The 227,703-nt window shown below is 56.4% G+C and carries 220 protein-coding genes, 2 tRNA genes, 2 other RNA genes, 8 pseudogenes and 1 other annotated feature (2 of these 233 only partly in view); of the genes and pseudogenes, 93 read left to right on the top strand and 139 right to left on the bottom strand.

The genetic code is table 11. From position 1 onward, the window contains the following. Positions 1-854 (bottom strand): IS3-like element ISSen4 family transposase gene (locus tag DVA43_RS04840; protein ID WP_087451024.1). Its coding sequence is split into 2 segments (ribosomal slippage): positions 1-596 and positions 596-854, totalling 1,122 coding nucleotides (it extends 267 nt beyond the left edge of the window); the frame shifts between segments, so codons are not numbered across the junction. A 287-nt stretch (positions 855-1,141) separates the two neighbouring features. Here DVA43_RS04840 and osmB point away from each other — a divergent pair. Continuing rightward, positions 1,142-1,357: an osmotically-inducible lipoprotein OsmB gene (gene osmB, locus DVA43_RS04835; RefSeq protein WP_103179879.1), complete on the top strand. Its 216-nt coding sequence runs from the start codon at positions 1,142-1,144 to the stop codon at positions 1,355-1,357. Between the two features lie 112 nt (positions 1,358-1,469). On the opposite strand, the gene yciH is transcribed toward osmB, so the two are convergent. From yciH to pgpB, 5 genes are all read right to left on the bottom strand, one after another. After that, positions 1,470-1,796 carry a stress response translation initiation inhibitor YciH gene (gene yciH / locus DVA43_RS04830; RefSeq protein ID WP_114314739.1) on the bottom strand — a complete coding sequence of 109 codons (327 nt, stop codon included), beginning with the start codon at positions 1,794-1,796 and terminating at the stop codon, positions 1,470-1,472. After that, complete coding sequence (pyrF, locus tag DVA43_RS04825) at positions 1,796-2,533, bottom strand: orotidine-5'-phosphate decarboxylase (RefSeq protein ID WP_114314738.1); 738 nt, start codon at positions 2,531-2,533, stop codon at positions 1,796-1,798. Before pyrF ends, yciH begins: the two co-directional genes overlap by 1 nt. A 182-nt stretch (positions 2,534-2,715) precedes the next feature. Continuing rightward, a complete protein-coding gene (lapB, locus tag DVA43_RS04820) occupies positions 2,716-3,885 on the bottom strand; it encodes a lipopolysaccharide assembly protein LapB (RefSeq protein WP_114314737.1) in 1,170 nt (389 codons plus the stop codon). A gap of 6 nt (positions 3,886-3,891) precedes the next feature. After that, complete coding sequence (locus tag DVA43_RS04815; RefSeq protein WP_103822242.1) at positions 3,892-4,200, bottom strand: LapA family protein; 309 nt, start codon at positions 4,198-4,200, stop codon at positions 3,892-3,894. Between the two features lie 151 nt (positions 4,201-4,351). Continuing rightward, complete coding sequence (pgpB, locus tag DVA43_RS04810) at positions 4,352-5,116, bottom strand: phosphatidylglycerophosphatase B (protein ID WP_114314736.1); 765 nt, start codon at positions 5,114-5,116, stop codon at positions 4,352-4,354. A gap of 197 nt (positions 5,117-5,313) precedes the next feature. Here pgpB and ribA point away from each other — a divergent pair, with 197 nt between their 5' ends. After that, entirely contained in the window at positions 5,314-5,904 is a 591-nt protein-coding gene (gene ribA, locus DVA43_RS04805; protein ID WP_168192025.1) for a GTP cyclohydrolase II, read from the top strand. A 40-nt stretch (positions 5,905-5,944) separates the two neighbouring features. Here the strand turns inward: ribA and acnA are convergent, their stop codons facing one another. The 5 genes from acnA to topA form a co-directional block, all read right to left on the bottom strand. After that, entirely contained in the window at positions 5,945-8,620 is a 2,676-nt protein-coding gene (gene acnA, locus DVA43_RS04800; protein WP_114314735.1) for an aconitate hydratase AcnA, read from the bottom strand. A gap of 163 nt (positions 8,621-8,783) precedes the next feature. Continuing rightward, positions 8,784-8,885, bottom strand: coding sequence for a small membrane protein YmiC (ymiC, locus tag DVA43_RS25035; protein WP_231604113.1), 102 nt, complete (start codon positions 8,883-8,885; stop codon positions 8,784-8,786). A gap of 298 nt (positions 8,886-9,183) precedes the next feature. Next, entirely contained in the window at positions 9,184-9,324 is a 141-nt protein-coding gene (locus tag DVA43_RS04795) for a YmiA family putative membrane protein (RefSeq protein WP_246842266.1), read from the bottom strand. A 335-nt stretch (positions 9,325-9,659) separates the two neighbouring features. Further along, positions 9,660-10,634 (bottom strand): HTH-type transcriptional regulator CysB, encoded by a 975-nt coding sequence (cysB, locus tag DVA43_RS04790; protein WP_032611190.1) that lies wholly within the window; start codon positions 10,632-10,634, stop codon positions 9,660-9,662. Positions 10,635-10,820: 186 nt separating this feature from the next. Beyond that, complete coding sequence (gene topA, locus DVA43_RS04780; protein ID WP_114314733.1) at positions 10,821-13,415, bottom strand: type I DNA topoisomerase; 2,595 nt, start codon at positions 13,413-13,415, stop codon at positions 10,821-10,823. 396 nt (positions 13,416-13,811) lie between these two features. On the opposite strand from topA, the gene DVA43_RS04775 reads away from it, so the two are divergent. Next, on the top strand, positions 13,812-14,063 hold the full coding sequence (locus DVA43_RS04775; RefSeq protein WP_103822247.1) for a YciN family protein: 252 nt from the start codon (positions 13,812-13,814) through the stop codon (positions 14,061-14,063). A 35-nt stretch (positions 14,064-14,098) separates the two neighbouring features. Here DVA43_RS04775 and sohB read toward each other — a convergent pair whose 3' ends face one another. Then, positions 14,099-15,145 (bottom strand): protease SohB, encoded by a 1,047-nt coding sequence (sohB, locus tag DVA43_RS04770; protein ID WP_114314732.1) that lies wholly within the window; start codon positions 15,143-15,145, stop codon positions 14,099-14,101. Positions 15,146-15,394: 249 nt separating this feature from the next. On the opposite strand from sohB, the gene DVA43_RS04765 reads away from it, so the two are divergent. Both DVA43_RS04765 and cobO read left to right on the top strand, forming a co-directional pair. Beyond that, on the top strand, positions 15,395-16,156 hold the full coding sequence (locus DVA43_RS04765) for a YciK family oxidoreductase (protein WP_114314731.1): 762 nt from the start codon (positions 15,395-15,397) through the stop codon (positions 16,154-16,156). Further along, positions 16,153-16,743, top strand: a complete 591-nt coding sequence (gene cobO, locus DVA43_RS04760) for a cob(I)yrinic acid a,c-diamide adenosyltransferase (protein ID WP_103179892.1) — start codon at positions 16,153-16,155, stop codon at positions 16,741-16,743. The genes DVA43_RS04765 and cobO overlap by 4 nt, the downstream gene beginning before the upstream one ends. Positions 16,744-16,775: 32 nt before the next feature. Here the strand turns inward: cobO and rluB are convergent, their stop codons facing one another. The 5 genes from rluB to rnm form a co-directional block, all read right to left on the bottom strand. Then, the gene (gene rluB, locus DVA43_RS04755; protein ID WP_103822250.1) at positions 16,776-17,654 is read right to left on the bottom strand and encodes a 23S rRNA pseudouridine(2605) synthase RluB; all 879 of its coding nucleotides are present in this window, start codon (positions 17,652-17,654) and stop codon (positions 16,776-16,778) included. Between the two features lie 258 nt (positions 17,655-17,912). Then, complete coding sequence (locus DVA43_RS04750; protein ID WP_114314730.1) at positions 17,913-18,404, bottom strand: type VI secretion system tube protein TssD; 492 nt, start codon at positions 18,402-18,404, stop codon at positions 17,913-17,915. Positions 18,405-18,652: 248 nt separating this feature from the next. After that, a complete protein-coding gene (locus DVA43_RS04740; protein ID WP_114314729.1) occupies positions 18,653-19,174 on the bottom strand; it encodes a DUF2778 domain-containing protein in 522 nt (173 codons plus the stop codon). 202 nt (positions 19,175-19,376) lie between these two features. Beyond that, positions 19,377-19,997, bottom strand: a complete 621-nt coding sequence (locus DVA43_RS04735; RefSeq protein ID WP_103179897.1) for an L-threonylcarbamoyladenylate synthase — start codon at positions 19,995-19,997, stop codon at positions 19,377-19,379. Next, entirely contained in the window at positions 19,994-20,875 is an 882-nt protein-coding gene (rnm, locus tag DVA43_RS04730; protein ID WP_114314728.1) for an RNase AM, read from the bottom strand. Before rnm ends, DVA43_RS04735 begins: the two co-directional genes overlap by 4 nt. A 137-nt stretch (positions 20,876-21,012) precedes the next feature. Between rnm and trpL the strand changes: the two genes are divergently transcribed. The 9 genes from trpL to DVA43_RS04685 all read left to right on the top strand — a co-directional run bounded on the left by trpL (position 21,013) and on the right by DVA43_RS04685 (position 29,662). After that, positions 21,013-21,057: a trp operon leader peptide gene (gene trpL, locus DVA43_RS25310; RefSeq protein ID WP_106993556.1), complete on the top strand. Its 45-nt coding sequence runs from the start codon at positions 21,013-21,015 to the stop codon at positions 21,055-21,057. After that, positions 21,034-21,128: a sequence feature (Trp leader region), on the top strand. It overlaps the preceding gene by 24 nt. A 24-nt stretch (positions 21,129-21,152) precedes the next feature. Further along, the gene (locus tag DVA43_RS04720) at positions 21,153-22,715 is read left to right on the top strand and encodes an anthranilate synthase component 1 (RefSeq protein WP_114314727.1); all 1,563 of its coding nucleotides are present in this window, start codon (positions 21,153-21,155) and stop codon (positions 22,713-22,715) included. After that, entirely contained in the window at positions 22,715-24,310 is a 1,596-nt protein-coding gene (gene trpD, locus DVA43_RS04715; RefSeq protein ID WP_103179900.1) for a bifunctional anthranilate synthase glutamate amidotransferase component TrpG/anthranilate phosphoribosyltransferase TrpD, read from the top strand. Before DVA43_RS04720 ends, trpD begins: the two co-directional genes overlap by 1 nt. A 3-nt stretch (positions 24,311-24,313) precedes the next feature. Beyond that, a complete protein-coding gene (gene trpCF / locus DVA43_RS04710; RefSeq protein ID WP_114314726.1) occupies positions 24,314-25,672 on the top strand; it encodes a bifunctional indole-3-glycerol-phosphate synthase TrpC/phosphoribosylanthranilate isomerase TrpF in 1,359 nt (452 codons plus the stop codon). Positions 25,673-25,682: 10 nt separating this feature from the next. After that, entirely contained in the window at positions 25,683-26,876 is a 1,194-nt protein-coding gene (gene trpB, locus DVA43_RS04705) for a tryptophan synthase subunit beta (RefSeq protein WP_103822257.1), read from the top strand. Further along, positions 26,876-27,685, top strand: coding sequence for a tryptophan synthase subunit alpha (trpA, locus tag DVA43_RS04700; RefSeq protein WP_114314725.1), 810 nt, complete (start codon positions 26,876-26,878; stop codon positions 27,683-27,685). Before trpB ends, trpA begins: the two co-directional genes overlap by 1 nt. Positions 27,686-27,843: 158 nt before the next feature. Continuing rightward, positions 27,844-29,055 (top strand): selenium metabolism membrane protein YedE/FdhT, encoded by a 1,212-nt coding sequence (yedE, locus tag DVA43_RS04695; RefSeq protein ID WP_114314724.1) that lies wholly within the window; start codon positions 27,844-27,846, stop codon positions 29,053-29,055. Further along, positions 29,052-29,285 carry a sulfurtransferase-like selenium metabolism protein YedF gene (yedF, locus tag DVA43_RS04690; RefSeq protein WP_103179905.1) on the top strand — a complete coding sequence of 78 codons (234 nt, stop codon included), beginning with the start codon at positions 29,052-29,054 and terminating at the stop codon, positions 29,283-29,285. The genes yedE and yedF overlap by 4 nt, the downstream gene beginning before the upstream one ends. A gap of 104 nt (positions 29,286-29,389) precedes the next feature. After that, positions 29,390-29,662 (top strand): YqjD family protein, encoded by a 273-nt coding sequence (locus DVA43_RS04685; protein WP_103179906.1) that lies wholly within the window; start codon positions 29,390-29,392, stop codon positions 29,660-29,662. A 31-nt stretch (positions 29,663-29,693) separates the two neighbouring features. On the opposite strand, the gene ompW is transcribed toward DVA43_RS04685, so the two are convergent. Then, positions 29,694-30,326 (bottom strand): outer membrane protein OmpW, encoded by a 633-nt coding sequence (gene ompW / locus DVA43_RS04680; RefSeq protein ID WP_103179907.1) that lies wholly within the window; start codon positions 30,324-30,326, stop codon positions 29,694-29,696. A 225-nt stretch (positions 30,327-30,551) separates the two neighbouring features. Here ompW and DVA43_RS04675 point away from each other — a divergent pair. The 4 genes and pseudogenes from DVA43_RS04675 to yciA form a co-directional block, all read left to right on the top strand. Next, positions 30,552-30,641, top strand: a pseudogene (locus tag DVA43_RS04675) (YkgJ family cysteine cluster protein); the annotation flags it as partial. A gap of 25 nt (positions 30,642-30,666) precedes the next feature. Beyond that, positions 30,667-31,410 (top strand): YciC family protein, encoded by a 744-nt coding sequence (locus DVA43_RS04670; RefSeq protein WP_114314723.1) that lies wholly within the window; start codon positions 30,667-30,669, stop codon positions 31,408-31,410. A 57-nt stretch (positions 31,411-31,467) separates the two neighbouring features. Next, positions 31,468-32,007 carry a septation protein A gene (locus DVA43_RS04665; RefSeq protein WP_103179909.1) on the top strand — a complete coding sequence of 180 codons (540 nt, stop codon included), beginning with the start codon at positions 31,468-31,470 and terminating at the stop codon, positions 32,005-32,007. A 105-nt stretch (positions 32,008-32,112) separates the two neighbouring features. Continuing rightward, positions 32,113-32,508: an acyl-CoA thioester hydrolase YciA gene (gene yciA, locus DVA43_RS04660; RefSeq protein WP_103179910.1), complete on the top strand. Its 396-nt coding sequence runs from the start codon at positions 32,113-32,115 to the stop codon at positions 32,506-32,508. 31 nt (positions 32,509-32,539) lie between these two features. On the opposite strand, the gene tonB is transcribed toward yciA, so the two are convergent. Beyond that, on the bottom strand, positions 32,540-33,271 hold the full coding sequence (gene tonB / locus DVA43_RS04655; RefSeq protein WP_114314722.1) for a TonB system transport protein TonB: 732 nt from the start codon (positions 33,269-33,271) through the stop codon (positions 32,540-32,542). 221 nt (positions 33,272-33,492) lie between these two features. Between tonB and DVA43_RS04650 the strand changes: the two genes are divergently transcribed. After that, positions 33,493-33,789, top strand: a complete 297-nt coding sequence (locus tag DVA43_RS04650) for a YciI family protein (RefSeq protein WP_032611245.1) — start codon at positions 33,493-33,495, stop codon at positions 33,787-33,789. Between the two features lie 35 nt (positions 33,790-33,824). Here DVA43_RS04650 and leuE read toward each other — a convergent pair whose 3' ends face one another. Together leuE and DVA43_RS24455 are read right to left on the bottom strand one after the other, a co-directional pair. Continuing rightward, positions 33,825-34,460 (bottom strand): leucine efflux protein LeuE, encoded by a 636-nt coding sequence (gene leuE / locus DVA43_RS04645; protein ID WP_103822506.1) that lies wholly within the window; start codon positions 34,458-34,460, stop codon positions 33,825-33,827. Positions 34,461-34,526: 66 nt separating this feature from the next. Next, positions 34,527-34,700, bottom strand: coding sequence for a YciY family protein (locus tag DVA43_RS24455; RefSeq protein WP_139157093.1), 174 nt, complete (start codon positions 34,698-34,700; stop codon positions 34,527-34,529). 142 nt (positions 34,701-34,842) lie between these two features. On the opposite strand from DVA43_RS24455, the gene cls reads away from it, so the two are divergent. Together cls and DVA43_RS04635 are read left to right on the top strand one after the other, a co-directional pair. Next, a complete protein-coding gene (cls, locus tag DVA43_RS04640; protein ID WP_103179911.1) occupies positions 34,843-36,303 on the top strand; it encodes a cardiolipin synthase in 1,461 nt (486 codons plus the stop codon). 33 nt (positions 36,304-36,336) lie between these two features. Further along, complete coding sequence (locus tag DVA43_RS04635; protein ID WP_103179912.1) at positions 36,337-36,666, top strand: HI1450 family dsDNA-mimic protein; 330 nt, start codon at positions 36,337-36,339, stop codon at positions 36,664-36,666. A 43-nt stretch (positions 36,667-36,709) separates the two neighbouring features. On the opposite strand, the gene oppF is transcribed toward DVA43_RS04635, so the two are convergent. The 6 genes from oppF to DVA43_RS04605 all read right to left on the bottom strand — a co-directional run bounded on the left by oppF (position 36,710) and on the right by DVA43_RS04605 (position 43,716). Further along, positions 36,710-37,714: a murein tripeptide/oligopeptide ABC transporter ATP-binding protein OppF gene (oppF, locus tag DVA43_RS04630; protein WP_103179913.1), complete on the bottom strand. Its 1,005-nt coding sequence runs from the start codon at positions 37,712-37,714 to the stop codon at positions 36,710-36,712. Then, complete coding sequence (locus DVA43_RS04625) at positions 37,711-38,724, bottom strand: ABC transporter ATP-binding protein (protein ID WP_114314721.1); 1,014 nt, start codon at positions 38,722-38,724, stop codon at positions 37,711-37,713. Before DVA43_RS04625 ends, oppF begins: the two co-directional genes overlap by 4 nt. Before the next feature lie 11 nt (positions 38,725-38,735). Continuing rightward, entirely contained in the window at positions 38,736-39,644 is a 909-nt protein-coding gene (gene oppC, locus DVA43_RS04620) for an oligopeptide ABC transporter permease OppC (RefSeq protein WP_103179915.1), read from the bottom strand. A 14-nt stretch (positions 39,645-39,658) separates the two neighbouring features. Continuing rightward, positions 39,659-40,579, bottom strand: a complete 921-nt coding sequence (oppB, locus tag DVA43_RS04615; RefSeq protein WP_103179916.1) for an oligopeptide ABC transporter permease OppB — start codon at positions 40,577-40,579, stop codon at positions 39,659-39,661. A gap of 85 nt (positions 40,580-40,664) precedes the next feature. After that, complete coding sequence (gene oppA / locus DVA43_RS04610; RefSeq protein WP_114314720.1) at positions 40,665-42,296, bottom strand: oligopeptide ABC transporter substrate-binding protein OppA; 1,632 nt, start codon at positions 42,294-42,296, stop codon at positions 40,665-40,667. Between the two features lie 772 nt (positions 42,297-43,068). Beyond that, on the bottom strand, positions 43,069-43,716 hold the full coding sequence (locus tag DVA43_RS04605) for a YchE family NAAT transporter (RefSeq protein WP_103179918.1): 648 nt from the start codon (positions 43,714-43,716) through the stop codon (positions 43,069-43,071). Between the two features lie 476 nt (positions 43,717-44,192). On the opposite strand from DVA43_RS04605, the gene adhE reads away from it, so the two are divergent. Continuing rightward, positions 44,193-46,871, top strand: a complete 2,679-nt coding sequence (gene adhE / locus DVA43_RS04600) for a bifunctional acetaldehyde-CoA/alcohol dehydrogenase (RefSeq protein WP_103822264.1) — start codon at positions 44,193-44,195, stop codon at positions 46,869-46,871. 84 nt (positions 46,872-46,955) lie between these two features. On the opposite strand, the gene tdk is transcribed toward adhE, so the two are convergent. Next, positions 46,956-47,570 carry a thymidine kinase gene (gene tdk, locus DVA43_RS04595; protein ID WP_103822265.1) on the bottom strand — a complete coding sequence of 205 codons (615 nt, stop codon included), beginning with the start codon at positions 47,568-47,570 and terminating at the stop codon, positions 46,956-46,958. A gap of 548 nt (positions 47,571-48,118) precedes the next feature. Between tdk and hns the strand changes: the two genes are divergently transcribed. After that, positions 48,119-48,532 carry a histone-like nucleoid-structuring protein H-NS gene (gene hns / locus DVA43_RS04590; protein ID WP_039030686.1) on the top strand — a complete coding sequence of 138 codons (414 nt, stop codon included), beginning with the start codon at positions 48,119-48,121 and terminating at the stop codon, positions 48,530-48,532. Between the two features lie 203 nt (positions 48,533-48,735). Here the strand turns inward: hns and galU are convergent, their stop codons facing one another. From galU to rssA, 3 genes are all read right to left on the bottom strand, one after another. Next, positions 48,736-49,644, bottom strand: a complete 909-nt coding sequence (galU, locus tag DVA43_RS04585; protein ID WP_114314719.1) for a UTP--glucose-1-phosphate uridylyltransferase GalU — start codon at positions 49,642-49,644, stop codon at positions 48,736-48,738. A gap of 201 nt (positions 49,645-49,845) precedes the next feature. Then, the gene (gene rssB, locus DVA43_RS04580) at positions 49,846-50,859 is read right to left on the bottom strand and encodes a two-component system response regulator RssB (protein ID WP_114314718.1); all 1,014 of its coding nucleotides are present in this window, start codon (positions 50,857-50,859) and stop codon (positions 49,846-49,848) included. A 91-nt stretch (positions 50,860-50,950) separates the two neighbouring features. After that, a complete protein-coding gene (gene rssA / locus DVA43_RS04575; protein WP_114314717.1) occupies positions 50,951-51,850 on the bottom strand; it encodes a patatin-like phospholipase RssA in 900 nt (299 codons plus the stop codon). Positions 51,851-51,964: 114 nt separating this feature from the next. On the opposite strand from rssA, the gene DVA43_RS04570 reads away from it, so the two are divergent. From DVA43_RS04570 to DVA43_RS04545, 6 genes are all read left to right on the top strand, one after another. Continuing rightward, the gene (locus DVA43_RS04570; protein WP_114314716.1) at positions 51,965-52,423 is read left to right on the top strand and encodes a YchJ family protein; all 459 of its coding nucleotides are present in this window, start codon (positions 51,965-51,967) and stop codon (positions 52,421-52,423) included. A gap of 45 nt (positions 52,424-52,468) precedes the next feature. Then, complete coding sequence (purU, locus tag DVA43_RS04565; protein WP_103179925.1) at positions 52,469-53,311, top strand: formyltetrahydrofolate deformylase; 843 nt, start codon at positions 52,469-52,471, stop codon at positions 53,309-53,311. A gap of 156 nt (positions 53,312-53,467) precedes the next feature. Next, positions 53,468-53,552 (top strand) — tRNA-Tyr (locus DVA43_RS04560). A gap of 43 nt (positions 53,553-53,595) precedes the next feature. After that, positions 53,596-53,727: non-coding RNA, RtT sRNA (locus tag DVA43_RS04555), on the top strand. A 35-nt stretch (positions 53,728-53,762) separates the two neighbouring features. Continuing rightward, positions 53,763-53,847 (top strand) — tRNA-Tyr (locus DVA43_RS04550). Between the two features lie 46 nt (positions 53,848-53,893). Beyond that, a non-coding RNA gene (locus DVA43_RS04545) (RtT sRNA) lies at positions 53,894-54,020 on the top strand. Between the two features lie 253 nt (positions 54,021-54,273). Here the strand turns inward: DVA43_RS04545 and DVA43_RS04540 are convergent. Continuing rightward, positions 54,274-54,716, bottom strand: a pseudogene (locus DVA43_RS04540) (Lrp/AsnC family transcriptional regulator). A 107-nt stretch (positions 54,717-54,823) separates the two neighbouring features. Here DVA43_RS04540 and DVA43_RS04535 point away from each other — a divergent pair. Further along, positions 54,824-55,720, top strand: coding sequence for a DMT family transporter (locus tag DVA43_RS04535; protein ID WP_114314715.1), 897 nt, complete (start codon positions 54,824-54,826; stop codon positions 55,718-55,720). Here DVA43_RS04535 and narI read toward each other — a convergent pair. The 5 genes from narI to DVA43_RS04510 form a co-directional block, all read right to left on the bottom strand. Beyond that, positions 55,717-56,394: a respiratory nitrate reductase subunit gamma gene (gene narI / locus DVA43_RS04530; RefSeq protein ID WP_103179928.1), complete on the bottom strand. Its 678-nt coding sequence runs from the start codon at positions 56,392-56,394 to the stop codon at positions 55,717-55,719. The two genes, DVA43_RS04535 and narI, sit on opposite strands and share 4 nt — an antisense overlap. After that, a complete protein-coding gene (narJ, locus tag DVA43_RS04525; RefSeq protein WP_103179929.1) occupies positions 56,394-57,104 on the bottom strand; it encodes a nitrate reductase molybdenum cofactor assembly chaperone in 711 nt (236 codons plus the stop codon). Before narJ ends, narI begins: the two co-directional genes overlap by 1 nt. Further along, positions 57,101-58,636 (bottom strand): nitrate reductase subunit beta, encoded by a 1,536-nt coding sequence (narH, locus tag DVA43_RS04520; RefSeq protein ID WP_114314714.1) that lies wholly within the window; start codon positions 58,634-58,636, stop codon positions 57,101-57,103. Before narH ends, narJ begins: the two co-directional genes overlap by 4 nt. Then, complete coding sequence (locus DVA43_RS04515) at positions 58,633-62,376, bottom strand: nitrate reductase subunit alpha (protein ID WP_114314713.1); 3,744 nt, start codon at positions 62,374-62,376, stop codon at positions 58,633-58,635. The genes narH and DVA43_RS04515 overlap by 4 nt, the downstream gene beginning before the upstream one ends. Before the next feature lie 378 nt (positions 62,377-62,754). After that, positions 62,755-64,149 carry a NarK family nitrate/nitrite MFS transporter gene (locus tag DVA43_RS04510; RefSeq protein ID WP_114314712.1) on the bottom strand — a complete coding sequence of 465 codons (1,395 nt, stop codon included), beginning with the start codon at positions 64,147-64,149 and terminating at the stop codon, positions 62,755-62,757. Between the two features lie 309 nt (positions 64,150-64,458). Here DVA43_RS04510 and narX point away from each other — a divergent pair, with 309 nt between their 5' ends. After that, positions 64,459-66,255, top strand: coding sequence for a nitrate/nitrite two-component system sensor histidine kinase NarX (gene narX / locus DVA43_RS04505; RefSeq protein WP_114314711.1), 1,797 nt, complete (start codon positions 64,459-64,461; stop codon positions 66,253-66,255). Beyond that, entirely contained in the window at positions 66,248-66,898 is a 651-nt protein-coding gene (narL, locus tag DVA43_RS04500) for a two-component system response regulator NarL (RefSeq protein WP_103822275.1), read from the top strand. Before narX ends, narL begins: the two co-directional genes overlap by 8 nt. Positions 66,899-66,900: 2 nt before the next feature. Here narL and DVA43_RS04495 read toward each other — a convergent pair whose 3' ends face one another. From DVA43_RS04495 to nasR, 7 genes are all read right to left on the bottom strand, one after another. After that, positions 66,901-68,304, bottom strand: coding sequence for a YchO/YchP family invasin (locus tag DVA43_RS04495; protein ID WP_114314710.1), 1,404 nt, complete (start codon positions 68,302-68,304; stop codon positions 66,901-66,903). A gap of 215 nt (positions 68,305-68,519) precedes the next feature. Continuing rightward, entirely contained in the window at positions 68,520-71,030 is a 2,511-nt protein-coding gene (locus tag DVA43_RS04490; protein WP_114314709.1) for a nitrate reductase, read from the bottom strand. Next, a complete protein-coding gene (gene nirB / locus DVA43_RS04485) occupies positions 71,027-75,007 on the bottom strand; it encodes a nitrite reductase large subunit NirB (RefSeq protein WP_114314708.1) in 3,981 nt (1,326 codons plus the stop codon). The genes DVA43_RS04490 and nirB overlap by 4 nt, the downstream gene beginning before the upstream one ends. A gap of 11 nt (positions 75,008-75,018) precedes the next feature. Further along, a complete protein-coding gene (locus DVA43_RS04480; RefSeq protein WP_103179937.1) occupies positions 75,019-75,807 on the bottom strand; it encodes an ABC transporter ATP-binding protein in 789 nt (262 codons plus the stop codon). A gap of 9 nt (positions 75,808-75,816) precedes the next feature. Further along, complete coding sequence (gene ntrB, locus DVA43_RS04475) at positions 75,817-76,704, bottom strand: nitrate ABC transporter permease (protein WP_103822279.1); 888 nt, start codon at positions 76,702-76,704, stop codon at positions 75,817-75,819. Between the two features lies 1 nt (position 76,705). Beyond that, complete coding sequence (locus DVA43_RS04470) at positions 76,706-77,953, bottom strand: CmpA/NrtA family ABC transporter substrate-binding protein (protein ID WP_114314707.1); 1,248 nt, start codon at positions 77,951-77,953, stop codon at positions 76,706-76,708. 229 nt (positions 77,954-78,182) lie between these two features. Next, positions 78,183-79,349, bottom strand: a complete 1,167-nt coding sequence (gene nasR, locus DVA43_RS04460) for a nitrate regulatory protein NasR (protein WP_114314706.1) — start codon at positions 79,347-79,349, stop codon at positions 78,183-78,185. A 73-nt stretch (positions 79,350-79,422) separates the two neighbouring features. Here nasR and ychN point away from each other — a divergent pair, with 73 nt between their 5' ends. From ychN to DVA43_RS04445, 3 genes are all read left to right on the top strand, one after another. Then, entirely contained in the window at positions 79,423-79,776 is a 354-nt protein-coding gene (ychN, locus tag DVA43_RS04455; RefSeq protein WP_114314705.1) for a DsrE/F sulfur relay family protein YchN, read from the top strand. 106 nt (positions 79,777-79,882) lie between these two features. Then, positions 79,883-81,667, top strand: a complete 1,785-nt coding sequence (locus DVA43_RS04450) for a methyl-accepting chemotaxis protein (protein ID WP_114314704.1) — start codon at positions 79,883-79,885, stop codon at positions 81,665-81,667. A gap of 212 nt (positions 81,668-81,879) precedes the next feature. Then, on the top strand, positions 81,880-82,122 hold the full coding sequence (locus tag DVA43_RS04445) for a DUF1883 domain-containing protein (RefSeq protein ID WP_103822284.1): 243 nt from the start codon (positions 81,880-81,882) through the stop codon (positions 82,120-82,122). Between the two features lie 40 nt (positions 82,123-82,162). Here the strand turns inward: DVA43_RS04445 and DVA43_RS04440 are convergent, their stop codons facing one another. After that, a complete protein-coding gene (locus DVA43_RS04440) occupies positions 82,163-82,858 on the bottom strand; it encodes a gamma-glutamylcyclotransferase (RefSeq protein WP_103179944.1) in 696 nt (231 codons plus the stop codon). Positions 82,859-83,050: 192 nt separating this feature from the next. Continuing rightward, positions 83,051-83,281: a putative cation transport regulator ChaB gene (gene chaB / locus DVA43_RS04435; RefSeq protein ID WP_103179945.1), complete on the bottom strand. Its 231-nt coding sequence runs from the start codon at positions 83,279-83,281 to the stop codon at positions 83,051-83,053. A 268-nt stretch (positions 83,282-83,549) separates the two neighbouring features. Here chaB and chaA point away from each other — a divergent pair, with 268 nt between their 5' ends. Further along, the gene (gene chaA, locus DVA43_RS04430; RefSeq protein WP_114314703.1) at positions 83,550-84,650 is read left to right on the top strand and encodes a sodium-potassium/proton antiporter ChaA; all 1,101 of its coding nucleotides are present in this window, start codon (positions 83,550-83,552) and stop codon (positions 84,648-84,650) included. Between the two features lie 90 nt (positions 84,651-84,740). Here the strand turns inward: chaA and kdsA are convergent, their stop codons facing one another. The 6 genes and pseudogenes from kdsA to hemA all read right to left on the bottom strand — a co-directional run bounded on the left by kdsA (position 84,741) and on the right by hemA (position 90,044). Next, positions 84,741-85,595: a 3-deoxy-8-phosphooctulonate synthase gene (gene kdsA / locus DVA43_RS04425; protein ID WP_114314702.1), complete on the bottom strand. Its 855-nt coding sequence runs from the start codon at positions 85,593-85,595 to the stop codon at positions 84,741-84,743. Positions 85,596-85,631: 36 nt separating this feature from the next. Continuing rightward, positions 85,632-86,441, bottom strand: coding sequence for an invasion regulator SirB1 (sirB1, locus tag DVA43_RS04420; RefSeq protein ID WP_103179948.1), 810 nt, complete (start codon positions 86,439-86,441; stop codon positions 85,632-85,634). 3 nt (positions 86,442-86,444) lie between these two features. Next, a complete protein-coding gene (gene sirB2, locus DVA43_RS04415; protein WP_103822288.1) occupies positions 86,445-86,837 on the bottom strand; it encodes an invasion regulator SirB2 in 393 nt (130 codons plus the stop codon). Further along, entirely contained in the window at positions 86,830-87,663 is an 834-nt protein-coding gene (gene prmC, locus DVA43_RS04410; protein ID WP_114314701.1) for a peptide chain release factor N(5)-glutamine methyltransferase, read from the bottom strand. Before prmC ends, sirB2 begins: the two co-directional genes overlap by 8 nt. Continuing rightward, complete coding sequence (gene prfA, locus DVA43_RS04405; protein ID WP_103822290.1) at positions 87,663-88,745, bottom strand: peptide chain release factor 1; 1,083 nt, start codon at positions 88,743-88,745, stop codon at positions 87,663-87,665. The genes prmC and prfA overlap by 1 nt, the downstream gene beginning before the upstream one ends. Positions 88,746-88,787: 42 nt before the next feature. Next, positions 88,788-90,044 (bottom strand): annotated as a pseudogene (hemA, locus tag DVA43_RS04400) (glutamyl-tRNA reductase). Between the two features lie 268 nt (positions 90,045-90,312). On the opposite strand from hemA, the gene lolB reads away from it, so the two are divergent. The 4 genes from lolB (at position 90,313) to dauA (ending at position 94,658) form a co-directional block, all read left to right on the top strand. Next, entirely contained in the window at positions 90,313-90,924 is a 612-nt protein-coding gene (gene lolB, locus DVA43_RS04395; RefSeq protein ID WP_103179953.1) for a lipoprotein insertase outer membrane protein LolB, read from the top strand. Next, positions 90,921-91,790, top strand: a complete 870-nt coding sequence (gene ispE / locus DVA43_RS04390; RefSeq protein WP_114314700.1) for a 4-(cytidine 5'-diphospho)-2-C-methyl-D-erythritol kinase — start codon at positions 90,921-90,923, stop codon at positions 91,788-91,790. The genes lolB and ispE overlap by 4 nt, the downstream gene beginning before the upstream one ends. A gap of 123 nt (positions 91,791-91,913) precedes the next feature. After that, positions 91,914-92,861, top strand: a complete 948-nt coding sequence (gene prs, locus DVA43_RS04385) for a ribose-phosphate diphosphokinase (RefSeq protein ID WP_003856663.1) — start codon at positions 91,914-91,916, stop codon at positions 92,859-92,861. 120 nt (positions 92,862-92,981) lie between these two features. Further along, on the top strand, positions 92,982-94,658 hold the full coding sequence (gene dauA / locus DVA43_RS04380; protein WP_168194514.1) for a C4-dicarboxylic acid transporter DauA: 1,677 nt from the start codon (positions 92,982-92,984) through the stop codon (positions 94,656-94,658). Here the strand turns inward: dauA and DVA43_RS04375 are convergent. Both DVA43_RS04375 and ychH read right to left on the bottom strand, forming a co-directional pair. Continuing rightward, complete coding sequence (locus tag DVA43_RS04375; RefSeq protein ID WP_114314699.1) at positions 94,644-95,687, bottom strand: MerR family transcriptional regulator; 1,044 nt, start codon at positions 95,685-95,687, stop codon at positions 94,644-94,646. The two genes, dauA and DVA43_RS04375, sit on opposite strands and share 15 nt — an antisense overlap. Positions 95,688-95,803: 116 nt before the next feature. Further along, the gene (ychH, locus tag DVA43_RS04370) at positions 95,804-96,079 is read right to left on the bottom strand and encodes a stress-induced protein YchH (protein ID WP_103179956.1); all 276 of its coding nucleotides are present in this window, start codon (positions 96,077-96,079) and stop codon (positions 95,804-95,806) included. Between the two features lie 274 nt (positions 96,080-96,353). On the opposite strand from ychH, the gene pth reads away from it, so the two are divergent. Further along, the gene (pth, locus tag DVA43_RS04365) at positions 96,354-96,938 is read left to right on the top strand and encodes an aminoacyl-tRNA hydrolase (RefSeq protein WP_114314698.1); all 585 of its coding nucleotides are present in this window, start codon (positions 96,354-96,356) and stop codon (positions 96,936-96,938) included. Positions 96,939-97,064: 126 nt separating this feature from the next. Next, complete coding sequence (gene ychF / locus DVA43_RS04360; RefSeq protein WP_103822293.1) at positions 97,065-98,159, top strand: redox-regulated ATPase YchF; 1,095 nt, start codon at positions 97,065-97,067, stop codon at positions 98,157-98,159. 22 nt (positions 98,160-98,181) lie between these two features. Here the strand turns inward: ychF and ftrA are convergent, their stop codons facing one another. After that, positions 98,182-99,240: a transcriptional regulator FtrA gene (ftrA, locus tag DVA43_RS04355; protein ID WP_114314697.1), complete on the bottom strand. Its 1,059-nt coding sequence runs from the start codon at positions 99,238-99,240 to the stop codon at positions 98,182-98,184. Between the two features lie 108 nt (positions 99,241-99,348). On the opposite strand from ftrA, the gene DVA43_RS04350 reads away from it, so the two are divergent. After that, positions 99,349-99,744, top strand: a complete 396-nt coding sequence (locus DVA43_RS04350; protein ID WP_114314696.1) for a rhodanese-like domain-containing protein — start codon at positions 99,349-99,351, stop codon at positions 99,742-99,744. A gap of 45 nt (positions 99,745-99,789) precedes the next feature. On the opposite strand, the gene DVA43_RS04345 is transcribed toward DVA43_RS04350, so the two are convergent. Then, positions 99,790-101,175 (bottom strand): cytosine permease, encoded by a 1,386-nt coding sequence (locus DVA43_RS04345; RefSeq protein ID WP_168194684.1) that lies wholly within the window; start codon positions 101,173-101,175, stop codon positions 99,790-99,792. 296 nt (positions 101,176-101,471) lie between these two features. On the opposite strand from DVA43_RS04345, the gene DVA43_RS04340 reads away from it, so the two are divergent. Further along, on the top strand, positions 101,472-103,745 hold the full coding sequence (locus DVA43_RS04340; protein WP_114314694.1) for an FdhF/YdeP family oxidoreductase: 2,274 nt from the start codon (positions 101,472-101,474) through the stop codon (positions 103,743-103,745). Between the two features lie 90 nt (positions 103,746-103,835). Here the strand turns inward: DVA43_RS04340 and DVA43_RS04335 are convergent, their stop codons facing one another. Next, entirely contained in the window at positions 103,836-104,237 is a 402-nt protein-coding gene (locus tag DVA43_RS04335) for an SgcJ/EcaC family oxidoreductase (RefSeq protein WP_114314693.1), read from the bottom strand. Between the two features lie 245 nt (positions 104,238-104,482). On the opposite strand from DVA43_RS04335, the gene DVA43_RS04330 reads away from it, so the two are divergent. Further along, complete coding sequence (locus tag DVA43_RS04330) at positions 104,483-105,052, top strand: hypothetical protein (protein ID WP_114314692.1); 570 nt, start codon at positions 104,483-104,485, stop codon at positions 105,050-105,052. Further along, entirely contained in the window at positions 105,036-105,254 is a 219-nt protein-coding gene (locus DVA43_RS24450; RefSeq protein WP_147271009.1) for a hypothetical protein, read from the top strand. The genes DVA43_RS04330 and DVA43_RS24450 overlap by 17 nt, the downstream gene beginning before the upstream one ends. A gap of 60 nt (positions 105,255-105,314) precedes the next feature. Here DVA43_RS24450 and DVA43_RS04325 read toward each other — a convergent pair whose 3' ends face one another. The 4 genes from DVA43_RS04325 to DVA43_RS04305 all read right to left on the bottom strand — a co-directional run bounded on the left by DVA43_RS04325 (position 105,315) and on the right by DVA43_RS04305 (position 109,021). Further along, entirely contained in the window at positions 105,315-105,638 is a 324-nt protein-coding gene (locus tag DVA43_RS04325) for an AzlD domain-containing protein (protein ID WP_114314691.1), read from the bottom strand. Between the two features lies 1 nt (position 105,639). Continuing rightward, positions 105,640-106,374 carry an AzlC family ABC transporter permease gene (locus DVA43_RS04320; protein ID WP_114314690.1) on the bottom strand — a complete coding sequence of 245 codons (735 nt, stop codon included), beginning with the start codon at positions 106,372-106,374 and terminating at the stop codon, positions 105,640-105,642. Positions 106,375-106,776: 402 nt separating this feature from the next. Then, positions 106,777-107,976: an MFS transporter gene (locus DVA43_RS04310; protein WP_114314688.1), complete on the bottom strand. Its 1,200-nt coding sequence runs from the start codon at positions 107,974-107,976 to the stop codon at positions 106,777-106,779. A gap of 61 nt (positions 107,977-108,037) precedes the next feature. Then, a complete protein-coding gene (locus DVA43_RS04305) occupies positions 108,038-109,021 on the bottom strand; it encodes an aldo/keto reductase (protein ID WP_114314687.1) in 984 nt (327 codons plus the stop codon). 91 nt (positions 109,022-109,112) lie between these two features. Between DVA43_RS04305 and DVA43_RS04300 the strand changes: the two genes are divergently transcribed. After that, a complete protein-coding gene (locus tag DVA43_RS04300; protein ID WP_114314686.1) occupies positions 109,113-110,006 on the top strand; it encodes a LysR family transcriptional regulator in 894 nt (297 codons plus the stop codon). A gap of 104 nt (positions 110,007-110,110) precedes the next feature. On the opposite strand, the gene catA is transcribed toward DVA43_RS04300, so the two are convergent. The 17 genes and pseudogenes from catA to DVA43_RS04215 all read right to left on the bottom strand — a co-directional run bounded on the left by catA (position 110,111) and on the right by DVA43_RS04215 (position 124,028). Then, complete coding sequence (gene catA, locus DVA43_RS04295) at positions 110,111-111,037, bottom strand: catechol 1,2-dioxygenase (protein ID WP_114314685.1); 927 nt, start codon at positions 111,035-111,037, stop codon at positions 110,111-110,113. Positions 111,038-111,069: 32 nt separating this feature from the next. Continuing rightward, a complete protein-coding gene (gene catC, locus DVA43_RS04290; RefSeq protein ID WP_103179973.1) occupies positions 111,070-111,357 on the bottom strand; it encodes a muconolactone Delta-isomerase in 288 nt (95 codons plus the stop codon). 12 nt (positions 111,358-111,369) lie between these two features. Next, positions 111,370-112,485 (bottom strand): muconate/chloromuconate family cycloisomerase, encoded by a 1,116-nt coding sequence (locus DVA43_RS04285; protein ID WP_114314684.1) that lies wholly within the window; start codon positions 112,483-112,485, stop codon positions 111,370-111,372. Next, complete coding sequence (pcaD, locus tag DVA43_RS04280) at positions 112,482-113,249, bottom strand: 3-oxoadipate enol-lactonase (protein ID WP_114314683.1); 768 nt, start codon at positions 113,247-113,249, stop codon at positions 112,482-112,484. Before pcaD ends, DVA43_RS04285 begins: the two co-directional genes overlap by 4 nt. Next, positions 113,250-113,912: a 3-oxoacid CoA-transferase subunit B gene (locus DVA43_RS04275; RefSeq protein ID WP_114314682.1), complete on the bottom strand. Its 663-nt coding sequence runs from the start codon at positions 113,910-113,912 to the stop codon at positions 113,250-113,252. Positions 113,913-113,921: 9 nt separating this feature from the next. Beyond that, the gene (locus tag DVA43_RS04270) at positions 113,922-114,608 is read right to left on the bottom strand and encodes a 3-oxoacid CoA-transferase subunit A (RefSeq protein ID WP_114314681.1); all 687 of its coding nucleotides are present in this window, start codon (positions 114,606-114,608) and stop codon (positions 113,922-113,924) included. Beyond that, positions 114,605-115,867, bottom strand: coding sequence for an MFS transporter (locus DVA43_RS04265; protein WP_168194683.1), 1,263 nt, complete (start codon positions 115,865-115,867; stop codon positions 114,605-114,607). The genes DVA43_RS04270 and DVA43_RS04265 overlap by 4 nt, the downstream gene beginning before the upstream one ends. Before the next feature lie 86 nt (positions 115,868-115,953). Then, a pseudogene (locus DVA43_RS04260) lies at positions 115,954-116,448 on the bottom strand (flavin reductase). Between the two features lie 10 nt (positions 116,449-116,458). After that, positions 116,459-117,391 carry a PDR/VanB family oxidoreductase gene (locus DVA43_RS04255; RefSeq protein ID WP_114314679.1) on the bottom strand — a complete coding sequence of 311 codons (933 nt, stop codon included), beginning with the start codon at positions 117,389-117,391 and terminating at the stop codon, positions 116,459-116,461. A gap of 9 nt (positions 117,392-117,400) precedes the next feature. Then, complete coding sequence (locus tag DVA43_RS04250) at positions 117,401-118,141, bottom strand: SDR family NAD(P)-dependent oxidoreductase (RefSeq protein WP_114314678.1); 741 nt, start codon at positions 118,139-118,141, stop codon at positions 117,401-117,403. 10 nt (positions 118,142-118,151) lie between these two features. Beyond that, positions 118,152-118,631 carry an aromatic-ring-hydroxylating dioxygenase subunit beta gene (locus DVA43_RS04245; protein ID WP_103822509.1) on the bottom strand — a complete coding sequence of 160 codons (480 nt, stop codon included), beginning with the start codon at positions 118,629-118,631 and terminating at the stop codon, positions 118,152-118,154. Next, on the bottom strand, positions 118,631-119,944 hold the full coding sequence (locus DVA43_RS04240; RefSeq protein ID WP_114314677.1) for a Rieske 2Fe-2S domain-containing protein: 1,314 nt from the start codon (positions 119,942-119,944) through the stop codon (positions 118,631-118,633). The genes DVA43_RS04245 and DVA43_RS04240 overlap by 1 nt, the downstream gene beginning before the upstream one ends. A gap of 28 nt (positions 119,945-119,972) precedes the next feature. Further along, complete coding sequence (locus DVA43_RS04235; protein ID WP_114314676.1) at positions 119,973-120,485, bottom strand: nuclear transport factor 2 family protein; 513 nt, start codon at positions 120,483-120,485, stop codon at positions 119,973-119,975. Between the two features lie 11 nt (positions 120,486-120,496). Further along, a complete protein-coding gene (locus DVA43_RS04230) occupies positions 120,497-120,853 on the bottom strand; it encodes an IacB protein (protein WP_103822320.1) in 357 nt (118 codons plus the stop codon). Positions 120,854-120,874: 21 nt separating this feature from the next. Then, positions 120,875-122,002, bottom strand: coding sequence for an acyl-CoA dehydrogenase family protein (locus DVA43_RS04225; protein WP_114314675.1), 1,128 nt, complete (start codon positions 122,000-122,002; stop codon positions 120,875-120,877). A gap of 102 nt (positions 122,003-122,104) precedes the next feature. Then, on the bottom strand, positions 122,105-123,229 hold the full coding sequence (locus DVA43_RS04220) for an amidase (RefSeq protein ID WP_114314674.1): 1,125 nt from the start codon (positions 123,227-123,229) through the stop codon (positions 122,105-122,107). Positions 123,230-123,563: 334 nt separating this feature from the next. Further along, positions 123,564-124,028, bottom strand: a complete 465-nt coding sequence (locus tag DVA43_RS04215) for a MarR family winged helix-turn-helix transcriptional regulator (protein WP_103822323.1) — start codon at positions 124,026-124,028, stop codon at positions 123,564-123,566. A 371-nt stretch (positions 124,029-124,399) separates the two neighbouring features. Here DVA43_RS04215 and hpaX point away from each other — a divergent pair, with 371 nt between their 5' ends. The 3 genes and pseudogenes from hpaX to DVA43_RS04200 form a co-directional block, all read left to right on the top strand. Further along, positions 124,400-125,785 (top strand): 4-hydroxyphenylacetate permease, encoded by a 1,386-nt coding sequence (gene hpaX, locus DVA43_RS04210; protein WP_114314673.1) that lies wholly within the window; start codon positions 124,400-124,402, stop codon positions 125,783-125,785. 327 nt (positions 125,786-126,112) lie between these two features. Next, complete coding sequence (locus DVA43_RS04205) at positions 126,113-126,919, top strand: Zygote formation protein zyg1 (RefSeq protein ID WP_114314672.1); 807 nt, start codon at positions 126,113-126,115, stop codon at positions 126,917-126,919. 204 nt (positions 126,920-127,123) lie between these two features. Next, a pseudogene (locus DVA43_RS04200) lies at positions 127,124-127,335 on the top strand (helix-turn-helix domain-containing protein); the annotation flags it as partial. Between the two features lie 22 nt (positions 127,336-127,357). Here DVA43_RS04200 and DVA43_RS04195 read toward each other — a convergent pair. The 5 genes from DVA43_RS04195 to DVA43_RS04175 all read right to left on the bottom strand — a co-directional run bounded on the left by DVA43_RS04195 (position 127,358) and on the right by DVA43_RS04175 (position 132,715). Beyond that, the gene (locus DVA43_RS04195; RefSeq protein ID WP_103822326.1) at positions 127,358-128,107 is read right to left on the bottom strand and encodes a phage antirepressor KilAC domain-containing protein; all 750 of its coding nucleotides are present in this window, start codon (positions 128,105-128,107) and stop codon (positions 127,358-127,360) included. Between the two features lie 128 nt (positions 128,108-128,235). Continuing rightward, entirely contained in the window at positions 128,236-129,072 is an 837-nt protein-coding gene (locus DVA43_RS04190; RefSeq protein WP_114314671.1) for an MBL fold metallo-hydrolase, read from the bottom strand. 12 nt (positions 129,073-129,084) lie between these two features. Continuing rightward, positions 129,085-129,882 carry an OBAP family protein gene (locus DVA43_RS04185; RefSeq protein WP_114314670.1) on the bottom strand — a complete coding sequence of 266 codons (798 nt, stop codon included), beginning with the start codon at positions 129,880-129,882 and terminating at the stop codon, positions 129,085-129,087. Between the two features lie 89 nt (positions 129,883-129,971). Beyond that, positions 129,972-131,315, bottom strand: a complete 1,344-nt coding sequence (locus tag DVA43_RS04180; protein ID WP_114314669.1) for a carbohydrate porin — start codon at positions 131,313-131,315, stop codon at positions 129,972-129,974. Positions 131,316-131,356: 41 nt separating this feature from the next. After that, entirely contained in the window at positions 131,357-132,715 is a 1,359-nt protein-coding gene (locus tag DVA43_RS04175) for a glycoside-pentoside-hexuronide (GPH):cation symporter (RefSeq protein WP_114314668.1), read from the bottom strand. 332 nt (positions 132,716-133,047) lie between these two features. On the opposite strand from DVA43_RS04175, the pseudogene DVA43_RS04170 reads away from it, so the two are divergent. After that, positions 133,048-134,691: pseudogene (locus DVA43_RS04170) on the top strand (alpha,alpha-trehalase); the annotation flags it as partial. A 476-nt stretch (positions 134,692-135,167) separates the two neighbouring features. Here DVA43_RS04170 and DVA43_RS04165 read toward each other — a convergent pair. Then, positions 135,168-135,422, bottom strand: coding sequence for a GlsB/YeaQ/YmgE family stress response membrane protein (locus tag DVA43_RS04165; protein ID WP_103179996.1), 255 nt, complete (start codon positions 135,420-135,422; stop codon positions 135,168-135,170). Between the two features lie 205 nt (positions 135,423-135,627). On the opposite strand from DVA43_RS04165, the gene DVA43_RS04160 reads away from it, so the two are divergent. After that, entirely contained in the window at positions 135,628-136,359 is a 732-nt protein-coding gene (locus DVA43_RS04160) for a flagellar brake protein (RefSeq protein ID WP_103822332.1), read from the top strand. A gap of 36 nt (positions 136,360-136,395) precedes the next feature. Here DVA43_RS04160 and emtA read toward each other — a convergent pair whose 3' ends face one another. Then, positions 136,396-137,007, bottom strand: a complete 612-nt coding sequence (gene emtA, locus DVA43_RS04155) for a membrane-bound lytic murein transglycosylase EmtA (RefSeq protein ID WP_103179998.1) — start codon at positions 137,005-137,007, stop codon at positions 136,396-136,398. 113 nt (positions 137,008-137,120) lie between these two features. On the opposite strand from emtA, the gene ldcA reads away from it, so the two are divergent. Next, complete coding sequence (gene ldcA, locus DVA43_RS04150) at positions 137,121-138,035, top strand: muramoyltetrapeptide carboxypeptidase (RefSeq protein WP_114314667.1); 915 nt, start codon at positions 137,121-137,123, stop codon at positions 138,033-138,035. A gap of 98 nt (positions 138,036-138,133) precedes the next feature. Then, positions 138,134-139,867 carry a potassium/proton antiporter gene (locus tag DVA43_RS04145; protein WP_114314666.1) on the top strand — a complete coding sequence of 578 codons (1,734 nt, stop codon included), beginning with the start codon at positions 138,134-138,136 and terminating at the stop codon, positions 139,865-139,867. A gap of 81 nt (positions 139,868-139,948) precedes the next feature. Here DVA43_RS04145 and dadX read toward each other — a convergent pair whose 3' ends face one another. After that, positions 139,949-141,019, bottom strand: a complete 1,071-nt coding sequence (dadX, locus tag DVA43_RS04140) for a catabolic alanine racemase DadX (RefSeq protein WP_103180001.1) — start codon at positions 141,017-141,019, stop codon at positions 139,949-139,951. Positions 141,020-141,031: 12 nt separating this feature from the next. Beyond that, complete coding sequence (locus DVA43_RS04135) at positions 141,032-142,330, bottom strand: D-amino acid dehydrogenase (protein ID WP_114314665.1); 1,299 nt, start codon at positions 142,328-142,330, stop codon at positions 141,032-141,034. Between the two features lie 323 nt (positions 142,331-142,653). On the opposite strand from DVA43_RS04135, the gene DVA43_RS04130 reads away from it, so the two are divergent. Next, positions 142,654-144,186, top strand: a complete 1,533-nt coding sequence (locus tag DVA43_RS04130) for a SpoVR family protein (protein WP_103180003.1) — start codon at positions 142,654-142,656, stop codon at positions 144,184-144,186. A gap of 83 nt (positions 144,187-144,269) precedes the next feature. Here DVA43_RS04130 and fadR read toward each other — a convergent pair whose 3' ends face one another. Continuing rightward, complete coding sequence (gene fadR / locus DVA43_RS04125; protein ID WP_103822336.1) at positions 144,270-144,989, bottom strand: fatty acid metabolism transcriptional regulator FadR; 720 nt, start codon at positions 144,987-144,989, stop codon at positions 144,270-144,272. Positions 144,990-145,188: 199 nt separating this feature from the next. On the opposite strand from fadR, the gene nhaB reads away from it, so the two are divergent. Continuing rightward, the gene (nhaB, locus tag DVA43_RS04120; protein ID WP_114314664.1) at positions 145,189-146,727 is read left to right on the top strand and encodes a sodium/proton antiporter NhaB; all 1,539 of its coding nucleotides are present in this window, start codon (positions 145,189-145,191) and stop codon (positions 146,725-146,727) included. Positions 146,728-146,868: 141 nt separating this feature from the next. Next, entirely contained in the window at positions 146,869-147,399 is a 531-nt protein-coding gene (gene dsbB / locus DVA43_RS04115; RefSeq protein WP_114314663.1) for a disulfide bond formation protein DsbB, read from the top strand. Positions 147,400-147,501: 102 nt separating this feature from the next. On the opposite strand, the gene DVA43_RS04110 is transcribed toward dsbB, so the two are convergent. The 3 genes from DVA43_RS04110 to DVA43_RS04100 all read right to left on the bottom strand — a co-directional run bounded on the left by DVA43_RS04110 (position 147,502) and on the right by DVA43_RS04100 (position 149,017). Beyond that, positions 147,502-147,942, bottom strand: a complete 441-nt coding sequence (locus DVA43_RS04110) for a YcgN family cysteine cluster protein (protein WP_114314662.1) — start codon at positions 147,940-147,942, stop codon at positions 147,502-147,504. A 93-nt stretch (positions 147,943-148,035) separates the two neighbouring features. After that, positions 148,036-148,695 carry a fumarylacetoacetate hydrolase family protein gene (locus DVA43_RS04105; protein ID WP_114314661.1) on the bottom strand — a complete coding sequence of 220 codons (660 nt, stop codon included), beginning with the start codon at positions 148,693-148,695 and terminating at the stop codon, positions 148,036-148,038. Positions 148,696-148,741: 46 nt separating this feature from the next. After that, positions 148,742-149,017 carry a YcgL domain-containing protein gene (locus tag DVA43_RS04100; protein ID WP_114314660.1) on the bottom strand — a complete coding sequence of 92 codons (276 nt, stop codon included), beginning with the start codon at positions 149,015-149,017 and terminating at the stop codon, positions 148,742-148,744. Between the two features lie 126 nt (positions 149,018-149,143). On the opposite strand from DVA43_RS04100, the gene minC reads away from it, so the two are divergent. The 3 genes from minC to minE are packed head-to-tail and all read left to right on the top strand — an operon-like array spanning position 149,144 to position 150,945. Further along, the gene (minC, locus tag DVA43_RS04095) at positions 149,144-149,836 is read left to right on the top strand and encodes a septum site-determining protein MinC (RefSeq protein WP_114314659.1); all 693 of its coding nucleotides are present in this window, start codon (positions 149,144-149,146) and stop codon (positions 149,834-149,836) included. 23 nt (positions 149,837-149,859) lie between these two features. After that, entirely contained in the window at positions 149,860-150,672 is an 813-nt protein-coding gene (gene minD / locus DVA43_RS04090) for a septum site-determining protein MinD (RefSeq protein WP_114314658.1), read from the top strand. Positions 150,673-150,675: 3 nt separating this feature from the next. Continuing rightward, the gene (gene minE, locus DVA43_RS04085) at positions 150,676-150,945 is read left to right on the top strand and encodes a cell division topological specificity factor MinE (protein ID WP_103180012.1); all 270 of its coding nucleotides are present in this window, start codon (positions 150,676-150,678) and stop codon (positions 150,943-150,945) included. A 98-nt stretch (positions 150,946-151,043) separates the two neighbouring features. Here the strand turns inward: minE and rnd are convergent, their stop codons facing one another. The 5 genes from rnd to DVA43_RS04060 all read right to left on the bottom strand — a co-directional run bounded on the left by rnd (position 151,044) and on the right by DVA43_RS04060 (position 157,433). Further along, the gene (gene rnd / locus DVA43_RS04080; protein ID WP_114317073.1) at positions 151,044-152,171 is read right to left on the bottom strand and encodes a ribonuclease D; all 1,128 of its coding nucleotides are present in this window, start codon (positions 152,169-152,171) and stop codon (positions 151,044-151,046) included. A gap of 74 nt (positions 152,172-152,245) precedes the next feature. After that, complete coding sequence (gene fadD, locus DVA43_RS04075) at positions 152,246-153,931, bottom strand: long-chain-fatty-acid--CoA ligase FadD (RefSeq protein ID WP_139157091.1); 1,686 nt, start codon at positions 153,929-153,931, stop codon at positions 152,246-152,248. A gap of 204 nt (positions 153,932-154,135) precedes the next feature. After that, entirely contained in the window at positions 154,136-154,723 is a 588-nt protein-coding gene (locus DVA43_RS04070; RefSeq protein WP_114314656.1) for a Slp family lipoprotein, read from the bottom strand. 37 nt (positions 154,724-154,760) lie between these two features. Continuing rightward, complete coding sequence (gene tsaB / locus DVA43_RS04065; protein ID WP_114314655.1) at positions 154,761-155,456, bottom strand: tRNA (adenosine(37)-N6)-threonylcarbamoyltransferase complex dimerization subunit type 1 TsaB; 696 nt, start codon at positions 155,454-155,456, stop codon at positions 154,761-154,763. 66 nt (positions 155,457-155,522) lie between these two features. Beyond that, the gene (locus DVA43_RS04060) at positions 155,523-157,433 is read right to left on the bottom strand and encodes an ATP-dependent DNA helicase (RefSeq protein WP_114314654.1); all 1,911 of its coding nucleotides are present in this window, start codon (positions 157,431-157,433) and stop codon (positions 155,523-155,525) included. A 126-nt stretch (positions 157,434-157,559) separates the two neighbouring features. On the opposite strand from DVA43_RS04060, the gene DVA43_RS04055 reads away from it, so the two are divergent. Further along, positions 157,560-157,904, top strand: a complete 345-nt coding sequence (locus DVA43_RS04055; protein ID WP_103180017.1) for a RidA family protein — start codon at positions 157,560-157,562, stop codon at positions 157,902-157,904. A gap of 6 nt (positions 157,905-157,910) precedes the next feature. Here the strand turns inward: DVA43_RS04055 and DVA43_RS04050 are convergent, their stop codons facing one another. Continuing rightward, the gene (locus tag DVA43_RS04050; protein ID WP_039030781.1) at positions 157,911-158,093 is read right to left on the bottom strand and encodes a YoaH family protein; all 183 of its coding nucleotides are present in this window, start codon (positions 158,091-158,093) and stop codon (positions 157,911-157,913) included. Between the two features lie 61 nt (positions 158,094-158,154). Between DVA43_RS04050 and pabB the strand changes: the two genes are divergently transcribed. The 4 genes from pabB to DVA43_RS04030 all read left to right on the top strand — a co-directional run bounded on the left by pabB (position 158,155) and on the right by DVA43_RS04030 (position 163,394). Beyond that, positions 158,155-159,507, top strand: a complete 1,353-nt coding sequence (pabB, locus tag DVA43_RS04045) for an aminodeoxychorismate synthase component 1 (protein ID WP_114314653.1) — start codon at positions 158,155-158,157, stop codon at positions 159,505-159,507. A gap of 3 nt (positions 159,508-159,510) precedes the next feature. Then, on the top strand, positions 159,511-160,089 hold the full coding sequence (locus DVA43_RS04040) for a CoA pyrophosphatase (RefSeq protein ID WP_103822349.1): 579 nt from the start codon (positions 159,511-159,513) through the stop codon (positions 160,087-160,089). 183 nt (positions 160,090-160,272) lie between these two features. Next, on the top strand, positions 160,273-161,637 hold the full coding sequence (gene sdaA, locus DVA43_RS04035) for an L-serine ammonia-lyase (protein ID WP_114314652.1): 1,365 nt from the start codon (positions 160,273-160,275) through the stop codon (positions 161,635-161,637). Between the two features lie 164 nt (positions 161,638-161,801). Then, a complete protein-coding gene (locus tag DVA43_RS04030; RefSeq protein ID WP_114317072.1) occupies positions 161,802-163,394 on the top strand; it encodes an EAL domain-containing protein in 1,593 nt (530 codons plus the stop codon). Here the strand turns inward: DVA43_RS04030 and yoaE are convergent, their stop codons facing one another. Both yoaE and DVA43_RS25305 read right to left on the bottom strand, forming a co-directional pair. Further along, the gene (gene yoaE, locus DVA43_RS04025) at positions 163,395-164,954 is read right to left on the bottom strand and encodes a CNNM family cation transport protein YoaE (protein WP_114314651.1); all 1,560 of its coding nucleotides are present in this window, start codon (positions 164,952-164,954) and stop codon (positions 163,395-163,397) included. After that, complete coding sequence (locus DVA43_RS25305; RefSeq protein ID WP_371414022.1) at positions 164,942-165,100, bottom strand: hypothetical protein; 159 nt, start codon at positions 165,098-165,100, stop codon at positions 164,942-164,944. Before DVA43_RS25305 ends, yoaE begins: the two co-directional genes overlap by 13 nt. A gap of 317 nt (positions 165,101-165,417) precedes the next feature. On the opposite strand from DVA43_RS25305, the gene manX reads away from it, so the two are divergent. The 5 genes from manX (at position 165,418) to mntP (ending at position 169,582) form a co-directional block, all read left to right on the top strand. Continuing rightward, complete coding sequence (gene manX / locus DVA43_RS04015; protein WP_114314650.1) at positions 165,418-166,395, top strand: PTS mannose transporter subunit IIAB; 978 nt, start codon at positions 165,418-165,420, stop codon at positions 166,393-166,395. 58 nt (positions 166,396-166,453) lie between these two features. After that, the gene (locus DVA43_RS04010; protein ID WP_103180025.1) at positions 166,454-167,251 is read left to right on the top strand and encodes a PTS mannose/fructose/sorbose transporter subunit IIC; all 798 of its coding nucleotides are present in this window, start codon (positions 166,454-166,456) and stop codon (positions 167,249-167,251) included. A gap of 12 nt (positions 167,252-167,263) precedes the next feature. Further along, entirely contained in the window at positions 167,264-168,115 is an 852-nt protein-coding gene (locus DVA43_RS04005; protein WP_168192027.1) for a PTS mannose transporter subunit IID, read from the top strand. 57 nt (positions 168,116-168,172) lie between these two features. Beyond that, positions 168,173-168,631, top strand: a complete 459-nt coding sequence (locus tag DVA43_RS04000) for a DUF986 family protein (protein WP_114314649.1) — start codon at positions 168,173-168,175, stop codon at positions 168,629-168,631. A gap of 387 nt (positions 168,632-169,018) precedes the next feature. Beyond that, complete coding sequence (gene mntP, locus DVA43_RS03995; RefSeq protein WP_139156373.1) at positions 169,019-169,582, top strand: manganese efflux pump MntP; 564 nt, start codon at positions 169,019-169,021, stop codon at positions 169,580-169,582. Here the strand turns inward: mntP and rlmA are convergent. From rlmA to mgrB, 7 genes and pseudogenes are all read right to left on the bottom strand, one after another. Continuing rightward, positions 169,579-170,394, bottom strand: coding sequence for a 23S rRNA (guanine(745)-N(1))-methyltransferase (gene rlmA, locus DVA43_RS03990; protein WP_114314648.1), 816 nt, complete (start codon positions 170,392-170,394; stop codon positions 169,579-169,581). The genes mntP and rlmA overlap by 4 nt on opposite strands. A 66-nt stretch (positions 170,395-170,460) precedes the next feature. Further along, positions 170,461-172,179: a peptidoglycan glycosyltransferase FtsI gene (gene ftsI, locus DVA43_RS03985; RefSeq protein WP_114314647.1), complete on the bottom strand. Its 1,719-nt coding sequence runs from the start codon at positions 172,177-172,179 to the stop codon at positions 170,461-170,463. Positions 172,180-172,398: 219 nt separating this feature from the next. Further along, a complete protein-coding gene (gene cspE / locus DVA43_RS03980; RefSeq protein ID WP_001062678.1) occupies positions 172,399-172,608 on the bottom strand; it encodes a transcription antiterminator/RNA stability regulator CspE in 210 nt (69 codons plus the stop codon). Positions 172,609-172,620: 12 nt separating this feature from the next. After that, positions 172,621-172,765, bottom strand: a pseudogene (locus tag DVA43_RS03975) (DUF2627 domain-containing protein). Positions 172,766-173,290: 525 nt separating this feature from the next. Beyond that, positions 173,291-174,280 (bottom strand): MBL fold metallo-hydrolase, encoded by a 990-nt coding sequence (locus tag DVA43_RS03970; protein ID WP_103822357.1) that lies wholly within the window; start codon positions 174,278-174,280, stop codon positions 173,291-173,293. A 19-nt stretch (positions 174,281-174,299) separates the two neighbouring features. Then, positions 174,300-174,590, bottom strand: a complete 291-nt coding sequence (locus DVA43_RS03965) for a YebO family protein (RefSeq protein WP_114314646.1) — start codon at positions 174,588-174,590, stop codon at positions 174,300-174,302. A 73-nt stretch (positions 174,591-174,663) separates the two neighbouring features. After that, positions 174,664-174,807, bottom strand: coding sequence for a PhoP/PhoQ regulator MgrB (gene mgrB, locus DVA43_RS03960; RefSeq protein ID WP_103180034.1), 144 nt, complete (start codon positions 174,805-174,807; stop codon positions 174,664-174,666). 158 nt (positions 174,808-174,965) lie between these two features. Between mgrB and DVA43_RS03955 the strand changes: the two genes are divergently transcribed. Further along, a complete protein-coding gene (locus DVA43_RS03955) occupies positions 174,966-175,205 on the top strand; it encodes a YobH family protein (protein ID WP_114314645.1) in 240 nt (79 codons plus the stop codon). Between the two features lie 55 nt (positions 175,206-175,260). On the opposite strand, the gene kdgR is transcribed toward DVA43_RS03955, so the two are convergent. After that, positions 175,261-176,052, bottom strand: a complete 792-nt coding sequence (gene kdgR, locus DVA43_RS03950; protein ID WP_039030796.1) for a DNA-binding transcriptional regulator KdgR — start codon at positions 176,050-176,052, stop codon at positions 175,261-175,263. A 178-nt stretch (positions 176,053-176,230) separates the two neighbouring features. Here kdgR and DVA43_RS03945 point away from each other — a divergent pair, with 178 nt between their 5' ends. After that, positions 176,231-177,604, top strand: a complete 1,374-nt coding sequence (locus tag DVA43_RS03945) for an MFS transporter (protein ID WP_114314644.1) — start codon at positions 176,231-176,233, stop codon at positions 177,602-177,604. A gap of 46 nt (positions 177,605-177,650) precedes the next feature. Here DVA43_RS03945 and htpX read toward each other — a convergent pair whose 3' ends face one another. The 4 genes from htpX to DVA43_RS03925 form a co-directional block, all read right to left on the bottom strand. Continuing rightward, positions 177,651-178,532, bottom strand: coding sequence for a protease HtpX (gene htpX / locus DVA43_RS03940; RefSeq protein ID WP_103180037.1), 882 nt, complete (start codon positions 178,530-178,532; stop codon positions 177,651-177,653). 195 nt (positions 178,533-178,727) lie between these two features. Further along, positions 178,728-180,776, bottom strand: a complete 2,049-nt coding sequence (prc, locus tag DVA43_RS03935; RefSeq protein ID WP_114314643.1) for a carboxy terminal-processing peptidase — start codon at positions 180,774-180,776, stop codon at positions 178,728-178,730. Between the two features lie 19 nt (positions 180,777-180,795). Then, positions 180,796-181,482 (bottom strand): RNA chaperone ProQ, encoded by a 687-nt coding sequence (gene proQ / locus DVA43_RS03930; RefSeq protein ID WP_103822362.1) that lies wholly within the window; start codon positions 181,480-181,482, stop codon positions 180,796-180,798. Positions 181,483-181,579: 97 nt separating this feature from the next. Beyond that, entirely contained in the window at positions 181,580-182,077 is a 498-nt protein-coding gene (locus tag DVA43_RS03925; RefSeq protein ID WP_114314642.1) for a GAF domain-containing protein, read from the bottom strand. A gap of 131 nt (positions 182,078-182,208) precedes the next feature. On the opposite strand from DVA43_RS03925, the gene yebS reads away from it, so the two are divergent. From yebS to DVA43_RS03900, 5 genes are all read left to right on the top strand, one after another. After that, entirely contained in the window at positions 182,209-183,492 is a 1,284-nt protein-coding gene (gene yebS, locus DVA43_RS03920; protein WP_114314641.1) for a membrane integrity lipid transport subunit YebS, read from the top strand. Continuing rightward, complete coding sequence (locus DVA43_RS03915; protein WP_168194640.1) at positions 183,461-186,094, top strand: PqiB family protein; 2,634 nt, start codon at positions 183,461-183,463, stop codon at positions 186,092-186,094. The genes yebS and DVA43_RS03915 overlap by 32 nt, the downstream gene beginning before the upstream one ends. A 76-nt stretch (positions 186,095-186,170) precedes the next feature. Then, on the top strand, positions 186,171-187,613 hold the full coding sequence (gene rsmF / locus DVA43_RS03910; RefSeq protein ID WP_114314639.1) for a 16S rRNA (cytosine(1407)-C(5))-methyltransferase RsmF: 1,443 nt from the start codon (positions 186,171-186,173) through the stop codon (positions 187,611-187,613). A 103-nt stretch (positions 187,614-187,716) separates the two neighbouring features. Continuing rightward, positions 187,717-187,956, top strand: coding sequence for a YebV family protein (locus DVA43_RS03905; protein ID WP_103181101.1), 240 nt, complete (start codon positions 187,717-187,719; stop codon positions 187,954-187,956). 104 nt (positions 187,957-188,060) lie between these two features. Next, positions 188,061-188,252 carry a YebW family protein gene (locus DVA43_RS03900; protein WP_039030805.1) on the top strand — a complete coding sequence of 64 codons (192 nt, stop codon included), beginning with the start codon at positions 188,061-188,063 and terminating at the stop codon, positions 188,250-188,252. Here DVA43_RS03900 and pphA read toward each other — a convergent pair whose 3' ends face one another. Beyond that, positions 188,253-188,897, bottom strand: a complete 645-nt coding sequence (gene pphA / locus DVA43_RS03895; protein ID WP_114314638.1) for a protein-serine/threonine phosphatase — start codon at positions 188,895-188,897, stop codon at positions 188,253-188,255. It abuts the gene before it with no gap. Between the two features lie 177 nt (positions 188,898-189,074). On the opposite strand from pphA, the gene DVA43_RS03890 reads away from it, so the two are divergent. Continuing rightward, a complete protein-coding gene (locus DVA43_RS03890; protein WP_246842264.1) occupies positions 189,075-190,022 on the top strand; it encodes a VirK/YbjX family protein in 948 nt (315 codons plus the stop codon). A 498-nt stretch (positions 190,023-190,520) separates the two neighbouring features. Here the strand turns inward: DVA43_RS03890 and DVA43_RS03885 are convergent, their stop codons facing one another. Both DVA43_RS03885 and DVA43_RS03880 read right to left on the bottom strand, forming a co-directional pair. Beyond that, complete coding sequence (locus tag DVA43_RS03885) at positions 190,521-190,838, bottom strand: hypothetical protein (RefSeq protein ID WP_114314637.1); 318 nt, start codon at positions 190,836-190,838, stop codon at positions 190,521-190,523. A 1-nt stretch (position 190,839) separates the two neighbouring features. After that, the gene (locus tag DVA43_RS03880; protein ID WP_114314636.1) at positions 190,840-191,079 is read right to left on the bottom strand and encodes a DNA polymerase V; all 240 of its coding nucleotides are present in this window, start codon (positions 191,077-191,079) and stop codon (positions 190,840-190,842) included. Between the two features lie 402 nt (positions 191,080-191,481). Here DVA43_RS03880 and DVA43_RS03875 point away from each other — a divergent pair. Next, positions 191,482-192,602 (top strand): IS3-like element ISSen4 family transposase gene (locus DVA43_RS03875; RefSeq protein WP_087451024.1). Its coding sequence is split into 2 segments (ribosomal slippage): positions 191,482-191,740 and positions 191,740-192,602, totalling 1,122 coding nucleotides; the frame shifts between segments, so codons are not numbered across the junction. 312 nt (positions 192,603-192,914) lie between these two features. On the opposite strand, the gene DVA43_RS03870 is transcribed toward DVA43_RS03875, so the two are convergent. From DVA43_RS03870 to DVA43_RS03810, 14 genes and pseudogenes are all read right to left on the bottom strand, one after another. Next, on the bottom strand, positions 192,915-193,604 hold the full coding sequence (locus tag DVA43_RS03870) for a bacteriophage antitermination protein Q (protein ID WP_114314635.1): 690 nt from the start codon (positions 193,602-193,604) through the stop codon (positions 192,915-192,917). Next, positions 193,601-193,723, bottom strand: coding sequence for a hypothetical protein (locus tag DVA43_RS24665; RefSeq protein ID WP_165718042.1), 123 nt, complete (start codon positions 193,721-193,723; stop codon positions 193,601-193,603). Before DVA43_RS24665 ends, DVA43_RS03870 begins: the two co-directional genes overlap by 4 nt. Continuing rightward, positions 193,720-193,908, bottom strand: coding sequence for a hypothetical protein (locus tag DVA43_RS03865; RefSeq protein ID WP_114314634.1), 189 nt, complete (start codon positions 193,906-193,908; stop codon positions 193,720-193,722). Before DVA43_RS03865 ends, DVA43_RS24665 begins: the two co-directional genes overlap by 4 nt. Further along, on the bottom strand, positions 193,905-194,537 hold the full coding sequence (locus DVA43_RS03860) for a recombination protein NinG (RefSeq protein ID WP_114314633.1): 633 nt from the start codon (positions 194,535-194,537) through the stop codon (positions 193,905-193,907). The genes DVA43_RS03865 and DVA43_RS03860 overlap by 4 nt, the downstream gene beginning before the upstream one ends. Positions 194,538-194,539: 2 nt before the next feature. Next, positions 194,540-194,746: a hypothetical protein gene (locus DVA43_RS03855; RefSeq protein WP_114317070.1), complete on the bottom strand. Its 207-nt coding sequence runs from the start codon at positions 194,744-194,746 to the stop codon at positions 194,540-194,542. Continuing rightward, positions 194,746-195,345 (bottom strand): DUF1367 family protein, encoded by a 600-nt coding sequence (locus DVA43_RS03850; RefSeq protein ID WP_114314632.1) that lies wholly within the window; start codon positions 195,343-195,345, stop codon positions 194,746-194,748. The genes DVA43_RS03855 and DVA43_RS03850 overlap by 1 nt, the downstream gene beginning before the upstream one ends. An 834-nt stretch (positions 195,346-196,179) precedes the next feature. Next, a complete protein-coding gene (locus tag DVA43_RS03845; protein WP_114314631.1) occupies positions 196,180-198,057 on the bottom strand; it encodes a DNA cytosine methyltransferase in 1,878 nt (625 codons plus the stop codon). After that, a complete protein-coding gene (locus DVA43_RS03840) occupies positions 198,054-198,311 on the bottom strand; it encodes a hypothetical protein (protein ID WP_114314630.1) in 258 nt (85 codons plus the stop codon). The genes DVA43_RS03845 and DVA43_RS03840 overlap by 4 nt, the downstream gene beginning before the upstream one ends. After that, complete coding sequence (locus DVA43_RS03835; RefSeq protein ID WP_114314629.1) at positions 198,311-198,937, bottom strand: hypothetical protein; 627 nt, start codon at positions 198,935-198,937, stop codon at positions 198,311-198,313. The genes DVA43_RS03840 and DVA43_RS03835 overlap by 1 nt, the downstream gene beginning before the upstream one ends. A gap of 16 nt (positions 198,938-198,953) precedes the next feature. Further along, positions 198,954-199,193: pseudogene (locus DVA43_RS03830) on the bottom strand (DUF977 family protein); the annotation flags it as partial. Positions 199,194-199,205: 12 nt separating this feature from the next. Beyond that, positions 199,206-199,895 (bottom strand): replication protein P, encoded by a 690-nt coding sequence (locus DVA43_RS03825; protein ID WP_114314627.1) that lies wholly within the window; start codon positions 199,893-199,895, stop codon positions 199,206-199,208. After that, positions 199,879-200,802: a replication protein gene (locus DVA43_RS03820; RefSeq protein ID WP_114314626.1), complete on the bottom strand. Its 924-nt coding sequence runs from the start codon at positions 200,800-200,802 to the stop codon at positions 199,879-199,881. The genes DVA43_RS03825 and DVA43_RS03820 overlap by 17 nt, the downstream gene beginning before the upstream one ends. A gap of 84 nt (positions 200,803-200,886) precedes the next feature. Next, positions 200,887-201,444, bottom strand: a complete 558-nt coding sequence (locus DVA43_RS03815) for a toxin YdaT family protein (RefSeq protein ID WP_114314625.1) — start codon at positions 201,442-201,444, stop codon at positions 200,887-200,889. Positions 201,445-201,446: 2 nt separating this feature from the next. After that, entirely contained in the window at positions 201,447-201,677 is a 231-nt protein-coding gene (locus DVA43_RS03810) for a YdaS family helix-turn-helix protein (protein ID WP_032611877.1), read from the bottom strand. 114 nt (positions 201,678-201,791) lie between these two features. Between DVA43_RS03810 and DVA43_RS03805 the strand changes: the two genes are divergently transcribed. The 8 genes from DVA43_RS03805 to DVA43_RS03775 all read left to right on the top strand — a co-directional run bounded on the left by DVA43_RS03805 (position 201,792) and on the right by DVA43_RS03775 (position 210,014). Continuing rightward, entirely contained in the window at positions 201,792-202,205 is a 414-nt protein-coding gene (locus DVA43_RS03805; protein ID WP_114314624.1) for a helix-turn-helix domain-containing protein, read from the top strand. 303 nt (positions 202,206-202,508) lie between these two features. Beyond that, a complete protein-coding gene (locus DVA43_RS24660) occupies positions 202,509-202,673 on the top strand; it encodes a YdaE family protein (RefSeq protein ID WP_168194639.1) in 165 nt (54 codons plus the stop codon). A gap of 138 nt (positions 202,674-202,811) precedes the next feature. Continuing rightward, positions 202,812-206,528 carry a RecE family exodeoxyribonuclease gene (locus DVA43_RS03800; protein WP_114314623.1) on the top strand — a complete coding sequence of 1,239 codons (3,717 nt, stop codon included), beginning with the start codon at positions 202,812-202,814 and terminating at the stop codon, positions 206,526-206,528. An 11-nt stretch (positions 206,529-206,539) separates the two neighbouring features. Continuing rightward, entirely contained in the window at positions 206,540-207,655 is a 1,116-nt protein-coding gene (locus tag DVA43_RS03795; protein WP_114314622.1) for a RecT family recombinase, read from the top strand. Between the two features lie 34 nt (positions 207,656-207,689). After that, entirely contained in the window at positions 207,690-208,397 is a 708-nt protein-coding gene (locus DVA43_RS03790) for a hypothetical protein (protein WP_114314621.1), read from the top strand. After that, entirely contained in the window at positions 208,384-208,623 is a 240-nt protein-coding gene (locus tag DVA43_RS03785; protein WP_114314620.1) for a DUF4060 family protein, read from the top strand. Before DVA43_RS03790 ends, DVA43_RS03785 begins: the two co-directional genes overlap by 14 nt. A gap of 64 nt (positions 208,624-208,687) precedes the next feature. Beyond that, positions 208,688-208,960 carry an excisionase gene (locus DVA43_RS03780; protein WP_114314619.1) on the top strand — a complete coding sequence of 91 codons (273 nt, stop codon included), beginning with the start codon at positions 208,688-208,690 and terminating at the stop codon, positions 208,958-208,960. Next, positions 208,929-210,014, top strand: coding sequence for a tyrosine-type recombinase/integrase (locus DVA43_RS03775; RefSeq protein ID WP_114314618.1), 1,086 nt, complete (start codon positions 208,929-208,931; stop codon positions 210,012-210,014). Before DVA43_RS03780 ends, DVA43_RS03775 begins: the two co-directional genes overlap by 32 nt. Positions 210,015-210,334: 320 nt before the next feature. Here DVA43_RS03775 and DVA43_RS03770 read toward each other — a convergent pair whose 3' ends face one another. The 3 genes from DVA43_RS03770 to yobA are packed head-to-tail and all read right to left on the bottom strand — an operon-like array spanning position 210,335 to position 211,927. Beyond that, positions 210,335-210,673 carry a YebY family protein gene (locus tag DVA43_RS03770; protein WP_103180045.1) on the bottom strand — a complete coding sequence of 113 codons (339 nt, stop codon included), beginning with the start codon at positions 210,671-210,673 and terminating at the stop codon, positions 210,335-210,337. Between the two features lie 14 nt (positions 210,674-210,687). Next, the gene (gene copD / locus DVA43_RS03765; RefSeq protein WP_114314617.1) at positions 210,688-211,560 is read right to left on the bottom strand and encodes a copper homeostasis membrane protein CopD; all 873 of its coding nucleotides are present in this window, start codon (positions 211,558-211,560) and stop codon (positions 210,688-210,690) included. A 1-nt stretch (position 211,561) separates the two neighbouring features. Continuing rightward, entirely contained in the window at positions 211,562-211,927 is a 366-nt protein-coding gene (gene yobA, locus DVA43_RS03760; protein ID WP_114314616.1) for a CopC domain-containing protein YobA, read from the bottom strand. A gap of 136 nt (positions 211,928-212,063) precedes the next feature. Here yobA and DVA43_RS03755 point away from each other — a divergent pair, with 136 nt between their 5' ends. From DVA43_RS03755 to exoX, 3 genes are all read left to right on the top strand, one after another. Next, positions 212,064-212,294, top strand: a complete 231-nt coding sequence (locus DVA43_RS03755) for a DNA polymerase III subunit theta (RefSeq protein WP_103180048.1) — start codon at positions 212,064-212,066, stop codon at positions 212,292-212,294. A 107-nt stretch (positions 212,295-212,401) separates the two neighbouring features. Beyond that, the gene (locus DVA43_RS03750; protein WP_114317069.1) at positions 212,402-213,058 is read left to right on the top strand and encodes a nitrilase-related carbon-nitrogen hydrolase; all 657 of its coding nucleotides are present in this window, start codon (positions 212,402-212,404) and stop codon (positions 213,056-213,058) included. A gap of 24 nt (positions 213,059-213,082) precedes the next feature. Further along, the gene (gene exoX / locus DVA43_RS03745) at positions 213,083-213,745 is read left to right on the top strand and encodes an exodeoxyribonuclease X (protein ID WP_103822371.1); all 663 of its coding nucleotides are present in this window, start codon (positions 213,083-213,085) and stop codon (positions 213,743-213,745) included. On the opposite strand, the gene ptrB is transcribed toward exoX, so the two are convergent. From ptrB to yebF, 3 genes are all read right to left on the bottom strand, one after another. Continuing rightward, positions 213,727-215,808: an oligopeptidase B gene (ptrB, locus tag DVA43_RS03740; RefSeq protein ID WP_103822372.1), complete on the bottom strand. Its 2,082-nt coding sequence runs from the start codon at positions 215,806-215,808 to the stop codon at positions 213,727-213,729. The two genes, exoX and ptrB, sit on opposite strands and share 19 nt — an antisense overlap. A gap of 90 nt (positions 215,809-215,898) precedes the next feature. Further along, positions 215,899-216,549: a tellurite resistance TerB family protein gene (locus DVA43_RS03735; RefSeq protein WP_114314615.1), complete on the bottom strand. Its 651-nt coding sequence runs from the start codon at positions 216,547-216,549 to the stop codon at positions 215,899-215,901. An 87-nt stretch (positions 216,550-216,636) separates the two neighbouring features. Beyond that, a complete protein-coding gene (gene yebF / locus DVA43_RS03730; protein WP_103822374.1) occupies positions 216,637-216,984 on the bottom strand; it encodes a protein YebF in 348 nt (115 codons plus the stop codon). Between the two features lie 148 nt (positions 216,985-217,132). Here yebF and purT point away from each other — a divergent pair, with 148 nt between their 5' ends. Then, entirely contained in the window at positions 217,133-218,311 is a 1,179-nt protein-coding gene (purT, locus tag DVA43_RS03725; RefSeq protein WP_114314614.1) for a formate-dependent phosphoribosylglycinamide formyltransferase, read from the top strand. Between the two features lie 104 nt (positions 218,312-218,415). Here the strand turns inward: purT and DVA43_RS03720 are convergent, their stop codons facing one another. The 3 genes from DVA43_RS03720 to zwf all read right to left on the bottom strand — a co-directional run bounded on the left by DVA43_RS03720 (position 218,416) and on the right by zwf (position 222,617). Beyond that, positions 218,416-219,057 carry a bifunctional 4-hydroxy-2-oxoglutarate aldolase/2-dehydro-3-deoxy-phosphogluconate aldolase gene (locus tag DVA43_RS03720; RefSeq protein WP_103822376.1) on the bottom strand — a complete coding sequence of 214 codons (642 nt, stop codon included), beginning with the start codon at positions 219,055-219,057 and terminating at the stop codon, positions 218,416-218,418. A 38-nt stretch (positions 219,058-219,095) separates the two neighbouring features. Beyond that, a complete protein-coding gene (gene edd / locus DVA43_RS03715) occupies positions 219,096-220,907 on the bottom strand; it encodes a phosphogluconate dehydratase (protein ID WP_114314613.1) in 1,812 nt (603 codons plus the stop codon). 234 nt (positions 220,908-221,141) lie between these two features. Beyond that, complete coding sequence (gene zwf, locus DVA43_RS03710) at positions 221,142-222,617, bottom strand: glucose-6-phosphate dehydrogenase (protein WP_103180055.1); 1,476 nt, start codon at positions 222,615-222,617, stop codon at positions 221,142-221,144. 323 nt (positions 222,618-222,940) lie between these two features. Here zwf and DVA43_RS03705 point away from each other — a divergent pair, with 323 nt between their 5' ends. After that, positions 222,941-223,846 carry a MurR/RpiR family transcriptional regulator gene (locus DVA43_RS03705; protein ID WP_103822378.1) on the top strand — a complete coding sequence of 302 codons (906 nt, stop codon included), beginning with the start codon at positions 222,941-222,943 and terminating at the stop codon, positions 223,844-223,846. Between the two features lie 123 nt (positions 223,847-223,969). Further along, the gene (gene pyk / locus DVA43_RS03700) at positions 223,970-225,412 is read left to right on the top strand and encodes a pyruvate kinase (protein ID WP_114314612.1); all 1,443 of its coding nucleotides are present in this window, start codon (positions 223,970-223,972) and stop codon (positions 225,410-225,412) included. Between the two features lie 110 nt (positions 225,413-225,522). On the opposite strand, the gene lpxM is transcribed toward pyk, so the two are convergent. Together lpxM and mepM are read right to left on the bottom strand one after the other, a co-directional pair. Further along, positions 225,523-226,494, bottom strand: coding sequence for a lauroyl-Kdo(2)-lipid IV(A) myristoyltransferase (gene lpxM / locus DVA43_RS03695; protein ID WP_114314611.1), 972 nt, complete (start codon positions 226,492-226,494; stop codon positions 225,523-225,525). 116 nt (positions 226,495-226,610) lie between these two features. Next, a protein-coding gene (mepM, locus tag DVA43_RS03690; RefSeq protein WP_114314610.1) for a murein DD-endopeptidase MepM crosses the window boundary here: on the bottom strand, positions 226,611-227,703 show its 3' portion. 230 nt of this gene lie beyond the right edge of the window; 1,093 of the gene's 1,323 nt are visible here — the last part of the coding sequence; its start codon lies beyond the right edge, outside the window; the stop codon is at positions 226,611-226,613.

Genomic DNA, 227,703 nt, shown 5'->3' with positions numbered 1-227,703 from the left:
CTCAAAGGCCCATTGATCCAGTGCACGGCAAGTGAACTCCGGCCCCTGGTCAGTTCTTATCGTCGCCGGATAGCCTCGAAACAGTGCAATGCTGTCCAGAATACGCGTGACCTGAACGCCTGAAATCCCAAAGGCAACAGTGACCGTCAGGCATTCCTTTGTGAAATCATCGACGCAGGTAAGACACTTGATCCTGCGACCGGTGGAAAGTGCGTCCATGACGAAATCCATCGACCAGGTCAGATTGGGCGCCGCCGGACGGAGCAGCGGCAGACGTTCTGTTGCCAGCCCTTTACGACGTCTTCTGCGTTTTACGCCCAGGCCACTGAGGTGATAAAGCCGGTACACGCGCTTATGATTAACATGAAGCCCTTCACGGCGCAGCAACTGCCAAATACGACGGTAGCCAAAACGCCTGCGCTCCAGTGCCAGCTCAGTGATGCGCCCTGATAAATGCGCATCAGCAGCCGGACGGTGAGCCTCATAGCGGCAGGTCGACAGGGATAAACCTGTAAGCCTGCAGGCACGACGTTGCGACAGACCGGTCGCATCACACATCAACATCACGGCTTCCCGCTTCTGGTCTGTCGTCAGTACTTTCGCCCAAGAGCCACCTGAAGCGCCTCTTTATCCAGCATGGCTTCGGCAAGCAGCTTCTTGAGTCTGGCGTTCTCTTCCTCAAGCGACTTCAGGCGCTTAACTTCAGGCACCTCCATACCGCCATACTTCTTACGCCAGGTGTAAAACGTGGCATCGGAAATGGCATGCTTGCGGCAGAGTTCACGGGCGGGTACCCCAGCTTCGGCTTCGCGGAGAATACTGATGATCTGTTCGTCGGAAAAACGCTTCTTCATGGGGATGTCCTCATGTGGCTTATGAAGACATTACTAACATCGGGGTGTACTAATCAACGGGGAGCAGGTCACTGAGACTTTTCTGACTCCCCGTTTAAGACTATTTACCTGTCGGATCAGTAATAAAGACGTAAAATTATTGTTAGCGATATAACAGGAAGTAACTATCACCTGCGTGATCTTGTAACGCCTGCGCAATCAAGTTTCATGGAATAACGCGCTTGAGGGGATTCATAGCCATTTAAGCGAAATGATTTCCGTGGATCAATACTTCAGGAGAATGAATTATGACCTTTAACAGCAAAAAATTATCCGCTGCTATGCTGGCCGTTACGCTGGCATTATCCCTGAGCGCGTGCTCCGGCATGAGCAGACAAGACCGTAATACCGCGATTGGTGCGGGTGCTGGCGCAATCGGTGGTTCCGTCTTAACTGACGGTAGCACACTGGGTACCCTGGGTGGTGCTGCAGTGGGTGGGATCATCGGTCACCAGGTTAAATAACCTACCGATTGCCACCGCAGTTATTTGATAACGTCCTGTTGTTTCTGGCGCTATCTCAAAATAAAAACAGTAAGCCACGGTTTCGACCGTGGCTTACTGTTTTAGCGGTGCGTTAACCGCCCGCTAATTTCACTTTCATCCCTTTGGCCTCCAGCAGGGATTTAATAAGATCTCGCTTATCGCCCTGGATCTCAATAACGCCATCTTTAACTGACCCGCCGCATCCGCATTTTTTCTTCAATTCTGCGGCAATCTGCGCCAGAGTGGCATCGTCGGCGTCAATTCCGGTGATCAGCGATACGCCCTTCCCTTTACGTCCGCTGGTCTGGCGTTGAATCCGTACAATGCCATCACCTTTTGGTCGCTCAGCGATCTCTTTTGGCTCATCAATGCGCCCGGTTTCTGTCGAATAGACCAGGCGGCTGTTAGTGTCGCGCATTACGCCCCCTTGTGAAGTGATGCGTTAATAGCTTTCAGGGTTTGTGCCGGATCGGCTGACTGGGTGACCGGCCGACCAATAACCATATAGTCCACGCCCGCCGCCAGCGCCTCTTCCGGGGTCATAATGCGGCGCTGATCGCCTGCATCGCTCCCCTGGGGACGGATGCCCGGCGTGACCAGCTTGAAATCCTGTCCGATGGCACTTTTGAAGCGAACGGCTTCCTGAGCAGAGCAGACGACGCCATCAAGGCCGCAGGAGTGCGTCAGGCGAGCCAGACGTTCGGCATGCTCTGCCGGTGACAACGTCACGCCAAGGTCCAGCAGATCGCTGGCTTCCATGCTGGTCAGCACGGTAACGGCAATCAGCAATGGGGCATCTTTACCAAAGGGTAACAGCGCTTCGCGAGCGGCGGTCATCATACGCGCCCCGCCGGAGGCGTGAACGTTCACCATCCAGACCCCCAGCTCAGCCGCTGCGGCTACCGCATGGGCCGTGGTGTTAGGAATATCGTGGAATTTCAGATCCAGAAAAACATCAAATCCGCGCTGCTGCATATCCCGAACAATTTGTGGTCCAAAGAGCGTGAACATCTCTTTACCGATTTTCAGGCGGCAGTCTTGCGGATCAATACGATCAACGAACGCCAGGGCATTGTCGCGATTGTTGTAATCCAGAGCGACAACAACAGGAGATGCAGTAACTACGCGGGAGGAAGATGAAGCTACAGACGTCATGACCGGACCTTCTCGTCGATGGGCGCCGCATCGGCGCGGGAATGTTAAACGGCGAGCATTCTACCTGCGCACCACAAAAATTAACAGGTTACATTTTTATTCCTGCCGGACTACAGCGCGCACGGACCCATTGTGTCAAACCTTACTTAGTATGTTGTAACTAAATTAAGGCTTTTTAAAAATTACTGCCCATCGAGGCCGCGAATTGGCTTAATGGTGGACCAGGCGCGGCATGACGGACAGTGCCAGTACAGGGTATAGGCCGTAAAACCGCACTTCTGGCAGCGGTAGCGCGGCTTGCTGCGTACCTGTTCGCCTACCATGTCGCGCAGCACCATCAGGCTCTCTTTGGCGCGCCCCTCTTCTGCCTCGTTCAGGTGATAATCCATCAGCTTATGGAAGACACGCATGGTGGGATGGCGCTGCAGCTGACGGGTAATGTAGACCTGCGCCGTATCACTGCCTTCGTGTTCCTGAACCACATCCGCCAGCATCAGCTCCGCTGTCGCCCCGGTGTTCTCTTCCACGCAACGGCGCAGGAAAGCCACCCACTCTGAGGTCATGTCCAGCTGCTGATAGCAGGTTTGCAACATCTCCAGGGTTTCGCTGACCAGCTCTTTATCCTGATCGATAACCCGGAGCAGACTCTCCACCGCCTTGTGGTAATCCCCTTTCGCCATATAGACGCGCCCCATCATGATGGAGACGCGCGCGCTGCTGCGATCCGCGGCGGCACCCTTGCGAAGAAGCGCCATGGCTTTGTCCATATCTTCGCTGCCCATCTGCTGCAGGGCGAGTTCGCAGTAGAAGTGGCCAATTTCAACGCGCTGTTTATCTTTACCCAGCTTCACCAGACGTTCAGCAACGTCGATCGCTTTCTGCCATTCACTGGTGGCCTGATAAATCTGCAGCAACTGCTGCAGGGCGCTAATGCGAAAATCGGTTTCATCCACCAGCTGTTTGAACATCTCTTCGGCGCGATCGTAGAGGCCGGCCGCCATGTAGTCACGGCCCAGCTGTTGTACCGCCAGCAAACGCTGCTCATAGGTTAACGAGGCGCTCTCCATTAAGGTCTGGTGGATGCGGATAGCGCGGTCGACTTCACCGCGGGAGCGGAACAGATTACCGAGCGTAAGGTGGGCTTCAACGGTCCCGGTATCCTCTTTCAACATCTCAAGGAACAGATCGACCGCTTTATCCTGTTGGTTGCTCAGAAGGAAGTTAACCCCGGCGACGTAGTCGCGTGAAAGACGGTTCGCCTCATCCTGCTTTGTTTGTTGCGCACTTCTGCGGCCCATATACCAGCCATAGGCTGCGGCTACAGGCAAAAGCAGAAACAACAACTCCAGCATCTTAGATTATTCCTTCGCTACCGGCACACCTGAACTTACCGGAACGTCGGCCGGAGGCGCAATTTGGTTTTCAAGACGTTTAATTTTTCGTTCCGCCCGGGCGAGTGATACCCGAACTTTAAGCCAGAACAGACCGCAAATCAGCCAGCCGATAACAAACCCTGCAGCAAACAGAACCGCCAGGAGGCTGGATATCCGATATTCGCCTTGCGCCAGCAGGTAATTAAACGTTACCTGTTGATCGTTTTGCGCACCCAATGTGACGGAAATGACAAAAATCGCCAACACCAGTAAGAAAATGAGTAAATATTTCACATTACTTCCCGTTATGTGGTTGAAGCGAATAAAGAGCGTTCACCATAGCGTAACCAGCCTTATAAACTACCATTTTCAGGACGGGCGCGAAACGGAAAAAGCGTCGCGCCACGTTCTGATCTGCGGCTTAATATAATAATTTCAACCTCAGTCAGCTTTCTTGCTCTCTGTCGGCAATTTCCCGCTTCTCTTCTACCGGCGGCGTGAGCGGACCGCAGACGCGCTGGGCAAGCCAGGTGGCACAGGTAATCAGCAGCCACGACATCAGGGTGGCTACCACCAGGTCCCGCGGCCAGTGCATACCGAGCAGCAGGCGGCTTCCCATCACGCCCGTCGCCCAGACCAGCAGAACGGCGATGGTCAACGTGCGTCGACGCGGCCACAGCAGCCCTACCCCCAGCAACGCCCAACTTGCGGCGAACATTGTGTGTCCGGACGGAAAGGCAAATCCGGTCTCTTTTTGCCAGTGCTTGCGTAAGAATGTCGGGACAGCCTGTTGTTCACTAAGCTGTTCTTTCACCAGCTCACCGCGTTCCTTACGCTTTAAATTGTAGAAGTCGTCGACCGGAACATGGTGAGTTTTTTCCAGCCAGACGACAAATGGACGCGGCTCCTGAACCCGATCTTTCACCCAGGATTTGAGCCCCTGGCCGATCAGGATCACGCCGGCGAGAATGGCAAACAGCATAATGGCGGCCCGCAAACGAAAACGCAGGCACCACAAAAACCAGCCGCACAATAGCGTATGCGTAATAATGCCCCAGGGTTGAGTAACCGTCTCGGTTACCCAGAACAGCGCCTTCAACCATGTGCTGTTCGTACCAGGCTGCCACTCCCAGCCTGATATCCACACCGCCACAGGCATTACAAGCAATATCCCTGCACCAACCGCCGTACGGCGGGCTATTGAAAGCATGTCGTCTCCTTTTTTCGATAAGCCTCACAATCATAACCGAAAAATCAGAGCTGCGTAAAAATGTCGGATTGTGCGTTTAACGTTCGTTAAGCCGGCAGTGATTAGGTGAACCCGTGCAGCTTGTGGCAAAATAAGAACATACCGACAGCCAAACAGGCAACAGACACAAGGCGTGTCAGCATTTTCTGGAGAATCACATGCAGCTTAAACGTGTGGCAGAAGCCAATCTGCCAACCCCATGGGGCGATTTCCTGATGGTGGGCTTTGAAGAACTGGCAACCGGGCAGGATCATGTCGCGTTAGTCTTCGGCGATACGTCCGGGCAGACGCCGGTTCTGGCTCGCGTTCATTCCGAGTGTCTCACGGGTGATGCCCTGTTTAGCCTGCGCTGCGATTGTGGTTTTCAACTTGAAGCTGCCCTGTCGCGCATCGCCGAAGAGGGCCGGGGCATTCTGCTGTATCACCGTCAGGAGGGCCGCAACATCGGTCTGCTGAATAAGATCCGCGCCTATGCGTTGCAGGATCAAGGCTACGATACCGTTGAAGCTAACCACCAACTGGGCTTTGCTGCCGATGAACGTGATTTCACCCTGTGCGCGGATATGTTCAAGCTGCTGGGCGTCGATGAAGTACGTCTGCTAACCAATAACCCGCGTAAGGTGGAGATCTTGACCGAAGCCGGGATCAATATCGTTGAACGTGTGCCGCTGATTGTGGGGCGTAACCCGAAAAACGAACACTATCTGGATACCAAAGCGGCCAAGCTAGGCCATCTGCTTAACAAGTAAAAAACAACAGCCCGGCAATTTATGCCGGGCTGATTTTCTTTTAGTTCAGCATATTACGAATGACATAGTGCAAAATGCCGTCGTTCTGGTAGTAGGTGAGCTCCGTCGCAGTATCGATACGACAGCGGCAGTTCACCACCTCGGTTTGCCCATCGGCTCGCGTCAGTTTGACCGGCACGGTGGCGCCAGGCGTCAGGTTCTGCAGATCCGCAATATCAATGCGCTCCTCACCCGTCAGCCCCAGCGTTTTACGCGATACCCCCTCCGGGAACTCCAGGGGTAAAATCCCCATCCCGATCAGGTTTGAACGGTGGATACGCTCAAATGATTCGGCGATAACGACGCGTACACCAAGCAATCTGGGTCCTTTTGCTGCCCAATCGCGGCTTGATCCGGAGCCGTACTCTTTCCCGGCTATCACCGCCAGAGGCGTGCCCTCCTGCTGATATTTCATCGCCGCATCATAGATTGAGATCACTTCGGTTCCGGGCAGATGGCGCGTCATTCCGCCTTCCACGCCAGGCACCATCTCGTTGCGGATACGAATATTGGCGAAGGTGCCACGCATCATCACTTCATGGTTGCCGCGACGCGAACCGTAGGAGTTAAAATCACGCCGCTCTACGCCACGACTCTGGAGATAACGCCCTGCCGGGCTATCCGCCTTGATACTGCCTGCCGGGGAGATATGGTCCGTGGTCACCGAGTCACCGAGGATGGCCAGTACGCGCGCACCGTGGATATCTTCCAGCGGTTTGGGTTCCGCCAGCATCTCGTCAAAGAAAGGCGACAGACGGATGTAGGTGGAGTCATCCTGCCAGCTGTAGGTATCTGAGCGCGCCACCTCAATGGTTTTCCACTCAGGTGTGCCTTCAAACACTTCGGCGTACTCTTTGCGGAACATGTCGGTGGACACTTTTTCAACCGCAAGAGCAATTTCCTGTGCCGACGGCCAGATATCTTTCAGATAAACCGGATCCCCTTTGCGATCGTATCCCAGCGGATCGGTTGCCAGATTGATATTCATATTGCCCGCCAGGGCATAAGCCACCACCAGCGGCGGAGAGGCCAGCCAGTTGGTTTTAATCAGCGGATGGATACGACCTTCAAAGTTACGGTTGCCCGAGAGCACCGCCCCTACCGTCAAATCGCCCTGCTTGATTGCTGTCTCGATAGGTTCCGGCAGCGGCCCGGAGTTACCGATACAGGTGGTACACCCGTACCCTACCAGGTTAAAGCCCAGCTCATCGAGATATGGCGTCAGGCGGGCCTGCGCCAGGTAATCGGAGACCACTTTCGAGCCAGGTGCCAGCGAGGCTTTGACCCACGGCTGGCGTTTCAGGCCGAGGGTAACGGCTTTTTTCGCCAGCAGTCCCGCCGCCATCAGGATGCTGGGGTTCGAGGTGTTGGTGCAGGAGGTGATGGCCGCGATCGCAACCGCGCCGTCCGGAAGCTGGTACTGCTGGCCGTTCATGACGTAATCAATAGGACGGCGATCCTTCTGTGCGGTGTTGACCTCCAGTTCAGTGCTGGCGGCAAACGCCTTAGGCACATCCGGCAAAGCCACACGGTCCTGGGGACGTTTCGGCCCGGCGACGCTGGCTTCAACCTCGCCCATATCCAGCGCCAGGGTACTGGTGAACACCGGTTCATCGCCCGGATTACGCCACATCCCCTGTGCTTTAGCGTAGGCTTCCACCAGCGCGACCTGCTCGCTGCTGCGCCCGCTGAGGCGCATATACTCCAGCGTCACGCCATCAATGGGGAAGAAACCGCAGGTCGCGCCATATTCAGGCGCCATATTGGCGATAGTGGCCCGGTCTGCCAGCGGCAGAGAGTCGAGGCCGTCACCATAGAATTCTACAAATTTACCCACCACGCCGTGCTTACGCAGCATCTGGGTGACGGTGAGCACCAGGTCGGTGGCGGTGATGCCCTCGCGCAGTTTGCCGGTCAGCTTAAAACCGACCACATCCGGGATCAGCATCGAGACCGGCTGGCCGAGCATGGCGGCCTCAGCTTCGATCCCCCCTACCCCCCAGCCCAGCACGCCGAGGCCGTTGATCATGGTGGTGTGGGAGTCCGTGCCGACCAGCGTATCCGGGTAGGCCACCCACTCCTTATCCTGCAGTTCACTCCACACCGCTTTGCCGAGATACTCCAGATTGACCTGGTGGCAGATACCGGTGCCAGGTGGGACGACGCTGAAGCGACTGAACGCCTGCTGGCCCCACTTGAGAAACACATAACGTTCGTGGTTACGCTCCATCTCCAGACGCACGTTCTCTTCAAACGCATCATCATCGCCAAAATGGTCCACGGTCACCGAGTGGTCAATAACCAGGTCAACCGGGGAGAGCGGGTTCACTTTTGCGGTATCGCCCCCCAGGCGTTTTACCGCTTCACGCATTGCCGCCAGATCAACCACCGCCGGGACGCCGGTGAAATCCTGCATCAGCACCCTGGCCGGACGATAGGCGATCTCCCGGTCGGCGTGGGCGTTCTGCAACCATCCGGCCAGGGCGTGAATATCCTCAGCCGTAACGGAGAGGTCATCCTGCCAGCGCAGGAGGTTTTCCAGTAACACTTTAAGTGACTTGGGTAAGCGCGCAATATCCCCAAGTTCCTTTGCGGCCAGTGGCAGGCTGTAGTAGTGATAGGTTTTGTTCTCAGCCTGCAATGTGTCCTTACTGGCTTCGCGTAGGGTTAACGACATAAGCTCCTCCTTAATTACCGGGATTGCGATGCCCTGACTTTTATCAGGGCCGTAATTAAAGATAACACATCATCATCGTAACGATTTGATAACAACTCAAATGGACAAATTCAGTGTGTAAAGAAGGCATAAAAAAGCCCCGCGGGCGCGAGGCTTTCATCGTTCAGTGTAGGGTGAGCCAGATTAGCTGGCACCAGAAGAGGATCGAGAGGGAAAAGGCGGCCATCCACGACCAGTATTTAGCTCCGGATATATTATTCATCATTGCGGCACCACGCTTTATTAATTTATTGCTCGCTGAGTTTGTCTCAGTTCGGTATTGCTGATGTGTATTTATTAAAGAGTACAAAAGCGCATCGGATTATTATCGCTCAACGCTGATAATAAGAATTATTGTTTTTTTTCTTCGTCTTCTGCGAAGAGATCAATGAAGGCTTGTTGCACAGGCGATAGCTTCCAGGATGCAGGGACGTTATCTGCAGATCCATTACGGACTTTGCGACGCGTGTCACGCTGCTGACATACAGGCTTCACTACTTCACTACGCCCCTGAACCGCCATGCTTAACCCCAGAATTTCCAGATAAGTAAAGCCACCACTACCCAAAACAGGGTGGAACCGAGAAACACCGCCAGCCAGGCTTTGCGCTTAAGTCTTGGGTCCCTTTGCGGCTCGTGACGTCCTGACGGCATTGCTAACCCCATACAATCGATTTCGCTTATCATTTGAATACCAAACAATTGGTATAAGTAATCGTAGTTGAGATAAATCCTAAAGAAACTTTAGTCGAAGATCCAGCGAATTTACGAATCGTCTGGTGTGAAATAGTTAATCTTTTGAGCGGAAATATATAAATGAAACGTGGAATTTGCATAGCGGCAAAATATTTTCTATTTTTGTCACGTTTTTACAACTGACTCATGAAAAAAACGCCGTAACGTTATGGTTATTGTGAGAAATGAAAGCAGATCGGAGGGATTTAATTCAGGTCTTAAGAGAAATAACGGTATCTCTCCCGAAGGAAAGATACCGGAGGTTATTATTTTTCTGGCAGCTTGATATCTTTGAACATCGCTTCGATATCTTCGTTAGAGCGCAGCGCCACCGCCGTATCCACCACGTCACGGGTCAGATGCGGTGCAAATCGTTGAATAAAATCATACATATAACTACGCAGGAAGGTGCTACGGCGGAAACCAATTTTGGTCGTGCTGTGGCCGAATACGCCCTGGGTATCCAGACGCACTAAATCCGGATCGGCAACAGGATCCACCGCCATGCTGGCAATCACCCCGACGCCAAGACCCAGCCGCACGTAGGTTTTGATCACATCGGCATCGGTGGCGGTAAAGACGATCCGCGGCGTAAGCCCCGCGCGATTAAAGGCGGTATCGAGTTCCGAGCGGCCCGTAAAGCCAAAGGTGTACGTCACCAGTGGGTACTGCGCCAGTTCTTCAATGGACACCGACGTTTTTGCTGCCAGCGGATGTTCCGGCGTCACCACAATCGAACGGTTCCAGTGATAGCAAGGCAGCATCACCAGATCGTCATACAGGTGCAGCGCTTCGGTGGCGATGGCAAAGTCCGCATTGCCCTTGGAGACCGCTTCGGCAATTTGCGTCGGCGAGCCCTGATGCATATGCAACGAGACGCGAGGATAGCGCTCGATAAAGCCTTTGATCACCCCTGGCAACGCGTAGCGCGCCTGTGTGTGGGTGGTGGCGATATATAACGAGCCTTTATCCGGCCAGGTGTGCTCTCCGGCAACGGATTTAATGGCATCGACCTTCGACAGCACTTCGCGGGCGATGCGGATAATCTCCTGTCCTGCTGGCGTCACTTGGGTAAGGTGCTTACCACTGCGGGCGAAAATCTGGATCCCCAGCTCATCTTCAAGCATGCGTACCTGCTTACTGATGCCGGGTTGCGAAGTGTAAAGACCTTCTGCGGTGGAGGAGACGTTAAGGTTGTGGTTGACCACCTCAACGATATAGCGGAGCTGCTGTAGTTTCATGCCAGACCATCCGATTTAGCGCACACGGGCAATCGCTTAAGACGATTTGATAATAAAGAAAGGGTTAACTATAACCACTATATCACTTATATCTTTGCTGTATAGCCCGGAACAAAAAATAATAACCCGGCAATAAAAAAAGGCCGGAATACCGGCCCTTTTGAGGTAACTTAGCGTAAATTAAGGCTATTTCTTGCCTTCAACCCATTTGCCGTCAACATAAAATGCTGACCAGCCGGTGGCTTTACCCTCTTTCTCAGCAGCGACATATTGCTGCTTGGTTTTACGGCTAAAACGCACAACGGTCTTATTACCTTCTGCATCCTGCTGCGGTGCATCGGCCAGATAACGCAGTTTTTCTGGCAGGCGATCGCGGAAGCGGTAAAGCTCCTCAACCAGCGGCGCACGTGTTTCACGCGATTTCGGGAAGGTGTTCGCCGCCAGGAAGACGCCCGCAGCACCGTCACGCAGTACAAAGTACGCATCGGATTTTTCACACGGCAGCTCCGGCAACGGAACTGGATCTTCCTTCGGCGGTGCCACTTCACCGTTACGCAGGATCTTACGCGTATTTTTGCAGTCGTCATTGGTGCAGGCCATGTACTTACCAAAACGCCCCATTTTCAGGTGCATTTCAGAACCACACTTCTCGCATTCCACAATCGGACCGTCATAACCCTTGATGCGGAACTCACCCTCTTCAATCTCGTAACCGTCGCAGGTCGGGTTGTTACCACAGACATGCAGCTTACGTTTCGGATCGATGAGGTAGCTGTCCATCGCTGTGCCGCACTTATTGCAGCGGCGTTTGGCGCGTAATGCGTTGGTTTCCGCATCGTCGCCTTCCAGCACGTTCAGCACTTCGTTTTCCGGCACCAGGTTGATGGTGGTTTTGCAGCGCTCCTTCGGGGACAACGCATAGCCTGAGCACCCGAGGAAGACACCGGTCGTGGCGGTACGAATCCCCATCTTACGGCCGCAGGTCGGACAGTCGATGCTGGTCAGCACCATCTGGTTCGGCTGCATACCGCCTTCTTCCGGGTCTTTTTCCGCTTTATCCAGCTGCTTGGTGAAGTCGCTGAAGAAGCTGTCCAGCACCTTCTTCCACTCGGCTTCATGGTTAGCCACCTGGTCCAGGCTATTTTCCATCTGCGCGGTAAAATCGTAGTTCATCAGCTCGCGGAAGTTATCTTCCAGGCGATCGGTGACGATTTCACCCATTTTCTCCGCATAGAAACGGCGGTTTTCCGCGCGCACATAGCCGCGATCCTGAATGGTCGAGATGATCGACGCATAGGTCGACGGACGACCGATACCACGTTTTTCCAGCTCTTTCACCAGCGAGGCTTCGCTGAAACGTGCCGGCGGCTTGGTGAAGTGCTGGGCCGGGGTCAGTTCAACCAGGGTAAGTTCATCCCCGGCGTTGACCGCTGGCAGGGTTTTATCTTCATCACCCTTACGCAGCGCAGGCATCACTTTGGTCCAGCCATCGAAACGCAGGATACGGCCACGCGCCTTGAGGCGGAAATCGCCCGCGCCGACGGTCAGCGTGGTGGAGTCATACTGCGCAGGGGTCATCTGACAGGCAACAAACTGGCGCCAGATCAGCTGATACAGTTTTTGCGCATCGGCTTCCATATCCTTGAGGGATTCCGCCAGCACAGAGACGTCAGAAGGACGAATCGCTTCGTGCGCTTCCTGGGAGTTCTCTTTGCTGTTGTACTGATTGGCGCTTTCCGGCAGGTATTTCTTACCGAAATTGTCGCCAATGTAATCACGCACCATGTTGACGGCGTCCTGGCTCAGGTTGGTAGAGTCAGTACGCATATAGGTGATGTGACCCGCTTCATACAGACGCTGCGCCATCATCATGGTTTTTTTCACGCCATAGCCCAGACGGGTGCTGGCCGCCTGCTGCAATGTGGAGGTGATAAACGGTGCGCCAGGCTTGCTGCTGGTCGGTTTGTCTTCACGATCCAGCACCTGATAACGCGCTTTTTCCAGCAGCGCTACTGCGGCCATGGTCTGTTCGCGATTTTCAGGACGGAACGGCTTATCGTTCTGGTGCGACACTTCCAGCGGCAGGGTGTCGCCGCCCGGCGTGGTCACGCTGGCGTCAACTTCCCAGAACTCTTCTGGCACGAACGCTTTGATTTCGCGTTCCCGTTCAACCACCAGACGCACGGCAACGGATTGTACGCGGCCTGCGGAGAGCCCACGCGCAATCTTTTTCCACAGCAGTGGAGAAACCATGTAACCCACGACGCGGTCCATAAAGCGGCGCGCCTGCTGAGCGTTGACGCGGTCGATATTCAGCTCACCCGGCTTTTCAAACGCCTGGCGGATCGCGTTTTTAGTAATTTCGTTAAACACTACGCGGCTATAGCGTGTGTCATCGCCCCCGATCACCTCCCGCAGGTGCCATGCAATGGCCTCCCCTTCGCGGTCAAGGTCGGTTGCGAGATAGATGTGGTCGGCTTTTTCCGCCAGCTGTTTCAGCTCGGAGACGACTTTCTCTTTACCCGGCAGTACTTCGTACTGTGCCTGCCAGTTATCCCATGGGTTAACTCCCATGCGATTTACGAGCGCGCTACGTTCATCCTTTTTAGGCTTTTTGGCCCCTTTGGTGGAGGTAGAGTCGGCGCTCTTCTTGGCTGAGCCACTGGTCGGCAGATCGCGGATATGACCGACGCTGGACTTAACCACGTAGTCACTACCCAAATACTTATTGATCGTTTTGGCTTTTGCCGGGGACTCAACGATAACGAGAGCTTTACCCATATTCACCTTTACCTAATTTGTTTCTTCCAGGAATACGTCGCGTGAGTTCACCTTCCACTGGCGACGAGACATTTATATAACGACGCCACGAGTGGATATCAACCCCGTTTGCCGTTCAGTCATAAAATCGACATCACATAAGCAGTTGAGTTGACGCGATTTTTCTCGCTCCAGTATAACCACACGACGAGATTTAGGACGAATGTCAAGCAAATCTGTTGCCAGAATGACGAAAGCGCACACTCTACCTGATAAAATCCGTTACGCAACTTTATTAGCATGCAAAAGCAAATCACGCCAGCGCTGTGCCTCTTGCCCTGGAGGGGGCAAAACGGGGAAAATTTGCTCCCGGGACCGCGGCGGCGTAGACTAATATCACTGTTTAAGGAGTGGATAATGCAGCAAAATACCCAACCCATTGACCGTGAAACGTTGCTTGCTGAAGCAAATAAACTCATTCGTGAACATGACGACACCATGGCAGGGATCGAAGCCACTGGCGTTGAACAGCGCAATGGTGTGCTGGTGTTCAGCGGAGAGTACTTTCTCGATGAGCAGGGGTTACCGACCCCGCGCAGCACGGCGGTATTTAATATGTTTAAATACCTCGCCCATGTCTTATCTGAGAAGTATCATCTGGTCGATTGATGCAAAAACGCGAGGCCTGTGCCTCGCGTTTTTATTCACAGCAGCGGTTTCTGCCCTCGCTGTAGCCAGCGCAGCAGCAGACGATCCGCGCTCTCTGCGGCGCTGTTAGTAAAGCGGTCCATCAGCTTTTTACGGCGCGTATAGCGCACGCCCACCAGCTCGCGGCCCTCCATCAGCGACAGCAGCAGATCGTCGCTGGTTCCCACCTCATCGACCAGCCCCTTTTCCAGCGCCTGAGTACCGTACCAGTGCTCGCCGGTGGCAACCTCGTCGATATTCAGCGTGGGTCGCATCTGCTTCACAAACCCTTTAAACAGCTGATGGGTGTCATTGAGATCTTCACGGAATTTCTGTCGCCCCTCTTCAGTGTTTTCACCCAGCAGGGTCAGCGTGCGCTTGTACTGGCCCGCCGTGTGAAGCTCGACATCGATGTCTTTATTTTTCAGGAAACGATTGAAGTTAGGGATCTGCGCCACCACGCCAATCGAACCAATAATAGAGAAAGGCGCCGCGACAATTTTGTCGGCCACGCAAGCCATCATATAACCGCCGCTGGCAGCGACTTTATCCACCGCCACCGTCAGCGGGATATGTTTGTCACGCAGACGTTGCAGCTGTGAGGAGGCCAGCCCGTAACCATGTACCACCCCACCCGGGCTTTCGAGACGCAGCACCACCTGATCTTCAGCTCTTGCCACCGCCAGCACCGCAGTGATCTCCTCGCGCAGGGAGGAGACTTCATGGGCGTCCATGCTGCCTTTGAAGTCCAGCACATAGACCCGCGGCTTTGCCACCTCTGGATGTTGTTCCTGCTTTGCTTTCTGCTTTGCCGCTTTCGCGTCAAGTTTGTGCTTTTTCTTCTGCGCTTTGTGCCACTGCTTTTGCTGATGCGCATCAAGCAGCGCCACTGACATCTCTTCCTTCATCTCAGTGTACTGCTCGCTTAAGCGGGTAATGCGCAACTCACCGCGCTGACGTTTGCGCTGCGTCAGGTTAACAATCAGAACGGCGATCACCGCAATGGCAATCACCACCGTCGCAATTTTGGCCAGAAATAAACCGTACTCAGAAAGTAATTCCACGCGTCCACCTTGGTTTAACCACTTGTTTTCACACCCAGTGTACAACAGCCTTCACCAGGCGTCTCTTACCTGACGATACCCTTGCGAGCCCTCTTCAGAAATGTTTATTTATGGATGAAATATTTGCAAATTGTTAATTTTACAGCGAACTCTCCGGTAGACTGATTGTAATCAGCCGCGCTTTCGGGCATAAAGCCGAAAAGAGACCGCACAGCATGGGCCGCGCCAACGCGCGCCAGAGGAGTGACCTTGCACTATCAACCGAAAAAAGATCTACTGCAAAACCGTATTATTCTGGTCACGGGAGCCAGCGACGGCATTGGCCGCGAAGCGGCGCTGACCTACGCCCGCCACGGTGCGCGCCTGATTCTGCTGGGACGTAATGAAGATAAATTGCGCGACGTCGCGCAGGCGATCGCCCGTGAAGGCGGCGCGCCGACCCGCGAATATGTTCTCGACCTGTTAACCTGTACCCCACAGAGCTGCCGGGAACTTGCCGAACGCATTGCCGCTGAGTATCCCCGTCTGGACGGGGTACTGCATAATGCGGGCTTCCTCGGCGAAGTGCGGCCCATGGAAGAGCAAACCCCAGAGATCTGGCAGCAGGTGATGCAGGTAAATGTTAACGGCACCTTCTTCCTTACCCAGACACTGCTTCCTTTATTACTGAAGTCCGATTCCGGCTCGCTGGTGTTTACCTCATCCAGCGTCGGGCGTCAGGGTCGGGCTAACTGGGGCGCCTATGCCGCCTCGAAATTTGCCACCGAAGGGATGATGCAGGTCCTGGCCGAGGAATATCAGAGCCGCCATCTGCGCGTCAACTGCATCAACCCCGGCGGGACACGCACCAGCATGCGCGCCAGCGCGTTCCCGACAGAAGATCCGCTGAAACTGAAAACCCCTGCCGATATCATGCCGCTCTATCTGTGGCTGATGGGCGACGACAGCCGCCGGAAAACCGGCATGACCTTTGATGCCCAACCCGGCCGTAAACCAGGAATATCGCAATGAGTGATGAACGTCATCAGCAGCGCCAGCAGCGCCTGAAAGAGCAGGTCGATGCCCGCGTTGCCGCAGCTCAGGATGAGCGCGGGATTATCATTGTCTTTACCGGTAACGGCAAAGGTAAAACCACCGCGGCCTTTGGTACGGCGACCCGCGCCGTGGGTCACGGGCAAAAGGTGGGTGTGATCCAGTTCATCAAAGGCGAGTGGCCTAACGGCGAGCGTAATCTGCTGGAGCCGCAGGGTGTGGAGTTTCAGGTTATGGCGACCGGCTTTACCTGGGACACGCAAAACCGCGACACTGACACCGCGGCCTGCCTGGCGGTCTGGGAGCATGCAAAGCGCATGCTGGCGGATACCACGTTGAATATGGTTCTGCTCGATGAGATCACCTATATGGTGGCCTACGACTATTTACCGTTACAGGAAGTGGTTGATGCGCTGAACAACCGACCGGCGCACCAGACGGTGATTATTACCGGGCGCGGCTGTCATCGGGATCTTATGGAGATGGCAGATACGGTCAGCGAGTTACGCCCGGTGAAACACGCCTTTGATGCAGGCGTTAAAGCGCAAATCGGCATCGACTATTAACAAAAAACCCGGCCAGGCCGGGTTTTGTTTTTTTAGCCGTTATTATTACGGCTGCCAGAGCGACGATTATTGCCGCTGACCTGGCTGTGACGTTTGACCGCCCGGCGGATCTGGTTCGCCTTCATACGGCGACGATCTTTTTCTACCGCCACTTTCGAGGAGGTTTCCGGCGCCAGCTGCACCAGCTCACGCAGATAGTTGGTCTGGGTTAAATCCAGTTCGGTATAGCCGCCACGTGGCAGGCCCTTCGGCAGAAGAATGTCACCGTAGCGAACGCGGATCAGGCGGCTAACCTGCACGCCAACGGCTTCCCACAGGCGACGTACCTCGCGGTTACGGCCTTCGGTCAGGGTGACGTTGTACCACTGGTTAATACCTTCACCACCGGTAAACTTGATGGTTTTGAACGCAGCCGGGCCATCTTCGAGCTGCACGCCCCGGGAGAGTTCACGGATCTTATTGTCGTCAACTTCACCAAACACGCGAACCGCGTACTCACGCTCTACTTCACGGCTTGGGTGCATCAGACGGTTTGCCAGTTCACCGTCGGTAGTGAAGAGCAGCAGGCCACAGGTGTTAACATCCAGACGACCTACAGCGATCCAGCGCGCACCGCGCAGCTTTGGCAGGCGGTCGAATACGGTTGGGCGACCTTCTGGATCGTTGCGGGTGCAGAGCTCGCCTTCCGGCTTGTAGTAAGCCAGTACGCGGCAGATTTGCTCGGCAGACTCTTTCACCGAGATCAGGTGGCCATCGATACGGATTTTCAGGCCTGGTACGATTTCCACACGGTCGCCCAGCGTGGCGATTTTACCGTCCACACTGACACGACCTGCTTCGATAATGGTTTCGATTTCACGGCGTGAACCGTGGCCGGCGCGGGCCAGCACTTTCTGTAATTTCTCGCTCATTGAGCTTCCTTCAGGTGTCGCCTTCACAGGCGTCTGGTATACATTCGAAAACAAGGAGTTAAGCGCGATTCAACCTTAACTCAATGATCTGTAAATCTTTCACAGCACACATAATGGCAGACAATACGTCTCGCCCAGTGATTCATGGCCGCACATACTACATGAATTTTAGACTAAATGATTCAACAAGTTTTGCGCAGCAGCGTTCTGGTGCTGGTAACCTGAAGCAAACCCAACGATTTGGGCAGGCAGATCTTCTCAGGCTGTAGGACGCTCGTTCCAGGCATCAGTGAACTGAATGTTGCCATCCACGATACGCCAGGTAATTTTTTCATACTGAATGCTGACGCTTTCTACATGATTCATTTTATCGTTGCCCGATAATTTTACGTTAGGTACAGCGCAGTTAACGCCAGTGATCTTCACGTTTTCCATCAACACCGTGTAATAGCAGACTTCCTGTCCTGCGTCGTTAATGTGATAAAACCTGATCTCGGCACTTTTCAACGTCTGCCCTGTAGCAGCCGCTTTATAAAGGTAGGGGGTGGAACTATCTACCTCCTTTTCGATCATCATAGATGAATGCTGACGTGTGCCGGTAATTTTACCGTTGGCACTGTCGACAGGCAGGTGGATGCCATGACTCAGACCGATAATTTCGACGCTGCCTTCACGGTCCTGAATATCTACAGACCCTTTAATATCTGCGCCACCATCGTCTTTAAGCCACATATACGGAGGGATTGGCATTTTATTTGCTCCTTAATTTTTTGATTAACTTCATTGTCATAACATAGATAAATATAGCCACAGGTAAGATAGAAATTATATGAATGTATAAATACAGATCATAAAAATTATCCGCACCGATTTCGTCAGGCCCATAAATAAGATGACCAATGCGTGTGGCTAAATCATCGTTAAACCAGAGTTCAGGATCGCCTATCAAACGGCCTACAACTATAAATAATGTAATAAAATAAATAACTTTACTTAACCTACAAACGAATGTTGTTATAACCACCAGCAACTACCTCCACCCATCCTCTCGCCATCAACGCCCGCATACAGGGGACCTGAATAAGTGATGTATTCATAAGCGCATTATAAATCATCGCAAAATCAGGATTATGGGCGATTGTTATACAGCCTTTTGACGAAGCACCGGGGTGCAACCGGAAGCTACCACGCTTAACACCCTCTATCCAGGTATTATCGTCTATTCCCCAATCATCTCGCCACAAGGCAAACCAATCCGATTTACCAAAAGGGCTGATATTCAGTATTCGCTTTGTAAAATCTTTAATTTCAAGTTGCTTTTGCGAGAACCAGTTCCCCTCATGCCGATCCACAATCCAATACTTACCGGGCGGAATTGGGCCATTGTCAGGAATATTTCGGCATCCGCCATTGTTACGGCAAACGCCTTTACCTGAATGTGCCATAAACACCCCCACGCCGTATAGATTAAAAGGCGAGTAGTCTGCTCCGTTCAGAATTAATGTCCCTCGTAATGCCATAGACAACCCCTATATCTAGAAATATGTGTTCACTTATCGTATATCTACATATTCATGCGGGAATAGGGTTATTCCGGACACGGGCTAATTTTCAGATAATAACAAGATATTAAATGTGCGTGGGAAATAAGCTAAGCATTAATAGCAGGGCCATTATAGCAGGAGAATTCATGCTATATAGATGGCCCTAAAAGAATGGAGATTACAAGAAAGGCTTCACATCCCCCACCCCTTCACGCAGCACAACCGGGGCATCTTCCGTTAAATCGATCACCGTGGTCGGCTGTTGGCCGAGATAGCCGCCGTGAATCACCAGCTCAACCTGTTTCTCCAGGCGGTCTTTGATCTCATCGGGATCGGATTCCGTAAAGTCGCTGCCCGGTAACATCAGCGAGGTGGAGAGCATCGGCTCGCCGAGCGTCTCCAGCAGTGCCTGAGCAATCGGGTTTGACGGCACGCGCATCCCGATGGTTTTGCGTTTTTCCTGCAGCAGGCGGCGCGGCACCTCTTTCGTCCCCTTGAGGATAAAGGTGTAATTACCCGGCGTGTTATTTTTGATCAACCGAAACGCCACGTTATCAACGTAGGAGTAGGTCGATAACTCAGAGAGATCGCGACACATCAGGGTGAAGTTATGCCCGTTAGGCAGATTGCGGATCCGGCAGATACGCTCCATCGCGTTTTTGTCTTCGATCTTACAGCCCAGCGCATAGCCTGAGTCAGTTGGATAGACAATAACGCCACCCTTACGCACGATCTCCACGGCCTGATTAATCAAACGCGGCTGCGGATTGTCAGGATGGATATAAAAAAATTGGCTCATACTACCCTCTCTTCAATTGGCGTTGGCTGCTCCCAGAGGTGCCACACCGGCTCGACGCCAGCGGGTAACCAGAGCTTGCGTCCCAGTTCTATCCAGGGACAAGGCTGATGAAAATCAGAGCCCTGGGAGGCAAAGAGTCCATACTGGCGGGCATATTCAGCCAGCTGACTGCGCTCGTTGGGTGCCTGCTGACACTGAGCGACTTCCATCGCCTCTCCGCCGTGTTCGGCAAAGTAAGCCAGCAGACGTTTCAGCCATTTGGCGGAAAGGTTATACCGCCCCGGATGGGCCAGTACCGCCTTACCACCAGAATGATGAATGACATCAATAGCTTGTTCTATTGTACACCACTGGGGAGGAACGTATCCGGTTTTCCCGCGGGCGAGATATTTTTTAAATACATCTGCAATGTTATTTGCTTTCCCGGCTTCAATCAGAAAACGGGCAAAGTGGGCGCGGGTCACCGCCCCGCCATTCGCCAGACGCAGGGCCCCTTCCCACGCGCCGGGAACATGCGCTTTCTCCAGACGTTCGGCGATCATCTCTGCCCGCTGTACGCGCCGCGTTTTTTGTTCATCCAGGAACGCACAGAGGGTCGGGTTCTCAATATCGATGTTTAACCCGACGATATGGATCTCGTGATTTTCCCAGACGGTGGAAATCTCCACGCCGGTGATTAAGGTCAGAGGCAATCCGCTGCGGGCAATTTCCGCCCGCGCGGCCGCAATGGCCTCGGTGGTGTCGTGATCGGTAATGGCCAGCGTGCCCACGCGCATCTCATGGGCACGATGGACAAGCTCTTCAGGCGTAAGCAGGCCATCAGAGGCCTGGGTATGGCTGTGTAAATCATAAATCACTGCGTAATTCGTGTCGCTCAAAGCGGCTCCCGTCACTGCTCGTCAATATCTGCGCCGCCATCATAACGGCATGTGGTGAAATTCTGAAATCGGGGGTTGACAATAAGCCATCGAACTAGTTAACTAGTACGCAAGTTCACTCAACGAGGTATCTGAAAATGACCGCACATTTCACTCTGCATGGCTGGTGGCGCACTTCCTGATAATCGGGCAGTGTCGTACGTCTGCGTCATGCATACAGATACCTGGCCCGCCACTGAGCGGGCTTTTTTATGAACAGAATAAAGAGAACAACATAATGCAAACAGCCAAACCGAACCTCGAACTGCTGACCCATGAGGCGGCGTATCGCCATAATCCCACAGCCCTGTTCCATCAGGTGTGCGGCGCGCGTCCTGCCACGCTACTGCTGGAGTCGGCGGATATCGACAGTAAAGACGATCTGAAAAGCCTGCTGCTGGTCGACAGCGCCCTGCGCATCACCGCCCTGGGCAACACCGTCACCCTGAAGGCGCTTTCTGAAAACGGTGCGGCCCTGCTCTCGCTGCTGGACGATGTCTTGCCCGCGGGCATTGAGAACGAACATCGCCCGGACCAGCGGATCCTGCACTTCCCGCCGGTGAGCCAGCTGCTGGATGAAGATGCCCGCCTCTGTTCTCTGTCGATGTTTGATGCCTTCCGCCTGCTGCAAAACCTGGTGAACGTACCTGAAAGCGAGCGCGAAGCGATGTTCTTTGGCGGGCTGTTTGCCTACGATCTGGTGGCCGGTTTCGAAGAGCTGCCCGAGCTGGAGCAGGGCAACCGCTGTCCGGACTACTGCTTCTATCTGGCAGAAACCTTAATGGTGATCGACCACCAGAAAAAATACACCCGCATTCAGGCCAGCCTGTTTACCCCGTTACTGGCGGAAAAACAGCGCCTGGAGCAGCGCATCGCCCAGCTGCAGGAGCAGATGAATGAAGCCCCGCCGGAACTGCCGGTGCAGCGCGTGGAGCAGATGCGTTGTGACGTCAGCCAGACGGACGACGAGTACGGCGCGGTGGTGCGCCAGATGCAGAAAGCCATTCGCGCAGGCGAGATCTTCCAGGTGGTGCCATCCCGCCGCTTCTCCCTGCCCTGCCCGTCGCCGCTAGCAGCCTACGACGTGCTGAAAAAGAGCAACCCCAGCCCCTACATGTTCTTTATGCAGGACAATGATTTCACCCTGTTCGGCGCCTCGCCGGAGAGCTCCCTGAAGTACGACGCCACCAACCGTCAGATTGAAATCTATCCGATTGCCGGTACCCGTCCGCGCGGTCGTCGTGCCGACGGTTCACTGGATCGCGACCTCGACAGCCGCATTGAGCTGGAGATGCGCACCGACCAGAAAGAGATGTCCGAACACCTGATGCTGGTGGACCTGGCCCGTAACGACCTGGCGCGTATCTGCACCCCGGGCAGCCGTTACGTCGCCGACTTAACCAAAGTGGACCGTTACTCTTTCGTGATGCATCTGGTCTCCCGCGTGGTGGGCGAGCTGCGTCAGGATCTGGACGTGCTGCACGCCTACCGCGCCTGCATGAATATGGGCACTCTGAGCGGCGCACCGAAAGTCCGCGCCATGCAGCTGATTGCCGAGGCCGAAGGCCGTCGTCGCGGCAGCTACGGCGGCGCGGTGGGCTACTTCACCGCCCACGGCGACCTGGATACCTGTATCGTGATCCGCTCCGCCTACGTTGAAGAAGGCATTGCCACCGTCCAGGCGGGCGCGGGCATCGTTCTCGACTCGGTTCCGCAGTCTGAAGCTGACGAAACCCGCAATAAAGCCCGCGCGGTACTGCGCGCCATTGCGACTGCCCATCACGCACAGGAGATTTTCTGATGGCTGACATTCTGCTGCTCGATAATATCGACTCCTTTACCTATAACCTGGCGGATCAGCTGCGTGCTAACGGTCACAACGTGGTGATTTACCGTAACCATGTCCCGGCCCAGACCTTAATCGACCGTCTGGCCACCATGCAAAACCCGGTGCTGATGCTCTCCCCGGGGCCTGGCGCGCCGAGCGAAGCAGGCTGTATGCCGGAGCTGCTGACCCGCCTGCGCGGCAAGCTGCCGATCATCGGTATCTGCCTGGGCCATCAGGCGATTGTAGAGGCTTATGGCGGCTACGTCGGCCAGGCCGGTGAGATCCTGCACGGGAAAGCCTCCAGCATTGAACACGACGGCCAGGCGATGTTTGCCGGGCTGATGAACCCGCTGCCAGTGGCGCGTTATCACTCGCTGGTGGGCAGCAATATCCCGGCGGGCCTGACCATTAACGCCCATTACAACGGGATGGTGATGGCGGTGCGTCACGACGCGGACCGGGTTTGCGGGATGCAGTTCCACCCGGAATCCATTCTGACCTCCCAGGGCGCGCGCCTGCTGGAGCAGACCCTGAACTGGGCGCTGCAGAAACTGGAGCAGACCAACACCCTGCAGCCGATTCTGGAAAAACTCTACCAGGCGCAGACCCTGAGCCAGCAGGAGAGCCACCAGCTCTTCTCCGCCGTGGTGCGCGGTGAGCTGAAGCCTGAGCAGCTGGCCGCCGCGCTGGTGAGCATGAAAGTGCGCGGTGAGCAGCCGCAGGAGATTGCCGGTGCCGCTACCGCCCTGCTGGAAAACGCCGCCCCTTTCCCGCGCCCGGACTACCTCTTCGCGGATATCGTCGGTACCGGCGGTGACGGCAGCAACAGCATCAACATCTCCACCGCCAGCGCCTTTGTCGCTGCCGCCTGTGGGCTGAAGGTGGCGAAGCATGGTAACCGCAGCGTCTCCAGCCGTTCCGGCTCGTCGGATCTGCTGGCCGCCTTCGGCATCAACTTGGACATGAACGCGGAGAAATCCCGCGATGCGCTGGATGAGCTGGGCGTCTGCTTCCTGTTCGCGCCGAAGTATCACACCGGCTTCCGCCATGCCATGCCGGTGCGCCAGCAGCTGAAGACCCGCACCCTGTTTAATGTGCTCGGGCCGCTGATCAACCCGGCGCATCCGCCGCTGGCGCTGATTGGTGTCTACAGCCCGGAACTGGTGCTGCCGATCGCCGAAACCCTGCGGGTGCTCGGTTATCAGCGTGCAGCGGTGGTTCACAGCGGCGGGATGGACGAAGTCTCGCTCCATGCGCCAACGCTGGTGGCCGAACTGCACAACGGTGAAATCAAAAACTATCAGCTTGACGCAGCAGACTTTGGTTTAACCCCGTATCACCAGGAACAACTTGCGGGCGGCACCCCGGAAGAAAACCGTGACATTCTGACCCGCCTGTTACAAGGTAAAGGTGAGCCAGCGCATGAGGCCGCTGTCGCCGCTAACGTCGCCATGCTGATGCGTCTGCACGGCGAAGAGGATTTACAGGTCAACGCGCAAAAAGTGATTGATGTGTTGCGCTCCGGCGCAGCCTACGACCGAGTGACCGCACTTGCGGCAAGAGGGTAAACAATGCAGACCGTATTAGCGAAAATCGTTGCCGATAAGGCCATCTGGGTTGAAGCGCGGAAACAGCAGCAGCCGCTCGCCAGTTTCCAGAATGACGTGGTACCGAGCAGCCGTCGTTTTTATGAGGCCCTGCAGGGCGCGCGCACCGCATTTATCCTGGAGTGCAAAAAGGCCTCCCCGTCGAAAGGGGTGATCCGCGACGATTTCGACCCGGCGAAGATCGCCGCCATCTATAAGCACCACGCTTCGGCTATTTCGGTGCTGACCGATGAGAAATATTTTCAGGGAAGTTTTGATTTTCTGCCCATCGTCAGCGGCATCGTGCCGCAGCCGATTTTGTGCAAAGACTTTATCATCGACCCGTATCAAATCTGGCTGGCGCGTTTTTATCAGGCCGACGCCTGCCTGTTGATGCTCTCGGTCCTGGACGATGAACAGTACCGCCAGCTTGCCGCGGTCGCGCACAGCCTGAACATGGGTGTGCTGACCGAAGTGAGCAACGAAGAGGAGCTGGAGCGCGCTATCGCCCTCGAGGCAAAAGTGGTCGGGATCAATAACCGCGACCTGCGCGATCTCTCCATCGACCTGAACCGCACCCGCCAACTGGCGCCGCGTCTGGGCGCAGGCGTAACGGTGATTAGCGAGTCCGGCATCAACAGTTATGCCCAGGTTCGCGAGCTGAGCCACTTCGCCAACGGCTTCCTGATTGGGTCGGCGATGATGGAGCAGGACGATCTCAGCGCCGCGGTACGTCGCGTGCTGCTGGGGGAGAACAAGGTCTGCGGCCTGACGCGTCCACAGGATGCCGCCGCCGCTTATGAAGCGGGCGCCATTTACGGCGGGCTGATCTTTGTTGACGCCTCTCCGCGCAACGTGACCGAGGCGCAGGCGCGCGAAGTGATCGCCGCCGCCCCGTTACAGTATGTGGGCGTCTTCCGCAATGGTGCCATCGAACAGGTGGCGGCCACGGCAGAGTCGCTTTCCCTGGCCGCCGTTCAACTGCACGGCAGCGAAGACCAGGCGTATATCGATGCCCTGCGTGAAAGGCTAAAACCGCAGGTGCAAATCTGGAAAGCGCTGAGCGTGGCCGATAACCTGCCGCCTCGCACGCTGCAACATGTTGATAAGTATGTGCTGGATAACGGCCAGGGCGGAACCGGGCAGCGTTTTGACTGGTCGCTGCTCCAGGGCGAGAAGCTGGATAACGTCCTGCTCGCCGGGGGCTTAAGCCCCGATAACTGCGTTGAAGCCGCCAAAGCGGGCTGCGCAGGTCTCGATTTTAATTCAGGCGTTGAGTCGCAGCCGGGCATAAAAGATGCCAGCAAACTGGCTTCGGTGTTCAAAACGCTGCGTGCATATTAAGGAAGAGAAGATGACCACATTATTAAATCCCTATTTTGGTGAGTTTGGCGGCATGTATGTGCCGCAAATCCTGATGCCCGCCCTGCGCCAGCTTGAAGAGGCGTTCGTGAGTGCGCAAAAAGATCCGCTCTTCCAGGCTGAGTTCACCGACCTGCTGAAAAACTACGCCGGACGTCCGACGGCCCTGACCAAATGCCGTAACCTGACCGAGGGAACGAAAACCACGCTGTACCTCAAGCGTGAAGATCTGCTCCACGGCGGCGCGCATAAAACCAACCAGGTGCTGGGCCAGGCGCTGCTGGCAAAACGGATGGGTAAAACCGAAATCATTGCCGAAACCGGGGCCGGTCAGCACGGTGTGGCATCGGCGCTGGCCAGCGCCCTGCTCGGCCTGAAATGCCGTATCTACATGGGGGCAAAAGACGTTGAGCGCCAGTCTCCGAACGTCTTCCGTATGCGTCTGATGGGTGCGGAAGTGATCCCGGTGCACAGTGGCTCGGCCACCCTGAAAGATGCCTGTAACGAGGCGCTGCGCGACTGGTCCGGTAACTATGAAAACGCTCACTATATGCTGGGTACCGCCGCGGGTCCGCACCCGTTCCCGACCATCGTGCGTGAATTCCAGCGCATGATCGGTGAAGAGACCAAAGCGCAGATCCTCGAAAAAGAGGGTCGCCTGCCGGATGCGGTGATCGCCTGCGTGGGCGGCGGCTCAAACGCCATCGGCATGTTTGCTGACTTCATCGACGATACCCGTGTGGGGCTGATCGGCGTTGAACCTGCTGGTCACGGGATTGAAACCGGTGAACACGGCGCGCCACTGAAGCATGGCCGCGTAGGCATCTACTTCGGCATGAAAGCGCCGATGATGCAGACCGACGAAGGCCAGATTGAAGAGTCGTACTCTATCTCTGCCGGGCTGGACTTCCCGTCTGTGGGGCCGCAGCACGCGCACCTGAACAGCATCGGTCGCGCCGAGTATGTCTCGATTACCGATGACGAAGCGCTGGAGGCGTTCAAGACCCTGTGCCGTAAGGAGGGGATTATCCCGGCCCTGGAGTCTTCCCACGCCCTGGCCCATGCCCTGAAAATGATCAAAGAGAACCCGGAAAAAGAGCAGCTGCTGGTGGTGAACCTTTCCGGTCGCGGTGATAAAGACATCTTCACCGTTCACGATATTCTGAAAGCACGAGGGGAAATCTGATGGAACGTTACGATAACGTGTTTGCTGAACTTAAGGCCCGCAAGGAAGGCGCGTTTGTTCCCTTCGTCACGCTGGGCGACCCCTCTCCGGAGCAGTCGCTGAAAATCATCGACGCCCTGGTTGAAGCGGGCGCCGACGCGCTGGAGCTGGGTATTCCCTTCTCCGATCCGCTGGCCGACGGCCCGACCATTCAGAGTGCCACCCTGCGCGCCTTTGCCGCAGGCGTGACCCCGACCCAGTGCTTCGAGATGCTGGCAACCATCCGTCAGAAATACCCGGCGATACCCATCGGCCTGCTGATGTATGCCAACCTGGTCTTTAACCGCGGTATCGATGAGTTCTACGCCGAGTGCGCGCGCGTGGGCGTGGATTCCGTGCTGGTCGCCGATGTCCCGGTCGAGGAGTCGGCCCCGTTCCGCCAGGCGGCGATGCGGCACAACGTTGCGCCGATCTTTATCTGCCCACCAAATGCCGATGATAACCTGCTGCGCCAGATCGCCTCCCACGGTCGCGGCTATACCTACCTGCTGTCCCGCGCCGGGGTGACCGGTGCGGAGAACAAAGCCGCCCTGCCGCTGCACCATCTGGTGGAAAAACTGACGGAGTACAATGCCGCACCGCCGCTGCAGGGCTTTGGTATTTCAGCGCCTGAGCAGGTGACCGCGGCGCTGGGTGCCGGGGCGGCCGGGGCGATTTCCGGCTCGGCAATCGTCAAAATTATCGAGAACAATGTCGATAAGCCTGAACAGATGTTGAGCGAGCTGAAGGCCTTTGTCAGCGCCATGAAAGCCGCAACCCGTCCGCAGTAAAAGAGTCGCCGTCTGGTTTTTTACCAGGCGGCTTCATGCATAAATTGATCCCTTCGATCTTTAACGCAGTTAATCCTTTTCAAACGCAATTCCCGGCGTATCATCCTCACGTTTTATAACACTTCCTCCTTAAACCTTCTGAGTTCAGAGGCTTAACTATGTCATGGCAATATTTTAAGCAGACTTATTTAATTAAGTTCTGGTCACCTGTTCCTGCGGTTATCGCTGCCGGGATCCTCTCCACCTACTATTTCGGCATCACCGGCACCTTCTGGGCGGTTACGGGTGAATTTACCCGCTGGGGCGGACAGCTGCTGCAACTGGCGGGCGTTCACACCGAAGCGTGGGGGTACTTCAAACTCATTCACCTTGATGGCTCCCCAGTCACACGCATTGACGGCATGATGATCATCGGGATGTTCGGCGGCTGTTTTGCTGCCGCACTCTGGGCAAACAACGTCAAGCTGCGCATGCCGCACAGCCGGATCCGCATCGCCCAGGCGGTGGTGGGCGGTATCATCGCCGGGTTTGGTGCGCGCCTGGCGATGGGCTGTAACCTCGCGGCTTTCTTTACCGGGATCCCGCAGTTCTCCCTCCACGCCTGGTTTTTTGCGCTCGCCACCGCCGTCGGCTCGTACTTTGGCGCGCGCTTTACCCTGCTGCCCCTGTTCCGTATTCCGGTCAAAATGCAGAAAGTGAGCGCCGCCTCGCCGTTAACGCAGAAGCCGGATCAGGCCCGACGTCGCTTTCGCCTCGGCATGCTGGTCTTCTTCGGCATGCTGGCCTGGGGGCTCTGTACCGCGCTGAACCAGCCGAAGCTCGGGCTGGCGATGCTGTTTGGTGTCGGATTTGGTCTGCTGATCGAGCGGGCGCAGATCTGCTTTACCTCCGCGTTTCGCGATATGTGGATCACTGGCCGTACCATGATGGCGAAGGCGATTATCGCCGGGATGGCGGTGAGCGCTATCGGGATCTTCAGCTACGTCCAGCTGGGTGTCGCGCCTAAAATCATGTGGGCCGGGCCGAACGCCGTGATCGGCGGGCTACTGTTTGGCTTTGGGATTGTGCTGGCGGGCGGCTGCGAGACCGGGTGGATGTACCGCGCGGTAGAAGGCCAGGTGCACTACTGGTGGGTTGGTCTGGGTAATGTGATTGGCTCGACCCTACTGGCTTACTGGTGGGATGATTTATCCCCCGCGCTGGCAACGAACTGGGACAAGGTTAATCTTCTCAACACCTTTGGCCCGCTGGGTGGATTGCTGGTGACCTACATTTTGCTGCTGGTCGCCTTTTTGCTGGTGCTGGCGCAGGAGAAACGCTTCTTCCGCCGCGCTGCCATGAAAACTGACATTCGTGAGGAAGCCGCATGAAAGCGATCGTTCCCGACTACCGCCTCGATATGCTGGGCGAACCTTGTCCGTACCCGGCGGTTGCCACGCTTGAGGCGATGCCGCAACTGAAAAAGGGCGAGATCCTGGAGGTGGTAAGCGACTGCCCTCAATCCATCAACAATATTCCCCTGGACGCCAGAAACCACGGCTATACGGTACTGGATATTCAACAGGATGGGCCGACCATCCGCTATCTCATCCAAAAATAATAAGCGGGTGGCGCCAGGCCACCCTTTCTTAAGTATTAATCCCATTTTCTCCAGGATATCCCTGTTGAGTCTATGCTTTACATTGACTACAAAAGGAGAACGTTATGTCAGACCAAAATCTTGATAATGATGCACAATATGCAGGTGAAAAAGCGAAGAACAAACTGGATGAATTCGCCGGTGCTGCACAGCAGCAGTTTGGCGAGGCCGTTGATTCGCCAAAACATCAGCTGAAGGGTGCCGGGCGCAAATATGCTGCACAGGCAAGCGACGTTGTTACTGATGTGACCGACGCAGTGAAAAATAACCCCCTTACCGGCCTGATTGCCGCGGGTGCGGTGGGTATTGTTCTTGGCCTGCTGTTAGGGCGTAAGTAAATAAAAAAGGCCCCTCGGGGCCTTCTTATTTTCAGAAGCGGTATCCCGCCGAGAACATAAACACCCATGGATCCAGACGGGTATTGATATTTTGCTGCTGATCCCCCGCCTTAAAGCGCACTTCGGTGTCGATATCCATGTACCAGACCGACATGTTAATCAGCCAGTCACGGTTGATGAGGTAATCCAGCCCTACCTGCCCCGCCATACCCCATGAATCTTTCAGGCTTAGATCGGAAAGGCCAGCCGCTTTACCGGTGTCGTTAAACTTCTCATCAAAAAACGTGGTGTAGTTGACCCCGGCGCCAACGTAGGGGCGAACCTTGCTGCCAGCATCGCCGAAATACCACTGGGCCATCAGCGTCGGCGGCAGATGGTGAACCGTGGCGATATCCCCGGTTGGGCCCGTACCGACTTTATGGCGAAACGGCGTGGCCGCCAGCAGTTCAACGCCGACGTTGTCGGTCGCCATCCAGGTAAAGGTCATCCCCGCCTGGGTATTGTTACTGACGTTAAAACCGCCCAAACCGAGCACATTGTCCGAGCCTTCCGTAGGACGTACCGTTGCCGTCCCGAGACGGAAAAAGAACTCACCTGCTTCGTGGGCCATTGCGCCGCCGGAAAGCGTACTCAGAATCAGTGCTGCCACCGCTGCTTTTTTCATATCCATTCCCTCGTTATGGTTTTATTGAGGAACGGAATATACCTACAAATGATTAATAAGTGATCTTGCATTGATCACACTAAATTCAGTGATTTAACATTCATTGATCTAAATTAATTTTATTCACAACTGGCAAAAATTGGTAGGCAGGGTCTGGATCAATTTTGCCGTTTCGGACACAAAACGCCCCGCTTGCCCACAACCGCGCAAAATGGCAGCGACGCATTACGGGCGCTTTACAAAGATATGCTTTTCCATACAAGGCTTGATACTGCCACCGTACACTTATCCAGGGTACAATTGCCCGCTAATTAACACCTGCAATACTCAAGGAGAGTGCATGTCTATCACGGCGAAGTCTGTCTACCGTGACACGGGGAATTTTTTCCGCAATCAGTTCGTTACCTTTTTACTGATCGCCTTGTTGTGCGCATTTATCACGGTGGTACTTGGTCATGCTTTTTCGCCGAGTGAGGAGCAAATTGCCAGCCTGAGCGAAGGCGATCAAATCGCCAGCAGCGTTGGTCTGTTTGAGATGGTGCAGAACATGACCCCGGAACAGCAGCAGATCCTGTTGCGGGCTTCTGCGGCCTCGACCTTTTCCGGTCTTATCGGCAATGCCATTCTGGCTGGCGGCGTGCTGCTGATGATCCAGCTGGTCTCTGCCGGGCAGCGCGTCAGCGCGCTGCGGGCGATAGGTGCCAGCGCCCCGCTGCTGCCAAAGCTGTTTATTCTGATCTTTTTAACCACCATGCTGGTGCAATTAGGGATTATGCTGGTTGTGGTGCCGGGCGTGCTGTTGGCGATTGTGCTCGCCTTCGCCCCCGTAATGGTGGTGCAGGACCGCATGGGCATTTTTGTCGCCATGCGTAGCAGTATCCGGCTGGCATGGTCTAATATGCGTCTGGTCGCGCCAGCGGTAATGAGCTGGCTGCTGGCGAAAACTCTGCTGCTACTGTTTGCACCCAATCTTGCCGTTCTGACGCCTAACGTCGGTGCTGTTGTGGCAAATACCCTGAGCAACCTCATCTCCGCTGTCTTGCTCGTTTATTTGTTCCGCCTGTACACGTTAATTCGCCAGTAATTTTTCTGACGGCCTGTTCAGAACGTACAGGCCATCGCTGATAGATGGAATCGAAGAATGAAGCAGTTTCTTGATTTTTTACCCCTGGTTGTCTTTTTTGCTTTCTATAAGCTGTATGACATTTACGCCGCGACCACTGCCCTGATCGTCGCCACCGCAGTCGTGCTGATTTACAGCTGGGTGCGCTACCGCAAGGTTGAAAAAATGGCCCTGATCACCTTTGTGCTGGTGGCCGTCTTTGGCGGGCTGACTGTCTTTTTCCACAACGATGAGTTCATCAAGTGGAAAGTGACCGTCATCTATGTGTTGTTTGCTGGCGCCCTGCTGTTCAGCCAGTGGGTGATGAAAAAGCCGCTTATCCAGCGCATGCTGGGTAAAGAGCTGGCGCTGCCGCAGGCGGTCTGGTCGCGCCTGAATATCGCCTGGGCGGTGTTCTTTATTCTCTGCGGTCTGGCGAATATCTATATCGCTTTCTGGCTGCCGCAGAATATCTGGGTCAACTTTAAAGTCTTTGGTCTGACCGCCTTAACGCTGATTTTCACCCTCCTGAGCGGCATCTACATCTATCGCCACATGCCGCAGGACGACAAGCAGTAATCCTTCCGCCAGGCTTAATAAGCCTGGCGTTTTTCTTCTGTTCTCTCCGGCAGTAAATCATAGTAGCATCCCGCCTGAAGTCCTCCGTAATAAGTAGAGTTCATAATGACAACAACGAACGCCCCGCAGGGCGAACTGGTTTTACGCACACTTGCAATGCCCGCCGACACCAATGCGAACGGCGATATTTTTGGCGGCTGGTTAATGTCGCAGATGGATATGGGCGGGGCGATCCTCGCTAAAGAGATTGCCCATGGCCGCGTGGTGACGGTCCGGGTTGATGGTATGACCTTTCTGCGGCCTGTCGCGGTGGGTGATGTGGTCTGCTGTTACGCGCGTTGCGTGAAACGGGGAAATACCTCGGTGTCGATCAATATCGAAGTGTGGGTGAAGAAGGTCTCTTCGGAACCGATCGGCCAGCGCTATAAGGCCACCGAAGCGCTCTTTATTTACGTGGCGGTGGATAGCGAAGGCAAACCGCGGGCATTACCGCAGGCATAAAAAAAGCCTCCCAGTTGGGAGGCTTTTTTCATTATTCCATCTGTGCTCCGCCGTTGAGGCGGAAAACGATATTAACGATGAGCCCACTGCCTGGCTTACCGGCTTCGTAGCGCCACTTACGCATCGCGTTTTTCACCTCACGCTCGAACATGTTTGACGGCTGCGCGGAGAGGATCTGGATATTATCCACACGTCCGTCGGCGGTGACGTCAAATTTCACCCGTACACGCCCTTCAATACGCAGAGCCTGCGCGCGCGACGGATATTGCGGCTGGTTACGGCTCAACGCACGTGGACCCGCCGGCGCCGCCGGAACCGGCTTAGCGGTAACTGGCGCGGAGTTCATGACCGGGCGAGCCGGGGCTGCGCGCTCAACGGGCTGGGTGGTACGAGGCTCAACCGGGCGCTCTTGACGCTTCGGACGCTCTTCCACCTTTTTCACCGGCTTCGGTTTCGGCTTCGGTTTTGGCTTGGGCTCCGGTTTGTGGATCACCACAGGCGCTTCTTTTGGCGGCTCAGGAACAACTTCGGGTTCGGGTTCCGGCTCGGGTTCGGGCTCTGCAACAGGCTCCGGTGGAGGCGCGACCTGCACGGGCTCCAGCTCCGCAGGCGTTACCATGGTCACCGAAATCGGCTGCGCGGGCGCTGGCATTTCAATAACCTGATGTACCGATGTGTAAAGCAGACCCGCCACCACGGCTCCGTGAATTCCGACGGACAACAGCGTCGGCCAGGGAAAGCGGCGAGGTAAATCGAGGGTCATTGAAGTCATAATCGTTTCAGTTAAAAAGCCAGGCCCTGATTTTAAATGCAAATAGCAATCATATTCAATAAGCCAGTTAAACTTCGCCCGATTTTACCGTCCAGCTGGCGAAAAAAGGCACATCAGGCGCAAGGTTTTAACAATGTTGCCATCTTTACATTGCAGTCACCTGCACTTTCACATAACGTAATTCCCACTTTTATCGGTTAAGGAGCTCCGCTGTGCTTTACGTGATTTTTGCTGCAGATGTCGCTGATTCTCTGGAAAAACGTCTCTCCGTACGCCCTGCCCACCTTGCGCGCTTACAGCTGCTGCATGACGAAGGCAGATTACTGACCGCAGGGCCAATGCCTGCCGTCGACAGCAACGATCCGGGTGCGGCGGGATTTACCGGCTCAACGGTGATTGCCGAATTTGAATCGCTCGAAGCGGCACAGGCCTGGGCGCAGGACGACCCGTATGTGGCGGCAGGCGTGTATGATAACGTCGTGGTGAAGCCGTTTAAAAAAGTTTTCTAAGATAAAAAAAGGCTCCGTACCAGGAGCCTTTTTTATTAGTTCAGGGATGCCAGCCGCGCCGCAAAGCCAACAAACAGTAATCCTATTAAACCATTTCCCAGCTTCGCCAGTTTCTTTTTGGTTTTCAGATAGCGCGTAACAAACGCGCCGGAGAAGATCAGGAAGCTCATATAGATAAAACTGATGATTTCCAGCGTGACCGCGAGGATCATAAAAGCGACGCCGGTATGCTTCGCGTGAACGTCAATAAACTGCACAAAGAATGAGACATAAAACAAAATCGCCTTCGGGTTGGTCATACTCAGCACCAGCGAGCGTTTCATTATGGTTTTAGCCGGTTCGAGACCGCCAGCATCGCCCTGCTGTGTATGCCTTATTACCGACCAGAGCATTTTGCCGCCCAGCCATAACAGATAGAACGCCCCGAGATAGCGCACAATATTAAACAGCATTGGCGTGGTCTGGATCAGCGCCGCAACCCCTGCCCATGCCAGAAACATCAGTACCGCATCGCCAATAAATACGCCACTGGCGGCAAGATAGCCCTTTTTCACACCGTGACCAATACCGGTTTTTAAAACGAATAAGGTATTAGGTCCAGGAACCAGAACAATAAAAATAGCCCCGACAACATAGGTCCAGAAATTCAGTACACCCAAATCCGCAAACACCTCATCCTCCTTTTTGACGTAGCGAATAAAAAACATCGGGCACCTCTGTGGGTGCCCTTGTGTCATTCAGTAATCCTGAATGGCGAACAGCAACGCATTGCGATGACGGTTCATACTGCATTTTCTGATGGCGTGGATACGCATATTACGGCGGGATTGAGCTTCCAGCCAACGCGCTTTGCGACGACTTGTCTGTCGCAACATGCGCCAGCGCCCTACTTCTGTTCTACTGCGCTTCATGTTACCAACTCTTCACAAAACAGAGCGTTCATTATAGTCCCTTGCCTGCGGCAGACCAGCGCTTTTATCTGGCGTTTTTATTTGCCAGAAAAATCCTGACGCGTAAACTCTTAACAATACGCTTTCAAAAGGATTTTTTATTATGACAACCTTCTACACCGTGGTGAGTTGGCTGCTCATTCTGGGATACTGGCTGTTGATCGCAGGGGTGACGTTACGCATCCTGATGAAGCGCAGAGCTGTTCCCTCTGCCATGGCATGGCTGTTGATTATTTATATCCTGCCGCTGGTCGGCATCATTGCGTATTTATCCTTTGGTGAGCTTCACCTCGGTAAACGTCGGGCCGAACGTGCCCGGGCGATGTGGCCCTCCACGGCGAAATGGCTGAACGATCTGAAATCCTGCAAACATATTTTTGCCGAAGAGAACAGTGACGTCGCCGCGTCGTTATTTAAGCTCTGTGAACGCCGCCAGGGGATTGCCGGGGTGAAAGGCAATCAGCTGCAATTGATGACCACCTCCGATGACGTTATGAATGCGCTGATCCGCGATATTCAGCTGGCGCGGCATAATATCGAGATGGTGTTCTATATCTGGCAGCCCGGTGGCATGGCCGATCAGGTAGCTGAATCCCTGATGGCCGCGGCACGCCGGGGGATCCACTGCCGTCTGATGCTCGACTCCGCCGGTAGCGTGAACTTTTTCCGCAGCAACTGGGCATCCATGATGCGCAATGCCGGTGTGGAAGTGGTCGAAGCGTTAAAGGTTAACCTGATGCGTGTGTTTCTGCGCAGGATGGATCTGCGCCAGCACCGCAAAATGGTGCTCATCGACAACTATATCGCCTATACCGGCAGCATGAACATGGTCGACCCGCGCTTCTTTAAACAGGATGCCGGTGTGGGCCAATGGATCGATCTGATGGCGCGTATGGAGGGTCCGGTCGCCACCGCGATGGGGATCGTCTACTCCTGTGACTGGGAGATTGAAACCGGCAAACGCATTCTGCCCCCGCCGCCGGATGCCAATATCATGCCGTTTGAACAGGCCAGCGGGCACACTATTCATACTATCGCCTCCGGACCGGGCTTCCCGGAAGATCTGATCCATCAGGCGTTATTGACCGCCGCCTATTCCGCCCGCGAATACCTGATCATGACCACCCCCTATTTCGTGCCGAGTGACGATCTGCTCCACGCTATCTGCACCGCCGCCCAGCGCGGGGTCGATGTCAGTATTATCCTGCCGCGCAAGAACGATTCGGTGCTGGTGGGCTGGGCCAGCCGGGCCTTTTTCAGCGAACTGCTGGCGGCCGGGGTGAAGATTTACCAGTTTGAAGGTGGGCTGCTGCACACCAAGAGCGTGCTGGTGGATGGTGAGCTTAGCCTGGTGGGAACAGTGAACCTGGATATGCGCAGCCTGTGGCTCAATTTTGAGATCACGCTGGTGATCGACGATACCGGTTTTGGGGGCGATCTGGCGGCCGTGCAGGATGATTATATCTCGCGCTCCCGCCTGCTGGATGCCCGTCTGTGGATGAAAAGGCCGCTATGGCAGCGAATTGCCGAACGACTGTTTTACTTCTTTAGTCCGTTGCTGTAAAACGTGCCCAACGATGTTAAACAGGTAGTCATCATGGAAATGGATCTGAACAATCGCCTGACCGAAGACGAAACGCTCGAGCAGGCCTACGATATCTTTCTGGAACTGGCCGTCGATAATCTCGACCCGGCGGATGTGATTCTCTTTAATTTGCAGTTTGAAGAGCGTGGCGGCGCCGAGCTGTTCGATCCGTCTGAAGACTGGGCTGAACATGTCGATTACGACCTGAACCCGGACTTTTTCGCCGAGGTGGTGATTGGCCTGGCGGAGACCGACGGCGGAGAGATCAATGATATCTTTGCCCGCGTTCTACTGTGTCGTGAGAAAGACCACAAGCTGTGCCATATACTCTGGCGCGAATAAAAAAAGGCTGCGATTGCAGCCTTTTTTATTGCCAGTTACCCGGTCAGAGCGGGTCAACCTTCAGGCAGGAGACCGCATGGCGGAAGCTGCCCTCCAGTACCGGACGCGTTTTCGCGCACTCCGGCCCGGCAATCGGGCAGCGGGTACGGAACACGCAGCCAGATGGCGGGTTGATGGGCGACGGCAGCTCCCCTTCCAGCAGCTGAATGGTCTTATTCTGCTCCAGGTCAGGATCCGGCACCGGCACGGCAGACATCAGCGCTCTGGTGTAAGGGTGTAACGGATTATGATACACCTCGTCATAGGTGCCCAGCTCCACCGCATGGCCGAGATACATCACCAGTACGCGATCGGAGATGTGCTTCACCACCGCCAGGTCGTGGGCGATAAAGATCAGCGACAGCCCCATCTCACGCTGCAGTTTCTGCAGCAGGTTAACCACCTGCGCCTGAATCGACACGTCCAGCGCCGAGACCGGTTCGTCACAGATAATCAGCTTCGGCTCCAGGATCAGCGCGCGGGCAATGCCGATACGCTGGCACTGGCCACCCGAGAACTCGTGCGGATAGCGGTTGATAAGGTTCGGCAGCAAACCAACCTTCATCATCATCGCCTTGACGCGGTCGCGCACTTCGGTACGCGGCATCTTCGGATGATAGGTACGCAGCGGCTCAGCGATGATCTCGCCAATGGTCATACGCGGATTCAGTGACGCCAGCGGATCCTGGAAAATCATCTGAATGTCGCTTCGGACCTCGCGCCACTCTTCCGGCTTCATCCCCAGCAGATCTTTACCCAGCCAGGCGACCTTGCCGCCAGTGGCTTTCACCAGGCCGATGATCGCGCGGGCAAAGGTGGATTTGCCGCAGCCCGACTCCCCCACCACGCCAAGAGTTTCCCCCTCGTAGAGACGCAGGGTGACGCCGTCAACCGCTTTCAGGGTTTTCGCCGGCTGCCAGAACCACTGCTTGCCGTCTTTGATGTCGAAGTGCACTTTCAGATCGGCGATTTCAAGCAGAACATTTCTTTTTTCGTCAATGGCTGTCATACCAGCTCCTCGTACGGCTTAAAGCAGGCACGCAGACGGCCTGGTGCAAACTCTTCCAGCGGTGGCGCGCTGTTGCAGATTTCCATCGCGTGCGGACAACGCGGCTGGAACGGGCAGCCTTTCGGCAGACGCAGCAGGTTAGGCGGGTTGCCAGGAATGGTCAGCAGCGACTCCCCTTCCGCATCAAGACGCGGTACCGCATTCAGCAGGCCAATCGAGTACGGGTGCGCCGGATGGTAGAAGACATCACGCGCTTTACCGTACTCCATGGTACGCCCGGCATACATCACCAGCACTTTGTCGCAGATCCCGGCCACGACGCCGAGATCGTGGGTAATCATGATGATCGCGGTATTAAACTCGCGCTTCAGCTCGTTTAGCAGGGTCATGATCTGCGCCTGAACGGTCACGTCCAGCGCAGTAGTCGGTTCATCGGCAATGAGCAGTTTTGGCCGGCACAGCAGCGCCATCGCGATCATCACGCGCTGGCGCATCCCGCCAGAAAACTCGTGCGGGAACATGCGCATACGCTTACGCGCTTCCGGCATTTTTACCGCATCCAGCATCTTAACCGACTCTTCAAACGCTTCGGCTTTGCCCATCCCTTTGTGCAGCATCAGCACTTCCATCAGCTGCTCGCCCACACGCATGTACGGGTTCAGGGAGGTCATCGGATCCTGGAAAATCATGGATATCTGCTCGGCACGCAGCTTGTTAAGCTCGTTCTCCGGCAGGTTAAGGATCTGCTTACCGTTAAAGGTGGCAGAGCCGCCGATAACGCCGTTTTGTGCCAGCAGCCCCATCAGGGCGAACGCCGTCTGGGATTTACCGGAACCGGATTCACCCACGATACCCAGCGTTTCGCCAGCACGCAGGCTGAAGTTAAGATCGTTTACCGCGGTCACATCGCCATCAGGCGTTTTAAAGGTGACTCGCAGATCTTTCACATCCAGCAGGAGATTACTCTGCTGATGCGCTTGTGGGGCCGATGCCGTTTCAATAATAGTCATGGCGGCACTCCTTAACGGTCTTTCGGATCGAGGGCATCACGCAGGCCATCGCCGATAAAGTTGAAACAAAACAGTGTCACCACCAGGAAACCCGCCGGGAACAGCAGCAGCCACGGTGAAACTTCCATAGAGTTGGCGCCATCGCTCAGCAGCGCACCCCAGCTGCTCAGCGGCTCCTGGGTACCCAGGCCGAGGAAGCTCAGGAAAGATTCAAAGAGGATCATGCTCGGAACCAACAGGGAGGCATACACTACCACCACACCCAGCACGTTTGGCACGATATGACGGACCACAATATTACCGGTTGAAACCCCGCCCACCTGCGCCGCTTCGATAAACTCTTTGCGCTTCAGGCTCAGGGTCTGGCCGCGCACGATACGCGCCATATCGAGCCAGGAGACCATGCCGATAGCCACGAAGATCAGCAAAATGTTCTGGCCAAAGAAGGTCACCAACAGGATGACGAAGAACATAAACGGGAAGGAGTTGAGGATCTCCAGAATACGCATCATCACCGAATCGACCTTGCCGCCGAGATAGCCGGAGAGCGATCCGTATAACGTCCCCAGAATCACCGCAACAAAGGCTGCTGCGATCCCTACCATCAACGAAATGCGTCCACCGATGGCCACACGGACCAGCAGGTCACGCCCGGAAGAGTCGGTACCAAAGTAGTGGCCCGATTCGGTATCCGGCGCGCTGGACATCATGCCCCAGTCGGTGTCGAAGTAGGTGAACTGCGACAGCATCGGCGCCAGCGTCACAAACAGGGCGATAAGGACCAGGACAATCAGGCTGGCAACCGCAGCACGGTTATGCATGAAGCGACGGCGTGCATCCTGCCAGAGGCTGCGCCCCTCCACTTCCAGTTTTTCACTGAAGTTTTCCAGCGCCTCGCTGTTTTTCTTACTTAACATCATGGCGAGCTCCAGTGTCAGTAGCGGATTTTCGGATCGATAACGGCATAGAGCACGTCGACGATCGCGTTAAAGAAGATGGTGAGCGCGCCAACGAGAATGGTCAGACTCAGTACCAGTGAATAGTCGCGGTTAAGGGCGCCGTTAACGAACAGCTGGCCGATACCCGGCAAACCATAGATGGTTTCGATAACCATTGACCCGGTGATAATCCCGACGAACGCAGGGCCCAGATAAGAGAGCACCGGCAGCAGCGCAGGTTTTAACGCATGACGGAAGATGATGCGGCGCATCGGCAGCCCTTTGGCCCGGGCGGTACGAATGAAGTTCGAGTGCAACACTTCAATCATTGAACCACGGGTGATACGCGAAATACTGGCGATATAAGCGAGAGACAACGCGACCATCGGCAGGATCATAAATTTCAGCGCCCCGCCATTCCAGCCGCCGCCGGGCAGCCATTTCAGGGTGATGGCAAATATCATGACCAGCAAGGGGGCCACGACAAAACTCGGTATGACGACACCGGTCATTGCCACCCCCATAACGGTGTAATCCCATTTCGTGTTCTGATTAAGCGCAGCAATAACGCCCGCCGTGACGCCAAGAATAACGGCCAGTAAAAACGCCGCGGCGCCTAATTTCGCCGAAACGGGGAAGCTGGATGCCACCAGATCGTTTACGGAATAATCTTTATATTTAAACGACGGACCAAAATCACCGTGGGCCAGCTGTTTCAGATAGTTGAAATACTGGGTGGAGATAGGATCGTTTAAATGATATTTCGCTTCGATATTCGCCATAACTTCTGGCGGCAGCGTACGTTCACCGGTAAATGGACTTCCCGGCGCGAGACGCATCATAAAGAAGGAGATCGTGATAAGAATAAATAGCGTTGGGATCGCTTCAAGACAGCGACGTAGGATAAATTTCAACATTGCCCGTACCTTCTGGCGTGTGCCTATATAATATTACGATGAGTAGACACCGTGGGGCAGACAGCGCCCGCCCCACTCATTGCCATTAATGCTTGATAATATACAAGTTTTTAACGTAGATATTATCCATCGGGTCTTTCCCGGTATATCCACCTACCCACGGTTTCACCAGACGGGCGTTCACGTAGTAGTAAACCGGTACGATCGCAGAATCTTTGTCGAGCTGCTGTTCCGCTTTCGCGTACAGATCGGCGCGCTGCGCTTCGTCAGTCACTTTCAGGGTATCGCCGATCAGCTTATCGAACTCTGCGCTCTTATAGTGCGCGGTGTTGTTCGAGCTGTCGCTCAGCATGGTGTTCAGGAAAGAGGTCGGCTCGTTGTAGTCCGCACACCAGCCGGCACGGGCCACATCAAAGGTGCCCTGATGGCGGCTATCCAGGAAGGTTTTCCACTCCTGGTTTTCCAGCTTCACGTTCACACCCAGGTTTTTCTTCCAGATGGAAGAGACTGCGATAGCCAGTTTCTTATGCAGATCGGAGGTGTTATACAGCAGGCTGAAGGTCAGCGGCTTGTCTGCGGTATAACCCGCTTCGGCCAGCAGTTTCTTCGCTTCTGCATTACGCTGTTCCTGGGTCATTTTGAACCATTCTGGCTCGGTCAGCTTCGCACCATCGGTATACGGTGGCGTGTAGCTGTACGCTGGCAGGTCGCCCTGGTTTTTCACCTTGTTGACGATGATATCGCGATCCAGCGCCAGCTTCAGGGCGGTACGAACGCGAACGTCAGTGAATGGCGCTTTCTGGTTGTTGATTTCGTAATAATAGGTGCAGAGGTACGGGTCAACGTGTACTTCAGCAGGGATCTCTTTCTTCAGCTTCTGGAAGAGTTCAATCGGCATGTTGTTATAGGTCATGTCGATTTCGCCGCTGCGGTAGCGGTTAACATCAGTCACTTCAGAAGAGATTGGCAGGTAGGTAACCTGATTAATGACGGTTTTCGCGTTATCCCAGTAGTTGGTATTACGCTCCAGGTCGATACGTTCGTTAACGACCCAGGCTTTCAGCTTGTAGGCGCCGTTGGTCACGATATTGGCAGGCTGAGTCCACTTATCGCCAAATTTTTCAACCGCGGCTTTTGGAACCGGGGAGACGGACGGGTGAACCAGCAGCTTATAGAAATAAGGAACCGGCTCGCTCAGGGTAACTTCGAACGTATTGTCATCGATCGCTTTTACGCCGAGATCGGTAATCGGTTTTTTGCCGGTGATGATGTCATCGATATTGGCGATGTGGCCATACTGCAGATAACTCGCATACGGAGAGGCAGTATTAGGATCTGCCAGACGCTGCCAGCTATAAACGAAATCGTGGGCGGTAACCGGGGAACCATCGGACCATTTTGCGTCTTTACGCAGGTGGAAGGTCCAGACTTTAAAGTCTTTGTTTTCCCATTTTTCAGCTACACCCGCAACCGGGTGGCCGTTTACGTCAGTGACCAGCAGACCTTCGAACAGATCGCGGTTAACGTTAGACTCCGGTACACCTTCAATCTTGTGCGGATCCAGAGACTGAACCTCAGCACCGTTGTTACGCACCAGCGTTTGCTTCTCCGCCAGTTGAACTCCAGCAGGGACGTCAGCAGCCATTGCAACGTTGCCTGCGATTAGCGCAGTTAAAATCCCCGCAGCTACCAGACTTTTTTTTGTGATGATGGACATTGTGTTGATACTCCACTCTTTATAATTACTGGTTTTTACCAGCCTGTTTAATTCCCCTTTTTAGGGGTTCCCTGACAACGTAGGAGTTTATGCTGCCGTCAGGCGTTTTTTACTTCTCGCTATCATCGACTTTACTATTACTGGCGGCTCGTCTGGCCACCTTGCGTCGATTTGTGACATGCCTCCCCTGCCGAGGCATGTATTAATTCTTATAGGTCAGAATCGTTAATGAAAAAGATTCTCATCTATAAGAAGTACGCTCAAATGGAATGGCCGGAAAGTACCAAATGAGTTACTTAGGCGCCAATACATTTTGCAAATTTGTTAACCAATTCTCTTTTACGGAAGAGACCGTTACACCGTGGGCTGCCATGCCGCGCATCGAATGCGAAAAAAATGCCTGTCATTCAATGAGATGAAAAAAGTGTTGTCGATGAGCGTACCGCGATGCCAGAAGCGATCTGTTTTTTGTACAAAAAATTAACAACTGTCTATTATTTAGCACATTCATCTAAATCATTCAGCAAATTACTAATATCATCTCAGTAATCTTGCAGCAAGCCCCAGAGTATTGTGTGAGTAAAATAACAGACGCTTTGCGCGGTTTATGACCAGATGAACGGTATGTGGAAAGACAAGTTATTGAAAGTTAACCAAACAAAATTATTAATAAAATTTATTATAGTTAAAGCGATTTTCAACTTTCATTATATGATTTGCTGATAATGACAAAAAAAGCGGAGCCCTGGGCTCCGCTTTTTCATTTGAAGGATTAACCTAATAACCCCGGAAAAATTGATTTCAGACCGGTAACAATAAATTCAATCCCCAGTGCCATCAGCAGCAGACCCATAATACGGGTGATAACGTTAATGCCCGTCTGGCCCAGCAGGCGTACCAGCCACGGCGCAATACGGAACACCCCCCAGCAACAGAAGGCAAACAGGGCAATAGCTATCGAGAAGCCAATCAGATGCATCAGGTTATGGTAACGCGTTCCCCATACGATGGTAGAACTGATCGCCCCTGGCCCTGCCATCAAGGGCAATGCCAGCGGCACCACGCCGATGCTCTCTCGGATGGCGGTTTCTGATTTCTCCTGCTTGTTCTGTTTGTCCTCACCCAGCTTGCCGCTGATCATTGACATGGCAATGGTGACCACAAGGATCCCGCCGGCTATTCTGAACGAATCGATTGAGATGCCAAAAATCTGCAATATTGAATCGCCAAGATAGAGCGACGTCAGCAGGATGATCGCCACGGACAAATTTGCCGTCAGGTTGGTTTTATTCCTGGCAAGGGCGGTTTGATAGCTGGTCATACTGATGAAGACGGGAATAATGCCCACCGGGTTCACCAGCGCGAACAGACCAATAAAGAACTTAAAATACGTTGGGAAATCAAAGAGCGATAGGCTCACTGTTAGCTCCGCTGATTAGCAAGTCTTAATATAAAATGTGGCATCCACAATAACCCGGCAGACGATACGCCTTTTATGCCTCTACTTCATCACAATAATGCTAAATATGGTGATGTTACGCTGTAAAATATTTGTGTACTTTATGCGTTGTTATGGTTCAATTAGTTTTGCAATTATTTAACAATCGATGAAATGCCCTAAAACACCCCTGCTGAAAGGTATCAGCTTATGGATAAATTGATACAGATCATGTTTTCGGTACTCAGAAGTGAGTAATCTTGATTACGCCACCAAGGAGACTCAGAGTCTGAACGTAGGCTACTGATGGAAGGCTCTTTTAGTAAATCAGGGGAACGATAAAGACGTTAACATCTTGTTTTTACGTAAGTTAAGCAAGTGGCAATGACGCTGACTATACTGTTTTCGTGTCGAGCAGCTGATTTACTAAAAGAGTTTAACATTATCAGGAGAGCATTATGGCTGTTACTAATGTCGCTGAACTTAACGCACTTGTAGAGCGCGTAAAAAAAGCCCAGCGTGAATATGCCAATTTCACCCAAGAACAGGTTGATAAAATCTTCCGCGCCGCCGCTCTGGCTGCTGCAGATGCTCGAATCCCTCTCGCTAAAATGGCCGTTGCCGAATCCGGTATGGGTATCGTTGAAGATAAAGTGATTAAAAACCACTTTGCTTCTGAGTATATCTACAACGCCTATAAAGATGAGAAGACTTGTGGCGTTCTGTCTGAAGATGACACGTTCGGTACCATCACCATTGCTGAGCCAATCGGCATCATCTGCGGTATCGTTCCAACCACCAACCCAACTTCTACTGCTATCTTCAAATCGCTGATCAGCCTGAAGACGCGTAACGCAATCATTTTCTCTCCACACCCACGTGCTAAAGATGCAACCAACAAAGCTGCAGATATCGTTCTGCAAGCGGCGATCGCTGCGGGTGCACCGAAAGATCTGATCGGCTGGATCGATCAGCCTTCCGTGGAACTGTCTAACGCTCTGATGCACCACCCAGACATTAACCTGATTTTGGCAACTGGTGGCCCAGGCATGGTTAAAGCGGCCTATAGCTCCGGTAAACCGGCTATCGGCGTAGGTGCGGGTAACACCCCAGTTGTTATCGACGAAACCGCCGATATTAAACGTGCTGTTGCCTCTGTACTGATGTCTAAAACCTTCGATAACGGCGTAATCTGTGCTTCCGAGCAGTCCGTTGTTGTTGTTGATTCCGTATACGATGCCGTTCGCGAACGTTTCGCCAGCCACGGCGGCTATCTGCTGCAGGGCAAAGAGCTGAAAGCGGTTCAGGACATCATCCTGAAAAACGGCGCTCTGAACGCCGCCATCGTAGGTCAGCCAGCGTATAAAATTGCTGAACTGGCAGGTTTCACCGTTCCAGCCAGCACCAAGATCCTGATTGGCGAAGTGAATATCGTTGACGAAAGCGAGCCGTTTGCACACGAAAAACTCTCTCCGACGCTGGCAATGTACCGCGCGAAAGATTTCGAAGATGCGGTTGATAAAGCAGAGAAACTGGTAGCGATGGGCGGTATCGGCCATACCTCCTGTCTCTACACTGACCAGGATAACCAGCCTGAACGTGTGGCCTACTTCGGTCAGATGATGAAAACTGCACGTATCCTGATCAACACCCCTGCTTCTCAGGGTGGTATCGGTGACCTGTATAACTTCAAACTCGCGCCTTCCCTGACTCTGGGTTGTGGTTCATGGGGTGGTAACTCCATCTCTGAGAACGTTGGTCCTAAGCACCTGATCAACAAGAAAACCGTTGCTAAGCGAGCTGAAAACATGTTGTGGCATAAACTTCCGAAATCTATCTACTTCCGCCGTGGCTCCCTGCCAATCGCGCTGGATGAAGTGATTACTGATGGCCACAAACGTGCGCTCATCGTGACTGACCGTTTCCTGTTCAACAATGGCTACGCAGACCAGATCACCTCTGTTCTGAAAGCGGCTGGCGTGGAAACTGAAGTGTTCTTCGAAGTTGAAGCTGACCCAACCCTGTCTGTTGTTCGCAAAGGCGCAGAGCTGGCAAACTCCTTCAAACCAGACGTGATCATCGCGCTGGGCGGCGGCTCCCCAATGGACGCAGCCAAAATTATGTGGGTAATGTACGAGCACCCAGAAACGCACTTCGAAGAGCTGGCGCTGCGCTTTATGGATATCCGTAAACGTATCTACAAGTTCCCGAAAATGGGCGTGAAAGCGAAAATGATCGCCGTCACCACCACTTCCGGTACCGGTTCTGAAGTGACGCCGTTTGCTGTTGTTACCGACGATGCAACAGGTCAGAAATACCCACTGGCAGACTACGCTCTGACCCCGGACATGGCGATTGTTGACGCCAACCTGGTCATGGACATGCCGAAATCACTCTGTGCATTCGGTGGTCTGGATGCGGTAACTCACGCCCTGGAAGCTTATGTTTCTGTACTGGCGTCTGAGTTCTCTGACGGTCAGGCTCTGCAGGCACTGAAACTGCTGAAAGAGAACCTGCCAGCCTCTTATAACGAAGGCTCTAAAAACCCGGTTGCCCGTGAGCGTGTGCACAGTGCTGCCACCATCGCCGGTATCGCGTTTGCTAACGCCTTCCTGGGTGTGTGTCACTCCATGGCGCACAAGCTGGGCTCTCAGTTCCACATTCCTCACGGTCTGGCGAACGCCCTGCTGATCTCTAACGTTATCCGTTACAACGCTAACGACAACCCGACCAAGCAGACTGCATTCAGCCAGTACGACCGTCCGCAGGCTCGTCGTCGCTACGCAGAAATCGCTGACCACCTGGGCCTGAGCGCTCCTGGTGACCGCACTGCTGCGAAGATCGAGAAACTGCTGGCATGGCTGGAAAGCCTGAAAGCTGAGCTGGGTATTCCTAAGTCTATCCGTGAAGCTGGCGTTCAGGAAGCTGACTTCCTGGCACACGTAGACAAGCTGTCTGAAGATGCCTTTGATGACCAGTGTACTGGTGCGAACCCGCGCTACCCACTGATCGCAGAGCTGAAACAGATCCTGCTGGATACCTACTATGGCCGCGAATACACTGAAGGTGTGGTTGCTGCACCTGCAGCTGTAGAAACCCTGGTAAAAGCGGATAAGAAAGCGAAGAAAAGCGCTTAATTAATCGCTCAATAAAAAACCCGCTTCGGCGGGTTTTTTTATGTCTCTTTTCCAGCGTAAATAGCAACAGACCCTACTGGACCGTTAACGACGACTGGCTTCCTGAATCGCTGTCAGAGAGCCTACCACCAGCGCCTCTTTATAATGCTTACGACATACGGATACATAGCGCTCATTGCCGCCAATCACCACCTGTTCGCCTTCCGCATAGGGTTTTCCTGCCTGATCAAGACGCAGCACCATACTCGCTTTACGCCCGCAGAAGCAGATGGTTTTTAATTCCACCAGTTTGTCTGACCATGCCAGCAAATACTGGCTGCCGACAAACAGCTCGCCGCGAAAATCCGTTCGCAGCCCATAGCAAAGTACCGGAATATCCAGCTCATCAACCACTTCAGAAAGCTCATGAACCTGCTGACGCGTTAAAAACTGGCTCTCATCCACCAGTACGCAATGGACTGCCTGGTCAGCGGCCTCTGCACGAATTTCATCCAGCAGATTGGTTTGTGGGTTAAATAACCTGGCTGGAGAAGAGAGGCCAATTCGGGAGCTCACTTTTCCGGCACCAAAACGGTCATCGATTTCAGCGGTATAAACCACCGTACGCATCCCACGCTCCTGGTAATTGTAGGAGGATTGCAGTAACGCGGTCGACTTACCTGCGTTCATTGCTGAATAGTAGAAATACAGTTGTGCCATTGGCCGTTAAACCCTAATCAATGTGTATTATTACCGATAAGCGATTGTACCATATTTTGTCGGGTCTTCCGTGCTGCAGCGCGGAAGACCCGCGTTACGAGAGATTTCATCCTTCGCCAGGATATAGGACAACTTACGAAGGAGCAAACGAAAAGGACGTAAAAACTCATGGTTTTATAAACGCTAAGTTCTGGAAAAATCTGTTATTTTAATGTCGATACGGGGCTTGAAATGATTCAGGTGTAATTAAAAATTCCCTTGGGCAACCGTGTTTTGAGTACTAATACGAAAGGTTGATATTTATCCGGAGAAACAAAAACCCCCATGAAAATTGTCTGCAAAAAAAGAGTTCACCGTCAGGTTTACAACGCATCTTTTGATAACGCCGCCCCCCTTTCACCTCACCAAATTTAAGTTCTGATAATTAATAATAGTCCCGAATATTAGGTATTTTTGAATTCCTTACATTCTGGCCTATTGCACATATCAATTTATGCCTCTATTATTACCTCAACAAACCCCCACATTATAAGTTTGAGATTACTACAATGAGCGAAGCACTTAAAATTCTGAACAACATCCGCACTCTCCGTGCCCAGGCGAGAGAATGTACTCTGGAAACGCTTGAAGAAATGCTGGAGAAATTAGAAGTCGTTGTTAATGAGCGTCGTGAAGAAGAAAACGCCGCTGCTGCTGAAATCGAAGAACGTACACGTAAACTGCAGCAATATCGTGAAATGCTGATCGCTGATGGTATTGATCCTAACGAATTGCTGAACAGCATGGCTGCCGCTAAAACCGGTACTAAAGCTAAACGTGCTGCGCGTCCGGCTAAATATAGCTACATCGATGAGAACGGCGAATCTAAAACCTGGACCGGCCAGGGTCGTACTCCAGCTGTTATCAAAAAAGCAATGGATGAGCAAGGTAAACAACTGGACGACTTCCTGATTCAGGAATAAGTCAGTAAATATCCGAAAAATCCCGCTTAATGCGGGATTTTTTATGCCTTTATTTTATCTCGTGTGACATTCTGTTACACGTGCTCATATAACGATTACATCACACTATTACCCTACCTTACGTGAGTGACACCCTAAAAAGGTTATAAAAAAACCGGTGTAGCATGGCTATCACCGGTTTTGCTTAGGGCGTTAACGCCGTATTAGTTTTTAATGCCCAGCGTCTCTTTCAGCCAGCCCTTAAATTCTTCGCCCAGGGACTGGTGACGGACACCATATTCAACGAAGGCCTGCATGTAACCGAGTTTATTACCGCAGTCGTGGCTCTTCCCTTTCATGTGGTAAGCCTCCACGGTCTCTTTTTCGATCAGCATGTCGATGGCGTCGGTCAGCTGGATTTCATCTCCGGCACCTGGAGGCGTTTTCGCCAGCAGCGGCCAAATCTCTGCGCTCAGAACATAACGCCCTACTACAGCGAGGTTAGACGGCGCTACGTCAGCTTTTGGCTTCTCAACCACGCCAACCATTGGCACGCTGTCGCCCGGGTTCATCGCCACGCCTTTGCAGTCGACAACGCCGTATGCGGTCACGTCTTCAACCGGCTCAACCATGATCTGGCTGCTGCCCGTTTCATCGAAACGTTTAATCATTTCGGCCAGGTTATCCTGGGAAAGATCGGATTCAAACTCGTCCAGAATAACGTCTGGTAAAATAACCGCTACCGGCTCGTTACCGACTACCGGATGGGCACATAACACAGCGTGTCCCAGACCTTTTGCCAGCCCCTGACGGACCTGCATAATAGTTACGTGCGGCGGGCAAATAGACTGCACTTCCTGAAGAAGCTGACGCTTCACGCGTTTTTCCAGCATGGCTTCAAGTTCAAAACTGGTATCGAAATGGTTTTCGATAGAGTTTTTGGATGAATGTGTTACCAGCACAATTTCAGTAATGCCTGCAGCAATACATTCGTTGACCACATACTGGATTAATGGCTTATCAACGAGTGGCAGCATCTCTTTTGGAATTGCCTTCGTTGCTGGCAGCATCCTGGTTCCCAACCCGGCAACCGGGATAACGGCCTTTCTCACTTTCGAATTTACGGCAGCCATTGAAACTCTCCTGAACTGTTCATGTTTTGAACTTTAGTCTGCATTAATAACGCGTTTAGTATATCAGCCTGTGGAGGATGTCCGGGTCTGAAAAGGACGCGCTACCGCTTAATTAGGATAAATACGAATAAAAACAGGCACCGATAGTAGCATTGCCCGAAAAACAACGGTAAAGCTATCTACCGTTTAAATTCCAACTGACTATTCTGTGGACAACATTAAGCGCAACCGCCCCCCTGTACCCCAAATTTGGCATTGCCATGAGGTGCAGCGATGGCTTATTTGATTCAGATAAGTATTTCCTAAGGTTCCTAACGGAACGCCGTTGCTGACCTGAATATGATGCTCACCCGTATTAAGCGTGGCATTAAGTCCGGCGGAGACTAAAATCAAATTTTTCAGGCCGCTATGGTAATAACCGACCAGTAATGGGAATTGTCCTGGCAAACTGGCCTGGCGCAGCAGCTGGTTAACCTGTTTCAGCAGGCTGCCTAACTCAGGCAGGCGCTGACCCTGATGAGAAAGTTGTTCCTGAAGCAAGCCATTAAATAATGCCCGCAATAATAATGCCGCCAGCACACCATTATCGCCCGCCCGGGTAACATCCAGACAATAAAACGCCAGATCGTTATCGGATAATGGTGCGATATCCAGCACCAGACCCGGTTGATCGGCAGCCATCAGCTGGCGGTAATTAACTTTGCACCCGGAAAATGTCTGCTGAACCGGCGGCTGAAGCTCCTGTAACAGTTTTGCCGCCGCAGAGGGGTTATTCACCAGCGCATCCCAGTCCTGAAAAAGCCGCTCCTCCTCTTCAACACGCGAATTAAACATATTGGGATAGAGGCAGGCGAGAACGGTTTCACGCAAGCGATTCAGATCTTTAACTGGCTTAAGCAATACGTCCTGGACACCCAGGCGTAACGCTTTTGCGATATCGGCCATATTTTCGGTCGCAGAAATGACCAGAATGGGGATCTGGTCACCGGCATTACGTAAATGCTCCACCAGCTTCAGGCCATTCATCCGCGGCATGGCGATGTCGCAAATCATCAAATCGGGCTTAATGCCCACCATTTTTTCCAGGGCGTCGATCCCATCACCTGCAAGTGCAGTCGTCGCCCCCAGCGATGATAGCCATGAATCCAGTAAGGAGCGGAAAACAGGCTCGTCTTCAACTATCAGAATTTGTTTCCCGGCTAATGGCTGTGTCATGGTCTCTCCCGGCGCTGACAATAGATAAATAGTGGCATGCTATCGGCACTATCGCCTGTCAGATTTTGCTGAAGTAATCAAAAAAGGGTGCTCAGGCTGTTGCCCGCACTAAAGGTAATAATTCGTCCATTTTCTTTTCGACTGCCTGCGCGCCTGCGGTAATGGCCGCTTCAGCACGATGGAAATCGAGCGTTGAAATTTGTGGACAAAAAGGTTGAATCAATATATCCGGCGGGTCACCCGCCATTCGATTACGCTTCAGGCGATTTTCCAACACCTGAATCGACGTCGTCATGATTTCCATGGCGGTTGGCGCAGCCACCAGCTTGCGGGTGGTTCGCGTGAAACGTCCTCGCAGGCGTTTATGCCACGCGAGATCCTCCAGAGCGGACTCATCCGGCTGGGTGTTGACCGGCATCAGATCCTGCTGCATCAGGTGGGCATCATGTTGAAGATCGACGGCAATCACGATATCGGCCCCCATCGCACGGGTCAGTGAAATGGGGACAGGATTCACAACGCCGCCGTCAACCAGCCAGTAACCGTTGTGCGGAACCGGCGCCATCAGACCCGGCATACTGCAGGAGGCACGGACGGCAAGATGAATATCGCCTTCGGTAAACCAGATCTCCCTGCCGGTGCTGAGGTTGGTTGCAACCGCACCGAAAGGCATCTGACAGCTGGAGAATTCGGTCAGGGGCATCACCTGGCGAAAACGGTTAAAGACGCGCTCTCCGCGTAATAACCCGCCACGTTGCCAGGAGAGATCCATCAGGCGCAGGACGTCCCAGTAGCTAAACGATCGTACCCAGGTTTCCAGCTCGGGAAGCTTGCCACACGAGTAGGCGGCTCCCACCAGTGAACCTATTGAACAGCCTGCAACAATATCAATTTCGATACCCAAACGTTGTAAGGCGTTGATCACACCAATATGCGACCAGCCCCGGGCTGCACCTGAGCCCAATGCCAGTCCAATTTTTACTTTTCTCATTAGCCCTGTTTAGCGTCCCCTGGATTCCTGCATAGCGTCATTGCGACCGCTCAGTTAACATAGTGCCACCCTGGCGTTATATGCCATTCATTTTTTAATTTCAGGAAGAGAATCGTGTCTCAACTCTGTCCCTGCGGTAGCGCCCTCGAGTATAGCCTATGTTGCCAACGATATCTTAACGGTGAGCAGGTTGCACCGGACCCGGCATCACTTATGCGCTCCCGATATGCCGCTTTTGTGACGCGGGACGCAGACTACCTGATCAAGACCTGGCATCCATCCTGCCATGCTACTGATTTTCGTCAGGAGATCGAGGCCGGATTTGCAAATACGCAGTGGATCGGCCTCACTCAGTACGAAACGGCAGCAGGCCGGGATGAAAACGAGGGGTTCGTCAGTTTTGTTGCGCGCTTTACCGAGCAAGGAAGAGCGGGCGCGATCATCGAACGCTCGCGTTTCTTAAAGGAGGGCGGAGAGTGGTACTATATTGACGGCACGCGTCCACAGTTTGGTCGTAATGACCCCTGCCCTTGTGGTTCAGGCAAAAAATTTAAAAAGTGTTGCGGGCAATAAGGCCTGACAACACGGTTCAAGCAAACACGTAAGGATTTTCCGGCAATGCAATCAACACAACGTAAAGTGCTGCGCACCATTTGTCCCGACCAGAAAGGGCTGATCGCCCGTATCACCAATATTTGCTACAAACATGAACTGAATATCGTGCAGAACAACGAGTTTGTTGATCACCGTACCGGCCGCTTCTTTATGCGTACCGAGCTGGAAGGGATCTTCAATGACGCGACGTTGCTTGCCGATCTGGACGGCGCGCTCCCGGAAGGTTCCGTGCGTGAACTGAACCCTGCCGGTCGACGCCGGGTGGTGATCCTGGTTACCAAAGAGGCCCACTGTTTGGGCGACCTGCTGATGAAAGCCAACTATGGCGGGCTGGATGTTGAGATCGCCGCGGTCATTGGTAACCATGAGACGCTGCGTACGCTGGTTGAGCGTTTTGATATTCCGTTTGAGCTGGTCAGCCATGAAGGTCATACCCGCGAAGAGCATGACAATTTAATGGCGCAGGCCATCGAAGCGCATAACCCGGATTACGTGGTGCTGGCGAAATACATGCGTGTCCTGACGCCGTCATTTGTTGCCCGCTTCCCGAATAAGATTATCAACATTCACCACTCGTTCCTGCCGGCCTTTATCGGCGCGCGTCCTTATCACCAGGCGTACGAACGTGGCGTGAAAATCATCGGCGCAACGGCACACTACGTGAATGACAATCTGGATGAAGGTCCAATCATCATGCAGGACGTGATTCATGTCGATCACACCTACACGGCGGAAGATATGATGCGTGCCGGCCGCGACGTTGAAAAAAATGTCTTAAGCCGTGCGCTGTATCAGGTGCTGGCGCAGCGCGTCTTTGTCTACGGTAACAGAACGATTATTCTTTAATCCTTTATAAAATGAATTGATTAGCTTTGCGTCTTTATGCGTAAAAATCAGGCAAACGATTCATTTATGCAAAGGAAGTCTTTACAGGGGCGCGTCATTTGATATGATGCGCCCCGCTTCCCACAAGGAAGCAGGCCAGTAAAAGCATTACCCCGTGGTGGGGTTCCCGAGCGGCCAAAGGGAGCAGACTGTAAATCTGCCGTCATCGACTTCGAAGGTTCGAATCCTTCCCCCACCACCATTATTCACCACAGCGATGTGGTAATACCGATGAGATGTAGCGATGTTTGCACTTATCGGGAAGGGTGAGAACCTTCGATGAAGGTTCGAGTCGAGCGAAAGCGAGACAACGTTGCCAAAGGCAACGGCCCGAAGGGTGAGGAGCGAAGCGACGAATAATACTTCCCCCACCACCATCTTCAAGTTTCACCTCAAAATCTGAATTACCCCTGGTGGGGTTCCCGAGCGGCCAAAGGGAGCAGACTGTAAATCTGCCGTCATCGACTTCGAAGGTTCGAATCCTTCCCCCACCACCATCACTTCCAGATAGTTTCAAACCTCTTACTCCGCACTATGTTCCATATTCTTCCAATGCAGGGAAGGATGAGAAGCTTCGACCAAGGTTCGATTCGAGCGTAGCGAGAAAGCGTTGCCGCAGGCAACGACCCGAAGGGCGAGGCGTAGCCGAGTTATCCTTCCCCCACCACCATCCCTTCTCCGAAAAAATCGATTCAAAATAAAAACACATTCTTCGGATTCCGTGCACCTTTTCCCCGGTGGCGCTGTGCTTACCGGGGCTACAAAACCGCACCATACCCGTAGGCTGGGTAAGGCGCAGCCGCCACCCGGCAAGATATCCGCACCATACCCGTAGGCCGGGTAAGGCGCAGCCGCCACCCGGCAAGATAACCGCACTACACCCGTAGGCCGGGTAAGGCGCAGCCGCCACCCGGCGAAATCCCTTACAACGGGGGCAACCGACGGGTCACCGGTGAACTCTTCACAATCGACGTATTGCACTGCGCATGTTCTGCCAGTCCATCCAGCAACGTATCCAGTTGCTCGATGGAGCGCACCACCAGTCGGATAACGAAACAGTCCTCGCCGGTCACTTTGTCACTTTCAATACACTCCGGCATCTGCTGGATGTATTTATCCACTTTATGCAATAACCCCGGTAACGGCCGCACGCGCACCAGCGCCTGCAGCGTGTAACCCAGCGCGGCCAGGTTTACCCGCGCGCCATACCCCTGAATGATGCCCCGCTCCTCCAGCCGTTTTAAACGCTCTGCCGTACTGGGTGACGTGAGCCCAACCCGGGCGCTTAACACCTTCAGCGACATACCGCATCCTCTACCAGACAGCGCACAATATGGCGGTCGATCTCATCGATAAGGTACTCCATAACATTCACCTAATTTATAAAACCAAACCTCTCCTTTTACCTTAATTCAGCGCTGTTAAACCGGACACAGTTTTTTAACAATAGAGGCAATAATCAGGAGGTGTACGATGCGCGACATTCAAAAAGGCGTCTGGCAAATGAGCCTGGCGATGCTGATATCCGGCTCTATTGGTGCTTTTGTTTTGCTTTCCGGCTTGCCGGTCACTGACGTGGTGTTCTGGCGCTGTCTGATCGGCGCTATTGCGCTGTTTCTTTTTATTCGTTTGAGTAAACGCCCTTTTAGCCCGTTAACCAAAGTGACCCTGGGTCTGGCCATTCTTGGCGGCATTGCGCTGGTCGTTAACTGGCTGCTGCTCTTTGCCGCGTTCGAACGTATCTCCATCGGACTTTCGACGGTGGTTTATAACACCCAGCCCTTTATGCTGGTGTTGATGGGCATGCTGATGGGCGAACGGGTGAGTCTGGTGAAATGGGGCTGGCTGTTCCTCGCCTTTGGCGGGGTGGTGAATTTGCTCTCCAGCGAGCTGACCGGCGGACACAGTGCACAATGGCTTTCGGGGATCGGACTCGCGCTGGGTGCTGCCTTCTTTTACGCCCTCACTGCCATTATCACGCGCAGATTACAGACCATTGCACCGCAGCACATCGCCTTTATCCAGGTGTTAACCGGCGTGGTGATGCTGCTGCCGCTGGCGCATATGCCGACCTTCTCCAGCGATTTCCCGTGGGCGATTCTGCTGACGCTGGGCGTCGTGCACACGGGGGTGATGTATCAACTGCTGTACAGCGCCATTCAGAAGCTCCCTACCCCCATCATCGGCTCGCTGTCGTTTATCTATCCGGTCGTCGCGCTGATTGTCGATAACCTGGTATTTGGTCACGCGCTCAGTCTTACGCAACTGGCCGGTGGAGCCTTGATCCTGCTGGCAGCGGCGGGTAACAACCTCGGCTGGGGCGAAAAAAAACCCCGCCAGAGCGGGGTTGAGATGAAAACGGCGGATTAGCGACGGGCGCGCACAATCTGGTATTTGCGCGTCATGTACTCCACCGGCGCGCTCCAGATATGCACCAGACGGGAGAACGGGAACAGCAGGAACAGCGTCATGCCCAGCACCAGGTGCACGCGGAAGATAAACGCCACGCCGTCCAGATGCTCAGACGCACCGCCATGGAAGGTCACTACCGACTGTGCCCAACCCACCAGCTTCAGCATTTCGCTGCCGTCCATATGCTGAGCCGAGAACGGAATGGTCAGCAGACCCAGCGCGCACTGCACCATCAGCAGGGTGAGGATCAGGATATCCGCCCCGGTGGTGGTAGCACGTACGCGCGGGCTGAACAGACGACGCTTCAGCAGCATCAGGCCGCCTACCAGGGTCATCAGGCCGCAGGCACCGCCGGCAATCATCGCCATCTTCTGCTTCACGTCCATCGGCAGGAAGGATTCATACATCCAGTGCGGGGTCAGCATTCCGAGGAAGTGACCGGCAAAAATCCCCAGGATCCCGAAGTGGAACAGGTTGGATGCCATGTTCATCCCTTTGCGATCCAGCATCTGGCTGGAGGCGGCGCGCCAGGTGTACTGGCCGTAGTCGTAACGCAGCCAGCTACCAATCAGAAATACCGAACCCGCAATGTACGGATAGATATCGAAGAAGAACATATTCAGGAAGTGCATTATTGCTGTCCTCCGTTAGAGATATTCAAATATTGCGGGGCAACGGCACCGGCAAAACGACGCTGGTGAGCAGAGATTTCCGACTCGCCGCAGCTCTGGTCAGCAAAGAACTTCACCTGCTCCTCTTCCCAGACCGCATCCAGCGCCTGTGGGGTGTCGTCGCGCGCTTCATCGGCGATTTTCTCCGCCACTTTTTCACTGTCGACCGAGGCGTTAGCCAGCTTCACCAGCAGTTCGAACAGCACCGCATAGCGGCTTTCACGCTGTTGCAGACGCGCGCTCAGTAACGCCAGGATCGGGGCGATATCCTGCAGGCCGCCCAGCGCCTCTTCTTTTGGCAGCTGTGCCAGATACTCCAGGTAGAGCGGCAGATGATCCGGCAGCTCGCGGCTGTCGAGATGCAGGCCGTGCTGTTCATACTGGGCCATTAAATCCACCATTGCCTGACCACGGTCGCGGGACTCGCCGTGAACGTGTTCAAACAGCAGCAGCGAGGTGGCGCGGCCCCGGTCGAACAGCTGGCTGTAGTCAGACTGCGCATCCAGCAGATCGCGTGCTAACAGATCGCGGAGGAAAACGCCCAGTTTCTGGGCATCCTCTTTATCCAGGTTTTCCGATGACGCAAGTGCATCGAAGAGTTCCTGTTGATGCTGCGCCAGCGCAGCATCCGGGTACTCGAGCAGACGCGAAACAATGACGAGTTCAATCATTGGTGCGGCTCCGTTTTGCTGGTCACATCCATCGCGTCGATGCGGCGGCTGTTGAACAGGTTGAATTTGTTGTCTGAACCGTGGCAACCGTCGCCGAAGGTAAAGCCACACCCGCTTTTCTCCGGGAAGGCTTCACGCGCCAGTTCACGGTGGCTGCTCGGTACCACGAAACGGTCTTCGTAGTTGGCAATCGCCAGATAACGGTACATCTCCTGGGCCTGGGCTTCACTTAAGCCCACCTCTTCCAGCGCGCGGGTATCGATGACGCCGTCAACGGTTTCCGCGCGTTTGAAGTGGCGCATCGCCAGCATACGTTTCAGGGCCAGCAGCACCGGCTGGGTATCCCCTGCGGTGAGCAGGTTCGCCAGGTACTGAACCGGGATACGCAGGCTTTCGACGTCCGGCAGGATACCGTTGCTGCCCAGCTCGCCGGCATCCGCTGCGGACTGAATTGGCGACAGAGGCGGCACGTACCAGACCATCGGCAATGTACGGTATTCCGGATGCAGCGGCAGAGCCAGCTTCCAGTCCATCGCCATTTTGTAGACCGGCGACTGCTGCGCGGCGTCGATCACGCTCTGCGGAATGCCGTCTTTCAGCGCCTGAGCGATCACCTTCGGATCGTTCGGATCGAGGAACACATCCAGCTGACGCTGATAGAGATCTTTCTCGTTTTCGGTGCTGGCCGCGTTCTCAATCGCGTCCGCGTCATAGAGCAGTACGCCGAGGTAGCGAATACGGCCTACGCAGCTTTCGGAGCAGACGGTTGGCATCCCGGCTTCGATGCGCGGGTAGCAGAAGATGCACTTCTCGGACTTACCGCTCTTCCAGTTGAAGTAGATCTTTTTGTACGGGCAGCCGGTGATGCACATACGCCAGCCGCGGCACTTGTCCTGGTCGATCAGCACGATGCCATCTTCTTCACGCTTGTAGATGGCACCGCTCGGGCAGGTGGCGACACACGCCGGGTTGAGGCAGTGTTCGCACAGGCGCGGCAGGTACATCATGAAGGTGTTTTCGAACTGGCCGTACATCCCCTTCTGCATGTTCTCGAAGTTCTGGTCTTTGGCGCGTTTTTCGAACTCGCCGCCCAGAATCTCTTCCCAGTTTGGCCCGCTGGTGATCTTGTCCATGCGCTGACCGGTGATCAGCGAGCGTGGACGGGCGATCGGCTGATGTTTGCTCTCCGGCGCGTTGTGCAGGTTCTGGTAGTCAAAATCAAACGGCTCGTAGTAATCATCGATGCCCGGCAGATGCGGGTTAGCAAAGATTTTACCCAGCAGCAGCGCGCGGTTACCCATGCGCGGCTGCAGCTTGCCGTTGATTTTACGGATCCAGCCTCCCTTCCATTTTTCCTGGTTTTCCCAGTCGGTCGGGAAGCCGGTGCCCGGCTTGCTTTCCACGTTGTTAAACCACGCGTACTCCATCCCTTCCCGGCTGGTCCAGACGTTTTTACAGGTGACCGAGCAGGTGTGACAGCCGATGCATTTATCCAGATTCAGCACCATGCCGACTTGTGAACGAATTTTCATTTTACGCTCTCCTGTACCTGGTCATTACCTTCGCCGTCTAACCAGTTAATGTTCTTCATCTTACGTACCACCACGAACTCATCGCGGTTCGATCCTACGGTGCCGTAGTAGTTAAAGCCGTAGGCCAGCTGGGCATAACCGCCGATCATATGGGTTGGTTTCGGCGTAATACGGGTCACAGAGTTGTGGATCCCGCCGCGCTGCTCGGTGATCTCAGACCCCGGCAGGTTCACGATGCGTTCCTGCGCGTGGTACATCATGGTCATCCCGGCCGGTACACGCTGGCTTACAACCGCACGCGCCGTCAGGGCACCGTTGCTGTTGAAGACTTCGATCCAGTCGTTATCTTCGATCCCCAGATCTTTGGCGTCCGCTTCACTCATCCAGACAATCGGGCCGCCGCGGGACAGGGTCAGCATCAGCAGGTTGTCGCTGTAGGTGGAGTGGATACCCCACTTCTGGTGCGGCGTCAGGAAGTTCAGCGCCTTCTCCGGGTTGCCGTTCGATTTCGCGCCCATCACCGCTTTCACCGAGCGGGTGTCGATTGGCGGACGGTACACCAGCAGGCTTTCACCAAAGTCACGCATCCACTGGTGATCCTGATACAGGGACTGACGCCCGGAGAGGGTACGCCATGGGATCAGCTCGTGAACGTTGGTGTAACCCGCGTTGTAAGAGACATGTTCATCTTCGAGGCCAGACCAGGTCGGGCTGGAGATAATTTTGCGCGGCTGGGCCTGAATATCACGGAAGCGGATCTTCTCGTCTTCTTTGTTCAGCGCCAGATGGGTATGGTCGCGGCCAGTAAACTCGCTCAGCGCCGCCCAGGCTTTCACCGACACCTGACCGTTGGTTTCCGGTGCCAGGGTGAGGATCATCTCTGCCGCATCAATCGCCGTGTTCAGCATTGGCTGGCCTTTCGCCGGGCCGTCCGCTTTGGTGTAATTGAGCTTACGCAGCAGATCCATCTCGCTCTGGGTATTCCAGGCGATCCCTTTCCCGCCGTTACCGATTTTCTCCATCAGCGGGCCGATAGAGGTAAAGCGCTCATAGGTCGCCGGATAGTCACGTTCAACCGGAATAATGTGCGGTGCGGTCACGCCCGGGATCAGGTCGCATTCGCCTTTTTTCCAGTCCTTCACGTCCAGCGGCTGCGCCAGTTCGGCGGCGGAGTCGTGCTGGATGGGCAGCGTCACCACGTCGGTCTCTTTGCCGAGGTGCCCTACGCAAACTTCAGAGAATTTCTTCGCGATGTCTTTGTAGATATCCCAGTCGCTTTTCGATTCCCACGCCGGGTCAACGGCCGCAGAGAGCGGATGAATAAACGGATGCATATCCGAGGTATTCATGTCGTCTTTTTCGTACCAGGTGGCGGTTGGCAGCACGATATCGGAGTAGAGACAGGTGCTGGAGAGACGGAAGTCGAGGGTCACCACCAGATCCAGCTTGCCGTCGAGACCGTTATCTTTCCACTCTACTTCTTCCGGCTTCACGCCGCCCTGCTTGCCGAGATCTTTACCCTGGATACCGTTTTCGGTACCGAGCAGGTATTTCAGCATGTACTCGTGCCCTTTACCGGACGAGCCCAGCAGGTTGGAGCGCCAGATGAACAGGTTACGCGGATGGTTTTTACCGTTTTCCGGCTGTTCTGCCGCGAAACGGATGGAACCCTCTTCCAGGGATTTGACGGTGTAATCCACCGGGGTCATGCCCGCTTTCTTCGCCGCTTCTGCAATGCGCAGCGGGTTGGTTCCCAGCTGTGGCGCAGAGGGCAGCCAGCCCATGCGTTCAGCGCGGACGTTGAAGTCGATCAGATGACCGCTGTAGCGGGATTTATCCGCCATCGGCGACAGCAGCTCCTGCGCGGTAACCGTTTCATAGCGCCACTGGCTGGAGTGGTTATAGAAGTAGGAGGTGCTGTTCATGTGACGCGCCGGACGCTGCCAGTCAAGGGCAAACGCCAGCGGCTGCCAGCCGGTCTGCGGACGCAGTTTTTCCTGGCCCACGTAGTGTGCCCAGCCGCCGCCGCTCTGACCCACGCAGCCGCAGAAGATCAGCATGTTGATCAAACCGCGATAGTTCATATCGAGGTGATACCAGTGGTTCAGACCGGCACCGACGATGATCATTGAACGACCGTGGGTCTTATCGGCGTTATCGGCAAACTCACGTGCGGTACGGATAATCTGCGCCCGTGGAACGCCGGTGATCTGCTCCGCCCAGGCTGGGGTGTAGGCTTTTACGTCGTCATAGCTGGTGGCGCAGTTTTCATCACCGAGACCGCGCTCCAGACCGTAGTTGGCCAGGGTCAGGTCATACACGGTGGTCACCAGGGCGCTAGAGCCGTCGGCAAGCTGCAGGCGTTTCACCGGCAGTTTGTGCATCAGGACGTTCTGCAGCTCCACCTTGTTGAAGTGCTCGGAGCCTTCGCCGCCGAAATACGGGAAGCCAACATCAGCGATCTCGTCCTGGCTGCCCAGCATGCTGAGGCGCAGTTCGGTCTCTTCGCCCGTCGTGCCGTTACGCTGCTCGAGGTTCCATTTACCTTTCTCGCCCCAGCGGAAGCCGATAGAGCCGTTCGGTGCAACCAGCTCGCCATTGCTATTACAGGCAACGGTTTTCCACTCCGGATTGTTTTCCTGGCCCAGCGCATCCACCAGATCGGCGGCACGCAGCATGCGGCCTGCGGCATAGTAGCCGTCACGCTCTTCGAGCATGACCAGCATCGGCATGTCGGTGTAACGACGCACGTAGTCGGTGAAGTACTGGCTTGGCTTGTCGACATGGAACTCACGCAGCATGACGTGGCCCATTGCCAGCGCCATGGCCGCATCGGTACCCTGCTTCGGCGCGAGCCACAGATCGCAGAGCTTGGCGATTTCGGCGTAGTCCGGGGTCACGGCTACGGTTTTGGTGCCTTTGTAACGCACTTCGGTAAAGAAGTGGGCGTCCGGGGTACGGGTCTGCGGCACGTTAGAGCCCCAGGCGATGATGTAGCTGGAGTTGTACCAGTCGGCGGATTCCGGAACGTCGGTCTGCTCACCCCAGGTCTGCGGAGAGGCAGGCGGCAGGTCGCAGTACCAGTCGTAGAAGCTCAGGCAGGTGCCGCCGATCAGCGACAGATAACGCGCGCCAGAGGCGTAGGAGACCATCGACATCGCCGGGATTGGCGAGAAGCCTGCCACGCGGTCCGGGCCGTAGGTTTTCACGGTATAGACGTTGGAAGCGGCAATCAGCTCATTCACTTCCTGCCAGGAGGAGCGTACAAAGCCGCCGCGGCCGCGAGCCTGTTTGAAGCTCTTCGCTTTGTCGGCATCTTCGATAATAGAGGCCCAGGCCAGAACCGGATCGCTGTGCTGCGCTTTCGCTTCACGCCACATCTTCATCAGGCGTTTACGCATCAGCGGGTATTTCAGGCGGTTAGCGCTGTAGAGATACCAGGAGTAGCTGGCGCCACGCGGGCAGCCGCGCGGTTCGTGGTTTGGCATATCCGGGCGGGTGCGCGGGTAGTCGGTCTGCTGCATTTCCCAGGTCACCAGACCATTTTTGACGAAAATCTTCCAGCTACAGGAGCCGGTGCAGTTTACGCCGTGGGTCGAACGTACGACTTTGTCATGTTGCCAGCGCTGACGGTAACCGTCTTCCCAGTCCCGGTTAGTCTCCAGAACCTGGCCGTGCCCATCGGCAAATGTTTCGCCCTTCTGTTTGAAGTAGCGAAACCGGTCCAAAAATTTGCTCATCGGGTATCTCCTGTATGGAGCCTGTGGCTCTCTAAATCGACATTGCTGATTTGCAGCGAAGGTAACGCTCTGAAAGAGGAGGAGAATTGATAACGATCAAGGGGAGTTGGGGATGTTCAGAAGGGGAAATTTTCGACTACCACCAAAGCGGTACAGAATATAATAATGTAACTTACTGTTTTATATGGTCATTATTTATTTATCCTACATAAGCGCGCGTAACATTTAACCCCAGCGGTATTAAGGGGTAGGTAAGCCTGATTAGCGATGGCGATCACAGTGGCCGCATGCTAACAGCGGCTTACGCTTTAAGTATGTTGTAACTAATTGCAGCGCAAAAAAAGCGCGGCACCAAGCCGCGCAAACGGATAATCAAACTTACTTTTTATTAGAATTCCGTCCGTATACCAGCCAGGTGACAAACACGCAGACGATATAGAAAATCAGGAACACCTTCATCGCACCCGCCGGCGAGCCGGTCAGATCCAGCGAGATACCAAAGGCTTTAGGAATAAAGAACCCGCCAATCGCGCCGATCGCTGAGATAAAGCCCAGCGCGGCTGCGGTGTCGGTAGCCGCCTCACGCATCGCCTGCTGCTCAGTGCCGCCCTGCGCTTTAACGCGATCCATTGTCAGTTTACGGAAGATCACCGAAATCATCTGGAAGGTTGAAGCACTCCCCAGCCCGGCGGTCAGGAACAGCACCATAAAGACCGCGAAGAAGGCGCCGAAGTTGCCGCCCACACCGTTCACCGGCAGGGTCATAAACAGCAGGGCACAGAAGAGAGCCATCACCACAAAGTTCACCAGCGTCACGCGGGTACCGCCCAGACGGTCAGAGATCATCCCGCCGGTAGAGCGTGCCAGGGCGCCAATAAACGGCCCGAAGAAGGCGTAGTGCAGGATCTGCACATCCGGGAACTGGGTTTTGGACAGCATCGCAAACCCGGCAGAGAAGCCGATAAACGAGCCGAACGTTGCCAGATAGAGCAGCGCCATGATCCACAGGTGAGCGCGCTTCAGCACCGGCAGCTGTTCGCTGAGCGACGCTTTCGATGCCGCCAGGTCGTTCATGCCAAACCATGCCGCCAGGGTAAAGACCACCAGGAACGGCACCCAGATCCACGCGGCGTTCTGCAGGAACAGCAGCGAGCCGTCGGCCTGTTCAACGCCAGCGCCACCAAAGGCCGCAAAGATAGAGACCGAGATCGCCAGCGGCGCAATCAGCTGCATTACGCTGACGCCCATGTTGCCCAGGCCGCCGTTGATCCCCAGCGCCCCGCCCTGCTTCTGTTTCGGGAAGAAGAAGCTGATGTTCGCCATGCTGGAAGCGAAGTTTGCCCCTGCAAAGCCGCACAGCAGAGAGATGATTACGAAGGTGCTAAACGGTGTAGAGGTATCCTGTACCGCAAAGCCCAGCCAGACGCACGGGATGATCATGATGCCGGTACTGAACGCGGTCCAGCGGCGTCCGCCGAACACCGGTACCATAAAGGCATAAGGGACACGCAGCAGTGCGCCGGAGAGCGCAGGTAGCGCGGTTAACATAAACAGCTGGTCGGTGGTAAACTTGAAGCCCACTTTCGGCAGGTTAACGGCGACGGCGCTGAACAACATCCAGACGCAGAACGCCAGCAGCAGACAGGGAACGGAAATCCACAGATTACGACTTGCTACACGTTGGCCGCGCTGTTGCCAGAACGCCGGATCTTCCGGACGCCACTCGGTAATGACTGCGCCAGAATCCCTTTCGGGGGTAGTAGAGTGACTCATAGACACCTCTGATTCTTAAAAGTTGCCACAAAGATCAGGGTTTTAAGCCGACAGGAAGTTGATATAAATCAATGGGAAGGTGGGCAATTTTATGGCCCGAAAATCGCTATCCTCCAAAGTGAGTAGCGCTTTTCAGTGAAAAAGGTGTGGTTTTTCACGGTACTGCTTCCCCCGCTTACCCCTCTCCTCCCATTCACCTCTCCAATGGCAATTAGTAGGTAATCCTTTTGAGGTATGGGTATACTCCAGGGGTTGCCTGAGAATAGAGCCCTTGCCGAGTCCAGGCATTGTCAGGAGCCAGACTGCCCTATGTTTAAACGCTGTTTTTCACCACTCACGCTGGTTAACCAACTGGTACTGATTGTCATGCTGTCTACCGGGATCGGGGTGACAGGGATGGCGATCTCCGGCTGGCTGGTTCAGGGCGTTCAAGGCAGCGCACACGCCATTAATAAGGCCGGTTCACTGCGTATGCAGAGCTACCGCCTGCTGGCGGCCATCCCCCTGGAAGCCAAAGACCAGGCGTTACTCGATGAAATGGAAGCGACGGCGTTCAGCCCCGAACTGGAAATCGCTGCCCGCCGCGATCGTCAGCAGGCGCAGCTGAAGGCCCTGCAGACTTACTGGCATACCCAGTTAATGCCCGGGCTGCGACAGGCGCGTAATCCGGATGCGGTAGCCCAGGATGTCTCCGGCTTTGTCAGCCGTCTGGATACTCTGGTTTCGGCGTTCGATCACAGCACCGAGCTGCGTATCGGCCGGGTGGTACTGCTGCAGCAGGTGATGGCGGTCTTTATGGGGCTGCTGCTGGTCTTCACCATCCTCTGGCTGCGCGCCCGGCTGCTGCACCCCTGGCGCCAGCTGCTGGCGATGGCCCGCGCCGTGACCCAGCGTGATTTTACCCAGCGCGCCCACATCAACGGACGCAATGAGATGGCGATGCTCGGCGAGGCGCTGAACACCATGTCCGGCGAGCTGGCTGAGAGTTATGCGGTGCTGGAACAGCGCGTGCGCGAAAAAACTGCCGGGCTGGAGCAGAAAAACGAGATCCTCTCCTTCCTCTGGCAGGCCAACCGCCGCCTGCACTCCCAGGTGCCGCTGTGCGAGCGCCTCTCGCCGGTGCTTAACGGCCTGCAGAATCTGACCCAGTTGCACGACATTGAATTGCGCGTATACGACCTGGAAGATGAAGAGAATCATCAGGAATTTACCTGTCAGTCGGATGCCAGCTGCGATGAAATTGGCTGTCGCCTCTGCCCGCGCGGCCTGCCGCCGCTGACCACCAGCGGGACCACCCTGAAGTGGCGCCTGGCGGATAACCTGACGCAGTACGGCATTTTACTGGCGACGCTGCCCGCCGGACGTCATCTCAGCCACGATCAGCAGCAGCTGGTCGATACGCTGGTGGAGCAGCTGACCGCGACCCTGGCCCTCGACCGCCATCAGGAAAAACAGCAACAGCTGATTGTGATGGAAGAGCGCGCCACCATTGCCCGCGAATTGCATGACTCCATCGCCCAGTCGCTCTCCTGCATGAAGATGCAGGTCAGCTGTCTGCAGATGCAGGACACGGATCTGCCGGAGAGCAGCAAGCAGCTGCTGAGCCAGATCCGCAACGAGCTGAACACCTCCTGGATACAATTGCGTGAACTGCTGACCACCTTCCGCCTGCAATTGACGGAGCCTGGCCTGCGTCCGGCGCTGGAGGCCAGCTGTCAGGAGTTTAGCGCCCGGCTCGGCTTTACCGTCTCACTGGACTATCAGCTGCCGCCCCGTTTCGTACCCTCTCACCAGGCTATTCATCTGCTGCAGATCGCCCGGGAGGCCTTAAGCAATGCGCTGAAACACGCCGGGGCGACGGCGGTGTCGCTCACCGTGAGCCAACATGAAAACCAGGTCAGACTGGTGGTGCGTGACAACGGCTGCGGGATCCCGGAAAACGCCGAACGCAGCAACCACTATGGTCTGATTATTATGCGAGACCGCGCACAAAGCCTGCGTGGAGATTGTCAGGTCCGCCGAAGTGAATCGGGCGGAACTGACGTTATCGTCACCTTTATTCCCGAAAAGCCTCTTTTCACTGCTCAAGGAGAACACCATGTCTAATCAGGAGCCCGCTACAATCCTGTTGATCGACGACCATCCGATGCTGCGCACCGGTGTTAAACAACTTATCAGCATGGCGTCGGATATCACCGTCGTGGGCGAAGCCAGCAACGGGGAACAGGGTATTGAACTGGCCGAAGCGCTCGATCCTGATTTGATCCTGCTCGACCTGAATATGCCCGGCATGAACGGCCTCGAAACCCTCGATAAGCTGCGCGAGAAAACGCTCTCCGGGCGCGTGGTGGTCTTCAGCGTCTCCAACCATGAAGAGGATGTGGTCACCGCCCTGAAACGCGGCGCCGATGGCTACCTGTTAAAAGACATGGAGCCGGAAGATCTGCTGAAATCGCTGCAACAGGCGGCGGCTGGCGACATGGTGTTGAGCGAAGCGTTAACCCCGGTGCTGGCGGCCAGCCTGCGCGCCAACCGTGCCACCTCCGATCGCGACGTGAGCCAGTTGACCCCGCGCGAGCGCGATATCCTCAAGCTGATTGCACAGGGGTTGCCAAACAAGATGATCGCCCGCCGTCTGGACATCACCGAAAGTACGGTCAAAGTCCATGTGAAGCATATGCTGAAGAAGATGAAGCTGAAGTCACGGGTGGAAGCGGCGGTCTGGGTACACCAGGAGCGCATTTTCTGAGTTTACTCCTCCGGCAGCAGCGTCCAGCGCGGATCTTCCTCTGGCAGCGCCAGTAGCGGCTCCGTCAGGGCAAGCGTGATCTCATTGGAAGAGACACGCTGCCCCGCTTCATCTTCCACCACCACCGACAACCGCCAGCGGTTGCTTGCCCCCTCACTGCTATCCCACGCCGGCAGGATAATGCTCCAGCCTTCGCTGTCACTGGCCTTCGCCGGTGAGGTCAGGCTCAGCGCCTGCGTATCGCCCTGCCAGTGCAGGGAACGCACCCCGTTACGGCTGCGAATATCCAGCTTCAGCATGACCGTTTCGCCCGGCTTGAGATCCCACGGCGGCGTCGCCAGCCATACCGAGAGCGTTTTACGCTGACGGAACTCCAGCACCGGCAGGTTCTGACGCTCAGGCGGATCGTAGCGGCTTCCCCGCAGGGAGCGGCTTTCGGCCACTTCGCTGGCGGAGAGCTGTTTTTTTAGCGGCACCCCGAAGCGGTAGTTGAGTTTCAGGCCGAGGTTGTTCTGGCTCACCCCGCTCTCCCCCTGCTTATGCCCGGCGGAAAGGGTCACCAGCGGCACCGGGGTGTAGTTCAGCCCGAGGTTGACCGCCAGCGGATTGTGGTACCCGGTGCCGGTGTGGAACAGATCCACGCTGTCGCCAAAATATTGTTCAAAGCTGATGCTGGTGTTGAGGTGATGATAAAAGGGCAGCCTGGCGTTGGCGCTGATATCGTACCCGCGCGCCATGCGCTGCTCCTGCACCTCCGAGCTGTCACGCCAGCTGGCAAACGGCTGATAGTAGTTGGCCGACAGGCGCAGGTATTCGCCCCAGGCTTCCGCTCCCAGCCCGGCGCGCTGGAGGTTTTCATCGAGCAGATTGTCATAAAAGGTGTTATAACCGAGCAGCCACTTGCCCGCCACCCAGCGCTGGCCGATGCCTGCATTGCTCACCAGACCGTCCTCCTGCTGGGTCAGGCCGAGCTGACTCCAGGTGAGGTAGTGGTTGTTATCCTGCCAGGGTATAAACCAGCTCCCCTTGCTGCCGGTGAAGCGCCCCTCGTCATTGACCAGCAGATCGACGCTGGCATTACCCCACGGCGAAAGCCAGGACTCAATATGCTGGTTCACCTCCTGGCTAACGGCGTCCCGCACCTTGCCCAGGGCAAACTGCCGGGCCTGCTCCTCGGTGGTCAGGCCGTTGTCGGTCATGCTGGCTTCGCCGAACGCTTTCGCCATCTCCGCCAGATGCTTCTCACCTTCCCCCGTCGGGGTCGCCATGCCTAAGTCCGGCAGGCTGTCGCCATTATTATCGAACGGATTTTGCGCCTGATGGATAAACGAATTCGGGGCAGCGTGAACAGCTCCGGCATAACAGAGGAGAAGAAACAGCGAACGAATATGGGGGGAAACAACCATCACCGTCGTGTAAGGGTGCCTGTGTTGAAAGAAAACGGAGTTAACACCTTAGCGTGCCTGAGAAAAAATTTCAGCCCTAAGGTAAATTTCAGGAATATCCTGAAGATTGCCGGGTGGCGCTAACGCTTACCCGACCTACGTTTTCTGTAGGCCTGATAAGCCGTTTACCCCCGCACAGAAGCCGTAGGCCTGATAAGCGAAGCGCCATCAGGCGTTTACACCCTCACAGAAAGCAGTGCCTTCAGCTCCGGCACACAGGAGCCGCAGTTGGTGCCGCAGCGAAGTTTTACCCCCAGCGCTGCCGCCGATTCGCAACCTCCCGCGATGGCCTCGCGGATCGCGTTTTCTCCAATGCTGAAACAGCTACAGATGATGCGCCCGGGCTCAACACGCTCGCCGGGGTGCTGCCCGTTCAGCAGGGCGTGACGTTCGGCCAGCACTACCGGCGCGGTGCAAAACGCCGCCTCGATAACGCTGTGCGCCAACGCCGGTACGCCGGTGCCTTGCCAGAATCCCAGCATCAATGCCCCGTCATGCCAGGCCAGGAGGCTGCTGCGCTCGCCCGTCTGCGCGATTTGCAGCTGCCAGCCCTGCCCGGTGCAGTGTGCCATCACCCACTCCAGCAGCGGCTTGTCCCCCGCCAGGGTCAGGCGCGACACCCCCTTTGCCGCCTTGCGCCACCAGTGGACGTACGTCGGCAGGGTCAGTTCCTCCCGGCTGTAAAGCTCCCCCTGCCAGGCGGGCTGCCACGGCATCAGCCGCACCGCGGTTTGCTTGCTCTCCGGCTGACCGGAGTGGGGATCGCAGCGCCCCTCCACCAGCGCATTGACTTTGCCCTGGCGCGAAAAACAGCTGTTCCAGTGCATCGGGACAAACAGCTCCCCGGGGCGCTGCCCGTCATTGATCCGCGCCCGGGCCACCATCAACCCGCGCGGGGCGCTGATGCGCGCCAGTTGTCCGTCGCGCAATCCCAGCCGGGCGGCATCCTGCGGCGAGATCTCTACCGTCGGTTCATCGCGGTGCTGCATCAGGCGAGGCACGTAGCCGGTGCGGGTCATGGTGTGCCACTGATCGCGCACGCGTCCGCTGTTGAGGGTAAAGGGATAGAGCAGATTCGGCGTAGCGCCGTGCGGCTGCGGGTTGACCGGCACCTGCTGCGCACGAGTGAGTGCTTCCCGGTTGATCGGCCACTGCCAGGGCGTCAGCCCATCCCACTCTTCGCGGGTCAGCGGTGCCAGCGCCGCGAGATTGAGCATCCGTTCGCCGTCGTTTTCAAAGGCCGTCAGCGCGGCGTGTTCGGCAAAGATGGCGTGAGGATGATCCCAGGCGAAGGCCGCGCCATGGCCCAGTTTCTCAGCAATACGGGCGATGATCCACCAGTCGGGCTTCGCCTCGCCGGGCGCGGGCAGAAAGGCGCGCTGGCGAGAGATGCGCCGTTCGGAGTTGGTCACCGTCCCCTCTTTCTCTCCCCAGCCGAGCGCCGGAAAACGAATGTGGGCGAAGCGGCTGGTGTCGGTGTCGCGCATCACCTCGGAGACCATCACCAGCGGGCAGGCCGCCAGCGCCTGGCAGACCGCATGGCTGTCCGGAAGCGACACCGCCGGGTTAGTACCCATGATCCACACCGCCTTCACCTCGCCGCGGGCAATGGCCTCAAACAGCTCCACCGCCATCAGCCCCGGCGTCTGCGCCAGCCGCTCCGTACCCCAGAAGCGCGCCACGCGGCTCAAATCGTCCGGCGTGAAATTCATGTGCGCCGCCAGCTGATTCGCCAGCCCGCCCACCTCGCGCCCGCCCATCGCATTGGGCTGACCGGTCAGCGAAAAGGGTCCGCAGCCTTCACGCCCAATTTTTCCGCTCGCCAGATGGACGTTGATAATGGCATTGCACTTGTCGCTGCCGCTGGTGGACTGGTTGATCCCCATGGTATAGAGCGTCACTGCGCGCGGAGCCGCATTAAACCAGGTGTAAAAGGTGGCGACCTCGTCGGGCGGCAGGCCGCAAAATTCGGCCACCCGCTCAGGTGGCCAGTCGCTGGCCTGGCCGGGGTCGACCGCGTTGAGCAGCCCCACGAACAGCCCGGCGTCGCTGCCCGGCGTCAGGGCCAGATGCAGATCGGCAATGTCGCAGGTCGCGGTACGTCGCGGGTCGATCACCACCACCTTCAGCGCCGGATTATCAATCTTCGCCTGCGCCAGGCGTTGATAGAGCACTGGGTGCGTCCAGGCGGCGTTCGAGCCCACCAGCACCACCAGATCGGTCTGCTCGATGTCTTCGTAGCTGCACGGGACAATGTCTTCGCCAAAGGCGCGCTTGTAGCCCACCACCGCCGAGGACATGCAGAGCCGGGAGTTGGTATCGATATTGGCCGCGCCGATAAAGCCCTTCATCAGCTTGTTGGCAGCGTAGTAATCCTCGGTCAGCAGCTGACCGGAGGCATAAAAGGCTACCGCCTGCGGCCCATGTTTTTCAATAATCTCCCCCAGCCGCGCACCCGCGATATCCAGCGCCTGCTCCCAGCTCACCGGCTGGTTGTCCACCTCCGGGTGCAGCAGGCGGCCCACTAAACCGGTGGTCTCCCCCAACGCCGAGCCTTTGACGCACAGCCTACCGAAGTTGGCCGGATGGCTGTCGTCACCGCGCACGCTCACCTCGCCGTTTTCGACGCGGGCGATCACGCCGCAGCCTACGCCGCAGTATGGACAGGTCGTTTGGGTTTCCGTCATGAGGCCTCCGCGCGCATCACCAGCTCTTCACTGCCCACCTGCACCCGGTCGCCATCGACTCTGACTGGCCAGGCGCGCACCGCCACTTCCCCGGTTTCAACATGGCGCCCGTCGCGCAGGCGGATCCGCGTTTTATACAGCGGGGAAATCACCACCGGCTCGCCTCCGGCATCCCCGAGAATGCCGCGCGACAGTACGCTGGCGCTGCCGCCCGGCTCGCGATCCTCAAGGGCATAAATCGCCTTGCCAAAGCGGAACAGCGCAATGGGCTGCGTACCCAGACGGGCGCCAATGCCCGCCTGTTCTGGGATCTCGTCCAGGGTACAGATATCCTGCCAGCGTTTTGTGGATACTGGCGCGGCGTCGAGGGTACGGAACTGCGCCAGACGGCCCGGGTCCTGCAAAGTGGTCTGCCATTCGCACTGATAGGTATCCACCACCCGCTGCATCTCCTGCTCCAGCTCGGCGGCAATGCCGAGGCTGTCGTCGATGATCACCTCGCGCAGGTATTCCAGCCCGCCCTCGAGGTTATCCCGCCAGGTGCTGGTGCGCTGCAGGCGATCGGCGGTGCGGATATAGAACATCAGGAAGCGGTCGACGTAGCGCAGGAGCGTGGCGTCGTCGAGATCGCTGGCGAACAGATCCGCGTGGCGCGGCTTCATGCCGCCGTTGCCGCACAGATAGAGGTTCCACCCCTTGTCGGTGGCGATCACCCCCACATCCTTGCTCTGGGCTTCGGCACACTCACGGGTGCAGCCGGAAACGGCCATCTTGATCTTGTGCGGGGCGCGCAGCCCCTTGTAACGGTTCTCCAGCGTCACCGCCAGCCCGGTCGAGTCCTGCACCCCGTAGCGGCACCAGGTAGATCCGACGCAGGATTTCACCGTGCGCAGGGATTTGCCGTAGGCGTGCCCGGTTTCAAACCCGGCGTCGATCAGCTGCTGCCAGATCTCCGGGAGCTGTTCCAGCCGGGCACCAAACAGGTCGATACGCTGTCCGCCGGTGATTTTGCTGTAGAGCTGGTAGCGTTTGGCGATCTGCCCGATGGCGATCAGCCCGTCGGCGGTCACTTCGCCAGCGGCCATGCGCGGCACAATGGAGTAGGTGCCATCTTTCTGGATATTGGCAAAGTAGCGGTCGTTGGTGTCCTGCAGCGGCAGGTGGGCCGGTTTCAGCAGGTATTCGTTCCAGCATGAGGCCAGCACCGATCCCACCAGCGGCTTACAGATCTCACACCCATGCCCCTGGCCGTAGCGGCTGATGAGCTGTTCAAAGGTGTGGATGCGGTTGACGCGTACCAGGTGGTAGATCTCCTGCCGCGAGTACGCGAAATGCTCGCAGATGTCCTTTTTCACCTCCACGCCCTGGGCCGCCAGCTGGAACTCCATCACCTGTTTCACCAGGGCGCTGCATCCACCGCAGCCGGTGGCCGCTTTGGTGCACTGTTTTACCGCCCCAATGTCGGTGGCGCCGTTGCTGACCGCCTGGCAGATATCGCCTTTGCTGACGTTGTGGCAGGAGCAGATCTGCGCGCTTTCCGGCAGAGCCGCCACGCCCAGCGCTTTCGGGGCGCTGCCCGCCACCGCAGGCAGGATCAGGGTTTCAGGATCCTTAGGCAGGCGAATGTCGTTGAGCATCATCTGCACCAGGGTCGCGTATTCGCTGGCATCCCCCACCAGCACCCCGCCGAGCAGGGTTTTATTGTCGGCACTGACCACGATCTTCTTGTAGATCTGCTGCGGGCCGTGGGTCCACTGGTAGCTCTGCGCCCCCGGCGTGCGCGCGTGAGCATCGCCAAACGAGGCCACGTCCACGCCCAGCAGCTTGAGTTTGGTACTCATGTCGGCGCCAGTGAAGGCGTTCGCCTCCCCGGCCAGCGCGGCGCTCGCCACCCGCGCCATCTGATAGCCCGGGGCCACCAGACCGTAGATTTTGCCTTCCCAGAGGGCGCACTCTCCGATAGCGAAGATGTCCTTGTCGGAGGTGCGGCACTGGTTGTCGATGGCAATCCCCCCGCGCTCGCCCAGCACCAGGCCGCAGCTCCGGGCCAGCGCATCCTGCGGGCGGATCCCGGCGGAGAAGACCACCATGTCGGTCGCCAGCTCGCTGCCGTCGGCGAAGCGCAGCACCATCCCGCTGTCGGTTTCTGCAATCTCGGTGGTGGCCTTACTGGTATGCACCCCCACACCGAGGGCTTCAATTTTACGGCGCAGCATCGCGGCGCCGTCGTTATCGAGCTGCACCGCCATCAGGTTCGGGGCAAACTCCACCACGTGCGTATCCAGCCCAAGCTGTTTCAGGGCGTTGGCCGCCTCCAGCCCCAGCAGGCCGCCGCCAATCACCACCCCGGTGCGCGAATTTTTTGCATGGGCGGCGATGTTATCCAGGTCGTCGAGAGTACGGTAGACAAAACAGCCCGGCAGATCCCGGCCCGGTACCGGCGGCACAAACGGATACGAACCGGTCGCCAGCACCAGCTTGTCCCAGTGGGTTTCGTGCCCTGCTCCCGTGCGAATCACCCGGGCGTCGCGATCGATGGCGACCACCGGCTGGGAGAGTCGCAGCTCAATGCCGTGATCGGCAAAGAAATCTCCGGCCACCATCGACAGCGAGTCGGCGCTGCGTCCGGCAAAATATTCCGACAGATGGACGCGATCGTAGGCGGCATAGCGCTCTTCGCCGAAGACCACAATCTGATACTGCTGATGCAAACCGCGATTGACGCAGTCTTCAAGAAAATGGTGGCCGACCATACCGTGCCCAACCACAACCAGAGTAGGTTTTGTCATAGCGTTCTGTCCTGCAACCTGCGGCTGCGTAGTGAATCGATCGAACAGCCAGTCCGCCTGAGCGGTTTCTGACGTTGCCAGTAAATCGGTGAGGGTGGCCGCGCTGCGACACTCCCCCATCAGCAGCACGCCTGCCAGCGTACCGTTGCGAACCAGTAGACGGCGATAGTGGCGGGTCAGCGGGTCCCAGCTGGTCCACACCGCATCTTTTTCCTGCGCGATAACCTCACCAGCGCTGAACAGCTCAATACCGGTCACCTTCAGGCGCATGCCGTTTTGCGTGGGGATAAAGGGGGCGACGCACTCCCCGGCGAGACGGGCGGCGAGGATCTCCGCCTGGGCGAGGCACGGCGCCACCAGCCCCCAGGTCTCGCCGTTTAATTCACAGCACTCGCCGATGGCGCTGATGCCCGTAATGTCAGTGCGCATCTGGTTATCCACCAGGATCCCCCGGCCGCAGGGCACACCACTGGCCTGCGCCAGGGCGATATTGGGCAACACGCCCGTCGCCAGTACCACCCGGGTGGCGGCCAGGGTGCGCCCGTCGCTGAGGGTGACGCTGTCCGGGGCGATCTGCGACAACCCGGCGTTCAGTTCACAGCCGATACCCCGCTCGCAAAGCGCCTGCTCCAGCAGCAGACCCGCCTGCTGATCGAGCTGCTGCTCCATCAGCCACGGACCGCGGTGGACTAACGTGACGTTGTCACCACGCTGTCTTAACGCTGCGGCGGCTTCCACGCCGAGTACGCCACCCCCCAGCACCACCGCCGGGCCGGGCGTCGCCAGAATGGCGGCCACATCCTCCAGAGTGCGAAAGGTAAAGACGTGGGGCAGATGGCTGCCAGGGATGGGCGGCACGAACGGCTGGGAACCGGTGGCAAAGACCAGTTCATCCCATACGAACTGTCGGCTGTCGGTACGCAGCGTTCGGGCGCTAAAATCCACTGCCCGCACCCGCTCGCCGCACACCACGGTGATGCCGCGCGTCCGATACCAGCTCTCATCATGAAGCTGTGTCGCCGCCGCCTCTTTCTCGCCCCCCAGCACCGGCGAAAGCTGTATGCGGTTGTAGGCGTGTACGCGCTCCTCGCCGATGAGGGTGATCTCAAAGCGGCCTGGCGCGCGCTCGGTCAAAGACTCAACCAGCCGTGTTGCCGCCAGTCCGTTTCCAATAATGACCAGGCGCATGGTTATGCTCCTCAGGCCGCTTTCGGCTGTTTTTCATAGAGGAAGTGCAGGATCTGCTGGCGCATATGGTGATAGCGGCTCTCCTCCGCCAGCTGCACCCGGTTGCGCGGGCGCGGCAGGTCGACACGCAAAATCTCGCCTACCGTTGCCGCCGGGCCGTTGGTCATCATCAGCACCCGATCCGAGAGCAGCACCGCTTCGTCCACGTCGTGGGTGATCAGCACGATGGTGGTGTTCAGCTCCTGCTGAATGTGCATCACCGAATCTTGCAGATGGGCGCGGGTCAGGGCATCCAGCGCGCCAAACGGCTCATCCATCAGCAGCACTTTTGGCTTCATCGCCAGGGCGCGGGCAATCCCCACCCGCTGCTTCATGCCGCCGGAGATCTCTCCCGGCCGCTTGTGAATGGCGTGCCCCATCTGCACCCGCTCGAGGTTGTGTTCGATCCACTCCCGCCGCTCGGCTTTGCTCATGCTACGGCGGAACACCTGATCCACCGCCAGCGCTACGTTGTCGAAGCAGGTGAGCCACGGCAGCAGGGAGTGGTTCTGGAACACCACCGCCCGCTCCGGCCCTGGCCCGGCGATCTCGCGGTTATCGCAGAGAAGCCCGCCTTCTGTCGGCAACGTGATGCCGGCGATCAGGTTCAGCAGCGTCGATTTACCGCAGCCGGAGTGACCGATCAGGCTGATGGTCTCCCCTTCGTGAATATCAAAAGAGACGTTCTGCAACGCCAGAAACTCGCCGCTGGCGGTGGAAAAACGCTGGCTGACGGCCTGGACCTGAATTAAGGGTTTCATGTGCGCTCCTTATTTTTCCTGCCAGCTGAAACGGCGGGCAATGAGCATCAGCCCCTGCTCCAGCAGCAAACCCACCACGCCGATAATGACGATGGCGATGAGAATGTTTTCAACGTTGAGGTTGTTCCACTCGTTCCAGATCCAGAAGCCGATCCCCAAGCCCCCGGTGAGCATCTCGGCGGCGACGATCACCAGCCAGGCGATACCGATGGAGAGCCGCACCCCGGTGAGTACCGCAGGCAGCACGGCCGGGAAGAGAATGCGGCGCATCACCGTCCACTCAGAGAGCTGCAGCACTCGCGCCACGTTGAGGTAATCTTCCGGAATACGGCGCACCCCTTCGGCGGTGTTGATGACCATCGGCCAGATCGAGCAGATAAAAATGGTCCAGCTGGAGGCAGGTTCCGCCTTCTGGAACAGCAGCAGGCCGATGGGCAGCCAGGCCAGCGGGCTGACCGGACGCAGCAGCGCAATCAGCGGGGTGAACATGCGGGACATAAAGGTAAACCGGCCAATCATAAAGCCCAGCGGAATGCCGACGATCGCTGCCAGGCCAAAGCCGATAGCGACACGCTGCAACGAGGCCAGCACGTTCCAGCCCACCCCCATGTCATTGGGACCATCGCGGTAGAACGGATCGGCAAACAGCGTGATGGCCGAGTCCAGGGTGCTGAGCGGCGTCGGGAACCCTTTGCTGTTGATTGCCGCCAGCTGCCAGGCGATCACCAGTAACCCCAGGCCAAGCAGCGCCGGAATGATGCGCTGGAGCAGATCGTTGGTCCGGCGGGCAAACCCCGGAGTGCGGCGGCGGACCTGCACCGGCGGCAGGGTGATCACTTCCCCGCTGACCGGCTCGGCGGGTACGGCGGGTGCGGCTTTAATGTTGACGTTTTTCATATCAGGCCCCTGTACGGTGAATGGCGAAACGGTTGGCGTAACCCTTCGGATCGGTGCCGTCCCAGACGGTGCCGTCCATTAAGGTGCTGGTGCGCAGCGGCGATGAAGGTGCGCGAATCCCGCCCACGGCAGTGGCGGCCTCCTGCCAGATGTCGGTGCGGTTGATGCGCTGGGCGATAGCGGCGTAATCCGGGTCGGTTTTCAGTAGTCCCCAGCGGCGGAACTGGGTCAGGAACCACATTCCGTCGGAGTGCCACGGGTAGCTCACCGCCCCCTCCTCAAAGAAGCGGATCGGGTTGGCATCCTGCCAGCGGTTGCCGGTTCCGCTGTCGTATTCGCCCAGCATCCGGCCCGTGAGGTACTGCTCTTTGGTGTTGAGCCAGGCGCGCCGGGCCAGCAGCTGCGCGGTCTCCTCTTTGTTCTGCGGTGAGGCGTCGATCCAGCGCTGGGCCTCCAGCAGGGCGCTGACCAGCGCCCGGGCAGTGTTCGGGTATTGCTCTACCCACTCGTGGCGGGTGCCGAGCACTTTTTCCGGGTGTTCCGGCCAGATGGACTGGGAGGTGGCGGCGGTAAAGCCGATGCGATCGTTAATGGCGCGGGCGTTCCACGGCTCGCCGACACAAAAGCCAACCATATTGCCGATGCGCATGTTCATCACCATCTGCGGTGGCGGCACCACCACGGTGCGTACGTCGTCGAAGGGATTGATACCCGCACTCGCCAGCCAGTAGTAGAGCCACATGGCGTGGGTGCCGGTGGGAAAGGTGTGGGCGAAGGTGTAGGTGCCCGGTGCCTCCCGGGCGATGAGCTTCTTCAGCCCCTCGACGTCGCGCACGCCCTGCTGAGCCAGATCGCTCGACAGGGTGATCGCCTGTCCGTTCCGGTTGAGGGTCATCAGGTTGGCCATCGGTTTGGCTTTACCGGCGATCCCCAGCTCCAGGCCGTACAGCAGGCCATAGAGAATGTGCGCCGCGTCCAGCTCCCCGGCCACCAGCTTGTCGCGCACCGCCGCCCAGCTCGCCTCTTTGCTCGGCACCAGGGTGAAGCCGTACTTTTTATCAAACCCTTTCCAGGCCGCGATCGCCAGCGGCGCGCAGTCGGTCAGCGGGATAAAGCCGACGCGCACCGTTTCCAGTTCCGGTTTATCGGAGCCCGCGGCCCATGCGCCCTGCATCAGTCCCGGCAACATCAGCGCCCCGCCCGCCAGCGCACTGGCCTGTAAAAAACGCCGTCTTGTCCATTCCACCATGCTCACTCCTGAAAAAATGGCAAAAAAAAAGCGCCCGGCAGTGCCGAAGCACCGCAGGACGCCTTTATCCTCAAGAACGACACACCGCCATTGGCGCGTCGTTAAAATTGTTATGTTGAGTAATGCAAGGGTGATGCCAGGTTTTAAACGCTTAAATGACGGGGCTTTTCTGCCTGCCGACAGCGAGAACGCACCTCAACCATGCAGGTGTTGCCCATCCGGGGTGCATTTACTGCTGCCACAGGGCTTTGACCGTCAGCAACGCACGGGCGATATCCACCATCCGTTGATTTTTATCCATCGCCATCTTGCGCAGCTGGCACCAGGCCTGCTCCTCACTCATCTGCTGATGAGTCATTAACACGCTTTTGGCCTTGTCGATCACCTTGCGCTCCTCCAGCGTGTCGCGCATCGAGGCCAGCTGGCGGGAGAGCTGCTCAATCTCCTGCGCCTGCTGGCGCACCAGCGGCAGCAGCGGTTTTTGCGGATAGAGGGCCAGCGGCTCTTCCGTCTGCGGCTCTGCACGCGGCTCGTCGTCAGCCTGGCTAATCAGCGCCTCCACCGCCAGCATCAGATCGGCGATCTGCATCTCTTCCAGGGTGCGCAGATGTTCGAGGCGTTCGGTTTGCAGCGAGAACCAGTGCAGCGCCAGCACCCCCTGATCCGCGGCGGGTTGCCGGGTACAGGCCAGACGGCGCAACTGTTCGACCTCCGCCCCCGGTACGCTGAGATTGAAAGGATCGTGCAGGCTGGGAGGGGTCAGGGAGAGGAAGACCTCGAAACAGGTTTGCTGGCCGTCGATTCTGTCTACCAGCGTCTGACGCATCTCATCGCTGAAAAAGCCCTGGGTAAAGCCAATCGCTCCCAGCGCCCGCTCCTGCCCCACCAGCTCTTTGCCCTGCATCAGGCTGTAGAGCGCGACAAATCTGCCCGCGATTTGCGGGTCATCAATGCTGTCATTGAGTTGCGGCACAATACTGAGCAGGTTTCGCAGCATACGGCTATAACGCTCCATCGCCGCCGTAGCGGGCAGCGCGCAAGCCGTAATCGCTTCACGCAGCGCGGGAAGCTGCTCCAGACTTTGCAGGGCGTTGGCCACCCGCTCGCACAGGGCGCCACTGGCCATCACCGGCGAGCCGAGCGCCTGGTGCAGCGCCTGCACATGCTCGTCGACCAGCGCGCGGCTGGCTTTACACTCCAGGGCATAGAGTGCCCCTTCGGAACAGAGCCAGATGTTGGAGGCGCCCCGCTCGCACTGTAGCATGTGCGCAAGATGGCTGATCCGGCTCACCAGCGTGCCCAGTTGTGCCAGCTTGCACAGCTGCTGTTTACGCAGCAGCCTGGCCTGCTGGAACCATTCCGTGGCGCCGGGTGGACGGCCTGTGTTTATCGTCATGCTTACTCTCCCGGGTCAGTGTCTGCCGAAGAGAGAAGCAATTTTCGTGCCTTTTCATTATTCAGGAGTCAACATGCAGAAGATTGTGATTGTCGCTAACGGTGCGGCCTATGGCAGCGAATCGCTGTTCAACAGCCTGCGACTGGCGATTGCCTTACGCGAGCAGGAGAGCAACCTGGATCTGCGCCTGTTTTTAATGTCCGACGCGGTCACTGCCGGACTGCGCGGGCAAAAACCGGCGGAGGGCTATAACATCCAGCAGATGCTGGAGATCCTGACGGCGCAAAACGTGCCGGTGAAGCTGTGCAAAACCTGCGCCGATGGCCGCGGTATCAGCGCCCTGCCGCTGATCGACGGGGTGGAGATTGGCACCCTGGTGGAGCTGGCGCAGTGGACGCTATCCGCGGATAAACTATTAACTTTCTAATAATCCATCAGAAAAAATATTTTTTTCTTATGAGCGCGGTTCCAGCTTCAAGTTTGCCTGCCCGATGCCGATAGGCTTTTTACAACAACACAGCAGGTATTTCATTATGTTCAGGTCAATTCGCGCTCGTATTATTGCGGCGACGGTCGGATGTCTGATCGCCGCGCTTTTACTGAATACCGTGATTAATTTCCAGGTCACGCGTCAGGATAATCAACAGTCCCAACGTTCGATACTGGCCAGCACCAGCGCCAGCCACAGCATGGCGATTGCCGACTGGGTCAGCAGCAAGACGCTGGTGATCAACTCCCTGCAGAACGTCGTCCTGAGCGACGACCCGGTACCGATGTTTAAACAGCTGGCGCAGGCGGGCGGGTTTATCAACGTCTATGCCGGCTACGCCAGCAAAACCGCGAAGTTTTCCAACCCTGAGGGTGTACCTGCCGACTACGATCCAACGGTGCGTCCGTGGTATCAGCAGGCGGTGAGAGAGGATCGCGCCATCGTCACCGCCCCGTATGTGGATACCGGCACCAAAAAGCTGGTGGTCACTTTCGCCGTGCCGGTGAAAGAGAACGGCGAGCTGAAAGCGGTGCTGGCGGGCGATGTGGCGATGGACAGCGTGATCGCCAACGTGCGCGGCATCCATCCGACGCCAGCCAGCAGCGGGCTGCTGGTTGACAGCGAGGGTTCGGTCATTGCCGCCAGCGATCCCGAGCTGACCTTAAAGCCTTTTAAAGCGGTCATCAGCGGCGTCGATCTGGCTGCGCTGAAGAATGGCAACAGCGCCGAGGGGGAGTACAACGGCGTGGCGAAAACCTTCTCCGCAACCCCGATTGCCGGCACCCAGTGGCAGCTGATTGTCGCGCTTGACAGCGATGATGCGACGACAGGTATGCGCACCCTGCTGAAAGCCTCCTCCCTGTCGCTGGTTGTGCTGGTGCTGCTCAGCGCGGTGGTTGTGCATTTCGTGATTGCCCGCCTGCTGAAGCGCCTGTCGGATATTCGCGATGCGATGCACGCCATTGCCAACGGCACCAACGATCTCTCCCAGCGTCTGCCGGAGAAAGGTGACGATGAAGTGGCGCAGATCGCCCATGCCTTTAACGCCTTCAGCGATAAACTCGCGGTGGTGATGGTGCAGTTGCGCGACGCCAGCGCCTCGGTGAAGAACGCCGCCCGGGAGATTGCCGCCGGGAACCAGGATCTCTCTGGCCGCACCGAGCGGGCCGCCTCCAGCCTGCGTGAAACCGCCAGCGCCGTGGAGCAGATCACCGCCTCCGTGGCGCAGTCCACCGAATCTGCCGCCGTGGCGAACGAGCAGGCGGGCAAAGCTGCCGAGGCCGCGACGCGGGGCGGCAACGTGGTGTCGCAGGCGATCACCACCATGCAGTCCATCGAAGCCGCTTCAACCAAAATTGGCGATATCACCAGCGTGATTGACGGCATTGCTTTCCAGACCAACATTCTGGCGCTGAACGCCTCGGTTGAAGCGGCACGTGCCGGTGAGCAAGGACGCGGCTTTGCCGTGGTGGCGGGCGAAGTGCGCAATCTCGCCAGCCGCAGCGCCCAGGCGGCAAAAGAGATCAAAAGCCTGATCGACTCCACCACCGACAGCGTGGCGACCGGTTCGCGCTATGTGCATCTTGCCGGGCAGAGCATGAATGAGATCGTCACCAGCATTGGTAGCATGTCGGGGATTATGCGGGAGATCACCGTGGCAACCAGCGAGCAGATGAAAGGCATTCAGGAAATTAACCGCGCGGTGCTCAATCTGGACAGCATGGTGCAGCAGAACGCCGAACTGGTGGTGCAGTCGGCTGCCGCCGCCAGCGCCCTGCAGGGTCAGGCAGGCGACCTCGCTGAAACCGCCGGTCATTTCCGCATTTAATGTTAATCCGCTGCCTGAAAGCCGCGTAAAGCGATGTCCGCTGCGTGCTTTCAGGCATTTTGTCATTTTTGTTTAAGGCTTATGCCATTTTTTGATCAAAATCAGCACTCCGACCCCTCCCCTTTGGTGTTATGCCATGAGTGAATTGTGAACAACATCACGCTCAGGATTAGCCGCAAGGAGAGCGTTGTTTCCGGATACGGGGTAAAAAAATGGCACTGGTAAAAGCAAGTCTGAAGTTGTTTGGCGGGGATACGGTAGTGGTGCGCTGCTCAGAGCGTTGTCATATTCATCTGATGAGTAACAAAGCGCCACGTAAAACGCAGGCAGATATTTTAAGCGTACAGAACAGGGACAGCGCCTGGCTCACGGTGCCTTATACCGGAACCTGGGAGGTGCTCATCGACAGCCACAGCCAGTCGCTTGAGCACTCCATCAGCTACGTCGCAGCCTGATCATTCTTCGCCCGGTGGCGCACTGTCACCGGGCTTTTTTTCAGGCAAAGCCGGGGCGCAGCTGGCTTTCCGGCGATTCGTTATCCAGCAGTGCCCGCACCCGCGACACCAGCTCGTTCAGACAATCATCCTGCATGCCGAGACGCGTCAGCTCCTGATCGAGCGAGAAGAGATATTGTGCGTTGGTGCCAAGCGGGCCGCTGGCGGCGGCGATCAGCGGGGCGATGACCTGCGCGCGCGTGTCGGCCTCAAACAGCGGATGGCGCGGATCCATAATAAAGACCAGGGCGTTAACGGTGCGTCCATCATCCAGCTCCAGCCGACACCAGCTCGGCATATAGCAGCCCGTGATCATCTCACGCTTCCACAGCAGCGCCAGCTCCTCTTCCAGGGTCGCATCCGGCAGACGGTAGGCCACGCCGGTGGTGCGTCCGCCCTCTTTTAGTGCAAGCATACGGCCTGGCTGGCAGGCGCTGCCGCGTCCGGCGGTCAGGCGCAAACAGAAGGCACGATGCCAACCCGGAAGCGTCCCGGTTGCCGATTCAACATACTCCAGCGCCGGGTTCCACATCAGGGAACCATAGCCGAAGAGCCATACCGGACCGTTGTCCGGACGGCAGGCCAGGGTCGCAGCCAGCGACGCTGCGCGCTGCTCGGCTGACCACAGAAGCGACTCTTCGATCGCACCAAAGGCCGTTCTGCAGTCGGCCTTCATAAGAAAATCACGCGTTAACATATTGCACCTCCGCCACTGCCTGCATCCCTGCCCTCACTTTATGAACCTTCCGGGTCCTTTTACTGCTCAATTAGAAAGCAGTAGGGTGACGATATGCAATAATCTCGCCGGGTGCAACAGAGCGCGAGGCCGACCGCCTTAAAAGTCAAAGCCGACGGTGCAAACTATTAAGCACAGCCAATTAAGCAATGACTATTTCTTTTTATGCCACTTATCATCGTCTCCCTTTTCGTAGTCCTGCTTCACCGCCGCCCAGGCCACCTTATGAGCGGTCTCCTCACGACTGTCATCGCCCCGGCGGTCCTCTTTGTCTTTGTACTGATCCCAGGCGCTGTTAAAGGCTTCTTTGTAGATATCCTGCGCGTGGGCAGGCAGTACGTTCTTAACGTTATCCGGTAAATCAGTTTTCGATTTGTATGGCATATCAACCCCCTCTTTTTATTCACTTAATAAGTGTGGTCGACAATGCCGCAAGCTTCCAGTCGAATCGATAATCCTGGATTTCATTTTCTTAATCTACTGTTATTAAGACTCTATTTAACAAAAATATATTATTATGACGCTCTCGTGTAATAATTCCCATGTACCGTAAAATTAAGTAAAAGATACTCAGAGATTAACGGCGATCTGTTAATTTAACCTCCTCTTTTTCTATCTATAATTACAAGCACCTGCCAAAACGGAGAAATACATGACAACCACACACGAGACGGTGAAAACCCGTCATAAGGAGACGTCTCTCATTTTCCCGGTGCTGGCCCTGGCCGTGCTGTTCTTCTGGGGAAGCGCGCAGTCACTGCCAGTGGTCATCGGGATTAATATTCTGGCCCTTGTGGGTATTCTGAGCAGTGCTTTTAGCGTTGTACGCCATGCCGACGTGCTGGCCCACCGTCTGGGCGAACCTTACGGTTCCCTGATTTTAAGTCTTTCCGTCGTTATTCTCGAAGTGAGCCTTATTTCCGCCCTGATGGCGACCGGTGATGCGGCGCCTACCCTGATGCGCGATACGCTCTACTCCATCATTATGATTGTCACCGGCGGGCTGGTCGGCTTCTCGCTGCTGCTGGGCGGGCGCAAATTCGCGACGCAATATCTGAACCTGTTTGGTATTAAGCAGTACCTGATCGCCCTCTTCCCGCTGGCGATTATCGTGCTGGTATTCCCGATGGCGTTGCCGGGGGCCAATTTCACTACCGGTCAGGCCCTGCTTGTGGCACTGATTTCTGCGGCGATGTACGGCGTGTTTCTGCTGATCCAGACCAAAACACACCAGAGTCTGTTCGTGTATGAGCATGAAGATGAGAGCGACGACGATGACCCGCACCACGGCAAGCCGTCCGCGCACAGCAGCCTGTGGCATACGGTCTGGCTGGTGGTGCATCTGATTGCGGTCATTGCGGTTACCAAGATGAATGCCGCACCGCTGGAGACGCTGTTGACGGCGATGAACGCACCGGTAGCCTTTACCGGCTTCCTGGTGGCGCTGCTGATCCTCTCCCCGGAAGGGCTGGGGGCATTACGTGCCGTGCTGAATAACCAGGTGCAGCGCGCGATGAACCTCTTCTTTGGCTCGGTGCTGGCGACCATCTCCCTGACCGTGCCGGTGGTGACGCTGATCGCCTTCCTCACCGGTAACGAGCTGCAGTTCAGCCTGGGGGCACCGGAGATGATTGTCATGGTGGCGTCGCTGCTGCTGTGCCAGATTTCGTTTTCCACCGGGCGCACCAATGTGCTCAACGGTGCGGCACACATGGCGTTGTTTGCGGCCTATTTGATGACGATATTTGCATGATTGATTGCCGGGTGGCGGCTACGCCTTACCCGGCCTGGAACAGCGAAATCCGTAGACCCATAAAAAAACCCGCCGAAGCGGGTTTTTTTATTAGTTGCTGGTATCCAGCTCTTCAAAACTCTTGACCAGATCGTCAATCGCCTTGATCTGCTTCAGGAACGGCTCCAGCTTATCCAGTGGCAGCGCGGATGGGCCGTCGCACTTGGCGTTGGCAGGATCCGGATGCGCTTCGATAAACAGGCCCGCCAGACCGGTCGCCATACCGGCGCGCGCCAGTTCGGTAACCTGAGCACGACGGCCGCCGGAAGCTGCACCAAACGGGTCGCGGCACTGCAGGGAGTGGGTCACGTCGAAGATGACCGGCGACTGGTTAGAGACATTTTTCATCACGCTGAAGCCCAGCATGTCGACCACCAGGTTGTCATAACCGAAGTTGGAACCACGGTCGCACAGGATCACCTGGTCGTTACCGCCTTCGATAAACTTATCGACGATGTTCCCCATCTGGCCTGGGCTGACGAACTGCGGTTTTTTCACGTTGATAACAGCGCCGGTTTTCGCCATCGCTTCGACCAGATCGGTCTGACGGGCAAGGAACGCGGGCAGCTGGATCACGTCAACCACGTCTGCCACAGGCTGCGCCTGGCTTGCTTCATGGACGTCGGTGATCACTTTTACGCCAAAGGTCTGCTTCAGCTCCTGGAAAATTTTCATCCCCTCTTCCAGGCCCGGGCCGCGGTAAGAGCGAATAGAGGAGCGGTTGGCTTTGTCAAAAGAGGCTTTGAACACGTACGGGATACCCAGCTTCTGGGTCACGGTCACGTAGTGTTCGCAGATACGCATCGCGAGGTCGCGGGATTCCAGTACGTTCATGCCGCCGAACAGCACGAACGGCAGGTCGTTCGCCACGTTGATATCGCCAATGCTAACCACTTTTTGTTTCATAGGATCGCCTTATTCAGGTGTGAATCGGAATTAAGATTAATGCAGTGTAATCTGTTTGTGCGCGATGGAATTAATCTGCGCGCGGATCATTTCGCTGATCGGATCTTCCGGACACTGCTCAACAAAATAACTCAAATCATTCAGCGCAACGTGGTCACACTCAAGCTGCACGTAGATAAGGCCGCGGTCGCGGATCTCGTACGGATCTTCCGGGTTAAACTGCAGCAGCACCTCACTGGCACGCAAGGCCAGCTCCATCTGCCGCTCTTCCATCAGCGCTGACTTCAGCGTATCCAGCAGCTTGCGGACTACCTCGGCGTTATCCGCTTCGTCCAGATCTTCGTTGTAGAGCTCCGCCATCGGGCTGATGTTGCCCTTCAGCCAGACATCCAGCGTGTGATCGTCGAGCGTGTCGCCATTAAAGGGATTGATTAACCACATCTCGCCGTCCAGCCACTCGGCGCGCAGCAGCATCTGCGTCGGGAAGATGACCGGCACCAGCGGAATATCAAGACGGTGCGCTACCCATAATAAAATCGCCCCCAGGGAGACAGCGCTGCCCTGACGGTTTTTCAGTACCTGATCGAGCCACAGCGCGTCGGAGAGCCGATACACGCCACGCGTATCGCAAAAGCCCCACTCGCCATAAAAAAGCTCAATCAGTTTCTCCAGTTGCCAGTCCTGAGGGCGCGCCTGATTAATCTCTTCACGCGCCAGACTCACCAGTTTCTCCAGTTCATCGTAGACGTATTGTGAAATGAAATCATCGCGGATCATCTCTGATACCTTAATCATTCCATCGCACAGCGGCACTTTGTTAAATTCGAAATCGGCCAAGGACTCCATGACTTACCCCAGTATCGGTATTCTTGTGGTGGCGAGTTTAATGATGATGTACAGCACCACCAGCCCCAGCAGAAAGGCAACAAACCCCGCCTGCTGGCTGCGCGGACGATGACGTCCCAGCGCAATAAAACCCAAAACGATGTAGATGATAACGCCAAACAGCTTTTCAGTCAGCCATGACCCTTCATCTGTAAACGGCAGATAACCGGTCACCCACATCAACCCTGCGCCGGAAAGAAACAGCACGGTGTCGATGCAGTGCGGCAGAACCCGCACCCAGCGCGCGTTGATAAGGGCGTTATTGCTGTAACGCCACCAGTAACGCAGCGCAAAAAAACTGACGGTCAGGACGACTGCCGTCAGGTGCAGGGCGATCAGTACAGAGAAGCTATTCATGCCATTTGCCCACGGTCAGGCGCTCGTTGCCGCCATAGTCGCGACAGGTTTCGACCTGGGCAAAACCGGCCTGCAGGAAGAGATTGCGCACCGCTTCGCCCTGCGTCCAGCCATGCTCCAGCAGCAGCCAGCCATTGCTGACCAGGTGTTGGCGAGACTGGATAATAATATGGCTGAGATCTGCCAGTCCGTGATCCGCCGCAACCAGCGCGCTGCGCGGTTCAAAGCGCACATCCCCTTCGCCGAGATGCGGATCGCACTCATCGATATAGGGCGGGTTACTGACGATCATCTCGAACTGCTGGTCAGCAAGAGCGGTAAACCAGCTGCTCTGCTGCACCGTCACGTTCTCTAACGCCAGGCGCTCAAGGTTACGCTGAGCCAGCGCCACCGCATCGGGCATGAGATCTACCGCCGTCACCTGACAGTCCGGACGCTCGCTGGCCAGCGCCAGGGCGATGGCCCCGGTGCCGGTGCCGAGATCCAGAATGCGCGCGGGAGTGGCGGGCAATCTCGCCAGCGCTTGCTCCACCAGGCATTCGGTATCGGGACGGGGAATTAACGTTGCCGCAGAGACATAGAGCGGCAGCGACCAGAACTCACGCTCGCCCACCAGGTGCGCCACCGGCTCGCCGGTTTTGCGCCGCGCCAGAAGCGCGTCAAGCTGAGCCTGCTGGTCAGCAGTCAGCTGCGTTTCGCCAAAGGCGAGAAGATAAGTGCGTGCTTTACCCGTCACATGCTCCAGCAGGATCTCCGCATCGCGACGGGGGCTTTCGCCCCCCGCCAGCGTGCTTATCGCCTGCTGTAGCCAGTGCTGAAAATCCATTAATCCTGCTCTGCCAGCGCTGCCAGCTGGTCGGCCTGGTACTCCTGCACGATAGGTTCGATCAGCAGATCCAGTTTGCCTTCCATCGTCTCATCCAGACGATAGAGGGTCAGGTTGATGCGGTGATCGGTCACACGACCCTGCGGGAAGTTATAGGTGCGGTTGCGATCGCTGCGATCGCCGCTGCCCAGCAGGTTGCGACGGGTTGAGGCTTCCGCCTGCTGGCGTTTCGCCATCTCTGCGGCATGGATACGGGCACCCAGCACCGAGAGCGCTTTGGCTTTGTTTTTATGCTGGGAACGTTCGTCCTGACACTCCACCACGATGCCGGTTGGCAGGTGGGTAATACGGATCGCGGAGTCGGTGGTGTTAACGTGCTGACCGCCCGCGCCGGAGGAGCGGAAGGTATCGATACGCAGATCCGCCGGGTTGATATCCGGCAGCTCAGCTTCCGGCAGCTCGGGCATGACCGCCACGGTGCAGGCGGAGGTGTGGATACGCCCCTGGGACTCGGTGGCCGGGACGCGCTGGACGCGATGGCCGCCGGACTCAAACTTCAGGCGACCGTATACGCCCTCGCCGCTGATTTTAGCGATCACTTCTTTATAGCCGCCATGTTCGCCTTCGTTGGCGCTCATGATCTCCACGCGCCAGCGGCGGGATTCAGCATAGCGGCTGTACATACGGAACAGATCTCCGGCAAACAGGGCCGCCTCATCCCCGCCGGTTCCGGCGCGCACTTCTACAAAGGCGTTGCGTTCATCGTCCGGATCTTTTGGCAGCAGAAGCACCTGAAGCTGCTGTTCCATCTCTTCGGAGCGGACTTTCGCCTCCTGCAACTCTTCCTGCGCCATCTCGCGCATTTCCGGGTCGTCGAGCATCATCTGCGCGGTTTCAATATCTTCCTGAACCTGTTGCCAGGCGGTAAAGCAGCGCGCAACGTCACTTAATTGTGCATATTCGCGCGACAGGGCGCGGAAACGTTCCTGGTCAGCAATGGTCGCGGCATCGCCGAGCAGCGCCTGAACTTCTTCATGGCGCTCGTGCAGCGCTTCCAGTTTGGCGACAATAGAGGGCTTCATAGGCGTAAGTGCACCTTTTAATTATAAAATGGGTATGGCGCGCTATTCCAGCCCGAGGCTGTCGCGCAGAATATTCAGGCGTTCGTCGTCCCCGTCACGGGCAGCCTGTTGAAGTGATTTGGTTGGGGCATGGATCAAACGGTTGGTCAGTTTCCATGCCAGTTCCTGCATGATGACCTGCGGATCGCCGCCCTGCTCCAGGGCCGCCATCGCTTTGGCAGTCAGTTCATTACGTACCTGTTCCGCCTGACCGCGGTATTCGCGAATCGTCTCGCTGACGCTTTGCGCGCGTAGCCAGGCCATAAATTCGCTGGTTTCCTGCTCGACAATCGTTTCGGCCTGCACCGCCGCCGCTTTACGCTGGGCGAGGTTGTGGGAAATGATGCTTTGCAGATCGTCCACGCTGTAGAGATAGGCGTTCGCCAGCTTGCCCACTTCCGGTTCGACATCACGCGGAACGGCGATGTCCACCAGCAGCATCGGCTGATTGCGGCGGGACTTAAGGGCGCGCTCTACCATGCCTTTGCCGATAATCGGCAGCGGGCTGGCGGTGGAGCTGATGATGATATCCGCCTCGTTCAGACGGGCGTCGATGTCGCTCAGGGCAATCACTTCCGCGCCGACCTCATCCGCCAGCGCCTGGGCGCGTTCACGGGTGCGGTTGGCGATAATCATCTTCTTCACTTTGTGCTCGCGCAGATGACGCGCGACCAGCTCAATGGTTTCGCCTGCGCCGACCAGCAGCACAGAGACCGTCGAGAGGGATTCAAAGATCTGTCGCGCCAGCGTACAGGCGGCAAACGCAACGGAAACGGCACTGGCGCCAATGTCAGTTTCGGTTCGCACTCGCTTGGCGACAGAGAAGGATTTCTGGAACATGCGCTCCAGCTCGCTGGCCTTAAGGTGGCCTTTTTGCGAGTCGGCAAACGCTTTTTTAACCTGCCCGAGGATCTGCGGCTCGCCGAGTACCAGCGAATCAAGGCCGCTGGCCACGCGCATCAGATGGCTGACCGCATCGTTATCCTGATGCCAGTAGAGGCTGTTACGCAGCTCTTCTTCGTTCAGGTTGTGGTATTCGCATAACCAGCGGATCAACGCTTCGTGCAGGTTGTCCTGCTCTTCCACGCTGAGATAGAGCTCAGTACGGTTGCACGTCGACAGCACCACGCCCCCCTGCACCATCGGCTAGGCAAGCAGACTTTCCAGCGCCTGGTCGAGCGTATCCGGCGAAAACGTGACGCGTTCTCGCAGTGAAACCGGGGCCGTTTTGTGGTTAATACCGAGTGCTAAAAGGGTCATATGAGCGGGAGTAGTACCAGCGTTAATAGGGTTAGCAGGGCGCATCATACAGGATGCGCGAGATCAATAAAAGAGACTGCCCCCTTTCGGAGTAATAGGTTACCAGTTCATATTAACCAAAAAAGTTCGCGATGCAGCCAACGCCTCTGAACCTGAAGTAGCATGGTTAATTCTATGATTTAGGATAACTTGAGCGTAGACGCTGCCGCATACGGGCGCTAGCATTAAGAACTATTACCGCCACGTATCTCAAGGATTTGTCATTATTATGACCAGACTGATTCGCCTTTTGCCCCTCGCCGCGCTGGTACTTACCGCATGTTCCATTACGCCGCCCAAAGGGCCAGGCAAAAGCCCTGACTCACCGCAGTGGCGTCAGCACCAGCAGGAGGTGCGTGGTTTAAGCCAGTACCAGACCCGCGGTGCCTTTGCGTATCTGTCGGATCAGCAGAAAGTGTATGCCCGCTTCTTCTGGCAGCAGACCGGCCAGGATCGCTATCGCCTACTGTTGCTCAACCCGGTGGGGAGCACCGAGATGGAGCTGATTGCCCAGCCAGGCAGCGCGCAAATCACCGATAACAAAGGGCAGAAATATACCGGCACCGATGCCGAAGAGATGATCGGCAAGCTGACCGGGATGCCAATTCCGATTACCAGCCTGCGCCAGTGGATCCTTGGTCTGCCGGGCGACGCCACCGACTACAAACTCGACGATCAGTACCGTCTGAGTGAAGTGAACTACAGCCAGAACGGTAAAAACTGGCACGTGGTCTACGGCGGCTACGACAGCAACACCAAACCGGCTCTGCCAACCAGCCTGGAACTGACCGAAGGCGGCCAGCGCATCAAGCTGAAGATGGATAACTGGATTGTCAAATGATGACCCACTGGCCTTCACCCGCAAAACTTAACCTGTTTTTATACATCACCGGCCAGCGTGCGGACGGCTATCACACCCTGCAGACGCTGTTTCAGTTTATCGACTATGGCGACACCATTTCGATTGAGCCGCGTCAGGATGGGCAGCTTCGTCTGCTCACTCCGGTGGAGGGTGTGGCCGATGAAGATAACCTGATCGTGCGGGCTGCCCGGCTGCTGATGGCAGCGGCGCAGCAAAGCGGACGTTTGCCAGCAGGCAGCGGCGCGGATATCCGCGTGGAGAAACGGCTGCCGATGGGGGGCGGACTCGGCGGTGGCTCGTCAAATGCCGCCACCGTGCTGGTAGTACTCAATCACCTGTGGGGCTGCGATCTCACGGTGGATGAACTGGCCGCGCTCGGGTTAACGCTCGGGGCCGACGTGCCGGTGTTTGTCCGCGGGCATGCGGCCTTTGCCGAAGGGGTGGGCGAGATCCTCTCCCCGGCCGAACCCGCGGAAAAATGGTACCTGGTCGCCCACCCGGGCGTCAGCATTCCTACCCCGGTTATCTTTAAAGATCCGGACCTTCCGCGCGATACGCCCGTCCGGTCAATAGAAACGTTATTAAAATGTGAATTCAGCAACGATTGCGAGGATATCGCAAGAAAACGTTTTCGCGAGGTTGATGAAGCGCTTTCCTGGCTGTTAGAATACGCGCCGTCGCGCCTGACTGGCACAGGAGCCTGTGTCTTTGCTGAATTTGATACGGAATCCGCTGCACGTCAGGTGCTCGAGCTGGCTCCAGAATGGCTGCATGGTTTCGTGGCGCGCGGTATGAATATCTCCCCGCTACAGCAGGCCATTCTGGCGCAATCTGAGTTTCGGTGACAACGTCACCTTGTTCCAGACGTTGCATCGCGCTCTTTAATACACCGCCTGGATAGCATTCGCCTGGCCCGCACAGTTTACGGCGAACTATCCACCACTGGACGCATGCCTGAGGTTCTTCTCGTGCCTGATATGAAGCTTTTTGCTGGTAACGCCACCCCGGAACTAGCACAACGTATTGCCAACCGCCTGTACACTTCTCTTGGCGACGCCGCCGTAGGTCGCTTTAGCGATGGCGAAGTCAGCGTACAAATTAACGAAAATGTACGCGGTGGTGATATTTTCATCATCCAGTCCACCTGTGCTCCAACTAACGACAACCTGATGGAACTGGTTGTTATGGTCGATGCCCTGCGCCGTGCTTCCGCTGGCCGTATCACTGCTGTCATTCCTTACTTTGGCTATGCCCGTCAGGACCGTCGCGTCCGTTCCGCACGTGTGCCAATTACCGCAAAAGTTGTTGCTGACTTCCTCTCCAGTGTTGGCGTTGACCGTGTTCTGACGGTTGACCTGCATGCCGAGCAGATCCAGGGCTTCTTTGATGTTCCGGTTGATAACGTATTCGGCAGCCCCATCCTGCTGGAAGATATGCTGCAGCTGAACCTGGACAACCCGATTGTGGTTTCTCCGGACATCGGCGGCGTGGTTCGCGCTCGCGCTATCGCCAAACTGCTGAATGACACCGACATGGCGATTATCGACAAACGTCGTCCGCGCGCTAACGTTTCTCAGGTGATGCACATCATCGGTGACGTTGCTGGCCGTGACTGCGTGCTGGTTGACGACATGATCGACACCGGCGGCACTCTGTGCAAAGCTGCCGAAGCGCTGAAAGAGCGTGGTGCTAAACGCGTATTCGCTTACGCGACTCACCCGATCTTCTCCGGCAATGCCGTGAACAACCTGCGCAACTCCGTTATTGATGAAGTTGTGGTGTGCGACACCATCCCACTGAGCGACGAGATCAAAGCGCTGCCAAACGTGCGTACTTTGACCCTGTCCGGGATGCTGGCAGAAGCGATTCGTCGTATCAGCAACGAAGAATCTATCTCTGCAATGTTCGAACACTAATCGGACGCAGTCAGAAAACCCGCTACGGCGGGTTTTTTTGTCTGTAGTATTTATTTGTATGATTAATGCCTCCTTCACCTGCCATTGATATGACAGATGATGCGCACATGGATGATGATTGTGAAAAACGCTTCCTCTCATGTTCTTCCCTTCCGCGCCCTCATCGACGCCTGCTGGAAAGAGAAATATACCCTGTCACGCTTCACTCGTGACCTGATCGCCGGGATCACCGTCGGTATCATTGCCATTCCGCTGGCGATGGCGCTGGCCATTGGCAGCGGCGTAGCGCCGCAGTATGGCCTCTACACTGCCGCCGTCGCCGGGATTGTGATTGCCCTGACCGGTGGGTCGCGCTTCAGCGTCTCCGGGCCGACCGCGGCCTTTGTGGTGATCCTCTATCCGGTTTCTCAGCAGTTTGGTCTGGGCGGATTGCTGGTGGCGACCCTGATGTCCGGGGTATTTTTGATTTTGTTCGGTCTGGCGCGCTTTGGCAGGCTGATTGAGTACATTCCACTTTCCGTGACCCTGGGCTTTACCTCCGGGATCGGCATCACCATCGGCACCATGCAGATTAAGGATTTCCTTGGCTTACAGATGGCCCACGTGCCGGAGCATTACCTGCAAAAAGTGGGGGCGCTGGCGATGGCGCTGCCGACGACAAACCTGGGCGATGCGGCGATTGGCGTGGTGACCCTGGGCACGCTGATCCTCTGGCCACGGCTGGGCATCCGCCTGCCAGGACACCTGCCCGCCCTGCTGCTGGGCTGCGCGGTGATGGGGATAGTCAATCTGCTGGGCGGCCACGTCGCCACTATCGGCTCGCAGTTCCACTATGTGTTGGCGGATGGCTCCCAGGGTAACGGTATTCCGCAGCTTCTGCCCCAGCTGGTGCTGCCGTGGGATCTGCCCGGCTCCAGCTTTACCTTAAGCTGGGACTCCCTGCGCGCCCTGCTGCCAGCCGCATTTTCGATGGCGATGTTGGGGGCGATTGAGTCGCTGCTCTGCGCCGTGGTGCTGGACGGCATGACCGGCACCAAACATAAAGCCAACAGCGAGCTGGTCGGCCAGGGACTGGGGAATATTATCGCCCCGTTCTTCGGCGGCATTACCGCCACAGCGGCCATCGCCCGTTCCGCGGCCAACGTGCGCGCGGGCGCCACGTCCCCGGTCTCGGCGGTGGTCCATTCGGTGCTGGTGATCCTCGCCCTGCTGGTGCTGGCGCCCTTGCTCTCCTGGCTGCCGCTCTCGGCCATGGCCGCCCTGCTGCTGATGGTGGCATGGAACATGAGCGAGGCACATAAAGTCATCAACCTGCTGCGCCGCGCCCCCAAAGACGACATCATCGTAATGCTGATCTGCATGTCGCTGACGGTGCTGTTTGACATGGTCATTGCGATAAGCGTCGGGATTGTGCTGGCATCATTACTGTTTATGCGTCGCATTGCCCGTATGACCCGCCTGGCCAGCGTCAATGTCTCCACGCCGGAAGACGTGCTGGTGCTGCGAGTCATCGGCCCGCTGTTTTTTGCCGCCGCGGAAGGATTGTTCAGCGAACTGGAGTCGCGCATTGTCGGGAAACGTGTCGTGGTGCTGAAATGGGATGCGGTCCCGGTGCTGGATGCCGGCGGGCTGGACGCCTTCCAGCGTTTTGTACAACGTCTGCCGGAAGGCTGTGAACTGCGGGTGACCAATCTCGAATTCCAGCCCCTGCGCACGATGGCGCGCGCAGGGGTTCAGCCCATTTCGGGCCGTCTGGCGTTCTATCCTGACCGTGAGGCGGCGTTAGCGGATCTGTGACATCCGCCGCTGCATCATGATGCCGATCGCCTGCTGAAGCCACTCGAGCACAGCAGGCGTCATCCAGGTCCCTTTCATCAGATGCGGCTCCTGCTGCATCGCCTCGCGGAATTTTTGCTGAGTTGCAGGATTATCCCCTGCGTAAGACTGGAACAGCGCCAGCCAGTTTTCCGCCAGCCGCTGTGCTTCCGGGCTCTCTGCCTGCACCCCTTCCCGGCTTGCCTGATGCAGTTTTGCCACCAGTGCAGGCCACTCCATCATGCGATCAAAATAGTGCGCACGGGTAAACGCCATCTCCTCGGGGGTCAGGTAGCGCTGCCAGATAGCCAGCTTGCTCTCGGCGAAGGCACGCATGATGAAATCGAGGATGTCAGCGTCGATTCCTGTCTGCTCACGCATTTGCGGCTCCACGCTGTGCATCTCATTCAGGCGGGTCAGGAAGTCGGGGTTGCCCGCGGTATCCTGCTCAAGTTGCGTCATCCAGCGCGTAGCCAGCCCGGTAGCGCGTGGGTCGGCAACATCCACCTTCTCCGCCAGCATGCGCCGGGCTTCAGCCACCAGCCCTGCCCAGATCTCTGCCAGGGTGTCACTCTGCTGCGCAAACGGTAATGCCTGTAACTCTTCTTTACTGAACCAGCGATCGTACATCGTCATTAACTCCAGCGTCTGTAACCAGGATTCCAGATCGGGCTCGGTGCCTGCGGCCAGCGCGCTATGCAAACTCACGAGCTGCTCGCGCAGCGTCTGAATGCTGCGCATCTGTTTATCCAGCAGCGCGATTTGCGCGTCCAGGAGATCCACCATGGAGCGCGGATCCCGATCGAGAACCTCTTTAATTTCGGCAAGCTCCAGCCCCGCTTTGGCTAACACCTGGATACGGTGTAGCCGCTGTACATCCGCGAGGGTATAAAGACGGTAACCTGCCGCACTTCTGGCAGAGGGCAGCAGCAAGCCGGTTTGCTCATAATGGTGTAATGTCCGAACGGTGATCCCCGCTCGCTTCGCCAACAGGCCAACCTGAATTAACATCGCTGCTCCTTTTATCTTGCCATCGCGGTCACTCTGGTGCCTTACGTTACGTGAGGGTCAAGAAAAAAGGCAAAAAAAACGGCTTCCGAAGAAACCGTTTTTCGCGCTGTCACTGGTTAGCTGTGCTTATGCTGTTCGCGACGGCAGCGTTTATCGTAATGGCGCACCCACCAGTAGCGGTCACAGACCTGTTCGTGGCCACTGACGCGAGCCCCGGCCAGCCAAAGTACCGCACCCAGGAAGATGCTCAGCACTGCGCCATGGGCGAAGTATTGTGGCAGGTCAAGTTGCGGAAGCTGGTTTAAAATGGAATAACCGACGCCGACAACCATGACGACTAATCCCAACCCCATCAACACGTTACCGAGTAGCGAAGCGTTTTTGCGTTTCATATAGCACCTCCGGAACTTTGGGTTGTAAGGGAATAATCTCCCTATTCCTTGTGTGTAAAGTATAGACACCACCCGTTTTGCGGATTGCGTCAACGATCACAAATACGTACTTCGGTGCAACAAAACTTTACAAATAAGCCTTTGAGTAGCATGAAATTCTAATGGTTCAGCTCCGGGATTATTCAGTTTCTACGTGTCGCTTAGCAGAATTTTGTCAACCGACGCGGCAGACAGTACACTACGCGCCAGACTTAGCACTTTCAGGAACAAAAACGTGACGATTAAACTGATTGTCGGCCTGGCTAACCCTGGCGCGGAATATGCTGCCACCCGCCATAATGCTGGCGCCTGGTATGTTGATCTGCTGGCCGAGCGGTTACGCTCCCCTCTGCGTGAAGAGCCTAAATTCTACGGGTTTACCTCTCGCGTTAACCTGGCTGGCGCCGATGTGCGTCTGCTGGTGCCTACGACGTTTATGAATTTAAGCGGTAAAGCGGTGGCCGCGATGGCGACCTTTTATCGCATCAATCCGGATGAGATCCTGGTGGCGCACGACGAACTGGATCTGCCGCCGGGCGTGGCGAAATTCAAACTCGGTGGCGGTCACGGCGGGCACAACGGCTTAAAAGACATCATCAGCAAACTGGGCAATAACCCTAACTTCCATCGCTTACGCGTGGGGATTGGCCATCCGGGCGATAAAAACAAAGTTGTTGGTTTTGTTCTCGGTAAGCCACCGGTTTCCGAGCAGAAACTGATCGACGAGGCGGTAGACGAAGCGGCGCGTTGCACCGAAATCTGGTTGCAGGATGGTTTAACTAAAGCCACCAACCGTCTTCACGCTTTCAAAGCGCAATAAGCGGCGCGAAACGGCTTTTTTGCCCCGCAGGCTGCGGGTTACGTGTATAATAGGCGTAGTTATTTACTTTTCTTCGACTCGTTAATGTTAACGTGTTGAATATCAAGACATTAAGGTGATTCAGAAATGGGATTCAAATGCGGTATCGTTGGTCTGCCTAACGTTGGCAAATCCACCCTGTTTAACGCGCTGACTAAAGCGGGCATCGAAGCGGCTAACTTCCCGTTCTGTACCATCGAGCCAAACACCGGTGTCGTACCCATGCCCGATCCGCGTCTCGATCAGCTTGCGGAGATCGTAAAGCCGCAGCGCATTCTGCCAACCACTATGGAGTTCGTGGATATCGCAGGCCTGGTAAAAGGCGCCTCGAAAGGTGAAGGCCTGGGTAACCAGTTCCTGACCAACATCCGTGAAACCGAAGCGATCGGCCACGTTGTGCGTTGCTTTGAGAACGACAACATCATCCACGTGAACAACAAAGTGGACCCGGCGGATGATATCGAGGTCATCAACACCGAGCTGGCACTGGCGGACCTGGATACCTGCGAGCGCGCCCTGCAGCGCGTGCAGAAGAAAGCCAAAGGCGGCGACAAAGACGCGAAAGCGGAACAGGCTGCGCTGGAAAAATGTCTGCCACAGCTCGAAAACGCGGGCATGCTGCGCGCGCTGAAAAACCTGACTGACGAAGACAAAGCGGCGATCAAATACCTGAGCTTCCTGACCCTGAAGCCGACCATGTACATTGCCAACGTCAATGAAGACGGTTTTGAAAACAACCCATACCTGGACAAAGTGCGTGAAATCGCAGCGGCGGAAGGTTCTGTGGTCGTGGCCGTGTGTGCGGCTGTCGAGTCTGATATCGCCGAGCTGGACGATGCCGACCGTGAAGAGTTCATGGCTGAGATGGGTCTGGAAGAGCCAGGTCTGAACCGCGTGATCCGCGCCGGTTACCAGCTGCTGAACCTGCAGACCTACTTCACCGCTGGCGTGAAAGAAGTACGCGCCTGGACTATCCCTGTCGGCGCGACGGCACCACAGGCGGCGGGTAAAATCCACACCGACTTCGAGAAAGGCTTTATCCGTGCCCAGACCATCGCCTTTGAAGACTTTATCACCTACAAGGGTGAGCAAGGCGCGAAAGAAGCCGGTAAGATGCGTGCAGAAGGGAAAGACTACATCGTTAAAGATGGCGATGTGATGAACTTCCTGTTTAACGTTTAAAGGTCATGCATCTGCGGATGCGTTAACTGATCTGAAAAAAATCCACGCTATGGCGTGGATTTTTTTTATCAAAGGCTCGCTGTCTCGCCTGTAGAATCATTAAACAACATCGTCCATTATTACTCTGCTGAAGAATAAAACCCCTCCTGTATGCCGCAGGCGTCGTCGACAGCTGATTTTTGAAATGATGACGCATCGTCGCCACGCTGCCAAACCCCACCTCCTCCGCGATACGCTCAATCGACAGCTGGCTGTTCTCCAGCAGATCCTGGCTGCGGCTCAGGCGGGCATGGAGCAACCACTGGGCGGGCGTCTTGCCGGTGGTGGCGGTGAAACGGCGCAAAAAGGTACGCGGGCTCATCCCGACAAATTTTGCCAGCGACTCGACGGTATGTGGCTCGGCAAGCCTGGCATGCAGGTAGTCGAAGAGTGCCCCAAGGCGATGGCCTTCATAAGCGACAGGCACCGCCTGCTGAATAAACTGGGCCTGGCCGCCGTCGCGATGCGGCGACACCACCAGCCGACGCGCGACGCGGTTGGCCGCCACGCTGCCATAATCCCGGCGCACCAGGTGCAGACAAAGATCGATACCCGCCGCGCTGCCTGCGGAGGTCAACACATCACCGTTATCGATATAGAGCACGTCAGGCGTGACCTGAATGGCGGGATAACGCTGTTGCAGCAGGTCGGTATAACGCCAGTGGGTGGTCGCCTGCCGGTTGTCGAGTAACCCTGCGGCGGCCAGCACAAAGACTCCGGAACAGATAGAGAGGATCCTCGCCCCGCGTCGATGTGCCGCGACAAGCTGCTCGCACAGCGCGGCGGGCACCGGAACATCCGCCCCTCGCCAGCCGGGCACGATGATCGTTCCGGCCTCACTCAGCAGTTCCAGCCCGCCATCTACCACCAGCCTGAAGCCGCCCGTTGCGCGTAACTCACCCGGATCAACGCCCGCCACCGCAAAGCGATACCACTCCTCGCCCATCTCGGGGCGGGGCAGCGCGAAAATTTCGACAGCAATACCGAATTCAAAGGTACAGAGACCGTCATAGGCCAGTACAACCACCAGAGGATTATTCATCACTGCACTCAATGCGTTTTGTCATGATCTTGATGTTATCTGGCATTTCTGCCAGCTGTCAAAGCCGCGTCTCCGCCGTAGAGTAAAGACTCATTCCTGGAGGTGTTTATGAGCTATATAACTGATTATCCTGCTGCGTCGCCAGATGTCGCAGCAAACCATTTTTTACAGCGACTGAGCGTGGAAACAGACTGCGACGATGTGCATACCGCGTTTAAAGAGGGGGATGTCGATTTTGTGTTGCTGCATGTGGTCGGCAGTCCGGAGGCGTTCGCCCGCCGTCATATTCCTGGGGCGCTACACCTGCGACATCGCGATATGACCGAGCAAAGAATGGCGGAGTGGCCCTCCGATACAGTGTTTGTGGTCTATTGCGCCGGGCCGCACTGCAACGGTGCGGATCGCGCCGCGCTGAAGCTGGCGCAGATGGGCCGCCCGGTGAAAATTATGATAGGTGGAATGACCGGCTGGGCCGACGAAGGTTTTGCTTTTAACTCCCGGTAAAAGAGCCGCGATCCCGTTTGACCTGCGGGATCGCTGACACCTCTTTCACCTGCCCGAGGCCGGATAGATCGTCTTTGTCGGCAGCACCCGCCGATCAAAACGCCGCAAGCCATAATAGAGCGCTGCGGTGCAGAACCAGCCAATCACCCACGAGACATCGTTGTCGGCAAACAGCCAGGTCAGTGAGCCGTGGTAGAGCGGGTTTTCAATAAACGGTAGCTGGATCAACACGCCAACAACATAGACGCTGATGGCAAACATGTTCCAGTGCCCGTAGCGACCACGGGAATCGAACAGCGCCGGAATATCTACCGCTTTACGGGAGATAATAAAGTAATCGGTCAGGCTGATGGCGCTCCACGGTACGAAAAAGGCCAACAGGAACAGCAGGAAATGGGTGAAGTGCTTCAGGAATGCCGGTTCGCTCAGCAGCGCAATCACGCAGGAGAGGGTCACCATCAGTACCACAAAGGTGAGTCGGCTTTTCTGGCTCAGCGTCGTTTGTTGACGAAAACCCGAGACAATGGTGGTCAACGACATAAAACTGCCGTAGGCGTTGAGGGTGGTAAAGGTGATTTTGCCAAAACAGATCGCAAAGTAGATCACCATCGCCATCGCCTCGCTTTTACCCAGCCCGACAATGTAACTCACCTCATGCCCCTTGAAGGCGCTGCCGGCGATTGCCGCGGTAATCACCCCGAGCGTCATGGACGCCTGGGTGCCCAGCACCGTACCGCTGAAGACGGAGAGGAAGGTCTTCACCCCTGAGACGTCGCGCGGCAGGTAGCGGGAATAGTCGGAGACGTAGGGACAAAAGGCGATCTGCCATGAGGAGGAGAGCGATACCGCCAGCAGGAACATCGGCATCGAGAAGTGATTATTCTGCATCACAGCGCCCATATCGCTGGCGATCAGCAGAGCGATAAACAGATAGACAAACGCCAACACCCCCACCACGCTCGCTACCTTGCCGAGCTTGTGGATCACCTTATATCCCAGCACCGCAATCACGATAATGATCGCGCTGAACAGGATCATACCGGCCACGTTCGAGACCGACAGCAGCCTCGCCATCGCCTGTCCTGCCAGTACCGTCCCGCTGGCGGAGAAGCCGACATACATCACGCATACCAGCGCCAGCGGGATCACCGCACCCAGCACACCAAACTGGGCGCGACTGATGATCATCTGCGGCAGCCCGAGGCGCGGACCCTGCAGGGCATGAAATGACATCACCACCGCGCCCAACACCTGCCCCACCAGCAAGCCAATGATGGACCACACCACATCCCCGCCCAGCACCACTGCCAGCGCCCCGGTCACAATGGCGGTGATCTGCAGATTGCCACCAAACCACAGCGTAAACTGACTGAAGGGGTGGCCGTGCCGTTCATTATCCGGGATGTAATCGATGGATCGTGTTTCCGATATTCGCGTCCCGCCGCGCTTTGACTGCGCTTCTGAAGATGAAAAAGACGACATAGTTTCCTCTCTGAGTGGATGATTAATGCCCGTCAGAGACCCTGCTATACCCATGCAACGTCATATGACAGAACATGTATATACAACCATTGACATCCACCCACACGCATCTGATGATGGATTTGTGAACTGAACTGTGAATAATTTGTAATTAAGATGAAAACTATATGTGATTGAGATGGGTTTCGATCGACAGTCAAATCAGGCATCGCCATCATAAATACCCGCTTAAAACAGGAGTGCAGATGAGCAACAACAGACGAGCGGTACCCGGCATTCGCCATTACGCCGGTCCTGCGGGCGGCTGGGGCGCCTTAAAAGCCACGGCGATTGCCGTGCGTACGCAGATGGACACCTTCGACGCCCCCGCCACGCTGCTGCGCACCAACCAGCCCGATGGCTTCGACTGCCCGGGCTGCGCCTGGCCCGACAAAGAACACAAATCCACCTTTCAGTTTTGCGAGAACGGCGCCAAGGCGGTGACCTGGGAAGCGACCACAAAGCGTGTCACCCCGGAATTTTTCGCTGAGCACACCGTCAGCACCCTGTGGTCAAAAAGTGATTTTGAGCTGGAAGGCTATGGGCGCCTGACCCATCCCATGAAATACGATCCACAGAGCGACACCTTTCGCCCGGTGGCGTGGGACGAAGCCTTTGCCCGTATCGGCGAAGTGCTGCGCGGGCTGGCCCCGGATGAGGTGGAGTTTTACACCTCCGGGCGCGCGTCAAACGAAGCCGCGTTCCTGTATCAGCTGTTTGCCCGTCAGTTGGGCACCAATAATTTTCCCGACTGCTCTAACATGTGCCACCAGGCCACCAGCGTCGGCCTGCCCCGCTCCATCGGGATTGGCAAAGGCACCGTGTCGCTGGAAGATTTCGACCATACTGAGCTGGTGATCTCCATCGGCCATAACCCGGGCACCAACCATCCACGGATGATGGGCACCCTGCACGAGCTCTCCCGCCGGGGCGTACCGATTATCGTTTTTAACCCGCTGCGCGAAACGGCGCTGGAGCGCTTCGCCGATCCGCAAAATGTCAAAGAGATGGCGACATACAGCGCCACCAATATCGCCTCGACGTACTATCAGGTGAAAGCCGGGGGCGACGCCGCGGCGTTAAAAGGTATCGCAAAACATCTGCTGGTTCTGGATGCGCTGGATCACGACTTTATCGCCACCCACACGCAGGGGTTTGCCGATTTTGCCGCCGATATCGCCGCCACGAGCTGGGAGGCCATCGAGCGCGAGTCTGGCCTGAAGCGCGCCGATCTGGAGAATGTGGCGCGCCTCTACGCTAAGTCCAGCGCCACCATCATCACCTACGGCATGGGGATCACCCAGCACAACAAGGGTACCGCCAATGTGCGTTTGATCGCCGATCTCCTGCTGCTGCGCGGCAATTTTGGCAAACCCGGCGCGGGCATCTGTCCGTTACGCGGCCACTCCAACGTGCAGGGCAACCGCACCGTGGGGATCACCGAAAAACCGACCGCGGCCTTTCTGGACCGGCTGGGCACGGTGTTCGGCTTTACCCCACCAGCCGCCCACGGCCATGACGCGGTACAGGCGGCGCAGGCGATGATTAACGGCGAGGCCAAAGCGCTCCTCTGCCTCGGGGGGAATTTTGCGGTAGCGATGCCCGATCACGACAGGGCGTTTGCGGCGCTGAAACGTCTCGATCTCAGCGTACATGTCGTCACCAAGCTGAACCGCACCCACCTGCTGGTCGGGAAAGAGACATATCTTCTCCCCTGCCTGGGGCGCACCGAACTGGATATGCAGCAGAGCGGCCAGCAGTCGATCACCGTGGAAGACTCGATGTCGATGGTGCATGCCTCCCGCGGCAAGCTCAAACCGGCCTCTCCCTGGCTACGCTCGGAGCCCGCCATTGTCGCCGGGATCGCCCACGCCACCCTGCCCCACAGCAAAACCGACTGGCTGGGCCTGGTGGAGGATTACGACCGCATTCGCGACTGTATCGAACAGACGCTGCCGGGCTTTGAGAACTTCAACGCCCGCATCCGGGTGCCGGGCGGATTCCGTATGCCGCTGCCGCCCACGGAGCGCGTCTGGCCCACTGCCAGCGGCAAGGCGATGTTTTCGCTGTTTGAGGGCGTGAGTGAGAACAGCCCGGGCGAAGGCGAGCGTGTGCTGCGTCTGGTTACATTGCGTAGTCACGACCAGTACAACACTACCATCTATGCCCTGGATGACCGCTATCGCGGGGTGTTCGGTCGGCGCGACGTGCTGTTTATGAACGAAGAGGATATGCAGCAGTTGGGGCTGGAGCATGGCGATCGGGTAGATATTCATACCGCCCTCCCCGGCTCAAAGCAGCGTCTGGATGACATCACCGTGGTGGCTTACAGCATTGCCCCAGGCACGGTTGCTGGCTACTACCCGGAAGCAAACGTGCTGGTTCCGCTGGATTATCTCGATAAAGAGAGCGGTACGCCGTCGTACAAATCGGTGCCCGTCCGCCTGAGTCTGCGCTCAAAAGAGATCCGCGCCCTCTAATCTCTTCTCACGCCGTCACCGATCCGGTGTGTTGCCCGGATCGGTGACGCTCTCTCTGTTCAGTTTGGCGCCGGTCAGCAAATAAAATGGTCAGGTGGGTTCAGCATCTAACACTGACGTTCCGTAGGAATTGTCGATGGTGCACAGCCAGCGGTCATTTTCCAGACGGAATACATAGGTTGCACGCCGGGTTATCTCTGTTGTAACGCCCTGGTCATCCGGGTAAAAAAGCTGGGATTCCATGATCACCAGCGCATCGCCTCCGCCTTCAATGATCTGGATATCGCCCTGCTTCACAACGAGCTGATCCTGAAAATAATCAGAGATGGAAATAAAGGCGTTACGGATATTGTCTTTACCTTTAACGATCATACCGGGCTTAATCACCAGCGCGGCGTCGTCGGCGTAGTGCTCCATCAGCGAGTCGAAATCTTTGGCTGAGATCGCCCTGTCACACGCCTTAATGATATTGCGAAGCGGGTGTTCGTACATATGCATATTCCCTGTTCAGTGATTGCCTCTATTCACTGTATCACCAGCCGGCGCAATGTGTAGGCCGGGCAAGCGAAAGTGCCCGGCAGGCCTTTCTGGAAGAGGTCTCGCAAAGCCAAAAGTAAATCCATGTAATACCCGATTGTGGGTTTTCATAATTCAATCACGGTCATAAAGTGACCGCATTGCGGCACATTTGCCATTGTGCCAGGGAACTATCAGGCGTTGTATGCAGGGAGCAATAAGTGCGTATAGAAGAAGAGGTTTTTCTTGACGATTATGGTATGGGGAGAAAAAGATTCGTCTACGATCATCGGGTTCATCACAGCTACGTCTTTGTTGCTGGTCACGAGGTATATACCGTGATTGTGGGCAGTCTGTTAGATGAAGCGACATTTACTCGGATCGGATATGAAATGCCGCCAGCCATTCCATTCCCGATCAATGGAATGGCAGAAGTCTGTTTTGATACTTTCGACGGTATGGGGGGCCTGGCTTATTTTCGTCATATTAAATTCAAAGGATTAGGCAGCGCTGTTGTTTTGCAATCAGTTTCCCTGGCCCTAATCGCTCACGCAGAGAAACTTCACATCGGGGGATTTGTTTTTCAGGCGGCTTCTGGAGGCGTGGTGGATAAGGGGCGCCGCACTTCTCTGGAAGAGATCTATGACGTTCTGCTTGGGTTAAAAAATGTACCGCGCTACAATCCGCACACAGGGTTGCCAAAAAGAACGCCGCGACCGCTGATACAGGGAGATTTCCATGCCTACAAGAGAGTTACAGAAGGGAGAGCCTGCTATGTCGTATTGCAATAAGCATGAACATTCCGCGCTTCTTGCCCCTGGTGACAGGGAAAAGAGAGTATTTCAGGCATTAGCATCTGCGGAGTTGCAAACTCACGGCATCAGTGCAGAGGCATATATTCACGATTTTAAAGCCGAACTGGCTGCAGTTAAAAAACGATCTTCTGCCACCCTGCTTCGCAAAAAACTAAATGCATCATCTGGGCGAGAATAACCCGACATCTGAGCGTAGCTTCCAGCAACAGGCCCAACAATCGGGCCTTATTTTTGCAGATTAAGCGCCTAAAAAGTATCCCGCCGCGCAAAACGCCACCACTCCCGCGATCACCGTGGCAAATAATCCGCGGGTAAGAATGCCCACCAGAGTGGCAAACGCCGCCGCCAGCAGGGAGATGCTTATCCCCGAATCGGTCATCGCAGGTTTACTCATCAGTTCGGCGGCAACCAGGGAGGCCATGATGGCGGTGGGGATAAAGCTCAGCCACTGCAGCAATACCTCCGGCAGACGAAAGCGGGATAACAGCAAGACCGGCACGGTGCGCATCAGGGCGGTGACGAGCGCCGAGGCGAGGATCGTCAGCAGAATATTCCTTTCCATCTTATTTTCCTTTCCGGGCGCGTAACAGCAGCGTCGCCAGCGTGGCAGCAAGGGATGCGGCCAGAATAACCACCAGACTGAGCGAGCTACTCCCGGCAGTCAGCAGCGTGATCGCCACCGCGGCGACAATATTGATGGTTTCGAGGATCTTCCTGCGGCTGGCAAACCACATCATCAGGATCAGCCCGATAAACATCGACACCAGGCTAAAGCCCAGCCCCTCCATCAGCGAGGCGGGCAGCGTGGTTGCCAGCCATGCTCCGGCCACACAGGCGATGATCCAGTTCAGCCAGGCGGTAATATTCAGCCCCAGCATCCAGGGATAGCTGATTTTGCCCTGCGGGCTGGCGCGCTGAACCGCCACGCCAAAGGTTTCGTCCGTCAGCAACAGCCCGCTCACCACTTTCTGCAGGGTGGTGTAGTCACGAAAAAAAACGCTCATGGAGGAGCTCATCAGCAGGTAGCGCAGGTTGACCAGCAACACGCTTAGCACCACGGAGGCCATTTCCGCCCCTGCGGCCCAGAGTGAGTAAAACAGGAACTGCGCCGAACCGGCGTAGAGGGCGCTCGCCAACAGCGCGATTTGCCCGGTGGTAAACCCGGAGAGTGTGCCGATCGCCCCCGCCGCAAAGCCAATGCTCCAGTAGCCTGCAATGGTGGGGAGACAGGCAGCAATACCGGCCCGAAATTCGTCCGTGGCGGACGCGGGGTGTCCGGTATTTATCTTCGTCAACATCGTTTCTTCCCTTATATTACTTAGCTCAATAACTATCTTAAGAATCAACAGCAAACGCTATAGTAAAATCCCGCTTAGCAGTGAAATTTCTTCAGGTTGTGGGAGACGCGAAGGTGGCACGACAAAACGGCATTGCTGCCGCAGCTCGGTGATGATTATTGCTCCCGGTGAAGCCCGCACCGGTTGGTGCATTACGGCGAGCGCACCGTGAAAGGCTCGCAACAACTCTTTTTGCGGGCCTATATCCGTCAGGCAAAAGGCTTTTTACGCTGCCACTTCGCCCAAGCCCTGACGGTAAAGGAGATTGCGCAGGCGAATTCTATTTTATGCGTACCTTTCCTTCTGATCATCGACGCGTCCTCTGACGCGTCTCTCCTTGGGTTCAAACCCGATAACGCGGCTTCAGAATGAAGGTTCTTTTTCTGAGCTTTTTAACGTTACAACCAGTGCTATGCTGCCCAGGATAACAAGCGCAGCCAGTAACACCACCTCCTGAAGACCAACCCTTGCCGATACCTGCCCACCGGCAAGTGCCCCCGTACCGATGGCTGCATTGAAAATGGCGACATAGATGGCTGATGCAGGCTGTGCGGCCTCTTTCGCGCAACGGAGCAGCCAGGTCTGCAACCCAACGAACACAATTGCCATAGCGGCGCCCCAGATGGCCAGAAGCATGCCAGTGAGCCAGAGCGAAGGTGCGGCAACACTCTTCATACCAAGCATCCCCAACGCACCTGCACTGAGGAGCAAAGCGATCAAAATCAGCAATTTAATGTGTCGATCGATAAGTTTACCGGCAACAACATTCCCCAGCAGTCCGGAGAGGCCTGAAATCAGTAACAGTCCAGAAACGGAAGCCATCGGGACATTCCGGGTTTGGGTCAGCAGAGGCTCAAGATAGGTGAATGCCGCAAAGTGCGCCGAAATAATAGAGGCAGTCGCGCCATAGAGAGTGAGAAGCACCGGATTTTTAACCAGCCCACGATACACATCCAGCCTCAGTGGTTGGGGCGCCTTTATTGTCGGGAGCGTCCAGAATAAGAGAGAGGCGGCAGCCAATGACAGCACGGAAATTACCGTAAATGCATGGCGCCAACCGGTCATGTTTGCAACAAAACTGGCCAATGGTACGCCCATCACGCTGGCCGCCGAAACGCCGCCAAAAATCACGGAGGTAGCCAGACCAAGCCTCTCTTGCGGAACAAGCTGTACAGCCACTGCGCCGATCAATGCCCAGAAAACACCGTGGGCCAGCGCCCCCGCCATACGTGCCATCATAAACAGACTCATCGTGTGAACCTGGGTCACGGCCAGGCAAGAGAGCGCCAGAAACAGCATCAGTCCAACGAGCAGAGCCTTACGCGATATGCGTGACGGCATCGCGCCGGACAACAAGGCGGCCAGTGCGGCAACCCAGCCATAAGCCGTCACCGCAAGCCCCGCCCCGGATTCAGGCTGATTAAAATCCTCCGCCAGCGCGCTGAGCATCCCTACTGGTGCAAGTTCACTGGTGACAATCGAAAACGCGCTGATCCCGAGCGCAGCAACTGCTAACCAGGTGCGCGCTGGCACCGGATTTACCTGTAATACGGTATCGTTCATCTCATAAATACTCTTCAAAGAAAGCGGGGAAATATTTGAAGCGGTGCGGGGAGGGACAGAATCAGGCTCCTACACCTTTCATCCCTTCTGGCGTGTAGCGTTCTCCGGCAACCGGGAGAGTGGATAGCGCGATCCGCAACGCGTACAGCTCGTCACCGCTGAGCTGGAGATCAAGCGCTGCGGCGTTTTCGCTAAGATGGTGGAGATTGCAGGTGCCCGGGATGGGCACAATGTTGTCTCCCTGCGCAAGTAACCAGGCCAGCGCAATCTGTGAGGGTGTGCAGCCTTTACTGACGGCAAGGGCTGTTATCACCTCCACCAGGGAGTGATTTTTTGCCAAGTTCTCTGCCTGGAAGCGAGGAAGCGTACTGCGAAAATCGCCATTCTGAGGTACCGGCTCATGTTGAAATCTGCCCGTCAGAAAGCCTCGTCCAAGGGGCGAATAGGCCACAAATCCTATCCCAAGCGTTTTACACAGTGGAATGACACTGGCCTCGGCCTCACGACTCCAGAGGGAATACTCTGTCTGAACCGCCGCGACAGGATGAACCGCGTGAGCGCGCCGGAGCGTCTCAGCACTGACCTCACATAATCCGATGTGGCCAATTTTCCCCTCCTTAACCAGCTCCGCCAGCCCGGCCATCGTCTCTTCAATCGCGGTTTTGCTGTCAATACGGTGCACGTAGTAGAGATCAATATGCTCCACCCCAAGGCGTTTAAGCGACGCTTCGCAGCTTTTGCGCGCGTAGTCAGGTCTGTTACAGAGCTCTCTTTTGTATTCGCCGGGCTGTCGCACAATGCCAAATTTTGTTGCCAGCTTCAGGGCGGGCTGACGTGTTTTAATGAATTTTCCCAGTAATTCCTCGTTATGCCAGGGGCCGTAGGTATCAGACGTGTCGAGAAAATTCATCCCCAAATCCAGTGCCTTATCCAGTACTGCCAAGGATGCCTCGTCGTCACGTGGCCCGTAGAACTCGCTCATACCCATACAACCCAGACCAAGCGCAGAAACAGTGAGGGAGGAAGTCAGATTACGTTTTTGCATGTTTATCTCCTTGTGAGGATTGCAGTATCATCCTGCGATAAGTGATAAAACAGAGCTGAAAACGGAGAGCCGTTTTCCATAATCGGAAAATATGAAAGCAGATTTTAACTGGGACGATACGCGGGTATTTCTGGCCATTGCCCGCGCGGGGACGCTGAGTGGCGCAGCGGAGGCCATGAATATGGGCATTGCCACGCTCTCAAGAAGACTGGATCGGCTTGAAAGCTCGCTGGCAGTACCGCTATTCAGCAGACATCAGAGCGGCTATCGGTTAACGGATGACGGGGAGGCGCTTCTGGAGCGGGCGGAGGCGCTTGAAAGTGCAGGGCTTGCCTTCGGGGAGTCTGCAAAATTACAGGTTAACGTCGCCGGGCTTGTTCGGCTGGCAACATCCGACAACCTGGCCACGCATTTTATTCTTCCTTCGCTGACAGGATTGCTGGATAGCTACCCCGATCTGCGGGTTGAAGTACTCAGCGGCGTGTCGTCGGTCAATCTGCATCGCAGGGATGCCGATTTAGCGATACGTATGGTTAAACCTGACAGCGGAAATCTGACGCTGAAGCGGCTTGGCACCGTGGGATTCGGGCTTTACGCCGACCGGACATACTTAAAAAAATGGCAAGGTAAGGCCACTGAGTTACTGCTCAGTCATGGGCAGTATATTGGCTGGTCGGAATCTCATCAGCACCTGCCCGCTGCGCGGTGGGTAACACGGATGCTGCGGGGCAGGCCCTGCCGGGTAGAAGCGAATACGCTGGCAGCACAATTATCGGCTGTTTCAGCGGGTCTGGGGCTTGGAATTTTGCCGCACTTTATGGCGAGGGAAAACGCGCTACACTGCGTTAATTCAGATATTGGTGTGGATCAGACATTATGGTTAGTTATGCACTCAGATCTGGCACACTCCCGGCGAGTCAGAGTCGTTGCAGATCACTTGATAGCGTTATTTGAAGAGATGAACGATCGTCTCGCGATGCCCTGACCTTGTGCACTGTATATCTCAGGAGGAGCGCAAGTCTCTCCCCTGAACTTAAACAGAAACCGGGCCCGCTTACTGCGGACCCGGCTCTTTCACTCTACAAACCCTTATTCCATCACCCGCGCTCGCTTCCCTCGCTGCTCTTCCTCGCTTTCTGCCGCCTTCACCAGCGTAAAGTTAAAGTTCACCTCCGTATGCTCCCCTGCGAGATCGCGCGCCTGCGCCACAGCCGCGTCCGTCACCTTCACCGGGTCCGCAATCAGCTCCGCGCGGGTCGCGAAGGCAAAGTCATCCCACAGATACTCATCCCCGTTGAGGTTGATCTGGGTGGTCAAGTGTTTGTACCCCGGTGCCGACACAAAGAAGTGCACGTGGGCCGGGCGGTTGCCGTGGCGGCCAATGGCAGTCAGTAGCTTCTGGGTCGGGCCATCCGGTGGGCAGCCATAGCCGCACGGCACGATGCTGCGCACGGCGTAGCGGCCATCGTCCCCGGTGCGCACGCGGCGGCGCAGGTTGTATTCGCTCTGGGACTGGTCGAAGAACGAGTAGCCGCCAAGGGTGTTGGCATGCCAGATATCCACGATCGCGCCCGCCACCGGCTTACCGTTCAGATCGGTCACCTGGCCCTGCAGCCACATGGTTTCGCCCTGCTCTCTCCCGTCGTCCATGCGGGCAAAGCCTTCGCTCAGCGGGGCGTTGGCGACATACAGCGGCCCTTCGATGGTGCGCGGAGTGCCCACGTCATTGCCGGATGCGGCTTCCTTCTCGTCGGCACGCATATCAAGATAGTGCTCCAGACCCAGTCCCGCCGCCAGCAGCGCCGCCTCCTGGCGTCCGCCCAGCTCGTTAAGGTAGTTCACCGCAATCCAGAACTCTTCATCCGTGACGTCGAACTGCTTGATGGTCTTGCACAGGTCGCTCAGTAGCTGGTGCATGATGTTCTTTAAACGATCGTTACCGCCGGTGGAATTTAAGCCGCTGCTGATCGCGAGTAAGGATTCCAGTTCGGTTTGATGCGCAGGATTCACAGACATTGCATATTCCTCTTTGTAGGGTACGTTTGTTGTTATTGCGAGTGATGAATGGATGAGGGATGCGTACACAGAGGCTGCACGCTGATCTCCATCCACGGGTAGAGCGGCAGCGCGGTCAGGATGTCGTGCAGCTCCTGGTTGTCCGCCACATCGAAAATGCTGACGTTGGCGTACTGCCCGACCACGCGCCAGATGTGCGGCCACTTGCCTTCGCGCTGTAAGCGTTGGGAGTAGGCTTTCTCTTTCGCCTTGATCGCTTCAACTTCTGCCGCAGGCAGCGACGACGGGATGTTGACGGTCATTTCCACTTTAAAAAGCATCGCGTTTTCCTTTTATTGCCGTGTGTAATGGCGCAGCTTGTCTTCATCGATTTCAACGCCTAACCCCGGCCCCTGCGGTAAGGTCACCTCTCCCTGGCTGAATTCCAGCGGTCGTACCACGATGTCATCCTTCAGCAACAGCGGGCCGAACATCTCGGTGCCCCACTGCATCTTCACCGTCGACCAGGCGTGAAGCGAGGCGACGGTACCCAGCGTCCCTTCCAGCATGGTGCCGCCGTACAGCGCCACGCCCGCCGCCTGGGCCACATGCGCCAGCTTCAGGGCCTGCGCCGGGCCGCCCGCTTTGGCGATCTTCAGGGCATACGCCCCGGTAAAGCCGCCGCTCGCCAGGGCGTAGCCATCATGGCTGGTGGCCACCGCTTCGTCGGCGAGGATCGGTACCGCAAAGCGCTGACTGAGGGCGATCAATCCTTGCCGATCCCACAGCGGGATCGGCTGTTCCACCAGGTCGATACCGCCCGCCTGTAGTTGCGTCATCCCTTTAATGGCGGTGATCAGATCCCAGGCCTGGTTGACATCCACCCGCACGCTCACCTCGTCGCCCAGCGCGGCCTTGATCGCCAGGGCGTGACGAACGTCCTCCTCCAGCCTGCGAGCGCCGATTTTCAGCTTGAAGGTGTTGTGACGGCCTTCCGCCAGCAGGCGTTTGCCCTCTTCAATGTCTTTCTGCGTGTCGCCGCTCGCCAGGGTCCAGAGTACCGGCAGGCGCTGAGTCAACGCCCCGCCCAGGAGTGAACTCACCGGCAGCCCCAGCGCCTTGCCCTGGGCATCGAGGAACGCGGTTTCGAGGGCGGATTTGGCAAAGGTGTTGCCCTTCACGCTGGCGTTCATCTTGTCGGCCAGCGCCGCCACGCCAGTAAACGACTGTCCGCACAGCAGCGGGGCGAGATAGGTTTCAATGGCGGATTTGATCGCCTCCGGGCTTTCCGGGCCGTAGCTCATGCCGCCGATGGTGGTGGCTTCGCCCCAGCCGATAATGCCGTTTGCGCATTGCATCCGGACGATGGTGAGCGTCTGGCAACCCATGGTCGCCATCGACAGCTTGTGCGGGCGGATGGTCGGGATATCCACCAGCCAGCAGGCCAGGGATTCTATAGTGAGGGTCATGTCATGCTCCTGCGGGTTAAAAAGGCCAGCACCTGCTGGTTAAAGGCGTCCGGACAGGCGACGTTCGACAGGTGCGAGGCGGGTAACGCCACATACTCTGTCTGCTTCGCCTGGGCTGCGAGCCACCGGGCGTCCGACACGGTAGTGACCGGATCTTCCTCCCCTGCGATAGCCAGCATCGGGCGCAGCATCGCCGCCACCTCATCGCGGAGATCCGCCGTTGCCAGCGCTTCGCAGCAGGCGGCGTAGCCTTCGGCTGGGGTGTCGGCCAGACCGTCAATCAGCAGCTTCACCATCCCGGGATTGCTTTGCCGATATGCCGGAGTGAACCAGCGCGCCGCCGCGGTACCGGCGACCGGGGCCATCCCCTGCTGACGCACCGTTGCGGCGCGCTGCTGCCAGCCTTTCGCTTCGCCGATTTTTGCCGCGGTGTTCGCCACCACGATGCGATCAAAACGCGACGGGGCGTGGCGGTTGAGCCACATCCCGGTCATGCCGCCCAGCGAGATGCCGCAGAAAAAGGCGCGTTCAATATCCAGATGATCGAGCAGGGCAATCACGTCCTGCCCCAGCGAGTCGAGAGTGATTCCCCCAGCCGAAACCGGGGAGCGGCCATGCCCGCGCGTGTTGTAGCGCAGCACGCGAAAATGGCGGGTAAAGTCGGTCATCTGTCCCTGCCACATCTCCCAGGTGGTGCCGAGCGAGTTGGAGAGCACCAACAGCGGGGCCGCTTCCGGGCCGTCGAGGCGATATTCGAGATCCATTCACGCCTCCTCGGTTTCGGCGTTAAGGGCAAAAGTCAGCGCCACCAGGGTGACGGACTGGAGATACTCCGCCGTCACGTCGCCGAACAGCTCGCGCACCACAATGCCCCGGTCGGTGATGTCCATTACCGCCATGTCGGTGTAGATCCGGTCGATGCAGGCCATGCCGGTCAGCGGATAGGTGCAGGCTTTGACGATTTTGCAGTCGCCCTGGCGGGTCAGATGTTCGGTCATCACATAGACGCGCTTCGCGCCAATCGCCAGGTCCATCGCCCCGCCGACAGCGGGAATCGAAGCGGGCTCGCCGGTGCTCCAGTTCGCCAGATCGCCGCGCTCGGAGACCTGATAAGCCCCCAGCACGCAGATATCCAGGTGGCCGCCGCGCATCATGGTGAACGAGTCGCCGTGATGGAAATAGCAGCCGCCCGCCAGCAGCGTCACCGGCTGTTTTCCGGCGTTAATCAGCTCCGGATCTTCACAGCCCGGTTCCGGCGCAGGCCCCATACCGAGAATGCCGTTTTCGCTGTGCAGGAAGATCTCGCGGTCCGCAGGCAGATAGTTGGCAATCCGCGTCGGCAGGCCGATGCCGAGGTTGACGTAGGCCCCTTCCGGGATGTCGCGGGCGATGCGTTCAGCCAGCTGTTGATGGGTCAGTTTATTCACGGGCTCTCCTTATGCGCTCTGCGGCAGACGAATAGGTGCGACCGTCACCACGCGCTGGACAAAAATCCCCGGGGTCACCACCGCCTCCGGGTCGAGCTCGCCGAGGGCGACAATCTCGCTCACCTGGGCAATGGTGCACCGGGCGGCGGCAGCCATGATCGGTCCGAAATTACGCCCGGTTTTGTCGTAGACCAGGTTGCCCCAGCGGTCGGCCTTCAGGGCTTTGATCAGGGCGAAATCGGCTTTTAACGGGTACTCAAGGACATAATCTTTGCCGTCGATATGGCGGGTCTCTTTGCCCGCTGCCAGCTCGGTGCCAAACCCGGTGGGGGTGAAGATCGCCCCCAGCCCGGAGCCGCCCGCCTGAATGCGCGCCGCGAGATTGCCCTGCGGGACCAGTTCCAGCTCGACCTCGCCGCGGCGGTAGAGGTCGTCAAAGACCCAGGAGTCGGTCTGGCGTGGGAAGGAGCAGATCACCTTCTTCACGCAGCCAGCTTTCAGCAACGCCGCCAGGCCGTAGTCACCGTTGCCGGCGTTGTTGCTGATCAGGGTCAGATCCCGCGGCTGACGGCGGATCAGGGCATCGAGCAGTTCGGCGGGCTGTCCGGCGGCGCCAAATCCGCCCACCATCACCACCGCGCCGTCAAAAATGTCCGCCACGGCACCGTCGGTGGCGGCAATCCGTTTATCAATCATTCGCTTACCTCGTTATTTTTATGGGAGGACGGCAGGCTGCGCAGAGCGATCCACGCCAGCAGCGCATAGGCCATCAGCAGCAGGGAGATCGGCCAGGAGGCGTCGAAATGCATCAGCAGCGCCACCGCCAGCATCGGCCCCAGGCCGCCGGAGAAGATCGAGCCCACCTCATGCCCCAGCGCCAGGCCGGAGTAGCGCACACGCACCGGGAACAGGTCGCTCATGATGCAGGGCTGGGTGCCGATCATCGCCCCGTGGCAGAACGGCAGGCCGAGCAGCATCGCCAGCATGATCCAGCCGTAGTCGCCGGTAGAGAGCAGCCAGAAGAACGGAAAAGCCATCACCAGCAGGCCGATGACGCCGATGTAGTAGACCGGCTTCAGGCCAATGCGATCCGAGAGCGCGCCCCAGAACAGGATCGAGAAGAACTCCACCAGCATCGCCAGAGTCACGGCGCTGATGATCTCCCCGGTGCCGATACCGATGTGTTTGGCGTAAACCACCGAGAAGGTGAAGAAGATATAGGAGGCGCCATTCTCCGGCAGGCGCAGAGCGATGGCCTGCATCAGCGCTTTCGGGTGCTCGCGCACCAGCACCATCAGCGGGATCTTCTCGTGTTTTTCTTCCGGTTTTGCCTGAGTAAAGGCTTTGCTCTCGCGGATGTTTTTGCGGATATAGACCCCGACCAGGAAAATGACGATGCTCAGCAGGAAGGGCACACGCCAGCCCCAGCTCATCAGCTCGGGTTCAGGCAGCTTCTGCACCAGGTAAAAGGCGAAGGCGGAGAGGACAAACCCACCGGAGACCCCCATCTGGCTCCAGGCGGTAAAGTAGCCGCGACGGGACGCGGGGGCGTTCTCGCTCAGCATCAGCACCCCGCCACCCCACTCGCCGCCCGATGCCACGCCTTGTAAAAAGCGCAGCGTGATCAGGGAGAGCGGCGCCCAGATGCCGATCTGCGCGTAGGTCGGCAGCAGACCGATGACAAAGGTGGTGGCCCCCATCAGGGTCAGGGTCATGATCAGGGTCATCTTGCGACTGTAGCGATCCCCGAGATGACCAAAGACGATCCCGCCCAGCGGACGGGCGAGGAAGCCCACCGCAAAGCCCGAGAAGGCCAACAGCGTGCCCTGCATCGGGTCGCCGCCCACCGGGAAGAAGAGCGGGCCAAACACCAGCGCCGCAGCGGTGCCGTAGAGGAAGAAGTCATACCATTCCAGGGCATTACCCAGTACCGAGGCGAACACCAGCTTGCGCATCTGCCCGGCATCGTGTGGAACAGCAGCTGCAGCGTTGCGGTTTTCAGTCACGACATTGCTCATCAGCGTTACCCTTATAGTTGGTTTTACGCTTCCACATCATGCCCGATGGCATGGTAGCGACGGTTGAAGTAGACCAGCCCGCGCGGCGCTTCGCTGATGCGTATCGCCTGCACCTGGCAGTAGAAAACGGTGTGGCTGCCCACTTCATGACAGGTGTCGATCAGGCAGTCGAAGCTGGCGACCGACGAACTGAGCACCGGCGCGCCGCTGGCCATCACCTGCTAGGAGTCGTACGCAAAACGCTGCTCGGAGCGCAGGCTGGCGTTGGCGAAGACACCGGAGAGATCCTGATGGTCGCTGGAGAGGACGTTGACGCACAGCGCCCCGTTCTGCTTGAAGTGTTCATTGGCAAAGGAGTTGCGGTTCATGCAGACCAGCAGCGTCGGTGGTGAGTCCGTGACGCTGCACACGGCAGAGGCGGTAAAGCCAAATTTACCCGCCGGGCCGTCGGTGGTGATCACCGAGACCGCACTTCCCAGCTGTGCCATCGCGTTACGAAATTCGGTTTGCAGTGTCATAAGGGTTTCCTCACAAATCGATGACTAAACGGGCGCTTTTCGCCCGGGAGCAGCACAACAACATCTGATCGCCGTCGGCTTTCTCTTCGTCGGTCAGGTAGCTGTCGCGATGGTCCGGCTCCCCCTCCAGCACGTCGGTCAGGCAACTGCCGCAGATCCCCTGCTTGCAGGAGACGCAGACCTTCAGCCCGGCTTGCGCCAGCGCCTCGACGATGGTCTGGTTCTCCAGCACCTGGACGGTAATGCCGCTTGCGGCGGCGACCACCACAAAGGCCGCACCACCGGTGACAACTTCGGCGCTGAAGCACTCCTGATGCACCTGCTCCGGGCGATAACCGAGGCGGCTCGCCTCGTCGGTGACCGCATCCATCAGCCGGGTCGGACCGCAGGTGTAGACGTGGGTATTGGCCGGGACGTCGCTCAGCACCGCTTTCAGATTGAGGCGTTGCGTGTCGCTGAAGTGCAGATGCACGCGGTCGGCCCAGGCCGCCTGCTCCAGCCGGGCAATAAATGCCGCCCCGGCCCGGGTGCGGGCGCAGTAGTGCAGGCTGAAGGAGCGGCCGCTGGCGTGCAGTTCGGCGGCCATCGCCAGCATCGGAGTGATACCGATCCCGCCGCCAATCAGCAGGCAATGGCTGGCGGTCTCCTCCAGCGCAAAGAGGTTGCGCGGATCGCTGACCTGGATGAAATCCCCAACATTCAGCGCATGAGCGGCAAGAGAGCCCCCCTGAGACTTTTTGTCTTTCAGAATGCCGAGCTGGTAGTGGCGGCGATCCTGCGGGTCGCCGCAGAGGGAGTACGGACGCACCAGGCCGTCTGCCAGATGCAGATCGATATGTGCCCCCGCGTTGAAGACCGGGAGGTCGATACCGTCAGCATGGGCCAGCGTCAGCAGGAGCACATCGCCCTGCAACTCCCGTCTGATAACCTGTAATGTCAGCATGTTGACTCCTTAACGCATAAACAGACCGCCGTTGATGTCCCAGGTCGCCCCGGTGACAAACGACGCCTGCTCTGATGCCAGCAAAGCCACCGCCTGGGCGACAAACCCGGCTTCGCCTAACTGGCCGACCGGGATCATCTGCAACAGCCCGGCCATCTTCTCTTCCGGCACCAGGTCGTGAACCATCGGCAGATCCAGCGGGCCCGGGGCGATGGCGTTTACCGTCACGCCGGATTTACCGAGCTCCCGAGCAAAGATTTTGGTCAGGGTCAGGATCCCGCCCTTCGAAGCGGCGTAGTGGGCGCCGGAGGCGGTGCCGCCGTTCTGCCCGGCTAACGAGGCCAGGTTGATGATGCGGCCGTAGCCTGTACTTGCGAAGTAACGCCCCAGGGTCTGGCAGCCGACGAAGGTGCCGCGCAGGTTGGTGGCGATCACCCGGTCAAACTCCTCCACCGTAATTTCCATCACCGGGGTGGCGAGGGTCAGGGCGGCGTTGTTGACCAGCACTTCCAGGCTGCCGAAGCGTTCTATGGTCGCCTCGAGCGCCTGCGCAAAATCCTGCGGCTGGCAGATATCCAGCCCCAGCGCCAGCACCCTGCCCTGGCCGTCATCGAGACGATCCGCGGCTTCCCGGGCGCGGGCCACATCAACGTCGGTCAGCACCACCTGATACCCCTGCGCCAGCAGGTGAGCGGCAATCACGTTGCCCAGACCGGCGGCCGCGCCGGTCACTAATACGGTTTGCGTCATGGGGGATTCCTCAGAGGATGTAGCCGATGCTGTGCAGCACATCGTCGCTGTTGACCAAGCGGATCACCTTCCGGGTAATCAGCAACCTGCCCTCCTGCGGTGTCAGGTGCCAGGTGATGTCCGCGGCGTAGTGGCGGCTGTGGCCTTTGCGGTGCTCCCACAGTGATTGCGCCCCGCGCACCACGATCAGATCCTCACTGGATTCCAGCAGGCGGAAGCGCGACAGGGTGCGCAGCGTTCTGGCGCGCGGCGTGGTGGAGATGGACTCCCCGCTGTAGAGGCGCTTCACCCGCTTCTCCCGCATGTGGTGATCGTCGCAGGCGTAGTTGAGGGTGTTTTTAAAATCGGTTTCGTTCGGGTCGATAGGTACCACGTACAGGCCGTCGCGCTGCCACAGTTCCAGCCAGGCGTTAAACTCGCCCTGGTCCAGCAGATCGCCTTCGAGATTGATTACGGACATCGCCGCAAACAGCACAGAATCTGGCGTCATCATTTTTCGCTCTCCGTCATCAATTTTTTCCACTGCTGATAGGCCGCGCGCATCCCAGTTTCGGCGCTGACGTCGCTGCGCAGGCCGTCGTCGGTGCGATACTCCCCCGCCAGGCCGCGGTTGAGCATGATCCACAGCTCATCCCCCGCGGTGGCCCCGCGCTGCACGCGCTCCCAGGCCTCGGAGTCGTCCGGCGTGCCAAAGCCCATCGGCCCCTGGAAGTGCTCGTGCAGACGCAGGCGCGCCTGGTTCGCGATCTCCGGTCCGCCGTCCATGGTGATCACCGCGTGATGAATTTCGGTTTCCATCACTGAGATGGGTTGCAGGACGCGGAAGAAGGCCATTGAACAGGCGATGTTCGGGAACAGGTTGAGGTTGAAGCCGGAGCCGCCCACCGCGCGCACGATGCGCCTGACCTGCTCTTCGTCATGCTCTTTACGCAGTGCGTCCGCCAGCTCGACAAAGCGCTCCGGGATTGGCGCATCAAGGTTGGCCTCCAGATCCACCAGCTCGGGGATCATCACCATGACGCTGTGGCCGTTGCCGAGATCTTCGACATAGCCGCTGCCGTCCACGAAGTTGAGCATCTCTTCGGTCTGCTTATCGACCGAACTCAGGAAGGAGCGGTGCACCACCGGGAAGTGATAGCCGTCGGTGGTGTTCTCCAGCTGGATCTTCCAGTTGCCCGGGAAACGGAAGCGGTGCGCAGGCCCGGTCTTGATCGGGTAGCCCGCCCCCTGCTTCATAAAGAGATCCATCCACTTCTTCGCCGCGCCGAGGAAATCCTCCAGCGGTTCGATCTGCTCGTTAAAGGTGGCAAACACCATGCCCGCATACTGCTCGGTACGCAGGCAGACCAGCCCCAGTTCGTTCTTCTCCAGTTGGTCGGCATAGCTTTCCGGGTGCGGCACGCCGCGCAGGCTGCCATCCAGGGCGTAGCCCCAGCCGTGGTAGGGGCAGACGAAGCTGTTGGTTTTGCCGCTGCGGTGTTCGCAGACGGTGGCCGCGCGATGGCGGCAGCGGTTCAGTAGGGTATGAATGGTGCCCTTGCGGTCGCGCACCACGATCACCGGCTGGGTGCCGATCTCGGTAGTTTTGAAGCTGCCGGCCTCCGGGATCTCGCTGACGTGTGCCACCCAGACCCAGGTTTTGCTGAAAATACGGTCCAGCTCCAGCTGGAACAGCTCGTCAGAGGTGTAGAGCGAGGTGTGAACGCGGTCCGCCTTCACCAGAGCCGCAATCGCTTCCCGGCTCGGGGCCGTCGGCGTCGTGGTATCGATATTTTTGACGTTGATGATCTGGTCACACTGCATAATCTGTCTCCTGCTCGTCGTCGAGGTTCTAATTGTTGTCAGGTACCGGTAGCGCATCCGCCGCATGCCAGTGGCTTACTGGCCTGCTGAACAGGTTGCGGGTGGTAAAATGGTGCATGGTCATCTCCCCCCCTTCGCGACGGAAAATAATCTGGATCTCTGCCGCGTTCAGGTGCGCCCCTCCGGCAGTAAATTCGGAGGCTTGCAGCATCAGCCAGCGGCCATGCAGCTCACCGTCTGCATCCTGATACAGGGCTTCGGAACAGAGAAAATGGGCATTCAGGGCAAAGTGCGCAGGCTGGCGGACGTAGCCCGCCATCATCGCTTCAATCGCTTCGCGTCCCTGATGCCTGCCCAGCCGGGTGGCGTAGGGTTCACCCAGCCCTTCCCAGCAGGCGTCTGCGCTGAACAGCGCGCCGATGGCCTGTACCGTCTCCATGCTGTCGAGGCGATCGCACAGCCGCATGTAGTTGCTGATACAGACCCGGGCGGCCTGCTGATCCTCAAGCTGCTGTAAACGCAGCGCATCCTGTGGGCTCATGGCGTGCTCCGTTACTGAATGATCAGTTCGCGACCGACGCGGGCTTCGATCTTGCAGTACTTCCACAGCTTGTACTCGCCGTCGCCCACCGGGGTGGTACGGAACAGGTTGCAGGCAGCCACCACGCTGTCGAGGCTGTCGGCATCGGCCAGCACGTAGGTGGTCCACGGCGAGGTGGTGGACGGCCCGACCATCAGGCGGTCATCGTCCATATTGCCGATGACGCGGATGCCCTGGGTTTCGTCGATGCCTTTCATCATCACGCCGAACGCGCCCCACACCTGTTTGGCTTCTGCCGGGGTGGCATCAAAAAAGTTCTGGTTCACGCCGATGCAAAACAGCACGCGTAAGGTTGTTGTCTGGCTCATCTGTTGCTCCTTTGGTGAAAATTACAAATAACCCGGCAGAGGCTGGCCACCGAAATAGACCGTACCGGCGTTGAGATAAGAGAGGTCGCCCATAAAGGCGTGCTGGGTGATCACCAGGGTGTCGCGGACATAGCGTTGCAGCGGACTTTTCATAGTGATGCCGCCCATGCCGTTCAGCGCCAGCGCCTGGCGGGTAACTTCAGCGGCCACGCGGGTGGCGTGGGTGGAGGAGAGTCGCAGGGCGTTGATCTGAGCGCAGGCAGGATCATCCCCGGCGAGGATGCACTGCCACACCTCGTCAATGGCCTCGTAGAACCACGCCCGGGCGGAGCGCAGTTCCGCTTCGCAGCGGGCTATCTGCATCTGCGCCTGCGGCCGTTCCGCCAGGCGCGGCGCGCCGGTCACCGACTGCTGACGATGGGCAATGGCATAGATTTCATGGAGTGCCGCGCGGGCGACGCCGAGCGCCACCACCGACAGCACCTGGGTGGCCAGGGAGAGCACCGGATAGCGATAGAGCGCCCCCTCCAGGTTAAGGGCGCCGCCGCGCACAAAGGTCCACTCCTGCGGCACAAAGGCATCGTTGACCACCAGATCGTGGCTGCCGGTTCCGGCCAGGCCGACAGTGTTCCAGACCGGATCGATCTGCACGCTATCGCGGGGCAGCACCGCCATGCGCGGCAGCGCTTCGCCGCTCTCCGGCAGGATGCCGACGCCAAATACCGAGGCCCCCATGCTGCCACTGGCAAAGCCCCAGCGGCCCGAGACGCGGTAACCGCCATCCGCCAGCACCGCTTTTTGCGGCGGGAAGATGCCGCCGGCGAAGACCACGTCCGGGCCGTCACGGTAGAGTTCTTTTAAGGTGTCCGGCGGCAGCGCCCCAAGATAGAAGGGGCTCATGCCGAAGCTGGCGACCCAGCCTGCGGAGCCATCGGCGGTGGCAATCTGCTCGATCAACTCACAGAACTGTGCCGGGGAGCACTCCTCGCCGCCGTAGATTTTGGGGACTAACGCGCGGTAGACGCCCACCTGCTTAAACCGGGCGATGATGTCGTCTGAGATATGACGCTGTTGCTCAAAATCGGCGCTGCGGGTGGCGACTTCGTTCAGCAGTGGAACGAGCTCCTCACGAACATGAACGGCAGACATAGCTTCCTCCCAAAAGAGTGTGCGGCCCGCAGAGAGACGCGTGCTGCCGCAATGAGTTGTACTCACTGAGTTAGTGTTGAAACTGTCGGTAAAGCGGGATGGTTAGCGGCGTCGTCGCTCAGAGAGCCATTCTGCCGCCTGCACCAGCAGCCCCTCGTGCCCTTTGGCGGCAACGAGTTGCAGCGCCACCGGACGGCCATCAAGCGTGCCCGCGGGCAGGGTCAGCGCTGGGTGGCCGCTGAGGTTGAACGGGCGCACCAGTCGGGTGAGGTTCACCACGCTGAGCGGATCTTGTGCCTCTTCCAGCGTGGGCGGCAGCTCCGGCAGGGTTGCCAGCGCCAGCAAGGGGGTTTTCGCCAGTTGGGCATCCACCTGGGCGGTAAATGTGCGGCGGATCGCTTCTGCGGCCTCAAGAGCACGGGCATCGATCCCGGCCCCGGCACGGATGCGGGTGGCGACGTCGGCAGAGACCCTGTCGTCAATCAGTAGCGTTTTAAAAGCCTGCCAGTTTTCATGGCTGATGAGGGTCAACCCGGCGCGATGGGCATCCCCCAGCAGCGGCAATTCGGCCTGACGCGGTTGCAGGTCAGCCTGGGCGAGGAAGTTCAACAGCAGGGAGTCGATGCTGATGAGCGCCGACGGGATAAAGCCGATGGCGGGCATTCTGTGCAGCGGCGCATCAACCGGCAGCGCCAGACGGGTCAGCACGTTACGCAAAACGTCCGGCTCGCGGGCGAAGATCCCCACGCAGTCCAGGGAGCTTTGCGAGGGCATCACCCCTGCCCTGCTCAAGGCACCGTAAGTGGGTTTTAAGCCGAGGATGCCGCAGCAGGCGGCGGGCATACGCACCGATCCCCCGGTATCGGTGCCGAGCGCAAAATCCACCTCACCAGCAGCCACCACTGCGGCAGAGCCGCTGGAGGAGCCGCCGGGGATCAGGTCAGGAAACAGCGGGTTAACCGGCGTGCCGCCCCAGGGGTTGATCCCGGTGACGCCAAACGCCAGCTCGTGCAGGGTGGTTTTTCCGGTCAGAATACACTTCTGCCCGAGAAGGGTTGCGACCACGTCGGCATGCTGTTCCGCCGCCGGGTTCGCGGCCAGCGCCGGGCAGCCTGCACGGGTGGGAAAGCCTACGATGTCGAGGGTGTCTTTTACCGCGAAGCGGAGATCGCCTTCGCCGAGGGTACATCGGGTGACAAAACCATTGCTCTCAGTAACAGGTTGCATAATTTGCACCTTAACCAGAAAAAACGAATCATATTTGGGTGACGCACTCTTCGCTGCGGTTCGACCCACGTTTGTTCTGGTCAATCATGGAAGATTTAGATGAATATTCAAGTAATATTTCACGTTAATTTTACGAAAAAATAACACTGAAACATTTCTATAACAACTCATCGAGAGAGGCTTAGGATGATGATAAATAACAATAAACGCGGCGCAGAAATGAAAAAAGAGCCGCGCTGACGAGCAGAGCGGCTCTTTTATAATGCGTTATTTTACAGCGAGTTAGAGCGAATTTTTAAGGCGGTCACAAATCCGCAATTCTTTGGGAGCGCGGTCAGAGCTCGTTAAGATTGTCGAGCACCTTCGACAGCGAGAGGTTCATTTTTTCCCGCTGGGCCGCGGTCATGCCCTTAAAACCCTTCTCGAAAACCTTGCTGGTAAGACGGTGTGCCTCGGCCACTTTTTCGCGTCCGGCATCGGTGAGCATCACTTCGGTCACCCTGGCATCCTGCACGCTGCTGGCGGTGGTCACCAGGCCATCATCCCGCAGGCGGCCAACGATTTTGGTAACGGTGGGCATTTTGGCCATGGCGTATTCGGCGATCTGCGAAATGCTGGCCTTACCGTACTGCTCGGTAATCATCAGCACCCGAAAGCGGGACACATCAAGCTGCACCTTTTTCAGTGTAATTTCCATCACTTGCGTATAACGCGCGTAGACGTTAACTATCCAGTAGAACGGGAACTCTTCGCGGTGAAAAGTGGGGCCGCTGTCTGACGATGTGTTCGTATGACTCATGAAATGACGTTCCAGAAGTAATGCATTGATCGCAATTATACCCGCTATTTATCCCCCGCTAAAGCCCGATCGCACCCTGCCCTCTGCTGTTAACAATTCGCTGCGCCGTAAAAGCCGATCGACATCGCATTATGATTCGAAAACGCTACGAGATTAACAATTACGTATCATTTTTTAAACAGAACATTGACGTCCATGCCTGCGGTTTCCTATACGTTAGCGCACGTGTTTGCATCGCGTGCACCGGGTAATCCTCTTGCCCGCTGGCTATCGGCTTTTTTTTAAAATTTACGTGCTTATCAATTAATTATAAAAACACCCCCGACTAAAACGGGGATTACATTACCTCTAACCGTTATGTGGAGCATTTCATGAACGACAGCCCATCGATGGAGCAAACACGTGCTAGCGTGCTGGCTCCGCCTGCGTCTGCTGACGACACGCTCGATCCGCGTCAACAGCGGGTAATCAAGAAACTATTCCGGCGATTGATCACTTTTTTGTTCATTTTGTTCGTCTTTTCGTATCTGGATCGCATCAACATCGGCTTTGCCGGCCTGACGATGGGCAAAGATCTGGGCCTCACCAGCACCATGTTCGGGCTGGCGACCACGCTGTTTTACGTGATGTATGTCATCTGCGGGATCCCCAGCAACGTGATGCTGAGCATCGTGGGTGCCCGTCGCTGGATCGCAATTCTGATGGTGGTGTGGGGGATCGCCTCCACCGCCACGATGTTCGCTACCGGCCCTAACAGCCTGTACGTGCTGCGAATGCTGGTGGGAATTGCCGAAGCGGGCTTCCTGCCAGGGCTGTTATTGTATTTAACGTTCTGGTTCCCGGCGCACTACCGCGCTCGCGCAAATGCGCTGTTTATGATTGCCATGCCGGTGACCATGGCGCTGGGTTCGCTGGCCTCCGGGTATATTCTCAACCTCGATGGGGTGATGAACCTGAAGGGCTGGCAGTGGCTCTTCCTGCTGGAAGGCTTCCCGTCGGTCATTCTGGGCTTTGTGGTCTGGTTCTGGCTGGACGACAGCCCGGATAAAGCGCGCTGGCTGACTCAGGATGACAAGGCCTGCCTGAAGGAGATGCTGGAAGCGGATCGCATAAACGCCCAGAGTAAGCAGCTGCGGGAGCAGGCCGCGCTGGCGCCACAGCAGCGTAGCCTGATGCGCGAGCTGTTCACGCCCACCATCATGCTCTACACCCTCGCCTATTTCTGCCTGACCAACACCCTGAGCGCCCTGAGCGTCTGGACGCCGCTGATCCTGCGCAGCATCAGCGAGGAGAGCAGTAACGTGACTATCGGTATCCTGAGCGCCATTCCGCAGGTCTGTACCATTGTGGCAATGGTCTGGTGGAGTAAACGTTCCGACAAGCGCAACGAGCGTAAAGTCCACACCCTGCTGCCGTACCTGTTTGCCGCCGCAGGCTGGATCCTCACCGCCACCAGCACCGATCCGGTGCTGCAGTTCACCGGTATCGTGATGGCCTCGGCCGGTGCCTTTGCCGCCATGGTGATCTTCTGGACCACGCCGGATCGTTCCATCTCCCTGCGTGCCCGTGCGTTGGGTATTGCCGTGATCAACGCCACCGGGATGACCGGCGCCGCGCTGGGGCCGCTGCTGATGGGCTGGATGAAGGATGTCACCGGTAATTTCAACGCCGGGATCTTTATGGTGGCCGGTTTCCTGGTGCTGGGTGCGGTGGTGATTGTATTGATTCCGATGAAACAGGCTGAACCACAGCGATAGTTCTTCTCCTTACCAGCCCGGCGCAGCAGCCCTGTGTCGGGCTTTTTTGTCGATATCCTCCCCCCGTCTCGCATAATCCCGGCCTGCAAAAGATCATTCTGAGTTATACATTGCCGCCTTACTATTGATAAAAGCTATTAAAAACAGACAATTGATCACTTTTAATTATATAAACGCCAGAATAATGATATTCATCACGTTTTCTTTCTTTAATTAAGTGCATATTTAACGGTATAAGAATTTACTTAAAAAATATAATTCACTGCAAAAGTGAAAATTATTAGCGCGTATTGTTATTTTTTGAACATTTATTAAGAGGGTTAGGTTATGAACGCTGAACTGATTAAGGAATCGGTTCTGAATACAATGGTTGATGCGGGGAGAATGTTCTTAGAGCAATATAAATTTATCTCGCCTGAGCTGGAAGAAAAACATCAGGGCCTGATGGCGTTAGACAAGGCGGATGATACTGAAAAAGATGCGCTGTTCCGGATGAATCAAACTGGAAACATGCTTTATGTCTCGACATCCCCTGAATTAACCATACGAACCAAAAAACTATTTGCTAGCGTGGCGATGTTGTTCGCAGCGATGACCAGCGCGATGAATCAATCGGGTAAATCACTTTTTGACTATGAGGCCTGGTTGTCACTGGTGGACAAGTCTGGTTTTTTTGTTGAAGTGCAGAAAACCAGCAGCATGCTGACGATTAAAAATAGCGGCGTCGCCGTTAATACCCAAATCATCCAACAGATCATCCCAGGCCTGAGTACTGACAACGCAATGGCGATCGCCCAAGCGGTGTTGAGTACGATAAATGGCGAATTACAGGCAACTGAACGCGATGAAGAGGCCAAAGTGGGTCACCTTCTTTTCATCTGTGAAGAGCTCTTCGGGGTGCCGAGCATAACGATTCGTCTGTTCTATGCATCCCAAAAATCTCACCGCGCCATCATTCAGGCACCTTGCCACACGTCGGCCACCTCTACGTTTGAGCAATTACAGAACGCGCATACTTTTCTGTTTGCTTCACCCGATACGATATCTGAATATGCGAATCTCTTTACAGATCAACCTGAAGAGTATATGAATCTGATTGAGCATCTGAAAGAGATAATTACAGCTAAAAACTAATCCCGTTCCCCTGCTGAATTAAGCCAGCCTCATTTTGTCCATTATTATACGAGAGTGCTGAAGCGGCACGGCTGTCTTAAAACAGGTGTCCATTAACATTAATCTGGCTAACCCAGATACCCTCTGCGGTTAGCCATTTTGTTCTTCGATTATGCCTCCGCGGCCACTGGCACCAGACCAAAGGCAAAACCCCACAGCAGAGCCAGCGCGCTGGGCACCACGCCGGCAAACTCTCTGAGCGAACTGCGGATGCGGCTGGCGATCCAGTATATCGGGCAGAAAAAACAGGCGATTGAAACCGTGGCGTTGCGTCTCGGCTACAGTTCGCTGGCGGCATGCAGCCAGGCGTTTAAGCGTGTTGTCGGTCAGTCGCCGGGGCATTACGTGAAGCCAGTCAGACCCCAGAGGAGATCTGACCGGTTCGCTTTACAGGAGAGATTAAAGCCAGCTCTGCTGGACAGGTGCGCCTTCGGTGCGCTCCGTGCGAGGCATTTCAATTGCCAGCGTTGACAGGTGTTTAGCCCACAGGTCAGCCACCCATTTCACGCCGCGGGCAGTAAAGCGTGCCTGAGACCAGGTGCGCTCGTTTTCACCCACCCCGCTGTGCAGAGTAAAATAGCCTGCATCGATGTGGTGCTGCGGCGGAACCAGGTTCCCGCCGACGCGCTGCATGATATTCCGCTCAAGCAGGAACTCCCGGAACTGGGGCTCTTTCGCTTTAAGGATCTTACAGAGCTGACGGAAGCCCAGCGACTCCTTGACCTGAACAAACTGATCAAAGAACGCCGCCTTTGGTGCCCAGAGGGCTAGCTGCTCCTCAGCACGCTGGCGTTTTTCATACTGCTCGGCCCAGGCGCGCGCCGCCGCCGCCGGGTTGGTGAAGTCCGGGATATTGACGTTTCTCTCCTGCTCCTGCCAGCGATCGAGCATAGCGGCAGTAAAGCCCGGGGAGATACGTGAAACCGTCAGCAGGGAGTCCCGTTTGTTCAGCAAAAACTCCTGCCGCATTTCACCTTCGCGCTCATACAGGCTGGCCGTTACCGGCTGCGAAAGACGCTGCGCCGTTTCCAGGCTTTTTACCATGCGCTTCACCTCGGTATGAGCAATACCGGTCAGCTTCGCGATTTCGCGGCTGCTGATGGTGGCAAGCTGGCCACTGGACTGGAAAGTTTCAACAGGAATTACCATAGGTTTCACCCCTCACTCATACATTACTCGGGTAATTTGCTCTAATAGTATACAAATACCTGTTCAAATATCCAGTATAATTTTTAAACGATCTTCTCCCAGAGCAGGCCACGCCTAAGTTGCGGTAATTAGAGCTGTTTTGACTCTGTCGCCAGGCTCTCCAGTTCCCGTGCGTCATGGCTACAGAAAAAAGTGATGTCGTGGGGGTGTGCGCAGGAGAGCTCCCGTAGCCGCTGTTGGTTGTGTCGCCGGGTACCGTTATCCATCGCCATCATCCACTGGTAAAACCGCAGCCCCGGTGTGCAATGACGTTGCGGCTGGCGCATCTCATCCCGATAGAACCAGGCGTCGCCACCGTGCAGCAACCACCCCGACGGCTGGCTGATGGCGATCCCCGCATGCCCCGGCGTGTGCCCGGCCAGCGGCACCAGCAAAATTTCCGGCGGCAATCCGTTCAGCGCCGTCACCGCGTCGAAGCCAAACCAGCGTTCGCCCTGCACCTGATAGCCCTGCCAGCCAGAGGTGCCGCTCCACTGCCCGGGACGATAGCGCTCCCGCTGCAGCCAGCTATGGCGCCGTTGCGCCGTGTCGATCTCCTGCTGCATCAAATGGATGCGTGCGTGAGGGAAATCGCTCAGCCCACCCGCGTGGTCGAAATCCAGGTGCGTAAGCACGATATGGCGGACATCCGCCGCGCTAAAGCCCAGCGCCTCGACGCGAGCGCGCGCCGTAAGCGACTCCCGACGCTGGATATTGTTCAGCGCCCGGAAAAAGCCCGACAGCCTGGAGGGTTCACGTACATCCCCTTGCCCAAAACCGGTATCCACCAGCACCAGCCCGTCGCGGTCGGTTTCGATAAGCAGGCAGTGGCAGACCAGGTGCGCATGTAGCCCCTTGCTGAAACCGTCGAACAACGCGCCGCCCAGCGGGCACATACAACCACAGTTAAGATGATGAATCTTCATATCGTCTCCTCATCAGGGTGTGTGTTTCTGCTGACTCTGCTCGGACGTGCCGAAATGGGTGGTGTCCCCATGCCCGTGTTCACCGCTGCCCTGCACACGTTTAAGCTGAATGACCTCGCCGCGCTGCCAGGCATTTGCCCCTTCCGCTACCGGATGGGCCACGATGTCGGCACGCTGGGCTTTGATCTGCTGCGTATCGATCCCCAGGCGACGATCGCGATCCGCCAGCAGCCGGGGATCGAGCTGTCCCTCGCCGGTAAAGCCCATCATCAGCGCAGGTATGCCAAACGGCAGGGTCTTGTCCCTGTCCGTATGCCAGGTATGCCAGGTTTTGCCGTAGGTGTTGACGATTTTATTCATCAGCGCCTTGTCAGCGACCGCAGGCAAGCCGGGCGCCACCAGGCTGCCCGATTTCACTTCATACTGGTGGCTGTGCCAGAGCTTTTTCTCCTCCGGCGGCAGGCTGTTAAACAGGCGTTCGCTGATGATGTACTCCACCCCCATCAGCCGGGCATCCTTTGTATTGCCGTCATAAATGACCGCCTGCATGACCTCTTCATTGAGTACCGTCACGTAGTGATGCGCCTCCATCTGCCCGTTTTTATCCCCACTATAAAAATGAAAACCGTCAAGATAGGCGCTGATGGCCTCTACCGGCGGACGGGACTGGATCACCTGGGCGCCGGTCTCCAGGGTGCTCAGGGTGGCGGAGGTACTTTTACCGGGAACAGGTGCCTGAGGCGGGGTGTTATTCGCCCCGCAGCCGACAAGCAGCACAATGGCTGGCAGGATCTGAGGTAATGATTTCATTGGCACTCCCTTTCATTATAACCCGTTATGAAGGTAGTGCAGATGTGGCAAGCCAGCCAGACCGTGCCGGAGGTCTGGCTGGCATGCGATCAGAAGTAATATTTAAAGCGGAGGCGGCCACCGTAGCGGGCGTCGGTATCGCTGTTACCCTCTTTCGGCTGGGCATCTATCCACGACGCATAGGCCCCGAGATAAACGTTGAAGTTTTTCATTTTCATTACGTTAGGGAACAGATACGACGCGTGAAGCGTATGGATGTCGTAATCGCCCGGATGGGTGATCCAGCAGTCACCGTCGCAGTCGTCATTCAGCCCGGCAGCGTTAAATCTGTCGATCTCGTTATGGGCGTAGATATAGCCCAGCTCAATATTCTTCCACAGACCATTCACCCCGGCGGTGAAATCAGTTTCGTCGCTGGCGTCCATGTAGGCGGTGTTGAGGTTGACCACAACGCCGTTATCCGGGTCGGTTTTTTGCCCGTTCCAGTTCATTGTCAGGCCATAGCCGGTGCGATCGGACTGATCGATCCAGTGGCCTTCTGCATCCCGATAACCGTAAGCGTTGTTCACCAGGTTGCTCTCCATGGCCAGCGCCGTGGTGAAGCGCCCCTCTGACCAGGCGATAACCGGGCGCACATAGGCCACGTTTTTATCGTTATCCAGATCCATGCCATGGTACTGCTTATCGACAAAGAGCGAGCTGCCGTTTTCCAGCAGGGTGTTGACCTCAAAATACCAATTACCGAGGTTTTTACTCAGCAGGAAGTTACCGCCGCTGTCGCTGCGCCCGCGCCCCTCTTTCATCATGTAGATATAGCCATAACCGTCACTGTAGAGATCGTTCGCCGTGTTGCCGGAGTACTCGATAAAGGTGTCCTGGTTAAGAGGAAACATGTCGTAGGCTTCGAAGCGCCCGACTTTGATTTTCCAGTCGTTCTCCTGGCCGAAGAAGAAGACCGCGTCATCCAGATTCATCTTGCCGGTAAGATCCGCCAGCGGCTGCACCGAGAAACCGGCAAACTGGCCGTTGTCCATTCGCCGATAGCCGTCAAACCCCAGCAGGAGGCGGCCATTGATATCCCAGCGCTCGTTGTTTGACGGCGCCCAGTCCTTATTGGCGCTGGTGCGCATAGATGTCAGGCTGCCGCTGCGGCTGGCGGCGTCCATATTAAACTCCACATCGCCATAGAAGCGCAGATCGCCATAGCCTGACAGGGTTAACTTCGGCGCTGGCGACGTCTGGGGTTCAGCTGAGACCACATTTACCGCCGGAGCCTGTTGCGCCTGCTCTAAGCGCGCAATCTGGGCTTCGGCTTTTGCCAGACTGGCTTCCAGCCGGGCGATTTTCTCCTCCATGCTGTCCGTTTGGGTGGCCGCCAGCGTGGTCGCCGGAATACAGGCGCCGACCAACAGCGCAATATAATGAATACGCATAGATTCCATCCTGTGAGTTTATTGTTGATTCCACTGTTACATTAGGGTTTTGCAAATTTTCCGTTATTTAAATCTGTCACCACGGTATTCATTACCTGTTCATCGAGGCGGTAGAATTTAATTGCCAGCGCGGTCAACAGATAAAAGAGCGAGGGGATAAGGGTAAATAACCAGACAACCCCCTGCACCGCCTGAGGGGATTGCACCGCTGCGCTGGCTTGATATTCAAACCCGGCCAGAACCCAGCCCAGAATAGCGCCGCCGACAGCCACGCCTAATTTAATGACAAAAATATTGGCCGCGACATTCATGCCGGTAATTCGCCGCTGGGTTTTCCACTCGCCGTAATTATTGGCGTCGGTGATCATGGACCACTGCAGCGCGCCGTTTCCGCCCTGCACCGTCTGGATAAGAAAATGGGCCACCAGCGGAATCAGCCAGTATTGCACCGGCAACCAGAAGCAGACGATGCCCAGCCCGGCGTTGAGCAGGTTTATCCAGAATGAGATTTTGATTTTGCAGAACCGGGAACCCAGCGGCTGCGCCAGCGCCGAGCCCAGCATTGAGGCGATCATCCCGCCCAGCATAAACAGCGAGATAATAGTGGAGCCCTGACGCAGCACGGTATTGACGTAATAGACCACCGCGCCGCCGCGGATCACCACCGCCACCAGCATCATGAAGTTGTAAATGGACAGAATGCGCCACTGCTCATTGCGAAACAGAATTTTGACGTCACGGACGACATTCAGATTTTCTTCTTTGATGGGCTGGACGCGCTCTTTGGTGGTGGCGAAACAGATGATAAACATCAGGCAGCCAATCACCCCGAAAATGGCCATCGCCATCTGAATGCCGCTCGCGCGATCCTGAGGATAGAGATAATCCGCCAGCGGCAGAATGCAGGCGGTGCCCAGCGCGCCGCCCAAGGGGGTGATGGCAAAACGCCAGGATTGCAAAGAGAGGTTTTCCCGCGGATCGGAAGTAAGTGCCGCGCCCAGCGAGCAGTAAGGAATATTGATGGCGGTATACATCAGGGTCATAAAGATATAGGCCGCCACGGCATAGACCACTTTACCGCTGTCAGAAAAGGACGGGATGGTATAGACCAGTACGCAGCTGACCGCGAACGGGCCGCAGATCGCCAGCAGCCACGGACGAAAGCGTCCCCAGCGTGAGGAGGTAGCATCTGCAATCGCTCCCATTATCGGGTCGGTGATGGCATCCAGCAGCCTGACCAGTAAAAACATTGTCCCCATCACTGCGGGCGGCAGCCCGTAGATATCCGTATAGAAATAGGCGAGGATCGCCACTGAGGAGTCAAAGACGATATGGCTGGCCGCATCGCCGAGGCTGTAGCCTATTTTCTCTTTTACCGTTAATTTTTCCGTTGCCGACATTTCAGGTCTCTCCCTGTATTTTTCAGTCAGTTTGATGTTGCTGCCGACATAATTTCCATATCCCTTCCAAAGCAATCTATTATGTTTTCTCGCTAAGAAGTTATGATTTTCGCTTTATGTGATCCGCGTGTTTAATGGTTATTTACGCGATAAATAGATCGCACCGCTTATATATTTTTCGCGTGAATTCCGCCTCCTGAATACGCAACGGTAAATAGTCTGGTTTTGTGCAAAGTGTTACCTCCGACACGCGAAGTGACAAATATTCGTCTAAGGTTTTCAGGTGATTGATGGCAGCGGTCGCGCTGCCCAAAGAACCCAGGAGAACAACCATGATGAGACCTCAGCAGCAAACAGCATTGCGGCTGGCGATTGGCGGCATCCTGCTTGGGATAACTGCCTTTAGCTATGCGGAAGAACCGTCCGGCACCCGGAAACAACCACCAGACATTCTGTTTGGCCCGCTGTTTAACGATGTGCAAACCGCCAAACTCTTCCCGGATCAAAAGACCTTCGCCGATGCGGTACCGAAAAACGATCCCCAGACGATCCTTGCCGACTACCACATGCAGCGCAAACAGTCCGGCTTTGATCTGCGCCACTTTGTGGAGGTGAACTTCACCCTGCCGACCGAGAAAGAAAAATATGTGCCACCTGCCGGGCAGAGCTTACGGGCGCACATTGACGGTCTGTGGCCGGTGCTGACGCGCACTACCTCCAGCGCCGGAAAGTGGGATTCCCTGCTGCCGCTGCCGAAGCCTTACGTTGTGCCAGGCGGACGTTTTCGCGAGATCTACTACTGGGACAGCTACTTCACCATGCTGGGGCTGGCCGAGAGCGGCCACTGGGACAAAGTCTCCAGTATGGTGGACAACTTCGCCTACGAACTGGACAGCTGGGGCCATATCCCCAACGGTAACCGCAGCTACTACCTGAGCCGCTCCCAGCCACCGTTCTTTGCCCTGATGGTGGAACTGCTGGCGACGCACGATAAAGAGGCGCTGAAAAAATACCGTCCGCAGATGGAAAAAGAGTACGCCTACTGGATGGAGGGGGTAGATGCCCTTCAGCCGGGCCAGGCCAGCCAGCGGGTGGTGAAGCTCGACGATGGCGCCGTGCTTAACCGCTACTGGGACGATCGCGATACGCCGCGCCCGGAATCGTGGCTGGATGACATCAACACCGCGAAAAAATACCCCAGCCGTCCGGCAACCGAGATCTACCGGGATCTGCGCTCCGCCGCCGCCTCCGGCTGGGACTTTAGCTCACGCTGGATGGACGATCCGCAGCAGCTGGGGACGATCCGCACCACCAGTATCGTGCCGGTGGATCTAAACGCCCTGATGTTCAAGATGGAGAAACTGCTGGCGAAGGCCAGCCAGGACGGCGGTGACAGTGCCGCAGCCAGCCGTTACGAGGGCCTGGCCTCCGATCGTCAGAAAGCGATGGAGCGCTATCTGTGGAACGACAAAGAGGGCTGGTACGCCGATTACGATCTGAAAACCAAACAGGTACGTAATCAGCTGACCGCCGCTGCGCTGTTCCCTCTCTACGTCAAGGCCGCCTCGCAGGAACGCGCGGACAAAACCGCCTCTGCTGCTGAAGCCCAGTTGCTGAAAGCAGGGGGCATTTCGACCACCACCGTTAACAGCGGCCAACAGTGGGATGCCCCTAACGGCTGGGCGCCGTTGCAGTGGGTCGCCACTGAAGGATTGCAGAACTACGGGCAGGATAAAGTGGCGATGGACGTGACGTGGCGCTTCCTCACCAACGTACAGCACACCTACGATCGCGAGCAGAAGCTGGTGGAGAAATATGATGTTTCCACCACCGGCACTGGCGGCGGCGGCGGTGAATACCCGCTGCAGGATGGCTTCGGCTGGACCAACGGCGTGACGCTGAAAATGTTGGATCTGGTCTGTCCGCAGGCGAACCCATGCGACAAAGTGCCCGCCACGCGACCCGCGGCCAATGAGGGTTCGGTAACCACCACCCCATCGACTACCGGCGCACAACCTACGGCGAATGGCACATCCACCACTAGCGACCAGCCAGCGGCGACAAGCACCCCGTCGACAACTAACCCGTCAACGACCACAACGCCACCGGCTTCTAATGACACGTCGACAACCACGACGCCACCGGACTCCAATGACACGTCGACCACCACGACGCCTCCGGCCTCCAATGGCACGTCGACCACCACCACGCCACCGGCCTCCAATGGCACGTCGACAACCACCACGCCTCCGGCCTCAAATAACTCGTCGACCACCACTACGCCACCGGCAACCACCGACCAGCCAGCGGCTAACGATGATCCGACAGAAACGCAGAAAAGTGTCGGCCAGCAGTAACCTCCAGGCCGGGTTAGGCGAATCCGCCACCCGGCATACTGTCCAGGTTCTGCCCATAAAAAAACGGCTCTTGTAAAAGAGCCGTTTTATCGGTTTCAGGCGCGTCGTACCATCCTGTAGATAAGAAGTACCAGAATGGCACCCACCACAGCCACCAGAAAACTTTGCAGGTTAAATCCGGATACACTGCCGCCGATGCCAAACATGGTTGCCAGCCAGCCGCCGACAACCGCACCGATGATCCCAAGGATACAGGTCACAATAAAGCCGCCGCCATCACGTCCCGGCATGATGAACTTTGCGATAACGCCAGCAATCAGACCAAATACAATCCAGGCGATGATACCCATAGTGTTGCCCTCTTGCAGAGTTAAGCTTGCGCAGGACACCCGCCCGCGCAGGTAATAGTAAGTATAGGCAATCGCCGGAAATCAGTTTTACTACACCGACTTAATTGCGATTCAGGCGAAAAAAAATTGCCGGTTTGTATTAAGTTCCGCGGCCCGCTGCCGATAACGCATCCACAGACTGTCATCTATCGAGGAGCCCTGGGGCGTGAGTAATTACAGTGAGCAGTTCCTGAAAACTAATCCGCTGGCTGTATTGGGTGTATTACGCGATCTGCAAAAAAATGACGTTCCCGTCCGTATCAGCTGGGGGAACAACCAGTTCATCAGCAAAATCCTGGATGCTACCCCGGAACGGCTGATCATGGATTTGGGCAGTCAGGAGTTTGAAAACCGCTCGGTGTTACGCGCGGAGAATATCACCGTGGCCGCCGATACCCAGGGGGCCAAAGTCGAGTTCGACCTGCCGAAGGTGGAACAGGGTGACTACCAGACGCTGCCTGCTTTTATCTCGCCGCTGCCGGCCTCCGTATGGTGCATTCAGCGCCGGGAATATTTCCGCATCAATGCCCCGCTGCATCCGGCCTACTTCTGCAAAGCCAGAATGCCTGATAAGAGCGTCATTCGTTTCCGTCTGCACGATCTGTCGCTGGGCGGCATGGGCGCGCTGATGGATACCGCCAAACCCGAAGGCCTGGTGGAGGGGATGCGTTTTTCGCAGATCGAGCTGGATATGGGCGGCTGGGGTCGCTTCTTTTTCGATGCGCAGCTGATAACCGTGAGCGAACGTAAAGTGGTGGACAGCAAAAACGAAACCATCACCACGCCGCGTCTGAGCTTCCGTTTTCTCAACGTCGGGCCGGGTCCTGAGCGTGAACTGCAGAAAATTATCTACTCGCTGGAGCGTGAAGCGCGGGAACGTGCCAACAAAGTGCGTTAATCGCCACCGGGCAGCACGTGGCTGCCCGGCAACAGATTACATGGCGTCCATCGCTTTCTGTACTTTCCAGATATAGCGCGGAGCCTGCGGGGCGGGATGGTTATTGACGACATGATCAAAGAATTCGTCTTTGTCCATGTCATTGATTTCGGCGATCGCTTTTTTGCGATCCGACGAGAAGGTGCGCAACAGCGCGCCCGCGCCGTTCACGTATGAAACCACCAGCGCATACTGCATCACCTCCGGATCCTCAATACCGTTCAGGATCCCGTGCTCCAGAATGCTCAGGTAGGCGGTACCCATCGAGATGTTGCGTTCCGGATTCTTCAGCTCGCTGGTAGAGGGTTGCCCGCTCCAGCCCATGTGCCGGTAGACCTCACGCCCGGCGGTGGAGGCTTTCAGCTGCATCAGACCCACCGCGTTCGATTTACTCACCAGGTTCGGGTTCCCGCCCGACTCCACCGCAATGATGGCGGTGATGAGCCGCGGGCTGACTCCCCAGGCCTCACCGGCTTTTTCACTGATCGGCATCCACTGCATCGCCCGTTTGACCGGGACTTCCGGGTTCCATTCCGGTTTCTGGTAATCCTGCTTTGAACTACAGCCTGCAAGTAACACAATCAAAAAAGCAAACCATCTCAATTTCACGTCATCTGTCCTTATGGTCATTCATCGCTGTTACTCTATCCTCCGCTTGATGAAGGACGCGCTCAGGCGGCATGATATATATATTTAAGTTTATAAGTCAGCAAGGAAATGCCATGTCTCAGTTTCATCTCATTGCACCATCAGGGTACTGCATTAATCAGGAGGCGGCGCAGCGGGGCGTGGCGCGGTTACTGGACGACGGCCATCAGGTAAAAAATCAGACGATTATACCCCGCCGCCAGCAGCGTTTTGCTGGCACCGAGGCAGAGCGCCTGAATGATATCAACGCTCTTGTCCACCTGCCGGGCGCCGACCAGATAGTGCTGCCGGTGCGCGGCGGGTACGGCGCCAGCCGCCTGCTGGAACAGATTGACTGGCAGGGCCTGGCGAAACGCCAGCAGCAGGATCCGTTGCTGATTTGCGGCCACAGTGATTTCACCGTGATCCAGCTCGGCCTGCTGGCGCTGCACAACGTCATCACCTTTAGCGGCCCGATGCTGGCGGGCAATTTTGGCGCCCTGGAGCTGAACGCCTTTACGGTAGACCATTTCTGGCGGGCGCTCGGCAACAGTACCTACTCCGTTGAGTGGCAGGGCGATGGCCCATCGTGTGCGTGCGAAGGCCAGCTGTGGGGTGGCAATCTGGCGATGGTCGTGTCACTTATTGGCACCCGCTGGCTGCCCGCTATTGAGAACGGCATCCTGGTGCTGGAGGATATCAATGAGCATCCGTTCCGCGTCGAACGTATGCTCCTCCAGCTGCATCACGCGGGTATTCTGGATCGTCAGCAGGCGATTGTGCTCGGCAGCTTCAGCGGCGCGACCCCTAACGATTACGATGCCGGATACGATCTGGCGACCATGGTCGATTATCTGCGCTCCCGGGTATCGGTGCCGGTTATCAGCGGGCTCGACTTCGGCCATGAGCAACGAACCGTTACCCTGCCGCTCGGTGCGCAGGCGACGCTGGTTCATGCGCCGGGCAGCAGTCGTTTAACCCTGAGCGGGCATCCGGTGCTTCGGGCGTAAAAAAAGCCCCGGAAGTACCGGATTTCCGCCCTGCAAGGGGTGTTAATATGGTAGGGTTTTACTAACAGTCATCGCGTCAGGCAGGGAGTACGCACACATTGGATGCCGCAGCAATAATCAGTCTTTTTATCCTGGGTTCAGTTCTTGTAACCTGTAGTATTTTATTGAGTTCGTTTTCGTCACGTCTCGGCATCCCCATTCTGGTTATTTTCCTCGCCATCGGCATGCTGGCGGGGGTTGATGGCGTCGGGGGTATTCCCTTCGACAACTACCCGTTTGCGTACATGATCAGTAACCTCGCCCTGGCGGTGATCCTGCTGGATGGCGGCATGCGCACCCAGGCCAGTTCGTTTCGCGTGGCGCTGGGCCCGGCCCTGTCGCTGGCGACGGTCGGGGTGCTGATCACCTCCGGCCTCACCGGGATGATGGCGGCGTGGCTGTTCCACCTTGACCTGATGGAAGGGTTACTGATTGGCGCGATTGTCGGGTCTACCGATGCCGCGGCGGTCTTCTCCCTGCTGGGCGGCAAAGGGCTGAACGAACGTGTCGGCTCGACGCTGGAGATTGAATCCGGCAGTAACGATCCGATGGCGGTGTTTCTCACCATCACCCTGATTGAGATGATCCAGCAGCATGAAACCGGCCTGAGCTGGGTGTTCGCCTGGCACATCATTCAACAGTTTGGTCTGGGTATCCTCTTTGGCCTTGGCGGCGGCTATCTGCTGCAACAGATGATCAACCGCATCTCGCTCCCTGGCGGGCTCTATCCGCTGCTGGCGCTGAGCGGCGGGATTTTGATTTTCGCCCTCACCACGGCGCTGGACGGCAGCGGCATTCTGGCGGTCTATCTCTGCGGTTTCCTGCTCGGCAACCGTCCAATCCGCAACCGCTTTGGCATTCTGCAAAACTTCGATGGCCTGGCCTGGCTGGCACAGATTGGCATGTTCCTGGTGCTGGGGTTGCTGGTGACGCCGTCGGATCTGCTGCCGATTGCCGTTCCGGCGCTGATGCTGTCACTGTGGATGATCTTCTTTGCCCGTCCGCTGTCGGTCTTCGCCGGGCTGCTGCCTTTCAAAGGTTTTAACCTGCGCGAGCGGGTGTTTATCAGCTGGGTTGGGCTGCGCGGTGCGGTGCCGATCATCCTCGCGGTGTTCCCGATGATGGCCGGGCTGGATAATTCCCGTCTGTTCTTCAACGTGGCGTTCTTCGTGGTGCTGGTGTCACTGCTGTTCCAGGGCACGTCGCTGTCGTGGGCGGCGAAAAAGGCGAAAGTGGTGATCCCACCGGTGGGCTGGCCGGTCTCCCGCGTCGGGCTGGATCTTCATCCTGAGAATCCCTGGGAGCAGTTTGTTTACCAGCTCAGCGCCGATAAGTGGTGCGTGGGCGCCTCGCTGCGGGATCTGCATATGCCCGCCGAGACGCGTATTGCCGCCCTCTTCCGGGATAACGCCCTCCTGCACCCCACCGGCAGCACCCGGCTGCGGGAGGGGGATATCCTCTGCGTCATTGGCCGCGAGCACGATCTTCCTGCCCTCGGCAAGCTCTTTAGCCAGTCGCCGCCGGTGGCGCTGGACCAGCGCTTCTTCGGCGACTTTATCCTGGAAGCTGGCGCCAAATTTGCCGACGTGGCGTTGATCTACGGCCTGGACGTCGGGCTGGAGTATCGCGATAACCAGCAGACCCTGGGTGAGATCGTGCAGAAGCAGCTCGGCGCCGCGCCGGTCGTGGGTGACCAGGTAGAGTTTGCCGGAATGATCTGGACGGTGGCAGAGAAAGAGGATAACGCGGTGCTGAGGGTGGGCGTGCGCGTGGCGGAGGATGCCGAAGAGTAGGCCGGTTTGCCGGGTGGCGGCTACGCCTTACCCGGCCTACGGGTTTTGTAGGCCCGGCAAGCGTAGCGCCGCCGGGCGATGTTACACAACGACGATCGGTACTCGTGGCGCTAACGCCGTTAACAACTCATATCCGACGGTGCCCGCGGCGGCGGCAACATCGTCCACTTTCACCTCGTTGCCCCACAGCTCAACCGGCGTACCGATCCCCGCATGCGGGCACGGCGTCAGATCAATCGCCAGCATATCCATTGACACCGTGCCGACCGTGCCGGTGCGCACGCCGTCCACCCATACCGGGGTACCGGAAGGGGCAACGCGCGGATAGCCGTCGGCATATCCCCCGGCGACGATGCCGATCCGCTGTTCGCCCGACGCACGATAGCGGCTGCCGTAACCCACGGTATCCCCCGCTTTCAGCGTCTGGACGCCAATGATCTCACTGCGCAGGGTCATCACCGGCTTCAGGCCGCTGTTGGCGATATCCTGCCACTGACCCGACGGCGAGGCGCCGTAGAGGATGATCCCCGGACGCACCCAGTCAAAATGCGCCTCCGGATGCCAGAGCGTCGCCGCCGAGTTGGAAAGCGAACGCGGACAGGCCAGACCTTCCGCTGCCTGCTCGATGCGCTTCATCGGTTCGACAATGCCCTCCGTCTTTTCCGCATCGGCAAAATGGGCCATCAGGGTCATTTCGCCGACGTTCTTCAGCGCCCGCAGCTGTTGCCAGACGCTGTGCACGCGCTCCGGCTGGAAACCGAGCCGGTTCATCCCGCTGTTCATTTTCAGGTAGATATCGAGCGGAGCATGCAGCTTCGCATTCTGTAGCGCCTTGACCTGCCAGTTGCTGTGCACGCTGGTGGTCAGGCGGTACTTATCAAACAGCGGCAGTTCATCGCTGTGGAAGAAGCCTTCGAGCATCAGAATCGGCCCTTTCCAGCCGCGCTCGCGCAGCAGGATCGCCTCTTCAAGGTTGAGCAGCGCAAAACCATCCGTTGCGCTTAACGCGCTCCAGATGCGGTCCAGACCGTGGCCGTAAGCATTAGCTTTGACCACGGTCCAGACGCGTGAAGCGGGCGCAGCGCGACGGACAATTTGCAGATTATCCTTCAGGGCCTGCAGATCCATCTGAGCCAGAACAGGACGGGACATGACGACTCCTTGTTAGTTATGCGCGCCGTGTAAATGTTGTGGACGTGACGGCGTGAAACCCGGACGGTAGCGCGCGACGCTTAAATCATCAAACGGAATAGCGGGTGTGCGCCCGGAGATCAAATCACTGAGTAGCTGCCCTGAACCGCAGGCCATTGTCCAGCCCAGCGTACCGTGTCCGGTGTTTAGCCACAGGTTTTTAAACGGTGTCCGCCCGACCACTGGGGTGCCGTCCGGGGTCATTGGACGCAGCCCGGTCCAGAAGGTCGCCTGTTCGATAAAGCCGCCGCGCGGGAAGAGATCGCCAACGACCATCTCCAGCGTTTCCCGACGTGGTTTCAGCAGTTCAGTGTTAAAGCCGACGATTTCCGCCATTCCTCCCACGCGGATCCGGTTGTCAAAACGGGTGATCGCGATTTTGTAGGTTTCATCAAGGATAGTTGAAACCGGGGCACCGCTCTCCTCTTTTACCGGGATGGTCAGGGAGTAACCCTTCAGCGGGTAGACCGGAATGTCCACAATCCCTTTCAGCATGGCGGTGGAGTAAGAGCCAAAAGCCATCACGTAGGCGTCGGCTTTCACCACCTCATCGCCGCATAGTACGCCGTAGATATTCTCCCCTTCGTACAGGAGCTTATCCACTGAAGTGTTGTAGCGGAATTTCACCCCCGCCTGTTCCGCCATCTGCGCCAGATTCTGGGTGAAGAGCTGGCAGTCGCCGGTCTCGTCATTAGGCAGACGCAGACCGCCGGTCAGCTTATGCGCGACCTCAGCGAGGGCCGGTTCTACCTGCGCCAGCTGGCTCGCCTCCAGCAGCTGATACGGGACGCCCGCGTCCTCGAGTACAGCGATATCACGGGTGGCGTTTTCGTACTGCTGGGCGGTACGGAACAGCTGCAGGGTGCCACCCTGACGGCCTTCATACTGGATACCGGTGGCGGCACGCAGTGCTTTCAGGCAGTCGCGGCTGTACTCCGCCAGACGTACCATCCGCCCTTTGTTTTCCATGTAGTGCGAGGTGTCGCAGTTGCGCAGCATCTGCCACATCCACTTCAGCTGGAACTGGGTGCCGTCGAGACTGATCGCCAGCGGCGCATGGCGCTGGAACATCCACTTAATCGCCTTAAGCGGTACGCCCGGTGCCGCCCACGGCGCCGCGTAGCCCGGAGAGATTTGTCCGGCGTTCGCCGCGCTGGTCTCCAGTGCCGGACCCGGTTCCCGATCAATGACGGTTACATCATGCCCGGCCTGACTTAAATACCAGGCGCTGGTCACACCAACGACGCCACTTCCCAGTATGACAACACGCATAGCCACTCCATTTATAAGCAAAAGAACAATCTTCTGGTTACATATTGATAACCCAGATGAAAATATTATTCAACATAGGCATTTTTTATGGTGACTTACCTCACACCTTCCCCCTATGACGGGGCTGTGGCGTATTTGGCATCTCCTGCTGCGCGGCATTTTTAACCAGCAGATTATGCTGCTACCCACCCCCTTTTCGTCATGCCCGCGACGGGAAATCGCAAAGAAAAAAATAGCGCACCAGCACGCTTTTGAATGGCGTGTTCTATGCTTGAAAAGAGGTTCTCCAGACAGAGAGAGCTACCAACAACGAGGGCGCGCTAATGGCTACTATTGATTCCATGAATAAGGACACCACTCGTCTGAGCGATGGACCCGACTGGACATTCGAGCTGCTGGACACCTATCTGGCGGAAATTGACCGGGTGGCAAAACTCTACCGTCTGGATGCCTATCCCCATCAAATCGAAGTGATTACCTCCGAGCAGATGATGGACGCTTACTCCAGCGTCGGGATGCCCATTAACTATACCCACTGGTCGTTTGGTAAAAAATTCATTGAGACCGAACGGCTCTACAAGCACGGTCAGCAGGGGCTGGCCTATGAGATTGTCATTAACTCTAACCCCTGTATCGCCTACCTGATGGAAGAGAACACCATCACCATGCAGGCGCTGGTGATGGCGCACGCCTGCTACGGACACAACTCGTTTTTCAAAAATAACTACCTGTTCCGCAGCTGGACCGACGCCAGCTCGATTGTCGATTACCTGATCTTCGCCCGAAACTACATCACCGAATGCGAAGAGCGCTACGGGGTGGAAGAGGTCGAGAAGCTGCTGGACTCCTGCCATGCGCTGATGAACTACGGCGTGGATCGCTACAAACGTCCGCAGAAGATCTCCTTGCAGGAGGAGAAAGCCCGGCAGAAAAGCCGCGAAGAGTATCTGCAAAGCCAGGTGAATACCCTGTGGCGTACCCTGCCGAAGCGCGAAGAGGAAAAAGCGGTCCCCGAAGCACGCCGTTATCCCTCTGAGCCGCAGGAGAACCTGCTCTACTTTATGGAGAAGAACGCCCCGCTGCTGGAGCCGTGGCAGCGTGAGATCCTGCGCATCGTGCGCAAGGTGAGCCAGTACTTCTACCCGCAAAAACAGACCCAGGTGATGAACGAAGGTTGGGCCACCTTCTGGCACTACACCATCCTCAATCACCTCTATGACGAAGGCAAAGTGACCGAACGCTTTATGCTAGAGTTCCTGCACAGCCACACTAACGTGGTGTTCCAGCCGCCTTACAACAGCCCGTGGTACAGCGGCATTAACCCCTATGCGCTGGGCTTTGCCATGTTCCAGGATATCAAGCGCATCTGCCAGAACCCGACAGACGAGGATAAATACTGGTTCCCGGATATCGCTGGTTCCGACTGGCTGGAGACGCTCCATTTCGCGATGCGCGACTTTAAAGATGAGAGTTTTATCAGCCAGTTCCTGTCGCCGAAGGTGATGCGTGATTTCCGCCTGTTTACGGTGCTGGATGACGATCACAATAACTATCTGGAGATTTCGGCGATCCACAACGAAGAGGGATACCGTGAGATCCGCTCCCGCCTCTCGGCCCAGTACAACTTAAGCAACCTAGAGCCGAATATTCAGGTCTGGAATGTGGATCTGCGCGGGGATCGCTCCCTGACGCTGCGCTATATTCCGCATAACCGCGCGCCGCTGGATAAAGGGCGCAAAGAGGTGCTGAAGCACGTACACCGTCTGTGGGGCTTTGACATTCTGCTTGAACAGCAAAACGAAGATGGCAGCGTGGAGTTGCTGGAGCGCTGCCCACCTAAGGGCAATATCCTGTAGGTCGGTATCGCCTCTTTGCCGGGTGGCGCTTCGCTTACCCGGCAAACATATAAAAAAACCTCTCAAGCGAGAGGTTTTTTATTTTATCGACCGTGGATGGAGAGATCGCCCGGCAGGGTCTTCTGCATCCGGTGCCAGATCTCGCCGCTGTCGCGACCGTAGCGACGCACGGTGTCATACACCTGATCGTGCTGACCTTCGGCGCAGAGTTCACTCAGCTTGTGATAGAAGCCGAGCGCGAGGCTGCGGGCTTCCGGATTGGCGAAGTAGTGACGACCGATGCGGGTATAGAGCCCTTTCATGCCGTTAAGGATCAGGCCATAGATTGGGTTGCCGGAGGCAAACGCCAGCCCGCGGAAGACGTTGTAATCCAGCAGCGCAAAGGCGTCGGCATGATCTTCAACCGCCGTGGCGCGGGCGAGCACCTCCTGCGCCTTATCCGGGTGCTGGCGAAACGCCGTACGGATAAAGATGGTGGCGATGTTGGTGCGCACGGAGAGCAGATTGTCGATCAGCTGCGGCACGCTCTCGTGATCGAGGCGCGCGAGTGTTTCAAGAATATTCAGACCCGACGTTTCCCAGAAGTTATTCACTTTGGTCGGTTTGCCGTGTTGGATCGTCAGCCAGCCGTCGCGTGCCAGTCGCTGCAACACTTCACGTAAGGTGGTACGTGTGACGCCAATCAGTTCAGAGAGTTCGCGTTCTGCGGGAAGAATCGAGCCTGGGGGGAAACGATTGTTCCAGATGCTTTCGATAATGTACTCTTCCGCGAAACCCGCCGGGCTTTGCGCCTTTATGACCATAGTGAATTTTCCATTAACTGCTTTTTACAAAATTCACTCATCATACCAGACGCAGACAGAGGCAGATAGCGCAGCGACGCGAGAAAAAAGGGATCGCCGTTTTATTTTTATCATTTAAAAAAACGCGGCCTGCACTCCTTCCCCGGTGCCATTTGCGTATACTTAGTGCGTAATTATGTGACGGGCAAGGAAATCTGTTGTGGAAATGTCGTATCGTCGCGCCCTGTGGCGCAATTTTTTAGGTCAGTCCCCCGACTGGTACAAACTGGCTCTGGTTATCTTTCTGGTAATTAACCCGCTTATCTTTATGGTGAGTCCTTTTGCCGCAGGCTGGTTGCTGGTGGCAGAGTTCATCTTTACCCTGGCCATGGCGCTGAAGTGTTATCCCCTGCTGCCGGGCGGCCTGCTGGCTTTCGAGGCAGTAGCAATAGGGATGACCAGTGCGGAGCACGTGAGAGAAGAGCTGGCGTCCAACCTGGAAGTGCTCCTGCTGCTGATGTTTATGGTGGCCGGGATCTACTTTATGAAGCAGCTGCTGCTGTTCATTTTTACCCGCCTGCTGTTGAGCATCCCCTCGAAAACGCTGCTGTCGCTGGCCTTCTGTCTGGCGGCCGCTTTTTTATCCGCCTTCCTCGATGCCCTGACCGTGGTGGCGGTGGTGATCAGCGTCGCCGTCGGCTTTTACGGGATTTATCACCGGGTGGCCTCTTCCCAGCCGGCATCGGGCATGCAGGATGACAGCCAGGTTGATGCCCACCAGCGCGACGTGCTGGAGCAGTTCCGCGCGTTTCTGCGCAGCCTGATGATGCACGCGGGCGTGGGTACTGCGCTGGGCGGCGTCATGACCATGGTCGGCGAGCCGCAGAACCTGATTATCGCCAAAGCCGCGGACTGGAATTTTATCGAATTTTTCCTGCGCGTTGCCCCGGTCAGCGTGCCGGTGCTGGTGTGCGGCCTGCTTACCTGCTGGCTGGTGGAGAAGTTCAGGTGGTTTGGTTACGGCACCCTGCTGCCGAAGCAGGTGCGTGATGTGCTGCAACGCTTCGACGAAGAGAGCCGCAGCCAGCGTACCCGTCAGCAGCGGCTGGCGCTGATTTCCCAGGGCATCATTGGCGTCTGGCTGATTATCGCCCTGGCGTTTCATCTGGCGGAAGTGGGGCTGATTGGTCTGTCGGTCATTATCCTGGCGACCACCTTCTCCGGCGTGACGGATGAACATGCCATCGGCAAAGCCTTTACCGAAGCGCTGCCGTTTACCGCGCTGCTGGCGGTCTTTTTCGCGGTAGTGGCGGTGATTGTCGATCAGCACCTGTTTGGGCCGATCATCAACTTCGTGCTGCAGGCCGCGCCGGATGCCCAGCTGACGCTGTTTTATCTGTTTAACGGCCTGCTGTCGGCCATCTCCGATAACGTGTTTGTCGGCTCGGTCTATATCAACGAAGCGAAAGCGGCGATGGAGAGTGGTATCATCGACCGGGAGCAGTTTGAACTGCTGGCGGTGGCGATCAACACCGGCACCAACCTCCCTTCCGTGGCCACGCCAAACGGTCAGGCGGCCTTCCTGTTCTTACTGACCTCCACCCTCGCCCCACTTATCCGCCTCTCTTATGGCCGGATGGTATGGATGGCGCTGCCTTATAGCCTGGTGTTAACCGCAGTGGGTTTGCTGTGCGTCAAAATTACCCTCATTCCTTTTACCCAATGGATGCTGCAGGCAGGTATACTGGCGACGCATTAAATGAGTCGGCCGGGCGGTAAAACGCCCGGCTGCACTTATGGATGATAAATGTCCGATTACGTTATATTTGCGCGCTGAGGCTGGTGCGCAAAGTGATTTCGTTTACACTGCGCTTTCTATACCTGCTCCAGGGAAATGATTATGTTGAAATTTTTGAACCAGTGCTCGCGCGGTCGCGGGGCGTGGTTGTTGTTGGCCCTGACCGCCTTCGTGTTAGAAATGGTGGCATTATGGTTCCAGCACGTGATGATGCTGAAACCGTGCGTACTCTGTATCTATGAACGCTGCGCGCTGTTTGGCGTAATGGGCGCGGGTCTGGTGGGCGCCATCGCCCCAAAAAGCCCGCTGCGCTATGGCGCCATTGCTATCTGGCTTTACAGCGCCGGTAAAGGCCTGCAACTGGCCTGGGAGCACACCATGATCCAGCTGCACCCGTCGCCGTTCCAGACCTGTGACTTTGCCGCCAGCTTCCCGAGCTGGTTACCGCTGGACAAGTGGCTGCCGCAGGTCTTTGTGGCTACCGGTGACTGCGCCGTGCGTCAGTGGGAATTCCTGACCCTGGAGATGCCGCAGTGGCTGGTGGGCATTTTTGCCGCTTACCTGATCGTGGCGCTGCTGGTGCTGATTGCCCAGCCGTTTAAAGCGAAAAAACGCGATCTGTTTGGCCGTTAATGCCCGGCGGCGCTTCGCTTGCACGGGCCTACGGGTAAGCGCAGCGCCACCCGGCAAAAAAAGCCGCACATTAAAAAACCCGCCTCGGCGGGTTTTTTATTATCAGCGGTTGGGATGATTCAGAATATGGTCTTCCCAGTCGCGCACCTCGGACTCTTTCACCGCGATATGACGCACGGAGATCCGCTCGCCATGCATCGCCGCTTTGGAACCGGTCAGCAGCGGGTGCCACGTCGGCAGATCCTTGCCTTCCGCCAGCAGGCGGTAGGCGCAGGTCGGGGGCAACCATTCGAAGGTCGGCAGGTTCTCACGGGTCAGCTTGATGCAGTCCGGCTCCAGCTCGAAACGCCGCTCGTAGTTGCGGCACTGGCAGGTTTTGATATTCAGCTGATTACAGGCGACATTGGTGAAATAGATTTCGTCCGAGTCTTCATCCATCAGCTTATGCAGGCAGCATTGCCCGCAGCCATCGCACAGCGATTCCCACTCGGCGTCGGTCATGTTGTCGAGAGTTTTGCTTTGCCAGAAAGGGATTTCGCTCATAAGGATGTCCACACGTCAAAATAAAGCGCACCTTATAACCAGTCTGGCACCTCGATGCAAGTTTTGCCGCCCGAAAGGGGCGGCAAGAGAGGATTACAGCACGCGGGTTTTCAGTGACAGGCCGTTGACGGCCAGCTCCAGCTCATCGCCGCTGTTCAGCGGCCCCACCCCTTCCGGGGTGCCGGTGAGGATCACATCGCCCGGTTTCAGGGTGAAGTAACGGCTCATATAGGCAATCAGTGGCACAATTTTATGGATCATGTCAGAGGTAGAGCCCTGCTGACGCACTTCGCCATTGATTTTCAGGCTCAGGGTCGTGTTCTGCGGATCGTCCTGGAACTCCGCCGCCGGTACGAACCCGGAGATGGGACAAGAATTATCAAAGCCTTTGGCTTTCTCCCACGGCTGGCCCGCTTTTTTCATTTTGCCCTGCACCTCGCGCAGGGTCAGATCCAGCGCCACACCATAACCGGCAATCGCCTTCTGCACATGATCCTCAGAGGCCTGGCGCAGCGTGGCGCCAATCAGCACCGCCAGTTCCACTTCGTGGTGCACCGATCCCAGCCCCTGCGGGATCACCAGCGGCTGGCGGATATCGCAGAGTGCGGTTTCGGGTTTAATAAACAGCACCGGCTCGTCCGGAACCGCACTGCCCATTTCCTGAATATGCTTTGCGTAATTACTGCCCACACAGACGACTTTACTGACCGGATAATCCAGCAAGGCGCCTTGCCAGTTATGATGCTGATACATAATGAGCCCCTAAAGGTTAATGTAACCCTGACAGATTAATCTCAAACTATTTTTTTCCCAGCGCCTCAAGATGCTGTTTGAGTAAATTCTCTTGCGGCGGAGGGAGTTGTAAATAATAGCCCTGTTCGGCTAACGCGCTTTTTACTTTTTCCAGATCGGCGTTCTTCAGCTGCTTACGCCCGTCAAGCGGCATGAGCATCACCATCTGCGGCTTACCGAAGCTCTTCATCAGCGCCTCAGGCACACGGGAAAAATCGTCCTTTTTTTCGACATAAAGATAGGTCTGGTCGCGCTGGGTACTTCTGTAGATCACACAAAACATATATTTACTCAGAATTAACGGGGAGGGTGACTTGCCTCAATATAATTGTGACTATAACATGCCTGATACTCTTCGGAATATCACGACGCACACGCCGTGGTAAAAAGCAAATTGAGTAAGGCCAGGATGTCAAACACGCCAATCGAGCTTAAAGGCAGTAGCTTCACCTTATCAGTGGTTCATTTGCATGAAGCAAAACCCGAGGTTATTCGTCAGGCGTTAGAAGACAAAATCGCGCAGGCGCCCGCATTCCTGAAACATGCGCCTGTCGTCATTAATGTCAGCGATCTTGAAGCGCCGATTAACTGGCAGCTGCTGCAGCAGGCGGTCTTAGCCACCGGGCTGCGGATTGTCGGCATCAGCGGCTGTAAAGATCCTGAACTGAAAGCCGAAATCGACGAGGCGGGTCTTCCGCTGCTCACCGAAGGCAAAGATAAAGCCCCGCGCGCAGAGCCCCCTGCCCCGCCTGAACTCCCTGTTACACCCGCCACAAAAACGCGCTTGATCGACCTGCCGGTGCGTTCCGGACAGCGTATTTATGCGCCAAATTGTGACCTTATTGTAACAAACCACGTCAGCGCAGGTGCGGAGCTGATCGCCGATGGCAATATTCATATCTATGGCTCAATGCGAGGCCGCGCGCTGGCAGGTGCCAGTGGCGATCGCGATGCGCAAATTTTTTGTACCCACCTGGAGGCGGAGCTGGTCTCCATCGCAGGTGTTTACTGGCTGAGCGATAACATCCCGGCCGAATTTTCTGGCAAAGCAGCACGTTTGCGTCTGGCAGACAACGCTTTGACCGTTCAACCGTTGAATTGATCCCTTTTTAACAAGGAATTTCTATGGCACGCATTATTGTTGTTACTTCGGGTAAAGGAGGCGTTGGCAAGACCACCTCCAGCGCGGCCATCGCTACTGGTTTGGCCCAGAAGGGAAAGAAAACTGTCGTTATCGACTTTGATATCGGCCTGCGTAACCTTGACCTGATTATGGGTTGTGAACGCCGCGTGGTTTACGACTTTGTGAACGTGATTCAGGGTGATGCCACGCTGAATCAGGCAATGATTAAAGATAAGCGTACCGACAATCTCTATATTCTTCCCGCTTCCCAGACGCGCGACAAAGATGCGCTGACCCGTGAAGGCGTGGAAAAAGTGCTCGATGAGCTGAACAAGATGGACTTCGATTTCGTGATCTGCGATTCACCTGCGGGCATCGAAACCGGTGCGCTGATGGCGCTCTACTTCGCCGATGAAGCGATCATCACCACCAACCCGGAAGTCTCATCCGTGCGCGACTCGGACCGTATTTTAGGTATTCTTGCCTCAAAATCCCGTCGTGCGGAAAATGGCGAAGAACCGATCAAAGAGCACCTGCTGCTGACCCGCTATAATCCGGGTCGTGTCAGCAAAGGTGATATGCTGAGTATGGAAGACGTGCTGGAGATCCTGCGCATCAAACTGGTTGGCGTTATCCCGGAAGATCAATCCGTGCTGCGCGCCTCTAACCAGGGTGAACCGGTTATCCTCGACACCAACGCAGACGCGGGTAAAGCGTATGCGGACACTGTGGATCGTCTGCTCGGAGAAGAACGTCCTTTCCGCTTCATTGAAGAAGAGAAGAAAGGTTTCCTCAAACGCCTGTTCGGAGGATAAGTTATGGCATTACTGGACTTTTTTCTCTCGCGGAAAAAAAACACCGCCAACATCGCTAAAGAACGACTGCAGATCATCGTGGCGGAACGCCGCCGCAGCGACGCTGAACCGCACTACCTGCCGCAGCTGCGCAAAGACATCCTGGAAGTGATCTGTAAATACGTGCAGATCGACCCGGAAATGGTCACCGTGCAGCTGGAGCAAAAGGATGGGGATATCTCGATTCTGGAGCTCAACGTCACTCTGCCGGAAGCGGAAGAGTCGCGTTCATAAATGTGCGTTTTGCCGGGCGGCACTGCGTTTGCCCGGCCTACGGTTTGTCGTTTTGTAGCCCCGGCAAGCGTAGCGCCGCCGGGGGTTACAGATCGCGCTTACTGCGGATACGCTTCCAGTAACGCATTCAGGCGATCGGCCATCAGTTCCCCGCGCCATCCGGCAATCAGTTCCGGCGTGCCGTTTTGCGGTTTCAGCTTCCAGTGCGCGTTCAGCAGCTGGTTGATCTGACGGCGTGAGGCCAGCAGCTCGGCGCTGACTTTACTCTCTGCCGCTACCTCCTGCACCAGGGCCTTAATGGCCTTAAATGCTTTGCGATACCCCGGCATATCCATCAGATTCAGCAGCGGCTCCGGCAGCGCCTCATCCGGCAGTTGCTGAGCTTTCGCCACCAGCGCCAGCAGCGTTTTCCCGTGGAAACGGATCTCCGAACCCGAAAGCCCGATGCTGTCCAGCTCGCCCAGGCTGCCCGGCATGTACCGCGCCACGGCCCAGAGATGCTCCTCACGCACCACAAAGTTCACCGCCAGGTCACGCTCGCGCGCCTTACGCAGACGCCAGTCGGCCAGCAGTTGCAGACAGGCCAGCTGACGGGTGCGCAGTTGCCAGGCGTTGGTGATGTCGCGCCACGCCTCTTTCGGGTCGGCGATCTCCTGACGACGCTGCTGCGTCATCTGGCACTCATTCAGCGCCGCAGGCAGCCAGCCGGAGGCTTCGGCCTCTTTCATCAACTGACCGGCGATGGGGAGAAGATAGAACACATCCGCCGCCGCGTAGTCGAGCTGGCGTTCGGTCAGCGGACGCGCCAGCCAGTCGGTGCGTGATTCGCTCTTGTCGATGACAAGGCCGGTGTACTCTTCCACCATGGCGGCAAAGCCCCATGACAGTGGACGACCCGCAAACGCGGCGAGGATCTGGGTATCAATCAGCGGCTGCGGCATGATGCCGAAAGTGTTGAGGAAAACTTCCAGATCTTCACTGCCGGCATGCAGATATTTGGTGATGGCGGTGTCCAGCAGCAGCTCACGCATCGGCGTCCAGTCGGTGATCCCCAGCGGATCGATAAGCGATACCCGTTTGCCGTCATACAGTTGGATCAGACCCAGTTGCGGGTAGTAAGTGCGGGTACGAACAAACTCGGTGTCCAGCGCAATGGCGGAAGCATCGCGGGTGAGATCGCACAGCGAAGCCAGTTCGTCGTTGGTGGTGATCATCTGGTAATTCAAATCATTTTCTCTATGGTTTGCGCCCATAAAAAAACGCTGGCCAGGCCAGCGTTTCTGGGCGACTAACACGAAGCTCAGCCTTTATTGTCTACTTTGGCGCGCGCTTCGTCACGTAATTCTCGTCGTAATATCTTCCCGACGTTCGATTTTGGCAGTTCGTCGCGGAACTCCACCAGCTTCGGCACTTTGTAGCCGGTAAGATGGCGACGGCAGAAGGTGATCAGCGCGTCTTCGCTCAGGGCAGGATCTTTTTTCACCACAAAGATTTTTACCGTTTCGCCGCTGCTGCCTCCTGGTACCCCTACTGCGGCCACTTCCAGCACGCCGTTGTGCTGCATCACTACCTCTTCGATCTCGTTGGGATAGACGTTGAACCCGGAGACCAGGATCATATCTTTCTTACGATCGACGATACGTAAGAAACCTTCATCATCCATCACCGCGATGTCGCCGGTGTGCAGCCAGCCATCCTTGATGATTTCGTCGGTGGCGTCCGGGCGTTGCCAGTAACCCAGCATCACCTGCGGCCCTCTTACGCACAGCTCGCCAGGCTCGCCATGCGGCACTTCGTTATCGTCGTCATCCACCAGTTTGGCTTCGGTGGAGGGCACCGGCAGACCAATGCTGCCGCTGTGATAGTCGATATCGTGCGGGTTCACGCTCACCAGCGGGGCGCACTCGGTCAGGCCATAGCCTTCAAGCAGGTATTGCCCGGTGAGCTTGACCCAGCGCTCGGCCACCGCCTGCTGTACCGGCATCCCGCCGCCCGCCGACAGATGCAGGGTGGAGAAATCGAGCTGCTGAAACTCTTTATTATTGAGCAGCGCGTTAAACAGGGTGTTTACCCCGGTCATGGCGGTAAACGGATATTTCGCCAGCTCTTTCACCAGCCCCGGAATGTCACGCGGGTTGGTGATCAGCACGTTCTGTCCGCCGAGTTCGATAAACAGCAGGCAGTTCATGGTCAGAGCAAAAATGTGATACAGCGGCAGCGCGGTAATGACCAACTCTTTGCCGCGATGCAGCAGCGGCCCGTAGGTGGCATTGACCTGTTCGAGGTTCGCCAGCATGTTGCGGTGGGTGAGCATCGCCCCTTTCGCCACGCCGGTTGTACCGCCGGTATATTGCAGGAAGGCCAGATCCTGCGAGGCGATCTCAGGCTTAACGTACTGCATCCGGTAGCCGGTGTGCAGCGCCTGGCGAAAAGAGATGGCATCCGGCAGGTGATATTTCGGCACCAGACGTTTGACATATTTGACGACGAAGTTAACCAGCGTCCCTTTGGCGGTGGAGAGCTGGTCGCCCATCCGCGTCAGGATGACGTGTTTGACCTGGGTCTTATCAACCACTTTTTCCAGCGTGTGGGCAAAGTTGGAGACAATCACAATCGCCGCGGCACCGCTGTCATTCAACTGATGTTCCAGCTCACGCGGGGTATAGAGCGGATTGACGTTAACCACGATCATTCCGGCGCGCAGAATACCGAACAGCGCCACCGGATACTGCAGCAGGTTGGGCATCATCAGCGCCACGCGATCGCCCTTCTGCAGGCCTAAGCCCTGTTGCAGATAGGCGGCAAAGGCCCGGCTGCGCTCTTCCAGTTTACGGAAGGTCATCACCTCGCCCATGTTCACAAACGCAGGCTGATCGGCGTAACGCGTTACGGAATTTTCAAACAGTTCAACCAGGGATTGATAACGGTCAGGATTTATCTCTGCGGGAACATCCGCAGGATATCGGTTAAGCCAAACCTTCTTCACTACATCACCTCTGAAATGCGTGTTCGTCGTCATCACAACCCCGGTTAATAAACAAGTCGTTAACATAATATTAACTCAGCGTACCAGTTTATTTATTGTCCGGATTTAAGGTTGCGAAGCGCGTCACTATTTATTTTTCTTATTACCGTGGAAAAAACAAAACAGCGGACAGGCCGCTGTTTCTTAATTAAGAATAACAGTGACTTACTCTGTTACTATCGTTCGGACCTGAGCCGGACCGGGGCCATAGCCTGGCCATCCGCCGTAGCCGTAACCATAGCCATAACGCCATGGATGCGGTCCCCAGTACCAGGGATCGGGTGGCGGCATCATCACCTGCTGCTGCACCCGCCAGCGTTTATAGCCGTTGGCCTGCATAGTCATGAATTTATAAGGCGTGTTGCCGACTTTACCCTGCTCTGCGCCGGTGATTGGACCCACTACGGTGATCAGTTGCCCGCGGAAATCCACCGGATCGAGGAAGCCGTTAACATCGGCGTAGATACGGCCTCGTGAGGCTTCACCCAGCACCGGACGCGCGCCGCTGTCGAGGGGAACGGTGGCAATCTCCAGACGGGTTTTCCCCTGCTGGTTGAGCACCTCCACGACTTTGCCGCCGAAACGCGCTTCCTGACCTACGTAGAGTTCCGGGGCGTTCATCACCCGGACCAGATCCTGCTGCGGCGTCGGGCTGTTGCCCTGGATGGCATCAGGCACGGAGACACATCCCGTTAACGCCAGGGCCAGCGCCCCGACGGTCAGCAGACAAACGACATATTTTTGAACCGCCATGATGCGACTCCTTTTTCTCAGGCTCTTATACTGAGATTCACTCCCGGCCCGGAAGTTTCTTCCACGCTACGGTGTTTCGCAAATAAACCGGCTCGGCTTTCTCCACCGGCACGGTTTGCCCTGCCTCCAGCATCTGACAAGCGATGGGCAGCATATCTTCTGCGGCAGGCAGCAGCACTTTGCCATCCACTAGCGTCAGACCGCTCTCCTTTGCCATGTCAGGCCAGGCTGGCCAGCCGGTCCCGACGGTTGCCCACTCACCAGAAAGCTGCTTCATGCGCTCACCTGCCGCTTCCGGTGTGAGCACCGCTTCACTCTTTTCCCCGTGCCAGACGCCCTGCTCATCGCGGGTATATTCCGCCCAGTAGACTTCGCCCATTCGGGCGTCAATGGCGGCCAGCACGCGGGTGGCACCGGTGTTGCGCCAGGCACCCTCGGCCATCGTGGCCAGGGTCGAGACGCCAATCATCGGCAGTTCGGCGCCCAGCGCCAGTCCCTGGGCAATGCCGATACCGATGCGAACGCCGGTAAAGCTGCCCGGACCACGGCCATAGGCCAGCGCATCGAGGTCGGTGAGAGAGGTATTGCCCTCGGTGAGGATCATCTTCACCAGAGGCAGGATACGTTGGGTGTGTTCCCGGGGGCACTCTTCGAAATGAGCAAAGGGAGTACCGTCATTCCACAGGGCAACGGAGCAGGCCTCTGTGGCGGTATCGATAGCCAGAATTCGCATGTATTGTCGCGCTCTCGCAGTGGTCAGTCACAAAAAGGGGCGCATTTTAGCACACCCGTCAGCAAATTACTGCGCCTGCGACGCAGCAAGGAAACGCACGGCGCGATCGATATCCCGGGTACGTGGCGCCGGCGGCAGGCTGGCGATAAAGGTGGCACCGTAAGGACGCATTACCAGGCGGTTATCGCAGATCACCAGCACCCCGCGATCGTCCACGTCACGGATCAGGCGCCCCACCCCCTGCTTAAGGGTAATGACCGCATCCGGAAGCTGCACCTCATCAAACGGATCGCCTCCCCGCAAGCGGCAATCTTCCATCCGCGCCTTCAGCAACGGATCGTCCGGCGAGGTAAAGGGCAATTTGTCGATGATCACCAGCGACAGAGTATCGCCGCGCACGTCGACCCCTTCCCAGAAGCTGCTCGTGGCCACCAGCAGGGCATTACCGTGGCTGACAAACTGCTGCAGCAGCTGGCCTTTGCTGGTTTCACCCTGCAACAGTACCGGCAGCGTCATGGTGGCGCGGAACTGCTCCGCCAGGTCGCGCATCATCGCGTGGGAGGTGCAGAGCATAAAGCAGCGACCATTGTTGGCCTCAATCATCGGCTTGAGCATCGCCGCCAGATGGCGGGCGGCGCCGGGCTGATTGGGCAGCGGCAGGTTGCGCGGCACGCAGAGCAGCGCCTGGGTGGCGTAATCAAACGGGCTCGGCAGCAGCAGGGATTTGGCCTCTGCGATGCCGAGACGTTCGGTGAAATGGTGCAGATCGTCGTTAACCGACAGCGTGGCGGAGGTAAAGATCCAGCTGCCCGGCTTCTGCGCCATCACATCCTGGAACTTATCGGCCACGGTGAGCGGCGTCAGCGCAAGGGTAAAATGGCGCGAGTTGCATTCGTACCAGTAGCTGTAGCCGGGCTGGTTAAATTCTTTCAACCGTTTCAGACGGGCGCGATAGAGCGTGGCGCGTTCAAAGGCGGCATCCAGTAGCGCCGAGCGGCCGAGGGAAAGCTTCGCCACGTCGTAGCAGAGCTCCAGGGCGTCATCGAGCAGCAGCAACGCGCGCTGAATATGCTGATCCGCCAGCAGTTCGCGCAGGTTGCCACGAAAACCCGGATCGCCAAGCTGCATGCGAAAATCCTGCGTACTCTGTGCCAGGCGGTCGGCGCACTTCTGCAGCTGCTGGGTGTCTTTCAGTTCAGTGCGGTAGGCGATGGTAAAATCTTTCGCCAGATCCAGCAGCTGGCGGCTGGAGAGCGACTGGCCGAAATACTGGCTGGCGATATCGGGGAGCTGGTGGGCTTCGTCGAAGATCAGCACCTCGGCTTCGGGGATCAGCTCGCCAAAACCGCTCTCTTTCACCACCATATCCGCCAGAAAGAGGTGGTGGTTAACCACCACCACGTCGGCTTCCATCGCCGTTTTACGCGCTTTGACCACAAAACAGTCTTTATAGAGCGGGCAGTCGCTGCCCAGACAGTTGTCGTTGGTGCTGGTGACCAGCGGCCAGGCGGGTGAGTCTTCGGCGACGCTGGCGCAAGTACTGATATCGCCATCCTGGGTCTGGTTGGCCCAGCTGCGCAGGATGATCACATCGCTGAGGGTCTGTACCGGCAGATCGCCGCCCGCCAGCGCCTGCTGTTCGAGCCGCTCAATGCAGAGATAGTTGGAGCGCCCTTTCAGCAGGGCCAGACGGCCTTTGTATTTCAGGGCTTTGGCGACGGTGGGCAGATCGCGGCTGTAGAGCTGATCCTGCAACGCTTTCGAACCGGTGGAGATGATCACCTTCTTCTTCGTACGCAGCGCCGGCGCCAGATAGGCGTACGTTTTACCGGTGCCGGTACCCGCCTCTACCACCAGCGGCTGGGCGCTGTCGATCGCCTCGGCTACCGCGTGCGCCATCTGGCGCTGCGGTTCGCGCGGCTTGAAGCCGGGAATTGCCTTTGCTAACTGTCCGTCTGCTGCGAAATCGTCTGCCACTCTGCCCCCTGTAATTTTGCACAGGGATTATGTCAGGCCGATCGTCCTGGCGCCAGTCGAGAGTGACGCAGGCAAAACAATATGGCAGTCTTGCCCGCAGAAAGTCACCATAACGAGGAAACGTGTATGACAATTGTGCGCATTGATGCCGAAGCCCGCTGGTCAGATGTAGTGATCCACAACCAGACCCTCTACTACACCGGCGTCCCGGAAAACCTGGATGCCGACGCCTATGAGCAGACCGCCAATACCCTGGCGCAGATTGACGCAGTGCTGGAAAAACAGGGCAGCGACAAATCCCGCATTCTGGATGCGACCATTTTCCTGGCCAGTAAAGAGGATTTTGCGGCGATGAACAAAGCCTGGGATGAGTGGGTAGTGGCGGGTCACGCGCCTGTCCGCTGCACGGTACAGGCGACGCTGATGAAGCCGCAGTATAAGGTTGAGATTAAGATTATCGCTGCGGTGTAAGGGGCGTTACTCCTCTTCATCATCCTCAAAACGCGCCACGATCCGCTCGCCGGTATGGGTGGCGCGAAGCTCTTCTGCCACCTGGGAAATTGCCTGCCCGCTGCTCATCCCTTGGGACATCAGCTCCTGTATGCGCTCGACGGCCTTTTGCTGCTGCTCGTGGCTCAGTGAAGGTAAACCTGCAAACATCGTCAACTCCTGCTAAATTATTGGCGCTAATTATTTCACGCTGCCCGGTTGTTTACCACCCATGAACTCGTTATCCCCCGCTGTTATGACATTGCCGTGGCGTCCTGACGCCGCAGAATTCTGGTTTGCTCCGCTCAGCCATCTGCCGTGGGCCATGCTGCTGCACTCGGGCCATGCGGATCACCCCTACAGTCGCTTTGACATTCTGGTGGCCGACCCGCGCACCACGCTGGTGACCCACGGGGCGGATACGCTAATCGACGGGGTTCATTCTGACGCCTGCCCGCTGAGTTTGTTGCAGCAGGCCCTTGATGAGATGGGCCTGCCCTGCACGCCTGACCCGGACCTCCCCTTCCAGGGCGGCGCGCTGGGGCTGTTCGGCTATGACCTTGGTCGCCGCTTCGAAAAGCTGCCGGAACGGGCCTTGCGTGATATCACCCTGGCGGATATGGCGGTGGGCCTGTATGACTGGGCGATAATCGTCGATCACCACAAACAGCGGGTGTCGCTGGTCTGTCATGGCGATGCACAGGCGCGGCTGGCCTGGCTTGAAGCACAGCACTCCCCTGAAAATATACCTGCATTCCGGCTGACCTCCGGCTGGCAGGCCAATATGACTGCGGAGGAGTACAACGACAAATTTGCGCGCGTGCAGGCCTTCCTGCACAGCGGCGACTGCTATCAGGTGAATCTGGCCCAGCGTTTCCAGGCCCGCTACGAGGGCGACGAATGGCAGGCCTTTACCCGGCTGAACGCCAACAACCGCGCTCCGTTCAGCGCCTTTTTACGTCTTGAAGAGGGGGCGATCCTGAGCCTCTCCCCGGAGCGTTTTATTCACCTTGCGAACGGCACCATCCAGACCCGTCCCATTAAAGGCACCCTGCCGCGGCTGGCGGATGCCGAGGCGGATCGCCAGCAGGCTGAGAAGCTCGCCGCCTCGCCGAAAGACCGGGCGGAAAACCTGATGATCGTCGATCTGATGCGCAATGATATTGGCCGGGTGGCGGAGCCGGGAAGCGTGCGGGTCCCGGAGCTATTCGTGGTGGAGCCCTTCCCCGCCGTGCATCATCTGGTGAGCACCATCACCGCCCGCCTGCCGCAAACGCAGACCGCGTGCGATCTGCTGCGCGCCGCCTTCCCCGGTGGGTCGATCACCGGCGCGCCGAAAGTGCGGGCGATGGAGATCATCGACGAACTGGAGCCGCATCGCCGCAACGCCTGGTGCGGCAGCATCGGCTATATCAGCCTCTGCGGCGGCATGGATACCAGCATCACCATTCGCACCCTGACGGCGGTGGAGGGGCAGATCTACTGTTCCGCAGGCGGTGGCATTGTGGCTGACAGCCAGGCCGGGGCGGAATATCAGGAAACCTTTGATAAAGTGAATCGTATTCTGCAACAACTGGAGTGCTAACTGGTGAATACCCACGACCTGACCCTCGACCATTTTTTATCGCGTTTTCAGCTGTTGCGCCCGCAGGTGAACAGCACGTCGCTGAACCAGCGTCAGGCGGCGGTGTTGATCCCGGTGGTGCGCCGGGAGCAGCCGGGCCTGCTGTTGACCCGGCGCTCGGCGAAGCTGCGTAAACATGCCGGTCAGGTGGCGTTTCCCGGCGGCGCGGTGGACAGTACCGATGCCTCGTTAATTGCCGCCGCCCTGCGTGAAGCCGAGGAAGAGGTGGCGATCCCGCCGCACAAGGTCGAGGTGATTGGCGTCCTACCGCCAGTGGACAGCGTCACCGGTTTTCAGGTTACGCCGGTGGTGGGGATTATTCCGCCGGATCTGCACTATCACGCCAGCGAGGACGAAGTGGAATCGGTGTTCGAAATGCCGCTGGCGGAAGCCCTGCGTCTGGGCCGTTATCATCCGCTCGATATTCATCGCCGTGGCCACGATCATCGGGTGTGGCTTTCCTGGTATGAGCATTATTTTGTCTGGGGCATGACGGCGGGAATAATTCGTGAGCTGGCGCTGCAGATCGGCCTGAAACCTTGACTATACTTTACATTCGTCTCTTTTTTGCGCCTTTGCGATCCGCCTCCCGCTATTAGTTTATCAGGCGTTAATCATTAGTTTAATTCATGTGAATAGTTGAGCTGACGACAGGGTTCCCTCTTACACTATGCGAAGTTATTACATCGTTACTGGAAACCCGGTAACCCTGTCAGGAGTGTTAAAGTGATTAGTATATTCGACATGTTCAAAGTGGGGATTGGTCCCTCTTCTTCCCACACTGTCGGGCCGATGAAGGCCGGTAAACAGTTCGTCGATGACCTGGTCGAAAAAGGATTACTGGATAGCGTTACCCGCGTGGCTGTAGACGTTTACGGTTCACTGTCGCTTACGGGTAAAGGCCACCACACCGATATCGCCATTATTATGGGTCTGGCCGGAAATATGCCGGACACCGTAGATATTGACGCCATTCCGGCGTTTATTCGCGACGTGGAAACGCGCGGTCGTCTGCTGCTGGCAAATGGCCGGCATGAAGTGGATTTCCCGCAGGATGACGGTATGCGTTTTCGCAGCGACAACCTCTCCCTGCATGAAAACGGGATGCAGATCCACGCCTTCAGCGGCGAGAAAGTGGTCTACAGCAAGACCTACTACTCCATCGGCGGCGGTTTTATCGTCGATGAAGAGCATTTCGGCCAGGACGTCACGGGCGACGTAAAGGTGCCTTACCCGTTCAAATCGGCGACAGAGATGCTGAATTACTGCAAGGAGACTGGCCTGTCCCTCTCCGGCATGGTGATGCAGAACGAGCTGGCGCTGCACAGCAAGAAAGAGATTGAAGACTATTTCGCGAACGTCTGGCAGACCATGCGCGCTTGTATCGATCGCGGTATGAATACCGAAGGGGTACTGCCTGGCCCGCTGCGCGTGCCGCGTCGTGCCTCTGCCCTGCGCCGGATGCTGGTCACGACGGATAAGTACTCCAACGATCCGATGAATGTGGTGGACTGGGTCAACATGTTTGCCCTCGCGGTGAACGAAGAGAACGCCGCCGGTGGTCGCGTGGTGACCGCGCCAACCAACGGTGCCTGCGGGATCATTCCGGCAGTGCTGGCCTACTACGATCACTTTATCGAATCGGTCAGCCCGGATATCTATATTCGCTACTTCCTCGCCGCAGGCGCGGTGGGTGCGCTGTATAAGATGAATGCCTCCATTTCCGGCGCTGAGGTTGGCTGTCAGGGTGAAGTGGGCGTGGCCTGTTCCATGGCGGCAGCCGGTCTGGCTGAGCTGCTGGGCGCCAGCCCGGAGCAGGTATGCGTGGCCGCCGAGATCGGCATGGAACATAACCTCGGTCTGACCTGTGACCCGGTTGCCGGTCAGGTGCAGGTGCCATGTATTGAGCGTAACGCGATTGCCTCTGTGAAAGCGATCAACGCCTCCCGTATGGCGATGCGCCGTACCAGCGAACCACGCGTCTCGCTGGATAAGGTGATCGAAACCATGTACGAAACCGGCAAAGACATGAACGCCAAATACCGCGAAACGTCCCGCGGCGGTCTGGCCATCAAGGTACAGTGCGACTAAGACGCTGAAAGCGCTTCTGCGACTTTCGTCTTTCATGCTCTAAACGCCCATCTGATAGGGATGGGCGAATTTCATCCACTTTCCTCGTTACCTGAAATAATGCCGACTACACTAGCCAGGTTGCCATGGGCATCTGCGCCAGTGGCTCTTCGGGTGACCGTGGCATGCAAACAACGCACAGGATAATTAAAAATTATCGCCGCAAAAGGGTAATCGTCTGCCTCGTGCTGTCCCTTTCCACTCTCGTTTGCACGCTAATTATCGGCTTTATTTCACAGCGCAATTTAAATCAGCAGACCACCGTGGCCTTTGTCTCTCATGCTGTCGATACGCTGGATAAGATCCTGCAACCGCTGGAGACGGGACGCGATGTGGTACAACCGCTTATCGGCCTGCCCTGCGTGGAGGTCAACTTTTTATTGCGCAAGCACGCCGCCTCCCTGCAAACCGTGCGCTCAATCGGCCTGATTAAAGACGGCATTCTCTATTGCTCAAGCATGTTCGGTAACCGCGATATCCCCATCAGCCAGTTTCAGCCCCAGCTACCCGCCGCGCAGCCCTTACTGCTCCTGACCACAGACCAGCCGCTGATGAAAGGCAGCCCGGTGCTGATCCAGTGGTATCCGGCGCCCGGCCAGAGTGAGGATGGCATCATGGAGATTGTGAATATCGACCTTATCGCCCGGATGCTGCTGGAGCCCCAGCTGCCGATCATCAGCGACGTTAACCTCAGCGTTGGCGGTAAGTACCTGAACCATGAGCGCCAGCTTTCGGACAGGCTGGTAGCTGACGCTGGCGACAACGTTTACCAGCAGGCTTCCCTCAACTTTCCTTTCATCATCACCGTCAACGGCCCGGGGCTGACCGCGCTGGCGCTGAAAAGTCTGCCGTCGCAGCTGCCGCTGGCGGTGATATTCAGCATGCTGGTGGGGTATATCGCCTGGCTTGCCACCGCCAGTCGCATGAGCTTTACCCGGGAGATCAACTTTGGCCTGGCCTCCGGCGAGTTTGAGCTCTTTTGCCAGCCGCTGATCGATGCCAAAAAACAGGATTGTGTCGGCGTGGAAATTCTTCTGCGCTGGAATAATCCGCGGCAGGGGTGGATCGCCCCGGATATTTTTATTCCGCTGGCGGAGGAGCATAACCTGATTGTCCCCCTCACCCGCTACGTGCTTATCGAAACCGTCCGCCATCTGGCCATATTTCCGCCCGCGCCGGGCTTTCATATTGGGATCAACGTCGCGGCCAGCCATTTCCGTGACGGCACTCTGCTTCACGATCTGAATCGCGTCTGGTTCAGTGCCGAGCCCGCGCAGCAGCTGGTGATTGAATTAACCGAGCGCGATACCCTGCTGGAGATGGATTACAACATGGTAGAGGCGTTACATCAGAAAGGGGTGAAGCTGGCGATTGACGATTTTGGTACCGGGAGCAGTTCGCTTTCGTGGCTGGAGAAACTCAATCCGGAAGTGCTGAAAATTGATAAATCCTTTACCGCCGCCATCGGCACGGATGCCGTCAACTCAACGGTGACAGACATCATTATTGCCCTGGCCCAGCGTCTGAATATTGAACTGGTGGCTGAAGGGGTGGAAACCAGCGACCAGGCGAGCCATCTGCGCCTGCACGGTGTGGATATCCTTCAGGGATTTTTGTATGCGCGGCCAATGCCACTGCGGGATTTCCCTCAGTGGCTGGCGGAGAGTTCACCTCCGCCAGCCTCTCATAACGGCGATATGATGCCGTCGACTCCGTAATTACTCTTCTTCGTCGTGGGCGGACTGTTCTTTAACAATGCGCACCAGATCAACGCGATAATCGTTGGCAGTCACGATGGTTATCTTCAGCGGCGGCAGCTCAAGCACATCACCGGCTCGCGGAATTTGACCGTTCACGGCAATCACCAGACCGGCCACCGTCGCGATATCTTCATCGTGGTTGGTCAGGTGTTCCAGTCCCAGCGTATGTTGCAGGGCGTGCAGATCCGTGGTGCCTTTGACCAGCCAGCCATCATTATCGTTAACGATTTCCGGCGTTTCGTCGGCATCCGGGAACTCACCGGCAATCGCTTCCAGAACATCCAGCGGCGTTACCAGGCCCTGCACCACGCCAAACTCGTTGGTCACGATGACAAAGCTACCCCGGGCACGGCGCAGCACGCCAAGCAGGTTGATCGGGTCGAGCGTTTCCGGCACCACGATGGCAGGCGACGCGGCGGCGATAGCCTCAACGTCCACGCCCTCTTCCAGTGCCACCAGCATCTCTTTGGCACGGACCACGCCGATGATCTCATCCAGCTCGCCGCGACAAACCGGGAACAGGCTGTGCGGGGAGGAGAGCAGCTGCTGGCGGATTTCCGTCACGCTCAGTCTGGCATCGACCCAGCTGATTTCACCGCGCGGGGTCATGATGCCACGCAGGGAACGCGAGGCCAGCGACAGCACGCCGTTGATCATATAGCGCTCTTCTTCCACAAAGGCGCCTTCCGGAACCGGCACCGGGACATGGTTATCGCTGTCCCGCTGTGCTTTGGCTTCGCGGCGGCCGCCCATCAGACGCAAAATCGCATCAGCGGTACGGGCACGCAGCGGCTGGTTCGACTGCTGACGAATAAAGTTGCGACGGGCAATCTGGTTAAACAGCTCTATAATGATGGAGAAACCAATGGCGGCGTACAGATAGCCTTTCGGAATATGGAAGCCGAAACCTTCTGCTACCAGGCTCAGACCAATCATCAGCAGGAAGCTCAGACAGAGCACCACCACGGTCGGATGCTGGTTAACGAATCGCGTCAACGGCTTCGAAGCGAGTAGCATCACCGCCATCGCGATGATCACGGCCGCCATCATCACCGGCAGGTGGTTAACCATACCGACAGCGGTAATGACCGCGTCGAGGGAGAAGACCGCGTCCAGTACCACGATTTGCAGTACCACTACCCAGAAGCTGGCATAGCCTTTACCGTGTCCGTCGTCGTGCTGGCGGTTTTCCAGCCGTTCATGGAGCTCGGTTGTGGCTTTGAAGAGCAGGAATATCCCCCCCAGCAGCATGATCAGGTCGCGCCCTGAGAAGGTGAAGTTGAAGGCGGTGAACAGCGGTTGCGTAAGCGTAACCATCCATGAGATCACCGACAGCAGCGCAAGACGCATAATCAGCGCCAGCGACAGACCGATTAAACGTGCTTTATCACGTTGTTTAGGTGGAAGTTTATCCGCAAGGATCGCGATAAACACGAGGTTATCGATACCGAGAACGATCTCAAGTACCACCAGCGTGAGCAATCCTACCCAGATTTGCGGGTCCATTAAGAATTCCATGACAAGCTCCTGCTAAAGGAATGGCAAAACGGCGCCGCGAAAAGCTCGGGCGAAGCGGTAAAGAACGTAAACAGTGAGTGGCGCGAATCGCCGATAAGGCTGGCCAGAGTTGGCCGGGTGTGTGACTGGCGTCGGTGACGGTCCATACAGTGGGCTACTGCCCCATACTCCTGACAATTAAACGGATGGTAAACATATCAGAGACCTGAGCTTTTTGGCAAAGATTTACTTTCCTTTGCAAACAGATGTTTCCGTGCTTTTTTTGATCACAGAAATATCTCATTGGCTTAGGCTAAATTACGGATCTTCATCACATAAATTATTTTTTCGATGTCTAAAATAAATCGCGTAAGTCTTAGTTAATTGAACTCTAACCCTTATCTGAATCGATTCGTTCTTTCGAAGATGATCTCTAATGCTCCTCTCACCCGGGGGCATTAACGATAATAAAAGGAGGTAGCAAGTGACTATTGCTATTGTTATAGGCACACATGGTTGGGCTGCAGAGCAGTTACTTAAAACCGCAGAAATGCTTTTAGGCGAACAGGAAAACGTCGGTTGGATCGATTTCGTTCCCGGTGAAAATGCTGAGACGCTGATAGAAAAATATACCGCTCAACTGGCAAATCTGGATACCAGCAGCGGCGTGCTGTTCCTTGTTGATACCTGGGGCGGCAGTCCGTTTAACGCGGCAAGCCGCATTGTGGTTGATAAAGAGCAGCATGAAGTTGTTGCTGGGGTTAACATCCCCATGCTGGTCGAGACGTTGATGGCCCGTGATGACAACCCGAGCTTTGACGAGCTGGTTGCCCTGGCTGTCGAAACCGGTCGTGAAGGCGTGAAAGCGCTGAAAGCGAAACCTACAGAAAACGTCGCTCCGGCGGCTGCCCCTGCCCCGGCTGCTGCCCCGAAAGCCGCCGCCCCGCTTAAGCCGATGGGCCCGAACGATTACATGCAGATTGGCCTGGCGCGTATCGACGACCGTCTGATTCACGGCCAGGTAGCTACCCGCTGGACCAAAGAGACCAACGTCCAGCGCATCATTGTGGTCAGCGATGAAGTCGCCGCTGATACGGTTCGTAAAACCCTCCTTACGCAAGTGGCCCCGCCGGGCGTAACCGCGCACGTGGTGGATGTCGCCAAAATGATCCGCGTTTACAACAACCCGAAATATGCGGGTGAGCGCGTGATGCTGCTGTTTACCAACCCAACAGACGTCGAACGTATTGTTGAGGAAGGGGTAAAAATCACCTCCGTGAATATCGGTGGTATGGCTTACCGTCAGGGCAAAACGCAGGTGAACAATGCGGTGTCGGTGGACGAAAAAGATATCGAAGCGTTCAGGAAACTCAACGATCGCGGAATCGAGCTTGAAGTCCGTAAAGTCTCTACCGACCCGAAACTGAAAATGATGGATCTGATCAGCAAAGTGGCGAAATAAGCCGGCGCTGGTTGACAAATTTCACACTTAAGTCTGTTAAAGCTATAGGAGAAGTACAATGGAGATTACCACTCTTCAGATTGTGCTGGTGTTCATCGTCGCGTGTATAGCGGGTATGGAATCCGTACTAGATGAATTTCAGTTTCACCGTCCGCTGGTCGCCTGTACGTTAATTGGCGCCGTTCTCGGGGATATGAAAACCGGTATCATCATCGGTGGTACCCTGGAAATGATCGCCCTGGGCTGGATGAACATCGGTGCGGCCGTTGCGCCGGATGCGGCTCTCGCCTCCATCATCTCTACCGTGCTGGTCATTGCCGGCCATCAAAATATCGGCGCCGGTATCGCGCTGGCTATCCCACTGGCTGCAGCAGGCCAGGTACTGACCATCATCGTGCGTACTATCACCGTTGCATTCCAGCATGCGGCAGATAAGGCGGCGGAGAATGGCAACCTGACGGCTCTGTCGTGGATCCACGTCTCGTCCCTGTTCCTGCAAGCCATGCGTATCGCTATCCCGGCGGTGATCGTGGCAATCTCCGTCGGTACCAGCGAAGTCCAGGGCATGCTGAACGCCATTCCTGAAGTGGTCACCAGCGGTCTGAACATTGCAGGCGGCATGATCGTGGTCGTCGGTTATGCGATGGTCATCAACATGATGCGCGCAGGCTATCTGATGCCGTTCTTCTATCTCGGCTTCGTTACCGCGGCATTCACCAACTTCAACCTGGTGGCACTGGGTGTGATTGGTGCGGTAATGGCTATCCTCTACATCCAGCTCAGCCCGAAATATAACCGCGTAGCCGGTAGTGCACAGGTTGCTGGTAATAACGATCTCGATAACGAACTGGACTAGCAGGTGAGCGAAATGGTTGATATGACTAAAACTACCCCTCAGAAAAAACTGACTTCGGGTGATATTCGTGGCGTGTTCATCCGTTCAAACCTGTTCCAGGGTTCATGGAACTTCGAACGTATGCAGGCGCTGGGCTTCTGCTTCTCGATGGTGCCGGCGATCAAACGCCTGTACCCGGAAAACAACGAAGCGCGTCGTCAGGCGATTAAACGTCACCTGGAATTCTTCAACACCCATCCATACGTTGCGGCGCCGGTTCTGGGCGTAACGCTGGCGATGGAAGAGCAGCGTGCTAACGGCGCAGAGATTGACGATGGTGCCATCAACGGTATCAAAGTGGGTCTGATGGGGCCGCTGGCGGGCGTAGGTGACCCGATCTTCTGGGGTACCGTGCGTCCGGTCTTCGCCGCGCTCGGTGCGGGTATCGCCATGAGCGGTAGCCTGCTGGGCCCTCTGCTCTTCTTTATCCTGTTTAACGTGGTACGTCTGGCAACCCGTTACTACGGCGTGGCCTACGGCTACCGTAAGGGCGTGGATATCGTCCAGGATATGGGCGGCGGCTTCCTGCAGAAACTGACTGAGGGGGCGTCAATCCTCGGCCTGTTTGTCATGGGGGCGCTGGTTAACAAGTGGACGCACGTTAACATCCCGCTGGTGGTGTCAACCATCACCGGTCAGGATGGTCAGACCCGTGTGACCACCGTGCAAACCATTCTTGACCAGCTGATGCCGGGCCTGGTGCCGCTGCTGCTGACCTTCGCCTGTATGTGGCTGCTGCGTAAAAAGGTCAATGCGCTATGGATCATCGTCGGCTTCTTCGTTATCGGTATCGTCGGTTACGCTATCGGTCTGCTGGGTCTGTAATTTTTTAGTGAATACACCGGGGGCATGAACGCCCCCGTTTTTTTATCCGGAGGATGAATGACGGTCACGGACATCGTACTGGTTGTCTTTATTGTTGCCCTTCTGGCGTATGCCCTCTACGACGAATTGATCATGCCCCGCCGCAACGGCGCGACGTTGCTCTCAATCCCCCTTCTGCGCCGCGGTCGCGTTGATGCCATCATCTTTACCGGTCTGCTGCTGATCCTTATCTATAACAACGTGATGAGCCAGGGGGCATTGCTGACCACATGGTTATTATCTGCCCTGGCATTAATGGGGTTTTACCTGTTCTGGATCCGGGCGCCGAAAATAATCTTCAAATCTACTGGATTCTTTTTCGCCAATGTCTGGATAGAATATAACCGCATTAAAGAGATGAATTTATCAGAAGACGGCGTGCTGGTGATGCAATTAGAGCAGCGACGTTTGCTTATCCGGGTAAGAAATATTGACGATCTGGAGAAGATATACAAATTACTGATTAAAACTCAATAAGATACAAAAATAGCACTGGCTATATTTCGCTATGCTTTTCACAGTGTTATATAGCCAAAGCTATATTATTTCGCGACATTTACGGGCTATTATTAACGTTACTTTCACATCAACCTCTAAATGAAAATCGTTATCAAAAACTAATCTGAATAATACTTCCCTGTAGTTGTTTTATATTCTCAAAATATGTTAAGGTTGCGCCCGTCGTTGGGGAGTAGCCGATTTCCGGTTTACCGGAAATGTACGTGTCAACATACTCGTTGCAAAACGTGGCACGTACGGATTTTTCTGCACAACAGAAGGATCAGGCGAGACCATAGACGCATCGACTGCTGTTTACTGGGGGCAGTGATGTGTCATATGGATATCCCCGGTCTGGACGCGCTGATGAACCTCTCTGCAACACTTCTTCTGGCCTTTGGCATGTCGATGGATGCATTCGCCGCTTCCATGGGCAAAGGCGCCACACTGCATAAACCTAAGTTCTCTGAAGCCCTGCGTACCGGTCTTATCTTTGGTGCTATCGAAACTCTGACCCCGCTGATTGGCTGGGGGTTGGGGATGCTCGCCAGCCAGTTCGTGCTGGAGTGGAACCACTGGATCGCCTTTATTCTTTTGACCTTCCTAGGAGGACGTATGGTTATCGAAGGTATTCGGAATGATGTCGAGGACGATGAGCCGATTCAGCGTCACGGCTTCTGGCTGCTGGTGACAACGGCTATTGCTACCAGTCTGGATGCGATGGCCGTCGGCGTCGGCCTGGCTTTCCTGCAGGTCAACATCATTGCCACCGCGCTGGCGATCGGCTGCGCGACCTTTATTATGTCTACCCTGGGCATGATGATTGGCCGTTTTATCGGCCCGCTGTTAGGAAAACGCGCCGAGATCCTCGGCGGTATCGTCTTGATCGGCATTGGCGCACAGATTATGTGGAGCCACTTCGCCGGTTAACTGACTCGCTGCCAGCAGTGGATACTAAAATCTGTCTGGCAGCTGAAATGCGCCTGTTTTGCCAGCGCCTCCCACACCTCCGGCTTTGCCCGCCACGCAAACGGCGTCATCTGCAGCAGCGCTACCGCCTCTTTTCCAGTCAGTGACATGTTATAGGCCAGCGACAGCGCCTCTTTCAGGACAAAGCCCTCCAGCTGCTCTGAATGCGGTGCATGCAGCAGAACTTCACTGTAAATCAGCCCTTTCAGCTCCATCAGGTGACGCGGTCCTGGCGTCACGGTGATCACCCAGCCGCCCTCTTTTACCACGCGCGCCAGCTCCTCGCCTTTGCAGGGGGCGTAGATGCGAACGACCGCATCCATACTGTTCTCTTCAAAAGGCAGACGATGGCTGGAGGCCACACAGAACGTCACCTCTGAATAGCGTTTAGCCGCTGCGCGGATGGCAGATTTTGAGACATCCAGACCAAAGGTGGCCGCGCCCTTTTCCTGCGCAGTTTGGGCAAAGGCAGCCGTGTAATAGCCTTCGCCACAGCCAATATCGAGAAGTGAGGTCGCGCCATCCGGCAGCAAGGCCGCCAGCTTACCGGCTACCGCGTCACGCAGGGGCTGATAGTGCCCGGCATCGAGGAAGGCCCTGCGCGCCTGCATCATCTCTGCACTGTCGCCCGGATCGCGCGACCGCTTGTGCTGGACCGGCAGCAGATTGACATAGCCCTCTTTCGCCATATCGAACCGATGCCCCTGTGGGCAGGCGTAACTTTTATCCGCATGGGCAAGCGGCGCGTGGCAAAGAGGACAGCAGAATGTCATGGGAACTCCGGGCAATCATAAAGGGCGAAAGTGTACCGCTAATCGCCCCGCTATAAAACGCCTTGCTTAACGCATGACGATAAGATGGCTGGAATCGGCCGGGAGTCCATCCGGCTTGATGTTTTCGATGCGCAGCACGTCGCCCATAATCTGGCTGAAGACCGGTGCCGAAACCGCCCCGCCGTAATAGGCACCGTTTTGCGGATCGTTAATCACCACCGCCAGGGCAAATACAGGGCGGCTGGCCGGTGCGACGCCGGCAGTATAGGCCACATATTTGTCGACATAATTACCGCCATCGTCGATTTTCTTCGCGGTGCCGGTTTTCACCGCCACCCGGTAGTCGCGCACCGCGGCTTTGATGCCGCCCCCACCCGGCAGGGCTACGCTTTCCATCATATGTTCCACCTCCTTCACAATCGACGCGGGCATCACCTGGGTACCCATAACCGGCGGGTCGATGCGGGTGATAGAGAGTGGACGCTCCAGGCCATAGCTGCCGATAGTGGCGTAGACGTGGGCGAGCTGTAACGGCGTGACCATCAGGCCATAGCCAAAGGCAAAGGTGGCGCGATCGAGCTGGCTCCAGAATTTACGCTCCGGCAGCAGGCCGCTGCTCTCCCCCGTTAATCCAAGACCGGTGGAACGACCAAAACCAAACCCGTGGTAGGTATCCAGCAGCCGCTGGATCGGCATCGCCAGCGACAGGCGCGACACACCCGTGTCGCTCGATTTTTGCAGTATGCCGGTCAGCGTCAGCTCCGGGTAGTAACCGACGTCGCGAATGCGGTGTCCGGCCAGGGTGTAGGGATGGGTGTCGATCACGCTGTCAGGCTGTACCAGCCCCTGCTGCAGGGCGGTCATCAGCACCAGCGGTTTGACGGTAGAGCCGGGTTCAAAGGTGTCGCTGATGGCGCGATTACGAAAATCGTTCAGCGTGGCACCCTCGCGGTTGTTGGGATTGAAATCCGGGTAGTTGGCCATCGCCAGGATCTCGCCAGTCTGGATGTTGATCAGCACCGCTGCTCCCGACTCCGCTTTATTCCAGGCGACAGCATTGTCCAGCGCATCTTCCGTGATGGTCTGCAGCCGCTCATCAATGCTCAACTGGATGTTATGCGCCGGAACGGGCGGCACTTCGGTAATATTTTCGATCACGCGTCCGAAGCGATCCTCACGCACGCGGCGCAGGCCGGGTTTGCCGGTGAGCTGCGCGTTAAAACTTTTCTCGATCCCTTCTATGCCCTGGCCGTCGATATTGGTAAAGCCGATCAGGTTAGCCGCTACGTGTCCGGCCGGGTAAAAACGGCGCGACTCATCACGCAGGCTGATACCAGGCAGCCGGAGTTTGGCGATCCACTGGGCCTGAGCGGGATCCACCTGGCGGGCCAGATAGATAAAACGGCCATGTGGATTGCTGTTGATGCGCGCCGCAAGCGTGGGGAGCGACAGATGCAGCGCACTGGCTAATGCCTGCCAGCGCGCGTCAAAACCCACTCCCCCTTTTGCCAGCACCGTTTTCGGATCCGCCCACACCGCCCGCACCGGCACACTCACGGCCAGCGGTCTCCCCTCCCTGTCCATGATCATCCCTCTGGGGGCATTGATGGCGACCTCACGCAGGGAGCGCATATCCTCCTGCTTAACCAGCGGATCGGGTTTAACGATCTGCAACCAGGCGACACGACCAAGAAGAAAGAGAAGGCTGCCTAAAATCACCAGACAGAGGAGAGCAAAACGTAACGGGGTGAAGTTTGCTGCGGGGTTGACGGGTTTCTTTTTCACCAGGGCTCCAAGGCTGAGTAACAACGCCCTGATTTAACGGCAAATTTGAGCCGCGAGGGTGAAAACAATGCTAATACTCTCGCAGCTTTGAAACAAACTGCTAACAGCGACGCATGTGGTAATACTTTGAAAAATATCCATTAAAAAGCCCCGCACAGGCGAGGCTTTATATCTCTGCAACTGAAACGTTATGACGCTTCAGATCAGGCAGGGGTTCGATCAGATAGCGGTTACGTTAACAGCAGCCGGACCTTTCTGGCCGTCCTGAATTTCGAACTCAACGTTCTGGCCTTCAGCCAGAGTTTTGAAGCCGTTACCCTGGATTGCAGAGAAATGTACGAATACATCTTTGCTGCCGTCAGCAGGAGTAATGAAACCAAAACCTTTAGACTCGTTGAACCACTTAACTTGACCTTTGATCTTTGCCATTTGCAAAATTCCTTAGAATGTTTTCTTAGCCCGCGGGCATTAACTGAGATAAAACTGAGACATTACTGCATGAGGCACTAATATAAGGTTCGGCAGAGAAGCGGTATTCAACGACAACGTGTTTACTCAGGACTTCTTTACTGAAAATGCCACACATAAACAGAACTGTACCTCGTTTGACCCAAACCGTGTTATCACATACAACTTAAATAATGGCAAGCCATTTTTAAACGTGTCTCGATCAGCCGCACAAATTCCGAGACTGACTTGCCACAATCTGCACAGTAATGCACGTTCAGTGTATACCAGACCAAAATGTTGCCTGCCCAGTCGCTGTCAGGATAAGCGCTGTTATCAAAGACTTTTTTACATTAGCTCAATAACTTCATATCGTCCAGCAAGCGCGCCAGAATTTCTGTGGTCGCTATTTCATTTAGAACTTTTCGTGAAAAGTTATGCTGAATTGATCGTAACGACAAGGGATTGTTGCAGGAAAAAAACATTGTATATCGCTTCGCTTGTTTAAGTTATATACACCTAAACCGGTAATTCGCTATGCACCAAAATAATGATATTTTTATGAACCTGCCTCAAAAAAAGGCAATCAAAACGTTTCGATTAAAATAAAATATGACGCCTGTCGGTTTAATAAAGAATATTCGCTAATTGAACCAGTAACAGTTTACAAGGATAAATATTGACCAATGCGCAGAGGATGAAAGTTATCGCTGCGCGGCGATAACTCTGCCAGTGCCTGCGCGAGCTCTCTGACGGGCTCATCCAGTGATTCATCTGCCAGTTCAAAGACACCCCAGTGGATCGGGATCGCCAGCGGCATGCCCAGTTGTTGCCAGAGGTTCACCGCCGCCTGCGGATCCATATGATGAATCGACATGAACCAACGTGGTGCATAGGCTCCGACAGGTATGGCGGCGGCATCCAGTTTTCCCAATCGCTCCGGAATGGTTAACAGCTCAGGGGTAAAACCGGTATCGCCGCTAAACCAGAAGCGCTGCCTCTCGCTCTCAAAGACCCAGCCACACCATAACGAGCGATCGCGATCCCAGAGGCTACGCATGCTCCAGTGTTGCGCCGGTACAGCGGTAAACACCAGCCCTTCGAAAACATAGCTTTGCCACCAGTCCAGTTCGATAACCTGTTTCGCCCCACGGCGGCGACACCACTCCCCTAGTCCTAAAGGCACAAAAAAGGTCAACTGCGGAAAGCGTCGCAGAAGCTGGCGCACCGTGGCGGAGTCCAGGTGATCAAAATGGTTATGGGAAATGACAACGGCATCAAGTGGCGGAAGCGCCGCGACACTCATCACCGGGGGCGTTTTTCTTATCGGCCCGGCAAACGATACCGGCGAGGCGCGCCGGGAAAAGACCGGATCGGTGAGAATGTACTTTCCGTTCAGACGTAGCAGCAGGCTGGCGTGGCCAAGCCACCAGACGCCATCTTCTTCAAGGGTGTTGAGCGTAACGGGTTGCCACCACTGGCGGATAAAGGCGTCATAGCCTTCTGAAGGCGGTTTGGGCAACCCGGCGGCTTTACGCGCCTTGCGCCAGCGTTCTACATCGCCGGGTTGACGGACAGGGGCATCCAGATTGCGGAAACCCTGCGGGGTATGATGCGCAAGGGAGGGGTTATACCAGGGATTACGCCAGGCCATACTCACCTCCCCTGACCGATTAGCGTTCAGCTACCAGACGAATAAAGTCATCTTCCTGGCTCTTAGCCGTCTCTTCTGGCGCTTTTGGTACCTCTTTCTCTTCCGGTTCATTAGCTTCGCACAGCCGACGCAGCAGGACATTCTGTCGTTTCTGCAGGTCGACTAACTTCTCCAGCAGTTCGATCTGCTCGTTGGTACGGGAGCTCGCGCGATTGACAAAAAACCACAGCACCAGGCCCGCAACCAGCAGTACGACCGAAATCGCCAGAGATGCCACGCTGAACATCCCGGAATTGACTAACTCACCCATTTCACTCCCCCATAAAAGCGCCTATTTTACCACTCGCGTTAAGGAAGGAAATCACTTGCGATAAAAATGACAACTACCAGGGGATAAACTTATTAATAGAACAAATACCGCTAAAGAACTGTACATCCTGGTCGCACATCACATTGATGGTCTGCGTCCAAAGCAAAACACAGGCCACTAACACTAAGACCAGAATAACCCAGCGTATTTTCTTCACTCCACTCTCCGTACCGTAACTGCCTGATGCCAGGTTATCATGCGCAACTTAAACCATGCCTAACTGTAACGCGAAGGCGATGCTTTCGGAATCATAGACTTGTTAAAGTAAGTGTATCGATTACGCTAAGCGGCAGTTATTCAAAAAATGAGGTAATGATGCGCTTTTTTATTCGCACATTGATTGTTATAGCACTGGTCTGGACAGGTATACTTCTCGCGGGTTACGGCGTCTTGATCGGCAGTAAAGAGAATGCAGGCGGGCTCGGGATCCAGTGCAAGTATCTCACCGCCCGCGGCGTCAGCACGGCGCAGTATATTCATTCAGACAGCGGTATTATCGGACTCTCCCGCTGCCCGCTCCTGCGAAAGAGCGAGACAGTGATCGATAACGGCTGATCCAATGCATAAAAAAACGCCGCCATCTGGCCGCGTTTTTTTATGGCGTTTTCAATCAGAACGGATAGTCGTTGTAACCCATCTGTTCAGAAATCTTACGCGCCGCTGTGTGCAGCATTTCAACGTACTCGTGCAGATGCTCTTCAGAGAAACGCAGCGTCGGGAAGGAGATACTCAGGCCGGCAATAACGACACCGAAACGGTCGAATACCGGAACGCCGATGCAGCGCAGACCCTCTTCCTGCTCCTGGTTATCTTCGCCATAACCCTGCTCACGAACTTTATCCAGCACCTGCAACAGCTCTTCAGTGGTGGTAATGGTACGCTCAGTGCTGCGTTTGTACTCCACGTTCTCAAGAATCTGCTTCACTTCATCGCGGTCGCGCCATGCCAGCAGAACTTTACCGATAGCGGTACTGTAGAGCGGGTTACGGCGGCCAATGCGTGAGTACATACGCAGGTTATACATGGAGTCAATTTTATGGATATAGACGATACTGTCTTCATCCAGCGCCCCCAGGTGCACCGTCTCTTTCGTCAGACGGGAGAGTTCGCGCATCTGAATATCCGCGCTACGGATCAGATCGACGTTCTGCAGCGCACGCGCGCCCAGTTCAAATAACTTCAGGGTCAGGGAGTATTTTTCAGACTCGCCTTCCTGTGCAACATAACCCAGTGATTTCATGGTCTGTAAAAAGCGATAAACGGTGCTTTTTGACATCATCACACGCTGGGACAGCTCAGTAATACCGATTTCGCGCTCTTCACCTAGCGCCTGCAGGATGCCGAACACCTTTAACACGGATGAAACAGAATCTGGCTGTTTATCCAAATCCGCGATTGCCATTAATCACCTCAACGCAAGTGTTTTATAAAATTCAGAACCGGTTTTTATTATAAATTCGCTCATGCATTGCTGCAATCAATCCTGCTTTACCTGGTTACAAATCTGCGACATACAGCCGAAATAACAGTGATAATATCGTTACCCTGTTAATAATAACCTCCACTGCTAATTAATTTTCATGACTACACCCCTTAAAGATGGCCTGCCGCTGCCGCAACGCTATGGCGCTATCGCCACCATTATCATCGGTATTTCAATGGCTGTACTGGATGGCGCTATCGCCAACGTCGCCCTGCCAACCATTGCCAGCGACCTGAATGCCTCCCCGGCCAGCTCAATCTGGATCGTTAACGCCTACCAGATAGCCATTGTTATCTCGCTGCTCTCGTTCTCGTTTCTCGGAGATATGTTTGGCTACCGCCGGGTTTATCAGTGCGGACTGGCGGTATTTACGCTAACATCCCTCTTCTGCGCCCTTTCAGATACGCTGCATATGCTGACGCTGGCGCGTATCATGCAGGGGTTCGGCGGGGCGGCGCTGATGAGTGTGAATACCGCCTTGATTCGCCTTATCTATCCTCAGCGACATCTGGGCCGGGGCATGGGGATCAACTCCTTTATTGTTGCCGTGTCGTCTGCGGCGGGCCCGACGATTGCCGCAGCGATCCTCTCGGTCGCGTCCTGGCAGTGGCTATTTTTAATCAACGTACCACTTGGGATCGTGGCGTTACTGTTCGCCCTGCGCTATTTACCCGCCAACGGACCGAAAAGCAGTATGCCAAAATTCGATCTCCCGAGCGCGGTCATGAACGCCCTCACCTTTGGCCTGCTGATCACCGCCCTGAGCGGCTTCGCCCAGGGACAGTCGCTGACGCTGATTGCGGGCGAGGTCGTGGCGCTGCTGGTGGTAGGCTTCTTCTTCGTGCGGCGTCAGCTGGCACTGCCAGTGCCGTTACTGCCGGTAGATCTGCTGCGTATTCCGCTCTTCTCCCTCTCCATCTGCACCTCCATCTGCTCCTTCTGCGCGCAGATGCTGGCGATGGTCTCTCTGCCCTTCTTCCTGCAGAGCGTGATTGGCCGCTCGGAAGTGGAAACAGGACTACTGCTAACCCCCTGGCCGCTGGCAACGATGGTAATGGCGCCGCTGGCAGGCTATCTGATTGAACGGGTGCATGCGGGATTACTGGGCGCACTGGGTCTGGTGGTGATGGCGACAGGTCTTTTCGCTCTCGCCCTGCTGCCTGCGGCACCTCACGATCTGGATATTATCTGGCGCATGGTACTGTGCGGGGCGGGCTTTGGTCTGTTCCAGTCGCCGAATAACCACACCATTATTACCTCAGCCCCCCGCCATCGCAGCGGCGGCGCCAGTGGGATGCTGGGCACCGCCCGCCTGCTGGGACAGAGTACCGGCGCGGCGCTGGTGGCGTTGATGTTCAACCTGGCCGGACAAAGCGGCACGCATCTGGCGCTGCTGACCGCCGGCACGCTGGCTATCGTCGCGGCCATCATCAGCGGATTGCGGGTGAGCCAGCCTCGTTCGCAGGCATAAAAAAAGCGCGTCTTCAGACGCGCTTTTTTATTAGCAAACCCAGCCGTTATTTCAGGTATTCACCGTTACGCAGCGCTGCAATACGCTTATCCAGCGGCGGGTGAGACATGAACAGCTCGCTCAGCGATTTTGATTTACCGTTAATGCAGAATGCCATCATGCTTGAGGCTTCCTGCGGTTCATAGCTGGTTTTCAGACGCTGCAGCGCAGCAATCATCTTCTCGCGCCCCACCAGTTTGGCTGAACCCGCATCCGCGTGGAATTCACGGTGACGGGAGAACCACATGGTGATAATGCTCGCCAGAATACCAAATACCAGTTCCAGCACCATAGAGACCGCGAAGTAGATCAGCGGGTTACCGTTACTCGATTCGCCTTCCTCACGATCGCCACCCATAAAGCCTGCGGCAATCTGGGCAATAATACGCGAGATAAAGATTACGAAGGTGTTCACTACACCCTGAATCAGGGTCATGGTCACCATATCGCCGTTAGCAATGTGGCTGATCTCGTGGGCGATAACCGCTTCGGCTTCATCACGGCTCATGTTCTGCAACAGGCCGGTACTCACTGCAACCAGAGAGGCGTCGCGACGCGCGCCGGTGGCAAAGGCGTTGATATCCGGCGCGTGATAGATCGCCACCTGCGGCATGGCGATACCCGCCTGACGGGACTGGTTGGCAACGGTGGTCATCAACCACTGTTCCATATCGTTACGCGGTTGCTCAATAACCTCACCGCCAACGGACTTCAGTGCCATCCACTTGGACATCAGCAGTGAGATAAAGGAGCCACCAAAACCAAACAGCAGCGCCATAATTAACAAACCCTGAACGCTGCTCGACTGAATTCCTGTCAGGCTGAGCACCAGCCCGAAGACCACCATGACCGCCAGGTTGGTGAGCAGGAAGAGCGCGATTCGCATCATAATATTCTTTTAACCTCAGTTTAACAAAACGCACTATGCGATTACCCACATCGTATGGGTATTCCGTATATTTTCAAGGATTGCAGCGGCGTAAGTCACCAGAAAGACACAACTTTACACAATAAAAGGAATGCCTGACGGCAGGATGCGGTTAACAAAAAAACAGGCACAATTTCTTGTGCCTGTCAGGGGAGATTATTTAGCCGGAGCGGGATTCCCGGCTGGCTTCTCTTTTTCCAGTTTAGCCAGATCGATAGCGATTTTCACTGTCTCATCAAGATAGGGATCCGGCTCCTGATAATCCTTCGGCAGGTCGTCCAGCTTTTTGAGGAGTGGCTTGCCTTCACGTTTGAAGCGGTCGTTGATCCGCGCCAGACGTGTTGCATCATCCTCTTCGTTCTCTTTCAGACGCTGCGCGTAATTCAGAGAGACGATATTGCGTTTCGCCTTCAGGGCGTTGAAGCGGGCAATATCTTTGATGATGTACTGGAACTCAGGATCTTTGGCAATGCGATCGTCGTGCTGCTTCAGCAGCGCCGGACCAAACGGAGTCATGTCGCCCGATTTCACGAAGGTGGCAGCGTTCACGCTATCCCACGGCAACGCGTTATCTTCAAACTTCTCACCTGTTTCAGTCTCTTCGGTTCCCGTCGGCATGATGATATCCGGGGTCACGCCTTTACGCTGGGTACTGCCGCCATTCACGCGGTAGAACTTCTGAATGGTGTACTGCACCGAGCCCAGCGCTGGCCATTCCGGACGCAGCATCTGATCGTAAATGCGGTTCAGAGAGCGGTACTGCTGTACGGTGCCCTTACCGAAGGTTGGTTCGCCAACAATCAGCGCGCGGCCATAATCCTGCATGGCGGCAGCAAAGATCTCCGATGCCGAAGCACTGAAGCGATCGACCAGCACTACCAGCGGCCCTTTGTAGTAGACGACGCCATCGGTATCGGCGTCTTCACGCACTTTACCGTTATTGTCGCGAACCTGTACCACCGGACCAGACGGGATAAACAGACCCGAAAGCGAAACTGCCTCGGTCAGGGCACCGCCGCCGTTGGTACGCAGATCGATAATAACGCTCTTAACGTTCTGTTTTTCCAGCTTCTGCAGTTGCACTTTGACGTCGTCCGTCAGGCCCACATAGAAACCAGGAATATCCAGCACGCCAACCTTATCTTTACCTACGGTTTTCACCGACATTTTCACCGCGCGATCTTCCAGACGGATGCGCTCGCGGGTCAGGGTAACGATACGGGTCTTGGTGCCTTTGCCCGCTGGCAGAATTTCCAGACGGACTTTACTGCCTTTCGGCCCTTTGATCAGGGCTACCACATCATCCAGACGCCAGCCGATGACATCGACCATGCTCTGACCAACCTGACCGACACCCACAATGCGATCGCCTACGCTTATCGCCTTGCTTTTAGCAGCCGGACCGCCGGCAACCATGGAGTTAATGACGGTGTAATCGTCGTCCATCTGCAGCACCGCGCCGATCCCTTCAAGGGAGAGGCTCATCTCGGTGTTAAACTGCTCGGTGTTGCGCGGAGAGAGATAGTTGGTATGCGGATCGATTTCGTGCGCGAAGGCGGTCATCGCCAGCGAGAAAACATCTTCACTGTTGGTCTGCGCCAGGCGACGAATGGCAAATTTGTAGCGGCGGGTCAGCGTTTCGCGGATCTCTTTCTCATCCTTACCGGTGAGTTTGAGGCTCAGCTCGTCGTACTTAACTTTGCTGTCCCACAGCTGATTCAGCTCGGCTTCATCTTTTGGCCACGGCGATTTACTGCGGTCAAGATTAAAGGTGTCGTTACCCGTGAAGTCCATTGGACGTTCAAGCACCTTAAGCGCGTACTGATAGCGCTCAAAACGGCGTTTCTGCGACAGGTTATACAGGTCGTAGAACAGGTCCAGCTTGCCGCTGCGTAACTCATCCCCGACCTGAGTCTGCTTTTTGGCAAATTGTTCGACATCGCTCGCCAGCAGGACGTTATGGCTGTAGTCCAGCAGGTTCAGATAGCGGTCGAAAATTTTTGTCGAAAAAGCCTCGTCGAGATCGAACTGACGATAGTGCGAACGGGTGAAGCGCGATGTGACGCGCTCACTGACCGTCGCGTGCTGAGTCTCTTCCTTCAGAACCGGAATCTGATCGACACGCGTAATCTCGTCCACAGCGAAAGCGTGGCCTGTTATCGCAAACAGGCCAGCCAGCGCGGTGAGCTTAAAAAATGTGTTCATGCCGGGCTTGGCCTCCGTTTTAGAACAACAAGTGTTCTGCGCGTACAATCATTGACAGACCAGAAGTCAGCTGTACACGAACGCCATCTTTGGTGATTTCCTGTACGGTGGCATCCATAGCATTGTTACCCGCTTTGACCTTCAGAGACTGACCGACGCTCAGGGCGTTAATGTCAGAAACCGGAGTGTGGCGCGGCTCTTCACGAGGCGCACGCGGGGCTTTTGCCGCTGGTTGCTCAGCACGAGGCTTACGCTCGGTATTTTCTTTGCGACGTGGTGCAGGACGTGGCTTGCGCTCACGGCGAGGCGCTTCTTCCTGGCCATTGGCCGCGGCAGCTTCGCGTTTTTTCGCCTGCTGTTCAGCACGCTGAGCCTGAACGCGCGCTTTGGCTTCTTCAAGCTGCTTACGCGCATGCTCTACGTGCTGCTCATCCAGCACGCCGCACGGGTTGCCGTCGAGGTCAACACGCGTTGCGCCGGCTTTGATACCGTAAAGGTAACGCCAGCTCGAAGTATAAAGACGTAAGGCGGAGCGGAGTTGGGTTTTGCTGAGGTTCATCTCACCTTCAACACGCTCTACCAGATCCTGAAAAATACCAATTTTCAGGGGACGAGCTTCGCCCTCGGCACTAAAACATTGAGGAAAACGTTCGGCCAGAAACGCGATAACTTCTTTACTGCTATTCAACTTAGGTTGATTTTCCATGAAATTTCCTGATTACAACGGACGTTGCCGACAAGCCGCAGGCATGAACAGGCGTCATTATAATGACGCCATCCGTAAATGCTACGTTATCCGTTGATTATCCTGCGACGCTCGCAAAGAATTTATGATAATCGGTCGCGGCGAGAACCTGTTCCAGATTCCCTACCAGCTCGCGCAGCCCCTGTTCATCCTCGGGGGTAAAGCGATTAAAGACCGTGCTGTCGATGTCCAGAACACCAATAATCTGATTTTCCACTGTCAGTGGCAGCACGATTTCAGCGTTGCTGGCGCTGTCGCAGGCGATATGCCCGTCGAACGCATGAACGTCATCCACGCGCTGCACCTGGTTTTGCGCCACCGCCGTACCGCAAACACCGCGCCCAACCGGGATACGGACGCAGGCCAGTTTGCCCTGGAACGGCCCCAGCACCAGCGTGTCGCCTTCCAGCAGATAAAAACCGGCCCAGTTCACATCGGACAGACGCTCAAAAAGTAACGCGCTGGTGTTCGCCAGGGTGGCCAGGAAACTGGTTTCACCTGCCATCAATGCCTGGAAATCGCGGTTTAAATCCGCGTAGAATTCTGTTTTGTTCATTATTCAATCACTTGGTTGTCTTACAAAATTACAGCATAGCCTATTAAAATACGCATTATTTGCGTTCATGCTCAAGATGAATCAATTCATGAGTTAAGATAACTATTAACTATCCCTTTTTAGCGCGACCGATGGCTCTTAAATCACCGAAAATAACGCCGACGAAAAAGATCACTGTGCATGCGGTTGGCGATGCGCTGCCTCGTGCACATTATCAGCGTTGTCCGCAATGCGATACGCTTTTTACGTTGCCAAAGATGAAATCATACCAAAGTGCTTTCTGCCCGCGCTGCAACGCAAAAATCCGCGATGGCCGCGACTGGTCACTGACCCGGCTGGCGGCGATGGCCGTGACCATGATGCTGCTGATGCCCTTCGCCTGGAGCGAGCCCCTGCTTCAGTTGCACCTGCTGGGCGTACGCATCGACGCGAACCTGTTGCAGGGGATCTGGCAGATGACCCGCCAGGGCGATCCCCTGACGGCCTCCATGGTGCTCTTCTGTACCGTCGGCGCGCCGGTGGTGCTGGTGGCGGCAATAGCCTATCTGTGGTTCGGTAATATTCTGGGGATGAACCTGCGCCCGGTGCTCCTGATGCTGGAGAAGCTCAAGGAGTGGGTAATGCTGGATATTTACCTGGTGGGGATTGTCGTGGCCTCAATCAAAGTGCAGGACTACGCTTATCTGCAGCCGGGCGGCGGCCTGTTCGCCTTTATCGCGCTGGTGATATTGAGCGTCCTGACCCTGATTCACCTCAACGTGGAGCAGCTTTGGGAGCGTTTTTATCCCCAGCGCCCCGCCACCCGCTACGATCCGGCACTGCGGGTCTGCCTGGGTTGTCACTATACCGGCCTGCCCGACGCGCGGGGCCGCTGTCCGCGCTGCCATATTCCCCTGCGCCTGCGGCGGCATAACAGCCTGCAGAAATGCTGGGCGGCGCTGATCGCCTCGATGATATTTCTGCTGCCGGCTAACCTGCTGCCGATTTCGGTGATTTATGTCAACGGCGCGCGGCAGGAGGATACCATCATGTCGGGTATCGTCTCGCTGGCCCACAGCAACATCGCCGTGGCTGCGATCGTCTTTATCGCCAGTATTCTGGTGCCCTTTACCAAAGTGGTGGTGATGTTTACTCTGCTCGTGAGCATTCATTTCAAATGTGAGCAGGGGCTGAGAGCCCGCATACTGTTGTTGCGTTTCGTGACCTGGATTGGCCGCTGGTCAATGCTGGATCTGTTTGTTATTTCGTTGATGATGTCGCTGATCAATCGCGATCAGCTCCTTGCTTTTACTATGGGACCCGCAGCGTTCTATTTCGGCTCTGCGGTGATTTTGACTATTCTTGCAGTGGAATGGCTGGATAGCCGCTTACTTTGGGATGCACATGAGTCAGGAAACGCCAGCTTCGCCGACTGAAGCGCGAGTTAAAACAAAACGTCGTATTTCGCCATTCTGGTTATTGCCGGTTATCGCACTGATGATCGCGGGTTGGTTAATCTGGACCAGCTACGAGGATCGCGGCAATACCATCACCATTGACTTCCAGAGCGCCGACGGCATCGTTGCAGGCCGAACGCCCGTCCGTTTTCAGGGGGTTGAGGTGGGCACCGTCCAGGATGTTTCCCTGGACAAGAACCTGAATAAAATCGAGGTTCGCGCCAGCATCAAATCCGATATGAAAGATGCCCTGCGCGATGAGACCCAGTTCTGGCTGGTTACGCCCAAAGCCTCGCTGGCGGGCGTCTCCGGGCTGGATGCGCTGGTCGGGGGTAACTATATCGGCATGATGCCGGGCAAAGGTGAGCCAAAAGATCACTTTACCGCCCTCGACACGCAGCCGAAATACCGGCTTAACAATGGCGATCTGATGATCCATCTGCATGCGGCGGACCTGGGCTCCTTAAACAGCGGCTCGGTGGTCTATTTCCGTAAGATCCCCGTTGGCCGCGTCTATGACTACGCCATCACCCCCAACAAGCAGGGGGTGGTTATCGATGTGCTGATTGAGCGGCGCTTCACCTCGCTGGTGAAAAAAGGCAGCCGGTTCTGGAATGTCTCCGGCGTGGATGCCGACCTGAGCCTGAGCGGGGCCAAAGTGAAACTCGAGAGCCTGGCGGCGCTGGTGAACGGCGCAATCGCCTTCGATTCCCCGGAAGGCTCTGAGCCCGCTACCCAGGAAGATGATTTCGGCCTGTATAAAGATCTGGCCCACAGCCAGCGCGGCGTGATTGTGAAGCTCACCCTCCCCTCCGCGGATGGCCTGAAGGAGGAGTCCACCCCGCTGATGTACCAGGGGTTACAGGTCGGGCAGCTCACCAAAATGACGCTCAACCCTGGCGGCCTGGTGACCGGTGAGATGACCGTTGACCCCAGCGTGGTCGATCTGCTGCGCAAAAACACCCGCATAGAATTGCGTACGCCGAAACTCTCCCTCAGCAACCCCAGCGTCAGCAGCTTGCTGACCGGCAGTACGTTTGAGCTCATTCCCGGCGGCGGCGAACCGGTTAACCAGTTTGTCATCGCCCCGGCCGATAAGGCGCTGCTGCAAAAACCCGGCGTGCTGACCGTGACTCTCAACGCGCCGGAAAGCTACGGCATCGACGCCGGCCAGCCGCTGATTCTGCACGGGGTGCAGATTGGCCAGGTGCTTGAGCGCAACTTAACCAGCAAAGGCGTCACCTTTGCGGTGGCGATTGATCCGCAGTACCGCGAGCTGGTGCATGGCGACAGCAAATTCGTGGTTAACAGCCGGGTAGACGTGAAAGTCGGGCTCGATGGCGTCGAGTTCCTGGCGGCCAGCGCCAGCGAGTGGATCAGCGGCGGGATCCGTATCCTGCCGGGTGAGAAAGGCGCCATGCGCGACAGCTATCCGCTGTATGCCAACCTCGATAAAGCCCTGGAAAACAGCCTGAGCGATCTGCCGACCACCACCCTGACGCTGGTGGCCGACACTCTGCCGGACGTACAAGCGGGCTCGGTGGTGCTGTATCGTAAATTCGAAGTGGGTGAAGTGATCCTGGTGCGCCCGCGCGCGAATGCCTTTGATATCGAACTGCATATCAAACCGGAATACCGCAAGCTGTTGACCAGCAACAGTGTGTTCTGGGCTGAAGGCGGGGCCAAAGTGCAGCTTAACGGCAGCGGCCTGACGGTGCAGGCCTCTCCGCTCTCCCGTGCCCTGCGTGGGGCCATCAGCTTCGACAACCTGAGCGGGGCCAGCGCCAGCCAGCGTAAAGGCGACAAGCGGATCCTCTACCCGTCTGAGACCGCAGCGCGTGCAGTCGGCAGTCAGATTACCCTGCATGCCTTTGACGCGGGCAAGCTCTCCGAAGGGATGCCGATACGCTATCTGGGGATCGATATCGGGCAGGTCCAGAGCCTGAAGCTGATCACCGCCCGCAATGAAGTGCAGGCCACGGCGGTGCTCTACCCGGAATATGTCGACAACTTCGCCCGCACCGGGACGCGCTTCTCGGTGATCACTCCGCAGATTTCCGCGGCGGGCGTTGAGCATCTTGATACCATTCTCCAGCCTTATATCAACGTGGAGCCTGGACAGGGCAAATCGCGTCGCGACTTTGAACTGCAGGAGGCGACCATTACCGATTCACGCTATCTCGATGGCCTGAGCATTGTGGTAGAGGTGCCGGATGCAGCATCCCTTGATATCGGTACGCCGGTGCTGTTCCGCGGTATGGAAGTGGGTACGGTCACCGGCCTGTCGCTGGGGACGCTCTCGGATCGGGTGATGGTAGCCCTGCGCATCAGCGATCGCTACCAGCACCTGGTACGTAACAACTCAGTCTTCTGGCTGGCCTCCGGCTACTCGCTCGACTTCGGCCTGACCGGCGGGGTGGTGAAAACCGGGACCTTTAATCAGTTTATCCGCGGCGGTATCGCCTTTGCGACGCCGCCGGGTACCCCGCTGGCGCCGAAATCTCAGCCTGGCAAGCACTTCCTGTTGCAGGAGAGCGAACCGAAAGAGTGGCGCACCTGGGGAACGGCCCTGCCACGATAACCCCTACGCTCCGGTGTCAACCCACCGGAGCGTTTGTGGTACACTGCGCGCCTCTTTGACTCCCTGTGGTGCGCTCGTGTCTCAACGTTCCGTCTATCTGCCAGAAGAATTTCTGGCACAAATGCGCCAGGCTCTGCCTGACCCTCTCTCTCTTGATGCGTTTATCGCTGCCTGCCAGCGCCCGCTGCGCCGCAGCCTGCGCGTCAACACCCTGAAAATCAGCGTGGCCGATTTCCTTACGCTTGTCGCCCCCTACGGCTGGCAGCTCACCCCGGTGCCGTGGTGCGAAGAGGGATTCTGGATCGAGCGTGACGACGAAGAGGCGTTGCCGCTGGGCAGTACCGCAGAACATCTGAGCGGGCTCTTTTATATTCAGGAAGCCAGCTCCATGCTGCCGGTTGCTGCGCTGTTTGCCGATGGCAATATGCCCGCCCGGGTGATGGACGTGGCGGCCGCCCCCGGCTCCAAAACCACCCAGATCGCCGCGCGGATGAACAACCAGGGCGCAATCCTCGCCAATGAGTTTTCTGCCAGCCGCGTTAAGGTGCTGCACGCGAACATCAGCCGCTGCGGGATCAGCAACGTGGCGCTCACCCATTTCGATGGCCGCGTGTTTGGCGCCGCCCTGCCGGAAGCCTTTGATGCGATCCTGCTGGACGCCCCCTGCTCCGGCGAAGGGGTGGTGCGAAAAGATCCCGATGCGCTGAAGAACTGGTCCGTTGCCAGCAACCTGGAGATCGCCGCCACCCAGCGCGAGCTTATCGACAGCGCCTTCCACGCCCTGCGTCCGGGCGGCACGCTGGTCTACTCCACCTGCACCCTGAACCGCGACGAAAACGAAGCCGTTTGTCTGTGGTTGAAAGAGCAGTACCCGGATGCTGTTGAATTCCTGCCGCTTAACGACCTGTTCGCCAGTGCCAGGGACTGCGTTACGCCTGAAGGCTTCCTGCACGTCTTCCCGCACATATACGACTGCGAAGGCTTTTTCGTGGCGCGCCTGCGTAAAAAGGCCGCCGTTGCACCGCTGCCCGCACCCAAATATAAGGTCGGAAACTTCCCGTTCACGCCCCTTAAAACCCGCGAAGCCCAACAGATTACTGCCGCCGCTAACCAGGCGGGCCTGTTCTGGGACGACAACCTGCGTCTGTGGCAGCGTGATAAAGAGGTGTGGTTATTCCCGACAGAGATTGAGCCGCTGATCGGCAAAGTGCGCTTCTCCCGTCTTGGCCTGCGCCTGGCGGAGACGCACAACAAAGGCTATCGCTGGCAGCATGAAGCGGTGATCGCGCTGGCAGGCCAGCACAACACCTTTGCCTTAATCCAGGCGGAAGCGGAAGAGTGGTATCGCGGACGCGATGTCTGGCCGCAGGAGACCCCGTCCGGGGATGATGCTGTAGTAACCTGGCAGGGCTTCCCGATAGGCATGGCGAAAAAAGTGGGCACACGACTGAAAAACAGCTATCCGCGCGAGCTGGTTCGCGATGGCCGCTTGTTTACCGGTAACGGTGAAGCGCGCTAAAAAAAGCACTTTTTTACTGGCGCTTTTGCTCTTCATTGACCAGGCTGAAAAGTGGGCGACTATACTGGTCGTACCAGAACACAGCGTGATCATGGAGAGCATTATGACGAAAACCAATGTGCGCATTGGCGCATTCGAAATCGATGATGCCGAGTTAAGCGGCGATACGCAGGGCGAACGAACGTTAACCATCCCCTGCAAGTCCGATCCCGACCTTTGCATGCAGCTCGATGCATGGGATGCAGACACCAGCGTCCCGGCAATCCTCGATGGCGAACACTCAGTCCTTTACCGTGAGCATTACGATCAAAGTTCCGATGCCTGGATCATGCGCCTTGCCTGATTCAAAGAGAACCCGCCCGCAGGCGGGTTATTTATTCTCATAATCTCCTCTTCCCTGAATCATCCCCTACAATATCAATATGGTAGTAAATGCTGAGGGGCATGATGTACGCACTGGTATTATTTATCTGTTATCTGGACGCAGGCTGTGAAGATCTGGTGGTGGATGTGTATCGCACCGAACCGCAGTGTGAGGCCTCGATGGACGATCAGCGTATTCGTCACGGCGGCTGTTATCCGGTTGAAGACTTTATCGACGGATTCTGGCGTCCGGCGCAGGAGTATTCCGACCTGTAATCACTGTAGCTGCGCCAGGGTTAACGCGCCGCCAAATACCGCCCCGGTGTCGATATAGTGCAGGTTCTGACAGTCATAACGCGCTTTGAGCGGCGTATGCCCGAACCAGAAGTGATCCGCCCCGGCGATCCCCGCCTCGTTGCCGTTCATCAGTTCCCGCAGGCGCTCCCTGTCCCAGAGGATATTGTGCTTGTTGACCGGCTTGTCCCGCACATAGTGGGACGACGGGTAATTGGCATGAGCAATAACATTCACCCCGTTGGTGCAGGCAATTTCGATAATCCACGGCAGGGTCTCACTGCGCCTGAGCAATGCCAGCGCCTGCGCCTGCTGTTCACCCTTTAATTGTGCTAACCAATTGCCGCCATTCATCATCCACAGACCAAAATCATTATTCTGTAGCGCGTCCAACGCCATCTGCTCATGGTTGCCCCGCACGGCATAAAACCACGCTTCATTTAATAACTGCAGGCATTTCACGCTATCCGGTCCGCGATCGATTAAATCGCCGACGCAAATAAGTAAATCCTCATACGGGTTAAAATGCCGCTGCCGCAGATCTGCCATAAGCATTTGATAACAACCGTGAAGATCGCTTACCACCCAGACGTGTCGCCAGTTGTGACCATCAAGATTGAGATACATAGCGCCTCCTCATGATCAGTATAGCCCCTGGGATGCTGACAATAAGATGAGCGGTAAACAGGGGTTCGGAATAACCTCAATCGACATTAAACAAAGCGGAAATAAAGGTTTAGCAACGCTTAAATGATTATCCGATGGCCTTTAAGATAATTGCAGAAATATAAAGAGGTCTTCATCGTGTCAAATACCATCCTGCCTGCTGAGGTGTCTTTAACGCACCGTTCTTCTGTTATCTTCGCACTGGCAAAAGGCGATTTTATGCCCGGCCCGCTGTGGCACAAACGCGACTACCGGCTGAAATTTTTCCTGCGCTCCCTGCTGTTCTGGTCCTCTACCACCCGCATGCTGGAGACACTCTCCCGTCGCGATGATTTTCCGCTGTTGTTAAAAGCACAAACTACGCTGCCGGTGAAAACCCAGCGTCAGTATCTCACTCGCGGGTTACATGCCGGTGAGCGGGCCAACGCCATTCTGCACCATTACGCCTGGCTTGATGCGCTGCCGGACGCCAGCCTGGCGCGGAGCTTTAGCAGCCCGACTCCGCTTTCCCTGCTGCAGTTCGCCACTAAAGAGGATGCAAGCTATACCATCTACGCCAGCAGCGCGGTGAAGGCCGAACGCGAGGGCGAAACCACGCTCTGGCTGCGGGCCGGGGATAACACCCTGCTGGCGAGTCTGACCTTCAGCGTCGTTGAGGAAAAGGGCCAAAGTGCGCTGGTGATTGGCGGTCTGCAGGGACCGCGTAAGGACGTAGGGCGGGAGACGATCAAAAATGCCACCCGCGCCTGTTATGGCCTGTTTCCAAAACGTATCCTGCTGGAAGCGATCTTCAATCTGGCGAAGCAGTCGGGTATCAGCACCCTTTATGGTGTGAGCGATGAAGGCCACGTTTTTCGCGCCCTGCGCTATCGCCTGAGTAAAGGTCGTCATTTGCATGCCAGCTATGACGAATTCTGGCAATCACTGGGCGCTAAGCCGTGCGGCGCATTTCGCTGGGCCCTGCCAGCAGGTATGGAGCGCAAAGCGATCGACAGCATTGCCAGTAAAAAACGCGCGGAATACCGCCGGCGTTTTCAACTGCTTGATGAGATAGAACGCGGCATCAGCGCGCGCTTTTGCCGCTAATATCTGCTTTCATCGGTAACAGTCAAAAATTTAACAAAACCGCTAAAAAGCACTGGACTTCCGCCGGGCGTAGTGTGGTATGGTTTAACGAAGAACAGAGGATGTTGCCCATCTGTTAAAGTCCGCAACGGGAAAAGGCGTTTACTTTCAACAGATAAAAAGAGACCGAATACGATTCCTGTTTACGGCTTAATCTCTGTTCTTCGTTATATTTCAACCACTTAACCTAGAAAACCCACCAAAATAAGCGTTACAACACTTATCATTGCGTCCTTTCAAGATCAAACCGTTACTCACTTATTCGAGTGAGCGACGAGTAAACTTCGTGTGTCCCTCGCCCTCCCGAAATAACATAACGCGATCACCTACGTGCCTTCCAACGTGGTGAAAACTTTGCGTAGCTCCTTCCAGAAATGACACCCTCTGCTTTACGAGGCGTAACTCCCTGGGCATTATCGCTACCGATCCGTTGTACGATTTAAAGGTGCGCACCGCTTCTTACACCGGAATGTCATCAGCATAAGTGCTGTTAATGAAGAACGTCACGCGCCCCATCACTTCGACCTCTTCCGCAGCCTCACCCTCAATCGCTTCGCCATCATCCGTGATTAATGCCCTTCCCCTGAGTTTCGCAAACTGCGTTCGGCCACCCAACAGGATCAGCAGGGTCTGCCCCTGGACCAACCTGGTGACCGGCTCGATCAATGCGAACCCGGATGATGTTTCGAGGATACGGGTATCGATGCCGACGCCGCAGATAAGCTCCGGGGTCATCCGCTGAGAAACGTAATCAGCCGCTGGAGATGGAAAGCCCATGTCATAGGCCCCCGTTCGGGTTGTAGAGCATGAAGGTGCGCGCCTGACCCTCACAGGTCGAAACATCCTTAAAGGTCGAAACGTGACTTTCGATCCAGTCGTTTGCCTCTTTAAGCGACCACTCCCAGTTAACCGCCACCAGCTGCGCAACAAAGTCCTGCGTCGAAACCGTCTGGCGGCCACTGGCTTCCCGTTTAATGGCGGCGCGAAACGCGCCTTCAATGTCAATTCTGCGTGGCATAACCCCTCCTTATTATTTTTACTGTGTATACATACAGTAGTTTTAAAGAGGGTGCAGATCAATGTGGCAGCGCCTATTGATCAGGACCACTGATAGGGAAAGGCCTATTACAGCAGACTTAATTTGTAGGCGGAGTCTGAATGTGGACATGGTGCGGCAAATCGTCATATTTGCACGCTATCCTTTTAATGGTGAAACCAATATAAGGACAGCGTATGTTTACTGCATTGTTGGTAACCGGCATCCTGGGCATGGTCATTTTTGGATTGGTGTTCTTGTCTGCAATGCAGGACGTGAAAGATGATTACTGATCCACTGCTGGGGTCACTTATGACCTGCTCCCCGTTGATTAGTACACCCCGATGTTAGTAATGTCTTCATAAGCCACATGAGGACATCCCCATGAAGAAGCGTTTTTCCGACGAACAGATCATCAGTATTCTCCGCGAAGCCGAAGCTGGGGTACCCGCCCGTGAACTCTGCCGCAAGCATGCCATTTCCGATGCCACGTTTTACACCTGGCGTAAGAAGTATGGCGGTATGGAGGTGCCTGAAGTTAAGCGCCTGAAGTCGCTTGAGGAAGAGAACGCCAGACTCAAGAAGCTGCTTGCCGAAGCCATGCTGGATAAAGAGGCGCTTCAGGTGGCTCTTGGGCGAAAGTACTGACGACAGACCAGAAGCGGGAAGCCGTGATGTTGATGTGTGATGCGACCGGTCTGTCGCAACGTCGTGCCTGCAGGCTTACAGGTTTATCCCTGTCGACCTGCCGCTATGAGGCTCACCGTCCGGCTGCTGATGCGCATTTATCAGGGCGCATCACTGAGCTGGCACTGGAGCGCAGGCGTTTTGGCTACCGTCGTATTTGGCAGTTGCTGCGCCGTGAAGGGCTTCATGTTAATCATAAGCGCGTGTACCGGCTTTATCACCTCAGTGGCCTGGGCGTAAAACGCAGAAGACGTCGTAAAGGGCTGGCAACAGAACGTCTGCCGCTGCTCCGTCCGGCGGCGCCCAATCTGACCTGGTCGATGGATTTCGTCATGGACGCACTTTCCACCGGTCGCAGGATCAAGTGTCTTACCTGCGTCGATGATTTCACAAAGGAATGCCTGACGGTCACTGTTGCCTTTGGGATTTCAGGCGTTCAGGTCACGCGTATTCTGGACAGCATTGCACTGTTTCGAGGCTATCCGGCGACGATAAGAACTGACCAGGGGCCGGAGTTCACTTGCCGTGCACTGGATCAATGGGCCTTTGAGCATGGTGTTGAGTTGCGCTTAATCCAGCCGGGCAAGCCAACGCAGAACGGATTTATTGAGAGCTTTAACGGACGATTTCGCGATGAATGTTTGAATGAGCACTGGTTCAGCGATATCGTTCATGCTAGGAAAATTATTAATGACTGGCGGCAGGATTATAACGAATGCCGCCCGCACTCCACGCTGAATTATCAGACACCGTCTGAATTTGCAGCGGGCTGGAGAAAGGGTCATTCTGAGAATGAAGATTCCGACGTTACTAACTGAGTGTTGTATCTAATCGTGGGGCAGGTCACTGGTTTTTACTCTCATACAATGCCTCTAATATTCGCATTAGATTAAAGGCAATATACTACACCTTGATGGTTTGAATTTCATGAATAAATTAAATGTTTAGAAAGGTCATAATTTCGAATGTTATTAATGTGGTTGTCTCCTATAGCAAGTTCAGACATAAGCTAGATTCGCTTTAGAGATATTACAAATTAATATAAAAAGTCCCGCATAAAGCGAGACTTTGATTCGGTCGACAACCAAGGCTATGGCTACGATATCAGATTTAGCCGAAATCTAAGCTATTTAATTGACTTTTGCAATACCCTGCTGCGAATTTGCTGATTTTTGTTGTGATCGTGTTCTCACTGTTCGCAGTAAAGCATCACTATCAAGTCGCTCAAATATGGCGCACATGGCATTCCAGTAATCGGCGTAGTTATGACTCCAGTTATCCTGCTTCACACCGCATAGCTCAGCCAGCTCCTGCTTCTGGTAAGTCTCTCGCCCCGCCAACTCTTCTTTGACGTCCTGCGCCGCCAGCCAGATTAGCGCCTTCAGCCTGTCCATCGTCTTACCGGCCACTTTCTTGCCAACCAGCTGAGCGTGGAACTCTTTCCAGGCCCATTGGGTAATCGCCACCTGGTTCTCCCAGCGCGTGTTTTCGCTGTAGTTCCAGAGGAGCCATGCCATCTGATGTTCCTCCAGAGACAGGACCGCCCGGCGCCACGACGCGGTGGAGTATTCGACCGGCTGAACCAGCGGGATATGGGAACCTTTGGCGCGCGACTGCTTGCCGGGGAGCGGCGGGTTATCCAGCGTTATCATCTCCCCGGTCACTTCATCTTTCACACGTGGCTTCTTCCGCTTAAACGTACCGGTGTCGAACTGGGCGTTCTCCAGCCAGGCCATCAACTGCCCTTTCGTCGCCCCGCTCAGATCTGCAGTCGCAACGATGAGCTGCTGGCGTACAAATTCTAGGTCTTGAGTGATCATGCTGCGGCCCTCTCTGGCTGTTTGGTTCTGGTCTGGTTCTGGCTGTGCTTTGTGACCGGCGGCAACATGGCGCGCATGACGCTTTCTGCCTGGTATCTGTTTATCTGCTCTCTGGTCACTCGCTATCCTCCATCAACCAAAGAATCGGCCATGAGAAGATGCAACCCGCAGCCCATATGCCGGTGATGCTGATTTTTGCTTTCAGTGAGAAATTGAGGTTGTTGACGCGACGCCAAACCTTTGCGGCCACCAGCCCTGCACAGAAGGCGTAGACAACCATGGCGGTAACGAATAAAGGATTCATGCTGCCTCCTGCTGACGGGCGCGGCGTTTCTCCAGCGCGCGGGCTTTACGGGTGAAAATGGACTTGATGCGTTGCAGATATGGGATATCAAACTTGCGACCGGCATTGTTGTTATTCAGGGCTTCGACTTTCTCCGGCCCGATACGCTGAATCAGCCCCTGCTCAAACGCTTTCTGGGCACCAGCCCGGTCGCGGTTACACTGGACACACTGTGCAGCGGTATTGTGCAGATTGAAGGCCAGGTGGCCGGCAGCACCGCGGGTGCGGTAGTGCCCACAGTCCATAGTTCCGCCATATTTCTGAGCAGGGAGGCGGCCACAGCTGACGCACGGCTTTCCGGCATCGCGAAGACGCACGTAGCGGTTGAAGGCGGTCTGGGCCTCATTCTTCCACTGCGTTTTAGTTTTGAGTGCCACACGCTTCTCCCGGCGGCGCTGGCGCCCCGCCTTCTCCTCTTCACGCTGGCGCTTCCTCTCAGCACGCAGAGCTTCGGCCCGGTTCTTTGCGGTCTGCGCTTTGGCAACGGCGGTGGCGCACTCGTAGCAGCAGACCACCTGGCCGTCACGGACCGGGTGGAACCACTCTCGGCAGCTCTGGTTTGCGCACTTACGGCGGGGTTTCTTAGCCATGCTCACCCCCAGACCTTTTGGCGGAACGTACGCGGCGTACGCTCCTGCCGCTTTGCTTCCGGCAGCCTGACGCTGACGGTCCAGGTGATGAAGTCGGGATTGAGGCTGCGCTCTACGGCCACGCCACGAGCCCGGTACGTAGCCATCAGTTCGTCGGCCTGCGCCGTAGTGCAATCGGTATGCTGGAACCATGAGGATTTCATCGGCATCATCCCCCGAAGCTCAGTAGCTGCGCGGCGGCGTTCTCAGCCTCGCGCTGGTCCCTGAATGCGCGCGACAATATCCAGCGCCACAAAACATCGAGCGCGGCCCTGTAGAGCTGCTGAAACTCGGTCTCGTCCATATTGGCGAAGGCGATACTGCGGGGATGCTTCCGGAGAGTGCCGTCAGGCAGCTGGATGGTGTCGTAGTGGCCGGATTCGATGGTCACCCATGCGCGGTAGGCATCAAAGGATTTGCACAGGCTGATGCCATTGGTAATGCGGCGGCTGCCCACCTGCTCGAGATACTGCTCAGCAGCATCCAGTAACGCGGTTTCGCTCCCGCCGAACGATGCCAGGAACTTCGCATAGCCGGTCACCAGCTTGCGTTCGTTGGATGAGATAGCGCCGCCGATTGGCTCCCAGTATTCGAAGCCGAGATTCAGCAGAGCGAAGAAACGGCGGTGGAAGGCTGGGTTACGGACCTGTCTGAAGTCGGCCACCAGCACGGCACCGAGCTTGATTTTTGATTGCAGTAATTCGCTGGTCTCCGGCGTGGCCGGGATCAGGATTCCTGAGGACTGCTTGATGAGTTGTAACTGCGCCATGGGAGCTTTCTCCGTGGCGCATCGTGGTCAGGTTACCGGTTGTTCAGGCCGATACAAACATTATGCTATTCAGGTGTTAAAAAGGTCAATTGTTGGCTGACAACTCCCTGACGATCTCGGCCAGCGTTTCACGAGATATCACGCGTTCATCCGCCTGGAGGTGCTTATGGCCGATTACTGCACCAGCAGTATTTATCAGCACGCGATCCCCTGGCCGGAGTTTAAACGAACCTACAGGCGCTCCGTCTGAACGCCTCACGAGATCGTAATACTCACCTCCATCTGAACACACCTCAGCCACATCAACCCCCTCACTTTGCTATCTACAAATACCCTCTCCCGGCGGGGAGAACTCCACTCCACAGAGCCAAAATAACAAATGGCGCAAAATTCCTATTAGGTTCGCCGGAAGAAAAATTCATTTTTTCCTGTAGCATTTAAACCATACAACAAAACACTGTATATATAAACAGTAATTATCCGTTTGGCTTAAGTATGCACATGGAAGGCATGCATACGCAAGCTCATTCATCTGATTGATTTGAATAAATTTTGTTGATACTTACCTGTAAAAACTGACCGTTATTTTTAACACTTCCGCGCGGCAGAAACTGCTGGAGTAAATATCTGATTAGAAACCCTGAGCAGCGTATCACCGTATGCGGGCCAGCCTCTGAGGGTATATTGCGGCGGTGGCGTATCCTGTCAGGTTGGTAATTTGTTGCCGCGCCACGGTTAATATCTGATCGATTTCATAGATCAATATCGTGGTATTGATCGATATTATCGATCAGGTGAAGAAATGCCGCGGTTAAGCGGCATTCATGGGGTGCATCAGGCAGCCTGCTCCCTGGCCGCACAGAGTTCTGGCAGGTTTGCACGCACTAGTGCTTCAGCGAACGGCGGCGGCACGGCGTTACCGCAGCGGGCCACCTGCTTATCCTTCGCGTACTTCACGCCGCGGTAGTCCTGGTCGATGATGTACCACTCCGGGAAACCCTGGGCGCGGTACAGTTCTGCTGGCTGCAGCATACGCATGCCGATATCCACAATGCGATACACCACGCCATCAACAGTAACCAGCCCGTCAGAATCCGCCCCGCAATAATCCCGCAGGAACGCCAGCGCCTGGGCTGCGCGCTGCTCGTCATAGCCACCTGTCGCCAGGCTTGTCTCAACGTTCCCGACATGCAGGCCGCCCGCGGTTAACCCCGGCGCGGGCGCATCAACCACCCGGCCGTCGCGACAGGTGCCGCGCAACATCACCAGGTGCGATGTGACCAGACCATGGTGATCGGTGGTGGTGACCGTGTGTGCCGGTTCGTCCAGAGCCACGCCAGCGCCCTTGTAGTTCCCGCCGAAGTGCTTAACCAGATTCGCAGCCACCAGGCCGAACTTACCACCACCGGCGACGACCGTGCCCAGCGGTTTATGCAGGCCTGGCACGCGAGGCTCCTGCCCCGGGCGTTCGCCGTATCCCATCTGGATCAGAGTTGTCGATACCAACTGCGATTTCCCGCCGCCGCCCGCAGTGACAGTGGCGCTCGGTTCGTCGGCGCGGTGCCCGATGCTGGCGCCGAACTGCCGGGCGATCAGCGGGGCCAATACGGGCGCGATGACATTGGTCCGGTTCTGCGTAAGCAGAGTGAAAAACGGTTTGTTAACCGGGCGCGGCCTCATCTGGAATTCAGATCCACCGGTACCAGCGAACAGAGGAGCCATCACTGGGGTGGCAATCGCATAGCCATGCGTTTTGGTGATGGTCTGCAGCGGTTCTGCCAGCGCCTGTCCGCGGAAACAGTCGTATTTCCCTTTCGTTGTGGTGTGGTTGCATTTCACGATAAACGGCGAGGCACTATCAATCACGAAGCGCTGGATGCCGCGGGCGATGCGCTTGAGCGTGTTCTCCGCCAGCGGCTTTTTGCGGTCGAAGATGGACACTGCCGGGATTGACCAGTCGATACATTCCGCCGCGGTACGCCAGGGCGCCAGCTTGCCGCTCTGCACTGCTGGCGTTTTCGGATCGCCGTGGGTCGGCACCGGCCAGGTAACCGGCACGCTGTCGCAACGCATCACCATGAAGAACCGCTTCCGGATGGTCGGCGCGCCAAAGTCGCAGGCGCGCAACTCACGGTAATCGACTGCATAACCCAGCCCGGCCACCAGCTGCTGCGCCTGCATACTATCGGCGGCGATGCCCAGGAACTCGCAGCACTCCACCAGCGCCGGATGCCCGACAGGGATACCGCCGGAGAGCATGCCGCAGAACGCCTCGAAGGTTTCCCCGGCGCGGGACGGGTCCGGGCGCTGCCCGCCATCAGCGGATACGATGAGCGGTCCCCATGTTTTGAACTCCTCGACGTTCTCCAGCATCATCACGCGCGGACGCACTGCCAGCGCCCATCGAATGACGATCCACGCCAGACCACGAATCTCTTTCTCCACCGGCTTCGAGCCTTTGGCCTTCGAGAAGTGGCGGCAGTCCGGAGAGAACCACGCCAGACCCACCGGGCGGCCAGCGGTAGCCACCAGGGGATTTACGTCAAACACGCTTTCGCAGTAGTGCAGCGTGTCCGGGTGATTCGTGGTGTGCATCGCCACAGCATTCTCGTCGTGGTTGATGGCGATATCCACGCTGCGGCCGATCGCCAGCTCGATACCCGTACTCGCCCCGCCGCCGCCGGCAAAGTTATCAACGATAATTTCTCTCACGCGTATTCCTCCATGGCGGCGGCCAGCGACCGGGCCGCGGTGACGATGGTCGGTACCGGCATTTTTTCCAGCCACATGCGGTTAATGTGCTGCTTAAGGCGGCGCTGGTGATGCGCCGGGAGATCCCCGGCGTTTTCAATCTGGCCATAAACCATCCCCACTTCGGCAGGCCATACGGTTTCGCTGACATCCACTAGCAGCAGGCTTTCCAGTTCGACGATCCGTTTTGTGGCGTACTGCAGCAGTTGTTCCATCAGTTCGTCTCCTTGTGGGGTACTGCTGCAATCATTGCAGCCCAGCACCACTTAGCACGGTGCGCCGCCTGCTCGCAGCCACTCATAACTTCGAAAGCCTCCCACGCTTCTGGGTCACGGAACTCTTCGCGTAGCTCTGCCTCAAAACCAGCAATTACCATGCCCTCTGTCGGCTCAACCGGCACAGCAATCCACCCATCAGGCATGGCCTGCTGCATGATTTTCTCGTATGCAGCAACCTGCGTATCTACTGGATACGATAAGTCGCGCTGATTGCCCTGAGGCATGACAACTCCCTGGCGAAGTAACGCATCATGAAGAGCCATTGCGCCGACTTCTCGTTGAGCAGCATCTTCGTAACTAATGCCGTTCGTCTCCATGATGCAGTCCCTGTCGAGATACTCGGTGCATTCATCCAGCGCTTTCCTGATAACTTGCGGTTGCATGGCAGCCAGCGCATCCCGCTGCTTCGTCATCTCGCGCAGCGCCGCGGTGGTGCAGTCCAGCCGTTCGGCCAGCCGCGAAACAATCTTCGCCATATCGATGATCGGCGTGTCGGCGCTCATCGCCTTCGCAAACTGATGACCAACGGCCACCAGCTCTTTGTTGTTCAGTGAATCACTCATGGGATGCTCCTCGGTGCGTATAACGCTCCATGTCAAAATCGATAACTGCGCGCTGATCACGGAAGACGCCGCTGCGACCGTGGCGGATAAGATTGCCCTGCTGTATGGCAGCCCGAATGTATTTCTCGGCGGTGGTGCGATGCAGGCCGAACATGGCGACGACATCGTTGGTCGTGGCGCGGCCATGCTTTTTCACCAGCTCGATAATCCAGGCGATGAACAGGGTGCGCTCGCTATGTGTTTTAGGTTTAGCCATAGGGATCTCCTGTTAAACCAGACCAGCGGCTTTGCGCTGTCTGTACTGTTCCATCAGCATTTCTGCTGGCGTGGGGCCGATGTCTTTCGCTGGCGCAGCCAGGGCGCGGCGCACTGGTGGAATAGGCTTCCCCTCGGCGACGCGCTGCTCCCACCCGGCCAGAACGCTGCTCGCAGCCTGGCGCATCTCCTTCTCGGTCATCTGGCGATCGGTACTCTGCCGGCGCAGCTCGATGCAGATGTGATACAGAACTGGCGCTGGCCATGGGTACTGCTCGCTGGTCGGGAACCGGAAGACCAGGCGGCGCCATTTCCAGTACTCGGTCATCACGTCGTCAACGCTGAATCCCAGGAGGCTACGACCCTCTTTGCACCAGGCGACGAACTGCCCGGGTGACGGCAGGAAGGGTTTCTCCTGGCGGCGGGCAATGCGCATACCGGCAGCGACCTGTGCCATGGTGGTGATCCCGTTCTCCTGGAAGGCCAGAACCCACTGGCGCCGGAGTTCGTTGAAATCGCTCTGCTCACGGAAGCCAGCCATAGCCGCCGGGAACGCAGCGCGCAGCGCGCTGAACAGGGCGTTGAAGATTTCAGCCGTCTGCTCAACCTGCGGGCGTTCTGCCGGGGCCTCAGGCATGCCATGGGCAATACGACGGAAGTTCTCGCGATCGCATTTCATCAGCTGCTCAGATAATCTTTCCATCGAACACCTCGTTAATCCAGTCAGTGTTGTTGAAGTCGATGCCCTGGGCGCCCCCGGCATTCGTCCGGCGGCCAGCATCACGCTGGAGGCTCAGTGTGTCCCACTTAGCGCGGAGCTTTGCAGGCGAGAGGATATTTGTGTGCCAGAACGCGTCTTTGCTTGCCCACTGGAACAGCTCGCATATTTCACGATGACTGCGTCCGTCCAGTTCACGCATCAGGCGCACGTCGTTTGCCCAGGCGGCCATGACGGGTTGCTTAGAGAAGGGTTTAACTTTTTCCAGCAGAGCGACGATCCACTCTGCGCATTGCTGGTCAGCAGCTGTTCCCCACTTGGTGAAGTTGGGGGTGTAAATAACCGCCTCAGGATGAGCTGATAAAAACTTCGTTAGACGGTCGTCGGAGGATTCGCCAGAATTCTCTGACGATGATCTTTTAATATTGTTATTGTTATAGTCTTGGGTGGCTACCGTTTCCGGGAAGGTTTTTTCCGATTTCGGGAAGGATTTTCCCGTTTTCGGGAAGAGTTTTCCCGTTTTCGGCTTGTCTAAAATCCAGGCTGAAAGGTCAGTATTTATACCGACAATTTTCATCACGCCCTGCTTGTGACTGAAAATAATTCCACGCTCTGCAAGAGAGCTGAGCGCATCAGAAACATGCGTATCAGCCAGACCTGTGAGACCGGCGATGACTGTGTTGGTAACCCGGTCCTGTTTCTTGTTCCATCCGTAGGTCAGCCAGATCACCGCTTCCAGGCACTGCCATTCACGCCCCGACATGCGAAGGCGCGGTTTCAGCTTCTGAATCTCGTTTGCGATCCGGGTGTACCCGTTGGACAGGTCGGCCATATGACCTCCTGTTTGCTCGGTTTTAGTCGGAAATTTGATAACTTCAGCGGTATTTGACATACTCATCTCCGCAATTACGCACTGTTTTTGCATCAGAAAGCCGTTGGTGTTCGCGCACCGCGGCTTTCGCCTTTTTTGAACCCGTCATAGCGCCCCACTCAGCATCGTTGTAACCATCGCCATTATTGGCGCGACTGAATCCGGCCCATCCAGCAGATACTTAGCAACGATGCTTTCGCTGATTTCTTTCCAGCGCTCCTGTTTAGGGGCTTTGAGAACGACAGCCTGAATAGCCTCAGCATCCTCTTTCACCGACTTGGCAATGCGAAGTGCGAAGTTATCGTGCTTAACAACCCGGTCCCGGTACGCCAGAGGTAGAACCGAAATGATTACCGGCGCCAGCTGCTCGACGTTCGCCCGGTAAACTGTCGACTTCTCCGGATTGTCCAGCCAACGGAACAGCTTCACATTCCATACGTCGGCATTGCCTGATGTATCGATCCCATCCAGTTCCGCCTCTTCGGCGGCCTCTTTGATTACCAAAGCTACCGCCAAGCGGCCCTCTGCCGCGGCCCAGGCGCGAACGGCAGAACAGATAGCGCGGTGATCAATCTTCTGACTTTCCAGTTCGTCACCATGAAACTGGAATTTCAGCCGCTCTGCTGGCGCTCTGTTATTCTGTTGAAAAGAAAGTGTTTGCATGATTAGTGCTCCTGACGTGGCAAACCATCGGTAGGGTTTGGGTACGCACCTGGATCAATTTCGTGTGGCGTTACAGCCCAATTGAGGACTTTGCAGAGAGGGACAACACGTCCCGCAGGGACTTTCCCTTGGCTCATCCATTTGCTTACTGCCTGAGATGAAATGCCAAGCTGCGCACCAATGTCGACACGCGACATGGTATTGGTGATTTTTTCTTTAAGTGATTTGTTCATTGGGCCTCCTATCAGTGGAATGACATGAGGATACTCAACGAAACTTTAAGTTGCAAGAAAAACGAAACAAATAGTTGGAGTGCTAGGCGGAACCAAAGGTTGTAAAATAACAATATGAATAAAGTCCCTCATCCCGTATTCGCAAAAAGAATCAAACAGGTCATGACCGAAAATGGCTGGAATATGGCCGATCTCGCAAAACAGGTCATGCTCTCCCATACGGCTGTCCAAAACTGGTCAAAGGGAAAAACAGTGGCTAGTGGTGAACGCCTCAAGCGCCTTGCAGCTGTTTCCCGCAAGCCCGAGCATTGGTTCTTTATGGATGAGGACGGGGATGTAGAGAACTCCGTGCTAACCACCAGCACACGCAGAGAGCTGGACGAAAAAGAAGAGGCTTTATTGTCCCTCTTCAACCAGCTGCCTGAAGCTGAGAAGCTGCGCTTAATTCTGCATACAAAGACTGTGCTGCACGAAATTGATCTTCTTAAAAGTGATGTGTTTGACATCATCCACAATCAGCAAAAATAACAAGCCATAGTTTCTTGCCAAATGAGACACCCGCCCGAGGTGTCTTTTTTTATGGTTAAACGAAACTTTTTGTTTCTTCGGCTTTACATGCGAAACTTTAAGTTGTAACCTTCAATGCATCGACAACACGCGCAGCGTTGTCAGGTTAAAGAAACGTTCCGCCAGCCTGGCGTAAAGGGCAAATGAGGGTGACCATGATTGATTACGCACGTAAACCAGTACGGCAGCAGGCCGTAAAACTGAGTTGTATTAGGGCGTTTATTCGCCGCCTCTGTTACCTCTTGGCGCAGAAGGGGAATCCTGATGTGTAACTCGAAAGAATGCGCTTACTGCAGCAAACCTATCGAGCAAGGGAAAGAAGTTAAAAACGAATTGCTCTTCATCCGCGGCGCCCAGCTGGCACGCGAACAACGTGATTACTGTTCTGTACGTTGCGCTTCTTACGACCAGATGGCCCACGAAGCCTAACGTATTCCCGCGCAAGGCGGGATCTACGTCCGGTGCCACCGACCAAAGTTACACCGGAATTTTTACCAAAACCAAAAACACACCCAATGGGCGCTATCTCTGGCCCGGGGATCTTACATCCAAAAATGAGGATCTGACATGGAATTTTTCTATGTGGTTAAGGCCACTCAGAAATCCGGCAAGCAAGATGCAGTGATTTGGTTCACTGCTAAATCCGAAGCGCGTGCCGCCCTGACGCTCGATGTTGAGCTGGAAGAAGCTGGCATCGAAACTGGCCGCGGCAAGGACTACGCCAAGCCTGTACGCACCGATTTTCCGGTGTTCAATGACCTGCCGGAAGAAAGCACCATCGATTACACATGGTGCGAACGCTACGAACTGGCCGACGACCAGCGCACCTGGAACGTGATCCCCGGCGCCGCGTCTCATGGCGAAACCACCCTCACCCCGGCCACCACCAGCGATTTGGAACAGCCTGCCGCCCCGGTAACCTCCACTGATACCGCAGACGCCGGCAACACCTCCCTGCTTGAAAATCGCACCCCGGCTGTCCGCTTCGCCGTCCATCTGTTGGGTGACAAATACCTTTCGGAGATCAGCCAGGAACAGCAAATCGTCGCCAACGAACTGGCGACCGATGAGGGAAATATTTACTTCCAGAACCTGCTGCAGGCCAAAAATGACGTTGCTGATATTGGCGAGCTCAGCCTGCATGCGGAGTGGAAACTGGTGCAGGCCGTCAAAGACGTTTTCCCGCAGGACAAAGAACACGAAACCGCGCTGCTGGCCGCCTTCATGTCGGGCTGGATTAAATCCGATGATCGCAATCAACTGATTGATGACTGGAAGAGTGGAAAGCTTCCGGCCAAGGATGAAGCCCAAAAACCCCTGTATGAGTATGGCCTGAAGATAAGCGAGCACGATGATGGCGGTGCCCACTACCCAGTTTGCAAAATGCCATTCCGCAAACAGCTGCTTGCCCAGTTGACGGTGGACGAACTGCGCCATCACATCACCCGCAGCGATAATGCTGAGCTGCACGCGCTGGAAATGGATACGGATAACGGTTATGTCCAGGATCTTTTGCTCGCCGCTGAAAATTTCCCGGAAGTTAAGGCGTACGATACCAAAGACTTGTGGCGCTATACGAATGCCATTCGCAAGGTGTTCAGCATGGACAAACGCCATGAACTGGGCCTGCTTTTGCAGTTCACAAAGGCCTGGGTGGCCACCCCATATATTGACCGCGGCATCCTGACACGCGAATGGGCCGCAGGTAACCGCATTAACCTCGTGCAGCGCACTGACGCAGGCACCAATGCCGACGGCGGTTATGTAACTGACCGCGGCGAAGGCGCACACCACACCCTGGACACTCTTGATCTGGAGATCGCCTGTGCCCTGCTGCCGATGGACTTCAACCATCTGGAAATCCCGGGCAGCATCCACCGCCGCGCCAAGGAGATTGTCGCGAGCAAAGAAGAGCCATGGAAATCATGGAGCAAAATCCTGCGCAACCAGCCCGACGTTCTGGCTGTTAACCGCGCGGCCATCTTCAACCTGGTGCGCATCGCGCCTGAGAATATCCACCTAACGCCGGTTGCTCATCTGGAGTTCGTAAACCGGACTATGACGACAAATTTCAATGAAACGACGGAGCTTATGCCTATCCGCACGGTCAGCGAGCGGCAGGAGAGTGAGAATCCAGACGCCATTGCTGAACCTGAGGCGCCGGAAGTACAACCGGGCGGCGACGGAAAAACGGATCGCAACCCTAACTACAAACCCGATTTTGACGGGCTCGATACTGAGATTGCACTGGCAATGCTGTCAGCGGATTTCAATATTTATGACATCCCAGGTGATGTTTTCCGCCGGGCGAAGGCTATCGTCGCCGCGAACGAAAGTCCGTTCAAAGAATGGTCTGAAGCTTTGCGCGCAACGCCCGGCGTTCTGGATTATTCCCGCGCTGCAATTTTTGCGCTGATCCGTAGCGCTCACCCTGAATATTACAAACAGCCAGGACGTCTTGCCGGATACATCCACGCGAACCTGACCGAAACCGACCACGAAAATCCTACTGCGGAAACGCTGGCTGCGGCGCGCCACACCCCAGAAGTGAGTTGGGAAAGTGAAGTTAACCACCAGTTGGCGGCCGACCGCGGCGAATTTGTGGAAGGCATCAGCGACCCAGCCGATCCGAAGTGGGTTAAAGAAGACCTGACAGCCGCCAGCCAGCCGCAGGTCGCGAACCTCGGCGGCGGCATGTTCTCCATCGAAGGCCTGATGAACGAAAAACAACCAGAAAATGATGACCGTTCACCGGTTACAGAGGAGACCACCAGCGATGTGCAGATGGAAGAGACTGACCCGGAGGAAGGAGAAACTGGTAACCCGGTTCCACCAGGCGAAAGCGCTGATGCAACTGATCCGCAAACAGATGCCCTGAGCCCGTCAGTGATTCTGGCCGCCGCGGCGCCGGAGCTGGCGAACGCCACGCAGCCGGAAGTCGAGCAAGCAGCGCCGGAAACTGAGCCGCAGGAATCAATCCCAGATGTGGAGTTCCCTGCATACTTCGAACCGGGCCGCTATGAAGGTCTACCGAACAACGTTTACCACGCAGCGAACGGGATCAGCAGCACTCAGGTTAAGGATGCCCGCGTCAGCCTGATGTATTTCAACGCGCGCCACGTCGCCAAGACCATCCCGCGCGAAGGTTCCAAAGTGCTGGACATGGGCAACCTGGTGCATGCGCTGGCGCTGCAGCCAGAAAACCTCGACGAAGAGTTCAGCGTGGAGCCGGTGATCCCGGAAGGGGCCTTCACCACCGCAGCGACCCTGCGTGCCTTTATCGACGAACACAATGCCACCCTGCCCGCGCTGCTGAGCGCTGACGATATCAAAGCGCTGCTGGAAGAGCACAACGCCCCCCTGCCAGCACAGCTGCCGATGGGTGGATCAGCTGAGGAAACCTACGCAGCGTATGAGCAATTGCCTGAGGAATACCAGCGCATTGAGAACGGCACAAAGCATACCGCTGCCGCGATGAAGGCCTGCATCAAGGAGTACAACGCCACCCTGCCCGCGCCGGTGAAAACCAGCGGCAGCCGTGACGCGCTGCTTGAACAGTTGGCGATCATCAATCCTGACCTGGTGGCGCAGGAAGCGCAGAAACCGGCACCGCTGAAAGTGTCCGGCACCAAAGCGGATATGATCCTGGCGGTGAAGTCCGTTAAACCGGATGCCGTGTTTGCTGACGAGCTGCTGGATGCGTGGCGCGAGAACCCGGGCGACAAGATTCTGGTGACCCGCCAGCAGATGGAAACAGCGCTGGCCATTCAGAAAGCACTGCACGAACACCCTACCGCCGGGAAACTGCTGCTGCACCCTGATCGCGCTGTTGAGACGAGCTATTTCGGTATCGACGAAGAGACCGGTCTGGAAATTCGCGTACGCCCGGATCTGGAAATCGACATCGACGGCGTGCGGGTCGGCGCAGACCTGAAAACCATCAGCATGTGGAACGTGAAGCAGTCCGGCCTGCGCGCCCGCCTGCATCGGGAAATCATCGACCGCGATTACCACCTCAGCGCGGCCATGTACATGCAGACCGCCGGGCTGGACCAGTTCTTCTGGATCTTCGTCAACAAAGACGAGGGTTACCACTGGATCGCCATCGTCGAGGCCAGCGAAGAACTGATTGAACTGGGCATGCTGGAGTATCGCCAGACGATGAACCGTATCGGCAACGCGTTCGATACCGGCGTGTGGCCAGCGCCGATCACTGAAGATTACACCGACGAACTTAACGACTTCGACCTGCGCCGCCTAGAAGCGCTGCGTACTCAGGCATAAGGGGAATGACGATGGAAAACATGAATATCGTAACCGCGGAGCAGCAGGCTCCAAACACTATCTCTGCCAGCAACGCCATCTTCAATGTGCAGGCGTTAACCCAACTGCAGGCCGTTGCCGGTTTGATGGCGCAGGCTGCCGTAACTGTTCCCGAACATCTTCGCGGCAACCCAGCCGACTGCATGGCCATCATCATGCAGGCTATGCAGTGGGGGATGAACCCGTACGCGGTGGCGCAGAAAACGCACCTGGTCAACGGCGTGCTGGGCTACGAGGCCCAACTGGTAAACGCGGTAATCTCCAGTTCTAACGCCATTGTGGGCCGGTTCCACTATGAGTACGAGGGCGACTGGTCGAAATGCGCCAGCAGCCGTGAAGAGATCGTGAAGAAGCCAGCGAAAGGCGGCGGGACGTACGACAAGAAAGAAATGGTGCGAGGCTGGACCAGTGCTGACGAACAGGGTCTGTCGGTTCGTGTGGGTGCCGTTATTCGTGGCGAGAGCGAGATCACTTGGGGCGAACCGGTGTTCCTGTCCAGCGTCATAACGCGTAACTCTCCGCTGTGGATTTCTAACCCGAAACAGCAGATCGCGTATCTGGCACTCAAATACTGGGCGCGTCTGTACTGCCCTGCGGTCGTCCTCGGCGTGTACACCCCGGATGAAGTTGAGCAGCGCACCGAGAAGGAGATCAACCCGGCGCCCGGCCAGCGCGTAAGCCTGGCTGACATCAAAGGTGACACCGTAACGACCACTCACAGCGCGCAGGAATCGGCGGCGAACATCGACGCTATGGCCGATGAGTTCCGGGATCGCATTGAAGCTGCTCAGGATGTCGATAACGCCAAAGCTGTACGCGCCGACATCGAAAGCGCCAAGAACACCCTGGGCTCCGCCCTGTTCACAGAACTGAAGAACAAAGCCGTGAAGCGTTATTACCTGGTGGATGCGCGCAACAAGGTCGAGGCGGCGATCAACTCCCTGCCTCAACCTGAAGAAGCGGATGCCGCTGAGCGGTTCGCGGAAGCCGAGCGCGTGCTGGCGTCGGCCAAACGTCATCTGGGCGACGAGCTGCACGATCAGTTCAGCATCACCCTGGCAGATATGAAACCGGAATACGTGGCCTAAGGGAGGCGGGAGGGCTCGCCCTCCCGGTAACGACATGACGAAAATTACAGAACGCGGAATGATTTTCAACGCTGAAATGGTACGGGCTATCCTGGACGGCCGGAAGACGCAGACTAGGCGGCTCATGAAGATTCAGCCAAAGCCCTGCAATCACAGTAATTGGCCCGAACACTCGCCGATTACTCAGTGGAAGAGTGATAGCACCGGGTGGTATTGCGGCGTCTGTGCTAACGGAATCTCGATCGACCATCGGCAACGAGCTAAAGCGATTGTTTGCCCGTTCGGTGCCATCGGTGATCGCATCTGGGTGCGGGAAACGTGGGCGGAAGCAGGTGCCGGGGCGCCGGACCTGCAGCTCTACCGGGCGAACTATCCAGAGCATGTGCCCTCGCATTACGAGAACGTGCCGCCGGCTGAGGATATCCGCTGGACCCCGTCCATCCACATGCCGCGCTGGGCCAGCCGGATTCTGCTGGAGATCACCGATGTGCGGGTCGAGCGGTTGAACAGCATCAGTGAAGAGGATTGCTGGGCTGAGGGAATAGAGGCGGTTGATGGTCTCTTCGAAAACACTGAGATCATCGACATGGCGTTAAAAATTGGATGCTGCGTCGAAGATTCAAAACCAATGTTCGCGTTGCTCTGGCAATCCATCTACGGCGCCGACAGTTGGCAGGCCAACCCCTGGGTCTGGGTGATCGAGTTTAAGCGTATCGAAGGAGATGACCATGCGACTGATTAACCGCAGCACACAGTCCCCACTCGCGCGTAAGGCCTGCGACATCGCCCTGGCGGCCCACGCAGAACGCTACGGCGATTACGGGCGCAGCAAAATGCGGGAGACGTACACGGTGCGGGTGGAAGGCGTGAAAGTCTGGGTGGAGGTGGTGAACCGGAAGGCGAGCTACGTGGCCACGGCGATGACCGGCATGCGCCGTCTGCGATCTTTACCAGGCCAAGCCGCCTGATATTGAAATATCACAAACACTTTTCCGGCAACTTTATAATGAGTTGTCGGAAGCAGGAGGTTCTATGGCCAAGCTTCTAAATTTACTGGAATGGGCAGACCTGACTTACTCAAAGCCGCCTTCCCTTTCCACTCTTCGCCGCTGGGCACGAGAGGGCCGCATTTACCCTGCTCCTGAACTGCACGGAAAAGAATATAAGGTTCAGCAGGGCGCCACGTATGTGGACCCGAGCAAAAAGAGCCTGCGTAAAAAACCTAAGCACCTGAAGCTGCCAGCTGGCGGCACCTTACTGGAGAGACTGACTCATGGCGAAAAGGCCAGTTCGTTACGACGCTAATCTGCCCCGTAACCTGACCTATCGCAAAAGAGACAGGCTTTACAGCTGGCGAAATCCGACAACCGGCCAGGAAATCTCTCTTGGCCGGATCGACAAAAAAGACGCCGTCGCCCAGGCAATCGAAGCCAACAACTACATCGACCAGAACTACCTCCCGTCCTCACTTCTGGACCGCATTAAAGACGCGCCGACTTTCACGGTGTCGGCGTGGCTTGAGCGTTACGAGGTAATTCTGGAGCGAAGAGAGCTGAAGCCAAACACGATGAAGGTCAGGCGAAATCAGATCGCCACTATTAATGATGAGTTCGGCCGCACGCCGTTGTCGTCAGTCAGCACAAAGGACATATCGAACTTCCTTGAATCATACATCCTCTGCGACAAAAAGAGCATGGCTGCCGGCTTGCGCTCGGTACTGCTGGACATATTCAGGGAGGCAATCGTGGAGGGACACATAGAGAGGAACCCAGCGGAACCGACACGAACGCCAACGCCGAAGGTTAAACGCGAGCGTCTACTGTTCGAGCATTTTGTTGTGATTAGGGAAGCGGCAATCTCCCATTCGGATTGGCTACCCAATGCGTGCGATCTTGCCCTGGTATCCGGTCAGCGCCGCGAGGATATTACCCTTTTCAGGTTTAGTGACGTTAAAGAGGACAGGTTGTTTGTTACTCAGGAAAAGACCGGGCACAAGCTGGCGCTCCCGCTCGATTTAAAACTGGAAGCTGTTGGCCTGGTGCTGGGAGAGGTGATCGAGCGGTGCAGGATAAATAATCCTTCAGATTTTATGCTTTACTCGCCAGTCAGGCGCGGCGGCAGGAAACCGGGCCCGCTTACCCCTGATGGATTAACTCAGGCGTTTGCCGAAGTTCGTGATGCGACAGCTTTAAAATTTGGACCTAACCCCCCCCCGTACCATGAGATCAGGAGCTTGGCGAGCAGATTATATGAAAAGGAACGTGGCGAGGATTTTGCACAGCGATTACTGGGCCACAAAAATTTAACAATGACGAAAAAATACCTGGACGCACGCGGTGCAGAGTATGTTATGGTTTAGACAGGATATGGATATTTCGAGTAATTTTCGTGGGATTTCGTGAGGGCGCCGAAAAAACCTATAGAAAACAAAGACATAAAAAGAGACCGAATACGATTCCTGTATTCGGTCCAGGGAAATGGCTCTTGGGAGAGAGCCGTGCGCTAAAAGTTGGCATTAATGCAGGCTAAGTCGCCTTGCACTTTAAGAATAGATGACGACGCCAGGTTTTCCAGTCCGCAGCAAAAGTGGCCTGAAAAAAAGCGTGAGTCTGTTCTTAAACATAAAAACCGCAATGCTTCCGAAGAGAAGCCTGCGGTTTTTTTATTGGAAGCGGGAAGCTAGCAGAGCGTCTTCGCGCGCTCGATAAATGGCGCCAGGCTCATCTTTTGCCCCGGGTTTGCCGGATCGTCAATCTGAATAACCGAGATGGGCTGGCCGTTGCTTTTACCGCTGTCGACCTGCTGCTGCGCCACGTCGTTCAGGGGATACTGCACCAGGGTGCTGGGGTTAATGGCATAGAGCGCATGGCCCGGACGGCAGGTCAGCATCACCTCTTCACGGTTAAAGGCCCATTTGTCTTTACCCACTTCGAACCGGCTGACGGTGATCACCTGCGGGGCTGCCAGTGCCGCACCGGAGCAGGCCAGCAATAAGAAAGAAAGTACTGTTTTTTTCATTGTATTCCACCTCGTCAGAAGGGTTCCCAGGTCGCGAACAGGCTGACTGCCGCCAGAACCAGCGCCCCCAGCACAACCTCACTCTGCGTCATCCTGATAAAATAGCGTTGCTCGCGTCCGTCGCCAGAACGAAACCGCGGCACCAGAACATACCGATTCACCAGGGCAATTACCACCATCATTACCACCAGCGCACATTTCACCAACAGTAATTGCCCCCAGGCCGAGTGCCACGGCAGCACCCACCCCTGGATCAGCACAATATTTACCATTCCGGTGAGGATCACCCCCGCCACCGCCAGATGTCCGTAGCGCGAGAAGCGCATCATGGTGTGAACGGCGGCTCGCCGCCAGCGTCCATGGGACAGGCGCAGGCAAAACAGCAGCGGCAGCAGGCCCCCCAGCCAGCCCGCGGCACATAAAAGATGCAGGCCATGGTTGCTGCGCTGCGCCAGGCCCGTTATCCCATCATGCAGCGCCGCATGCCCGGTTCCTGCCAGCAGGAAAAACTGCGCAGCGGTAAAGAACAACATCAGCGGCATGGTTTTTCCCGGCTGCATCCAGGCGACCCAGAATGTAATCAGGGCCAGGATCATCTGCCATAACCAGATCCGCCCAAACTGGGTCGTGAGCACAGCCTGCCAGATGGATGGGCTAACCACATCCGGCCAGCCGTTACCCATCATGCCGCCCTGTAGCGCCAGCATCATCAGCGCGGCGAGCAGGCTGATGAATGCGACCTTTTTTTGCTGCCCCCGAAAGCGACGCGCCATCAGCCGCCGCAGCGCAACGGGGGCCAGCCATGCACCGTACAGGGCATTGCCAAATAGCACCATCAGGGCAGCAAAATGCGCGAAGCGCAGCGTAACGTAGCAGAACGCCAGCATCTTACTTCACGCTAAAACGGTAGCTGCCCTCGGTCTTATGACCATCTACGGAAACCACGTGCCACTTCACCTGATAGGTACCCGCCGTCAGCGCAGCGGTCATCGGTACGATCAGCTGGGTCGGGTCCTTCTCGTTGCGTTTTACCGCCCCGAGTGCGACGGGCTGCTGTTTATCATCGGTGAGGGTCACGCCGCTAAAACGGGGTTCGATCCCTTCGGAGAAGTTCAGAGTCAATGCCTGCGGCGCCGCGTCTACGGCAGCGTCTGCGGCGGGATATTGATGCTGTAAATGAGCGTGAGCAAAAACAACCGGTGCTGCGAGCGTTGCCAGCAGCAGCGTCAGGGTGCGGGTAACGAGTTTTGTCATCACATATATTCCTTTTTGTTATGCCTGATTACCAGAGGATAACGCTGTATAATGGTCCAGTCGAGGATCATCCTGCCCGGGCTTGTCAACGCGCCGCCGTTTGGGTAACGTTGGCCCGCAAATGAAGGAGACGGTAATGCATATTAATCTCGCCACCCTCCCCCAGGAGGAGATGGACAAAGTGAATGTTGATTTGGCTGCCGCGGGCGTGGCATTCAAAGAGCGCTATAACATGCCGGTAATCGCCGAAGTGGTGGAGCGTGAGCAACCGTCGCACCTGCGAGACTGGTTTCGCGAGCGCCTGATTGCCCATCGACTCAACTCCGTTAACCTCTCTCGCCTGCCGTGGGAACCGAAAGTTAAATAAACTTACCCGCGGTTACAGTTCCTTACACTGTTTATGCCAGGATTAAAGCCCCTGATACATTCATGGGCTTTATGAATCTCTGCGACTCCGTGTATAAGGAAATCACGATGTCCCAATGGAATATTGCCGCCGCACAGTACCGCGCGAGCCATCACTATGTTGATGAACACATCACGCATCACCTGCGTTTTATCACCGCCGCTGCCCGCCAGCAGTGCAATGTTGTCCTCTTCCCTGAGCTGTCGTTAACCGGCCCGTCCCTGCCCGATGGTCGGCTTCCCGCTCCCCCCGACCACCAGCAGCTGGCTCCGCTTATGGATGCGGCAAAATCAGCTGACGTCTCGGTGATTGCCGGGATCACGGTGGAAGAGAGAGGCCAGCGCCAGCCCGGACTGGCCTGGTTTTCCCCGAGCCAGCCCAACGCCATTCTTTATCCACATGGCGCAGGCGCCTGTCTGGAGAACAGACATGGCGGCCTGAGCATTGTTGATCCTCACTCCGATCAGCCCAATATTGCGCCTGATGCTGCTCTGTTTACCCGCGGCATGGCGGTGAGTGAAACGGGCTGGTCGGCCACCTTTTCCCAGCTCCAGCGTTTTGCCCACCGCTATGCCATCGCCGTACTGATGGCGAACCGTGACGGCGGGAGCGCGCTCTGGGATGCCCGTGGGCAATTAATCGTCCGCGCCGACCGGGGTGAACTATTATTGACCGGGCGCTTTGTTGAGCAGGGTTGGCAAGGTGAGATCATTCCATTACGCTAAGCCTTTTACGGCCAGGAGAGAGCCATGCTACGTGTCATCGACACCGAAACCTGTGACCTGCAGGGGGGGATTGTGGAAGTGGCATCTGTCGACGTTGTGAACGGGCAGATCGTCAATCCACGCAGCCATCTGGTACGTCCGGATCGCCCCATCAGCCCGCAGGCGATGGCTATCCACCGCATCACCGAGGCGATGGTCGCCGACAAACCCTGGATTGAAGAGGTGATCCCACATTATCACGGTAGCCCCTGGTATGTGGCGCACAACGCCAGCTTCGATCGCCGTGTACTGCCCGAGATGCCCGGGGAGTGGATCTGCACCATGAAGCTGGCGCGGCGCTTATGGCCGGGCATTAAATACAGCAATATGGCGCTCTATAAATCGCGCAAACTGAGCGTCCGGACGCCGGAAGGGTTGCACCACCACCGGGCCCTGTACGACTGCTACATCACCGCCGCGTTGCTGATCGATATCATGAACACCACCGGCTGGACGCCGGATGAGATGGCCGATATCACCGGACGCCCGGCGCTGCTGACCACCTTTACCTTCGGCAAATACCGCGGCAAAGCGGTGGCGGAAGTGGCAGACAAGGATCCGGGCTATCTCCGTTGGCTGTACAATAACCTCGACAGAATGAGCCCGGAGCTGCGTCTGACGCTGAAGCACTATCTGGGCGGATCCTGATCGACCTCTGCCGCCTGGCTGGTTAATGTCTCCTGAGCCAGGCCAACCAGAAATGCATACTCCAGGGCCACCCCTTCGTAGGATTTGAAGCGACCGGATTTCCCGCCGTGCCCGGCATCCATATCGGTGCAGAGCAGCAGTAAATTATTGTCGGTCTTCATTTCCCGCAGCTTCGCCACCCACTTCGCGGGCTCCCAGTACTGAACCTGGGAGTCATGTAAACCGGTGGTAACCAGCATATGAGGATAGGCTTTCTCGCCAACGTTATCGTAGGGGCTGTAGGCTTTCATGTAGCGATAGTAGGTCTCATCCTGCGGATTGCCCCACTCTTCATATTCGCCAATGGTCAGCGGGATAGACTCGTCCAGCATGGTGGTCAGGACATCCACAAACGGCACCTGCGCTATCACCCCTTTAAAGAGTCCCGGGCGTTCGTTAATCACGGTGCCCATCAGCATGCCGCCCGCGCTGCCGCCCATGGCAAAGCACTGTTTGCGATCGCCATAGCCCAGCCCCAGCAGACCCTCGCAGACGTCCAGGTAGTCATTAAAGGTGTTTTTCTTTTTCAGGAATTTGCCATCTTCGTACCATTTTTGCCCCAGCTCGCCGCCGCCGCGGATATGGGCAATGGCGAAGACAAACCCGCGGTCGAGCAAGCTCAGGCGGCTGCCGCTGAAATCCGCGTCAATACTGGAGCCATACGAGCCATAGCCGTAGATGAGGATCGGGTTTTTACCTTTGCGAAAATGGTGCTTGTGATAGACCAGCGAGACGGGCACTTCGGTGCCGTCGCGGGCGACAATCCATACGTGCTCGCTGCGATAAAGATCGGCGTTAAACCCTTTCACCTCAGCCTGCTTCAGCACCCGGCGCTGTCCGGTGTCCATGTCCAGTTCAAACAGGGTATCCGGGGTGGTCATGGAGGAGTAGCCGTAACGCAGGCGCGATGTTTCCGGCTCGGGGTTATAGCCAATCCAGGTGACATAGGCGGGATCGTCGAAGGCGATACCGATCACTTCGCGGGTTTTACGGTTGATTTGCCGCAGGCTGGTGAGCCCGCGCTGGCGCTCTTCAACCACCAGCCAGTCGGTAAAGAGGGTGAAGCCTTCCAGCATCACCTGATCCCGCGGCGGGATCAGCACTTCCCATTTGCGTTCATCACGTACCTTGGTCTTGTAGAGGCCAAAGTTTTTCCCCTCCCGGTTGGAGCGCAAATAGAAGGTGTGCTGGAAGTGATCGAGGCTGTACTCATGATCCTTGCGACGCGGCATAAAGCACAGCGGCTGAGCATCCGGCAGCTCGGCATCCAGCAGCAGCACTTCGGTAGTGGTGGCGCTGGCAAGAAAGATAATCACATAGTGTTTGGAGGTGGTTTTATGCAGGCTGACGTAAAAGGTCTCGTCTTTCTCCTCATAAACCAGTTCATCACTTCTCGATGAAGTACCGACCGTATGCCGCCAGACCTGATAAGGATGCAGGGTCGTGGCGTGCTTTTTGATGTAGTAGATGGTTTCAGAGTCGTTGGCCCAGATAAAGTCGGGGGAAACGTTATCGAGCATCTCCGGATACCAGTTCCCGCTCTCCAGATTGCGGAAACGCAAACCATACTGCCGTCGGGAGAGGTAATCTTCGGCCAGCGCCATGATGGCGTTATCCGGCGATACTGCCATGCCGCCCAGGGTATAAAACTCGCTGTGCGCCGCACGCTGGTTGGCATCCAGCAGGGTCTCCCACTCTTCCCACTCGGCGCAAAGTACCGACTGGCGCTGGTAGATGGCATATTCGTTACCGGGCTCATAAACGTGCCGGTAACGATAGCCATTTCGACTCCAGGGGGCCGAGACGTCACGCTGCGGGACGCGCTCAACCATTTCGCTGAGCAGACGATCCTGCAGAGCCTGCTGCGTCGCCATGACCCTTCGGCCATAGTCGTTCTCCTCGTGGAGGTAGTCCAGCACCTCCGGCTTTGAGCGGGTATCGTCGCGCAACCAGTAATAGTTGTCGATACGCGTGTCACCGTGCATGGTGAGAGCGTGCGGTATGCGTTGGGCTTTAGGTGGCATGGCGTTATGATTCTTCTACGTTTAACACCCTATAAGGTTGGCAAAACATGCGCACGATGCAAGCGAAACGGCTCGGCGAGGCGTAAAAAACTAGCCGGGGAGCGCTTGTTTTTGCTGGCGAATATCCTGCTCGATCCCTTCCCGTACGTCTGCCGGGATTTTCAGCGCATCGCCCAGCGCATTAAGATAGCTGCGCTCCATAAAGTGATCGATGTCGATTGCCGCACAGCTCAGGAAGTACAGTTCGAGGGCCTCCTCTTCATTCTGGATCCCCTTGGCCAGACGCGCAGGATCGAGCGGTTCCTCAATGGCACGTGCCACCAGCGCCCTGCCCTGCTCTTCCACACCCGCTTCGCGCAACTGTTGTTCGATGGCAGCCCGCTCTTTATCGTCAATGTGGCCATCACTCTTTGCGGCAAAGACCAGCGCCAGGATCAGCCTTTCGCTGCGCTCGTCCAGCGGCGACGCCTGCTGACCAAACTGCGGCTCGCCCTGATGCGCGCTGCGAATTCTCTCTTTGTACTTGTTCCACAGCACAGTACCGGCAACGGCGCCGCCCCCGGCAAGCAGCGCGCCGGTGCCATATTTGCTCAGTAATTTACGCGAGGATTTATTCGCTACCAGTAATCCGGCCAGGCCGCCAAGCGCCCCCGGCGTCAGCAGTTTGCTCAGGCCTTCACCGGATGACGAAGACCCTTTCTGCCCGAGCAGAGACTGTAATTGATTCAGCCAGTTTGACATGTTTACCCTCACTTAACGGTGGATGAATTTCACAGCGTAAGCGAGGGGATGTCAGGAAATGTCTATGGCGACAAAAGAAGCGAAAATTCACCTCTTCGACGACTGATACTGCGCGCTACCCGCTTTACAGTCGATCTTCACCTGATAATGGATATCGGTGTTTTTACCTCGTACTGTCAGCGGTACCGTCCAGCGATCATTCTCGCCTTTCACCTGCTTAGGGTTGATCCAGGCTACCGGATCGGCCTGTCCCAGAGTTTTTTGATCGTCCGCCCAGCGCACGATGCGGTTTTGCAGATAATCCCGCTTCACGCTGGCGGCAATACCTTCGGCATTCTGCCCTTCGCAGGTGGGAAATTTCACGGTTTTCTCCTCTGCGGCCTGGGCGGTCAGGCTGGCGGCCAGCAGTGCTATTGCTACCCCTGTTTTGTTCATCATGCTCTCCTGTTTTGGTTCAACAAAAGCATGGTCGAAAAACGCCGCGATGCAAATAACCCTCCGTCAGCCCGACAGATTTTCGCAACACAAGACAGACGCAAACGTTTTCGTTTATACTGCGCGCAACTTTTTCAGGGGAATCATTATGACTCGTTTAGGAACTGCGCTGCGTCCGGCAGCAACGCGTGTGATGCTGCTGGGCTCAGGTGAACTGGGTAAAGAGGTGGCCATTGAGTGCCAGCGTTTAGGTATCGAAGTGATCGCCGTCGACCGTTATGCCGATGCGCCAGCGATGCACGTTGCGCACCGTGCCCACGTCATTAATATGCTCGACGGTGACGCCCTGCGCGCGGTAATTGCCGCCGAAAAACCGCACTTCGTGGTGCCTGAAATTGAAGCCATCGCCACCGATACCCTGCTGGCGCTGGAAGCCGAAGGCCAGCGCGTGGTGCCCTGCGCCCGCGCCGCGAAGTTGACCATGAACCGGGAAGGCATTCGTCGTCTGGCGGCGGAAGAGCTCTCCCTGCCCACTTCACGCTATCGTTTCGCCGACAGCAAAGATGATTTTTTGCAGGCCGTGGCTGAAATTGGCTACCCGTGCATCATTAAACCGGTGATGAGCTCCTCCGGTAAAGGACAGAGCTTTGTGCGCAGCGCCGAACAGCTGGACAAGGCCTGGGATTACGCCCAGCAGGGTGGCCGCGCAGGCGCCGGACGCGTAATCGTCGAAGGCGTCGTGCAGTTTGATTTTGAGATCACCCTGCTGACCGTCAGCGCCGTGGATGGGGTCCACTTCTGCGAGCCGATTGGTCATCGCCAGGAAGATGGCGACTACCGTGAATCCTGGCAGCCGCAGCAGATGAGCTCGCTGGCCCGGGCGCGCGCCGAAGAGATCTCCCGTAAAGTGGTGCTGGCGCTGGGCGGCCATGGGCTGTTTGGCGTGGAGCTCTTCGTTTGTGGCGACGAGGTTATCTTCAGCGAGGTCTCCCCTCGCCCGCACGACACCGGTATGGTGACCTTAATTTCGCAGGATCTCTCCGAGTTTGCTCTGCACGTTCGCGCTTTCCTCGGCCTGCCGGTTGGCGGTGTGCGTCAGTACGGCCCGGCAGCCTCGGCGGTGATCCTCCCGCAGCTGACCAGCCAGAACGTCACCTTCGATAATGTCGATGCCGCGGTGGGCGCTGGCCTGCAGCTGCGTATGTTTGGTAAGCCGGAAATTGACGGCTCGCGTCGCTTAGGTGTGGCGCTGGCGACAGGCGACAGCGTGGAAGAGGCCGTTGAGCGGGCGAAAAACGCGGCCGCCAGCGTGCAGGTAGCAGGATAAAAAAACGGGCCGATTGGCCCGTTTTTGTATGGCATTTGACGTTTATCGTAGGCCGGGTAAGGCGAAGCCGCCACCAGGCAAAAAACGCGCACAATACCAGGATCTTACTGCTGCGCGCCTTCTACCGCTTCGCGCGCCAGCTTAGTGATGCGATCCCAGTCGCCCGCTTCCATGGCATCCGCCGGCACCAGCCAGGAGCCACCGATGCACAGCACGCTTTTCAGCGCCAGGTAGTCACGGTAGTTCGCCGGAGAGATACCGCCAGTTGGGCAGAAACGGACGTTAGCAAACGGACCTGCGATAGCCTGCAGCGCTTTGGTGCCGCCGTTCGCTTCCGCCGGAAAGAATTTGAACTCTTTCAGACCGTAGTCCATACCCAGCATCAGTTCAGACACGGTGCTGATGCCCGGGATCAGAGGAATGGAGCCTTCGGTTGCGGCTTTCAGCAGAGGCTCGGTCAGGCCCGGGCTGATGGCGAACTGCGCACCGGCTTCGGTAACTTCAGCCAGCTGCTGCGGGTTCAGTACGGTACCCGCACCGATGATCGCTTCCGGCACTTCTTTGGCGATGGCGCGAATAGCATCCATTGCACAGGCAGTACGCAGCGTGACTTCCAGTACGCGTACACCGCCCGCAACCAGCGCTTTCGCCATCGGGACCGCGTGTTCCAGCTTATTAATCACGATAACCGGCACTACCGGGCCAGTTTTCAGGATTGCTTCTGCACTTGTATTCCAGTTTTTCATCAGAGTTTTCTCTCGCCAGATCGATAATTCTTGTCGTCTTAAAACGTAATACAGGTCGCGCCCTGTTCTGCACCCGAGAGGTTCTCGCGTAACGCGCTGAACATTTCGCGTCCCGTTCCCACGCGCGATGCGCTCAGGTCAGGAATATGCGGCTTACGTGCGGCCAGGACCGCCTCATCCACCAGTAAGGTCAACTCGCCTGTCTGACCATTAACGCGGATGATGTCGCCATCGTACACTTTCGCCAGCAGTCCACCGTCGTAGGCTTCCGGGGTGACGTGGATGGCGGAAGGCACTTTACCCGATGCACCGGAGAGGCGTCCATCGGTAACTAATGCAATTTTGAAACGGCGGTCCAATAATACACCAAGTGGCGGCATTAGTTTATGTAATTCTGGCATTCCGTTCGCTTTTGGTCCCTGATGACGGACAACAACGACGCAATCTTTGTCCAGCAGACCGGCTTCAAATGCCGGCAGAACATCATGCTGGCTTTCGAAAACCACTGCCGGGGCTTCAATGATCTGGTTTTCCACCGGCACCGCGGAGGTTTTCATCACCGCACGGCCCAGGTTGCCGGTCAGCACCTTGGTGCCGCCGTGGTGGGAGAAAGGCTTGTCGAAGGTGGCGATCACACTGTCATCCAGCGAGGCCTGGGCCCCTTCACGCCAGTCCAGTTCGCCCTCGTTCAGCCACGGCTCCAGGGTGTAACGCTGCAGGCCGAAACCGGCCACAGTGTTGACATCTTCATGCAGCAGGCCGCCCTTCAGCAGCTCGCGCATCAGCACCGGTACACCGCCCGCCGCCTGGAAGTGGTTGATATCAGCCGGACCATTCGGGTAAAGACGGGTCAACAGCGGAACCACTTCAGACAGATCGGAGAAATCATCCCAGTTGATCTGGATCCCGGCGGCACGCGCCATCGCCACCATATGCATGGTGTGGTTAGTGGAACCGCCCGTCGCCAGCAGGGCCACGATACCGTTCACTACCACTTTTTCATCTACCATTTTACCGAGCGGCATCCACTCGTTGCCGTTACCGGTCAGGCGGGTCACCTGACGGGCAGCGGCAGCGGTCAGCGCTTCACGCAGCGGGGCATCCGGATGGACGAAGGACGAGCCCGGCAGCTGCATCCCCATAAACTCCACCACCATCTGGTTAGTGTTGGCGGTGCCGTAGAAGGTACAGGTGCCCGGTGCATGGTAAGAGGCAGCCTCGGATTCCAGCAGCGCCATGCGGTCAACTTTGCCTTCGGCGTAAAGCTGACGAATACGCACCTTCTCTTTATTAGCAAGGCCACTGGCCATTGGGCCTGACGGCACAAACAGCGCAGGCAGATGACCAAACGACAGCGCCGCCATGGTCAGGCCCGGAACAATCTTGTCGCACACGCCGAGGTAGAGCGCGCCGTCAAACATGTTATGCGACAGACCGACCGCCGTGGACATGGCGATCACTTCGCGGCTCAGCAGCGACAGCTCCATGCCATCCTGCCCCTGGGTCACGCCATCGCACATGGCGGGCACCCCGCCCGCCACCTGGCCTACCGCATTGGCCTGGTGCAGCGCCTTGCGGATGATATCCGGGTAGGTCTCATAGGGCTGGTGCGCCGAGAGCATATCGTTATAGGAGGTGATGATCGCGATATTGTTACGCAGCATACTTTTCAGCGAGGCTTTATCTTCTGGCTTACAGGCGGCAAAACCGTGCGCCAGGTTGCCGCAGGCCAGCTGCGATCGATGGACCGTATCGGACTTCGCCTGCTGGATGCGCGCGAGGTAGGCAGAACGGGTCTGTTTCGAACGCTCAATAATGCGCTGTGTTACCCGTAACAAAGTCGAATTCATAGAAGCTCCTGTCATTTATCTGTCCGCGCTCTGGAATTAACAAAGTGTTTAGCAGGCGATAACATCGCTGAAACGCTTGATTGCCGGAGCTCTGGGGCAAAATCGCTGCTGGCAGTGTAATAAAAAAAGCCCCGGGTGGAAATCCACCCGGGGCTTAAATGATTAAATATTGCACGCTGGCCTGAGCCAGATCATGTTACCGGTAAAATACCCCGTAGGGATTAGCGGTCAGCCTTACTCAAACTCGTTCCAGGAACGGCCATCACGGGTGATCATCGCCACCGAGGCAACCGGTCCCCAGGTGCCCGCCTGATAAGGTTTCGGTGCATCCTGATCCGCTGCCCACGCTTCGGTGATGGAGTCGACCCACTTCCACGCCTCTTCCACTTCGTCACGACGGACGAACAGCGCCTGGATACCGCGCATGGTTTCCAGCAGCAGACGTTCGTACGCATCCGCCAGATGGGTCTGGTTGAAGGTTTCGGAGTAGCTCAGATCCAGCTTGGTGGTCTGCAGGTTGTGTTTGTGGTCCAGGCCCGGCACTTTGTTCAGCACCTGAATGTCCACGCCCTCGTCCGGCTGCAGACGGATGGTCAGTTTGTTCTGCGGCAGCTCCTGCCAGGACTCTTTGAACAGGTTCAGCTCCGGATTTTTGAAATAGACAACCACTTCAGAGCATTTAGCGGGCAGACGTTTACCGGTACGCAGGTAGAACGGAACCCCCGCCCAGCGCCAGTCATCAATATCCACGCGGATCGCCACAAACGTCTCGGTGTTGCTGGATTTGTTCGCGCCCTCTTCTTCCAGGTAGCCTGGCACTTTTTTGCCCTGCGCAAATCCGGCGGTGTACTGGCCGCGTACCGTCTTCTCACGCACGTTGGAGCGGTCGATACGGCGCAGTGACTTCAATACTTTCACTTTCGCGTCGCGGATGCTGTCCGCGGTGAGATCCGACGGCGGAGACATGGCGATCATACAGAGCACCTGCAGGAGGTGGTTCTGGATCATGTCGCGCATCTGCCCGGCCTGGTCGAAGTAACCCCAGCGCCCTTCAATCCCGACCTCTTCTGCCACGGTGATCTCAACGTGATCGATGGTGCGGTTGTCCCAGTTATTCACAAACAGGGAGTTCGCAAAGCGCAGCGCCAGCAGGTTCAGCACCGTCTCTTTACCCAGATAGTGGTCGATACGGTAAACCTGGCACTCTTCGAAATATTCACCGACCTGGTCGTTGATTTCGCGGGAGGTAGCAAGGGAGGTGCCCAGCGGTTTTTCCATCACCACGCGCGCAGGTTTGGCGTTGAGGTTCGCTTCACCCAGTCCTTTGCAGATGGCGCCGAAGGTGCTTGGCGGCATGGCAAAGTAGTTAATGGTGACACGATTTTTTTGATCGAGCATTGCGCTCAGATTGGCAAATGCCGACGTGTCGTTAACGTCGAGGTTGCAGAAATCGAGACGTCCGCTCAGCTTGTCCCACAAACTTTCATCGATTTTCTCTTTCATGAAAGTTTCCAGGGCTTCGCGCACGACTTTGGTATACGCGTCTTTATCCCAGTCCGCACGGCCCACGCCCAGGATGCGGGTCTCCGGGTGGATTTGACCCGCTTTTTCCAGTTGATACAGGGAAGGCAGCAATTTACGGCGTGCAAGATCGCCTTTCGCGCCGAAAATGACCAGGTCACATGCCTGGGCTGTTTGCGTTACCGCCATGTCATTCTCCTCAGTTGGATATCCTGGTGCTTTTGCCAGAATATCGTTGTAATTTTATTACAATGCACTCTACTGCTTTTACGTCATTCCCGAAACCATTTGCGCTTATCCTCCCGTGCGATACGGCGATATTTCGCCCGGAGCGCGCAGCAGCGAAGGTAATGGCGATGAAACTGGTGAAACTTTGCTCAGTCAGGCCGTTGCTAAAATCCGACAGCGATCAAGTAATGAAAAAAAACAACAACATTTTTTCCATGGTTTGTCCTTTTCGGACTATCACAGGCGTATATTCTTGCTAATTCGAATCGCGATTTCACCCATTTATGAAATCGCTTCCACCGATGAGCGCTGTGTTAATAATGAACATGCTGGAAAAAATCCAGTTTCAACTGGAACACCTTAGCAAATCCGAGCGAAAAGTGGCTGAAGTAATTCTCGCCGCGCCCGCTCAGGCCATTCATTCCAGCATTGCCGCCCTGGCACAGGAGTCCGGGGTCAGTGAACCGACCGTCAACCGGTTCTGCCGCAGCATGGAGACGCGTGGATTTCCCGATTTTAAACTGCATCTGGCGCAAAGTCTGGCGAACGGTACCCCCTATGTGAACCGAAATGTCGATGAAGACGACAGCGTGGAGGCCTATACGGGCAAGATTTTCGAATCGGCCATGGCGACGCTGGATCAGGTCCGCCAGTCGCTGGATATGACCTCGGTTAACCGCGCCGTCGATCTGCTGACCCAGGCGAAGAAGATTGCCTTCTTTGGCCTCGGTTCCTCCGCCGCTGTCGCTCACGATGCGATGAATAAATTTTTTCGCTTTAACGTCCCGGTTATCTATTCCGACGACATCGTGCTGCAACGCATGAGCTGTATGAACTGTAACGAAGATGACGTGGTGGTGCTGATATCGCATACTGGCCGCACCAAAAGTCTGGTCGAACTGGCCCAGCTGGCGCGTGAAAACGATGCCATGGTCATCGCCCTTACCTCCACCGGGACGCCGCTGGCGCGTGAAGCGACGCTGGCGATCACGCTAGACGTGCCGGAAGACACCGATATCTACATGCCGATGGTGTCCCGTCTGGCGCAGCTCACCGTCATCGATGTCCTGGCGACCGGTTTTACCCTGCGCCGCGGGGCGAAATTCAGAGATAACTTGAAGCGTGTCAAAGAAGCGCTCAAGGAATCGCGTTTTGATAAAGAATTGTTCATCAAGGGTGAAATTCCCTGATTTCAATTACAAAGTTGTTACTTTTTTCGGCATTCGGTAAGTTTGCTGTTGCTATTAAAGACGGACAACGTGCCGAATCATCGTTCACGCAACACCAGGTTGTTTTAGACAACGGAGTATTACATGTCCAGAAGGCTTCGCAGAACCAAGATCGTTACCACCTTAGGCCCGGCTACTGACCGCGATAATAACCTTGAGAAAATTATCGCCGCAGGCGCCAACGTAGTGCGTATGAACTTCTCTCACGGTACGCCAGAAGATCATAAATTACGTGCAGACAAGGTCCGTGAGATCGCGGCAAAACTGGGACGTCATGTCGCTATCCTCGGTGATCTGCAGGGTCCAAAAATCCGTGTATCCACCTTCAAAGAAGGCAAAGTTTTCCTCAATATCGGGGACAAGTTCCTGCTGGATGCCAACCTGAGTAAAGGCGAAGGCGATAAAGAGAAAGTGGGCATCGACTACAAAGGCCTGCCTGCTGACGTGGTACCGGGCGATATCCTGCTGCTCGACGATGGTCGCGTTCAGCTGAAGGTGCTCGACGTTCAGGGCATGAAGGTCTTCACCGAAGTGACCGTTGGCGGCCCGCTCTCCAACAACAAAGGCATCAACAAGCTGGGCGGCGGTCTCTCTGCTGAAGCCCTGACCGAAAAAGACAAAGCCGACATCATCACCGCCGCGGATATCGGCGTGGATTATCTGGCCGTCTCCTTCCCGCGCTGTGGCGAAGATCTGAACTATGCCCGCCGTCTGGCGCGCGAGGCAGGCTGCGATGCCAAAATCGTGGCGAAAGTAGAACGTGCTGAAGCGGTCTGCAGCCAGGATGCGATGGACGATATCATCCTGGCGTCTGATGTGGTGATGGTTGCCCGCGGTGACCTGGGCGTTGAAATTGGCGACCCGGAACTGGTCGGGATCCAGAAAGCGCTGATCCGCCGTGCGCGTCAGCTTAACCGCTCCGTGATCACCGCAACCCAGATGATGGAGTCGATGATCACCAACCCGATGCCGACCCGTGCGGAAGTGATGGACGTGGCGAACGCCGTCCTCGACGGCACCGATGCGGTGATGCTCTCTGCGGAAACCGCTGCCGGTCAGTACCCGGCGGAGACCGTGGCCGCAATGGCGCGTGTCTGCCTGGGTGCAGAGAAGATCCCAAGCATCAACGTCTCTAAACACCGTCTGGACATTCAGTTCGACAACGTGGAAGAGGCGATTGCAATGTCCGCCATGTACGCGGCGAACCACCTGAAGGGCGTGACGGCGATCATCACCATGACCGAATCGGGCCGTACCGCGCTGATGACCTCCCGTATCAGCTCCGGTCTGCCGATCTTCGCCATGTCCCGCCATGAGCGCACCCTGAACCTGACCGCGCTCTATCGTGGCGTGACGCCGGTGTTCTTCGACAGCAACAACGACGGTGTGGCCGCGGCAAATGACGCCGTGAACCTGCTGCGCGATAAAGGCTATCTCGTCTCCGGGGATATCGTTATCGTCACCCAGGGCGATGTGATGAGCACCATCGGCTCGACCAACACCACCCGCGTGATGACCGTCGAATAATCCGACGGTTTCGCCGGGTGGCGCTGCGCTTACCCGGCCTACAGGTCCGTAGGCCCGTGCAAGCGCAGCGCCACCGGGCAATAAAAAAATCCCCCGTTTCCGGGGATTTTTTATTTCTTCGGATAGAGTTCTTTGCGCTTGTACGGCTCTTTCTCGCCCGGCTTGCGCGTCTTCAGCAGCTTCAGGATCCAGGTGTACTGCTCCGCGTGGGGCCCCACCAGAATTTCCACCTCTTCGTTCATCCGGCGCGCAATGGTGTTGTCGTCCGCCGTCAGCAGGTCATCCATCGGCGGGCGGACTTCAATCGTCAGTCGATGGGTTTTGCCGTCATAAATGGGGAAGAGCGGGATCACCCGTGCCCGGCATACCTTCATCAAGCGGCCAATGGCGGGTAACGTCGCTTTATAGGTGGCAAAGAAATCAACAAACTCGCTGTGTTCCGCACCGTGATCCTGGTCCGGGAGATAGTATCCCCAGTAGCCCTGACGTACGGACTGAATAAACGGCTTAATCCCGTCGTTACGGGCATGCAGGCGTCCGCCGAAGCGACGACGCACGGTGTTCCAGACATAATCAAAGACCTTATTTCCCTGATTATGGAACATGGCCGCCATTTTTTGCCCCTGCGAGGCCATCAACATCGCCGGAATATCCACGCCCCAGCCGTGCGGCACCAGGAAGATCACCTTTTCGTCGTTGCGACGCATCTCTTCGATGATCTCCAGCCCTTTCCAGTCGACCCGGCTGGTCATTTTTTCCGGCCCGCGTAAGGCCAGCTCAGCCATCATCGCCATCGCCTGCGGCGCGGTCGTGAACATCTCATCAATGATGGATTCGCGTTCTGCCTCGCTCTTCTCCGGGAAGCAGTAAAAAAGGTTTATCTGGGCGCGACGTCGGGCGCTTTTGCCCAGTTTGCCCGCCAGGCGCCCCACTTTGCCGAGCAGCGGATCGCGCATGGAGGGAGGCAGCATCGCAATACCTGCAAACGCATAGACACCCAGCCAGGCGCCCCAGAAGCGCGGATGACGAAATGATTTCTCAAATTCAGGAATGTATTCACTATTGTTCTTTTTGGTTTCCATGCTTTTTCCAGGGCGGGTGATGCTTTAAATAATGATGAGATAGTTTAGCGAGGCCATGTGCAACGCACAAAAGAAAAAGCCGGTGCAGGAGTGCACCGGCTTTTATCGCTGCTGAATTAATTCAGGGTCAGCTGCGGAATAACTTCTTTGACCTGTGCCAGATAATCGCTGCGGTCTTTACCGGTCAGCCCTTCGGTGCGCGGCAGCTTCGCCGTTAATGGGTTGACCGCCTGCTGGTTGATCCACACTTCATAGTGCAGATGCGGGCCGGTAGAACGCCCGGTATTGCCCGACAGCGCAATACGGTCGCCACGTTTGACTTTCTGGCCCGGCTTCACCAGCAGCTTACGCAGGTGCATATAGCGCGTGGTGTAGGTGCGCCCGTGACGTATGGCGACATAATAACCCGCCGCGCCACTGCGTTTTGCCATGACCACTTCGCCGTCACCGACTGCCAGAACAGGCGTACCCTGCGGCATGGCGAAATCCACCCCACGGTGCGGCGCAACACGGCCAGTGACCGGGTTCAGACGACGCGGGTTAAAGTTCGAAGAGACGCGGAACTGTTTCGAGGTCGGGAAGCGTAAAAAGCCTTTCGCCAGACCCGTACCGTTACGATCGTAGAATTTACCGTCTTCGGCACGGATGGCGTAATAGTCTTTACCATCCGTGCGTAGACGGACGCCCAGCAGCTGGCTCTGTTCGCGCTTGCCGTCCAGCATTTCGCGGGACATCAGCACCGAAAACGAATCGCCTTTTTTCAGCTTACGGAAGTCCATCTGCCACTGCATGGCTTTGATCACCGAGCTGATTTCACCGCTGGTCAGCCCCGCATCACGTGCGCTGGCAACAAAACTACCGCCGCTTAAGGTGCCCTTGATGGCGCTGTTGACCCAGTCACCCTGCTGCATTTCGCTGCTCATCTTGAAACCGTTTTCAGTACGATCGTAAGTGCGGGTTTCACGACGGGAGACTTCCCAGGTCAGGCGCTGCAAGTCACCGTTATCGGTGAGGGTCCAGGAAAGCTGTTGACCGATTTTCAGGTTTCGCAGATCTTTATCAGACGCAGCAAGCTGGCTGATTTCACCCATTTCAATGCCGTACTGGTTCAGAACGCTGCTTAATGTATCGCCCGTTGACACGACATATTCGTGTACGCCCACTTCGGCTTCGGTCTTTTCATCAAGCTCATCCTGCGGAATAGCTTCT

Source organism: Leclercia sp. W6 (genome assembly GCF_003336345.1).
GTDB lineage: Bacteria > Pseudomonadota > Gammaproteobacteria > Enterobacterales > Enterobacteriaceae > Enterobacter.
This window is presented reverse-complemented; position numbering and strand designations above follow the sequence as displayed.

Coding starts and splice junctions, on each gene's coding strand:
- DVA43_RS03925 (WP_114314642.1), bottom strand. CDS start 182,077: ATGAACAAAACAGAATTCTACGCGGATTTAAACCGCGATTTCCAGGCA.
- DVA43_RS04305 (WP_114314687.1), bottom strand. CDS start 109,021: ATGCAAAAACGTAATCTGACTTCCTCCCTCACTGTTTCTGCGCTTGGT.
- narI (WP_103179928.1), bottom strand. CDS start 56,394: ATGCACTTCCTGAATATGTTCTTCTTCGATATCTATCCGTACATTGCG.
- DVA43_RS04685 (WP_103179906.1), top strand. CDS start 29,390: ATGTCAGACCAAAATCTTGATAATGATGCACAATATGCAGGTGAAAAA.
- nirB (WP_114314708.1), bottom strand. CDS start 75,007: ATGCGCCTGGTCATTATTGGAAACGGACTGGCGGCAACACGGCTGGTT.
- DVA43_RS03840 (WP_114314630.1), bottom strand. CDS start 198,311: ATGGAACAACTGCTGCAGTACGCCACAAAACGGATCGTCGAACTGGAA.
- catA (WP_114314685.1), bottom strand. CDS start 111,037: ATGTCTGTGAATCCTGCGCATCAAACCGAACTGGAATCCTTACTCGCG.
- minD (WP_114314658.1), top strand. CDS start 149,860: ATGGCACGCATTATTGTTGTTACTTCGGGTAAAGGAGGCGTTGGCAAG.
- narJ (WP_103179929.1), bottom strand. CDS start 57,104: ATGATTGAACTCGTCATTGTTTCGCGTCTGCTCGAGTACCCGGATGCT.
- chaB (WP_103179945.1), bottom strand. CDS start 83,281: ATGCCATACAAATCGAAAACTGATTTACCGGATAACGTTAAGAACGTA.
- tonB (WP_114314722.1), bottom strand. CDS start 33,271: ATGACCCTCGATTTACCTCGCCGCTTTCCCTGGCCGACGCTGTTGTCC.
- DVA43_RS03825 (WP_114314627.1), bottom strand. CDS start 199,895: ATGGAAAGATTATCTGAGCAGCTGATGAAATGCGATCGCGAGAACTTC.
- DVA43_RS04180 (WP_114314669.1), bottom strand. CDS start 131,315: ATGCGTATTCATTATATTGCGCTGTTGGTCGGCGCCTGTATTCCGGCG.
- kdgR (WP_039030796.1), bottom strand. CDS start 176,052: ATGGCAATCGCGGATTTGGATAAACAGCCAGATTCTGTTTCATCCGTG.
- DVA43_RS03885 (WP_114314637.1), bottom strand. CDS start 190,838: ATGGGCTTTCCATCTCCAGCGGCTGATTACGTTTCTCAGCGGATGACC.
- DVA43_RS03965 (WP_114314646.1), bottom strand. CDS start 174,590: ATGGGTGAGTTAGTCAATTCCGGGATGTTCAGCGTGGCATCTCTGGCG.
- DVA43_RS04270 (WP_114314681.1), bottom strand. CDS start 114,608: ATGATTGATAAACGGATTGCCGCCACCGACGGTGCCGTGGCGGACATT.
- sirB1 (WP_103179948.1), bottom strand. CDS start 86,441: ATGGAGTCCTTGGCCGATTTCGAATTTAACAAAGTGCCGCTGTGCGAT.
- DVA43_RS04070 (WP_114314656.1), bottom strand. CDS start 154,723: ATGGCGGTTCAAAAATATGTCGTTTGTCTGCTGACCGTCGGGGCGCTG.
- DVA43_RS04495 (WP_114314710.1), bottom strand. CDS start 68,304: ATGGTTGTTTCCCCCCATATTCGTTCGCTGTTTCTTCTCCTCTGTTAT.
- DVA43_RS04535 (WP_114314715.1), top strand. CDS start 54,824: ATGCGCGACATTCAAAAAGGCGTCTGGCAAATGAGCCTGGCGATGCTG.
- DVA43_RS04230 (WP_103822320.1), bottom strand. CDS start 120,853: ATGAGCCAGACAACAACCTTACGCGTGCTGTTTTGCATCGGCGTGAAC.
- DVA43_RS03880 (WP_114314636.1), bottom strand. CDS start 191,079: ATGCCACGCAGAATTGACATTGAAGGCGCGTTTCGCGCCGCCATTAAA.
- DVA43_RS04050 (WP_039030781.1), bottom strand. CDS start 158,093: ATGTTTGCAGGTTTACCTTCACTGAGCCACGAGCAGCAGCAAAAGGCC.
- topA (WP_114314733.1), bottom strand. CDS start 13,415: ATGGGTAAAGCTCTCGTTATCGTTGAGTCCCCGGCAAAAGCCAAAACG.
- prmC (WP_114314701.1), bottom strand. CDS start 87,663: ATGGATTTTCAGCACTGGCTACAGCAGGCGATAAGCACGCTGGCGGGG.
- DVA43_RS04735 (WP_103179897.1), bottom strand. CDS start 19,997: ATGAGCCAATTTTTTTATATCCATCCTGACAATCCGCAGCCGCGTTTG.
- yciH (WP_114314739.1), bottom strand. CDS start 1,796: ATGCGCGACACTAACAGCCGCCTGGTCTATTCGACAGAAACCGGGCGC.
- DVA43_RS04055 (WP_103180017.1), top strand. CDS start 157,560: ATGACAATTGTGCGCATTGATGCCGAAGCCCGCTGGTCAGATGTAGTG.
- tdk (WP_103822265.1), bottom strand. CDS start 47,570: ATGGCACAACTGTATTTCTACTATTCAGCAATGAACGCAGGTAAGTCG.
- DVA43_RS04135 (WP_114314665.1), bottom strand. CDS start 142,330: ATGCGTGTTGTCATACTGGGAAGTGGCGTCGTTGGTGTGACCAGCGCC.
- rssA (WP_114314717.1), bottom strand. CDS start 51,850: ATGAGAAAAGTAAAAATTGGACTGGCATTGGGCTCAGGTGCAGCCCGG.
- DVA43_RS03720 (WP_103822376.1), bottom strand. CDS start 219,057: ATGAAAAACTGGAATACAAGTGCAGAAGCAATCCTGAAAACTGGCCCG.
- DVA43_RS03945 (WP_114314644.1), top strand. CDS start 176,231: ATGACTACACCCCTTAAAGATGGCCTGCCGCTGCCGCAACGCTATGGC.
- DVA43_RS04185 (WP_114314670.1), bottom strand. CDS start 129,882: ATGAAATCATTACCTCAGATCCTGCCAGCCATTGTGCTGCTTGTCGGC.
- kdsA (WP_114314702.1), bottom strand. CDS start 85,595: ATGAAACAAAAAGTGGTTAGCATTGGCGATATCAACGTGGCGAACGAC.
- htpX (WP_103180037.1), bottom strand. CDS start 178,532: ATGATGCGAATCGCGCTCTTCCTGCTCACCAACCTGGCGGTCATGGTG.
- DVA43_RS03755 (WP_103180048.1), top strand. CDS start 212,064: ATGCATATTAATCTCGCCACCCTCCCCCAGGAGGAGATGGACAAAGTG.
- yoaE (WP_114314651.1), bottom strand. CDS start 164,954: ATGGAATTCTTAATGGACCCGCAAATCTGGGTAGGATTGCTCACGCTG.
- DVA43_RS03855 (WP_114317070.1), bottom strand. CDS start 194,746: ATGCCGATGAAATCCTCATGGTTCCAGCATACCGATTGCACTACGGCG.
- cls (WP_103179911.1), top strand. CDS start 34,843: ATGACAACCTTCTACACCGTGGTGAGTTGGCTGCTCATTCTGGGATAC.
- purT (WP_114314614.1), top strand. CDS start 217,133: ATGACTCGTTTAGGAACTGCGCTGCGTCCGGCAGCAACGCGTGTGATG.
- trpA (WP_114314725.1), top strand. CDS start 26,876: ATGGAACGTTACGATAACGTGTTTGCTGAACTTAAGGCCCGCAAGGAA.
- DVA43_RS04795 (WP_246842266.1), bottom strand. CDS start 9,324: ATGGGGTTAGCAATGCCGTCAGGACGTCACGAGCCGCAAAGGGACCCA.
- minE (WP_103180012.1), top strand. CDS start 150,676: ATGGCATTACTGGACTTTTTTCTCTCGCGGAAAAAAAACACCGCCAAC.
- pphA (WP_114314638.1), bottom strand. CDS start 188,897: ATGTATCTCAATCTTGATGGTCACAACTGGCGACACGTCTGGGTGGTA.
- DVA43_RS04205 (WP_114314672.1), top strand. CDS start 126,113: ATGAACGCTGAACTGATTAAGGAATCGGTTCTGAATACAATGGTTGAT.
- trpCF (WP_114314726.1), top strand. CDS start 24,314: ATGCAGACCGTATTAGCGAAAATCGTTGCCGATAAGGCCATCTGGGTT.
- lpxM (WP_114314611.1), bottom strand. CDS start 226,494: ATGGAAACCAAAAAGAACAATAGTGAATACATTCCTGAATTTGAGAAA.
- lapB (WP_114314737.1), bottom strand. CDS start 3,885: ATGCTGGAGTTGTTGTTTCTGCTTTTGCCTGTAGCCGCAGCCTATGGC.
- DVA43_RS04100 (WP_114314660.1), bottom strand. CDS start 149,017: ATGTTTTGTGTGATCTACAGAAGTACCCAGCGCGACCAGACCTATCTT.
- DVA43_RS04490 (WP_114314709.1), bottom strand. CDS start 71,030: ATGACGGAAACCCAAACGACCTGTCCATACTGCGGCGTAGGCTGCGGC.
- DVA43_RS03820 (WP_114314626.1), bottom strand. CDS start 200,802: ATGTCAAATACCGCTGAAGTTATCAAATTTCCGACTAAAACCGAGCAA.
- DVA43_RS03870 (WP_114314635.1), bottom strand. CDS start 193,604: ATGATCACTCAAGACCTAGAATTTGTACGCCAGCAGCTCATCGTTGCG.
- DVA43_RS03815 (WP_114314625.1), bottom strand. CDS start 201,444: ATGCAAACACTTTCTTTTCAACAGAATAACAGAGCGCCAGCAGAGCGG.
- lolB (WP_103179953.1), top strand. CDS start 90,313: ATGACCAGACTGATTCGCCTTTTGCCCCTCGCCGCGCTGGTACTTACC.
- DVA43_RS04480 (WP_103179937.1), bottom strand. CDS start 75,807: ATGAAACCCTTAATTCAGGTCCAGGCCGTCAGCCAGCGTTTTTCCACC.
- DVA43_RS04310 (WP_114314688.1), bottom strand. CDS start 107,976: ATGAACGATACCGTATTACAGGTAAATCCGGTGCCAGCGCGCACCTGG.
- DVA43_RS04635 (WP_103179912.1), top strand. CDS start 36,337: ATGGAAATGGATCTGAACAATCGCCTGACCGAAGACGAAACGCTCGAG.
- DVA43_RS03800 (WP_114314623.1), top strand. CDS start 202,812: ATGGAATTTTTCTATGTGGTTAAGGCCACTCAGAAATCCGGCAAGCAA.
- dsbB (WP_114314663.1), top strand. CDS start 146,869: ATGTTGAAATTTTTGAACCAGTGCTCGCGCGGTCGCGGGGCGTGGTTG.
- DVA43_RS04175 (WP_114314668.1), bottom strand. CDS start 132,715: ATGTCGGCAACGGAAAAATTAACGGTAAAAGAGAAAATAGGCTACAGC.
- DVA43_RS24660 (WP_168194639.1), top strand. CDS start 202,509: ATGTGTAACTCGAAAGAATGCGCTTACTGCAGCAAACCTATCGAGCAA.
- ychH (WP_103179956.1), bottom strand. CDS start 96,079: ATGAAACGCAAAAACGCTTCGCTACTCGGTAACGTGTTGATGGGGTTG.
- DVA43_RS04255 (WP_114314679.1), bottom strand. CDS start 117,391: ATGCTGACATTACAGGTTATCAGACGGGAGTTGCAGGGCGATGTGCTC.
- ntrB (WP_103822279.1), bottom strand. CDS start 76,704: ATGAAAAACGTCAACATTAAAGCCGCACCCGCCGTACCCGCCGAGCCG.
- DVA43_RS04190 (WP_114314671.1), bottom strand. CDS start 129,072: ATGAAGATTCATCATCTTAACTGTGGTTGTATGTGCCCGCTGGGCGGC.
- cspE (WP_001062678.1), bottom strand. CDS start 172,608: ATGGCAAAGATCAAAGGTCAAGTTAAGTGGTTCAACGAGTCTAAAGGT.
- DVA43_RS04440 (WP_103179944.1), bottom strand. CDS start 82,858: ATGTTAACGCGTGATTTTCTTATGAAGGCCGACTGCAGAACGGCCTTT.
- cobO (WP_103179892.1), top strand. CDS start 16,153: ATGAGTGATGAACGTCATCAGCAGCGCCAGCAGCGCCTGAAAGAGCAG.
- yebF (WP_103822374.1), bottom strand. CDS start 216,984: ATGAACAAAACAGGGGTAGCAATAGCACTGCTGGCCGCCAGCCTGACC.
- rluB (WP_103822250.1), bottom strand. CDS start 17,654: ATGAGCGAGAAATTACAGAAAGTGCTGGCCCGCGCCGGCCACGGTTCA.
- copD (WP_114314617.1), bottom strand. CDS start 211,560: ATGCTGGCGTTCTGCTACGTTACGCTGCGCTTCGCGCATTTTGCTGCC.
- galU (WP_114314719.1), bottom strand. CDS start 49,644: ATGGCTGCCGTAAATTCGAAAGTGAGAAAGGCCGTTATCCCGGTTGCC.
- DVA43_RS04105 (WP_114314661.1), bottom strand. CDS start 148,695: ATGTATCAGCATCATAACTGGCAAGGCGCCTTGCTGGATTATCCGGTC.
- DVA43_RS04240 (WP_114314677.1), bottom strand. CDS start 119,944: ATGCAGTGTGACCAGATCATCAACGTCAAAAATATCGATACCACGACG.
- DVA43_RS03905 (WP_103181101.1), top strand. CDS start 187,717: ATGACGAAAACCAATGTGCGCATTGGCGCATTCGAAATCGATGATGCC.
- DVA43_RS03805 (WP_114314624.1), top strand. CDS start 201,792: ATGAATAAAGTCCCTCATCCCGTATTCGCAAAAAGAATCAAACAGGTC.
- trpD (WP_103179900.1), top strand. CDS start 22,715: ATGGCTGACATTCTGCTGCTCGATAATATCGACTCCTTTACCTATAAC.
- DVA43_RS24450 (WP_147271009.1), top strand. CDS start 105,036: ATGTCGTATTGCAATAAGCATGAACATTCCGCGCTTCTTGCCCCTGGT.
- DVA43_RS03970 (WP_103822357.1), bottom strand. CDS start 174,280: ATGGCCTGGCGTAATCCCTGGTATAACCCCTCCCTTGCGCATCATACC.
- yciA (WP_103179910.1), top strand. CDS start 32,113: ATGACAACAACGAACGCCCCGCAGGGCGAACTGGTTTTACGCACACTT.
- DVA43_RS03750 (WP_114317069.1), top strand. CDS start 212,402: ATGTCCCAATGGAATATTGCCGCCGCACAGTACCGCGCGAGCCATCAC.
- yebS (WP_114314641.1), top strand. CDS start 182,209: ATGGCTCTTAAATCACCGAAAATAACGCCGACGAAAAAGATCACTGTG.
- ychN (WP_114314705.1), top strand. CDS start 79,423: ATGCAGAAGATTGTGATTGTCGCTAACGGTGCGGCCTATGGCAGCGAA.
- rlmA (WP_114314648.1), bottom strand. CDS start 170,394: ATGACATTCTGCTGTCCTCTTTGCCACGCGCCGCTTGCCCATGCGGAT.
- DVA43_RS24455 (WP_139157093.1), bottom strand. CDS start 34,700: ATGAAGCGCAGTAGAACAGAAGTAGGGCGCTGGCGCATGTTGCGACAG.
- DVA43_RS04325 (WP_114314691.1), bottom strand. CDS start 105,638: ATGGAAAGGAATATTCTGCTGACGATCCTCGCCTCGGCGCTCGTCACC.
- acnA (WP_114314735.1), bottom strand. CDS start 8,620: ATGTCGTTAACCCTACGCGAAGCCAGTAAGGACACATTGCAGGCTGAG.
- nasR (WP_114314706.1), bottom strand. CDS start 79,349: ATGACGATAAACACAGGCCGTCCACCCGGCGCCACGGAATGGTTCCAG.
- DVA43_RS03835 (WP_114314629.1), bottom strand. CDS start 198,937: ATGAGTGATTCACTGAACAACAAAGAGCTGGTGGCCGTTGGTCATCAG.
- oppB (WP_103179916.1), bottom strand. CDS start 40,579: ATGTTGAAATTTATCCTACGTCGCTGTCTTGAAGCGATCCCAACGCTA.
- narH (WP_114314714.1), bottom strand. CDS start 58,636: ATGAAAATTCGTTCACAAGTCGGCATGGTGCTGAATCTGGATAAATGC.
- ptrB (WP_103822372.1), bottom strand. CDS start 215,808: ATGCCACCTAAAGCCCAACGCATACCGCACGCTCTCACCATGCACGGT.
- pyrF (WP_114314738.1), bottom strand. CDS start 2,533: ATGACGTCTGTAGCTTCATCTTCCTCCCGCGTAGTTACTGCATCTCCT.
- DVA43_RS03915 (WP_168194640.1), top strand. CDS start 183,461: ATGAGTCAGGAAACGCCAGCTTCGCCGACTGAAGCGCGAGTTAAAACA.
- ribA (WP_168192025.1), top strand. CDS start 5,314: ATGCAGCTTAAACGTGTGGCAGAAGCCAATCTGCCAACCCCATGGGGC.
- DVA43_RS04030 (WP_114317072.1), top strand. CDS start 161,802: ATGCAAACAACGCACAGGATAATTAAAAATTATCGCCGCAAAAGGGTA.
- DVA43_RS03775 (WP_114314618.1), top strand. CDS start 208,929: ATGGCGAAAAGGCCAGTTCGTTACGACGCTAATCTGCCCCGTAACCTG.
- DVA43_RS03955 (WP_114314645.1), top strand. CDS start 174,966: ATGCGCTTTTTTATTCGCACATTGATTGTTATAGCACTGGTCTGGACA.
- adhE (WP_103822264.1), top strand. CDS start 44,193: ATGGCTGTTACTAATGTCGCTGAACTTAACGCACTTGTAGAGCGCGTA.
- trpB (WP_103822257.1), top strand. CDS start 25,683: ATGACCACATTATTAAATCCCTATTTTGGTGAGTTTGGCGGCATGTAT.
- DVA43_RS03810 (WP_032611877.1), bottom strand. CDS start 201,677: ATGAACAAATCACTTAAAGAAAAAATCACCAATACCATGTCGCGTGTC.
- DVA43_RS03795 (WP_114314622.1), top strand. CDS start 206,540: ATGGAAAACATGAATATCGTAACCGCGGAGCAGCAGGCTCCAAACACT.
- DVA43_RS04250 (WP_114314678.1), bottom strand. CDS start 118,141: ATGACGCAAACCGTATTAGTGACCGGCGCGGCCGCCGGTCTGGGCAAC.
- fadR (WP_103822336.1), bottom strand. CDS start 144,989: ATGGTCATAAAGGCGCAAAGCCCGGCGGGTTTCGCGGAAGAGTACATT.
- ymiC (WP_231604113.1), bottom strand. CDS start 8,885: ATGATGAATAATATATCCGGAGCTAAATACTGGTCGTGGATGGCCGCC.
- DVA43_RS04350 (WP_114314696.1), top strand. CDS start 99,349: ATGAGCTATATAACTGATTATCCTGCTGCGTCGCCAGATGTCGCAGCA.
- DVA43_RS04335 (WP_114314693.1), bottom strand. CDS start 104,237: ATGTACGAACACCCGCTTCGCAATATCATTAAGGCGTGTGACAGGGCG.
- ychF (WP_103822293.1), top strand. CDS start 97,065: ATGGGATTCAAATGCGGTATCGTTGGTCTGCCTAACGTTGGCAAATCC.
- DVA43_RS25305 (WP_371414022.1), bottom strand. CDS start 165,100: ATGGACCGTCACCGACGCCAGTCACACACCCGGCCAACTCTGGCCAGC.
- DVA43_RS04720 (WP_114314727.1), top strand. CDS start 21,153: ATGCAAACAGCCAAACCGAACCTCGAACTGCTGACCCATGAGGCGGCG.
- DVA43_RS03865 (WP_114314634.1), bottom strand. CDS start 193,908: ATGAATCCTTTATTCGTTACCGCCATGGTTGTCTACGCCTTCTGTGCA.
- chaA (WP_114314703.1), top strand. CDS start 83,550: ATGACAACCACACACGAGACGGTGAAAACCCGTCATAAGGAGACGTCT.
- osmB (WP_103179879.1), top strand. CDS start 1,142: ATGACCTTTAACAGCAAAAAATTATCCGCTGCTATGCTGGCCGTTACG.
- pyk (WP_114314612.1), top strand. CDS start 223,970: ATGTCCAGAAGGCTTCGCAGAACCAAGATCGTTACCACCTTAGGCCCG.
- rssB (WP_114314718.1), bottom strand. CDS start 50,859: ATGACACAGCCATTAGCCGGGAAACAAATTCTGATAGTTGAAGACGAG.
- DVA43_RS04670 (WP_114314723.1), top strand. CDS start 30,667: ATGTCTATCACGGCGAAGTCTGTCTACCGTGACACGGGGAATTTTTTC.
- DVA43_RS04265 (WP_168194683.1), bottom strand. CDS start 115,867: ATGCGCAAGCTGGTGTTCGCCTCGGTACTGGGTAATGCCCTGGAATGG.
- prfA (WP_103822290.1), bottom strand. CDS start 88,745: ATGAAGCCCTCTATTGTCGCCAAACTGGAAGCGCTGCACGAGCGCCAT.
- DVA43_RS03860 (WP_114314633.1), bottom strand. CDS start 194,537: ATGGCTAAGAAACCCCGCCGTAAGTGCGCAAACCAGAGCTGCCGAGAG.
- DVA43_RS03705 (WP_103822378.1), top strand. CDS start 222,941: ATGAAATCGCTTCCACCGATGAGCGCTGTGTTAATAATGAACATGCTG.
- DVA43_RS04215 (WP_103822323.1), bottom strand. CDS start 124,028: ATGAGTCATACGAACACATCGTCAGACAGCGGCCCCACTTTTCACCGC.
- DVA43_RS04000 (WP_114314649.1), top strand. CDS start 168,173: ATGACGGTCACGGACATCGTACTGGTTGTCTTTATTGTTGCCCTTCTG.
- DVA43_RS03900 (WP_039030805.1), top strand. CDS start 188,061: ATGTACGCACTGGTATTATTTATCTGTTATCTGGACGCAGGCTGTGAA.
- DVA43_RS03785 (WP_114314620.1), top strand. CDS start 208,384: ATGCGACTGATTAACCGCAGCACACAGTCCCCACTCGCGCGTAAGGCC.
- mntP (WP_139156373.1), top strand. CDS start 169,019: ATGAACCTCTCTGCAACACTTCTTCTGGCCTTTGGCATGTCGATGGAT.
- DVA43_RS04665 (WP_103179909.1), top strand. CDS start 31,468: ATGAAGCAGTTTCTTGATTTTTTACCCCTGGTTGTCTTTTTTGCTTTC.
- catC (WP_103179973.1), bottom strand. CDS start 111,357: ATGCTTTTTAAAGTGGAAATGACCGTCAACATCCCGTCGTCGCTGCCT.
- zwf (WP_103180055.1), bottom strand. CDS start 222,617: ATGGCGGTAACGCAAACAGCCCAGGCATGTGACCTGGTCATTTTCGGC.
- DVA43_RS04750 (WP_114314730.1), bottom strand. CDS start 18,404: ATGCCAATCCCTCCGTATATGTGGCTTAAAGACGATGGTGGCGCAGAT.
- DVA43_RS04470 (WP_114314707.1), bottom strand. CDS start 77,953: ATGGTGGAATGGACAAGACGGCGTTTTTTACAGGCCAGTGCGCTGGCG.
- DVA43_RS04235 (WP_114314676.1), bottom strand. CDS start 120,485: ATGAGCCCACAGGATGCGCTGCGTTTACAGCAGCTTGAGGATCAGCAG.
- DVA43_RS04450 (WP_114314704.1), top strand. CDS start 79,883: ATGTTCAGGTCAATTCGCGCTCGTATTATTGCGGCGACGGTCGGATGT.
- yedF (WP_103179905.1), top strand. CDS start 29,052: ATGAAAGCGATCGTTCCCGACTACCGCCTCGATATGCTGGGCGAACCT.
- DVA43_RS04445 (WP_103822284.1), top strand. CDS start 81,880: ATGGCACTGGTAAAAGCAAGTCTGAAGTTGTTTGGCGGGGATACGGTA.
- DVA43_RS04340 (WP_114314694.1), top strand. CDS start 101,472: ATGAGCAACAACAGACGAGCGGTACCCGGCATTCGCCATTACGCCGGT.
- yobA (WP_114314616.1), bottom strand. CDS start 211,927: ATGACAAAACTCGTTACCCGCACCCTGACGCTGCTGCTGGCAACGCTC.
- DVA43_RS04510 (WP_114314712.1), bottom strand. CDS start 64,149: ATGAGTCACTCTACTACCCCCGAAAGGGATTCTGGCGCAGTCATTACC.
- DVA43_RS04300 (WP_114314686.1), top strand. CDS start 109,113: ATGAAAGCAGATTTTAACTGGGACGATACGCGGGTATTTCTGGCCATT.
- tsaB (WP_114314655.1), bottom strand. CDS start 155,456: ATGCGAATTCTGGCTATCGATACCGCCACAGAGGCCTGCTCCGTTGCC.
- dadX (WP_103180001.1), bottom strand. CDS start 141,019: ATGTCCCGTCCTGTTCTGGCTCAGATGGATCTGCAGGCCCTGAAGGAT.
- DVA43_RS04195 (WP_103822326.1), bottom strand. CDS start 128,107: ATGGTAATTCCTGTTGAAACTTTCCAGTCCAGTGGCCAGCTTGCCACC.
- edd (WP_114314613.1), bottom strand. CDS start 220,907: ATGAATTCGACTTTGTTACGGGTAACACAGCGCATTATTGAGCGTTCG.
- DVA43_RS04775 (WP_103822247.1), top strand. CDS start 13,812: ATGCAGCAAAATACCCAACCCATTGACCGTGAAACGTTGCTTGCTGAA.
- pgpB (WP_114314736.1), bottom strand. CDS start 5,116: ATGCTTTCAATAGCCCGCCGTACGGCGGTTGGTGCAGGGATATTGCTT.
- proQ (WP_103822362.1), bottom strand. CDS start 181,482: ATGGAAAATCAACCTAAGTTGAATAGCAGTAAAGAAGTTATCGCGTTT.
- exoX (WP_103822371.1), top strand. CDS start 213,083: ATGCTACGTGTCATCGACACCGAAACCTGTGACCTGCAGGGGGGGATT.
- DVA43_RS03790 (WP_114314621.1), top strand. CDS start 207,690: ATGACGAAAATTACAGAACGCGGAATGATTTTCAACGCTGAAATGGTA.
- oppA (WP_114314720.1), bottom strand. CDS start 42,296: ATGTCCATCATCACAAAAAAAAGTCTGGTAGCTGCGGGGATTTTAACT.
- DVA43_RS04220 (WP_114314674.1), bottom strand. CDS start 123,229: ATGCAACCTGTTACTGAGAGCAATGGTTTTGTCACCCGATGTACCCTC.
- narL (WP_103822275.1), top strand. CDS start 66,248: ATGTCTAATCAGGAGCCCGCTACAATCCTGTTGATCGACGACCATCCG.
- DVA43_RS03850 (WP_114314632.1), bottom strand. CDS start 195,345: ATGGCGCAGTTACAACTCATCAAGCAGTCCTCAGGAATCCTGATCCCG.
- DVA43_RS04110 (WP_114314662.1), bottom strand. CDS start 147,942: ATGAGCGAAATCCCTTTCTGGCAAAGCAAAACTCTCGACAACATGACC.
- DVA43_RS04165 (WP_103179996.1), bottom strand. CDS start 135,422: ATGGGTATCATCGCCTGGATTGTATTTGGTCTGATTGCTGGCGTTATC.
- sirB2 (WP_103822288.1), bottom strand. CDS start 86,837: ATGAATAGCTTCTCTGTACTGATCGCCCTGCACCTGACGGCAGTCGTC.
- prc (WP_114314643.1), bottom strand. CDS start 180,776: ATGAACACATTTTTTAAGCTCACCGCGCTGGCTGGCCTGTTTGCGATA.
- oppF (WP_103179913.1), bottom strand. CDS start 37,714: ATGACAGCCATTGACGAAAAAAGAAATGTTCTGCTTGAAATCGCCGAT.
- narX (WP_114314711.1), top strand. CDS start 64,459: ATGTTTAAACGCTGTTTTTCACCACTCACGCTGGTTAACCAACTGGTA.
- ftrA (WP_114314697.1), bottom strand. CDS start 99,240: ATGAATAATCCTCTGGTGGTTGTACTGGCCTATGACGGTCTCTGTACC.
- hpaX (WP_114314673.1), top strand. CDS start 124,400: ATGAACGACAGCCCATCGATGGAGCAAACACGTGCTAGCGTGCTGGCT.
- oppC (WP_103179915.1), bottom strand. CDS start 39,644: ATGATGTTAAGTAAGAAAAACAGCGAGGCGCTGGAAAACTTCAGTGAA.
- DVA43_RS04320 (WP_114314690.1), bottom strand. CDS start 106,374: ATGTTGACGAAGATAAATACCGGACACCCCGCGTCCGCCACGGACGAA.
- DVA43_RS04740 (WP_114314729.1), bottom strand. CDS start 19,174: ATGGCATTACGAGGGACATTAATTCTGAACGGAGCAGACTACTCGCCT.
- DVA43_RS04515 (WP_114314713.1), bottom strand. CDS start 62,376: ATGAGCAAATTTTTGGACCGGTTTCGCTACTTCAAACAGAAGGGCGAA.
- yedE (WP_114314724.1), top strand. CDS start 27,844: ATGTCATGGCAATATTTTAAGCAGACTTATTTAATTAAGTTCTGGTCA.
- ispE (WP_114314700.1), top strand. CDS start 90,921: ATGATGACCCACTGGCCTTCACCCGCAAAACTTAACCTGTTTTTATAC.
- DVA43_RS04625 (WP_114314721.1), bottom strand. CDS start 38,724: ATGACTATTATTGAAACGGCATCGGCCCCACAAGCGCATCAGCAGAGT.
- ompW (WP_103179907.1), bottom strand. CDS start 30,326: ATGAAAAAAGCAGCGGTGGCAGCACTGATTCTGAGTACGCTTTCCGGC.
- DVA43_RS03770 (WP_103180045.1), bottom strand. CDS start 210,673: ATGAAAAAAACAGTACTTTCTTTCTTATTGCTGGCCTGCTCCGGTGCG.
- DVA43_RS04245 (WP_103822509.1), bottom strand. CDS start 118,631: ATGACGCCAGATTCTGTGCTGTTTGCGGCGATGTCCGTAATCAATCTC.
- purU (WP_103179925.1), top strand. CDS start 52,469: ATGCAATCAACACAACGTAAAGTGCTGCGCACCATTTGTCCCGACCAG.
- DVA43_RS04130 (WP_103180003.1), top strand. CDS start 142,654: ATGGCTACTATTGATTCCATGAATAAGGACACCACTCGTCTGAGCGAT.
- pcaD (WP_114314683.1), bottom strand. CDS start 113,249: ATGGATCTCGAATATCGCCTCGACGGCCCGGAAGCGGCCCCGCTGTTG.
- DVA43_RS04225 (WP_114314675.1), bottom strand. CDS start 122,002: ATGTCTGCCGTTCATGTTCGTGAGGAGCTCGTTCCACTGCTGAACGAA.
- ldcA (WP_114314667.1), top strand. CDS start 137,121: ATGTCTCAGTTTCATCTCATTGCACCATCAGGGTACTGCATTAATCAG.
- DVA43_RS04005 (WP_168192027.1), top strand. CDS start 167,264: ATGGTTGATATGACTAAAACTACCCCTCAGAAAAAACTGACTTCGGGT.
- minC (WP_114314659.1), top strand. CDS start 149,144: ATGTCAAACACGCCAATCGAGCTTAAAGGCAGTAGCTTCACCTTATCA.
- DVA43_RS03780 (WP_114314619.1), top strand. CDS start 208,688: ATGGCCAAGCTTCTAAATTTACTGGAATGGGCAGACCTGACTTACTCA.
- DVA43_RS03735 (WP_114314615.1), bottom strand. CDS start 216,549: ATGTCAAACTGGCTGAATCAATTACAGTCTCTGCTCGGGCAGAAAGGG.
- pabB (WP_114314653.1), top strand. CDS start 158,155: ATGAACTCGTTATCCCCCGCTGTTATGACATTGCCGTGGCGTCCTGAC.
- DVA43_RS04010 (WP_103180025.1), top strand. CDS start 166,454: ATGGAGATTACCACTCTTCAGATTGTGCTGGTGTTCATCGTCGCGTGT.
- DVA43_RS04375 (WP_114314699.1), bottom strand. CDS start 95,687: ATGTTAATTCAGGTTGGCCTGTTGGCGAAGCGAGCGGGGATCACCGTT.
- cysB (WP_032611190.1), bottom strand. CDS start 10,634: ATGAAACTACAGCAGCTCCGCTATATCGTTGAGGTGGTCAACCACAAC.
- DVA43_RS04285 (WP_114314684.1), bottom strand. CDS start 112,485: ATGACCCTCACTATAGAATCCCTGGCCTGCTGGCTGGTGGATATCCCG.
- hns (WP_039030686.1), top strand. CDS start 48,119: ATGAGCGAAGCACTTAAAATTCTGAACAACATCCGCACTCTCCGTGCC.